The 230,686-nt window shown below is 70.0% G+C and carries 187 protein-coding genes and 1 pseudogene (1 of these 188 cut by a window edge); 79 read left to right on the top strand and 109 right to left on the bottom strand.

Annotated elements, in window-relative coordinates:
* The 7 genes in view from ACGFIV_RS14930 to ACGFIV_RS14900 are tightly spaced (at most 28 nt apart) and all read left to right on the top strand, a layout consistent with a single transcriptional unit that may run on beyond the window.
* Positions 1–51, top strand: the 3' portion of a protein-coding gene (locus ACGFIV_RS14930) for an antibiotic biosynthesis monooxygenase family protein (RefSeq protein ID WP_392835072.1). Its footprint begins 294 nt before the window's first position; 51 of the gene's 345 nt are visible here — the last part of the coding sequence; its start codon lies beyond the left edge, outside the window; it ends in the stop codon at positions 49–51.
* Entirely contained in the window at positions 48–1,100 is a 1,053-nt protein-coding gene (locus ACGFIV_RS14925; protein ID WP_358557308.1) for a sugar ABC transporter substrate-binding protein, read from the top strand. Before ACGFIV_RS14930 ends, ACGFIV_RS14925 begins: the two co-directional genes overlap by 4 nt.
* A 28-nt stretch (positions 1,101–1,128) precedes the next feature.
* Positions 1,129–2,715: a sugar ABC transporter ATP-binding protein gene (locus tag ACGFIV_RS14920; RefSeq protein WP_358557311.1), complete on the top strand. Its 1,587-nt coding sequence runs from the start codon at positions 1,129–1,131 to the stop codon at positions 2,713–2,715.
* Complete coding sequence (locus tag ACGFIV_RS14915) at positions 2,712–3,710, top strand: ABC transporter permease (protein ID WP_392835067.1); 999 nt, start codon at positions 2,712–2,714, stop codon at positions 3,708–3,710. The genes ACGFIV_RS14920 and ACGFIV_RS14915 overlap by 4 nt, the downstream gene beginning before the upstream one ends.
* Complete coding sequence (locus ACGFIV_RS14910) at positions 3,711–5,054, top strand: hypothetical protein (RefSeq protein WP_392835065.1); 1,344 nt, start codon at positions 3,711–3,713, stop codon at positions 5,052–5,054.
* On the top strand, positions 5,051–6,238 hold the full coding sequence (locus ACGFIV_RS14905; protein WP_358557320.1) for a DUF917 domain-containing protein: 1,188 nt from the start codon (positions 5,051–5,053) through the stop codon (positions 6,236–6,238). Before ACGFIV_RS14910 ends, ACGFIV_RS14905 begins: the two co-directional genes overlap by 4 nt.
* The gene (locus tag ACGFIV_RS14900) at positions 6,235–7,752 is read left to right on the top strand and encodes a helix-turn-helix domain-containing protein (protein ID WP_358557322.1); all 1,518 of its coding nucleotides are present in this window, start codon (positions 6,235–6,237) and stop codon (positions 7,750–7,752) included. Before ACGFIV_RS14905 ends, ACGFIV_RS14900 begins: the two co-directional genes overlap by 4 nt.
* A gap of 80 nt (positions 7,753–7,832) precedes the next feature.
* Here ACGFIV_RS14900 and ACGFIV_RS14895 read toward each other — a convergent pair whose 3' ends face one another.
* Together ACGFIV_RS14895 and ACGFIV_RS14890 are read right to left on the bottom strand one after the other, a co-directional pair.
* Positions 7,833–9,509, bottom strand: coding sequence for a hydantoinase B/oxoprolinase family protein (locus ACGFIV_RS14895; RefSeq protein WP_358557325.1), 1,677 nt, complete (start codon positions 9,507–9,509; stop codon positions 7,833–7,835).
* A 25-nt stretch (positions 9,510–9,534) separates the two neighbouring features.
* Positions 9,535–11,586 (bottom strand): hydantoinase/oxoprolinase family protein, encoded by a 2,052-nt coding sequence (locus ACGFIV_RS14890; RefSeq protein WP_392835061.1) that lies wholly within the window; start codon positions 11,584–11,586, stop codon positions 9,535–9,537.
* Between the two features lie 163 nt (positions 11,587–11,749).
* On the opposite strand from ACGFIV_RS14890, the gene ACGFIV_RS14885 reads away from it, so the two are divergent.
* Entirely contained in the window at positions 11,750–13,144 is a 1,395-nt protein-coding gene (locus tag ACGFIV_RS14885) for a leucyl aminopeptidase family protein (protein ID WP_392835058.1), read from the top strand.
* On the top strand, positions 13,141–14,175 hold the full coding sequence (locus ACGFIV_RS14880; RefSeq protein ID WP_358558801.1) for an ornithine cyclodeaminase family protein: 1,035 nt from the start codon (positions 13,141–13,143) through the stop codon (positions 14,173–14,175). The genes ACGFIV_RS14885 and ACGFIV_RS14880 overlap by 4 nt, the downstream gene beginning before the upstream one ends.
* 71 nt (positions 14,176–14,246) lie before the next feature.
* Here ACGFIV_RS14880 and ACGFIV_RS14875 read toward each other — a convergent pair whose 3' ends face one another.
* Positions 14,247–14,507: a hypothetical protein gene (locus ACGFIV_RS14875; RefSeq protein ID WP_358558799.1), complete on the bottom strand. Its 261-nt coding sequence runs from the start codon at positions 14,505–14,507 to the stop codon at positions 14,247–14,249.
* 225 nt (positions 14,508–14,732) lie between these two features.
* Here ACGFIV_RS14875 and ACGFIV_RS14870 point away from each other — a divergent pair, with 225 nt between their 5' ends.
* Entirely contained in the window at positions 14,733–15,149 is a 417-nt protein-coding gene (locus ACGFIV_RS14870) for a UvrD-helicase domain-containing protein (RefSeq protein WP_392835054.1), read from the top strand.
* The gene (locus tag ACGFIV_RS14865) at positions 15,146–16,150 is read left to right on the top strand and encodes a 3'-5' exonuclease (protein ID WP_358558795.1); all 1,005 of its coding nucleotides are present in this window, start codon (positions 15,146–15,148) and stop codon (positions 16,148–16,150) included. The genes ACGFIV_RS14870 and ACGFIV_RS14865 overlap by 4 nt, the downstream gene beginning before the upstream one ends.
* A gap of 237 nt (positions 16,151–16,387) precedes the next feature.
* On the opposite strand, the gene ACGFIV_RS14860 is transcribed toward ACGFIV_RS14865, so the two are convergent.
* The 8 genes from ACGFIV_RS14860 to ACGFIV_RS14825 form a co-directional block, all read right to left on the bottom strand.
* On the bottom strand, positions 16,388–17,941 hold the full coding sequence (locus ACGFIV_RS14860; protein WP_358558793.1) for a serine/threonine-protein kinase: 1,554 nt from the start codon (positions 17,939–17,941) through the stop codon (positions 16,388–16,390).
* Positions 17,942–17,982: 41 nt separating this feature from the next.
* Positions 17,983–19,923 carry a class I SAM-dependent DNA methyltransferase gene (locus ACGFIV_RS14855; protein WP_392835049.1) on the bottom strand — a complete coding sequence of 647 codons (1,941 nt, stop codon included), beginning with the start codon at positions 19,921–19,923 and terminating at the stop codon, positions 17,983–17,985.
* Complete coding sequence (locus ACGFIV_RS14850) at positions 19,920–20,627, bottom strand: M48 family metallopeptidase (protein ID WP_392835046.1); 708 nt, start codon at positions 20,625–20,627, stop codon at positions 19,920–19,922. The genes ACGFIV_RS14855 and ACGFIV_RS14850 overlap by 4 nt, the downstream gene beginning before the upstream one ends.
* Before the next feature lie 19 nt (positions 20,628–20,646).
* The gene (locus ACGFIV_RS14845; RefSeq protein ID WP_392835042.1) at positions 20,647–23,874 is read right to left on the bottom strand and encodes a type I restriction endonuclease subunit R; all 3,228 of its coding nucleotides are present in this window, start codon (positions 23,872–23,874) and stop codon (positions 20,647–20,649) included.
* Between the two features lie 76 nt (positions 23,875–23,950).
* Positions 23,951–25,165, bottom strand: coding sequence for a restriction endonuclease subunit S (locus ACGFIV_RS14840; protein WP_392835039.1), 1,215 nt, complete (start codon positions 25,163–25,165; stop codon positions 23,951–23,953).
* Positions 25,158–27,602 (bottom strand): N-6 DNA methylase, encoded by a 2,445-nt coding sequence (locus tag ACGFIV_RS14835; protein WP_392835036.1) that lies wholly within the window; start codon positions 27,600–27,602, stop codon positions 25,158–25,160. The genes ACGFIV_RS14840 and ACGFIV_RS14835 overlap by 8 nt, the downstream gene beginning before the upstream one ends.
* 150 nt (positions 27,603–27,752) lie before the next feature.
* The gene (locus ACGFIV_RS14830) at positions 27,753–27,971 is read right to left on the bottom strand and encodes a DUF397 domain-containing protein (protein ID WP_358561377.1); all 219 of its coding nucleotides are present in this window, start codon (positions 27,969–27,971) and stop codon (positions 27,753–27,755) included.
* Positions 27,972–27,997: 26 nt separating this feature from the next.
* Positions 27,998–28,855 carry a helix-turn-helix domain-containing protein gene (locus ACGFIV_RS14825; protein WP_392835032.1) on the bottom strand — a complete coding sequence of 286 codons (858 nt, stop codon included), beginning with the start codon at positions 28,853–28,855 and terminating at the stop codon, positions 27,998–28,000.
* A 246-nt stretch (positions 28,856–29,101) separates the two neighbouring features.
* Here ACGFIV_RS14825 and ACGFIV_RS14820 point away from each other — a divergent pair, with 246 nt between their 5' ends.
* From ACGFIV_RS14820 to ACGFIV_RS14810, 3 genes are all read left to right on the top strand, one after another.
* Positions 29,102–29,782, top strand: coding sequence for an ATP-binding protein (locus ACGFIV_RS14820; RefSeq protein WP_358561383.1), 681 nt, complete (start codon positions 29,102–29,104; stop codon positions 29,780–29,782).
* 303 nt (positions 29,783–30,085) lie between these two features.
* The gene (locus tag ACGFIV_RS14815) at positions 30,086–30,364 is read left to right on the top strand and encodes a hypothetical protein (protein ID WP_358561386.1); all 279 of its coding nucleotides are present in this window, start codon (positions 30,086–30,088) and stop codon (positions 30,362–30,364) included.
* Positions 30,365–30,402: 38 nt separating this feature from the next.
* Entirely contained in the window at positions 30,403–31,131 is a 729-nt protein-coding gene (locus ACGFIV_RS14810; RefSeq protein ID WP_358561388.1) for a hypothetical protein, read from the top strand.
* Positions 31,132–31,202: 71 nt separating this feature from the next.
* Here the strand turns inward: ACGFIV_RS14810 and ACGFIV_RS14805 are convergent, their stop codons facing one another.
* Positions 31,203–34,526, bottom strand: coding sequence for a type ISP restriction/modification enzyme (locus ACGFIV_RS14805; protein ID WP_392835027.1), 3,324 nt, complete (start codon positions 34,524–34,526; stop codon positions 31,203–31,205).
* A gap of 170 nt (positions 34,527–34,696) precedes the next feature.
* Here ACGFIV_RS14805 and ACGFIV_RS14800 point away from each other — a divergent pair, with 170 nt between their 5' ends.
* Entirely contained in the window at positions 34,697–34,888 is a 192-nt protein-coding gene (locus tag ACGFIV_RS14800; RefSeq protein WP_358549579.1) for a hypothetical protein, read from the top strand.
* A 241-nt stretch (positions 34,889–35,129) separates the two neighbouring features.
* On the opposite strand, the gene ACGFIV_RS14795 is transcribed toward ACGFIV_RS14800, so the two are convergent.
* From ACGFIV_RS14795 to ACGFIV_RS14760, 8 genes are all read right to left on the bottom strand, one after another.
* A complete protein-coding gene (locus ACGFIV_RS14795; RefSeq protein WP_392835023.1) occupies positions 35,130–35,762 on the bottom strand; it encodes a hypothetical protein in 633 nt (210 codons plus the stop codon).
* Positions 35,763–35,881: 119 nt separating this feature from the next.
* Entirely contained in the window at positions 35,882–36,202 is a 321-nt protein-coding gene (locus ACGFIV_RS14790; protein WP_358549573.1) for a type II toxin-antitoxin system PemK/MazF family toxin, read from the bottom strand.
* On the bottom strand, positions 36,192–36,422 hold the full coding sequence (locus tag ACGFIV_RS14785) for a hypothetical protein (RefSeq protein WP_358549570.1): 231 nt from the start codon (positions 36,420–36,422) through the stop codon (positions 36,192–36,194). Before ACGFIV_RS14785 ends, ACGFIV_RS14790 begins: the two co-directional genes overlap by 11 nt.
* A 281-nt stretch (positions 36,423–36,703) precedes the next feature.
* Positions 36,704–38,743 carry an MBL fold metallo-hydrolase gene (locus tag ACGFIV_RS14780; protein WP_392835018.1) on the bottom strand — a complete coding sequence of 680 codons (2,040 nt, stop codon included), beginning with the start codon at positions 38,741–38,743 and terminating at the stop codon, positions 36,704–36,706.
* The gene (locus ACGFIV_RS14775) at positions 38,740–44,559 is read right to left on the bottom strand and encodes an ATP-binding protein (protein ID WP_358549564.1); all 5,820 of its coding nucleotides are present in this window, start codon (positions 44,557–44,559) and stop codon (positions 38,740–38,742) included. The genes ACGFIV_RS14780 and ACGFIV_RS14775 overlap by 4 nt, the downstream gene beginning before the upstream one ends.
* 617 nt (positions 44,560–45,176) lie before the next feature.
* A complete protein-coding gene (locus tag ACGFIV_RS14770; protein ID WP_392835100.1) occupies positions 45,177–45,512 on the bottom strand; it encodes a hypothetical protein in 336 nt (111 codons plus the stop codon).
* An 83-nt stretch (positions 45,513–45,595) separates the two neighbouring features.
* Positions 45,596–47,635, bottom strand: coding sequence for a cellulose binding domain-containing protein (locus ACGFIV_RS14765; RefSeq protein WP_392835014.1), 2,040 nt, complete (start codon positions 47,633–47,635; stop codon positions 45,596–45,598).
* 254 nt (positions 47,636–47,889) lie between these two features.
* Positions 47,890–50,265, bottom strand: a complete 2,376-nt coding sequence (locus tag ACGFIV_RS14760; protein WP_392835011.1) for a 5'-nucleotidase C-terminal domain-containing protein — start codon at positions 50,263–50,265, stop codon at positions 47,890–47,892.
* 434 nt (positions 50,266–50,699) lie between these two features.
* On the opposite strand from ACGFIV_RS14760, the gene ACGFIV_RS14755 reads away from it, so the two are divergent.
* A complete protein-coding gene (locus ACGFIV_RS14755) occupies positions 50,700–50,867 on the top strand; it encodes a hypothetical protein (RefSeq protein ID WP_358549553.1) in 168 nt (55 codons plus the stop codon).
* 96 nt (positions 50,868–50,963) lie between these two features.
* On the opposite strand, the gene ACGFIV_RS14750 is transcribed toward ACGFIV_RS14755, so the two are convergent.
* The 6 genes from ACGFIV_RS14750 to ACGFIV_RS14725 all read right to left on the bottom strand — a co-directional run bounded on the left by ACGFIV_RS14750 (position 50,964) and on the right by ACGFIV_RS14725 (position 60,286).
* Positions 50,964–52,496 carry a glycoside hydrolase family 43 protein gene (locus tag ACGFIV_RS14750; RefSeq protein ID WP_358549550.1) on the bottom strand — a complete coding sequence of 511 codons (1,533 nt, stop codon included), beginning with the start codon at positions 52,494–52,496 and terminating at the stop codon, positions 50,964–50,966.
* A 120-nt stretch (positions 52,497–52,616) separates the two neighbouring features.
* Positions 52,617–55,604, bottom strand: coding sequence for an endo-1,4-beta-xylanase (locus ACGFIV_RS14745; RefSeq protein WP_392835006.1), 2,988 nt, complete (start codon positions 55,602–55,604; stop codon positions 52,617–52,619).
* A 17-nt stretch (positions 55,605–55,621) separates the two neighbouring features.
* Complete coding sequence (locus ACGFIV_RS14740; RefSeq protein WP_358549545.1) at positions 55,622–57,013, bottom strand: cellulase family glycosylhydrolase; 1,392 nt, start codon at positions 57,011–57,013, stop codon at positions 55,622–55,624.
* A gap of 64 nt (positions 57,014–57,077) precedes the next feature.
* A complete protein-coding gene (locus ACGFIV_RS14735; protein WP_358549543.1) occupies positions 57,078–57,965 on the bottom strand; it encodes a carbohydrate ABC transporter permease in 888 nt (295 codons plus the stop codon).
* Positions 57,962–58,963 (bottom strand): sugar ABC transporter permease, encoded by a 1,002-nt coding sequence (locus ACGFIV_RS14730; RefSeq protein WP_358549540.1) that lies wholly within the window; start codon positions 58,961–58,963, stop codon positions 57,962–57,964. Before ACGFIV_RS14730 ends, ACGFIV_RS14735 begins: the two co-directional genes overlap by 4 nt.
* Positions 58,964–59,017: 54 nt before the next feature.
* Positions 59,018–60,286: an extracellular solute-binding protein gene (locus tag ACGFIV_RS14725; RefSeq protein WP_358549537.1), complete on the bottom strand. Its 1,269-nt coding sequence runs from the start codon at positions 60,284–60,286 to the stop codon at positions 59,018–59,020.
* 264 nt (positions 60,287–60,550) lie between these two features.
* Here ACGFIV_RS14725 and ACGFIV_RS14720 point away from each other — a divergent pair, with 264 nt between their 5' ends.
* The 4 genes from ACGFIV_RS14720 (at position 60,551) to ACGFIV_RS14705 (ending at position 64,399) form a co-directional block, all read left to right on the top strand.
* Positions 60,551–61,567, top strand: a complete 1,017-nt coding sequence (locus tag ACGFIV_RS14720) for a LacI family DNA-binding transcriptional regulator (RefSeq protein WP_358549534.1) — start codon at positions 60,551–60,553, stop codon at positions 61,565–61,567.
* Positions 61,568–61,803: 236 nt separating this feature from the next.
* Positions 61,804–62,844, top strand: a complete 1,041-nt coding sequence (locus ACGFIV_RS14715) for a Gfo/Idh/MocA family oxidoreductase (RefSeq protein ID WP_358549531.1) — start codon at positions 61,804–61,806, stop codon at positions 62,842–62,844.
* The gene (locus ACGFIV_RS14710) at positions 62,841–63,728 is read left to right on the top strand and encodes a PmoA family protein (protein WP_358549529.1); all 888 of its coding nucleotides are present in this window, start codon (positions 62,841–62,843) and stop codon (positions 63,726–63,728) included. Before ACGFIV_RS14715 ends, ACGFIV_RS14710 begins: the two co-directional genes overlap by 4 nt.
* A complete protein-coding gene (locus ACGFIV_RS14705) occupies positions 63,725–64,399 on the top strand; it encodes a cupin domain-containing protein (RefSeq protein ID WP_358549526.1) in 675 nt (224 codons plus the stop codon). The genes ACGFIV_RS14710 and ACGFIV_RS14705 overlap by 4 nt, the downstream gene beginning before the upstream one ends.
* A gap of 58 nt (positions 64,400–64,457) precedes the next feature.
* Here ACGFIV_RS14705 and ACGFIV_RS14700 read toward each other — a convergent pair whose 3' ends face one another.
* A complete protein-coding gene (locus tag ACGFIV_RS14700; protein ID WP_358549523.1) occupies positions 64,458–65,744 on the bottom strand; it encodes an MFS transporter in 1,287 nt (428 codons plus the stop codon).
* A gap of 122 nt (positions 65,745–65,866) precedes the next feature.
* On the bottom strand, positions 65,867–66,640 hold the full coding sequence (locus ACGFIV_RS14695) for a class I SAM-dependent methyltransferase (protein WP_358549520.1): 774 nt from the start codon (positions 66,638–66,640) through the stop codon (positions 65,867–65,869).
* 130 nt (positions 66,641–66,770) lie between these two features.
* Between ACGFIV_RS14695 and ACGFIV_RS14690 the strand changes: the two genes are divergently transcribed.
* Together ACGFIV_RS14690 and ACGFIV_RS14685 are read left to right on the top strand one after the other, a co-directional pair.
* Positions 66,771–67,319 (top strand): copper resistance CopC family protein, encoded by a 549-nt coding sequence (locus ACGFIV_RS14690; RefSeq protein WP_358549517.1) that lies wholly within the window; start codon positions 66,771–66,773, stop codon positions 67,317–67,319.
* A complete protein-coding gene (locus ACGFIV_RS14685) occupies positions 67,316–68,371 on the top strand; it encodes a CopD family protein (protein ID WP_358549514.1) in 1,056 nt (351 codons plus the stop codon). Before ACGFIV_RS14690 ends, ACGFIV_RS14685 begins: the two co-directional genes overlap by 4 nt.
* A 52-nt stretch (positions 68,372–68,423) precedes the next feature.
* Here the strand turns inward: ACGFIV_RS14685 and ACGFIV_RS14680 are convergent, their stop codons facing one another.
* Positions 68,424–69,590 (bottom strand): hypothetical protein, encoded by a 1,167-nt coding sequence (locus tag ACGFIV_RS14680; protein WP_358549511.1) that lies wholly within the window; start codon positions 69,588–69,590, stop codon positions 68,424–68,426.
* A 121-nt stretch (positions 69,591–69,711) separates the two neighbouring features.
* Here ACGFIV_RS14680 and ACGFIV_RS14675 point away from each other — a divergent pair, with 121 nt between their 5' ends.
* The 3 genes from ACGFIV_RS14675 to ACGFIV_RS14665 all read left to right on the top strand — a co-directional run bounded on the left by ACGFIV_RS14675 (position 69,712) and on the right by ACGFIV_RS14665 (position 74,795).
* Positions 69,712–72,363: an alpha/beta fold hydrolase gene (locus ACGFIV_RS14675; RefSeq protein ID WP_392834994.1), complete on the top strand. Its 2,652-nt coding sequence runs from the start codon at positions 69,712–69,714 to the stop codon at positions 72,361–72,363.
* Positions 72,360–73,250: an ABC transporter permease subunit gene (locus ACGFIV_RS14670; RefSeq protein ID WP_358549506.1), complete on the top strand. Its 891-nt coding sequence runs from the start codon at positions 72,360–72,362 to the stop codon at positions 73,248–73,250. The genes ACGFIV_RS14675 and ACGFIV_RS14670 overlap by 4 nt, the downstream gene beginning before the upstream one ends.
* Before the next feature lie 309 nt (positions 73,251–73,559).
* Positions 73,560–74,795: a hypothetical protein gene (locus ACGFIV_RS14665; RefSeq protein ID WP_358549503.1), complete on the top strand. Its 1,236-nt coding sequence runs from the start codon at positions 73,560–73,562 to the stop codon at positions 74,793–74,795.
* Positions 74,796–74,890: 95 nt separating this feature from the next.
* On the opposite strand, the gene ACGFIV_RS14660 is transcribed toward ACGFIV_RS14665, so the two are convergent.
* Complete coding sequence (locus ACGFIV_RS14660; RefSeq protein ID WP_358549609.1) at positions 74,891–75,064, bottom strand: hypothetical protein; 174 nt, start codon at positions 75,062–75,064, stop codon at positions 74,891–74,893.
* Between the two features lie 218 nt (positions 75,065–75,282).
* On the opposite strand from ACGFIV_RS14660, the gene ACGFIV_RS14655 reads away from it, so the two are divergent.
* Positions 75,283–77,391 carry an AAA family ATPase gene (locus tag ACGFIV_RS14655; RefSeq protein WP_358549500.1) on the top strand — a complete coding sequence of 703 codons (2,109 nt, stop codon included), beginning with the start codon at positions 75,283–75,285 and terminating at the stop codon, positions 77,389–77,391.
* A gap of 39 nt (positions 77,392–77,430) precedes the next feature.
* Here ACGFIV_RS14655 and ACGFIV_RS14650 read toward each other — a convergent pair whose 3' ends face one another.
* Together ACGFIV_RS14650 and ACGFIV_RS14645 are read right to left on the bottom strand one after the other, a co-directional pair.
* Positions 77,431–78,435: a 4-epi-cubebol synthase gene (locus tag ACGFIV_RS14650; RefSeq protein ID WP_358549497.1), complete on the bottom strand. Its 1,005-nt coding sequence runs from the start codon at positions 78,433–78,435 to the stop codon at positions 77,431–77,433.
* Between the two features lie 62 nt (positions 78,436–78,497).
* Positions 78,498–78,731: pseudogene (locus ACGFIV_RS14645) on the bottom strand (ankyrin repeat domain-containing protein); the annotation flags it as partial.
* 98 nt (positions 78,732–78,829) lie between these two features.
* Here ACGFIV_RS14645 and ACGFIV_RS14640 point away from each other — a divergent pair.
* Both ACGFIV_RS14640 and ACGFIV_RS14635 read left to right on the top strand, forming a co-directional pair.
* Positions 78,830–79,735 (top strand): PAC2 family protein, encoded by a 906-nt coding sequence (locus ACGFIV_RS14640; protein WP_358549494.1) that lies wholly within the window; start codon positions 78,830–78,832, stop codon positions 79,733–79,735.
* Positions 79,732–80,811 (top strand): Gfo/Idh/MocA family oxidoreductase, encoded by a 1,080-nt coding sequence (locus ACGFIV_RS14635; protein ID WP_392834986.1) that lies wholly within the window; start codon positions 79,732–79,734, stop codon positions 80,809–80,811. The genes ACGFIV_RS14640 and ACGFIV_RS14635 overlap by 4 nt, the downstream gene beginning before the upstream one ends.
* Before the next feature lie 42 nt (positions 80,812–80,853).
* Here the strand turns inward: ACGFIV_RS14635 and ACGFIV_RS14630 are convergent, their stop codons facing one another.
* A complete protein-coding gene (locus ACGFIV_RS14630) occupies positions 80,854–81,672 on the bottom strand; it encodes a tyrosine-protein phosphatase (protein ID WP_358561712.1) in 819 nt (272 codons plus the stop codon).
* Positions 81,673–82,201: 529 nt separating this feature from the next.
* Here ACGFIV_RS14630 and ACGFIV_RS14625 point away from each other — a divergent pair.
* The 5 genes from ACGFIV_RS14625 to ACGFIV_RS14605 all read left to right on the top strand — a co-directional run bounded on the left by ACGFIV_RS14625 (position 82,202) and on the right by ACGFIV_RS14605 (position 88,597).
* On the top strand, positions 82,202–83,857 hold the full coding sequence (locus ACGFIV_RS14625; protein ID WP_358561715.1) for an ABC transporter ATP-binding protein: 1,656 nt from the start codon (positions 82,202–82,204) through the stop codon (positions 83,855–83,857).
* Complete coding sequence (locus ACGFIV_RS14620) at positions 83,857–84,420, top strand: ECF transporter S component (RefSeq protein WP_358561718.1); 564 nt, start codon at positions 83,857–83,859, stop codon at positions 84,418–84,420. The genes ACGFIV_RS14625 and ACGFIV_RS14620 overlap by 1 nt, the downstream gene beginning before the upstream one ends.
* A 4-nt stretch (positions 84,421–84,424) precedes the next feature.
* Positions 84,425–85,246, top strand: a complete 822-nt coding sequence (locus ACGFIV_RS14615; protein ID WP_392834981.1) for an energy-coupling factor transporter transmembrane component T family protein — start codon at positions 84,425–84,427, stop codon at positions 85,244–85,246.
* Positions 85,234–86,547, top strand: a complete 1,314-nt coding sequence (locus ACGFIV_RS14610; RefSeq protein WP_392834978.1) for an amidohydrolase family protein — start codon at positions 85,234–85,236, stop codon at positions 86,545–86,547. Before ACGFIV_RS14615 ends, ACGFIV_RS14610 begins: the two co-directional genes overlap by 13 nt.
* Positions 86,548–86,689: 142 nt before the next feature.
* Positions 86,690–88,597 (top strand): nitrate- and nitrite sensing domain-containing protein, encoded by a 1,908-nt coding sequence (locus tag ACGFIV_RS14605; protein ID WP_358553644.1) that lies wholly within the window; start codon positions 86,690–86,692, stop codon positions 88,595–88,597.
* 15 nt (positions 88,598–88,612) lie between these two features.
* On the opposite strand, the gene ACGFIV_RS14600 is transcribed toward ACGFIV_RS14605, so the two are convergent.
* Complete coding sequence (locus tag ACGFIV_RS14600) at positions 88,613–89,269, bottom strand: HAD family hydrolase (RefSeq protein WP_358553646.1); 657 nt, start codon at positions 89,267–89,269, stop codon at positions 88,613–88,615.
* A gap of 242 nt (positions 89,270–89,511) precedes the next feature.
* On the opposite strand from ACGFIV_RS14600, the gene ACGFIV_RS14595 reads away from it, so the two are divergent.
* Together ACGFIV_RS14595 and ACGFIV_RS14590 are read left to right on the top strand one after the other, a co-directional pair.
* Positions 89,512–90,621 (top strand): DUF6745 domain-containing protein, encoded by a 1,110-nt coding sequence (locus ACGFIV_RS14595; protein ID WP_358553648.1) that lies wholly within the window; start codon positions 89,512–89,514, stop codon positions 90,619–90,621.
* A gap of 59 nt (positions 90,622–90,680) precedes the next feature.
* Complete coding sequence (locus ACGFIV_RS14590) at positions 90,681–91,241, top strand: TetR/AcrR family transcriptional regulator (protein WP_358553650.1); 561 nt, start codon at positions 90,681–90,683, stop codon at positions 91,239–91,241.
* A 27-nt stretch (positions 91,242–91,268) separates the two neighbouring features.
* On the opposite strand, the gene ACGFIV_RS14585 is transcribed toward ACGFIV_RS14590, so the two are convergent.
* The 6 genes from ACGFIV_RS14585 to ppgK form a co-directional block, all read right to left on the bottom strand.
* Positions 91,269–92,534 carry a cytochrome P450 gene (locus ACGFIV_RS14585; RefSeq protein ID WP_358553652.1) on the bottom strand — a complete coding sequence of 422 codons (1,266 nt, stop codon included), beginning with the start codon at positions 92,532–92,534 and terminating at the stop codon, positions 91,269–91,271.
* Positions 92,535–92,638: 104 nt separating this feature from the next.
* The gene (locus ACGFIV_RS14580) at positions 92,639–93,403 is read right to left on the bottom strand and encodes a GNAT family N-acetyltransferase (RefSeq protein WP_358553654.1); all 765 of its coding nucleotides are present in this window, start codon (positions 93,401–93,403) and stop codon (positions 92,639–92,641) included.
* Complete coding sequence (locus ACGFIV_RS14575; RefSeq protein ID WP_392834970.1) at positions 93,400–94,140, bottom strand: hypothetical protein; 741 nt, start codon at positions 94,138–94,140, stop codon at positions 93,400–93,402. The genes ACGFIV_RS14580 and ACGFIV_RS14575 overlap by 4 nt, the downstream gene beginning before the upstream one ends.
* Positions 94,141–94,398: 258 nt before the next feature.
* Positions 94,399–98,289, bottom strand: coding sequence for an ATP-dependent RNA helicase HrpA (gene hrpA / locus ACGFIV_RS14570; RefSeq protein ID WP_358553658.1), 3,891 nt, complete (start codon positions 98,287–98,289; stop codon positions 94,399–94,401).
* Between the two features lie 127 nt (positions 98,290–98,416).
* Complete coding sequence (locus ACGFIV_RS14565) at positions 98,417–98,848, bottom strand: ATP-binding protein (protein ID WP_358553660.1); 432 nt, start codon at positions 98,846–98,848, stop codon at positions 98,417–98,419.
* Between the two features lie 112 nt (positions 98,849–98,960).
* Positions 98,961–99,707: a polyphosphate--glucose phosphotransferase gene (gene ppgK, locus ACGFIV_RS14560; RefSeq protein WP_392834965.1), complete on the bottom strand. Its 747-nt coding sequence runs from the start codon at positions 99,705–99,707 to the stop codon at positions 98,961–98,963.
* 180 nt (positions 99,708–99,887) lie between these two features.
* Here ppgK and ACGFIV_RS14555 point away from each other — a divergent pair, with 180 nt between their 5' ends.
* Entirely contained in the window at positions 99,888–100,889 is a 1,002-nt protein-coding gene (locus tag ACGFIV_RS14555) for a hypothetical protein (protein WP_392834961.1), read from the top strand.
* Positions 100,890–100,933: 44 nt separating this feature from the next.
* Here the strand turns inward: ACGFIV_RS14555 and ACGFIV_RS14550 are convergent, their stop codons facing one another.
* A complete protein-coding gene (locus ACGFIV_RS14550; protein WP_358553666.1) occupies positions 100,934–102,310 on the bottom strand; it encodes a cation:dicarboxylate symporter family transporter in 1,377 nt (458 codons plus the stop codon).
* A gap of 194 nt (positions 102,311–102,504) precedes the next feature.
* Between ACGFIV_RS14550 and ACGFIV_RS14545 the strand changes: the two genes are divergently transcribed.
* Together ACGFIV_RS14545 and ACGFIV_RS14540 are read left to right on the top strand one after the other, a co-directional pair.
* Positions 102,505–104,142, top strand: coding sequence for a sensor histidine kinase (locus ACGFIV_RS14545; RefSeq protein WP_358553668.1), 1,638 nt, complete (start codon positions 102,505–102,507; stop codon positions 104,140–104,142).
* Complete coding sequence (locus ACGFIV_RS14540) at positions 104,139–104,810, top strand: response regulator (protein ID WP_392834956.1); 672 nt, start codon at positions 104,139–104,141, stop codon at positions 104,808–104,810. Before ACGFIV_RS14545 ends, ACGFIV_RS14540 begins: the two co-directional genes overlap by 4 nt.
* A gap of 75 nt (positions 104,811–104,885) precedes the next feature.
* On the opposite strand, the gene ACGFIV_RS14535 is transcribed toward ACGFIV_RS14540, so the two are convergent.
* A complete protein-coding gene (locus ACGFIV_RS14535; RefSeq protein ID WP_358553672.1) occupies positions 104,886–105,077 on the bottom strand; it encodes a DUF2795 domain-containing protein in 192 nt (63 codons plus the stop codon).
* Positions 105,078–105,594: 517 nt separating this feature from the next.
* Between ACGFIV_RS14535 and lanKC the strand changes: the two genes are divergently transcribed.
* The 13 genes from lanKC (at position 105,595) to ACGFIV_RS14470 (ending at position 116,401) form a co-directional block, all read left to right on the top strand.
* A complete protein-coding gene (gene lanKC / locus ACGFIV_RS14530; protein WP_358553674.1) occupies positions 105,595–108,216 on the top strand; it encodes a class III lanthionine synthetase LanKC in 2,622 nt (873 codons plus the stop codon).
* Between the two features lie 5 nt (positions 108,217–108,221).
* The gene (locus tag ACGFIV_RS14525) at positions 108,222–108,353 is read left to right on the top strand and encodes a SapB/AmfS family lanthipeptide (RefSeq protein ID WP_358553676.1); all 132 of its coding nucleotides are present in this window, start codon (positions 108,222–108,224) and stop codon (positions 108,351–108,353) included.
* Between the two features lie 36 nt (positions 108,354–108,389).
* Positions 108,390–108,521 (top strand): SapB/AmfS family lanthipeptide, encoded by a 132-nt coding sequence (locus tag ACGFIV_RS14520; RefSeq protein WP_358553678.1) that lies wholly within the window; start codon positions 108,390–108,392, stop codon positions 108,519–108,521.
* 75 nt (positions 108,522–108,596) lie between these two features.
* Positions 108,597–110,399, top strand: coding sequence for an ABC transporter ATP-binding protein (locus tag ACGFIV_RS14515; RefSeq protein WP_392834949.1), 1,803 nt, complete (start codon positions 108,597–108,599; stop codon positions 110,397–110,399).
* Complete coding sequence (locus tag ACGFIV_RS14510; RefSeq protein WP_358553681.1) at positions 110,399–112,111, top strand: ABC transporter ATP-binding protein; 1,713 nt, start codon at positions 110,399–110,401, stop codon at positions 112,109–112,111. Before ACGFIV_RS14515 ends, ACGFIV_RS14510 begins: the two co-directional genes overlap by 1 nt.
* Before the next feature lie 163 nt (positions 112,112–112,274).
* A complete protein-coding gene (locus tag ACGFIV_RS14505) occupies positions 112,275–112,739 on the top strand; it encodes an Asp23/Gls24 family envelope stress response protein (RefSeq protein WP_392835097.1) in 465 nt (154 codons plus the stop codon).
* Positions 112,736–113,263, top strand: a complete 528-nt coding sequence (locus ACGFIV_RS14500) for a hypothetical protein (RefSeq protein WP_358553685.1) — start codon at positions 112,736–112,738, stop codon at positions 113,261–113,263. Before ACGFIV_RS14505 ends, ACGFIV_RS14500 begins: the two co-directional genes overlap by 4 nt.
* 51 nt (positions 113,264–113,314) lie before the next feature.
* Positions 113,315–113,506 carry a hypothetical protein gene (locus ACGFIV_RS14495; protein WP_358553687.1) on the top strand — a complete coding sequence of 64 codons (192 nt, stop codon included), beginning with the start codon at positions 113,315–113,317 and terminating at the stop codon, positions 113,504–113,506.
* Positions 113,503–113,919: an Asp23/Gls24 family envelope stress response protein gene (locus ACGFIV_RS14490; protein WP_358553689.1), complete on the top strand. Its 417-nt coding sequence runs from the start codon at positions 113,503–113,505 to the stop codon at positions 113,917–113,919. Before ACGFIV_RS14495 ends, ACGFIV_RS14490 begins: the two co-directional genes overlap by 4 nt.
* Positions 113,916–114,545, top strand: coding sequence for a DUF6286 domain-containing protein (locus ACGFIV_RS14485; protein WP_358553691.1), 630 nt, complete (start codon positions 113,916–113,918; stop codon positions 114,543–114,545). Before ACGFIV_RS14490 ends, ACGFIV_RS14485 begins: the two co-directional genes overlap by 4 nt.
* A gap of 4 nt (positions 114,546–114,549) precedes the next feature.
* Complete coding sequence (locus ACGFIV_RS14480) at positions 114,550–115,137, top strand: alkaline shock response membrane anchor protein AmaP (RefSeq protein WP_392834944.1); 588 nt, start codon at positions 114,550–114,552, stop codon at positions 115,135–115,137.
* Positions 115,138–115,256: 119 nt separating this feature from the next.
* On the top strand, positions 115,257–115,718 hold the full coding sequence (locus ACGFIV_RS14475; RefSeq protein ID WP_358553218.1) for a DUF4383 domain-containing protein: 462 nt from the start codon (positions 115,257–115,259) through the stop codon (positions 115,716–115,718).
* Between the two features lie 35 nt (positions 115,719–115,753).
* Complete coding sequence (locus tag ACGFIV_RS14470; RefSeq protein WP_358553216.1) at positions 115,754–116,401, top strand: sulfotransferase family protein; 648 nt, start codon at positions 115,754–115,756, stop codon at positions 116,399–116,401.
* Positions 116,402–116,443: 42 nt separating this feature from the next.
* Here ACGFIV_RS14470 and ACGFIV_RS14465 read toward each other — a convergent pair whose 3' ends face one another.
* The 8 genes from ACGFIV_RS14465 to ACGFIV_RS14430 form a co-directional block, all read right to left on the bottom strand.
* Positions 116,444–117,046, bottom strand: a complete 603-nt coding sequence (locus ACGFIV_RS14465; protein ID WP_392834941.1) for a hypothetical protein — start codon at positions 117,044–117,046, stop codon at positions 116,444–116,446.
* The gene (locus tag ACGFIV_RS14460) at positions 117,043–118,164 is read right to left on the bottom strand and encodes a PASTA domain-containing protein (RefSeq protein ID WP_358553212.1); all 1,122 of its coding nucleotides are present in this window, start codon (positions 118,162–118,164) and stop codon (positions 117,043–117,045) included. The genes ACGFIV_RS14465 and ACGFIV_RS14460 overlap by 4 nt, the downstream gene beginning before the upstream one ends.
* 220 nt (positions 118,165–118,384) lie before the next feature.
* On the bottom strand, positions 118,385–119,941 hold the full coding sequence (locus ACGFIV_RS14455) for a gamma-glutamyltransferase (RefSeq protein WP_358553210.1): 1,557 nt from the start codon (positions 119,939–119,941) through the stop codon (positions 118,385–118,387).
* 82 nt (positions 119,942–120,023) lie between these two features.
* Positions 120,024–120,875, bottom strand: a complete 852-nt coding sequence (locus tag ACGFIV_RS14450) for a peptidylprolyl isomerase (protein WP_358553208.1) — start codon at positions 120,873–120,875, stop codon at positions 120,024–120,026.
* Between the two features lie 76 nt (positions 120,876–120,951).
* Positions 120,952–125,142, bottom strand: coding sequence for a glycoside hydrolase family 38 C-terminal domain-containing protein (locus ACGFIV_RS14445; RefSeq protein ID WP_392834935.1), 4,191 nt, complete (start codon positions 125,140–125,142; stop codon positions 120,952–120,954).
* A 3-nt stretch (positions 125,143–125,145) separates the two neighbouring features.
* The gene (locus ACGFIV_RS14440; RefSeq protein ID WP_358553204.1) at positions 125,146–125,967 is read right to left on the bottom strand and encodes a carbohydrate ABC transporter permease; all 822 of its coding nucleotides are present in this window, start codon (positions 125,965–125,967) and stop codon (positions 125,146–125,148) included.
* A gap of 37 nt (positions 125,968–126,004) precedes the next feature.
* The gene (locus ACGFIV_RS14435) at positions 126,005–126,934 is read right to left on the bottom strand and encodes a sugar ABC transporter permease (protein WP_358553202.1); all 930 of its coding nucleotides are present in this window, start codon (positions 126,932–126,934) and stop codon (positions 126,005–126,007) included.
* A complete protein-coding gene (locus ACGFIV_RS14430) occupies positions 126,931–128,301 on the bottom strand; it encodes an extracellular solute-binding protein (protein ID WP_358553200.1) in 1,371 nt (456 codons plus the stop codon). Before ACGFIV_RS14430 ends, ACGFIV_RS14435 begins: the two co-directional genes overlap by 4 nt.
* 190 nt (positions 128,302–128,491) lie before the next feature.
* On the opposite strand from ACGFIV_RS14430, the gene ACGFIV_RS14425 reads away from it, so the two are divergent.
* From ACGFIV_RS14425 to ACGFIV_RS14405, 5 genes are all read left to right on the top strand, one after another.
* Positions 128,492–129,700: an ROK family transcriptional regulator gene (locus tag ACGFIV_RS14425; RefSeq protein WP_392834929.1), complete on the top strand. Its 1,209-nt coding sequence runs from the start codon at positions 128,492–128,494 to the stop codon at positions 129,698–129,700.
* 53 nt (positions 129,701–129,753) lie between these two features.
* On the top strand, positions 129,754–130,656 hold the full coding sequence (locus ACGFIV_RS14420) for an ROK family protein (RefSeq protein ID WP_358553196.1): 903 nt from the start codon (positions 129,754–129,756) through the stop codon (positions 130,654–130,656).
* Between the two features lie 375 nt (positions 130,657–131,031).
* Complete coding sequence (locus ACGFIV_RS14415) at positions 131,032–132,213, top strand: SfnB family sulfur acquisition oxidoreductase (protein ID WP_358553194.1); 1,182 nt, start codon at positions 131,032–131,034, stop codon at positions 132,211–132,213.
* Positions 132,214–132,222: 9 nt separating this feature from the next.
* The gene (locus ACGFIV_RS14410) at positions 132,223–133,368 is read left to right on the top strand and encodes an LLM class flavin-dependent oxidoreductase (protein WP_392834924.1); all 1,146 of its coding nucleotides are present in this window, start codon (positions 132,223–132,225) and stop codon (positions 133,366–133,368) included.
* Between the two features lie 133 nt (positions 133,369–133,501).
* Positions 133,502–133,924 (top strand): pyridoxamine 5'-phosphate oxidase family protein, encoded by a 423-nt coding sequence (locus tag ACGFIV_RS14405; RefSeq protein WP_358553192.1) that lies wholly within the window; start codon positions 133,502–133,504, stop codon positions 133,922–133,924.
* 24 nt (positions 133,925–133,948) lie between these two features.
* On the opposite strand, the gene ACGFIV_RS14400 is transcribed toward ACGFIV_RS14405, so the two are convergent.
* From ACGFIV_RS14400 to ACGFIV_RS14375, 6 genes are all read right to left on the bottom strand, one after another.
* Positions 133,949–135,376, bottom strand: coding sequence for a wax ester/triacylglycerol synthase family O-acyltransferase (locus ACGFIV_RS14400; protein WP_358553190.1), 1,428 nt, complete (start codon positions 135,374–135,376; stop codon positions 133,949–133,951).
* Positions 135,377–135,535: 159 nt separating this feature from the next.
* A complete protein-coding gene (locus ACGFIV_RS14395; RefSeq protein WP_392834919.1) occupies positions 135,536–136,942 on the bottom strand; it encodes a cellulose binding domain-containing protein in 1,407 nt (468 codons plus the stop codon).
* A 105-nt stretch (positions 136,943–137,047) separates the two neighbouring features.
* Positions 137,048–138,346, bottom strand: a complete 1,299-nt coding sequence (locus ACGFIV_RS14390) for a beta-N-acetylhexosaminidase (protein ID WP_358553186.1) — start codon at positions 138,344–138,346, stop codon at positions 137,048–137,050.
* Positions 138,347–138,445: 99 nt separating this feature from the next.
* Positions 138,446–139,288: a carbohydrate ABC transporter permease gene (locus tag ACGFIV_RS14385; RefSeq protein WP_358553184.1), complete on the bottom strand. Its 843-nt coding sequence runs from the start codon at positions 139,286–139,288 to the stop codon at positions 138,446–138,448.
* Positions 139,285–140,382 carry a sugar ABC transporter permease gene (locus ACGFIV_RS14380; protein WP_358553182.1) on the bottom strand — a complete coding sequence of 366 codons (1,098 nt, stop codon included), beginning with the start codon at positions 140,380–140,382 and terminating at the stop codon, positions 139,285–139,287. Before ACGFIV_RS14380 ends, ACGFIV_RS14385 begins: the two co-directional genes overlap by 4 nt.
* A 63-nt stretch (positions 140,383–140,445) precedes the next feature.
* Positions 140,446–141,726 carry an extracellular solute-binding protein gene (locus tag ACGFIV_RS14375; protein ID WP_358553180.1) on the bottom strand — a complete coding sequence of 427 codons (1,281 nt, stop codon included), beginning with the start codon at positions 141,724–141,726 and terminating at the stop codon, positions 140,446–140,448.
* Between the two features lie 146 nt (positions 141,727–141,872).
* Here ACGFIV_RS14375 and ACGFIV_RS14370 point away from each other — a divergent pair, with 146 nt between their 5' ends.
* The 5 genes from ACGFIV_RS14370 to ACGFIV_RS14350 all read left to right on the top strand — a co-directional run bounded on the left by ACGFIV_RS14370 (position 141,873) and on the right by ACGFIV_RS14350 (position 145,545).
* Positions 141,873–142,607, top strand: coding sequence for a GntR family transcriptional regulator (locus ACGFIV_RS14370; protein WP_358553178.1), 735 nt, complete (start codon positions 141,873–141,875; stop codon positions 142,605–142,607).
* Between the two features lie 162 nt (positions 142,608–142,769).
* Positions 142,770–143,027: a phosphopantetheine-binding protein gene (locus tag ACGFIV_RS14365; protein WP_392834912.1), complete on the top strand. Its 258-nt coding sequence runs from the start codon at positions 142,770–142,772 to the stop codon at positions 143,025–143,027.
* Positions 143,028–143,597: 570 nt separating this feature from the next.
* Positions 143,598–143,885, top strand: a complete 288-nt coding sequence (locus tag ACGFIV_RS14360; RefSeq protein ID WP_358553174.1) for a hypothetical protein — start codon at positions 143,598–143,600, stop codon at positions 143,883–143,885.
* On the top strand, positions 143,882–144,640 hold the full coding sequence (locus ACGFIV_RS14355) for a 4'-phosphopantetheinyl transferase superfamily protein (RefSeq protein ID WP_358553172.1): 759 nt from the start codon (positions 143,882–143,884) through the stop codon (positions 144,638–144,640). Before ACGFIV_RS14360 ends, ACGFIV_RS14355 begins: the two co-directional genes overlap by 4 nt.
* Before the next feature lie 155 nt (positions 144,641–144,795).
* Positions 144,796–145,545 carry an alpha/beta fold hydrolase gene (locus ACGFIV_RS14350; protein WP_392834908.1) on the top strand — a complete coding sequence of 250 codons (750 nt, stop codon included), beginning with the start codon at positions 144,796–144,798 and terminating at the stop codon, positions 145,543–145,545.
* Positions 145,546–145,786: 241 nt separating this feature from the next.
* Here ACGFIV_RS14350 and ACGFIV_RS14345 read toward each other — a convergent pair whose 3' ends face one another.
* The 6 genes from ACGFIV_RS14345 to ACGFIV_RS14320 all read right to left on the bottom strand — a co-directional run bounded on the left by ACGFIV_RS14345 (position 145,787) and on the right by ACGFIV_RS14320 (position 151,422).
* Complete coding sequence (locus ACGFIV_RS14345; protein WP_358553168.1) at positions 145,787–146,581, bottom strand: GDSL-type esterase/lipase family protein; 795 nt, start codon at positions 146,579–146,581, stop codon at positions 145,787–145,789.
* Entirely contained in the window at positions 146,578–147,063 is a 486-nt protein-coding gene (locus ACGFIV_RS14340; protein ID WP_358553166.1) for a hypothetical protein, read from the bottom strand. Before ACGFIV_RS14340 ends, ACGFIV_RS14345 begins: the two co-directional genes overlap by 4 nt.
* A 3-nt stretch (positions 147,064–147,066) precedes the next feature.
* The gene (locus tag ACGFIV_RS14335) at positions 147,067–147,636 is read right to left on the bottom strand and encodes a hypothetical protein (RefSeq protein WP_392834903.1); all 570 of its coding nucleotides are present in this window, start codon (positions 147,634–147,636) and stop codon (positions 147,067–147,069) included.
* Positions 147,637–147,903: 267 nt separating this feature from the next.
* Positions 147,904–148,599: a maleylpyruvate isomerase N-terminal domain-containing protein gene (locus tag ACGFIV_RS14330; protein WP_392834900.1), complete on the bottom strand. Its 696-nt coding sequence runs from the start codon at positions 148,597–148,599 to the stop codon at positions 147,904–147,906.
* A 40-nt stretch (positions 148,600–148,639) separates the two neighbouring features.
* Positions 148,640–150,364, bottom strand: coding sequence for an acyl-CoA carboxylase subunit beta (locus ACGFIV_RS14325; protein ID WP_358559202.1), 1,725 nt, complete (start codon positions 150,362–150,364; stop codon positions 148,640–148,642).
* 14 nt (positions 150,365–150,378) lie between these two features.
* Positions 150,379–151,422, bottom strand: a complete 1,044-nt coding sequence (locus ACGFIV_RS14320; protein WP_358559204.1) for an NAD-dependent epimerase/dehydratase family protein — start codon at positions 151,420–151,422, stop codon at positions 150,379–150,381.
* Positions 151,423–151,719: 297 nt separating this feature from the next.
* On the opposite strand from ACGFIV_RS14320, the gene ACGFIV_RS14315 reads away from it, so the two are divergent.
* Positions 151,720–152,058 carry a hypothetical protein gene (locus ACGFIV_RS14315; RefSeq protein WP_358559206.1) on the top strand — a complete coding sequence of 113 codons (339 nt, stop codon included), beginning with the start codon at positions 151,720–151,722 and terminating at the stop codon, positions 152,056–152,058.
* Here the strand turns inward: ACGFIV_RS14315 and ACGFIV_RS14310 are convergent.
* The 3 genes from ACGFIV_RS14310 to ACGFIV_RS14300 form a co-directional block, all read right to left on the bottom strand.
* Positions 152,019–153,005, bottom strand: coding sequence for a hypothetical protein (locus ACGFIV_RS14310; protein ID WP_358559208.1), 987 nt, complete (start codon positions 153,003–153,005; stop codon positions 152,019–152,021). The two genes, ACGFIV_RS14315 and ACGFIV_RS14310, sit on opposite strands and share 40 nt — an antisense overlap.
* A gap of 117 nt (positions 153,006–153,122) precedes the next feature.
* A complete protein-coding gene (locus ACGFIV_RS14305) occupies positions 153,123–153,596 on the bottom strand; it encodes a MarR family transcriptional regulator (protein ID WP_358559210.1) in 474 nt (157 codons plus the stop codon).
* A 30-nt stretch (positions 153,597–153,626) separates the two neighbouring features.
* The gene (locus ACGFIV_RS14300; RefSeq protein ID WP_358559212.1) at positions 153,627–153,752 is read right to left on the bottom strand and encodes a hypothetical protein; all 126 of its coding nucleotides are present in this window, start codon (positions 153,750–153,752) and stop codon (positions 153,627–153,629) included.
* A 226-nt stretch (positions 153,753–153,978) separates the two neighbouring features.
* Here ACGFIV_RS14300 and ACGFIV_RS14295 point away from each other — a divergent pair, with 226 nt between their 5' ends.
* Positions 153,979–154,461 carry a MarR family transcriptional regulator gene (locus ACGFIV_RS14295; RefSeq protein ID WP_358559214.1) on the top strand — a complete coding sequence of 161 codons (483 nt, stop codon included), beginning with the start codon at positions 153,979–153,981 and terminating at the stop codon, positions 154,459–154,461.
* A 64-nt stretch (positions 154,462–154,525) separates the two neighbouring features.
* Here the strand turns inward: ACGFIV_RS14295 and ACGFIV_RS14290 are convergent, their stop codons facing one another.
* The 3 genes from ACGFIV_RS14290 to ACGFIV_RS14280 form a co-directional block, all read right to left on the bottom strand.
* Positions 154,526–155,563: a hypothetical protein gene (locus tag ACGFIV_RS14290; protein WP_358559216.1), complete on the bottom strand. Its 1,038-nt coding sequence runs from the start codon at positions 155,561–155,563 to the stop codon at positions 154,526–154,528.
* A gap of 670 nt (positions 155,564–156,233) precedes the next feature.
* The gene (locus ACGFIV_RS14285) at positions 156,234–156,668 is read right to left on the bottom strand and encodes an SgcJ/EcaC family oxidoreductase (protein WP_358559218.1); all 435 of its coding nucleotides are present in this window, start codon (positions 156,666–156,668) and stop codon (positions 156,234–156,236) included.
* 62 nt (positions 156,669–156,730) lie between these two features.
* Complete coding sequence (locus tag ACGFIV_RS14280) at positions 156,731–157,915, bottom strand: acyl-CoA dehydrogenase family protein (protein ID WP_392834891.1); 1,185 nt, start codon at positions 157,913–157,915, stop codon at positions 156,731–156,733.
* A 396-nt stretch (positions 157,916–158,311) separates the two neighbouring features.
* On the opposite strand from ACGFIV_RS14280, the gene ACGFIV_RS14275 reads away from it, so the two are divergent.
* Entirely contained in the window at positions 158,312–159,922 is a 1,611-nt protein-coding gene (locus ACGFIV_RS14275) for a 4-hydroxyphenylacetate 3-hydroxylase N-terminal domain-containing protein (RefSeq protein ID WP_358559221.1), read from the top strand.
* Positions 159,923–160,102: 180 nt separating this feature from the next.
* Here ACGFIV_RS14275 and ACGFIV_RS14270 read toward each other — a convergent pair whose 3' ends face one another.
* The 6 genes from ACGFIV_RS14270 to ACGFIV_RS14245 all read right to left on the bottom strand — a co-directional run bounded on the left by ACGFIV_RS14270 (position 160,103) and on the right by ACGFIV_RS14245 (position 169,320).
* Positions 160,103–160,987, bottom strand: a complete 885-nt coding sequence (locus ACGFIV_RS14270; RefSeq protein ID WP_358559223.1) for a phytanoyl-CoA dioxygenase family protein — start codon at positions 160,985–160,987, stop codon at positions 160,103–160,105.
* A gap of 87 nt (positions 160,988–161,074) precedes the next feature.
* Entirely contained in the window at positions 161,075–161,350 is a 276-nt protein-coding gene (locus tag ACGFIV_RS14265) for a phosphopantetheine-binding protein (protein WP_358559225.1), read from the bottom strand.
* A 61-nt stretch (positions 161,351–161,411) separates the two neighbouring features.
* Positions 161,412–162,782, bottom strand: a complete 1,371-nt coding sequence (locus tag ACGFIV_RS14260) for a condensation domain-containing protein (RefSeq protein WP_392834887.1) — start codon at positions 162,780–162,782, stop codon at positions 161,412–161,414.
* Positions 162,783–162,971: 189 nt separating this feature from the next.
* Positions 162,972–164,576, bottom strand: a complete 1,605-nt coding sequence (gene cmdF, locus ACGFIV_RS14255; protein WP_358548652.1) for a tyrosine 2,3-aminomutase — start codon at positions 164,574–164,576, stop codon at positions 162,972–162,974.
* Positions 164,577–164,581: 5 nt separating this feature from the next.
* The gene (locus ACGFIV_RS14250) at positions 164,582–167,836 is read right to left on the bottom strand and encodes an AMP-binding protein (protein WP_358548655.1); all 3,255 of its coding nucleotides are present in this window, start codon (positions 167,834–167,836) and stop codon (positions 164,582–164,584) included.
* 83 nt (positions 167,837–167,919) lie between these two features.
* Positions 167,920–169,320, bottom strand: a complete 1,401-nt coding sequence (locus ACGFIV_RS14245; protein WP_358548658.1) for an FAD-dependent monooxygenase — start codon at positions 169,318–169,320, stop codon at positions 167,920–167,922.
* Positions 169,321–169,840: 520 nt separating this feature from the next.
* On the opposite strand from ACGFIV_RS14245, the gene ACGFIV_RS14240 reads away from it, so the two are divergent.
* Positions 169,841–170,593, top strand: a complete 753-nt coding sequence (locus ACGFIV_RS14240; protein WP_358548661.1) for an SDR family oxidoreductase — start codon at positions 169,841–169,843, stop codon at positions 170,591–170,593.
* A 585-nt stretch (positions 170,594–171,178) separates the two neighbouring features.
* Complete coding sequence (locus ACGFIV_RS14235; protein WP_392834879.1) at positions 171,179–174,271, top strand: hypothetical protein; 3,093 nt, start codon at positions 171,179–171,181, stop codon at positions 174,269–174,271.
* Between the two features lie 92 nt (positions 174,272–174,363).
* On the opposite strand, the gene ACGFIV_RS14230 is transcribed toward ACGFIV_RS14235, so the two are convergent.
* Complete coding sequence (locus ACGFIV_RS14230; protein ID WP_392834876.1) at positions 174,364–175,920, bottom strand: methyltransferase domain-containing protein; 1,557 nt, start codon at positions 175,918–175,920, stop codon at positions 174,364–174,366.
* 350 nt (positions 175,921–176,270) lie between these two features.
* Between ACGFIV_RS14230 and ACGFIV_RS14225 the strand changes: the two genes are divergently transcribed.
* Both ACGFIV_RS14225 and ACGFIV_RS14220 read left to right on the top strand, forming a co-directional pair.
* Positions 176,271–177,101 (top strand): methyltransferase domain-containing protein, encoded by an 831-nt coding sequence (locus ACGFIV_RS14225; RefSeq protein WP_358548670.1) that lies wholly within the window; start codon positions 176,271–176,273, stop codon positions 177,099–177,101.
* Between the two features lie 286 nt (positions 177,102–177,387).
* Positions 177,388–178,221, top strand: coding sequence for a methyltransferase domain-containing protein (locus ACGFIV_RS14220; RefSeq protein WP_358548673.1), 834 nt, complete (start codon positions 177,388–177,390; stop codon positions 178,219–178,221).
* A gap of 65 nt (positions 178,222–178,286) precedes the next feature.
* Here the strand turns inward: ACGFIV_RS14220 and ACGFIV_RS14215 are convergent, their stop codons facing one another.
* Positions 178,287–179,534, bottom strand: a complete 1,248-nt coding sequence (locus ACGFIV_RS14215) for an acyl-CoA dehydrogenase family protein (RefSeq protein ID WP_358548675.1) — start codon at positions 179,532–179,534, stop codon at positions 178,287–178,289.
* A 371-nt stretch (positions 179,535–179,905) separates the two neighbouring features.
* Here ACGFIV_RS14215 and ACGFIV_RS14210 point away from each other — a divergent pair, with 371 nt between their 5' ends.
* Positions 179,906–181,075, top strand: coding sequence for an acyltransferase family protein (locus ACGFIV_RS14210; protein WP_392834870.1), 1,170 nt, complete (start codon positions 179,906–179,908; stop codon positions 181,073–181,075).
* Between the two features lie 205 nt (positions 181,076–181,280).
* Here the strand turns inward: ACGFIV_RS14210 and ACGFIV_RS14205 are convergent, their stop codons facing one another.
* From ACGFIV_RS14205 to ACGFIV_RS14190, 4 genes are all read right to left on the bottom strand, one after another.
* On the bottom strand, positions 181,281–182,393 hold the full coding sequence (locus ACGFIV_RS14205; RefSeq protein ID WP_392834867.1) for a methyltransferase domain-containing protein: 1,113 nt from the start codon (positions 182,391–182,393) through the stop codon (positions 181,281–181,283).
* Positions 182,394–182,903: 510 nt separating this feature from the next.
* Complete coding sequence (locus ACGFIV_RS14200; RefSeq protein WP_392834865.1) at positions 182,904–183,701, bottom strand: HAD family hydrolase; 798 nt, start codon at positions 183,699–183,701, stop codon at positions 182,904–182,906.
* A 229-nt stretch (positions 183,702–183,930) separates the two neighbouring features.
* Entirely contained in the window at positions 183,931–184,128 is a 198-nt protein-coding gene (locus tag ACGFIV_RS14195; protein ID WP_392834862.1) for a DUF397 domain-containing protein, read from the bottom strand.
* Positions 184,119–184,940 carry a helix-turn-helix transcriptional regulator gene (locus ACGFIV_RS14190; protein ID WP_392834859.1) on the bottom strand — a complete coding sequence of 274 codons (822 nt, stop codon included), beginning with the start codon at positions 184,938–184,940 and terminating at the stop codon, positions 184,119–184,121. Before ACGFIV_RS14190 ends, ACGFIV_RS14195 begins: the two co-directional genes overlap by 10 nt.
* Before the next feature lie 153 nt (positions 184,941–185,093).
* Between ACGFIV_RS14190 and ACGFIV_RS14185 the strand changes: the two genes are divergently transcribed.
* Both ACGFIV_RS14185 and ACGFIV_RS14180 read left to right on the top strand, forming a co-directional pair.
* Positions 185,094–185,432: a hypothetical protein gene (locus ACGFIV_RS14185; protein ID WP_392834857.1), complete on the top strand. Its 339-nt coding sequence runs from the start codon at positions 185,094–185,096 to the stop codon at positions 185,430–185,432.
* Positions 185,429–185,878, top strand: a complete 450-nt coding sequence (locus ACGFIV_RS14180; RefSeq protein WP_392834855.1) for an ATP-binding protein — start codon at positions 185,429–185,431, stop codon at positions 185,876–185,878. The genes ACGFIV_RS14185 and ACGFIV_RS14180 overlap by 4 nt, the downstream gene beginning before the upstream one ends.
* 46 nt (positions 185,879–185,924) lie before the next feature.
* Here ACGFIV_RS14180 and ACGFIV_RS14175 read toward each other — a convergent pair whose 3' ends face one another.
* The 6 genes from ACGFIV_RS14175 to ACGFIV_RS14150 form a co-directional block, all read right to left on the bottom strand.
* A complete protein-coding gene (locus ACGFIV_RS14175; protein ID WP_392835094.1) occupies positions 185,925–186,350 on the bottom strand; it encodes a TetR/AcrR family transcriptional regulator C-terminal domain-containing protein in 426 nt (141 codons plus the stop codon).
* Positions 186,351–186,370: 20 nt separating this feature from the next.
* The gene (locus tag ACGFIV_RS14170) at positions 186,371–187,087 is read right to left on the bottom strand and encodes a thioesterase II family protein (RefSeq protein WP_392834852.1); all 717 of its coding nucleotides are present in this window, start codon (positions 187,085–187,087) and stop codon (positions 186,371–186,373) included.
* 77 nt (positions 187,088–187,164) lie between these two features.
* Positions 187,165–188,043 carry an LLM class F420-dependent oxidoreductase gene (locus tag ACGFIV_RS14165; RefSeq protein ID WP_358548700.1) on the bottom strand — a complete coding sequence of 293 codons (879 nt, stop codon included), beginning with the start codon at positions 188,041–188,043 and terminating at the stop codon, positions 187,165–187,167.
* A 130-nt stretch (positions 188,044–188,173) separates the two neighbouring features.
* Positions 188,174–188,716 (bottom strand): dihydrofolate reductase family protein, encoded by a 543-nt coding sequence (locus tag ACGFIV_RS14160; protein WP_358548703.1) that lies wholly within the window; start codon positions 188,714–188,716, stop codon positions 188,174–188,176.
* Positions 188,717–188,742: 26 nt separating this feature from the next.
* Positions 188,743–189,984, bottom strand: a complete 1,242-nt coding sequence (locus ACGFIV_RS14155) for a cytochrome P450 (protein ID WP_392834848.1) — start codon at positions 189,982–189,984, stop codon at positions 188,743–188,745.
* Positions 189,985–190,082: 98 nt separating this feature from the next.
* Positions 190,083–191,654 carry a BBE domain-containing protein gene (locus ACGFIV_RS14150; protein ID WP_358548709.1) on the bottom strand — a complete coding sequence of 524 codons (1,572 nt, stop codon included), beginning with the start codon at positions 191,652–191,654 and terminating at the stop codon, positions 190,083–190,085.
* 337 nt (positions 191,655–191,991) lie between these two features.
* Here ACGFIV_RS14150 and ACGFIV_RS14145 point away from each other — a divergent pair, with 337 nt between their 5' ends.
* Positions 191,992–193,338 carry an extracellular solute-binding protein gene (locus ACGFIV_RS14145; RefSeq protein ID WP_358548712.1) on the top strand — a complete coding sequence of 449 codons (1,347 nt, stop codon included), beginning with the start codon at positions 191,992–191,994 and terminating at the stop codon, positions 193,336–193,338.
* A 69-nt stretch (positions 193,339–193,407) separates the two neighbouring features.
* Here the strand turns inward: ACGFIV_RS14145 and ACGFIV_RS14140 are convergent, their stop codons facing one another.
* From ACGFIV_RS14140 to ACGFIV_RS14095, 10 genes are all read right to left on the bottom strand, one after another.
* Positions 193,408–194,142: a DUF2306 domain-containing protein gene (locus tag ACGFIV_RS14140; protein WP_358548715.1), complete on the bottom strand. Its 735-nt coding sequence runs from the start codon at positions 194,140–194,142 to the stop codon at positions 193,408–193,410.
* 29 nt (positions 194,143–194,171) lie between these two features.
* Positions 194,172–195,245, bottom strand: a complete 1,074-nt coding sequence (locus tag ACGFIV_RS14135; RefSeq protein ID WP_358548718.1) for a DUF2855 family protein — start codon at positions 195,243–195,245, stop codon at positions 194,172–194,174.
* Between the two features lie 209 nt (positions 195,246–195,454).
* Positions 195,455–195,784: a YciI family protein gene (locus tag ACGFIV_RS14130; protein ID WP_358548720.1), complete on the bottom strand. Its 330-nt coding sequence runs from the start codon at positions 195,782–195,784 to the stop codon at positions 195,455–195,457.
* A gap of 169 nt (positions 195,785–195,953) precedes the next feature.
* Positions 195,954–197,552 (bottom strand): MFS transporter, encoded by a 1,599-nt coding sequence (locus tag ACGFIV_RS14125; RefSeq protein ID WP_358548722.1) that lies wholly within the window; start codon positions 197,550–197,552, stop codon positions 195,954–195,956.
* Positions 197,553–198,245: 693 nt separating this feature from the next.
* The gene (locus ACGFIV_RS14120) at positions 198,246–199,136 is read right to left on the bottom strand and encodes a prephenate dehydrogenase (protein ID WP_358548725.1); all 891 of its coding nucleotides are present in this window, start codon (positions 199,134–199,136) and stop codon (positions 198,246–198,248) included.
* Positions 199,137–199,166: 30 nt separating this feature from the next.
* Positions 199,167–200,207 (bottom strand): 3-deoxy-7-phosphoheptulonate synthase, encoded by a 1,041-nt coding sequence (aroF, locus tag ACGFIV_RS14115; RefSeq protein ID WP_358548727.1) that lies wholly within the window; start codon positions 200,205–200,207, stop codon positions 199,167–199,169.
* Positions 200,208–200,309: 102 nt separating this feature from the next.
* Positions 200,310–201,113: a TIGR03084 family metal-binding protein gene (locus ACGFIV_RS14110; RefSeq protein WP_358548730.1), complete on the bottom strand. Its 804-nt coding sequence runs from the start codon at positions 201,111–201,113 to the stop codon at positions 200,310–200,312.
* 222 nt (positions 201,114–201,335) lie between these two features.
* Positions 201,336–202,448, bottom strand: coding sequence for a carboxymuconolactone decarboxylase family protein (locus ACGFIV_RS14105; protein ID WP_392834841.1), 1,113 nt, complete (start codon positions 202,446–202,448; stop codon positions 201,336–201,338).
* A gap of 14 nt (positions 202,449–202,462) precedes the next feature.
* A complete protein-coding gene (locus tag ACGFIV_RS14100; protein ID WP_358548735.1) occupies positions 202,463–204,118 on the bottom strand; it encodes a GMC family oxidoreductase in 1,656 nt (551 codons plus the stop codon).
* A complete protein-coding gene (locus ACGFIV_RS14095) occupies positions 204,115–204,645 on the bottom strand; it encodes a DUF5987 family protein (protein WP_392834837.1) in 531 nt (176 codons plus the stop codon). Before ACGFIV_RS14095 ends, ACGFIV_RS14100 begins: the two co-directional genes overlap by 4 nt.
* A gap of 497 nt (positions 204,646–205,142) precedes the next feature.
* Here ACGFIV_RS14095 and ACGFIV_RS14090 point away from each other — a divergent pair, with 497 nt between their 5' ends.
* Positions 205,143–205,829 carry a helix-turn-helix transcriptional regulator gene (locus ACGFIV_RS14090; RefSeq protein WP_392834834.1) on the top strand — a complete coding sequence of 229 codons (687 nt, stop codon included), beginning with the start codon at positions 205,143–205,145 and terminating at the stop codon, positions 205,827–205,829.
* Positions 205,830–206,232: 403 nt separating this feature from the next.
* On the opposite strand, the gene ACGFIV_RS14085 is transcribed toward ACGFIV_RS14090, so the two are convergent.
* The 8 genes from ACGFIV_RS14085 to ACGFIV_RS14050 form a co-directional block, all read right to left on the bottom strand.
* Positions 206,233–207,630, bottom strand: a complete 1,398-nt coding sequence (locus ACGFIV_RS14085) for a cytochrome P450 (RefSeq protein WP_358548740.1) — start codon at positions 207,628–207,630, stop codon at positions 206,233–206,235.
* On the bottom strand, positions 207,627–208,166 hold the full coding sequence (locus ACGFIV_RS14080; RefSeq protein WP_358548743.1) for a flavin reductase family protein: 540 nt from the start codon (positions 208,164–208,166) through the stop codon (positions 207,627–207,629). Before ACGFIV_RS14080 ends, ACGFIV_RS14085 begins: the two co-directional genes overlap by 4 nt.
* Positions 208,167–208,198: 32 nt before the next feature.
* Complete coding sequence (locus ACGFIV_RS14075; RefSeq protein ID WP_358548746.1) at positions 208,199–208,627, bottom strand: acyl-CoA thioesterase; 429 nt, start codon at positions 208,625–208,627, stop codon at positions 208,199–208,201.
* Positions 208,628–208,630: 3 nt separating this feature from the next.
* The gene (locus ACGFIV_RS14070; protein ID WP_392834830.1) at positions 208,631–214,432 is read right to left on the bottom strand and encodes an SDR family NAD(P)-dependent oxidoreductase; all 5,802 of its coding nucleotides are present in this window, start codon (positions 214,430–214,432) and stop codon (positions 208,631–208,633) included.
* Positions 214,429–215,430 (bottom strand): enediyne biosynthesis protein, encoded by a 1,002-nt coding sequence (locus tag ACGFIV_RS14065; RefSeq protein WP_358548752.1) that lies wholly within the window; start codon positions 215,428–215,430, stop codon positions 214,429–214,431. Before ACGFIV_RS14065 ends, ACGFIV_RS14070 begins: the two co-directional genes overlap by 4 nt.
* A gap of 5 nt (positions 215,431–215,435) precedes the next feature.
* Positions 215,436–217,403: a CRTAC1 family protein gene (locus tag ACGFIV_RS14060; RefSeq protein WP_358548754.1), complete on the bottom strand. Its 1,968-nt coding sequence runs from the start codon at positions 217,401–217,403 to the stop codon at positions 215,436–215,438.
* Entirely contained in the window at positions 217,400–218,359 is a 960-nt protein-coding gene (locus ACGFIV_RS14055; protein ID WP_392834826.1) for a DUF1702 family protein, read from the bottom strand. Before ACGFIV_RS14055 ends, ACGFIV_RS14060 begins: the two co-directional genes overlap by 4 nt.
* A gap of 226 nt (positions 218,360–218,585) precedes the next feature.
* Positions 218,586–219,581, bottom strand: coding sequence for a DUF1702 family protein (locus tag ACGFIV_RS14050; RefSeq protein WP_358548760.1), 996 nt, complete (start codon positions 219,579–219,581; stop codon positions 218,586–218,588).
* A 444-nt stretch (positions 219,582–220,025) separates the two neighbouring features.
* On the opposite strand from ACGFIV_RS14050, the gene ACGFIV_RS14045 reads away from it, so the two are divergent.
* Positions 220,026–220,529 carry a class I SAM-dependent methyltransferase gene (locus tag ACGFIV_RS14045; protein ID WP_358548763.1) on the top strand — a complete coding sequence of 168 codons (504 nt, stop codon included), beginning with the start codon at positions 220,026–220,028 and terminating at the stop codon, positions 220,527–220,529.
* A 50-nt stretch (positions 220,530–220,579) separates the two neighbouring features.
* Here the strand turns inward: ACGFIV_RS14045 and ACGFIV_RS14040 are convergent, their stop codons facing one another.
* Positions 220,580–220,795, bottom strand: coding sequence for an acyl-CoA carboxylase subunit epsilon (locus tag ACGFIV_RS14040; RefSeq protein WP_358548765.1), 216 nt, complete (start codon positions 220,793–220,795; stop codon positions 220,580–220,582).
* 276 nt (positions 220,796–221,071) lie between these two features.
* Between ACGFIV_RS14040 and ACGFIV_RS14035 the strand changes: the two genes are divergently transcribed.
* Positions 221,072–221,770: a peroxidase-related enzyme gene (locus ACGFIV_RS14035; protein ID WP_358548768.1), complete on the top strand. Its 699-nt coding sequence runs from the start codon at positions 221,072–221,074 to the stop codon at positions 221,768–221,770.
* 112 nt (positions 221,771–221,882) lie between these two features.
* On the opposite strand, the gene ACGFIV_RS14030 is transcribed toward ACGFIV_RS14035, so the two are convergent.
* Entirely contained in the window at positions 221,883–222,278 is a 396-nt protein-coding gene (locus ACGFIV_RS14030) for a nuclear transport factor 2 family protein (protein WP_358548770.1), read from the bottom strand.
* A 275-nt stretch (positions 222,279–222,553) separates the two neighbouring features.
* Here ACGFIV_RS14030 and ACGFIV_RS14025 point away from each other — a divergent pair, with 275 nt between their 5' ends.
* The 3 genes from ACGFIV_RS14025 (at position 222,554) to ACGFIV_RS14015 (ending at position 225,543) form a co-directional block, all read left to right on the top strand.
* Positions 222,554–223,114: a carboxymuconolactone decarboxylase family protein gene (locus tag ACGFIV_RS14025; protein ID WP_392834819.1), complete on the top strand. Its 561-nt coding sequence runs from the start codon at positions 222,554–222,556 to the stop codon at positions 223,112–223,114.
* A gap of 91 nt (positions 223,115–223,205) precedes the next feature.
* Positions 223,206–223,769: a hypothetical protein gene (locus tag ACGFIV_RS14020; protein ID WP_358548776.1), complete on the top strand. Its 564-nt coding sequence runs from the start codon at positions 223,206–223,208 to the stop codon at positions 223,767–223,769.
* Between the two features lie 154 nt (positions 223,770–223,923).
* Positions 223,924–225,543 carry an NAD(P)-binding domain-containing protein gene (locus ACGFIV_RS14015; RefSeq protein WP_358548779.1) on the top strand — a complete coding sequence of 540 codons (1,620 nt, stop codon included), beginning with the start codon at positions 223,924–223,926 and terminating at the stop codon, positions 225,541–225,543.
* A gap of 15 nt (positions 225,544–225,558) precedes the next feature.
* Here the strand turns inward: ACGFIV_RS14015 and ACGFIV_RS14010 are convergent, their stop codons facing one another.
* A complete protein-coding gene (locus ACGFIV_RS14010; protein ID WP_358548782.1) occupies positions 225,559–226,719 on the bottom strand; it encodes a glutamate--cysteine ligase in 1,161 nt (386 codons plus the stop codon).
* Between the two features lie 230 nt (positions 226,720–226,949).
* Here ACGFIV_RS14010 and ACGFIV_RS14005 point away from each other — a divergent pair, with 230 nt between their 5' ends.
* Positions 226,950–227,816, top strand: coding sequence for a neutral zinc metallopeptidase (locus ACGFIV_RS14005; protein WP_358548784.1), 867 nt, complete (start codon positions 226,950–226,952; stop codon positions 227,814–227,816).
* Here ACGFIV_RS14005 and ACGFIV_RS14000 read toward each other — a convergent pair.
* Both ACGFIV_RS14000 and ACGFIV_RS13995 read right to left on the bottom strand, forming a co-directional pair.
* On the bottom strand, positions 227,809–229,074 hold the full coding sequence (locus ACGFIV_RS14000; RefSeq protein ID WP_392834813.1) for an ROK family protein: 1,266 nt from the start codon (positions 229,072–229,074) through the stop codon (positions 227,809–227,811). The two genes, ACGFIV_RS14005 and ACGFIV_RS14000, sit on opposite strands and share 8 nt — an antisense overlap.
* 194 nt (positions 229,075–229,268) lie before the next feature.
* On the bottom strand, positions 229,269–230,561 hold the full coding sequence (locus ACGFIV_RS13995) for a sigma-70 family RNA polymerase sigma factor (protein ID WP_358548789.1): 1,293 nt from the start codon (positions 230,559–230,561) through the stop codon (positions 229,269–229,271).
* Between the last annotated feature and the right edge of the window lie 125 nt (positions 230,562–230,686).

Raw genomic sequence — 230,686 nt, 5'->3', positions numbered from 1 at the left:
ATCGTGGCGGCGGCCGGCGACGAGACCGGTGACGAGGAAGCGGCTCAATGAGAAGCGGGATGCACATGCACATCAAGAAAAAGGGACTCGCCCTCGGTGTCGTGGCCGGGGTGCTCGCGCTGAGCACCGCCTGCGTCGCGCCGGAATCGGACACCACGGCGACGGGCACGGCTTCCGCGGACTCATCGGCCGCTTCGAACGCCGGGCACAAGCGCATCGCCTTCTTCGGGTTCGCGCGTGCCAACTCGTTCGCCGCGGCCACCTGGGCGGGCATCGAGGAGTACGCCAAGGCCAACGACGCGGAGGCCGAGTTCTTCGACCCCAACTTCGACGCCCAGGCCCAGGTGCAGCAGATCCAGGACGCGGTGACGTCCAAGCGCTTCGACGTGTTCGTCGTGCAGGCCAACGACGGCGCGGCCGTGGTGCCCGCGGTCAAGCAGGCGGTGGCGGCCGGGATCACCGTGGTGGCCGAGTTCACCCCGGTGGGCACCCGCTATGACACCGCCGAGTCGCAGGTGCCCGGCGTGATCACGCTACTGGACGTTCCGGTGGACAACGGCCGCAAGCTGGGCGAGCTCGGCGTGGCCGCCTGCGAGAGCAAGAAGCTCGACCCGTGCGAGGTCGCGTACCTGGAGGGCTTCAAGTCGCTCCCGCTGGACAACGCGCGCACCGACGCCGCCGTCAAGGCCCTGGAGGCCGCAGCCGGCGTGAAGCTGGTCGCCCGGGTCGAGGGCGGCTACACCAAGGAGAGCGGACGCAAGGCGACGCAGGACGTGCTCCAGTCGCACCCGGGCGTCGACGTCGTCATCGGCTCCTCCCAGGCCGTCGCGGGCGCCGAGGCCGTACTCAAGGGCAAGGATGTGCTGCTGATCGGCAACGGCGGCTCCCGCCAGGCGGTGCGGGCCGTGCAGGACGGCCGCTGGTTCGCGACCTACTACCTGCCGGAGAAGTCCGCCGGCGCCAAGGCCGCCGAGCTCGGTCTCGCCAAGGCGCGCGGCCAGGAAGTGACGACGACCAACAGCTCGACCGACCTGGCCCCCGGTGAGGGCAAGGGCACCAAGGACGTGCTCGCCGGCGTCCAGGGCGAGTACGACGAATAGCAGGAGCGGCACGGAAGGGGGTCACTCGATGTCCCAGCCGGTCAGGATCGACCTGGAAGGGTTCGGCAAGGCTTACGGCGGCGTGCCCGTGCTGCGCGATGTGTCGTTCACCCTGTACGGGGGACGGGTGCACGGGCTGCTCGGCGAGAACGGCGCCGGCAAGTCGACGTTGCTCAAGGCGGTGTGCGGAGCGGTGGCTCCGGACACCGGGCGCATCTTGCTGGACGGCGAGCCGATCTCGGTCGGCTCCCCCCGGGACGCGCTGCGGCACGGGTTCGCGCTCATCTCCCAGGAGCTCGCCCTGGTGCCGGCCATGACCGTTCTGGACAACGTCCACCTCGGCCGGTGGCGCAACCGGCTCGGCTGGCGGACCGGCCGCGAGGACGGCAGGACGCTGGCCCGGCTGATCGAGCGCACCGGGTTCGATCTCGACCCCTCGGCCCTGGTGCGTGACCTGCCGCTCGCCGCGCAGCAACAGGTGGAGATCCTCCGGGCGCTGGCGTCCGGAGCCTCGGTGATCGGCATGGACGAGCCCACGGCGCTGCTCACCCAGACCGAGACCGACCGGCTGATGGCCGTCATCAGGCAGCTCGCGGCCGACGGCACCGCCGTGGTGCTGATCTCGCACTTCCTGGAGGAGGTGCTGTCGGTCTGCGACGACGTCACCGTGCTGCGCGACGGCCGCCATGTGGTCACCGGACCGGCCGCCTCGCAGACGCCCGGCAGCCTGGTGCGGCACATGGTCGGCCGGCCGCTCGAACTGTTCTACCCCGAGCCGGCCCCGGTGAAGGACGCCGCCCCGGTGGTGCTCAGCGTCCGCGACCTGCGACGCGGCACGGCGGTGCGCGGCGTGTCGATGGAGATAAGGGCCGGGGAGATCGTGGGGGTGGCGGGGCTGGTCGGCAGCGGCAGGTCGGAGACGCTGCGCGCGATCTTCGGCGCCGACCCGCGCGACGGCGGCGCCGTCGAGGTGGACGGCGACCCGGTGCCTCCCGGCTCGCCGTCGCGGGCCATGCGCGCCGGCCTGGCGATGGTCCCGGAGTCCCGCAAGGAGCAGGGGCTGGTGCTGGACCGCTCGGTCCGCGAGAACATCGCGCTGGCCAGCCTGAGCTCCAGGCAGCTCGCCGGTTTCGTCAGGGGCGGGTCCGAGAGGCCGGCGGCCGGGTCCATGCTCCGCGACCTGGACGTGCGGGGCTCGGACCTCGGCGGGCCCGTCTGGACGCTGTCGGGCGGCAACCAGCAGAAGGTGCTCTTCGGCAAGTGGCTGCTGGAGAAGCCCGCGGTGCTGCTGGTGGACGAGCCGACCCGCGGCGTGGACGTGGCTGCCAAGAGCCAGATCCACCGGCTCCTCGTCGACCTCGCCGCCGGGGGCATGGCGGTCCTCATGGTGTCCTCGGAGGTCGAGGAGGTCATGGGGCTGTCACACCGGGTGCTGGTGATGCGGCACGGCCGGCTCGTCGCCGAGTTCGCCCGGGGCGAGGCGACCCGTGAGCAGGTGCTCTCGATGGCTTTCGCCGACGACCTCCCCACCGGAGCCGCCCCCGGGCCGACCCGCTCAGCTGACCCGACGAACTACCCAGAATCAAGCCGTAACAGCACGGAGGAGCACGAATGACCACCATGGCTGACACGGAGGCCCCGCCCGAGGCGGCCGCACGGGCCACGGCCAGCAGGTTCACCAGGCTGCACGACTTCGGCATCGTGCTGACCGTGGTGGTGATCGTGGTCGCGCTGTCGCTGACCACCCAGACCTTCATGACCACCGGCAACCTGGTCAACCTGCTCGACCAGGCGGCGGTGATCGGGCTGCTGGCCTGCGCCGCCACCCTCGTCATCATCTCGGGCGCCTTCGACCTGTCGATCACCGCCGTGCTCGCCGTCTCGGCGATCGTCGCCGTGGTGGTCACCACGCATGCCGGGGTGCCGGCGGGCATGGCCGCCGGGGTGCTGACCGGCGGCGTGCTCGGCGCGATCAACGGCCTGGTCGTGATCTCCGTCAAGGTCCACTCGTTCATCGCCACGCTCGCCCTCAGCATCATGTACCGGGGGCTGGCCGTGATCCTGACGGCCGGCGCCATCGTGTACCCGCAGGAGAGCAGGCTCGCGTCCTTCCAGGCGCTCGGCTGGCCGACCGTGCTCGGCGGGATCACCGCGGCCTCGCTGTTGTTCCTGCTGGTCGCGGCGGTCTGCTGGGTGGTGCTCGCGCGCACCACCTTCGGCCGGCGCATCTACGCCGTCGGCGGCAACGAGGAGGCCGCGCGCCTGTCCGGCATCCGGGTCGGCGCGGTGCGGGTGGCGGTCTTCGCGATCAGTGGCGTGTGCGCGGCGCTGGCGGGACTCATCCTGGCCTCCCGCGGCGGGTCGGCGCAGGCGGGCATGGCCACGGGCATGGAGCTCACCGCGATCGCGGCGGCGGTGGTTGGCGGCACCAGCGTGCTCGGCGGCGAGGGCGCGATCTGGCGCGGGCTGATCGGCGTGCTCCTCATCACCTTGATCGGCAACGGATTCAACCTGCTGGGCTGGGATACCATATATCAGCAGGTCGTGCAGGGTGCGCTGATCCTCGGAGCGGTCAGCTTCGACCGGCTGCTGCGAGGCCGAAGGAGTTAGGTGGCTGGCGCGCGCATCGGGGTCCGGCTGGGTGCCGGCCAAGCTCGGGCCGCTCTTGTCGGCGCCGGTGACATCCGCCACGCCGCGTGCGGCTCCGGCGACGACCGCACGCTCTCGCGCATGCTCCGTGGCCTCGCAGAGGGCACGCCGGTCCGGTCGGTGACCTGGGACGTCTCCGCCGAGCTCGACCCGGCCACCGCCGGTTCGCCGGTGGCGTCCCTGCGGGTCATGCCGCGCCCGCCGGTCGGCAGCGGGCATCCCTCTCCCCTGCTCCTGGCATTGGCCGGGCACCGGGCCGCGGTGGTCGGAGGGCACGACCTGTTCGGGGTCGAGCTCGCCACGCTGGACATCTACGAGGTGCTCCGCACCGCGGCGGCCGTGCGGGCGGAGGGGATGAGCGCGCTGGCGCTGACGGCCACGGGGGCTCTCGGATGCCCCGACCACGAGCTCGCCGCGGCCGAGCTGGTCCGTGAGGCCTTTCCCCAGCTCAGGGTCTCGCTCTCGCACCAGGTCGGAGGCCTTGGCCTGCTGGAGCGCGAGGCCGCGACGGTGATCAACGCCGCGCTGCTGAGCCGCGCCGAGCAGGTGGTCGAGCGCTGCGTCGTGATCTCGGGCCGGCTCGGAGGCTCGACGTCGGCCTGGTTCGTGGCCGGGGACGGCGGCAGGATCTCCGCCGAGCGGCTGCGGCTGCTGCCGGTGCTGGGGCTGTCGGCCACCGGCGCCGCCGCCCTGACCGGCGCCGCGCGGCTGGCCGGAGTGGACGACGCGGTCGTGGGGCTGGCCGGGCCCGACGGGCTCGCCGTGGGCCACGTCCGCGACGGCCTCCCGGACGTGGCGACCGACCGGCCCGGTCCGGGTGGGGTGCGGATGGCCGTTCCCCAGGCGTCGCTGACCCCGATCCGCGGCTCGCACACGGCCACGGCGTCGGCCTTCGCCCTGCTGGCCGAGCACGACCAGCACACCGCGGTCATCGCCGTCGCCGATACGGGCCCGGACGGGGACCCCCGCGACGGGGACGCCACCGACCGGGCGCGGGCCGCCGCGGCCCGGCTGCCGTCGGCGTCGGTGCTGGTGGAGCCGTCGGCCGAGCTGGCCGCCATCGGCGCGGCGGGCACGGAGCCGAGCGCCTGGCTCGACACTGTACTGTACGCCGAGACCTCCGAGGTGCTGGCCCGCAAGCAGGCCGCCGCGGAGCAGCGGGCGCTCACCCTGGTGGCCGAGAGCGGCGCGCGGCTCGGCAGCGAGCGCGTGGTCAGCTCCCGCGCCATGTCGCTGTCGTTCCTGCGCAGCGGCTCCTACCGGCTGGTGGTACGCGCGGGCGGCCGGGCGGAGGACGACGCGTGACCGGCCGCTCCATCACCGTGGCGGACGTCCCGGCCCTGCTGGCGGGGGCGGAGTTCTTCTCGGCCAGCGCCGCGGGCGAGGGCATCGAGTTCGCGGGCTTCTGGCTGGAGGACATCCTCGCGCGGACGGGGCCCGTGGAGCTGGTCACGGCCGGCGAGCTCGACCCGGGCACGCCGTGCGCGGCGGTCGGCGCGATGGGCTCGACCGTCGCCATGGCCGAGCTGCCGCCCTCCGGGGAGGAACCCGTGGCCCTGGCACGCAGCCTGGCCGGGCGGTTCGGCGCCCCGCTGGGCGCCATCATGCCGCTCAACGCGGCCAGCGTGAACGCGCTGCACCCGGTGGCCGCCGCCGCGGTGCTCGGCCTGCCGCTGATCGACTGCGACGGCATGGGCCGGGTGTTCCCGCTGATCCACCAGACCACCTACGAGCTGGCGGGCCTCTCGCTCAGCCCGCTCGCGGTCGTCAGCGCCGGCAACGACTCGCTGCTGCTGGACACCGGCTCGGCCCGCGCCGAGCGGATCGCCAGGTCGATCGCCCAGGCCGCCGGCGGGTGGCTGCTGTGCGGGATGTACCCCACGCAGGTGGGACGGTTGCACGAGGCCGCCATCCACGGCTCGGTGAGCCGCACGCTGGAGGTCGGCCGGCTGCTGCGCGAGCACACCTCCGACGGCAGGACGGCGCGGGAGTCCGCCGGTGGCGGCGGCTCCGCACCGCCCCGGTACGGGCGCCCCGGCGACGGCGGGTGGCCGGCGAGCGGCACCGCGCCGCACGAGCGCCTGCTCCGTGACCTCGCGGCGGCGACCGGCGCGACGGTCCTGGGCGGCGGCCGGGTGGTGGAGCTCGGCCCTTCTGTGCGGCAGGCCGGAACCGTCTATCCGGGCAACCCGATGAGCATGGTGGTCCACGACCACGACAGCGGCCGCCTGATCCGGCTGGAGGCGCACAACGAGCTGGTGCTCGCCCTCGCCGACGGCGCGCTCACCGCGGCCGTTCCCGACCTGCTCTGCCTGCTCGACCGGGGCACGCTGCGGATGACCGGGCCGGAACGGCTCACCGTCGGTGACCAGGTGGACGTGCTGTGCGTGCCGGCCGCGCCCGTATGGCACACCGTCCACGGGCTCGGCCTCGGCGGGCCGGGAGCCTTCGGCTTCCCTCTGCGCCACCCGCGCCAGGAGGGCCGATGAAGCGCGCCGGACGCCCCGCCGAGCAGCTGACCGTGGACGAGCTGGTCAGGTACGGGCCGCTCGGCCACGCCCAGATGCTGGTCGGGGAGAACCTCGCCCGGCCGGTGTCACGGGTGGCGCTCATCTCCGATCTCGACCAGGTCCGCCACTGCGGGCCCGGTACCGCCGTGGTCCTCTCCGGCGGGCTGGCGCAGGGGGCGTGGGCGGTCGAGTCGGCGCTGCGCCTGGCCTGGGAGCGCAGTGCCGCCTGCCTGGTCAGCCCCGCCGTCGTCGGGCTGGACCAGGCCACCGCCCAGCTCGCCCGGCGGATGCGGCTGCCGGTGTTCGTCGTGAACGGGGACACCGCCGCCTGCGCCCTGGACCTGGCCGCGGCCATCGCCAGCCCCGAGGCCGCCCGCGCCCGCCTCGCGGCGCGTTGCGCGGAGCTGTTCGCCGAACGGAGCAACGCCCGGGGCATCGTCGGAGTGATCAACTCGGAGGTTCCCGGCGTGACGGCCGCGCTGGTGGCTCCGGACGGTCACGTGCTCGCCGGCCAGGCGTCCGCCGACCGGGCCGAGCACCGCGTCCAGGTGGACGTGCCGGGCCCGGACGGGCGTCGCTGGGCCGAGCTGGTCGCCGCCACGGCCGGCCCTTCCTCTCCCACCTGGGCCGAAACCGTGCTCCTCATCCTGCGCCTGGCCCGCGGGCCGCTGGCCGCCTCGGTCGCCAGAGAGCGGGTCGACGCGGTGCACGACGCCGAGCGAGGCCGGGCGGCTCTCCGTGCCCTCTTCGCCTCGGCCGGACGTGATCCCGCACCGACGGCGCAGGAGGAGCCGGGCACCCGTGACCGGGAACGGACCGTCCCGGGGGAGGCGCTCGGATGGCGCGTCGGCGGGCGGCACGTCGCGGTCTTCCTGCGGTCGAGCACCCCGCTGGACACCGCCGCCACCGGTCCCGGCGTGATCTCGGCCTGGCAGGAGGTCATCGACGACCTGCCTCTGGTGCCGTGGGACGCCGGCTGGGCCAGCTGGTGGACCGGCGAGGAGATCGAGGTGGAGCAGGTGGCGTCGGCGCTGCGGCGGCACCTCGCCCGGATGCGCTCGCCGATCCCGCTGAGCGCGGGCGTGGGCCGCGTCGCCGAAGGGGCCGAAGGGCTGCGGGAGTCGCTGTCGCAGGCGATGCTCGCGGCCGGGGTGACGGTGCGGGACGGCCACGGGACGGTGCGCTCGTTCGACGAGCTGGGCTTCCGGGTGCTGCTCGCCTCGCTGTCACAGACGGAGCTGGTCGGATCCGCCCGGATGGTGCTCGCCGACCTGCTCTCGGCGCCGGACGGGCCGGTGCTGGTGACCACGCTGGCCGCGCTGCTCGACTGCGCGAACTCCACCAGCCAGGCCGCCGCCCGGCTCGGCGTGCACCGCAACACGGTGCTCGGCCGGGTCGAGCGCATCAGGGCGCGCGGCATCGATCCCGATCGCCCCGATCAGCGGCTCGCGCTCCACCTCGCCTGCTACGCGCTGCTGCCCGAGCTGAGCTGAGCCATCCGGACATGCCGTTGAGACCGGTACGGCGGCGCGGGTCAGGCCCCGCGCCGCCGTACCGGGATCGGATGCCGGGCTCAGACGGAGACCGCGTAGAGCTCGGCCGCCCGCGCGGCGGAGACGTGGCCGTCGAGCACGTCGGTCCGTACGGCCTCGGCGTCGCGCTCGGCCGGGTCGCCGAAGCCGCCGCCGCCACCGGTCATGCAGCGGATCACGTCACCGGCGGCCAGGCGCAGGCCGTTGCACTTGAGGATGCGCCGCTCGTCGGGACGGCCGGGGTTGATGACGATCTCCGGCGGGACCGCGTCGTGCCCGCCGAACAGGCCCCACGCCGGGGTCGACGACCGCTCGAACCACAGTGAGACCGTGCAGTCGTGCAGCACCGTGTACTCCCGGAGCACGCCGTTGCCCCCGCGGAAGCGGCCGGAGCCGCCGGAGTCCGGCCGGATCTCGTACCGGCTGATGCGGAACGGGTAGCGGGTCTCGAACACCTCCACCGGGATGTCCTTGAGCGAGCCGTTCACGTTGTTGATCAGGGCGGTCTCGCCGTCCGAGCCGTCCCAGGCGCCCCAGCCACCGAGGGTGGCCTCCAGGCTGACGTAGTCGCGCCTGGTCCGCGGGTCGGTGCCGGCCAGCAGCACGATCATCGAGTCGCCGTGGCTGGCGCCCGCCACCTTGCCCGGCATCGCCGGAGCGAGCGCCTTGGCCACCATGTCGATGAGCAGCCCCAGGTGGGAGAAGTACCACTGGCAGGCGGCCGGGGCCACCGCGCCGAAGACCGATCCCTCCCGCACCTGGACCGTCATCGGGCGGAAGGACCCGCCGTTGCCGGGCACGTCCGGGCTGACGAGCAGCTTGTACCCGACCCGGCAGGCGGACACCGTCTGGGACGTGCCGCAGTTGATCGGCCCCGTGGTCTGGTCGGCCGACTCGGTGACGTCGAAGTCGATGTCCGAACCGCTGACCGTGATCCTGAGCTTGATCGGGATGGTGGTGCCGAGGTCGATGCCGTCGTTGTCGAGGCAACCCTCCGCGGTGTAGACCCCGTCCGGGATGGCCGCGATGACCTCGCGCTCCAGCGCCTCGGTCTGGGCGAAGATCTCGTCGCGGGCGGCGCGCAGCGTTTCGAGGCCGAAGCGCCGGACGATCTCCTCCAGGCGTGCCTGGCCCATCTTGATGGTGGCGATCATCGCGTGCATGTCGCCGCTGGTCTGGTAGGGGAAGCGCACGTTCGTGGCGATCGTGCTCATCACCCCGGGGACGTCGCGGCCACCCTCGACCAGCTTCTGCGCGCCGAGCCGCAGGCCCTCCTGGTAGATGTTCACCGAGTCCATCGACCCGCCCGGGTCCTTGGAGCCCACGTCGATCCAGTGCGCCCGGGTGGCGGTGAAGCCGACCAGCTCCTCGTCGACGAAGACCGGCCCGAAGATGGTGACGTCGTTGAGGTGGGTGCCGCCGAGATAGCTGTCGTTGAGGATCCACACGTCGCCCGGCTGCCACACCTCGCGGCCGAACTGCTCCTCGGTCGCCTTGGTGCAGGTCTCCAGGTTGCCCAGGAAGATCGGCAGGCCGGCGGACTGGCCCAGCACCTGGTGCCGGTCGTCCAGCAGCGCGACGACGCAGTCGCCGCACTCGTAGATGATCGGGGTGTAGGCCGATCGGATGAGGGTGGCGTTCATGTCGTCGGCGGCGGCGGCGAGCGCGTTGCGGATGATCTCTACCACGACCGGGTCGACGGTCCTGTTGTCGGTCACGATTCCTCCTGTCTCACAGCGTTTCTCACAGCGTGCCGTCCGTGCTGGTCCGGATCACCAGGGAGCCGATGGGGTCCACCGACACCGAGAAGCCGGGGGGCACCACGGTGGTGGCCGTGCCCTCCACGATGATCGCCGGGCCCTCGAACGCGTGCCCGGCCGCCAGGTCCTCACGGCGGATGAGCGGGGTCGAGCGGCTCTGGCCGTCGAACACGACCTCGCGGAGCCGGTGCGGGAACGCCGTCTCCGTGGCCCTCTCCACCTGCTCGGCGGCGCCCCGGCCGAGGTCGCCGAACGCGGTGGTGCGCAGCGTGACGAACTCGATCGGCGCGCCCAGGTTCGCGTGGCCGTAACGGGACTCGTGCTGCTGCCCGAACCGCTTGGCGATGATCTCCACGAAGTCGTCGCGGGCCGGCTCGCTCGCGTCGAGGAGCGGCACGGTCAGGGTGTACTCCTGAGCGGCGTAACGGATGTCGACCGCGTACTCCACCCGGCGGTTCGGCTCGGGCACCCCCTCGTCGGCCAGCGAGCTCAGGGCGGCCTCGGCCATCGCCGCGAGCCTGGCCGCCATGTCGGCGGTGTCCAGGTCGGCGTCGAGGTGGAAGTAGGTGTCCGAGGCGTCCTTGCGGATGTCGGTCTGCAGCATGCCCCACGCGGAGAACGCGCCCGGGAAGCGCGGCACCACGACCTCGCCGATGCCGAGCTCCCTGGCGAGGAAGACCGCGTGCATCGGACCGGCGCCGCCGAAGGCGACCAGGGTGAAGTCGCGCGGTTCGATGCCCCGCGAGACGGTGATGGTCCTGATCGCCTGGGCCATCTTGGCGTTGGCGACGTCGCAGACGCCTTCGGCCATGGCCACGGTGTCCAGGCCGAGGCCCTGTGCCAGGCCTTCCAGAGCGGTACGGGCCGCGCCGGTGTCCAGCGTGAGCGAGCCGCCGGCGAACCACTCCGGGTCGATGCGGCCCAGGACGAGGTTGGCGTCCGTCACGGTCGGCTCGGTGCCGCTGCGGCCGTAGCAGGCGGGGCCGGGGGTCGCGCCCGCCGAGCGGGGGCCCACCCGCAGGCCGCCGGCCTCCAGCCAGGCGACGGAGCCGCCGCCGGCTCCGATGGTGTGGATGTTCACCACGCTCATCAGCATCGGGAGGCCCTCGATCTTGGCCTCCGGTGAGATGTCCGGCTGCCCGTCGATGACCAGCGACACGTCGAAGGACGTGCCGCCCATGTCCACGCAGATGAGGTTCGGCCGGCCGATCGCGCGGGCCAGCTCGACCCCGCCCATGGTGCCGCCGACCGGGCCGGACAGCAGCGTCTGCAACGGGCGGCGGCGGGCCGACTCGGCGGTGAGGATGCCCCCGGAGGACTGCATGACGTGCAGCGGTACGGCGAGCCCCCGCTCCGTCAGGTTCGTCTCCAGACGCTCCAGGTAGCGTCGCACCACCGGGCCGGTGTACGCCTCGACGACCGCCGAGGAGGTGCGCTCGTACTCCCGCCACTCCTTCGCGGCCTCGTGCGACAGCGAGATCGTGAGGTCCTCGCCGAGCTCCTCGCTCAGGATCTCGCGGGTGCGCAGCTCGTGCGCCGGATCCAGGTAGCTGAAGAGATAGGCGACCGCGATCGCGCCGAACCCGCCGTCGCGGTAGCGCTGGGCCGCCTGCCGCACGGCCTGCTCGTCCAGAGGTTCGAGCTCCGTGCCGCCGGCGTCGAACCGGCCGCCGACCTCGACGATGTCGCGCAGCGGGACCAGCGGCGCCGGCTTGCGGAAGTGCAGGTCGTACAGCCGGGTGCGCGGGCCGCGCGCGATGTGGTAGGTGTCCCCCGCGCCCTTGGTGGACAGCAGCAGCACCTTCACGCCGCGCCGCTCAAGGAAGGCGTTGAGCCCCTGCGTGGTGCCGTGCACCGTGAACGAGATGTCGCCTGGGGAGTCCACCAGGGACTCCAGCGCTGTCAGCACTCCCTCGGTCAGGTCTTCCGGCGTTGTGGACGATTTGCCCACCTGATAACGGCCGGTGGCTTCGTCGTAGCCGATGACGTCGGTGAATGTGCCGCCGATGTCCATGGAGACCCGGAAACGGCTCATCAAGGAGCTCCTCTCTGCAAGGCGTAGCGGTGACCGTAGCTCCGGCGCGGCCACCCGGGATGTGCACGGCGACCACCACATCGCCGGGTCACCGTGCGAGGCGCCCTGCGAGGGCTTGAGGTCCGGCGGGAAACTGGGCGCGCCGTAACAGGGGAGGTAGGCGATGGACGTCGCGGTCGGACCGGGTCGGGCGGATGTGCCGGAGGTGCGAGGGGTCTTCACCGAGGAGGTGGAGAGCCTTCGCGCGGCGGGCCTGCTCAGGTGGGAGGGGTTCACGGCCGAGCCGGGCTCCACCGCGCCGGTCGAGGACGGGGGTCCTGTGCTGCTGGCCGGTCTCGGGCCGCTGGACGGGTGCGACGCCGAGCGGCTGCGCGCCGCCGCGGCGGCCGCGGCGGCACTGCTGCCCGGCGATGCCGTGCGGGTCGACCTGGCGGGCCGCGGCGCGGGCGCGCTCGGCGCCGGGGAATCCGTCCGCGCGGTCGTGGCCGGGCTGGCCCTCACGGCCGCGCGGCCGCTCAGCGTGACGCTCACCGGGCTGGATGGACCCGACGGTGACCACGCCACCGCGGGGCTGCTGGACGCGGAGGCCGTGCTGCTGGCCCGGGAACTGACCAACCGCCCGCCGAGCGAGCTCGTCCCGGATGACCTGGCGTGCCTCGCGCGGGACGTCGCCGCCCGGGAAGGCCTGGCCGTACGGGTCCTGGACGAGCATGACCTGCGGGAACTCGGGATGGGGGCCCTGCTCGGCATGGGCGCCGGATCTCCGCACCCGCCTCGGCTGGTGGACCTGCGCCACGAGCCCCCGGGCGCGCGGTGTTCGGTCACGCTGGTGGGCAAGGGCATCACCTTCGACTCCGGCGGCCTGTCCCTGAAGTCACCCGCGGCCATGATGGGCATGCGGGGCGACATGGCGGGCGCCGCGGTCGTACTCGCCGTGATGTCGGTGCTGGCCAGGCGGGGGCTCCCTGTCGCGGTCCGCGGCCTGCTCCCGCTCGCCGAGAACATGATCGGCCCGGCCGGCGTACGGCCCGGCGACGTGCTGCGCGCCTGTGACGGCCGGCGGATCCAGGTGCTGGACACCGACTTCGAGGGCCGGGTGACGCTGGCCGACGCGCTCGCCCTCGCCGCGCGGGAACGCCCCGGCGCGATCGTGGACGTCGCCACGCTGACCTACCAGGTGGTGACGGCGCTCGGACCGGAGATCGGCGGGGTGCTCGGCCGCGACCGGGGCCTGACGCGGCAGGTGCTCCGGGCGGGCGCGCTCGCCGGCGAGCCGCTGTGGGCGCTGCCCTGGGCGCGTCGCTACCGGGACCAGATCGCGTCCGGCTACGCCGAGGTGCGGAACTTCCCCGAGGCCGACACGGGCCGTGCCATCACGGCGGCCCTGCTGCTCGGCGAGTTCGTCCCGGAGGAGATCCCGTTCGCCCACCTGGACATCAGCGGGCCGGCATGGCGCGGTCCCGCCTCCGGCCACGGCGCCACCGGCTTCGGCGTGCTCACCCTCACCCGGCTGCTGGAGTCGCTCGCGACCGCCGCGGTTCCACTGGACCGCTCATGACGGCGGCGTCGAGGGGGCCATGGCCACGGCGTCTCGGTCGGGGGGCGGACGACCAGCCCCCGCAGTACGTCACGGGTGAGCAGATCGGTCGAGGGGCGGACAACGAGCCCCCGCCATACGTCACGGGTGAGCAGATCCGGCGCGTCCTGCCGATGGAGCACGCGGTGATGGCGCTGGAGCAGGCGTTCCGCGCCCGCGCGGGCGAGGACGACCCGCCCCGCACGGCCGTTCCGTGGAGCCACGGCGAGCTGCTGGTGATGCCCAGCGAGCACGCCGAGTGGGCGGGCACCAAGCTCGTCACCGTCGCCCCCGGCAACCCCGCGCTCTCGGTGGACCGGATCAACGGCACCTACGTCCTCTTCGACGCCGCGACCCTGGTCCCGAGGCTGCTCCTGGACGCGTCCGAACTGACCGCGCTGCGGACCGCCGCCGTCAGCGCTCTGGCGACCCGCTATCTGGCCCACACCGACGCGCGGACCCTGGTGGTCTTCGGCACCGGCCCGCAGGCCCGGTCGCATGTGCGGGCGATGCTCGGCGTCCGGCAACTGGCCGAGGTGCGCGTCGTCTCCCGCGATCCGGCGCGGGCCGCGAAACTGGCCGGCGAGCTCGCCGTGGAACACGGGCTGCCGGTGACTCCCGGCACCCCCGCTGACGTGGCGGCGGCCGACATCGTCTGCACCTGCACCGGTTCGGCCACTCCCCTGTTCGACGGCCGCCTTCTGGCCGACGTGGCACATGTCAACGCCATCGGCGGCCACCACCCCGAGGTGCGAGAGGTCGACTGCGAGACCGTGCGGCGGGCCTTCGTCGTGGTCGAGCAGCCCGGCCCGGCCCGCCGCGAGGCCGGAGACCTGATCATGGCGGTGAAGTCCGGCGCGGCGGACGACTCCGTCTTCGACGTCGACCTGCACCGCGTCGTCACCGAACCGTGGACCCGCCCGGAGCGTCCCACCCTCTTCAAGTCGGTCGGCCTCGCCATGGAGGACCTCGTCGTCGCGGCGGAGATCGCCACCAAGGTGCTGACGCCGTGACGCGGGCCGGCTTCGGAGGCGTTGAGCGACGCGCTTGGCGACTCCCCCTTGGATCGCGAGCGGCGCCGCTGTCAGGGGTGGGCCTTGCGGTAGCTCTCGTACAGGGCGGCGAGGTTGTCAGTGTAGAGCTCTGTGTAGCCGCAGGACGCACAGATCCAGGCGCGCACGGTGCCCGTCGAGGAGCCCTGCTTCCAGACGAACCCGTGGTCCGGCGGCTCGGGCTCCTCGACGCGGACGCTCAGCGGCAGCGAACCGTTCCTCGCGTGATCGCGCACCTCCACGCCGGCCATGACATGGGGCGAGCCGCATTTCGAGCAGAGATCACGTGTCACGGTCTTCCCAGTTCCTCGTCGAAGGTCATTCCGCACCGGCAGCGTATCCGGGTCCCGGATCAGGTGGCGCGGCGAAAATTTTCCAAGTAAATCATCTGCCAAGTTGTTCGGATGCGGGATCACGGCGGCACGACCACACCTCAGCGACCTGGCCGCCGGGTCCGGCCACTACCGTTCAGGGGCGTCCTGCGGCTCCGACCGGCCGCCGACGCCTGGCACAAGCCCGTGTTCAGCGTCGTCATCGCGGCCGCCCTCCCCAACCTCGTACTGCTCGGCTTCGGCCGCCTGGACCTCGCCGTCTACACCTCCGTCCATTTGACGACAATCGGGCTGTTCGACTTCGACTCGATCGTCGCGCAGTCGCTACGGGTCCTGCGCGAGAACCCGAAGGTTTCGAAGATGATCGCCGCCCGATATCCCTGGTTGATCGTCGACGAGTACCAGGATCTCGGCCCAGTCTTACATGAGCTGGTCTTGCACCTGCATGACCATGAAGGTGTTCGAGTCGCCGCCTTCGGCGATCCCGATCAGTCCGTCATGTCCTTTACCGGGGCCGAACCCCGCATCTCCTGGAACTGGCTTCGCATTCGGACTTCCGCGAAATCCCTCTCAATATCAACTACCGCTGCGGACAAGCCGTGATCGATGCCAGCCATGTCGCGCTTGACGGGGCCCGTACCCACCGGGCAGACCCCCTTCGCAGCGATTCCGGAGGCCTGGAATTCGTTCCTCTCGCTGGAGACCTGCCTGACCACGCACAGCGTGTTGTCGACAAGGTGGACCAGCTCATGGCCTCAGGCGTGGACCTCCACAAGATCGCGGTTTTCTACCCGCGCAAGGGTGAGCTATTGGACGCGCTCATCAATGCTTTCGACATGAGCGGCCTTGCATACGTTCATGAGGGCGAACACCGTCTCCCCAAGGGCGACCTGGCCGACTTCATCCGAGAGTGCGCCGCCCGTGCCATCCTCGGACCTCAGCCGATCCATGGGAAAATCGATCACCATGTCGACAGCGTGAGCACGATCACGGATCTGGCGCACACCTACAACCGACTTCGACGCAGCAGCGGTCTACTCGAACTCCCCGAACACGTCGTTGGAGGCCTACTGGTCAAGGCCCTCCATGGGACATCCGCAGAGGACTACCTGGCCCTTTGGTTGGAAAAACTTTCTGATGCGCTGCAACTTGCCGCTGTGGGCACAGGGAGCCCGATCGTCCGGGACCAGAAAGCACTCCAAGGCTTCATGAACGTCGCCCAGAGCTACGGACTCACGGTAGGCGACGTCGCGGGCTCTGTTCGCGTCGGCAGGCTAACCCTCACGACCTATCATTCCGCGAAGGGGCGCGAGTGGGACTTCGTCATGCTGCCCGGGCTCGTGGACGGCATCATGCCTTACCGCCCGTGGTCGCGCCCGCATGGACGGCACCTTGAACCGAGTAAGGCAGGACTCACAGAGTCAAGAAGACCGTTCTACGTCGGCCTTACGCGGACGAAACAGACCGCCACTCTGATCTACGGCGGCTACTGGACAATGTCTTGGGGAGAGCGAAACGAGTACGGAATATCACGATTCGTCCTTGAGCTCATCGGCAGGTTGAGCACAGGTCCTGCTCTCGCTGATGCGATTCGAGGCGACTAGCTGATCGGGCGCCCTGCCTGAGATCAAGATACGAACTGGCGTCATCCGTGCTGGCCGTCGTTGCCACTGCGTTTGGGCTGCGATCGCCCTGCCGGATAGGAGGGCACCGTCAGACCTGCGGTTGGCGATCGCCCAGCGGAATGTCGTTAGCCGTACGCGTCTGAGGTAGGGCACCTGTCGTCCCTCCGCTGTCATCCAGTACAAGCCGAGGCTTGGCGACCAGGTCGGGCGGCCAACTCAGAGAGTAAGTCGGGCGAGACCATCCCGGACTCTGACCGTCGCCGGGTGGTCGGAGCCGTACAGGCGGTCGAGATCATCGAGCAGGTCGGCGAGCGTGCGGCGGGCGGAGTCGATGTCGCCGGTGCTCTTCTCCAACTCGCCGATCTGCCGCCGCAGCTCCAGGGTCCGTGGGTCGTCCACCGGATAGGCATGCATCTCGTCGAACAGAAGATCGTTCATCAGTCGGAGGGCGAGCGCACCATCCCCAAGGTGAGCGTGACAGGTGGCCTCCTGCATACGGCACTGGAAGACCCGCTCGTCGTCGGCGGTGTACCGCTTCGCCAGATCCGCGGCGAGCCGGTGGAATTCCGGAACCGCCTGGCGGTAGTCGCCGCCCCCGAACAGCACGTTGGCGAGTTGCATGCGCAAGCTGAGTACTTCGGGATCATCCGCGCCGAGGGCCTGGCCGGCCGGCTCGGCGACGGTCGCGAGCACGTCGACAGCCTGGCTGTAGCGGGATTCTCGTACGAGCGACATGGCCTCACGACGCGCACGCTCGATGTCTCCCCTGCTGAAGTCCGTGTCACCCCATCCGGAAGGCTGAGCGATGACCCGTGCCGCAGGCGCGCCCGTCGCGTCAGGCCGATTCAGCATCCGACCGACCACCTGCGAGTACATGCGCAGCGGGCTGGGTCCGCTCACGGTGACACCGGGAAGCTGCCCGACCCTGGTTACATAGGGAAGCAACCGGTCATGGACGGTCGCGGCGTCCGCGGGCCTGTCCTCCACCCGCTTGGCCAGCATCGACAGGAGGAGGGCGTCAAGATCGGCCGGCACGTCGGGCCGGAGCGGGAGCACCGAGGAGGGCGCGGTCTGTACGTGCTGCTCGAACACGCTGTACTCGGTCTTCCCGGTGAACAGCCTTTTGCCCGTGAACAACTCGTGCAGCACACAAGCGAGGGCGTACAGGTCGGTCTGCGGTGCCAGGGTGCCGGCTCGGATCTGCTCCGGCGGCATGTACGAGGCGGTGCCCAGCATGTGGCCGGTGCGGGTGAGCCGGGACAGGTTCGGGTCATCGAGCACGGCCAGCCCGAAGTCGAGCACCTTGAGGGTGCCGTCCGGACACAGCATGAGATTGGCGGGCTTCAGATCCCGGTGGAGGATCGACCGTTCGTGGGCGGCGCTCAGCACCGCCGCCACCTGGGCTCCGATCGCGGCGACCCAGCCGACGGGAAGGGGGCCATGCTCGTCGACGACATGGTCGAGCGTGACGCCCTCGACGAACTGCATCACCAGGAACAGCCGTGGTCCGCGCAGCGGATCCTCGAACGATCCCGCATCATGGATGGCGGGTATCCCGGGGTGATCCAGCTTGGCCATGATCATCGCTTCATGGATGAACCTGCGCTCCAACTCCGGATTGGGAACGCCATCAGGGAAGCGGATGAACTTGACGGCGACCCGGCGGTCCAGGCGTTTGTCGAAGCCTCCCCACACCTCGCCCATGCCTCCTCTGGCGAGGTGGATCTTGTCCAGTTCATACCGACCGAGGATACGGACGTGCTCAGCCACCACGCCTCCGGACGTCGCAGGAGAGATCGACAGGGAAGAATCTAGCCGGGTTGCAGCGTGCCTTCGAGAAGACCGTCGAGGCCGGACCTGACCAGGGCGTCGCTGACCGTCCTCATCTCCCGGACGGCGTCCTCGAAGGCGAGGAGCCTGCGGAAGGTCTCACCATACGCCCGCTGCTCGTCGATGGGCAGACGTGGCAGCTGGGCGCGACGGGGATCGATGCGGCCGGAGGAACCCAGACGCGTGCTGGACTCCCCGGTGCCGCGGAGGCACCCGGCGAGGAACTGCGGGTCCAGCCGGTCGGGATCGGTTCTGAACAGCAGCAGCTCGGGCCCGAGAACGGCTCCGCCCTCCCGCATCACGCGGGTGGCCATGTCACGACGATGGATGAGCGGCGATACGACGTCCCCTGGTTCGATGACGACCAGTCCCGGCACGTCCCCGGTTCTCCTGCTGGGCGCTCGGTCGAGCAAGAGGTCCTTGACCGTCAGGACGGGCAGGCCGTCTTCCTCGAAGGCCATCTTGAGCGGCCCTTGGTAGACGGCCACCACCCCGGCCCTGACCAGCTCCCCGACCGTGGCCATCGGCAACTCCCGGCGCCGTGCCAGCGGGGTCAGTTTCGGGATGTCGAGTCCGGCGAGCGCCGCCGCCGTCCGTTCCCGGACCGCCGTGAACACGGACGGCTCCAGCTGGCTGAGGCCGCTCACCCGATGTGTGGGGGTGAACGAGATCTCCTCGTCGAGCAGGTCGATGATCCGCACGGTACGGGCCGCGCTGGGCAGCTCGGTGCTGTCAGTGTAGGCGCGCCAGGCCGCTTCGGCGACTGCCAGGTCCTCTCCTGCGTTCACCAGGAGCACGTCGGAGGCGGGCTGCTCGTCCTGCTCAGGACGGCGCAGCACCCACAGGTCGGGCGCCCCGCTGGAGGCGGGCGCGGCACCGGCGGAGAGGGTCACGATCGCCCGCACCGCCCCGGCGCGAAGCAGGTTGCCCCGGATCCGCCGACCGGCGCGGCGACTCGCGGCGACCCCCGGCATCATGATCACGACGAGTCCGCCGGGCCGGACATGGGCGAGACAGTGCTGGACCCAGGCGAGCTCGGACTCACCTCGCGGCGGCAGGCCGTACTCCCAGCGCGGATCACTGGTCAGCTCCTCGTAGCCCCAGCCGCGGTCGTTGAACGGCGGGTTGCAAACCACCGCGTCCACCCGCTCGCTGGAGAAGGCGTCGGCCCTGAGCGAGTCACCCGCCCGGATGACGGCGTCGACGCCATGGAGCAGCAGCCTGGTCGCGGTCAACCGTGCCGCGCTCGCGTTGACGTCCTGTCCGAGGACCCGCGAACCACCACAGGCCAGCAGCAGAGTGCCGATGCCGCAGGAGGGATCGAGAACGGTCCCACTGGACGTCCCGGCCAGGCGGGCCATCAGCTCGGCCACGTCGCGCGGAGTGGCGAGCAGCCGGCGGGAGTGCAGGTCTGTGTAGCGGTCGCAGATCTCGTCGAAGGCACCCGCCGGGCCGCGCTCGGCGGCGATTTCGGCAAGAGCCCGGATGACCTCTGGTTCCACCGCCGACGCCCCGGGGAGCCTACCGGGGATCTCTGGAACAGCGTCCTGAACCGCCGCGGAAAGGCGCTGAACGAGCTGGTCGTCGGGAAGAAGAGAGAGTTTCCGCCACCCGGCGGCGTCGCGTCGCAGGTACAGCAGGAACGCGCCGACGTAGCCCACGGCGTCGCCCAAGCGGAGATCCTCACCAGCGCTGCGGAGCCGTTGCCAGGCCCGTTCCAGAGGCGGGACTTCGACGTACCTGTCGTGCTGGCGCAGCCACTGCTCCACCTGCGCCAGGGAGAACGCCGGGCTGGTCGCCGTGCCGCCCACCGGCTCAGGGAAGTCGTCGAACCGTTTGCGCCAGTTGCTGACCGCCGCCCGGCCCACGTCGGCGAGGCGCGCGATGTCGGCCGCGTTGACGGTGACGTCGTCTCGCATCATCGTCCCTCTTCCGGCAGCCACAGGTCGGGGCCGAGGCGGCGTAGAAGCTCACGGCGGTCCTGAAAGTCGGGCATCGCGCGCTCGACCAGCCGCCAGAACTCCGCGCTGTGGTCGTGGCGGAGCAGATGGGCCAGCTCGTGCACCAGAACGTAGTCGATCAACGTGGGGGGCAACTGCATCGTCGCCCAGTGGATGTTCACCGTCCCGGACGGGGAGCACGACCCCCAGCGGTACCCGAGCGGCAGCACCCGCAGGCCGGACACCTCGACCCCCAGGCGCGAGGCCCACGGCTCGACCCGCCGTTTCAGCCACGTCTCACCCACCCGGCGGTACCAGCGGACCAGTTCCTCGGCTCCGCCGCCCCGGCCCAGCTCCAGCCGCCCGCGCACCAGCCGCACCTCACGGGCGCGGTCTACGATGCGCAGGCGATAGGACCTGCCCAGGTACGGGAACCCCTCCCCGGACACGTATTCGCGGGCGGGCCGGGACTCCCCCAGCTCGCGCCGCTCGGCGAGCTTGCCGTACAGCCAGGACCGCTTCGCCCGGACGACCTTGGCCAGCTCGTCCCGCGAGATCTCCGGCGGGACGACCGCGGTGACCGAGGCGTCCCGCTCGACGGTGAGCCGCACGCTTCTGCGGCGCTCGCTCACCGACACGTTCACGTCGAGGTCGCCGACGTGCAGGACACCAGGAAAATCACTCACGGTCATCAGCATGCCAGGGTCACCCCTGCGGTATGTACTGGCGGTTACTCTTGACCACGTCGAAGAGCAGGCCAGCCAGGTGGTCGAGGGCGCTCATCTCGCATACCTTCTCGTCGAACAGGATGCGGAAGATGTGCCGGCGGAAGTCCTCCTGGTCGACCTGCTTGCTCGACGTCCAGAAGTCGGTGATGTGGATGCTATCTGCGGCGACTCGGTGGATCTTCCGGGCCACGTCGGCGAGGTGCTCGTCCTGCGCGCTGTCGGCGGAGGTGGCGGTCTCCTGCAGGATGAGACCGTAGAGCGCGCTCTCCACCTGGCTCAGCCCGAAGGGGTTCTGCGGCTGCTCCTCCGTCATCTCGGCGATCAGCCCGCTCAGCGCGAGGACCTGCTGCTCCCAGTCGGTGGCGAGCTGCTTCAGGATCTCCTCCAGCCGCTCGCTCAGCCGCTGGTAGCGGGCCGGGTCCTCGGCACGGTGCACGGTGATGTGGTGCCGGATGGCGTGCTCCATCTCCGACGCCCTGGCGCGCGGCCCGGGCAGCGCCTCCACCTTCTGCGCGAAGTCGGGGGCGGTGAGCGCGACCGGCGGGAGCTTCTGCTCGATGCCGAGCGAGGTGACGTGCTCGTCGATCAACTCGCGGATCTTCGCCCCGTACGCGGCCGGATCGAACCGCCCTTCGTCGTCGCGGTAGCGGCGGGTCGCCGTGATCTTGATGACGCCGAACCGCTTCGCGTCCTCCAGGTACGGCTTGGCCGCCGGGTCCGGCAGGACCGTGTTGACGGTCTTGAGGAAGCGGGTGAGCGCGACGGTGAACCTGGCGCGGAGCTCCTCGTCCTCCAGCGTCTGCACGCACCCCTCGATGTCGGCCGGGTCGCGGAACATCAGGCGTAACCGGTCGCGCTGGGGCTCAAGCTTGGCGATCTCGGCGCTGGGGTCCTTGAGCGCGGACTCGACGTCCTGCGCCTCGGCGTCGTCGAAGTCGCGGGCGTAGACCCGTAGCGCGTCGAGCAGGTTCTTGGCCACGCCCTGGTAGTCGACGACGTAGCCGAACTCCTTGCCGTCGGAGGTACGGTTCACCCGGGCGACGGCCTGGAGCAGTTCGGCGTCCTGGAGCGAGCGGTCCAGGTACATGACCTGCTCGATCGGCGCGTCGAAGCCGGTCAGCAGCATCGACTTCACTATGACGAACCCGATGCCGGACTCGCCGTACGGCTTGGTGAACTCCTGGATCCGCCGCTCCTGCTTCGCCTGGTCGGTCCACTCGGTGTACCGGCTGTCGTCCTTCTCGCCGGCCGAGATGACCGGGACGAAGTCCATGCGCTTCAGCACGTCGAGGTGGCGCGCGGCGTTCACCAGCAAGGCGTGGCGCGGCTTGAGTTCGTCGGAGGGGGTTGCCAGGATCTTCTCCGGCAGCCGCTCGATCTGCCGGACCAGGTCGTCCCTGGCGGCGAGCAGCGCCTCGCGGTAGCGGATCGTCTCCTCCCGGCCGCGCGCGACGACCTGCGCCTTGAAGCCCTCGGGAAGGATCTTGCCGACGTAGTGCCGCAGCATGTGCCTGGCCTTGGCGGCGATGAGCTCCTCCGCCGACGACACCTGGCCCTTGGTGGCGTACCGCCGTTGCAGCCGGTCGCGCTCCTCGTCGGACAGTTCCTCCAGGTCCTCCTCGAACACCTCGTCCAGGTCCCGGCCGTCCCGGATGGCGCCGGTGACGGTGTGGCCCTCGTAGAGGATCGGGACGATCACCCCGTCCTCTTCGGCCTCCTTGAGGCGGTAGGTGTCGATGAAGCTGCCGAACAGCTCGACGCTGGTCTTCCGCTGCCCCTTCCTGGTCATGATCGGCGTGCCGGTGAAGCCGATGCGGGCGGCGTTCGGCAGCGCCTCCCGGAGGTTGGCGCCGAGGGCGGCGGTGTGCGAGCGGTGCGCCTCGTCGATGAGCACGACGATCGACTCGTCGGCGTTCACCTCACCGAGCTCGGTGCCCGCCGCCATCCCCTGGGTCGTCCGGTCGTCCTGGTTCTTCTGGATCATGACGAAGACCACGCCGGGGCCGTGCTTGGCGAGAATCGTCTTCGCCCTGGCCGCGCTCTTCGCCACGTCGACCTGCTCGCCGCTGAGCCGCATGGTCTCGCTGAGCTGCCCCTGGAGCTGCGTGCGGTCGGTGACGACGACGACCTTCGCGTTCGCCAGGTCGCGGGTGGAACGGAGTTTTCTGACCAGGAAGGTCATCGTCAGGCTCTTGCCGGAGCCCTGGGTGTGCCAGATGATGCCGCCGCGCCTGTCGTTCACGCCGTCCCGGGCGCGCGTCTTGCCGGTACGCAACCGCCTGACCGTCCGGTCCACCGCACGGAACTGCTGGTATCTGGGGGCGACCTTGATGGTCTTGCCCTGGTCGGTGGTCAGGAAGGCCACGTAGTTGTGCATGATGTCGAGCAACCTGCCCGGACGCAGGACGGCCGAGGTCAGGATCTCCTGCCTGCTGAGCTGGCCGGGGGTCTTGCCTCTTTCCTCGGCGAGCTCTTCCTTGGTGAGCGGGTACGGGTCGCGCCACGGCACGTAGTGTTCGAGCCGGGCGGTGAACGTGCCGAGCTTGGCCTCCTCGCCGCTGGTCACGATGGTGAGCTGCACGGTGTGGAAGAGCTTCTGGTTGCCGGTACGGACCTCGCTCGGCCGCTGCTCGGCGTAGTCAAGGAGCTGGTCGACGGCCTTGCCCAGGCTGGTGGTCCTGGGTTCCTTGCATTCCACGACGACGAGCGGGATGCCGTTCACGAACAGGACCACGTCGGGGATGATCGGCCTGCCCTGGGTGCCGGGGATGTTCACCCTGAACTGGTTGACCACGGTGAACTCGTTGTTCGCCGGCGTCTTCCAGTCGATGAAGTGGACAGTGCGCCCCTTGCCGCCTTCCCAGCCCGGTACGCCGTCCACGACCGTACCCTTGATCAGTAGCTCGGTGGCCTGCTGGTTCGCTTCGAGGAGACTGCTCGCCGGGATGCGGGACAGCGCGTTGACGGCACTGGTGATCCGAGCCTCGTCCAGCCACGGCTTACCGTCCTGGCCGAGGTTGATCTTGTAGATAGCGTCCCGTAACCGGTCTTCGAGAATCACCTCGTCAAACGTGGTCCGCCCGGACGCGAAAGGCTTGGTCGGGATAACCGCCCCGTACTCCGCCCCTTCGAGATGCTTCCACCCCATCGCCTTGAGCTGCTCGCATAAGGGCCGCTCAACCAGCTTGTACTCCAGATCAGCCATTACGATTCCCGCCGCTATCTCAGATATTCAGTTGACGCCTATAAACCCGCCGCTACGTCCCCCGACCTCGCCCGGATCACAGCCCCTCAAGCACCGCTTCACCCTCCGAGATCCGCACTCGCCCGGTCAGGAGATCCTCCATGAGCCCCTGCTTGAGCGCGCCCATACGGTTTAGCTGTGTTTTTTCTATCTCCAGCCGCTCTTGAAGAACTCGCTGCACCGCAATGTGGTTTTCCTGCCTCTCCAGTGAGACCAGAGGTATGGGCATCGCCTTGAGTTGCGTTGAATTGATGGTCGCGAGATTGGTAGTCTGCTTGGCAATGCTCAGGAAATAGCTTTTTCCGGCGGACGAAGACGCATAAGAAGCCAGATACTCAGGTAGAATGCGCGATCGATCAGAACGCACTCGGAAGATGTGGTTCTGGCAGATACATGGATCGATGCGCGCATCCCAAACCGCACCTCGCCCAAGCTTGTCCAAGTCGCCCCCCTCGGTCAGCAAGACGTCTCCGGATTGTAGGAGATATCTCTTCAGGTCAGAGCGACTAATTCGTACAGTCTTCATCTCTGATGTATCGATGAATCCGTCCTGCACATTAGCTACACGCAGATAAGGGAGTTCTATTGCGCCCCCCGACTCCGTCCCCAACGTGACGCCGCTTCCGATATGGGCCACCGCTCCCAACCGAATGACCTGTTCTGACTCACATGCAAGCCGATTCAACTCGGCCTCAAGAACCGCTTGCGCGACAAGCGTCAGCTTAATGACGAGTCGTCGCTGGGCGTCAAATTTAAGATCTAGGACGTCTAGGATCTCCACGATCCGTCGCTGCTCCGCGATGGGGGGCAGCATAAAGACGTACTCTTCTAGCTCTTCTCGATTTATTTTCGGAATTCCACTCCTCCCAGAAAGAGCTTCAGCAAATCTAGAGAAGCCCTCTCCGAGAAGCACCGCAAGCAAGTAACGAGAATCGATCTGACCGGAAGGTCTGAGCGGATACATGTCTGCTGAACAGAGACCGTCGAACCGGGCCATCGCAGCCTTACGAAGCGCTGGCCGAATCTTGCTGTAAACGACATCTCCTGGCCGAATGATATATTTACCGCTAACTGCCCCTTGTTCACGTGCAGTTCGCACTTTCAAAAGATTTCCGGTACCGCTCTCGACGTGATCCGGCGCGATCAGCGGCTGCTCCGAATAAGGGCTGCGCTGCGGATTGACCTGGCCGCTGGGCAAACTCACAAGGTCCAGCAACTTCTTCCGCGACCATCTCACTGGCGTGTCATGCATAGCCGAGGTCCTTCAGGTAGATCTCCAGGCGGGTGGCGGCGGCTGCACGTTGAGATTCGAGTTCACGGAGGGTCACGGCGTATTTGTCGGCCCACGTTCCGAAGGTAGCTTCCAGGGCTCGACGGGCAACGGCCGTAAGGGAGTCGAGCCGGATGCGGAGTGCGTCATGGAAGACGTTGAGCACGAGGGTGGTGCGGGTGTCGTCGTTGAGTGCGTCGATGGCCTGGCGAAGACGGTGGATGAAGTCATCCTGGAGGCGACTGGCCTCGCTGCGAGCATCGGCGACGTCATCCTTAAGGCTCTTGAGATCAGCCGATGACATCCTTTCCTCGGGCTCGTCCGCCTCCTCGTCCTCCTCGCCGGGCTTGGCCGTTGCCACCTTGAGCTGGGCGTTCAGCTCTGCGTAGCGGGTCTCCGCCTCCTCCAGTTCGGCCAGGTACTCGGGGATGAGCACGGGGACGACCCGGTGGTCACGGGCCTTGCGTTTCTCGGTGGCGATCTTCTGCTTGTCCCAGTATTCGGCTTCTTCCTCATCGAGGGCGAAGGCGCTTTCGATGGTGGTGAGCCAGCCTTCGACGACTCCCGTGAAGCCGTTCAGGGAGAGGGCCTTGATGTCGTACTGGGTTTCGCCCCACCAGGCGGCTACCACGCCAGCCAGCTCGAAGCGGTCGAGCAGGCCGAGGGGCTTCAGTTCCGCGACGAAGGACTCCAGCAGTTCGGCCCGGATCTCCATGACCTTGTGGGTTTCCGGCAGTTCGACCAGGCGCTTGCTGTGTCGCGACCACCAGTCCGAGAACGCCTCACGGAGCCTCGCCTCGGCCGGCTCGGCCAGCGACGGGAGGCGTTCAGCCGTGTGCTGCCAGCCTTCGGGCAGGAAGTCGTAGTAGTCCGCGTCCCGCTCCGCGAAGAGCGTGGCCGGGTCGATGTCGAACGCGGTGAACAGGTGGGCCTTGTCCCGGACCTCGGCCTTGGGGACGCCGCCGTGCAGGTGAGCCCGTACGTCCTGCGGCTCGGGCGGCGGGGTGTTGTCGACGTACCGGCGGATGTTGAGGTTGAAGTCGTTCTCTCTCAACTCCTTGATGTCCACCACTCGGGCGAAGCCGGGGATCTCGCGGTACTCCTCGAAGGCAGAGACGATCTTCTCCGCGTGCTGGGGATCCAGGTAGTTCTGCGCCCGGCCAGAGGTGTACTCGCGGTCGGCGTTGATGAACAGCACCTTGCCGCGACGCTCGTCCGGCCGCCGGGCCGTACCGCGCAGGATCAGGACGCAGGCCGGGATGCCGGTGCCGTAGAAGAGGTTCGGGGCGAGGCCGATCACCGCCTCCAGGCGGTCGTCCTTGATGATGCCCTCGCGGATGTCCTTCTCCTTGCCGCCACGGAACAGCACGCCATGCGGCAGGACGATCGCGCCGAGCCCGTCCGCCTTCAGCACCGCCAGCACGTGCTGGGCGAACATCAGGTCGGCCTTCTTGCCCGTCTCCGGAGCCCAGCCGTACTTGGAGAACCGCTCGGGGTGCTCCATTCCCTCGCGGTTGTAGTTCTGCGAGAACGGCGGGTTGGTGAGCACCCGGTCGAACTGGGTGAGGTAGCCACCCTCCTTGTGCAGCGGGTTGGCGAGGGTGTCGTCGTTGCGCAGGTCCGCGTTGAGCACGCCGTGCAGAATCATGTTCATCTTGGAGATGGCCCAGGTGCCGCCGTTGTACTCCTGGCCGCACAGGGTCAGGTCACGGTGGTTCCGGCCGTGCTCCTCGACGTACTCCTTGGCGTGGATCAGCATGCCGCCCGAGCCGGAGCAGGGGTCGTAGACGCGCATGTTCGGACCGGGCTTGATCAGGCGGACCATCATGCGGACGACGCCACGCGGGGTGTAGAACTCGCCGCCCTTCTTGCCCGCCGAGTCGGCGAACTGGCCGATCAGGTACTCGTACGCGGCGCCGAGCAGGTCGGGGAACTCGAAGTCGTCGTTGCCCAGGCGGTAGCGGTCGAAGTGGTCGACGAGTTGCTGGAGCCGCTTGTCCGGGATCGTGGACTGGCCGACCTTCCGGGTGAAGTCGATATGCTCCAGGACGCCTTCCAGCGCCCTGGAGTTGGCCAGCTCCAGCTCGTGGAGGGCCTTGTTCAGCAGGTCGCCAACGCCCTTCTTACGGGAGTTGTCCTTGATGTACTGCCAGCGCCCGTTTTCCGGAACGAAGAAGCTGCCACCCTCGTAGAACATCGGGTTGTCCGCCGCCCGCTCGGCCTCTTCCTGGCTGCGCCCACCGGCCCGCAACTCTTGGATGAGCGCGGCGCGTACCACGTCGAACTGGTCGGAGCAGCGCTTCAGGAAGAGCATCCCGAAGATGTACTCCTTGAACTCCGAGGCGTCCATCTTGCCGCGGAGGATGTCCGCCGCCCCGAACAGGTGGCGCTCCAACTGGGGCAACGTCAGCTTGGCCACGTGGTGACCCTTCTCGTCGACACTTCAGGCAGAGCAAGTCTGCCGCCTTCCGGGCCGGCACGCGGCCCGGATCAGCCGAACGAGATGCTACAGCAACCAAGCTGTGAGCGCTATTCACAAGACAAGAAATCTCCGGCGGCCACCACCGCTCTACGGGAGCCATCCCTCCTTCACTCCACCGATAAAGGCACGCCACTGGACCGAGGCGACAGCGAGGACGGGTCCGGACGGGTTCTTGCTGTCACGCAGCAGGACCAAGGGAGGCTGTACTCCCGTGTCCGATGCGTTGCCCACCATGGCTACCTCGACGCACTCCGACCCGTTGGCACTGCGGGTGCTCTTACGCCACCGGAGCTGCGATGTGTCCATCGTGGATCCCACCTTTCCCGTCTCAGTCACCCGATCGCCTTCATCGCTGCGACGAGGAGAGCCACTGATTCATCCGGTGGCAGCGCAGCGGCGCGCAGGTGGTCGAAAACCAGCGTATAACGCCGTACATCCTTCGGTTTCTCTACGTATAGGTTTCCAGCGGGACTTTCTGCGTAAACGACATCGGAGTCCGTTACGTCGGGGAACTCGATGATCGAGAACGGGCCGATAAGCCCAACATGGGCGCCCTTCGCGAAGGGCAGGATTTGGATGGTGACAGTGGGCGTGCCGGCAACCTGTACGAGGCGCTCCAACTGAGCCCGCATGACGGTGGGCCCACCGATGGGACGGCACAGAACAGCCTCGTCAAGCACAGCCCACAACTCAAGGGGGTGATCCCGCACAAGGGCCGACTGACGTCTCATCCGTAGGGAGACGAGGCGGTCCACGTTCTCCTGGCTGTCCATGAGCCGGACAGCACGAAGAAGAGCACGCGCGTAGTCCTCGGTCTGCAGGAGTCCATGGACAAGGTTGGTCTGATAGGTGCGCAGCGATGCGGCCTCGGCTTCGAGTCCCACGTACGTCTCGAAGCCAGCGGGCAGGACGTCCTCGTAGTCCGTCCACCACCCCTTCTGCTGAGCGTCTCGCACCATGGCGAGAAGCAACTCCCGCTGATCGTCTACGGCTCCGTACATATCAAGCATGTCCCGCACGTCTCGAAGCCGTGGCACGGTCTTCCCGGTCTCAATGCGACTGATGGTCGAGGCGGAACGCTCCAGATGACGTGCAACTTCCTCGATCGTCTTGTCCGAGGCCTCCCGTAGGCGCCGCAGCTCGATGCCCAGTCGGCGGCGGCGGACCGTTGACCCTTGACTTGCGGACACGCTTCACCTCGAAGGCCGTGGGGACGTCACCGGTGAACCCTAGCGTCACCTCCGGTCACCTCGCCCCTACATTCGGCTACGAAAATCCTGTGGAATTTGCGCGATGCACTTGCAGGAGGCACGTGCACTCCGCGACACTCCGTAAACAGAAAGTAATCAACTGGTTGCAGCGCGTCTCGACGTAGAGGCGGCAAGGGCAGCCGCAGGAGCCTGTGGAGGTCGATGGTGGGGCGAGAGGCTGGGCGGTTGGAGTTGTTGGGCGCCGGGGCACGGGTGCTTCAGGTCCTGGAACGGGAGGTGTCCCGCATCGACGTCCCCCAGACGGACAGGACGGCCGCGCAGTCCGTCCCACCGGCGAGCAGCCGCGAAACGGTACGGCCCAGCGCGGCCGTACCAGGCCCGGGAATGGACCCGCAGGGTGTGATCGTCGTGGACGGCGCCATCGGTCACGACGACGAGCACCGGAACGGCACGCAGCCGGGCGCGTGGACCGTCGCCGGATACCTCACCCTCGCCGGCCACGTCGAACAGGTGGGGGCGGCACGCGCGTTCGTCCGCAAGCTCCTCGCCGGGGATCCGCTCCTGGAGTCCGCCCTGCTGGTGGTCTCCGAGCTGGTCTCCAACAGCGTCCAGCACTCCCGATCGTCGCTGCCAGGCGGCACAGTGACGCTGTACGTCCTGCACGTCGGCACCCGGGTGCGTATCGAGGTGCAGGACGACGGCGCGGACGGCGTCCCATGCCTGCGGTCTGCCGAAGCGGCAGAGCTCCCGGAGTGGGCCGGAGCACTGGACGAGCTGGATCTTCGTGGCCGGGGCCTACGGCTGGTGGACGCGGTGGCGGCGTGCTGGGGCTTCACCATCGGCCGCCGCAAAACCACCACGTGGGCGGAACTCTCCCCCACCGACACCCCTGGGGCCCACCTATGATCGTGACCTGCAGCGACGCCGCCACCGCACGCCCACGACACAGTGCGTGCACTGGCACGGCGGTTCACCGGCTCTTTGGTACGGCAACACCACCGGACATTGGTGGGCGCTCCCACCCGCCCACCACCACGAACATCTAAGCCTTATCGAGGTTGGCAGCCCAGATGAACTGGCCGAACGTATCTGGCGAACCGAGGCAAGTAGCCACCTCATCGTGGCCTGGCTCGGGCGTGTCAGGTAGGAGGCCCAAGTGATGTCTCGTGCACACGGCTGTCGTACCCTAGGTACCCTGAGGTACCGAATATGAGGGAGGCGATCAGCATGGCACTGTCGCCGTTGAAGGTCGATCCAGAAATCGACCAGCTCATCTCCAACGGGGCTCATTTCCTCGGCGTCACCAAGAAAGATCTTGTGGCCGAGGCCGTACGGGTCTACCTGGAGATCCGTCGTGAGGAGATCCGGCAGAAGATGCTGAGCGCGATGGCTCAACTGGACGGCTCCAACCGGTCGCGTCTGGCCATGCTGACCGGTCTGAGCCCTGAGCGCATCGATGAGCTCGGCGGAGTACGCGAGGACGACTGAAGGTGCCGACGAACCGAGCGCGTCCTACCTTGCGCTGCTTGCGTGATGATCTGAAGCTCGCGGTCCCGCCTGCAGACGACCCGCTGGACGAGATCGCCCACCCACTCCTGAACAAGACCACCGAGCAATTCGCCGATGAGCACGCCAAGCACGAGCGCATCCGGGCGATCGATGACCAGATCCTTTTCAAGGTCAAAATTCAAAGGTGGCGTGGCGCCGTCTGGACCGAAGAGGACCTGCCCTGGCTGGTCGCCGGTGGGGTACGCGAGAACGGGTCACCCGATGACTTCTACGCGTCCTTGGAGGAAGACGGCAAGGCGGCCCGAGCTCGCTACAACACCGATCACGCAAAGCCCCTGACCAGTGCCACCTACACCGGTCACCTGCTGCCCAATCAGGACGACCACGAGCGTTATCAGATGGAAGCCGGCGCTCGCCTGCTTCGACACCTGGCTCAGACGATCCGAGGTCTGATCAGATCATCACTCGGGGACGGCCGCGAGCATAGCGCCGATTACGCCACCTTTGTGATCGGCATTCAGGTTCGGGCCGACGATGGGCACGAGACCTACGTCGCCGTCCGCATCACCGGCAGCGTTCCTGACAACATCGCCTATCTCACCCTCGATCTCGTACCCGGTTGTGAACGCGACGGCTGGTACCCCGAACCGCAACTACCTGGTCGCCCGCTCTATGGAGCCGAACAGGCTTGGTCCAATCTGATGGATCCCAAAGCCGCCGCGAAACTGCTGGAAGAAGGAGAATGAGGTTCGATAATAATGCGCCTCACCAAGTCCGATACTGCGCCAACCCCATACTTTGAGCTGCCGTTCGCGAGTCAGAAGAGTCGCGGGGCGTGGTCCGCCTCCACCTGCGGCGCCTTTCTCACGTTGGCGGGAGCGGGCAGTACCTTTCGCTGTTCGAGGTCGGCGGCCGTGATGAGCGGACCATCGCAGATCTTCTCAAGTAATACGGCCTGTGCCGGTTCGAGTTCGACGCACAGGCTCAAGACGTTGAGGAGTTCCAGCAATTCGGTGGTGAACTGCGCAGGCCAGCGACCGATGTTGATGGAGTCCAGGGGTGATGATCGGTTCCCGCCGGGGTTGGCGCGGCGGTAGCCGAACCAGCGACGTACCACCTTCCAGCCGGAGATCTCGTAATCCCACACCTGCGGGGAGACCGGCGAAATCTCACCGGCTCCAACGTGCAGGGTACGAGTGGTCGCGTCGTACGAGATCGTCTCTGGCATCGACTCCTCGGTATAGGGGATAGTCACTCGAGCTTTGGGCCGTACTGCGGGCGGCAACTTGGGTGGACCAAGGGGTCGTCCTTCCCCCGCATCGGCACAACGCTCTCCGTAGGTGTGCAGCCACAGCACTCGCCGGCCGATGTGAACCCCCTCGTCCCAAGCTTCAGAGTCGGCGGTGAGCGGTATTCGCAGGCCCGGGTTCTTGAGTTCCTCCGCGAACCGGCTTGTGTAAGAAGGGTGCGCGCTCAGTGCTGCGACGTAGGCCATCAGGTCATCAGCACTGATGGTCTTACCGATTCTGAGACCGATCGATTCGAGAAGCCCTGGCGTCAGATTGGGCTGCAGACCCAGGGCGTCACGGTAGAGCGGCAGAACTCGCCCACCACGGCCGTTGTAGTGGTGCGCGCTGGGCACCAGAGAGGCGAAGGTGAGCGCCGGGCCCGAAGTGATCGGTTGAGAGTGCTGTTCAGTGGCATAGATCTGACGTTGCCCGCGGACGGCCCATAGGGCGGGGCGAGGACGGTCGATCACGCGTGCGTCATAGATGACGTGCTGGCGATCGAAGCTGCGTAAGGCGACCGGCTCGGTACGTGGATTCCTGCACGTTTCGACGTCGAGCGGATGAGCAGGAGGGGGTTCCCCGGGCAGTGCACCGGGCAGGTCGGTGAGGTCCCGATCCGTCGTCTCCTTCATCAAGATCCGCTTCTCGTCAGGCCCGGCGTCGATCAACCTCGCCCAGCGGCGGTTGAGCGTTTCCTTGTCGGGCGCGTGTACCCAGTTGCGGTTGGGCGTTATGCCAGTCAGAGCCCACGGGAACAGATCGGTCAGCGCGAGGTAACTCAGCCACCGGTCACCGGCGGCGGGAGTGAACGGATCACGCCATCCCGTGTCGCAGGCTTTCCAGCACGAATCGTCGATGCTCACCGATGCCAGCCGTGCGAACTTCTGCTCTCGATGGCCGGTGACTGCCATGTAGCGAACGCGAGCAGGGGTGTTACGGTCGACGGGACCATATCGGACGAATACACCGATGCACAGATTCTGCTGAACCCCAGGAAAAACACGCGTGCTGCCGTCCGGCTGGTGCTGTTCAGGGGAGAGATCGATAATCCAGCCCTCGTCGGCCGACCGGCGTAGATAGCTGCGCATCTCGGCGAATCCGGGGCCGTCGATATAGCTGGACGGGGTGATGAGGGTGACGACTCCGGCTGGCTGCTCCGGATGAGCGTCGAAGACCTTCCAGGTGGCCCAGCGCCAGAAGTAGACGTACATGCTGGCCAATTTGAAGGAGTGTCTGGCGAGATCCGGGGCACGGAAGGCGTCGAGGGGGACCCTTGCTTTGCCGTTCCGCCTTCCGGGGGGATCTATCCAGCCTCCCTGTCCCCTAGCCCTGTCGCCATAGGGCGGATTGCCGATCACCACAAGGACGGGAGTCTCCCGTTTGACCTTGTTGGCCTCGTTCCTCGAGCGCACGATCGCCCCGTACCCTGACATCACATCGATCTGTTCAACATAGGGATCATCAAGCGTGTCAGCGACGTAGAACCGTACTTCCTTCTCGGGGATCTCCGTTCGATACTGTGACTTCAGCGCCTGGTGAACTCGTAGCTCGGCGACAGCATAGGGACCGGTTTGCATCTCGAATCCGATGAGACGGCTGAAAAGCGAACGAAGCTGAGGGGGAACGGCCCCGGGCCCCTCTTCTTCCTCAATAGCCTGCGCCACCACGTCTATGATGTTGAGCAGGAACGTTCCCGTTCCCATCGCGGGATCCACGATCGTCACATCTTCTGTCGCAAACCCACGGGGCTTACCCAAACGTGTGCGAAGCACCTCGTCGGTGAATCTAACCATGAATGAGACGATTGAGTTCGGAGTGTAGTAAGAGCCGCTTTCCTTCCGAAGCTCTGGATCGTAGAGCTCCAGGAAGTTCTCATACAGATGAAGGTAGGAGTCGGCCGATCCATCGCTGATCTGATCCCAGTTGACCGCTCCGATGACCCGCAGCAGCGTGGTGGCCACGATGCTACGCCCTTCCACCGTGTCCGCGGTCAGCACGCTCAAGGCCTTGCCCATGAGCGAATGCTTCTTCCCGAGCAACCGTGCAATGTCGGCCAGATGGGACCCCTGAAAGCCGATGCCCTCTACTCGGGCGAGCAGAAGGGCGAACGTCACGGTCTGGGCGTAGGCATCGGCGAACTTCTCCCCTGCGAGACCAGGAAAGAGAAGCCGACCCCAGTCATCCGCGAGCTCACTGAAGACCTTGTCGCGCTCCTCTCCGCGCCTCTCTCGATCCAGCGAGTCAAGAACTTCGCCGCGAAGTACCCGGCACAGGCCGGCGACGGCTTTGACAAGCTGCCGGATGCTACGGGGGGGCTCGGGCTCCCACAGTAAGAACTCCGAGATAACCCGCACGAACTCACCGTCAACGGGTTGTAACTTGTCGGCGGCCTTCCTGAGATCTCCATGGAATCGGGCGACCTGGCCGACCAGCTCCCCGCTTCGGTAGAGCGCCCATTGCGTACCATCGGTGTACAGGACGTTCGGCAACAGCTGGAGTATGGCCCATTGTTTCCTTTCGTGAGGGTTGGGCTTGCCCCATGTGGACGGAACCCCTCTGCCGGGAGCCTTGACCTCGATATAGCCCACCCGGGCACCGGCCACGTTCACCGCGTAATCGGGCCGGACCCCGAGCGTTGTGAGCGTAGCCTCTCCCAGCATGACTACATCCACCCCCAGAACGACTCCCATATCCGTGATGAGAGCTTCCAAAGGAGCCCGGAGTTGATCTTCTCGACCTCCGATGTCTCCCTGTAACTTCGGCGTGACATGCTTGCCAAACTTCGAGACAGCGGCCTTCGCCTTGACGAGCAGCGGAGCCGTAAGAGTGTGTTTCCGGGCCATATCAACCATGAACCCGGACTGATCGCGGGTAGTCCAGATTGCCGGACCGGGACAGTTATGTGTCGCCGCCGACGATCAATAGCGACTTACTTAGCCAAACCAGGGCAATTAGCCTTCGAGTGGCAACGATGGGCACACTATTTCGCCCGGCGGTGTAGTGCACCGCGTGAGGGTGACCGATGAGGGTGGGCGTCCCGTGCCTGCCGCCCACCAGCGGAGCGGCGCCGATCCGCACACCGTCCAGCGCGTGCGGGCCGCGTCGTCCCATCCCTCGATCAGACCTGAGGCCCGCGGTGCGCGACCTCGCGGACGACAAGACGATCGTGGAGGTCCCTGCGGACGTCCTGGCACTCGCCCAGGAGCACCGGTGACCCAACTCGTGACGCGAAGAGTTCCTCGCCCTCTTCACCCGCTTCAAGCACACCGCGTTCCGGCGCGGACTGCATGACCGTTACGACGTGCCCGCCGAGCGGCGGCGACCCATCGAGCGAATCGGGATCACGGGTCCAGGCATGGACCGGAAGACGGACGCGAGTTCCACGCCCCCGAAACGGCGTCCGGCAAGGGCTTGGCTGCAATACCGACGTGCCCGTACCGAACCCATCGCACGGCTCAGGCGGGCAAGGGCTGGACGCCCTTGCCCGCCTGATCTGCTGCTGGGCCACCCAACGCGGACTGCCGCTCGACCGAATGTTCCTTACAGGCTGCGGCACGAACTGGTAGAAAATCAAGCTTCCGGAGACGTTCCAACGCCACGCTGACATGCGACGGCTTGAACAGAGCCCCCGTACGGGCGGACCACTCCCGGATGTGCGTGCTCAGATCGCCGGCGTTCGTACCGCCGGTCTCGACGGCCGCCCAGTGAACCATGGCCAGCAGTTCGAGGCCGTATGGAGTCTCGAACCCCTCGATGAGGCGAGCGACCCTGCCAACCCTCGCGACTGTCGCATCGTCCTGGGTGAGGACCTGGTCGGACTCCTCGGCCGCCCCTGGCAAGAGGTATATCCGGGAATCCTGTGTCCGGTCGCCGTAACCACGGATGAAGTGGGCCTCTAGCTGCTGGAGCGCGTGGTTCAGGTTCTCTGCGTATGGACCGTACTTGCCCTTGGCGAACCGCAGGCGAAGCGACTGCCCGCACTCCTGTAGGAAGTAGGCCAACTTCTGCGCCTCAAGAGCAGACAATCGATAATCAGGCATGAGATACCGCCCGAAGAGGGCAAGAAGAGCGGCATGGTTGACAGTCAATGTCGGACGTTCCGTGCGCACAGGCTCATCACTCCGGACGGACCCTCCCAGGGCTAGGCGATACCCTCGGTGCTGGCGGTCGTGTCAATCGAAATGGCAGCTGAAATCCGCCAGTCAGCTCATGTGAGCAGGCCGAGCATGACGTGAAGCGCTTCGTCGATCTCCTCGATCTCCGCAGGGTCCAGTCGACCCGCGAAGTCACCGAGCCTGCATGTGTCCACGGCCTTGAGCTGATCAATGAGGACCCGGGTGGTCTTGCCGTTCAGCTCGATCTCAGGCCGGAATGTCATCGGACGCGCACTGGTCGATGTCGGTGCGATGATCAGGGTGGAGAGTGAGGCGAGCGCATCGGATTGCAGTAGGACGGCGAAGCGCTCGCCGCGCTGCTCGTGGCCGACCGCTTCACGTGGCATCCGCAGGCGATAGACGTCACCGCGCACAGTCTTCGCCCAGGTCGTATCGAACAGAGCGAAGCTCCGCCAAGTTCTCTGGGTCGTGGGCGAGCTCCTGAGCTTCCAACCGGGCCACTTCCATACGCCTGAGGCGGTTGGCGATGAGAAGAGCTTCGCGGACCACATCGGTGGCGGACCTGCCGTCAGCGGTCAGCTCGGCGAGGGCCTTCTCGGTCTTCGCGTCGATCTGTACGGTGAGCACAGCCATATCCTCACTGTACGACGGCTCCACCCGCAGACGTTTGACCGAATTCCGTAATCAAGTCGCTACACAAAGCGATGATCATCGCATCCCGGGCAGCCTAGATGCCTCGCGTTGGTGCGTCGTCGCTGCGTGGGCCAGCGTCAGCGAGCAGAGCGCGGATCTCCTCTGCTCACCGACGCCTCGATCGAACGTGTCGGGCGGGCTGGATCAGCCCACCCCCGCCCGTTCCGTGGATCCACCACCGTGGTGGAGGCCCAAATGCGAAGGCCGGGTGCTCTCTGGAGTCAGAAGGCCTGCCAAGGGCCCGTTTCCGTTGTGGCGTGACCGCGGAGCCGTAGGATCTCGCGGAAGTCGGCCTGGCGTCTGGCCAGGCCGTGGACGAGCATCACCTGGCGCGCCGAGACCTCGTCGGCGATGTCGAGCAGTCCTCTCTTGTCGGCGTGTGCCGACAGCCGCATCATCTCCACCCGTGCCCGCAGCGGGATCTTCCTCTCCTCGCCCATGTCGTCGAGGATCAACTGCGGAGCCCCACCCTGTACGGCGTCGAGCAGCCGCTTGCCCGGCGACTCCTCGTCCTGGTATCCCGACAGGAACAGGGCGCTCTTCGGGTCCGGCAGAATCTCGGCCGCCCAGCGGAAGGCCGGACCTCCGGCGAGCATCCCCGACGTGCTGATCACCACGCCTCGGGTGAACTCGTCCAGGTCGCCGGGACGGGCACGGGCCACGTTGTCCCCAAAGACGGACAGTGGAAGAGGACCACCGGCGGTCACGGTCTCGAAGGACCTGGCGATGTCCGCTGCCATGCCGTCAAGAAGGACCGGCACGTGCGGGAGGCGGTCACGCATGATCAGGGCCAGTTCCTGGGCGCGGCCGAGGGCGAAGGCCGGGATGAGCACCCGGCCGCCCCCCGCGTACACGCTCTCGACGGCCCTGACGAGCGCGCCCACCAGGTCACCCCGGTCCTGGTGGTCCTCGGCGCAGCAGGTGGACTCCATGACGAGCAGATCCGCGTACCTGGCCGCCTCGGGGATGGCGTACCCCCCGACGCTGTGCTGCCGGAACCCCGAGATGTCGCCGGTCACGACGACGGTGGAGTCGCCCGCCCGGACCACCACGCCGGCGGCCCCGAGGATGTGACCGGCCGGGAACAGCTCGACCACGAGGTCGCCGATCTTGCGAGGCACGCCGAAGGCCAGTTCCTCGCTTCCCCCCGTCGCCCTGGTGATCGCCTCGCGGGGGTACAGCGGTTCCACGTGCGTGCCCCACGTGCTCGCGAGCCTCTGCCGCTGCCGCATGATCTTCACCGAGTCGGCCCACATGGCCGGCATGAGCTGTGTGGTCTCCGGGGTGGCGATGATCCGCAGGTCCGGCAGCCGGTCCGCCAGCGCCGGGACGTACCCGCAGTGGTCGTTGTGGGCGTGCGTCACGACGACGGCGTGGAGGGGACCTTCCAGCGCCTGCCCGATGCCCGGAGGCGGCAAGGACGGGTCGCCCGGAACCAGCCCGGCGTCGATGAGAACGCGGGTTCCACCTGCTTCGACCAGCAGGCAGGAGCCGCCGATCTTTGTCCCGCCGCCCAACGGCACGACCCTAAGGTCACGTTCCCGGGTCACGGTGACCGCTGCCGCACTCGGCTTCGGAGGGTCGACGAGCGCTTGGAGTGCCTTCACGAGCGACTCGGGGCCGATACCGGCGGCCTTGGCCGCCACCTCCAAAGGCGAGGGGGGCCGCTCGACCGGCTTTGGCCGATGGGGATCACGGGTGCTCGGATCGCCCTCGGGCTCGGGCGGCTCCTCCTGCAGTAACGCGAGGAGCACCGAGGTCATGGACTTCGGGTCACGCAGCCGCCGGCGCGTCGCCGCTAGCTCGGAGTCCAGGAGATCGGCCCGTTCTGTCGCCTCACGCGCCGCTTCGCGGAACGTCTCCACGTCCGCCAAGGCGTTGCGGTGCCGCCCGTTCGCCGTGCGCAGCCTCTCCTTCAGCTCCGCGTTCTTGTCGTTCAGGCGGCGCAGCCTGCGGTCGGCGGCATTGCGGGACGCTCTCTCCGTGACCGCCCCGGCGATCCGAACCGCCACGGCCCGCACCGCAGGATCGGGGTGAAGCACGAGCTGGGCGAAGTCGCGTTCCGTCCGCTGCGAACCGGGGACCCGCAGCCGATCCAGGCTGACCCGCCGCAACTCCTCCGAGGAGATGAGCATGTCGAGCAGGTCGGTCCGGTGGTCCGCGACGAATCGGTCCGCGTCACCTCCGTACCCTGCCAACGCCGGACGGGAGAGCACCACCTCGGCCGCCGTACGCAGTAGCGGCGCTAACAGGTCCGTCATGAGCCGGCCTCCAGCCGCTCGCTTACCGCGGCGAGGACCGGCTCGCAAGCGAGAGTGCCGTCCGCCCTCAGGTCCAGCGCGCCAAGCGATCTGAGGACTTCGACCAGGGCGACCCAAGACGGATAGCCGATGGCCTCAAGCCGGTCTCGGTGCAGGGGCCCGGACGGTTCCTCACCGGCCATCTCCAGGTAGGTGGCGAGGTCGTCGGGCCGATCCGGGCCGACGTCGATGAGGTGCCGCCACGCCTGCCAGAGCGTGGGGTCCCTGAGCACACCGGTCGACCGGACGAACTCCTCGGCGTTCTCCCGTATCCAGGCACGGCACCCTTCGAGTGCCTGCTCCCGGTCGGAGAAAGGTCGCTCGACGAGCTTGCTGACCAGCAGCGGCCAGCCGCCGGTGGCCTTCAGAAGGGCTTCCTGGCCGGCCGCGTCACGGTAGCCGAGGCCGGCGTCGTCCATCCACTGGCGCACGACCGGCTGGTCGTAGCGCCGCAGTTCCATGTGCCAGACGCGCCGAGCCGGTTCCTCGGCGCCCGAAGCGACGGCGAGCCAGACCGGGACCAGTTCGGGCGGTGCCACCAGCGCGACCGCGAGCGTTCCGGCGCCGCCCGTGGACACGGCGGCGGTCGCCGTCTTGATGATCTCCGTCGCCTGCTCGGCCGAGCGGCCAGCGAGGTCGACGACGACCACGTTGTGGCCGCCGCCGTCCCTGCTCCGCTGCACGGCGCCCTCGAAGGTGCCTTTGTTCGACTGCACCCGCCGGACGTGGGCGATATGCTGCCGCCCGGCCTCCTCCAGAGCAAGGCCGACCCGCTCGATGTGCAGTGCCGCGGAGCCGGTGATCAGATGAAGGCTGTCACGGCACTCGAACAGGCGACTCACCTGGGCACCGGTGAGGGGGGACAGATCCGGGCCGTTCCGATAGAGGGCCCGATACGCATAGGCGTCGAAGGAATCGGGCTGCTCGAACTCGTTCGCCCTCGATAGGACGGTGTCCACCTCTTCCGCGCCGCCGAGCAACGTGAGCACATGGGGCGTCCGGAGGCGGTACCCGTCGGCGTCCGACGACAGCACCCCGAGGTTGACGCACTCCTCCAGCAATCCGCGGAAGCCGTCGCTGGTGCAGTTCTCGAAGCCGGCGGCCCACCAGATGAGGCACTCATCCCTCAACTCCTGGATGCTGACCGTCTTGTCCGTTCCGTAGGCGAGGGCGTGGAAGGCGACGACATAGGCGATCACCTTGTAGCGCTTGTCCAGGTCCAGCGTCCACTCGAACCGGTCGCGGAAGCCGACCTCAAGAGCTCTGTCCCGCCAGACGGCGGCCAGGTCGTCTGAGGTGATCTCGTAGGGAAGTCCGCCGCCCTGGATGGGGATGTGCCGCAGCCTCTGGAGCAGGGCCGCCGCGAAGAGCTGGATGAGCGCCGGAGCGTTGTTCGCTTCCGCGATGACCCGCGCCGCAAGGGTCGGAGGGAAACGGAAGCCGAGCGCCATGAGCGGGCGCGTGAGTAGGTCGAAGGCGTCCTGCGGGTCCAGCGGCCCGATCGGGATGGGGGCTCCCAGGTGGGGGAACGGCTGGTTGGAAAGGCTCTGGAACCGGGCGGTCTGGTGCAGGCCGGCGAAGACCACCTTCACCCGTCCGTCGGTGTCCTGCATCAGGTCGCGCAACGCCTCCACATTCGCGAACTTCGCGTTGGCGGCATCCCGGTTAAGGAAGGCGTCCGCCTCGTCGAGCAGGATCAGCAGCTGTCGGGCCGAATCCTGGTCCGCCCACTGCTTGACCGCCTGGCAGATCTCCGCGCGGTCCTTGAGCGTGGCGCCGGACTGCGGAAGCACCCCTGCCTCGGCCAGCCGGGGCGCCAGCCGCAGCCACAGCATGCTCTCCGGCACGATCTTTCCGATCTCCTGGATGGTCTCCAGGATCACGACACGGCCGGGATCGCTCCTGCGTAGCGTCCGGGCGGCCTCGCGCAGGAGCGCCGACTTGCCGAGCTGGCGCCCGCCGTACACGATCGACGAACCCGAGGCGCTGATCACGCTCGACAGCTGCGACGACCGACCGTAGAACATCTCCATCGGCACATCCCCCGTGGGCGCGTAGGGGTTGGCCGCGCTGAACGGTGCGAGCAGGCTCACCGTGGCGGTCCAACCGGCCTCCGGCAGGGCGGCCAGATAGCTGATCGCGGCATCGTCGATCACCGCGGTGACGGGGCGGGGCCGCCTGCGGCCTGCCATGGTCAGCTGCTCGCGCTGCGCCGGGGAAAGCACGCCGAAGTAGAAGACCAGGATGGTCCGGTCCTGCGGCTCATCCTTGAGCCACTCCATGAGCTGCTGCGGCCCCGGCCTGCGCCAGACGAACAGCAGGCGCATGCTGCCACCCGAGGGGCTCATCTTCGACCCGAACTCCGGCAGCAGCGCGTCACCGTAGCGTACGTCGTTCAAGGTCACCCAGAGCCTGTCCTGCCCCTCCCCTGCTGGCACCAGACGACCCTCCAGACCGATCGTCCGCAGCACAGCCTGGATGGCCACACCCCGATTGCTCGGCGCCTTTGGACTCTGAGCCAACGACTTCCAATAGCGCAGCCCTTCTTTGGACTCCTCACGACGACCGGGCGGCATAGCCTGGACGCTCAGCCCTGCCTCGGACATGACGCGGTGCAGGTCGGGGTCGGTGACCTCCCGGCCGCTTTGGATTGCCTCCTTGAGCTTGGTGACCCACTCGTCGCTCTCCTGCTTGCGTGCCCGTCCCCCGGAGGAGAGCAGCGACATACTTTCGAACGCCTCGGGGAAGCGAGGGAAGAAGAGGCCGAAGTGGTCTACCGTCTTGTGGACGGCGGGAAGCGGCCGGCCAGCTTCGGCCTGCTGGAGGAACTCCCGTGCGGTGGTCAGGTCGCCGACGGCGAGGTGCTCCCTGATGCGGGAAGCGGCGGCCCGTACGTCGGGGTGGTCCTTGCTCTTCTGGGTGAGCAGCCTCTCCTCGTCGGCGATGCGCCCGGCACGGATGGACGCCGCTTCCGACTCCAGCAGTGAGATCTTCTCGGCGACGACGCCGAAGTCCTCACGCTCGGATCGCTGCAGGGTCTTGAGCCCGCTCGCGATCCTCGTCGCGTCGGTCTCGGAGAGAACACCGTCCTTGCGCCAGCCGGCGAGCCGGTCCAGAACCTCCTCGACCGCCTTGTTACGCCGTTCTCCGGCCTCGGCGACGAGCGTGTCCCTCCTGTGCCGCAGTTCGTTCCCCAGATCGGGGTCCTGATGGGAGACCACATCCGCCACCGCGCGCGTGCCCTCGTGGTCGAGACGGGAAGCCCTGGCGTCGAAGGCACCGCGCCAGTCGAGGACGTCGGCCATGGCGATCTGGGCGAGCGTCTGGGAGGCAGGGTCGCCGTGGGGACGGAGACCGTCCGCGTCGAGCAGGATCTCGGGAGCGAAGAGGAGATCCTGGTTGAGCACGGCGGCCACCGAGGGTTCGGCCTCACCGAGCGCCTCACCGTCGAGCAGGTGCAGGGTGTCGTTGATCAGGTGCGTCGCGCCCGTCGCGGCGGCGGCCAGAACCGGGTCGGCGTCCACACACAGTGCTTCAAGCTCCGAGTGAAGCTCGCTCCGATGGCGGCCAATGGCCTGCCGGAGTTCGGCCAGCCCTCTGGCCAGCCATTCGTCGGAGCCGGACGGACGGCGGGCCTGCACCTCACGCACAGCGGTGGCCCAGTTCGCGACGTTCTCCAGTGCCTCGTCGATCATCTCGACGAGCTTGGCCCGCGCACCTGCGATGATCTTGGTGTTCCGTGTCGTCCTGGAACGCTTGGCCTCCCCATCGATCAGGCGGTCGACCACCCCCGCTTCGCGCAACTCGTCGAGCTTGCGGACGGTCTCCTGCAGTTGCCCGATGTCGTCACGGGCCGCGACGCCGACCAGCTCGCCCACGGCCCCTTCCGGTTGGATCAGCGACTTCCACACTTCGGTGGCGAGGGGATACTTGATCCTTCTGTGTGGCCCGTCTTCCAGAAGGTTGGCGCAGGCCGCCACGGCGTGGGCCTGGGCCCGCTCGGCCCGGGCGACGTCACGCATCTGACCCGACAGGCCAGGGACGAGGTAAACGCCGGACCGCAAGGCCTGGCTGAACGCCGCACCGCACGCCGTCAGAGCCTGACGCCCCATGACCGTGGAGGCGAGTTCGTCCACCAGGCGTGCGGATTCGACGGTGGGATGCACCAGCCCGGCCCGGATCGAGGCCGCCCACGCCAGAAGGCGACCGGCGGGATCGTCGGCCATACCGGCGGTCGTGATCTTCCGGGACGTCTCGGTGAAGGCCGCGGACAGCCGACCGGCGAATGAGCTCATATCGACGGCCAGCGCCGCGCAGCGCCGGGCCGCGATCTCGGCCACCGGACGCCCTGCGGCCTTCCTGATCCAGGCGGCGAGCCCGAACCGCTGTGCGCCGAGCGCCGCGGCCTCCGCCTCCGCGAACGCGGCGCAGGGCGACACCTCGGGGGCTGCGACGGGCTCTGCCGGCGGAGCCTGAAGCGCCTCCTCCAGGATGGCCTCCGGCACCGCGGCCCGCTCGGTCGGCGCCTGGCGCGGCTCGACCGGATGCGCCGTCGATCGGGACCCGAACCTGTCCGCCAGCATGAGGTCCAGGTCGGTGAGGTGCAGATCTTCCTCCGCGTCCGCCTCCATGAGGCTTTCACCGGTTGGCGGCGTGGAATCGGGACCGGCGTCCAGAGGCGGCGGAGTGCCGCCTTCGTCTTCGCCTTCCGCGTCACCGTCCGCCTCGTCACCGTGCGATGAGTGCCCGGTATCGGCCGCATGGATGGTCGAGGGCGGTCGCGCCACCGGGACGTCCATGCCGAGACGGCCGCTCACCGCGGCCCGGATCACCGGGTTCCACCGCGCGGGAAGTTCCTTCTTGGCTCGTTCCTCCAGTTCGTCCGCGAGGATCAGGACGGCATCCGGATCTTCCGACGAAAGTTGGATGAGCCGGGCCAGGGCGTCCAGTCCGTCCGTCGGCCCTTCGGCCGCCGCCTTGCGGACTTCGGCGAGCTGTTCGTCGAGTACAGAGGGCCCGTGGACGTGGATCAGCAGGCTGACCCGCTCGACCGTGGCCTGTGCGGCCTCCGCCTGGTCCAGCGCGCGTGACAGCTCGTCCAAGGAAGTCGCCGCGACCTCGACGTCCTCCAGGCTCTGGATCTGGTCATGAATCTCGTCGAACTCATGCACGACCCGCACGATGCGGTCGACGTCGGCACCGGTGGGACGGCGACGCTCATGGAGAACCCCACGGAGCCGCCCTGCGGCTTCCCATGCCTCCAGGTAAAGGTGGTCGAGCAGTTCGAGGGAGCGTCGCAAGCCCACCTGAGGAGGCTCGTCGTCGTGCTGGTGCTCGCCCATCGGCGCGTACTCCTCTTCGGTGGCCATGGCGGCTTCTCCGGTCATCTCCCCTTCAGGGACGGCATTCCGCTGAGCGAGTGCCGTGGCCACATCGCAGAGGACATCCACTCCCGCAGGAGCCGTCGGCAGGCCGAACGCCCCGGCCCGGACCTGGTCCCACAGCGTCTGCACGACGCTTCCGGCCTCGCCTCCCACCTCGCGCCCGGAACCGGCCAACATGCCCAGGGCGAGTGGTGAGAGTGGCAGGTCGCGTTGCATGACGGCCACGAGCGTGAGGTCGACCAGGCTCCTGGGCAGTGGGGCCATGATCTGCAACGCGATGCGAAGGCTCACAGCCTCCTCCAGGACCTTCCCGGCGGTCTCCTCGACCAGCAGAAGTCCGCAGTCTTCGGCCGTCAGATCGTCCGCGTTCCGAAAGGCATGGAAAATCGGCATGCAGAAAATCTCAATTAGAGGCGCCCGTTTACTGCCCGGAGTGCGCAAAACCCGAATGAGATTCGCCGTAACCGTCGAATTCATGCTTTTCTGGCTGGGCAGCCGCAACTGGTGGAAGATCATCTGCCGCACCTGCGGCGGATAGAGCCGAATGCCGGAGATCAGATCATCTGTGGTCAGTTTCGCGGCGACCGCGGTGATCACACTATCCAATTCTGAACATGCCGGGTATTCGGCGAGAAAACCCAGCGGTGCCCGGTCTTCGGGCCTATCCTCCTTGTGATGATGCGCCTTGTGACGGCCGCACCTGCACCGTTTCACTACCGAGGCCACCTCCATCCCTAGCGAAGCGCTAGAGCTGACATGAACGGGCGGACCCTCTCCCGCGATCCGTCCAGGCCGACCAGGTACCCCCCGAACCCAGTGTCGGCTCTGTGTACGGCACCGTACAGCGACACATTCGTTGCCGCAAGCGATTACCGTCCATTTGTGAGCCTAGTTCACGATACAGTCCGACATATCCGGATATACGGCCTACCTCGACCTTCGTGTGGACCCAGCTCGACCAGATCAGGGGGCGATGCGCGGGGACGTCCGGTCCGCAGGGAGCAGTGCCGCTACCGCGAATCGTCGATGCGGTGGCGATCTCCGGGTTTCAGTCCGGCAGTGGCAGGTATTCGAACCAGTCGAAGTCGGCGACGTTGTCGCTTGGGTGGCCTTCGCCGGAGACTTACATGCAGATGTAGGTGCCGATGAAGTCTCCGGCGAGCTGCACGCTCCCCACCTGAGGGGGTGAATTCCATGGCGGCGTGCACTGCGAAGTGGGCGTGCCGCTGCCGCCGGGCGACGAGGCTCGGATTGGTCCATTCGGTGAGCGACTCCGGCCGTCCCCGCAGCCGCACGTGCCCGGGGCGCTCGGTGAGCGTCCAGTACGGCTCGCGCGGCGTGCGCAGGTGCCGTGACGCGCCCGCTTCGCGGCTTCGGGTGCGTGTCCGGGGGCGTCCGCGCGGGACGACCCCGGACGGTGCTACCAGTGCTACCGCGTTGCGCAGACGGTTCCGTTGAGGGTGAAGACGGCGGGGAGGATGTTCGGGCCGCTGTAGTTGCCGACGAAGCCGATCGTGGTCGACGCGCCGGTCGGCAGCGAGCCGTTGTTCGGCTCGTTGACGACCTTGACGTTCGAGCCGTTCTGCGTCCAGACGGCGCTCCAGCCGCTGCCCAGGCTCTGCCACGTCCTGGGCCAGCTGAAGTTCAGGGTCCAGCCGTTGATCAGTGCGCCATTGTTGGTGATGTCGATGGCGCCGACGTAGCCGTTGCCCCAGTCGGACTGGTCGGTCAGCCGTACCGTGCAGGAACTGGAGGCGGGCGTGCCGGTCGTGAACGTGAGGGGCGGGGAGGCCGACGAGACGCCGCCGCCGCTGTCCCGCGCGACCACGTTGACCGTGTAGCCCGTGCCCGGCTTGAGGTTGTTGACGGTGAAGGAGTTACCGGCGGTCTCACCGAGCTGCTCGCCGACGGCTCCGTCGTGGCGGTAGACCTCGTACTTCACGATCGGGCGCGTCCCGGCGGAGGCGGCGGGCCAGGAGATCGTGGCGGTCTTGTCCGTCACGTTCGAGGCCGTCGGCTGCCCCGGCGCGCCCGGCAGTCCGGTCTGCGCAGAGCTGGGATGCACAACGATCGTGGTCAGCGACAGCGGCGGCAGCGTCCGGCTGGTCGCGCTCCCCGAGGTCGAGCCGGTGATGTCGGTGGCGCCGTTGGTGTGGGTCAGCACGACCGGCGCCCCGGAGGCCGGGTTGAAGCCGGAATAACCGATCGTGACCGGGAAGGACGTGTCGGGCGAGGTGTTGATCAACAGGACCGCCAGATCGCCGTCGGGGCGGCGGACGGCGTGCGCGCTGACCTTCGCCTGGTCGGTGGCGGCCCGGATGAACTGGTCGCCGGGACGGGCGAACCTGCTCGTCATCTGCAGCGCGTAGTACGGCGCGAAGGGTGTGTTCAAGGCCGGCTCGCACACGCTGCCGTCGGAGGTGCAGGTCGCGCTCGACAGCAGGCCGAAGTCGCCGTAGTCGGTGTGCCCCGCGACCTGCGTGACACTGCCGATGCCGTTATGCACGTTCCACCAGTCGACCGTGAACACGCCGTTCGCGAGCAGCGTCGCGTAGGCGTCGGCGGCGGCGAGCGCACCGGGCTGGGTGTTCGTACCGTTGCTGCTGGTCCCGGTGTTGAACTCGGTCATCGAAATGCCGATCCGCTCCGACCCGGGCCCCGCGTACTCGGCGATCTGCCGGCGGGTGAGATAGATCATGTCGGGCACGCGGCCGGCCTTGTCCAAGGCGCCGGGGTACCAGTGCAGGACCACATAGTCGATCTTCGGTCCGGCGATCGACAGGACGACCTTGTTCCAGGTTCCGTCGTCGCCGCCGGCGACCAGCCCGTCGGGCCAGTCGCCCGCTGTGGTCAGCACAGCGCCGATCTTGATGGTCGGATCGACCGCCTTCATCGCCTCGGCGTAGGCGACGACGTTGCGCGCGTACTCGGCCGGGCTCTTGTCGGCGTGGTCGTCGGCCTCCCAGGCGGAGCCGTAGTGGCCGTTGCCGTAGTTCTCGTTGCCGATCTCCCAGTACTTGACGCCGTACTTCTTGGTGACGTTGGCGTAGCGGACCCAGCCGGCGGCCTCGTTGGCGGTGCCGGTGCCGTAGTTGGCGGTCACCATCGCCTGCGCTCCGGTGCGCCGCACGCCACGCATGAAGGTGTCGAAATCGGTGTTGGGAGCGACGTAGCCGCCGGGAGCGGTGTGGTCGGCCCAGTGATAGATGTCGGAGTAGGAGCCGCCGGGATAGCGCAGCAGTTTCACGCCCGCGTCCTTGAGCCGGTCCGAGGTCTCGTCGGTGCCCAGATTGCTGTCCCAGATCGCATGGTTGGTGCCGATGCCGGTTTCGGGGACGGTGGCGAGTGCGGCGCGCGCGTTGACGGTCACCGCGACCGGGGTGACGTCGTCGGCGTACGCGGGGGGAACGTTCAGGGCGACCAGGGTCAGCAGGACGGCGGACGCGATCCGTGAGGGGACATTGAGCATGGGCACACCTCGTCATGGGTAGCGGCAATTCAGTCGACGCCCCCTCCTGACCAGGGAGACCCCATGATCCTGCGGGCTGTGCGCCACGGGCGTCAACCGTCGGTGAAAGTTTCACTCCGTACGGTCGCCGTGCCGGGCGGATCGCTCCGTTTATGGGTGCAGGGCCGGGGCCGGCCGAATCGACCGGCCCCGGTTCGCTGAAGGCGGCGTCCCCGGGCACCTACGGCGCATTACCGCGGCCACCGCCGGTCCGGTCAGGCGCAGCTGGTCGCGGTGTAGGCGGCGTCGTAGGACGAGGTGACCTGCTTGCCACCGATCGTCGCGGTGCCCGTCACGTTCACCGTGCCAGCGGCGAGCCGCCCGGTCCGGGTGTTGAAGGACTGGTACGCCTGCTTGCCCGGGGCGACGTCGGCCACGGTCTTGGAACCGTAGGGGGTCGACAGCGTCACGTTCACCGGCACGGAGGCGCCGCTGACGGCCGTCACCGCCACGTACGCCGACGTGCCCACGCAGCGGGACGAGGTGGTCACGGTCAGCGGAACACCGAGTGCGGTTCCGCTGAGTGCCACCGTGGTCGGGCTGTTGGCGGCGGTGCTTCGGACGACCAGATTTCCGGTGTAGGTCGTACCGGCGGTCGGCTTGAACGCCATGGACACGCTGCAGGAGGCACCCGAGGCAAGCTGCCGGCCCTGGCACGTGTCATCGGAGACGACGAAGCCCGCGGGCACTTCGACGGAGTTGACGGTGATCGTGGGCTGGCTGGTGTTGGTGAAGCGCACCGCCATCGGGTCGCTCTGCTCCCCGGTCGGCTGATTTCCGAAGCTGAGTTCGGTGGAGCTCGGGGTCAGAGTGGCGACGGTGTCCAGGACCAGGGCCGGCTCGCCCTTGTACACCAGACGCCAGTCCACACGCGCGAACGCGGCCGGGTCGATGGTCTCGTGTTCCACCACCCAGTCGATGATCTCGTCCCTCACCTCGGTGAGGGGGTTGAAGACGATCGGCGCGGTGGCGATGTGGGGCGCGTTGCCGCCGCCGTTCTGGCGGTAGTTGTTGGTCGCGACCACGAACTCCTGGGCGGGGTCCAGGGGCGCCCCGTTGAAGGAGAGGTTGATGATCCGCTCCCCACCGGGTTTGGAGACGTCGATGTCGTAGGTCAGTCCCCGTGCGACGTCGTAGTTGTACGCCGGGCCGTTACCGGTCACGGTGCCCGGCCTGTACGGGCCGGGAACCGACACCTGCTTCATGAACTTCGCCGACCACTCCAGGAAGTCCTTCATCTGGGCGCCGTTCATCTTCACGCCGATCAGCGTGTTGTCGTAGATGTACGCTCCCGCCATGTCACGGATCGTGACGTTCCCCTTCGGGATGACGGCCTTGGCGTCGAAAGGCGCAGCCAGGGAGAGGACCGGAAGGGATGCTTCGGGCGTGCCCGCCAGGCCCTTCTTCACGACCTCCGCCTGGACGTAGTTGATGAAGTCCAGTGCGGCGACGTCCTTGTAGTGGGCCTCCCGCATCGGCATGGTCCCGAGAGACGTGCCGATGACACCGTTGACGTGATCGACCACCTTCTGCTGCGCCGCGGCGGTCAACGCGATGATCTTCGGGTCGTCGGTCGCGGTGCTCGCCTGCAGCAGCTTGGACGACTTCGAGGCGACGCTCCACTGACCGTCGACCTTCGCGAGATCGATGTCGACCACACCGAGAACCTTGCCCCAGGAGCCTGCCTGGGTGACAAGCACCTGCTTACCGGTGGCCTTGTTGGTGACCAACTGCTGCGGGATCTCGCTGTGAGAATGCCCGGCGATGATCACATCGATGCCGGGGACCTCCTGGGCGAGCAGCGTGGAGGCATTCTCGGGGAACGGGATCTGGTCGCCGTACGACGAGCCCGTGCTGGTGCCGGAGTGGACGGAGGCGACGAGGATGTCCACACCCTGGTCGCGGATGATCGGTACGTACTTCTTCGCTTCTTCGACGATCCCGTTGAAGCGAAGCCGCCCTTCAACGTTGGACTTGTCCCAGATGGCGGAGCCGGGTGTGGTCAGACCGAGGATGCCCACGCGGATCGGATCGTGCCCCTCGATCGACATCGTCTTGATGATGTAGGGGGTGAAAGCGGGCTCGCCGCTGTTCCAGTCGTGAACGTTGGCGCCGAGTATCGGGAAGTCGACCTGCTTTTCGAACGCTCGCAGAGTCTCGATCCCGTAGTTGAACTCGTGGTTGCCCAAGGTCATGACGTCGTAGCCGATCGCGTTCATCGCCTCGGCCATCGGGTGGATCGTACCCATGGTGATCGGCTCGGTCCTGGCGTAGTAGCTACCCAGCGGCGTGCCCTGGATCGTGTCGCCGTTGTCGAGCAGCAGAGTGTGGTCTCGGCCCTTCTCGACCCGGACCTTCTCGATGAGGCTGGAGACCCTGGCCAGGCCACGCCCTGTGTCCGGTTTATCCGCGTAGTAGTCCCAGTTGAAGAGGTGGGTATGTAGATCGGTCGTGTTCATGACCGTGACGGAGACGCTGTCGTCAGAGCTCGGCTCGGCGTGGGCGACCGGCAGCCCGATCGCGGCGAGGCACGCGAGCAAAAGGGCGACGATGCCTACTCGTCTCTGGTAGGCGGTCGAGGCTGTTAACACGGGTGACGGTCCTTCCTGGCGGGTGATCAGGGTTCGCAAGTCTGGAAGAAAAGTACAAATCACGTCAAGCAGGCACATTGACGTACTAACGTGAACAATGTTGGACAATTATTTAGCGGGGAGATGGCCGGGGCGCGCACCGGGTTCATGCCTGCACCTGCGTTCGACGCGTCCTGGCATCAGCAAGCCCCGTTCACCTTTGTGTTGGGGTGGGCCAGGTCATCGAGGGCTGGGACAAGGGTCTGCGTGGCATAAGGTCGGTGGCCCGGCGAACTCGCCATCCCGGCCGCGGCGGGCCTACGGCGCAGCCGGAAAACGTGCGATCCCGCCGAATGAGTCGCTTGTCTTTCTGGTTGACCTACTCGCGGTTAAGGCCGCTCACTGACCATCAATTACTGACTCGTAACTGGTGACCAGAGGCCTTCTGGCGGAGCTTGATCATCCTGCGGCGCACCGATGGGGTAGTCGACGCAGCCGTGATCGCGATGGCCGAGCGCCTGCACATCACCGACGTCGCGACAGTCGACACGAAACTCGTCGGCATGTCCGTCAGTGTCTCCAAGATCAAGCCGATTTCCTGGCTCCTGCCTGACCCCTTCTGATTTCGTTCAACGTCCCTCCGGCGTCGGTGGGCAGGGCGCGCATCTCCTCTGCTCACCGAGGCCTCGATCGAACGGGTCGTGCCCGAGATCGGGGCTTCAGTGCGAAAGAGGGAGGTATTCGAACCAGTCGAAGTCGGCGATGTTGCCGGTGGGGTGGCCTTCGCCGGAGAGGTACATGCCGATGCAGGCGCCGATGAAGCCTCCGGCGAGGGAGGTGCTGAGGATCCGGCCGTCCACCGGGTCGCCCAGCGGGTGCCAGTCCCCCGGCGAGGTCGCGTACGACATCTGGTACTCCTGCTCGTGCGCCTCGACGCCGAGCCAGAGCCGGCCACCCGGCACGTCCGCCTGCGCGAGCGTGCGGTCGACGCCGCCCTCCCTCCTGATCACGACGAGGCCGCCGGTGGTCATCACCAGCAGGATGTGGAAGTCGTCGTTCTGAAGCAGGGCCAGACCGGCGCGTTCACCACCCGAGGGGGTGAACTCCATCGCGGCGTGCACGGCGAAGTGGGCGTGGCACTGCCGCCGGGCGACGAGGCTCGGGTTGGTCCACTCGGTGAGCGACTCCGGCCGCCCCCGCAGGCGCAGGTGCCCGGGGCGCTCGGTGAGCGTCCAGTACGGCTCGCGCGGCGTGCGCAGGTGGTTCCAGCCGGGCGCCAGCCGTACGGCGTCGAAGTTGTCGCAGGCGGGCTCGGCCGGCCAACGGTGCTGGGGAAGATCCGGCCCCTCGGCGGTGAGCTCGACCGGGCCGGGGACGGGCCACCCTTCCTCCCAGCGCACCCGGGTCAGGAAGGTCTCGCGGCCGAGGTTGTAGTGGTAGCCGCCGTACGGCCGCATGGCGAGGAGCACCATCCACCACTCCCCGCCCGGCGTCTGGACCAGGTCCCCGTGGCCGGTGCCCACGATGGGATGGTCGCGGCCGAGGTTGCGGTGGGTGAGCACCGGGTTGCGCGGGTTCCCGGTGTACGGCCCGGCCACCGTGTCCGCGCGGGCGACGCTCAGGGCGTGGTCGTGCTCGGTACCGCCCTCGGACACCAGCAGGTAGTAGGTGCCGTCGACCTTGTAGAGGTGCGGCCCCTCGGCCCAGATCGCGCCCTTGACCGCGCCGTCCCAGAGCACGTGCTCCTCGCCGACGAGCTTCATGCCGTCGAGGTCCAGCTCGCGCAGCCAGATCTCGGTGTGCCCCTCGTACCGCTGGGGCCGGGCGGGGCGGGTGCCGTGCGCCCACACCCGGCCGTCGTCGTCGAAGAACAGGGACGGGTCGAACCCCTCGGTCTCCGGCAGCCAGTAGGGCTCGCTCCACGGCCCGGCGGGGTCGGTGGCGGTGACGAGGAAGTTGCCCGTCTCCATCAGCCCGTCCACCAAGGTCGTGATCATGTAGAAGACGCCGTCGTGGTGTCTGAGCGTGGGCGCGTAGATGCCGCCGCTCGGCCGTACGCCGTCGACCGGGAGCTGGGACGCCCGGTCGAGCACATGCCCGATCTGCCGCCAGTGCGTCAGGTCCTTGCTGTGGAAGATCGGCACGCCGGGGAACCACTCGAAGGTCGAGGTCACCAGGTAGTAGTCGTCGTCCACCCGGCAGATCGACGGGTCCGGGTGGAACCCCGGCAGGATCGGGTTGCTGAAGCGCACCGCACGCGGCCTTTCTCGTTGATCGTCTTCCGGAGCCGGGCCGGTAGGAGGACCACTCCCCGTACCTCCCGGAGCCCGGCCGGTACGGGAACCGATCCCCCGTACCGGCCGGTGCCAGGGTCAACCGGTCAGTTCCAGCACCCCCCAGCCGGCCGTGCTCAGGTACGACTGGCCGGAGGAGTCGTTCCAGGTCACGGCTGCCGTACGGGCGGCGGCGGTCGCGTCGTTGACCTGGATGTCGAAGCCGAGGAGGCCGCCCTTGGCCGGGGTGATGGTCGGCAGCTTGATGGACGCCTCGACGACGTAGCCACCAGGCACGACCTTCGCCGCGCTCGTCAGGTTGTCCTTGACGGCGAAGGCGTCGAAGGTGCCGCCGACGGTCCGCTTCCCCGAGAAGGAGACGCGGTACTGCCCGTCGTCATCGTCATATCCCTTGGTCTTGCCGTTCCCGGGGTCGACGAAGATCTCGACGGAGTCCTGCTCCCACGGGTTCGGCGACGCCTCGCTGAGCGCCGGGTCGGTGACGCGCGCGAGCACGTACAGGTGCCCTGAGTCCCACAGCGCCCGTACGGTGGCGGTGGCGCCTGTGGTGCCCTGGATCCAGGTGGCGGTGCGGATCTCCGGGGCCCTGGCCCAGGCGGCGTCGGCGACCCCGTCCACGACCGGCGTGCCCCGTGGGGCCGTGGTCTGACGCACCGCCGCGGTGAGGGTCAGCTCGCCCTTCCAGGAGACCTCTCCCTTGGCGTCGTGCGCGACCAACTCGAAGGGGACCTTCCCGCCGAGCGCCGCCTCGGCGGGAAGGAGCGCTTCCACGCGGTAGCCGCCCTTGGCGGCCCGCGTGTCGAACCATCGGGCACGCCCGTCGCGCTTCATGACGTACGCGGTGCCACCGAGCCGCACGGTCACCGTGTCCGCCTTGTCGCACGTCGGGTCGCGTACCTCGGCCAGCACGGCGAGGCCGGCGGGCGACCAGCGGGCCTGGAACCCGGCGGCGAGGTCGCCCACCCGGGCGATCGGCGCGTCGGGCAGCAGGTCCCACTGCCGCTCGCGCTCTCCGTCGACCTTGACGGTCGCCTTCGGCGCGTCGAGCCTGCGCGTGAGCGGCGGCAGGCGGGACGGGTCGGCCACGCCCCAGTACGCCGGCTTGGCCTGGAGCTCGTCGTCGAACAGCAGCGGCGGGTTGAGCCGGGTGATCGGGAAGGACGACAGCCAGGTTCCGTCGTCGCCGAGGCCCCAGACCGTGACCGACGACAGGTGGGAGGCCTGACGGCGGAAGACGTCGAAGATCTCCTTGTACCGGTACCCCTGCTGGGCCAGGACCTCGGCCGGCACGGCGGTGTAGGAGGAGACGAAGTCGGTGTAGACGCTGACGTCCAGCTCGGTGACCTGCTGGTCGACCCCGAGCCCGGCGAACAGCTCGATGGTCTTCTCGATCTCCGAGGCCGGGGCCTGTTCGATGTTGACGTGGAGCTGGTGGCCGACGGCGTTCACCGGCACTCCCTCGCCCCTGAGCTTCTTCACCAGGTTGTAGACGGCCTGGCGCTTGCGCGGCAGCTCGGTGTTGTAGTCGTTGAGCACCAGCTTGGCGGCCGGGTCCACCTCGTGGGCGACGCGGAACGCCGTGCGGATGAAGTCGTAGCCGGTGACCAGGAACCACGGGCTGCGGCGCATGCCGTCGGGCTGGTTCTCGTCCACGACCTCGTTGACCACGTCCCAGGTCTGGATCCTGCCCTTGTAGCGGCCGACGACCGCTCTGACGTGGTTCTCCAGCCGCTTCAGCAGCAGCGCCTTGTCCGCCGGGGTGGCGGTCAGGTCGCGGTCGCCGTCCTTGAACACCCAGTCGGGGGTCTGGCTGTGCCAGGCGAGCGTGTGACCTCGGAACTTCAGGCCGTGCTCGGTGGCGTAGTCCACCAGGTAGTCGCCGTCACCGAAGGTGAACTCGCCCTCGCGGGGCTCTGTGGCGTCCCACTTCAGCGCGTTGCCCGGGGTCACGCTGTCGAAGTGCTTGGTGAGCAGGCTCCCGTGCTCACCCAGGGTCTGGGCGCGCGCGACGGCCGCTCCGATGTCGAAGGAGAGCTTGTCCTTGAGCGAGGGGATACCGGTCTCGATCGGCTTCGGCGGCACGTACGCCAGTGTGAAGTCGTCGATCGAGAACGGGAAGGCGCCGCTTCCGGACTCCACGTAGACGCTGAGGAAGTCCACGTCGTAGGCCGGCGTGTATGAACCTTTCAGCTCCACCCACTGCCCGGCGGTGATCGCGGTGGGCGCCACCACCCGGTCGTAGCTCGCGGTGCCGGCGAGGCGCCGCTCCACCGACAGGCCCAGCTCGCCCGAGGCCGTGTCCGGCCCGAGCCGCACCCACAGCGACAGCGTGTACTTCGATCCCTTGGTCATCTTGCCGAGGACGTTGAGCGAGGGGCCGTCCCAAGAGGCCGACCTGCCCGTGGCCAGCAGGCTCGCGGCGCCGCCGTGGGCCTCAGCCGTGCTGACCGTCAGCGTGGCCGAGCCGCGCGACGTCCATCCCTGCGCGGTGCCGCTCTCGAAGTCGCTGGTCACGCCCGACTGCCCGGGATCGGTGTCCGTGGTGATCGTGATGTCGTCCAGGTAGTACTCGCCGGTGGCGTCCGAGCTCTCGGCGTACAGCTGCAGCTCGGTGGAGTCCTCTGTGTAGGTGTACGTGCCGGCGATCTCCGTCCAGGCCGCGTCGGTGACCGTGGCGGCGCCGACCCGCTCGTAGGTGGTCGTCCCGCCCGCGGGGGTGCGCTGCGCGGTGAGCGCGATCGTGCTGGACGGCTGCCCGGCGGCGAGGCGGGCGTAGGCGGTGACCGCGTACGTCACCCCCTTCTCCAGCGGCGGGCTGATGGTGGCGCCGTGCCAGGTCGCGGTCCTGCCGGTGGTCAGCAGGGAGCCGCTCCCCGAATGGGCGGTGTCCGGGGCCACCCTGACCGCGACCCCGGAACCCCGTGGCCCCCATCCCTGCGTGGTGCCGTCTTCGAAGTCATATTTCGCAATCTGCACGGATTGTTCGGCCTGCGCCGCCAGGGGCGAGAGCACGGACAAGGGAAGGCATAACAGGACAGCCGCCACCCAGGAACGGGGTAAGCGCATGCTGGTCTCCTCAAAGGTCAGGTAGATGAGCCAGGTCGTACGAGGTTGGAGGTCAGGAGGTCGATCAGGGGGTCGCGGCGCACGCAGTTCCCGAGCGCGAAGGAGTCGGCCAGGGCGACCAGTTCGCCGTCGTCCAGCCCGGCGAACAGGGAGGCGTACTCGGGCACGAGCGCCTGCGCGACGAGGATGTGCCGGATGAGGTCGTCCACCTGGTAGCGGGCGCCCCAGGGATACGGGTCCCACAGGGGGAACTCGCTCTCCATGAGCCGGTGCAGCGGCGCCAGGACGTCGCCCGACTCCTCCATGGTCGAGCCCCACCGGTCGGCCCCGAGCCGCTTCTTCTTGGCCACGAAGTCGCCGAAGCGGCGCAGGTACGGCCCGTCGGGGTCGGCGTGCACCAGGCCCTGGAGCCCCACGTCCTTGTACGTCCACAGCGACCAGCCGGCCTCGTACCCGTCGAAGATGTCCAGCTGGTCGGCGAGGATCTGGTAGCGCTGCTCGTCCACGGCCGGGTCCCCGGTGTAGACCGGGCCGAACTCCCCCACCCACAGCGGCGTGCCGGTCTCGCGCTGGAAGGTCGTGCGCTTCTCGAAGGCCCGCTCAAGCTGCCCTCGGTCGACCCACTCGCCCCGCGTGTACCCGGGGTAGGGCCCGCCGTGGGCGAACCCCGCCAGCGCGTAGTCGTGGCAGACGAACACCGTGTTCTCGTACACCTCACGGAAGATCGAGAAGTCGGTGGAGTAGGTGTTGCCGTCGAGGAAGAGCACGTGGGAGGGGTCCACCGCGCGCAGCGCCTTGACCAGGCGGTCGTAGAAGGGCCCGATCACCCGCCCGGCGGCGTCGCCCGGCTCGTTGACCGGGTTGTACCCCGCCACCCACGGGTGGTCCTTGTAGTGGTCGGCGATCGCCTCCCACAGGTGGACGGCGCGGTCCTGGAAGTGCCGGTGCCGCCAGAACGACGCCACGTGGGTGGGGTTGTCGGAGTGCCAGTGCTGGTTCTGCGCGCCCGGCAGCGCGTGCAGGTCGATCACGCTGTAGATGCGCCGCTCCGCCAGCAGGCCGATCACGCGGTCGAGCCGGCGGAACCCGCTTTCGACGATCTCCATCGGCCGGTCGTCGGACTCGAAGTGCCGGTAGCTCACGGGGATGCGCACGCAGTTGACGCCCATGCCTTCGAGCAGGGCGGCGTCCTCGGGGCCGAAGAAGGACGTCAGCAGCCGGTCGAAGAACAGCTCCTGCCGCTCCTCGCCCAGCACCTTGCGCACGGCGTCGCGCATCGACGACTCGTCGGCCGGGTAGCCGGTGATGAAGTTCTCCATGTTCATCCAGCCCCCAAGGCCCACCCCCCGCAGCCGCACGGAGGTTCCGTCGGCCTCGACGAGGCGGGATCCGGACACACGCAGGGTCATTCCGCACTCCTTGGTGATAAGCCGTGAAGGCCGTGAAGCTCGATGGACCGTGGAAGGCGCGGGGTCATCCCTTCGTCGCTCCCGCCGTGAGGCCGCCGATGAGCTGCCGCTCGGCGACGGCGTAGAACGCCAGGGCGGGCACCATCGCGAGCACGACGTAGGCGAGGATGCGAGCCGTGTCGGAGGAGTACTGGCCGTAGAACTGCTGGACGCCGAGCGGGATGGTCGACCAGTTGGGGTCGTTGAAGATGACCAGCGGCAGGAAGAAGTTGTTCCAGCTCGCGACGATCGCGAGGACCGAGACGGTGGCCAGGGCGGGCCGGGCCATCGGCAGCAGGATCCGCCAGAAGAACCCGAAGCTGGTGCAGCCGTCGATCGTCGCGGCCTCCTCCACCTCGCGCGGGATGGTCCTGAAGAACGACCGCAGGACGATGATCGTCACCGGCAGCCCGAAGGCGGCCTGCGGCAGGACCACCCCGAACGGGTTGTCCAGGAGCCCGAGGGTGCGCAGGAGGATGAACAGCGGCAGGATCGCCACCGCGAACGGGAACATCAGCCCGACGGCGAACAGCGTGAACAGCAACTCCCTGCCCCTGAACGCGAAGCGGGCGAACACGAACGCCGCCATGGCCGCCAGGCCGACGGTGATGACCATCGTCGCCAGCGCGATGAACGTGCTGTTGACGAGCTGGCGCCAGAACGAGCCCGAGGCCAGGATGTCGGTGTAGTTCTCCGGCACCCACGGCGAGGGCAGTCCGAAGGGGTTGGTGGAGAGCTGGCCGGTGTCCTTGAAGCCGCCGACCACGCCGAAGACGAACGGCACGACGACGAACGCGCCGAGCACCAGCACGATCGCGTGCAGCGAGAGGGACCTGAGCCACGGGAGCCGGACGGGAGCGGCCGGCCGGGCGTGGCCGGGCGTGCGGGCCGGCGCCTGGGCGGGCGCGGTCATCGCTGGTCTCGCATGGTGGTGATCGCTCCTTCGGTGTCGCGGCGCAGGACGAACCGCTGGTAGCCCAGCGCGAAGACGAGGCTGATGAGGAACATCACGACGCTGATGGCACTGGCGTAGCCGACCTGGGACCGCTTGAAGCCGAACTGGAACATGGTCACGGCCATGGTCTCGGAGGAGTGGATCGGCCCTCCGCTGGTGAGCACCCACACCAGGTCGAACAGCTGGATCGCCCCGATGACCGACAGGAAGACGCTGATCCTGATCGTCGGCCCGAGCAGCGGCAGGGTCACGTAGCGGAACTGGGTCCAGCTCCCCGCCCCGTCGATCGAGGCGGCCTCGCCCAGCTCCTTCGGGATGCCCTGGCGGCCGGCCAGGTAGAGGATCATGTGGAAGCCGAAGTACTTCCACGTCATGACCAGGAACAGCGACATCATGACCGTGGACGGCTCGGCGAGCCAGCTGGACCGCAGCGACTCCAGGCCGGCGGCGCCGAGCATCTGGTTGGCCAGGCCCGCTTCCGGGGAGAGGATCATGGTGAACAGGACGCCGGTGATCACCTCCGACAGCACGTACGGGGCGAAGAACAACAGCCGGTAGAACGCCCGCCCGCGCATCTTCTGGTTGAGCAGCATGGCGATGGCCAGCGCGAGCGGGAGCTGGACGGTGATCGACAAGACGATCAGGACCAGGCCGCGCCGCAGGTCGCCGACGAACACCTCGTCGGCGAACATCCGGGTGAAGTTGTCGAGCCCGACGAAGTCGGACGGCATCCCGCCCAGGCCGTTCCACTTGAACACGCTGGTGTACATGGCGACGGCGATCGGCGCGAGGACCAGCAGGCCGAACAGCACCAGCGCGGGGAGCAGGAAAAGCGTGATCGTCGCCAGACCCCCGAACCGGCGACGGCGGGCCGACGGGGTGGCCGCCGGCCCGGCCGTCCTCGGCGACCCCGCCGTGGGCGCCGGTCGTTCATCCGTTAGCGCCGGACGTGTCATCTCACTCCACTCCGCCCGCGGGCCGGGCGTCCCGCCCGGCCCGCCCGTCGTCACCTACTCGGACTTGGCCGTCTGGGTGATGGCCTGCGCCACCTGGTCGGGAGTCTTGGAGCCCGCGATGAGCGCCGCCACGCTGTCGTTGACCTCCTGGCCCACCGCCGGCGGGTAGGCCTGGTCGAGGTACAGCTGGAACCCGCTGGCACCGGCGAGCGTCTTGGCGACCACCCCGAGGTTCACGTCCTTGACCGCGTCCTCCTCGCCCTTGAGCACGGGCAACAGCGCGTTCATCTCGACCGCCTGGCGGTGGTTCGCGCTCTCGGAGATGAACTTGAGGAAGTCGGCCGCCTCCGGGGGCGCGTTCACGCCCACCGCGAACCCGTTGCCTCCGCCGAAGGCGTCCGTCGCCGAGCCCTTGCCGCCCTCGACCGAGGGGAATCCGAAGAAGCCAAGGTCGTCTCCGAGTCCCTTGCCGGCGTCCTTCTGGACGACCGGAGCCCACTGGCCCATCAGCTCCATGGCGGCCTTGCCGTTCCCCACGGTCGCGGCCTGGCCGTCGGGGGTTCCGTAGCCGGCGCCGAGGAAGCCCTTCTGGAACGGCTGGAGGTCGACGAGTTCCTTCAGCCGCGCGCCGGCCGCCACGAAGTCGGGCCCTGTGAAGTCGTCGTCGATCGCGGCCTGCTTGAGCGCGTCAAGGCCGGCGATGCGCATGGCCAGGTAGGCCCAGTAGTAGTGGCCGGGCCACTTCTCCTTGCCGGCCAGGGCGATCGGGGTGATCCCCGCGGCCTTGAGCTTCCTGACGGCGTCGAGGTACTCGGTCCACGTGGCCGGCGGCACGGTGACGCCCGCCTTGGCGAACAGCGCCTTGTTGTACCAGAAGCCCACCATGCCGATGTCGTAGGGGATCCCGTAGGTCTTCTGGTCGAACTGGTACGCCTGGAGCGAGGCCGGGGTGAAGTCGGCGATCCAGGTCGCCGCCTCGGAGGTGAGGTCCTTCACGAGCCCGGCGTCGATCTGCTGCTTGAGCACACCGCCGCCCCAGGTGGTGTAGATGTCGGGCGTCTTGCCCGACTGGGTGACCGTCGACAGCTTCGCCTTGAAGGCCTCGTTCTCGATCGGTACATTCTTGATGGTGACGTTCGGGTGCAAGGCCTGGTACTCCTTGACCTTCTTGGCCCAGAACGACTTCATCGGCTCGGTCGTGGAGATGTTCCACCACTCGACAGTGACCTTCGCGGAGGACGAGGAGGTCCCGCCGCCACTGTCCCCCGTGCTCCCCTGGCCGCCGCAACCTCCGAGAAACAGCCCGGCAGCCGCCAGTAACACCACACCTCGCCGACTCAACGACATCTCTGTGGTTCCCTTCCTGATCTACGAACCCGCTGCGACAGCCGGGAGACTCGCGCTCTGAAACTTTCTTTTGCACCCCCGAATATTTCGTGACCCGGAGAGTACGTAAAGCGCTCGTTACACGTCAATAGCCACGCGCGCCTCGTTGGGGATACCCAGGGCAGCCCACCCGGGAATGGACGGCCCCGCGAACGGGACCCTGCGAGGAAATTCCGAAAGCTTTCGGATACACTCCGTCGCATGTCAGCGAAGAGGCGGGTCACCATCGCTCTGATCGCCGAGGAGGCCGGGGTCTCGGTCCCCACGGTCTCCAAAGTCGTCAACGGTCGCCCCGAGGTCGCACCGGAGACGCGCCGGCGAGTCGAGCGCCTGCTCCACGAACACGGTTACAAGCGGCGCACCGGCCAGGGGGACGGCCCGGTCGGTCTGGTCGACCTGGTCTTCGCCGAGATCGAGAGCCCCTGGGCCATCGAGATCATCCGCGGGGCCGAGACCGCCGCCCGCGAGGCCGAGGCCGCGGTGGTCGTCTCGGTCCTGCACACCCACTCGGGGCCCGGCCGTGACTGGCTCGACCGCATCGCGGCCCGCCGTACGGACGGCGTGGTCCTCGTGGCCTCGCGGCTGACCCGCCGCCAGCACGGCCAGCTTCTGGCCCGTTCCATCCCCTTCGTCATCGTCGACCCGGAGGGGGAGCCCGCCCCGGACGTCGCCTCGGTCGGGGCGACCAACTGGCACGGCGGGCTGGCGGCCACGCGCCACCTGCTGGAGCTGGGCCACCGCCGCATCGGCATGATCGGCGGGCCGCCCGAGATGCTGTGCAGCCGGGCGCGCATCGACGGCTACCGCGCCGCCCTGGAGACCGCCGGGGTGACGGTCGACCCGGAGCTGATCCGCAACGGCGACTTCCTGGTGGACTCCGGCCACGTTCACGGCAAGGCGTTCCTGGAGCTGCCCGACCCGCCCACGGCGATCTTCGCGGGCAGCGACATGCAGGCGTTCGGCGTGTTCGAGGCGGCGCGGCGGGCCGGGCTGCGCGTCCCCGACGACCTGAGCGTGGTCGGGTTCGACGACCTGCCGCTCGCGCGCTCGGCGTGGCCGCCGCTGACCACGGTCCGCCAGCCGCTGGAGGAGATGGCGGCCCTGGCGACCCGCATGGCGCTGGAGATCTCCCAGGGAGAGTCCCCGGAGACCCGGCGGGTCGAGCTGGCGACCGATCTGCTGGTCAGGGACAGCACCGCCCCGCCCCGCCCCCGGTAGCGCCGGGCACCCGCCGACCCGAAAGCTTTCGCACCTCCGCCGGGTCAGTGGCGCGAGGTCTTGACGGATGCCGCGAACCCGCCTAGGTTTCAGGGCGCGAAAAGTCTCGTAAATCTTCTGAAACTTTCGGAAGGACTCCGGGTGCCCAGACGAGCGCATGCCACCATCGCCGCCATGCCGCCATCGACCCCGCGCTCGCCGACCACGATCGTGCCCGGCGGCAGGGGGCACGCCGGATGATCCGCGTCGCCATCGTCGGCACGGGCGGCATAGCGGGCGCGTGCCACCTGCCCGCCCTCGCCGGAGAACGCCACAGGGCCGAGGTCGTGGCCGCCGTCGACGTCGACGGCTCGAGGGCCAAGTCGTTCTGCGCCGAGCACGGGATCCCCCAGGCCTACACCGACCTCGGCGAGATGCTGGCCCGCGAGCGGCCCGACCTCGTCCACATCTGCACACCGCCCTACATCCACGCGCGCCAGATCGTGGAATGCCTGCGCGCCGGGACGTGGGTGTGGTGTGAGAAACCGCTGTGCCTGTCACTGGCGGAAAATGATCGGATCACGGCGGCGGAGCGCGGCACCTTCGCCGCCGTGGTCTTCCAGCACCGCTTCGGCTCGGGGGCCCGCCATCTGCGCCGCCTGGCCGCGAGCGGGGAACTCGGCCGCCCGATGGTCGCCCTGTGCGTGACCGCCTGGTACCGCGACAGCACGTACTACTCGGTGCCGTGGCGCGGCACGTGGGAGACCGAGGGCGGCGGCCCGACCATGGGGCACGGCATCCACCAGATGGACCTGATGCTGTCGGTCCTCGGCGACTGGGAGGAGATCCGCGCCATGGCCCGCCGGATCGACCGCCCTGTGGAGACCGAGGACGTGTCCATGGCGTCGGTCAGGTTCGACAGCGGCGCCATGGCCTCCGTGGTCAACAGCGTGCTGTCCCGCCGCGAGGAGAGCTACCTGCGCTTCGACTTCGCCGAGGCCACCGTGGAACTCAGGCACCTGTACGGCTACGACAACCGCGGCTGGACCTGCACTCCGCCCGAGCTGTGGAACCCCCCGGACGACGTGCCGAGCTCCCACGCCGCCCAGCTCTCGGCCCTGCTGGACGCCTACGAGCGAGGCGAGCGACCTCCGCTGAGCGGCGCCGAGGGGCGGCGGACGCTGGAGTTCGTCACCGGGCTGTACGCCTCGGCGTTCACCGGCAGGCCCGTGCGGCGGTCGGAGCTGACCGTCGACAACCCCTTCTACCATCGCCTCGACGGAGGTTCGACCCTGTGAACGGCACCAGCGCCCCCGTGAGCCACCCGCTGAAGGACACCGGCACCGAGCTGGTCGCCGAGGCGGACGGCGTCGAGCTGATGCGGTACGTCTACCGGCCCGAGATGCCCGCCTTCGAGGGGTCCAAGCCGTACTTCCACCCGCTGCGAACGCCGGCGGGCGACGTCGTCACCGCCTACCGGCCGCACGACCACCGCTGGCACAAGGGCCTGCAGATGACGGTCTCCCACCTGTCGGGCCAGAACTTCTGGGGCGGCGTCAGCTACGTGCGCGAGCGGGGCTACGCCGACCTGCCGAACGTCGGCACGATGCGCCACGAGGAGTTCACCTCCCCCGGCCGCGAGCGCCTGACCTGGCACACGCAGGCCGGAGAGCACTGGGTGGACGAGGTGCGGGAGCTGGCCGTACGGGACACCGAGGACGACTCCTGGGCGCTCGACTTCTCCACCTCGATCACCAACGTGCGCGGGGAGCCGCTGCGCTTCGGCAGCCCGACGACCGAGGGCAGGCTCATGGCCGGGTACAGCGGGCTGTTCTGGCGGGGCCCGAGGTCCTTCGCCGACGGCCGGGTGATCGCGGCGGACGGGCAGGGCGGCCCCGAGATGATGGGGCGCACCGCGTCCTGGCTCGCCTACACCGGCGAGCACGACGAGGTGGACCGCGCCTCGACCCTTCTGTTCCTCGCCGCACCCGGCACCACCTGGTTCGTGCGCACCACCCCCTTCGCCGCCGTGAACCCCTCCCTGGCGTTCTTCGAGGAGGTCGAGCTGCCCGCCGGCGCGACCTTGCGCCACCGCTACCGCGTGGTCGTCGCGGACGGCGCCTGGGACCGCGACCGGCTGGAGGCGTACGTGCGCGCCCACCCCCTGGAGGTGCGTCCATGAGCTTTCCCGGCGGCGTCGGCGTGTCCGGGCTGCGGGTCTACGACTGGTCCTCGGCCGACGGCGTCTGCGGCGGCTCTCCGCACATGCACCTGCTCTGCTCGGAGGCCTACATCGTGGTCGAGGGCACCGGGTCGGTCCAGACGCTGACCTGGGAGGGGTACGCCGTGACGCCCCTCGAACCCGGGGCCGTGGTCTGGTTCACCCCCGGGACCGTCCACCGGCTGGTCAACGACGACGGGCGGCTGAGGATCGTGGTCGTCATGCAGAACAGCGGCCTGCCCGAGGCCGGGGACGCGGTCTTCACCTTTCCGCCCTCCGTGCTGGCCGACCCGGTCATGTACGGCGAGATCTCCGCGATCACCGACGCCGAGGGGGCGCGGCGCCGCCGTGACGTGGCGATCGAGGGCTTCCGGGAGCTGCGGGACAACGGGCGCGACGCCCTGGCGGCCTTCCACAGCCAGGCGGCGCGCATCGTCTCCGGCAAGCTGGACGCCTTCGAGAAGCGGTGGAGGGAGGGGGCGCACCAGGCCGCCGAGGTCACCGGGGTCCACCTCCAGGCGCTGCGCGAGGGCGACGCCGGCCACCTCAGGCAGGCCCGGGTCATGACGGCCTCCCCCGAGGCCCGGCTCGGCATGTGCGGCAGGCTCGACACCTACCTGCTCGACGGCTGACCGGGCACCGCCGGCCGGGGTCCGGCCCCTTGGGCTCCGATCTCGGTGGAGCACGCCGTCAGGGCACGGACCGGATCTTCCACACCAGGCCCGCGCCGACCAGCGCGAGCGCGGCCGCGGTGAGGAAGAGGACGGGATAGCCGCCGAGGCTCGCCACGATCGGGCCCGCGATCACCGGGCCGAGCACCTGCGGGCCCGTGTTGGCGACGTTGATGACCCCGAGGTCCTTCGCCCGGCCCGAAGCGGCCGGGAGCACCTGGGTGACCAGCGCGTTGTCCACCGAGAGGTAGATGCCGAAGCCGACGCCCATGATGACCGCGGCCACCATGACCATCGTCCACTCGGGCCAGAAGGCCATGATCACGGCGGGCACCGCGCTGATGACGCCCGAGACCGTCACGAGGGTCTTGCGGCGGCCCAGGCGATCGGAGACCACGCCGCTGACGACCGTGGTGAGCACGACGGTCGCCGTGTAGATCAGGATGAGCACGAGCAGGCCGTCCTCGGCCTTCTGGCCGGGGAACCGCCGCTCGTAGTGGACCGCGTCGGTGAGGAAGTAGAGCAGGTAGAGCAGGGCCATGGCGTTCCCGAGCTGCATCAGGAACCGGGTCAGCCAGGCCCAGGCGAAGTCCGGGTGCTCGCGCGGGCTGATCCAGAAGCCCCGCAGGAACTCCCTGACGTCGAAAGGCCTCCGGTGCGCGGCGGGCAGCCGCGCGTCGGGGGTGGTGAACACGAACGGAAGCACGCACAGCGGGACCAGCGCGCCGATCAGCAGGTATCCGGACCTGGTGGTCGTGGCGACCATCGTCACGACCACGACCGCCAGCACCACCCCCAGCGTCTGCGGGACGCCGATCCACCCGGACACCTGGCCGCGCTGGCTCACCGGCACGTGGTCGGGCACCCCCGCCGTGAGCGAGGCCTGCATGGCGTTGAGCCCGGCCTGCGCCAGGCACCAGCCGATCGCCACACCCGCGACCGTGCCCTGGAAGGCGAGGAAGGCCAGGCCGAGACCGCCCGCCACCGCGCCCGCCAGCGTCCACGGGTGGCGCCTGCCGAAGCGGCCCGCCGTACGGTCGGACAGGGCGCCCGCCACGGGGCTGAGGACCAGGGCGACGGCGGCGCCGAGGCCGGTCACCCAGGCCAGGGCGGCCTCCTTGCCCGCGGGGTCGGCCGCCGCGATCTGCTGGGGCAGCAGCACCTGCAGGGGGCCGAAGAAGGCCATCCACAGGGCGAGGTTCGCCAGCGAGATGAACGTGATCCAGCGCGGCCCCACCCGGCGCACGGGCTCGGCGAGGGCGACAGGGACGCCGGCCGGCGGCGTGACCGGGGGAACAGTACTCACCAGCGTGGCTCCTGGTAGTGAGGGGTGCCGGGATCTTGGTCGCACCGGCCCTCCCGCTGAAGACCTGCCATCCGCCGGCCCGGCTCGACGACCCCGAGATCATATCGGTGGCCGAAGGGCGGTCAGGGCCTGCGGGCCACCACGACCTCGGTGGCGATCTCCTCTTCCCAGACTCCGCTCGGGTGCGCCTCCGCCAGCGCCTGGCCGAGGGCTTCCACGAACGCCGGCAGCCGGTCGCCGAGGCGGGCCGGGGTGGAGTAGGAGTACGACAGCTGCAGCCCGATCACGGCCTCGGCGTCGCGGCGGGCCGTACGGTGGAAGGAGGCGCTGGTCAGGTCGTGGAAGGGAGACTCGGCCAGCAGCTCGACGTGGTGGCGCGCCGATCTGTGGTAGCAGTCGGTGCCGGCACGCCACTCAAGGCCGAAGCTCTGCCGCACGGCCTGCGCCACGGGCTCCCAGGGCGGCTCGACCGGGTCGCGGGCCGGCCCGACCAGCACGACGGCCCCGGCCGGCGGGAGCAGGGCGTCCAGGTCGGCGAGCACCCGCGCCCGGTCCATCCAGTGGAACGACCGGCCCATGACGGTGTGGTCGACGCGCCCGAGCGGCAGGGCCGTCAGGCGGCTCGAATCGCCCTTCAGCCAGGTGATGTTCGCGGTGGGCGCCTGGCGCGCTCCCTCGGCGAGCATGTCGTCGCTCGGATCGACGGCCACGATCGCGCCGGCGAACCGGGACAGGGGGATCGCGAGCGTGCCGGGGCCGCAGCCGAGGTCGAGCACCCTCGAACGCCTGCCGAGGGACAGCTCGCTCGCGATGTGACCGACCACCTCGTCGCCGTACCCGTGGCGGTATCTGCTGTAGTGCGCGGCGGCGCTGTCGAACAACAGCCCAGGTTCCACGCCGACAAGCCTACGACCAGGCGACGCGTGGTCGTCTCCCCCTGCCCCCGCCCGCCTCCGGGACGCTTTGCGCGCGCATAGGTGGCACCATGGCTCCGTCCGTTGAACGCGAAGGAAAGGTCATATCGCGGTGAGGCGACTCCTTACGGTCCTGCTGGTGGCCTGCGCGGCGCTGGCCGTGGCCGTCGCGCCCGCCCAGGCTCACAACGTGCTGACGGGCAGCGATCCGAAGGACGGCGCCCGGCTCGCCTCCGTGCCCGGCCGGGTTACGCTGACCTTCGACCAGCCGGTCAGGGCCGACTTCGCCCAGGTCGCGCTGACCGGCCCGGACGGCGCGGTCTCCAAGGCCCCGGTCGAGGTCGTGGACAACACGGTGACGGCCACGCTTCCGGTCACGGCGGCGGCCGGCGCCTACGTCGTCGGCTACCAGATCGTCTCCAACGACGGCCACCCGGTCAGCGGGAAGGTCGGCTTCACCGTCGCCGGCGGCGCCGCCCCGGCTCCCACCCCCGCGCCCGCGGCCGTGCCCGCCACGAAGGATCCGTCCGCCTCGGCGGTTCCCCCGGCGAGCGGCGGCGGCTGGGTGTGGGGGCTGCTGGTGGTCGCGCTGCTGCTCTCCGGCCTCGGCATCCTCGTGGTCGCCCGCCAGGGGCGCCAGGCGAAGGGACAGGGCGCGTGAGCACCACCGAGCGGGCCGAGACGGCCGGGCCGGCGAGCGCGGCGGAAACGGTCACGGCCGCCGGGGAGGCGCGGTGGCGGCCGGTCTGGGGGGCGGCGGGCGCCGCGCTCCTGGCCGTGCTGGTGGCGAGCTGGTGGACCTCGCCGGGGGCCGTCCCGGGGATCGCGGTCCCCGGACCGGTCGTCGAGTACGGCCTGCCGGTCGTCCGCCTGGTCCTCGACCTGTGCGCCCTCGCGACCGTCGGGCTCAGCCTGCTTCCCCGGTTCCTGGGCTTCGACGATCCGCACCGCACCGAGCCGGTGCTCACCAGGGCCCGGAGCTGGGCGGTGCTCGCGGCGTTCGGGTGGGCCGTCGCGGCGCTGGTGGCCATGGTGCTCAGCGCCGCCGAGGTCACCCCCGGCCGCGTGCCCGACCCCGCCGCGTACGTCAGCGTGATCGGCTCCGGCCAGGGGCTGGTGATCAGCGCCGCGTGCGCCCTGATCTACACGTGCTTCGGGCTGCTCGCCGTGCGCTTCGGCGAGAAGGTGCCCGCCGAGCTGCGCGTCGTCGTCGCGGTGTTCGGCCTGCTGCCCCTGCCGGTAAGCGGCCACGCCTCGAACTGGTACTGGCACGACCTGAGCATGGTCTCGATGGAGCTGCACGTCGTCGGGGCGTCGGCGTGGACGGGCGGCCTCGTGGCGCTGGCCGTGCTGCTGACGACCGACCGCGACCTGCTGGCCCGTGCCCTTCCGAGGTTCTCGCGGCTGGCCACCGTCTCGCTGGTCGTGGTGACCCTCTCCGGCCTGTTCAACGGCCTGGTGGAGCTGGGGCTCTCACCGGCCACGCGGCTGCCAGGGTCGCTGTTCACGACCCACTACGGGCAGCTGGTGGTCGCCAAGACCATCCTGGTGTGCGCGGTGGGGGCGCTCGGGGCCCACATCCGCTGGCGCCTGCTTCCGGGTGTCGCGCGGCGGCAGGCGACGGCGTTCGCCGCCTGGGCCGCGCTCGAAGCCGGCGTCATGGGCCTGGCCTACGGCGTCGCCGTCGCGCTGACCCGCGCCCCGGTCGCCTGACCGGGAGGCCGCCTTTCGGCCCGGGCCGCGGTCGCGCGGCCCGGGAAGGCGGCTACGGCGTGGCGGGGGCGACCGGCGCCGGGAGGGGGCTCGGGGTCGCGGACGCGCCCGAGCGCCTGCGGCCGTACCACTCGACGCCGAACCACGCCGCGCCGAGCACGACGGCGGCGACCGGCGCCGAGGCGAGCATGTAGGGCGGGGCGTCCAGCAGGCGGTCCTGCACGGCGAGCCCGCCGTAGACCGCTCCTGTGACCACCAGGGCGCCGAGCGCCGCACGGGCCGCCGGGATCCGCACCAGGAACGCCAGGTCGACGCAGACGGCGGCGGCGAGCAGGAAGAACGGGACGGCCGACGGCGGGAAGTGGAAGACGACGAGCAGCGGCCAGATGGCGGCGCGGAAGCCGACGTACACGGCGGCCACCGCCGTGGCGGCCCACCTGCGGCCGATCAGCCTGTGCGCCACGACCAGCACGAGCACCGCCGCGATGCCGAACCACAGGGGATACACCCAGTCGGGGACGGGCAGCGAGAACTTCTCCACCATGCCCCGGTCTACCGGGCGGCCCATCTGGTTGGCGGCGAAGTCGAGCAGGCTCGGCTCGGCGTACACGAACTGGGGCCCGCGATCCCAGGAGGCGAGCTCCAGCACGCCGTACTCCTGGTGCTCGCTCGGGAAGAGGATGTTCTCCAGGAAGAAGGCGAAGAGCGCTCCAAGGACGATCGGGCGCTGCCCGCCCTCGGGCGCGTAGAGGTACCACCCGCGGATCACTCCGGCGATCATGAACGCCGTGCCGACGTAGAGCAGCATGTGGGAAGGGCTCCACGAGGTGATGTCGACGCCGTTCACCCTGTGGTTGATCAGGTCGATCGGGACCGCGATCAGGAACGCCCCGGTGCCCCACTGGATCAGCCTCTGCGCCGTGCGGTCGACGCCGTACCCGGTGTAGCTGTGCACGATCACCAGCGCGACCACGATGGCCGTGCCGGCGCTGTTGAGCAGGTGCGGTGGAGCGAGGTCGTCGCGCAGCCACTTGAAGTGCCAGGAGACGTCCCAGGAGGCGCCGAAGACCTTCAGCACGAATGCGACGATCCAGCCGAGGTAGAGGACCCGGAAGAGGTCCGGCGGGGTCTCCCTGCCCGCCTCTCCCCTGGTCCAGTAGGGAAGGGCCCACTCGACCCAGCGAGTGGCCTTGTCCTTGATAGCCGCACCTAACTTCACGCGATGAAATGATGCCGGTCCTCGACATGCTCCGCAATCGGGGACTTCCCCGAGATAACCCGCATCCACCTCGGGCGAGGCGTCTCAGCGATCTCTCAGCGGCGATAAGTAGGCTCTCGGCATGAAGCTTGCGGGGAGGCGGCCGGCGGCGTTGATCGTCGCGGCGCTACTGGTCCTGGGCGCGGCGGTGTGGGCTCTTTGGCCGTCACCGGCGCCGGTGACGGGGTTCGACCAGGCGATCCCGGTCGTCGACGGGCCGCGTGACGACCAGCGCGTGACGCTGGACACCACCTTCTTCCCCCCGGCCGGAGGCGGCAGGGCGCCCGCGGTGCTCCTCGCCCACGGGTTCGGCGGCAGCAAGCAGAGCGTGCGCGACGAGGCCGTACGGCTGTCGCGGGCGGGCTACGCGGTGCTGACCTGGTCGGCGCGGGGGTTCGGCGCCTCCACCGGGCAGATCGCGCTCAACTCCCCCGACTACGAGGTCAAGGACGTCAGGCAGCTGATCGACTGGGTCGCCAAACGGCCCGAGGTGCTGCTCGACTCCCCGGGCGACCCCCGCCTCGGCATGGCAGGAGGCTCGTACGGCGGGGCGATCACCCTGATGGCCGCCGCCTACGACAGCAGGATCGACGCGATCGTCCCGCAGATCACCTGGTACGACCTGGCGGACGCGCTCTTCCCCGACGCCACCGGCCAGGGGCCCGAGAAGGGCGTCTTCAAGCGCATGTGGGCCGGGCTGTTCTTCAGCAGGGCCGTCGACTCGCCCCTCGCGCCGGGGGCGGCGGGCCTCACCGGCGCGGCGGGTACGGGCGCGACCGGCTCCGGCACCGGCGGCGGTGCGCGCCCGCCGGGCGGTACGGGCGCGGCGGGCGGTACGGGCACGGCGGGTACGGGCACGGCGCCGGGCGGGCCGTCCGACCCGGTCGACCTGGCCGCGCAGGCGCAGGAGGTGCGGTGCGGGCGGTTCCTGCCGGAGATCTGCCAGATGTACCAGCAGGTCGCGGAGAGCGGCCGCGCCACCGCCGGAGCCGTCGAGACCCTGCGCAGGTCGAGCCCGATCTCGGTGCCCGGCAAGATCCGCGTGCCGTCCCTGCTGATCCAGGGCAAGCACGACTCGCTGTTCCCCCTCGGCCACGCCGACGCCAACGCCAGGGCCATCGCCGCCACCGGCGCCCCCGTGGAGGTCGCCTGGTTCGACGGAGGCCACGACGGCGGCGACGCCGAGACCGACTGGGTGGCCGACCGCACGATCGGCTGGTTCGGCCACTGGCTCAAGAAGGACGGCAGCCCCCTCGGGGACGCCTTCACCGTCACCCGCGACGGCGGGCGCGACCCGGGCACGCGCCGCCCCGTCCTGGTCCACGCCGGCACCGGCCGCTATCCCGGGCTCTCCGGCACCGCGCGGCCGGTGGTCCGGCTCGCGGGGCCGGACCAGCAGGTGGCCAGCCCGCCGGGCGGCTCCCCCGCCTCGATCTCCACGGTGCCGGGCCTGGGCGGGCTGCTGGGCAACCTCGGCGGGGCCGGTCTCTCGATCGACATGCCAGGGCAGAGCGCCGCCTTCGACTCCGCGCCCCTCACCGCGCCCCTGGAGGTCACCGGCGCGCCCGTGGTGAAGGTCCGGGTACACGGCGAGGGCGAGGTGACGCTGTTCGCCAAGCTGTACGACATCGGCGGGCAGCGCCCCGCGCTGCCGCAGGGCCTGGTCGCCCCGCTGCGGGTCACCGCGACCCAGGCGGGCACGCCCGTGTCGGTCACGCTTCCGGTGATCGACCACCGGTTCGACGTGGGGCACCGGCTGCGGGTCGTGCTGAGCACCACCGACATGGGATACGCCTCCCCCGCCGCCCCGGCGGTCCACCGCGTCGGGCTGGCCTCGCCGGACCTCGCCGTGCCCACGGACGCGTCGCTGACGGCCGCCGCCACCGGCCTCGCCTGGTGGATCTGGGCGCTGCCGCTCGCCGCGCTCGTCGTCGCGGCCGTCCTGCTGCTGCTCGGGCGCGTCCGCCGCACCGGCGAAGCCGACCCTGAGCTGGCCGGGGTGCCGCTGCAGATCACCGGCCTCACCAAGAAGTACCGCGGCGGCGAGCCGGCGGTGGACGACCTGTCGTTCCGCGTCGAGCAGGGACAGGTCCTCGGCCTGCTCGGGCCGAACGGCGCGGGCAAGACGACGACGATGCGCATGCTGATGGGCCTGATCCATCCGGACGCGGGCGAGATACGGATCTTCGGGCACCGGGTGACGCCGGGCGCGCCGGTCCTGTCGCGGCTCGGGTCGTTCGTGGAGGGCCCGGGCTTCCTGCCCCACCTGACCGGCAGGGAGAACCTCGACCTGTACTGGCGGGCGACCGGACGTCCGAGGGACGACGCCCACATGGAGGAGGCGCTGGAGATCGCCGCACTCGGCGCCGCCCTCGACCGGGCGGTGCGCACGTACTCGCAGGGCATGCGCCAGCGCCTGGCCATCGCCCAGGCCATGCTCGGCCTGCCCGACCTGCTCGTCCTGGACGAGCCCACCAACGGCCTCGACCCGCCGCAGATCGCCGAGATGCGCAAGGTCCTGATCCGCTACGCCGCGCACGGCCGCACGGTGATCGTGTCGAGTCACATGCTGGCCGAGGTGGAGCAGACCTGCGACCACGTGGTCATGATGCACCGTGGCCGCCTGGTGACGACCGGCCCGGTCAGCGACCTGCTCGGCGGCGCGGTCTCGTCCAACGGCTCGAAGGGGCGTCTCGAAGACGTCTTCCTGGACCTGATCGGAGACAAGGCGTGACCTCGGTACCGAGCACCGCGAACGCGGCAGGGCCGCGCGGGGATGGCGCGATGGACGCCGCGTACGCGCCGGGGCGCACGCTGCCGCTGCGGGTGGAGATCGTCAGGCAGTTCAAGCGGCGCCGCACGCTGGTGATGTTCGGCCTGCTGCTGGCGCTGCCGTGGATCCTCGTGGTGGCGTTCTCCCTTGGTCCCGCGCCCGCGCAGCAGAACTCCCTGAGGCTCTCCGACCTCGCCACGCAGGGCGGCCTGAACTTCGCCGCCTTCACGCTCTCGGTGTCCGCCACGCTGCTGCTGGTGGTCGCGGTGGCGCTGTTCTGCGGCGACACCGTGGCGAGCGAGGCGAGCTGGTCGTCGCTGCGCTACCTGCTGGCGGCCCCGGTGCCGCGCGACCGGCTCCTGCGGCAGAAGCTGACCGTCGCCCTCGGGTACTCGGCGGCGGCGGTGATCGCGCTGCCGGTCATGGCGCTGCTGGCGGGCACCGTCGCCTTCGGATGGAACGACATCCGCCTGCCCGGCACCGGTGAGACGATCGCGGCCTCCTCGGTGCTGCCCCGGTTCGGCATCGTCATCGGGTACGCCCTGGTGAGCCAGCTCGTCGTCGCGGCGCTGGCGTTCCTGCTCTCGGTGAGCACCGACTCCCCGCTGGGGGCGGTGGGCGGGGCGGTCGGGCTCGTCATCGTGAGCAACATCCTCCAGGCGGTGGAGGCTCTGGGCGTGGTGCGCGAGTTCCTGCCGACCTTCTGGAGCACCGCCTGGCTGGACGCGCTGGCGCCGCAGCTCGACTGGAGCGGCATGATCAAGGGGGCGTCCCTGTCGGTGACGTACGCCGTGATCCTCGTGGCCCTGGCGTTCCGCCGCTTCCGCCGCAAGGACGTCGTCTCCTGACCGCGTACGCGGCCATAGCCCGACAAATGCCCCTAAAACCGAAAAAGGGCATTTATGGCTTCATATCCGGCAACGCCGGATAGGTGGGACGCTCCTCTGCCCCGCCGGTTTCGTACTCCTGGGACGGGTGCGTAAGGTGACTTTCGCGAGACGAATGTCCGTTTCCGCAAACATAGTTGGCGATATTCTGGAATGATCCTCTCGGTAATCCTGTCGGACATCGAGAATGACGGACAGAGACTGATGCCCCCCATCGATCAGATAACGACTTTCACATCCGAACACCGGGTTGAAACGGCCATCATCTGCGTGTCCGCCCTGGTGCTTCTGGTCCTTGCGTACTTCGCCCTTCGCGCCGCCTACCGCGCGTCGGCGCGGGCCTTCCGCCGGTTCGCCGAGAACCGCCCGGCGGAGGACATCCTCACCATCGTCGCGGCCAGCATCGCCACCGGTGTGTCCGCGCAGGGCATGTGGCGCTTCTCCGGTGACGTGCTCGGCTTCGACGGCCCGCTGAGATTTCTGCTCTTCGCGTTCATCGAAGTCGCCGTGATCACCAGCGCCGTGCGGGCCCGCCGCAACATGCGCGAGAACTACTCCGCCGGCATCGACGGCATCGCCGTGTGGGCGCTCACGAGCCTGTCCGCGGTCCTGTCCAGCCTGGACGCGCGCAGCCTGGCAGAGGCGATCTTCCGGCTCGCCGCCCCACTGGTCGCCGCGTGGCTGTGGGAGCGCGGCATGGCCATCGAGCGCCACCGCATCACCGGGCGCTCCCGTATCAAGTGGCGGCTGACGCCCGAGCGCGCCATGGTCAGACTCGGGCTGGCCGAGGTGAGCGACCGCACCGCGAGCGAGGTGGACGCCCACCGCAGGCTCACCCGCGTGGCCCTGGCCGCCAAGCGCGCCCGCGCGCTCCGCGAGGCGGGCGCCTCCGACCGCAAGATGCGCGCGGCGCTCGGCAGGCTCGACCGCATGATGGACCAGGCCGTCGAGCACACCGGGCTCGCGGTCGACTCCGAGCGCCAGGAGGCGCTGCTGTCGCAGATCGGCGCGCTGTACAACACCAGCGCCCTGATCGACCTGCGCCCGCCGGTCCCGTGGGGCCCCGAGCCCGAGGAGCCGCCGAGGACGCACGCGCTGCCCGTGGCCTCCTCCCCCGTCGCCGCGTACATCGCGGACGACGACGAGGACGCCGAGATGGTCGACCCGGCCCCGGCCGTGGTGGACACCGCCCAGCGGGCGGCGCTGATGCGCGCGGCCCGCGCTTACTGGGACAAGCAGATCGACCGCAAGTTCGTCCCGCGCGCCGCCGACATCGCCAGGGAGACCGGCATCTCGCTGACCACCGCCCGCGAGTACCGCGCGCTGTGGAAGCTGGAGCCGCGGGCCCACGCGCTGATCGAGATCGCGTACAACGAGCACGGCATCGTCGACACCGGCACCTTCCCCGCGATCGTCGTGCCGGACGGGCCCGACGGGGCCGACCGGCCGGAGCGGGTGCTCTCGGTGAACGGCTCCGCTCCCTCGGCCGACCCGGTCGGCGCCTGAGCGCCACCCGCGAGGGCGGGACAGGGAAGGATCATGGAATGCGCGGCCCGGAGGCGGATGTCGTCCTCCGGGCCGGAACGCCCTTCCCGCGGATCTCAGTCCCAGTGCGGGGGGCGCTCCTCCAGCAGCCAGGACACGTCGTCGTCGGACGTGGAGCGCCACTCGCCCCAGCCCGTGTCGGTGTCGTCGCCCGTCTGGTCGGGCAGAACCGGCAGCCCCTCATCGGAGAGGTCCACCGGACGCAGGTCATCCGGCTCTCGCACAGTCACGGCACAATGCTACGTGGCCACTGGAGCGGCCGATCATTCCTTGCGCCAAGATCTCCCCTGTCACCCCCCAAAAGTGATGCCAGGTGCGGTCCCCGGAGCAGTCACCTCAGGAGACGCATCTCGGGCGTACATCGGCGGCACAGGGACAGGTAACGCCCCGCGCGGGTACGATGCCGAAGCAGGTAGCACGCCGGAACGACCCCCCCGTGAGGCGGCCCATGGCAACGCCGGCAGGATGGCGCAGAGAGGGAAATCTCCCCGCGGAGCTCACCAGCTTCGTCGGCAGAGACCGGCTGCTCGCCACCATCAGGCAGCGCCTGCACGGCTCCCGCCTGGTCACCGTGACGGGCATCGGCGGGGTCGGCAAGTCCCGCACCGCCCTGCGCGTCGCCCACCAGGTCACCTCGCAGTTCCCCGACGGCGTCTGGTACGTCGATCTGTCCCGGCTGCAGGACCCCACCATGGTCCAGCACGCCGTCAGCGCGGCGCTCGGCATCGCCGACCAGTCGGCCCGGCCCGAGGCCGAGGCTCTCACCGAGTGGCTGAGCCGCCGCGACGCCCTCCTTGTGATCGACTCCTGCGAGCACCTGCGCGAGGCGTGCGCCGGGCTCGTCGACCAGCTCCTGCGCAGCGCCGAGCACGTGCGGGTGCTGGCGACCAGCAGGCAGTCGCTCGGCGTGCTGGGCGAGGAGTCGATCCCCGTGGCGCCCCTGCTGGTGCCGGGCGACGACGACCTTGAGAGCCCGTTCGTCAACGAGTCCGTGCAGCTCTTCGCCGAGCGCGCGTCCGCCGTCGTCCCGTCCTTCTCCGTCGACGAGGACAACATCACGGCGGTCTCCGAGCTGTGCCGCCGCCTCGACGGCATCCCACTGGCGATCGAGCTGGCCTCCGTCCGCCTGCGCGCGCTGTCGGTGGAGCAGATCCTGGCGCTGCTGACCGACCGTTTCAGCCTGCTCGCCGGCGCCAGCCGCACCGCGCTGCCCCGCCACCAGACGCTGCGCGCGGCCATCGGGTGGAGCCACGAGCTGTGCGAGCCCGCGGAGCGGCTGTTGTGGGCCCGCCTGTCGATCTTCGCGGGCGACTTCGAGCTGGAGGCCGCGCGCTACGTCTGCGCCGGCGAGAACCTCCCCGCCGAGAACGTCATGGAGCTCATCACCGGCCTGGTGGAGAAGTCCATCCTGCTGAGCGGCAACGAGCGTTCCGGGGTCCGCTACAGGCTCATCGACACCCTGCGCGGCTACGGCAAGGAGTGGCTCGACAAGCTGGAGGAGACCGAGTGGATCCGGCGCCGCCACCGCGACTACTACCTCCAGCTCGCCGAGCGGGGCGAGCACGCCTGGTCCGGGCCCCGGCAGGTCTACTGGTTCGGCCGCATGCGCCAGGAGCACGACAACATCCGCGCGGCGCTCGACTACTGCCTCCGCGACCCACGGGAGGCGCGCACGGGCCTTGAGCTGCTGTCCTCGCTGTGGTTCATGTGGGTCGCCTGCGGGTTCGCCCGCGAGGGCCGCCTCTACCTGGAGCGGGCCCTGCACAACTGCCCGCAGCCGAGCAAGGAGCGCTGCAAGGCGCTGTGGGTGCTCGCGTACGTCCGCAGCGCCCAGGGCGACACCGAGGGCGCGCTGGAGGCGGCCGAGCAGTGCGCCACCGACGCGGTCCGCGTCGGCGACTCGATCGCGGTCATCCTGGCGACCAAGATGCAGGGGACGGCCGCCTTCCTCCAGGGCGACCTCCACAAGGCGACCGCCCTGCTCGGGGTGGCGATCGAGTTCCACCGCAGCGGGCGCGAGCTCAACCCCGGGCTGCTGCCCGCGATCGTCGAGCTGGCGGTCGTGCTCACCCAGCAGGACGAGCTGACCGAGGCCGAGTCGCTGCTCCGCGACTGCCGCCAGCTGTGCGCCGAGCGCGGAGAGCTCTGGCTGCGCTCCTACGCCGTCTGGGCGACGTCCGACATCGAGCGCATGACGGGCCGCACCGACGACGCCGTGCTGAGCGCGCAGGAGTCCCTGCGGATCAAGCGCCACTTCCACGACGTGCTGGGCGCCGTGCTGGCGATGGAGACGCTGTCGCAGCTCGCCGTCGACAAGGGCGACCCCGCGCGGGCGGCGCGCATCCTCGGCGCGGCGCAGGCCAACTGGCAGCTCTTCGGCCTGCCGCAGTTCGGCTCCCCGTTCTTCAGCACCGAGCACGAGCAGTGCGTCAAAGAGTGCAAACGCGTCCTCGGCGAGGAGTCCTACCTCGACGTCTACCAGCAGGGCTCCAAGATGAGCTTCGAGGAGGCCGTCAGCTACGCCATGGGCGAGATCGACCCGACCCCGGTCGCCTGACCCCGCGCCACGGCCCGCCGGGCGACCGGGCCCGCCGGGTCAGCCGTGCCCGTGGCGCATGACGCGCTCGGCCGACGCGCCCTGCCAGGCCCTGGTGTACCTCGTGCTCGTCAGGGAGTAGGCGATGCTCCCGCTGATCCAGTGCTCCAGGCCCATGATGTAGGCCGCGACGGCGTCGGAGTTCAGGTCGTCCAGCGCCGTGCGCAGGTCGACCATCCGCTGGATCGCTTCGTCGCGCATCCGGCCGATCTGGTTCATCGCATGCTGGATCGACCGGTGCCGGTGCCTGGCCAGCACGCTGACCAGGTTGTTCCGGGAGTTCACGCCGGTCCGCTCCTTGGGGTAGGACAGGAGGTCGTTGTCCCACACGACCACGTCGTTGGCGCTCTCGGTGATAGCCCGCACATCGGGGTGCCGCCACTCGCTGGGGGTCAGAGGCCGCCCGGTGGCGACGTCGATCAGCGCGAAGACCGTCAGCATGGCCCCGGTCCTTCGCCGCATGAAGATGTAGTCGCCGTAGGTGGGGACCACGGCGTCCTCGCGGTTGGCCGCCTCCCACACCTGCGCGAACAGGTAGTCCTTGGTGACCGAGCGCCACCGGTCGAGCTGGTCGGCGTCGGCCGCCGCGCCGACGCGGGCCTTGATGTCGTGCAGCGCGCGGGCGAACGGGTTCTCCACGTGCGCGACGTCCACGGGATCGTCGAGGTCGTCGAGGACGGCGAGCAACTGCGGCAGCGCGCGGGCGATCTCCGCCGCGCGGCGGTCGGACTCGCAGAAGGCGTCGTCGAAGGCGAACAGCCAGACGCACCAGTCGGTGACCAGCCGGAGCATGTCGTTGCCGGCGTAGGGATATGTGCGGGCGCCCAGCCTGCCGTAGCTCGCCTCGCGGTACCGGTCCAGCTCCGCCGGATCGTCGATCATGTGGCTGGCGACCAGCCAGGAGAAGGTCTCCTCGTTGACCTGGTCAACGTACGGGCTGATAAGGCTGGGGAACGGACACGACAAAGGCGGGAGAAGGAGCCTGGACGGCGCTAAATCAGCCATCTCCACATCATGGCAACAAAAACTCCGCATAACTACAACGCAACATCCCCAGATGTGCAGCGTTATTTATGTTTGTGCCCGAACCATTTGAGGAATTCGGCATGTCCGAACATCCGGGCGGTGTCGACGGCGGACGGTGTGCCGGCGAACGGGTCGGCCCCGGCGTCGAGCAGCGCGCGCACCACCTCGGGCTCCTTCTTGAAGACCGCCCCCGCGAGCGGGGTCTGCCCGCGATCGTTGACGCGCCCGGGATCGGCGCCCCGCGACGCCAGCGCCCGGACCGTCTCGGCGTGCCCCGGCCCCGACCGCGGGCGGCGACCTGCTCGCCCGGCGGAATCCCCAGGACATCCCATAGGTTCTCTCTTGAGAGACGAAAGAAAGGCTGGGACCCAAGGTGTTCGACCCGACGGATCTCTACCGGCTCAGCGGTGACGTCCCTGAGCTGACCGATCCGGTGCTGCTCTACCACTTTGAGGGTTTCGTGGACGCCGGAGGAGCCGGAAGGCTCGCCGTCGGCCACCTGCTCGCCGAACTGGAGCACCGGGTCGTGGCGACGTTCGACGTCGACCGCCTCCTCGACTACCGGTCGCGGCGGCCTCTGATGACCTTCGACACCGACCGCTGGGTCGACTGCGAGGCCCCCGAGCTCGCCGTCCACCTGGCGAACGACGCGACGGGCACACCGTTCCTGGTGATGAGCGGCCCGGAGCCCGACCGCGAGTGGGAGCTGTTCACCGAGGCGATCGGCGCTCTGGCCACCCGGCTGAACGTCGGCAAGCTGGTGACCATGCACGGCATCCCCATGGCAGCGCCGCACACCCGCCCGCTCGGTGTGACCGCCCACGGCACGAGGCCTGAGCTCGTGAGCGGCCCGGGCGGCCCGTTCGGCAGGATCCAGGTGCCGGGCAGCGCCGCCGCCCTGCTGGAGCTGCGGCTCGGAGCACGGGGCCACGACGCGCTGGGCTACGCCGTGCACGTTCCCCACTACCTCGCCCAGGCGGAGTACCCGAGGGCGGCGGTGACGGCCCTGGAGGCCGTCACGCGCAGCACCGGGCTGGTGTTCCCCCTGGCGGCCCTGAAGGACGCCGCCGAGAAGACCACGGCGGAGATCGAGGAGCAGATCATCGCCTCGGCGGAGCTGTCCACGGCGATCCAGGGCCTGGAGCAGCAGTACGACGCGTTCACCGCCGGCTCCGAGCGTGAGAACCTCATGGCCGAGACCACTCCCATGCCGACGGGTGACGAGCTGGCCGCGCAGTTCGAGCGCTTCCTCGCCGAGCGCGACGAGAGGGACTCGTGATCAAGGTAGGCCTGGTCGGCTACGGCCCGGCCGGGGAGTTCTTCCACGCGCCGCTCATCGCCGCGACGCCCGGCATGCGGCTCGACGCCGTCGTGACGCGGGATCCCGAGCGGGCGAGCCGCGTCGGCCGCGACCACCCGGGCACCCGGATCGTCCCGTCGGCCGAGAGCCTGCTCGGGCTCGATCTCGACCTCGTGGTGGTCGCGTCGCCGAACAGCACCCACGTCCCGCTCGCCACGCTGGCGCTGTCGGCGGGGCTCCCGGTCGTGGTGGACAAGCCCCTGGCCGCCACCGCCGCCGAGGCCCTCGACCTCGCACGGCTGGCCCGCGAGCGCGACCTGATGCTGACGGTGTTCCAGAACCGCCGCTGGGACGGCGACTTCCTCACGCTGGCCACGCTCGACCTCGGCGAGGTCCACCGTTTCGAGTCGCGGTTCGAGCGCTGGCGGCCCGTGCCCAAGGGCGGCTGGCGGGAGAACGGCGGCCCGGACGAGCTCGGGGGCCTGCTGTACGACCTCGGAAGCCACCTGGTCGACCAGGCCCTGCGGTACCTCGGCCCGGTGACCGACGTGTACGCGGAGACCGACATCCGGCGGGCCGGGGTGCGGGCGGACGACGACGCGTTCATCGCGCTGACCCATGCGAACGGCGCCCGGTCCCACCTGTGGATGAGCGCCGTCGCCGGGCAACTCGGGCCGAGGTTCCGCGTGCTCGGGTCGCGCGCGGCGTACGTCAAGTGGGGCCTGGACCCGCAGGAGGAGCGGCTGCGGGCGGGAGAGCGCCCGGGCGGTCCCGGCTGGGGGGCCGAGCGGCCCGAACAATGGGGCGTGCTCGGCGTCGACGGCGACAGCCGCGCGGTCGAGACCGAGCCCGGGGCCTACCAGGAGTTCTACGCCGGCGTGGTGGCCGCGCTGAGGGACGGCGCCCCGCCGCCGGTCGATCCGCGCGAGGTGGCGGCGGCGCTCGCCGTGCTGCACGCCGCGCGGACCTCCGCGGCCGAGCGGCGGGTCGTCCCGCTCACGTCCGGCGCCGGGTCGCCCGGCCCGGACGGGCGCCAGGGCTCAGGCCCGGCCTGATCCATACGATCAGGTCGGGCTCGCCCGCACGGCCGGCGAGGTTCAGTCGAGCAGGCGGGAGCGGAGCGCGGCGGTGTCCTCCGCCGTCCAGCCGTGCTCGTCGAGCCAGCCGAGCGGCCCCGCGTGCCGGTCGTCCAGCGCCCCGAGGAGGTTCTCCATGTACTCCCGGCGCGGCAGGTGGTTCTCGGCGGGCTGCTTGTCGAGGTCGTCACGGTAGGTGTCGCTGCTCCGCAGCCGGGCGAGCACCTGCTCCAGGCGGTCGCCCGTCGCGATGTAGTCGGCCACGATCGCCTCGCGTTCGACCCCTGCCACCGAGAGCGCCAGGGCGCACACCACCCCGGTGCGGTCCTTGCCCGCAGCGCAGTGGACGATCGTCGCGCCGTCGCCGTGGGCCAGGACCCGCAGCGCGGCGAGGACCGAGTCGGGGCGGTCGCGGAGGTAGTTGTAGTAGAAGCCGAGGACCCTGACCTCGGCGGGGTCGTTCTCGCGCCTGCCCTGCCAGGGCAGCACCTTGTCAGCGTCGATGCGCGTGCCGGCGGTGTCCCCGGTGTCGGCCTCGACGTCGGTGTACCGGCCGCCCTCGGCGAAGAGGGTCAGGTGATGGATCGCGACCTCGGCCACCCGGGTCAGCGGGCCGGGTCCTTCGAGGGAGACCTCGGCGTTGGAGCGAAGGTCGACCACGTCGCGCAGTTTGATCTCGCCGACGAGCCTTTCGATGTCGGCGTCGGTCAGGCCTTGGAGGTTGTCGGAGCGCAGTACCCGCCCGAATGTCGTCGTCTCGCCGTCGACCGTGGGAAGACCGCCGAGGTCTCGCACGTTCACGGCGCCGTCAAGAGCTATCCACCTCGTTAGTTCATTCATCACTTGCAACCCTATCTGCGCTATATGTCCATGCGAAGAAGGCGGTAAGGGCACAGTGGCAAAAGAACATGTCCGTTACGTGGCGTCTGCCACGGTGACGCCGGCCCGTGCGTGATGTAAGGATCGAGCCCGCATGGGCTCCGGCCGCCTTCCCCCAAGATCATGTGGACCCACGGACCCCCGTCCCGAAGCTCGTCCTCGACCCGGCGCTGCCGGCCGGCGTCGCGCGGATCCTCCGCGACAGCCCCGGAGCGCTCCGCGCCGTAGTCCGCCGGGGGGTATACGCCACGAAACGCCCGCGCAATCTGGCGCCCCCAGGGCCTTCATCTGTTCGTAATTGAGCTAGCCGAAAGCGCATAATTCGGCCAGACCGCTCAAAATAAAGCCTTTCACCAGCAATTGCGCTTAGGCGAAGATCTCCCCTTTAATCTCCTCTGGACAAAGATCCCGGTACGAGCTCCCCGCCCGCGACACGTTGGTCAGCTCCGCGCCGCCCACGACACGTCGGAAAGGAGAGGGTGATCCCGTCATGACCGCGCTCATCGAGGTCCGTGACGCGAGCGTCCGCTACCTTTCCACCGGGCAGGACGCCCTCGGCCCGATCTCCCTCACCGTGAACCCCGGGGACCTCACGCTGGTGAGCGGGCCCTCGGGATGCGGCAAGAGCACGCTGCTCCGCCTGGTCAACGGGCTGGTCCCGCACGCCTACCGCGCCGAGGTGACCGGTGAGGTCCTGGTGGGCGGGCTACCGGTCGCGGGCCGGACGATCCGCGACATCTCCACGGTCGTCGGCACGATGCTGCAGGACCCGCGCAAGCAGATCGTCGGGACCACCGTGGCGGCCGAGCTCGCCTTCGGCCCGGAGAACCTCGGCCTGCCGCGTGAGGAGATCCGGCGGCGCACGGCCGAGGTGGCCGACCGCGTCGGGATCACCCACCTGCTGGACCGCGCCACCGCCGGGCTCAGCGGCGGGGAGCTGCAGATGGTGGCCTTCGCCGGGGTGCTGGTGATGCGCCCGAAGGTCGTGGTCGTGGACGAGCCGCTGGCCAACCTGGACCCGGCGGCGAGCCTGCGCCTCATGCGGGAGGTCCGCAGGTTCGTCGACGGCGGAGGCGCCGCCGTCGTCGTCGAGCACCGGGTCGAGGAGATCCTTGAGTTCGAGCCGGCCGAGGTGCTCTACCTGGAGGAGGGCACGACCCGCTACCAGGGGCCGGTCGAGGGGTTCCTCGGGGTCGCGCCGGTCGGGCACGTCAAGCTGCCGTTCTCCACCCTGATGGACCGCGCCGCCGAGCTGCCCGCCGTCACGGGGCCGCCCCGCCACGCGGCCGGCACTGGCGTCCCGAGGCTGGAGTACCGGGACGTCACCCTCGGGTACGGCGAGCGGACCGTGCTCACGGGCGCCGACCTCACCCTCGGCCCGTCCGAGCGGGTGGCGGTACTCGGGCCGAACGGGGCGGGCAAGTCCACGCTGCTGCGCGCCGCCGTCCTGCTGGTCGCCGCCTCGCGGGGCGAGGTCCTCGTGGACGGCTCCCCCGTCGCCGACCGGTCGATCAAGAGCCTGGCGACCACCTTCGGGTACGTCTTCCAGAACCCCGGGCAGGCGCTCTTCAGCGCCACCGTCGGCCAGGAGCTGGCGTTCGGCCCCCGCAACCTCGGCCGGAGCCCGGCGGAGATCGCCGAGGAGTCGGAGAAGGTCCTGCGGGCCGTACTCCTCGACGGCGAGAAGGACATCATGGACCGGCCGCCGCGCACCCTGTCGTACGGCCAGCAGCGCCGCCTCACCGTGGCGCTCGCCCTCGCCATGCGACCCCGCACGCTGATCCTCGACGAGCCCACCGCCGGGCAGGACCTCCACACGACGACCGAGTTCATCGGGCACGCCCTGGCCGCGGAAACCGTGGAGAGCGTCTACTTCATCACCCACGACGTCGACCTCGCCCTCACCTACGCCGACCGCGTCGTCGTCGTGGACGAGGGCCGCGTGGTCGCCGACGCCTCGCCCGCCGAGCTGGCCCGCGCCGAGGGCGTGTGGTCGCGCGCGGGGCTCCGGGCCACCAGCCTGGTGCGGGCGGTACGCGAGCACCTGCCCGACGCGGGCCCGATCCCCCACCCGTTCGATCTCGCCAGGAGCCTTTCGCACCACGCACGTTCCAACCCATCCCCCCAGGAAGGAACCACCCCCTGATGAGCACAGACGCAACCACCCCGCGAGAGCCCCTCTTAGCCATCTCGTCGCGCACGGTCGTGTTCGGCGCGGTCGGCGCGGCGCTCTACGCCGTCCTCGGCCTGTTCAGCTTCCTCATCCCCGGCACCCAGAGCGTCACCGTCCGTCCCGCCTTCGCGCTGGTTCCGTTCTTCGGCAAGCGCTTCGGCGTGATCGCGGGATTCTTCGTCGGCTTCGTCGGCAACGCCATCATCGACCTGATCTCCGGCTACGGCCTGCAGTACTGGAACTGGAGTGTCGCCAACGGCCTCGTCGGCGCCGTCGCCGGGCTCATCTTCGCCTACCTGCCGCCGATCGCCGGCGAGGGCCTGCGCCTGGTGGTGACCGCTCTCGGAGCCCTGGTCGCCACCGCCGTCGGCCTGCTCTTCGTGATCACGGACATCTGGGTGCAGGGAATCGGCTTCAACACCTTCTTCACCGTCAACTACATCCCCGCGCTCATCGCCGACGGCATCGCCGTCGTCATCCTGACCCCCGCCCTGGACGCCATCTGGGAGCCGCTGTCCAAGCGGACCGGACGGTAACCGGGTGGACGTCACGCCGCGCTACCTGGGCGCGGGTTCGTTCCTGAGCCGTCGCGATCCGCGCGTGCTCCTGCTCGTGCCCGTGCTCTACCTCGTGGCCGTGGCGGGGGTCGACGACCTCCGGCCCGTACTGCTGTGCACCGCGGTCGCCCTGGTGTACTACCGCGCCGCGGGGATCCCGTGGCGCGGGGTGCGGGCCAACTGGGCGTTCATGCTGACCTTCACCACGGCGCTGGTCGTGGCGAACAGCGTCCTGACCTCGGCGGACACCCGTTCCGGCGGGAGCGCCGAGGTCCTTTTCACCGTCCCGGTCACCCACACCGCCGTCACCTGGGCGACCCTGTCGTACGCGGCCGCCCTGCTGGTGCGCTACGTCTCCCTGGCCATGGTCGGGTTCCCCGTGGCGTTCAACATCGCGCCCTCCGACCTCGGGGTGGCGTTCGCGCGGCTCGGGCTGTCCCAGCGGCTCGCCTACGGCGTCGACCTGACCTTCCGGTTCCTGCCCTCCACGTGGGCGAGCCTCCAGGAGACCGTGGACGCGCAACGGCTCAGGGGGTACGAGCACAGCCGCACCCGCAACCCGGTGAAGAGGCTGATCGCGCTGAAGCCGGTCGTCGTTCCCGTGACGGTGAACGCGCTGATCGACGCGGAGGACACCGTGAACGCCATGGACCTGCGGGGGTTCGGCGGCAGGCACCGCACGTGGATGCGCGAGCTGGCCTTCGACCGCGCCGACTACCTGGTCCTCGCGGGCTTCGCCGCCGTGGCCGCCGCGATGGCCGCCGCCAGGATCCTCGGGCTGACGGGGACCGTATGGGTGCCGTGATCCACTCGGCGCCGCTCGTCATGCCCGTCTCCCGCCCGCCGATCCGCGACGGCGCGATGGCCGTGCTGCGCGGCAGGGTGACCGGGGTCGGGTCCCGCAGGGAGATCCTCGCCGCCCATCCTGGCGCGGAGGAGCTCCGCTGGCCGGGGGTCGTCGTGGCGGGGCTGGTCAACGCCCACACCCACCTGCAGTTCACGCGCATGGCGGAGGTCGGCCGGCGCGTCTACGACACGTTCGAGGAGTGGTCGCACGCGTTCGACGCGGTCTACTTCTCCTCCGCGGGGGCCGACTGGGCGGGAAGCGCGCGCGAGGGCGCGCTCCTGGCGCTGCGCCACGGCACCACGGCGGTGGCCGACGTGGTGACCGACATCGAGGCGATGCCCGTGCTCAGCCAGGCGGGCCTGGCGGGGATCTCCTACCTGGAGGTGCTCGGCGACACGGACGCGAGCTGGGCGGAGACCGGGCGCCACCACCTGACCTCGACGGTCCGCGAGCTGGCCGGGGCCGGCACGGGGACCATCGGGCTCTCGCCCCACGCCCCGTACACCCTGGACACCGGGGTGCTCGCCGACCTGGCCGTCCTCGCCCGCAGGCACGGGCTGCGCCAGCACATCCACCTCCTCGAATCGGTGCACGAGCGGGAGTACACGGTCTCCGGCACAGGGCCGATCGCCCACCTGGTCCGCGAGCTGGGCTTCGACTTCGAGATCCTGCGCGCGGGCGGCACCGGTCACGGGCCGGTCGCCTTCCTCGACACGCTCGGCCTGCTCGGGCCGCACTGCCACGTCGCGCATGGCGTCCACCTCGACGCCGACGAACGGGCGCTGCTGCGCGAGCGCGGAGTGAGCGTGGCGCTGTGCCCGAGGTCCAACCGCACCCTCGGCCTCGACGGGCCGCCGGTGGCGGCGCTTTTGGAGGAGGGCTGCTCGATCGCCGTCGGCACCGACTCGCTCGCCTCCTCGCCCTCGCTCGACCTGCTCGAAGACGTGCGCCTGCTCCACGCGCTGGCCGTGGAGCAGGGGTACCGGGGGCCCGACCTCGCGCGCCGCCTCGTCGAGGCGGCCACCGCCGGCGGCGCCCGCGCGCTCGGCCTGGCCACGGGCCCCGGCCGCATCGGCTCGCTCGCGGCGGGCACGCGGTGCGACTTCGCCGTCTTCGCCATCGATCCCGGCGAGAGAGACCCGTACCGGAGCCTGGTCGAGGACGGGCCGGGGCGCTGCGTGGCCACGGTCACGGGCGGTGACCAGGCCGGTCGCGTACACCTCGTGAACTCCACCCCGGACGCTCGCCGTGGGTGCTAACCTCGCAGCGATCTTCACGAGATCGAGCGCGATATCACATCTTTATAGGCCTCACGCTAGGCGCGGAGATATGGCCCCTCAGAATCGCACTATTCGCTATAGGTTATATTCGCTGCTCAGCCTGCCGATTGTCGCGCTAATCGTGCTCTGGACCTATATCACCGGGCACATCGTGGGCGACTTCTTCGACCTCCGCAGAGCGGTGACGCTGTTCGAGCAGGTCGCGAGCCCCGCCGCGGTCGTGGCCGGCCACGTGCAGCACGAGCGCCAGCTGTCGTCCATCTTCCTGAGCGGCGACTCCCCCGACGGCGGGCGCCTGTCGGCCGCGCGCGAGGAGACCGACAGGGCCGTGGTCCTGTTCCACCAGCGCGCCACCTCGCTGGAGGGCCAGTCGGCCACCGGCCCCGAGGAGGTCCAGAGCCTCACGGAGCTGGAGAGGCAGCTCGCCAGGCTCAAGCTGATCCGCGAGGACGTCGACGCCCGCGCGACCAGCCGTCTCCAGGCGATCCTGCAGTACACCGATATCCAGGATTCGCTCTACCAGATGTACGACCAGCTCGTCACCGTGCCCGAGCTGGCGCTCTACCGCAAGGCGGCGGGCCTGCAGACGGTTGTGAGGTCCCGCGAGCTGCTCTCCCAGGAGGACGCCCTGCTCTCCGGTGCCATCCTGCAGGGCTCGCTCGACGACGAGGAGCAGCGCGAGTTCGCCCAGATGGTCGCCGGGCGCAGGCTGCTGCTCGGCCGGGGCCTCCAGGCGCTCGACACGGAGCTGCGCCGGCCGTACGACGACCTGCTCGCCTCCGCCGACTACAAGCGGTTCACCACCATGGAGAACCAGGTGATCTCGCGCGGCGGGCGCCCGGAGCAGTCCGCCGCCTGGCAGCCCCTCGCCGACCAGCTCGGGTCGCGGATCGACCAGCTCGGCGTCAGCCGTGCCGGCCTGCTGAACGCCCGCACCGACGCCGCCGCCTCGGGGATCATCGCCCAGATCGTCATCGCGGGCGGGCTCGGCCTCATCGCGATCCTCATGGCCGTGATCCTTTCGGCGCGCCTCGGACGGGGGCTCGCCCAGGAGCTGGCCGGCCTGCGCAGCGCCGCCCTGGACCTCGCCGACGTACGGCTCCCCAGGGTCGTCGCCAAACTGCGCGACAGCGAGGCCGTGGACGTCGAGAGCGAGGCGCCGCCGATCCCCGTCACCGGCACCACGATGGAGGTGCAGGACCTCGCCCAGGCGTTCTCGACGGTGCGGCGGACCGCCGTCGAGGCCGCGGTCGGCCAGGCGGACCTCCGCAAGGGCGTCAGCCTGGTCTTCCGCAACCTGGCCCGGCGCAACCAGTCGCTGCTGCACCGCCAGCTCACCCAGCTCGACTCCATGCAGCGCAAGACCGGCGCGCCCGACGCCCTGTCGGACCTGTTCCGGCTCGACCACCTCACCACGCGCATGCGCCGCCAGGCGGAGGGCCTGATCATCCTGTCCGGGGCGCCCGCGGGGCGGGCCTGGCGCAAGCCCGTCCCGATGCACGACGTCGTACGGGGAGCCGTGGCCGAGGTCGAGGACTACACGCGCGTCACCGTGCTCCCGATGACCGACGCCTCGCTGGTGGGCACGGCCGTCGCCGACGTGATCCACCTGCTCGCCGAGCTGGTGGAGAACGCCACCGTCTTCTCCCCGCCCAGCACCCGGGTCACGATCAAGGGCGAGCTGGTGGGGCGGGGGTTCGCCGTCGAGATCGAGGACCGGGGCCTCGGGATGAACGACGAGGACCGCGCGGAGGTCAACCGCCGCCTGGCCAACCCCCCGGAGTTCAACCTGGCCGACAGCGACCGGCTCGGCCTGTTCGTGGTGAACCAGCTCGCCGACCGGCACGACGCCAAGGTCTCGCTGCGCCGCTCGCCGTACGGCGGCACCACCGCCGTGGTGCTGCTGCCGCACACCCTGATCATCCCCGCGGGCCAGGACGGGCCGCCCTCCGCGCGGGAGACCGGCGTGAGCACCCACTCGCTCGCCCCGGCCATAGAACCGGCTCCCGAACCGGGCAAGCCCCTGTAACCGGAAGATCGGCGCTCAGAGGCGGCCGGCGGCGAGGACGGTGACCAGCTCGGGGATGCCGTCGACGATCACGTCGGCGCGCCGCGCGCCGGGCCGTTCGGCGTGCAGGTAGCCCCACGGGCCGCGACGCAGCAGCGCCGTGCGCATGCCGGCCTCACGGGCGGGGAGGACGTCGTTGTCGAGCCGGTCGCCGACGTAGAGGATCTCGCCGGGCTCCCTGCCGGCGACGGCGGCGACCTTGGCGAAGAACTCCGGCCGGGGCTTGCTGACGCCCCACCCGGCCGAGGTGTGGACGGCGTCCACGGGCAGGTCCATCGCCACCAGCGCGTCGTAGGCCTGCGGGGGCTGGTTGCCCGCGATGATCAGCTGGTAGCCCGCCTCGCGCAGCGCCGTCAGGCCGGGCCGCACATCGGGGTAGAGATCGTCGGCGTCGAAGTTCTCCCGCAGGCCGCCCGGGTCGTCACGGCGCCACGCCTCCATCTCGGCCTCCACGTCCAGGCCGGGACGCACCACCTCGAAGGCGTCCCTGTGCGACCGGTCGAGCGCGGCCATGCCGCCGAGCACCCCGAGCATGACGAACCGCGGGACCCCCAGCCGGTCGGCCCATCGCGACCAGATGCGCGTCTCGTCGACGAGCGTCTCCCCGACATCGAACACCACCGCCCCGACCACGGGACCTCCTCCTCGCAGGCGCCCTGAAAACCCTACCCGGCCGCCGGACCGCCTCCCGATCCCCCGTGCGGGGCGGTGCCTTGGGATTCAGCGGCCTACAAGCCAGTTCCAAGAGTGCCCGGCGAGCCTTTGAAGGTCGGCACGCCGGCCGTCCACGTCGATCAGACCGATCACGGGACAGCAAGGGTGAAGCGATCCACATCTCGTACGGCACGCCAGGCGCAGTCCGGAGGAGTGAAGAGATGAGCGGCAGGACCTTCCCCGGTTTCGACGGCACCCTCACCGTCGAGCACGAGGCACTCGTGGCCACCGTCCGTGACCAGTGGCTGCGGGACGGCCTCACCACCGCACCCGTCGACAGGGACCGCGCGGAAGAGGCCGTGCGCGGGGCCTACCGCGCGGCCGGCCTGGAGCCTCCCCGTCGCACGGTCTGGACCGACTCACCGCTCAGCGCGTTCTCGGCCGCCGCGCCCTTCAGGCCGATCGACGTCGACAGGTTCCCCTTCGAGGACCGGCTCAGGGACGACGTCGATCGCATGCTCCACGCGAGGCTCGGCGTGCGGCTCTGGGACCGGTTACGCGACCAGCTCAAGAGCCGCCTGTGGGACCAGCTCTGGAACGGGCTCAGGGGCCGGCTCCGCGGCCAGGTCCTCGGCCATCTCAACGACCGGTCCAGCTCCGAGCCCTGCTTGTACGTGTGGGGCGCGCTCGGGGTGTGGGGCGACGCCTACTGGATCGCGCTCTACACCTGCGCGCTGCGCGTCGCGCTCATGGACGCCGACGAGCGCCTGGACGCGCTGGCGGAGGTGACCCGGCTGGTGGGCTGGTGGTTCCCCCTGGACGGCGCGGCCGTGCTGTGCGAGCGGCCCCTGCTGGTGCGGCGCGACGAGGACCACCGGCTCCACAGCGCGACCGGGCCCGCCCTCGCCTGGCCCGACGGGAGCGCCGTCTACGCCTGGCACGGCACGCGCGTCCCCGCGTGGGTCGTCACCACCCCCACCACGGACGCGATCCTCGCCGAGGACGACGTAGAGGTCCGCAGGTGCGCCATCGAGTCGCTCGGCTGGGACCGCTACGTCGCCGACGCCGGACTGACGCTCGTCGCCGAGGCCGAGGAGCCGCGCGACTCCGGGCGGGTGCTGGCGCTGTACGAGGTCCCCGAGCGGATCCTCGGCGAACCGGCGCGGGTCCTGCTGCACAGCGCCGCGCCCGACGCCCGCGACGGGGTCCGCCGGGCCTCGGCGCTGGTGGTCCCCGCCGAGGTCGCCACGCCTTTCGACGCCGCGGGGTGGGCGCACGGCCTCACCGGGGACCAGTACGCGTCGGCGTGGCCCTACGGAGACACTCCGTAGAGGTGACGCGCCGCGCGGTACTTGCGGGGTGTCTCCGGTGACTCGGTAGGATGCCCGACGTGAGCGGTCGCGAGGGTCGACAGTCCTATCATCATGGTGACCTGCGACGCGTCCTGCTCGACACCGCCCTTTTGGCAGTCACGAAGGACGGCCCGGCGGCGCTGAGCCTCCGCGACGTCGCGCGCCAGGCCGACGTCTCCCACGCCGCGCCCACCCACCACTTCCGCAACAAGGCGGGCCTTCTGACCGCGCTGGCGGTCGAGGGCTACCACCTGCTGGCCGACGAGCTTGAGCGGGCGCAGGTGGCGGGGGGCCTCGCCGAGCAGGGCGTGGCCTACGTGATGTTCGCCGTGGCCCACCCGGGCCACTTCGCGGTCATCCGCGCCCCCGACCTGCTCAACGTCCGCGACCCCGACTTCGTCGCCGCGCGCGAGCGCGCGGGTCATCAGCTCCTGCACGGCACGGCCGAGCAACTCGGCTCCACCGACCGCACGATCGCGATCGCCGTCTGGGCGCTGATGCACGGGCTGGCGAGCCTCATCCTGGAGGGCAACATCCGGCCGGGCGACGACGTCGAAGGCCTCGCCCGCGCCCTCAGCCACCACCTCAGCCCGCGCTGACCCGCGTGACGAGGCCGCCCTCCAGGTTCACCTTTCGTCCGCCGCCGGTCCACCGGCCGGCGCGCCGCAGCGCACCGGCAGCGTGCGCCTGCCGTTGAAGATGACGGACGGAGTCCGTTCCACCTGCTCTTCCGGGACGGCCAGGGCGAGGCCGGGGAACCGGGCGAACAGGGCGGGAAGCGCGACCGCCGCCTCCAGCCGGGACAGGTGCGCGCCGATGCAGGCGTGCGCGCCGTACCCGAAGGAGGTGTGGCCTCCGCTCGGGTGGGGGCGGGTGATGTCGAACAGGTGGGCGTTCTCCCCGTAGCGCTCGGGGTCGCGGCCCATGCAGACGTAGGAGATGATGACGGGCTCGCCCTGGCGGATGCGGACGCCCTCGACCTCGGTGTCCTCGGTGGCGTACCGGAAGGCGACGTTGCTCGCGGGCGGGTCCCAGCGCAGGACCTCCTCGATCGCGTTCTTCCACGGCTGGGTGCCGTCGAGGAGCATGGCGAGCTGGCCGGGATGGGCGAGCAGGGCGCGGACCGCGTTGATCAGCAGGTAGACCGTGGTCTCGTGCCCCGCGGCGATCATCAGCTGTAGCGTCCCCACGAGCTCGGCGTCGGTGAGCCCTGCCCGGTTCACCAGTGCGCTGGTGAGGTCGTCCCCGGGTTCGGCGCGCCTGAGGGCGATCAGATCGGTGAGGGCCTGGTGCAGGGCCTGGTGGGTGGCCATGACCTGCTCGGGCGTGGCCAGCTCGTCGAAGAACGTGTTGAACAGGCGGTGCAGTTCCTGGTGCCAGTCCCCCGGGACGCCGAGCAGTTCGCCGATCACGGTCATCGGCAGGGGGAAGGCGAACTCGCTCTTGAGGTCCACGACGCCGTCCGGGGCCGTGCTCGCCTGCGCGGCGAGCAGGTCGAGGTAGGTCGCGGTGATCTCCTCCACGCGGGAGCGCAGCCTCTCCACCCGCTGGCCGGTGAACTCCCTGGCGAGCGGGGTACGAAGGCGGCGCTGTTCCTCGCCGTCGGTGGTCAGCATGTTGGGTCCCGAGGCGACCAGGCCGAGCAGTGGCCAGGAGGGCGGTACCTCTCCGCGCCCGAAGGCCCCCCAGTACTTGATGTCCTTGGCGAAGCGCGCGGTGTCGACCATGAGTTCGCGGGCGGTGCTGTCGCGGGTGACCGCCCAGGCCGTCACCTCGCCGAGCATCTCGACCGGGACCACGGGCCCGAGTGAGCGCAGGTGTGCGGCCTCCTCGTGCACGTCCGGCGCCAGGGGGTCGAGCCGCAGCAGAGGAGCGGCCAGCGTGAGTTCCATTGTGCTTTCCCAGTGGAGAGGGGGGTCGTGAGTGTGCGCGGAGGCACGGAGGCGGTGGTCTCCTCCGCTCCTGCGGAGGAGACCACGCCGTGGTGAGGGTGCGTTCAGCCCCTGGCCGGAAGGCCGAGGCCCCGGATCCGGACGGATCCGTCGAGCTGGGCGCCGTCCATGTGGCGGCTCAGCTCGGAGGCGGTCGCCTCGTACTCGCCCGCCCCTTCGCCGACGCGGTGGGCGATGACGCGCACCGTGTCCTCGTAGTGGGACGAGTACCTGTCGGTGCCCGGGCAGGCGTACCAGCCGAGCCGCTCGAACAGCAGGTGCTGCCCGTCGGCCGTGCCGGAGGTGGCGATCAACAGCGGAGCGCCCACCGCCCGGCCCGCGGCCATGACCGCCGCCACCATCCAGGCCCCGAGCCCGAGGCCCCTGGCCCGGGGCGAGACGACCAGGCGGCCCGCCTCGTGGACGGGCGTGCCCATGGCCCGCAGTCCGGTGAGCATGGCCGCGTAGCCCTGCCGTCCCAGGTGGTCGATGGCCTGGAACTCGCCCGGAGACTCCGGTGGCACCAGGCGGACGCTCGCCGCGATCTCCGCCTCCGGGCCGAGATGCGCGGTCAGGTGGTAGGACCCGAAATCCAGGCCCTGCTCGTCGATGTACCGGCCACTCTCGTCGCGGAAGTCCGGCCGACGGCCGCGGTCGTACAGAACCTCCGCCCGGAACTCACGAATCCCCGCCAGCCACGGCATCGGAGGTTCGTAGGCGGGCTGGTGGCGAATGCGGAGTTCGAGCGTCTTCCCTCCCCCGGCGGGAGCGGGAGACGTCGTGGGCAACCCCTCGGAGAGACAGGTCGCGCCGAAAGGGGCCGAGCTCACACGCCGACCTTCGTCTTCCCCAGGTCTGCCTTGGCGAGCTCGAAGCATTCGGCCATGAACGCCGCGTAGGACGCGAGTGCGGCCCTGCCCGTCTGAATCATGGTCTCCACGGCGTCCGGATTCCCGGTGAGGATCCCGTCCAGCTGGCGCCGGTTGAAGGCCGTGTGGCCCGCGTCGAGTTCGACATGCTCGGCAAGGAAGCTGTAGCATTCCGTGCCGGTACCGAAGATCTTTTCGCAGCTGGTGACCAGCGTCGGGCCGATCGTCACCGACAGCCGCTCGATCTCGTACTCGATGGCGATCTGGGCGAAGGGGGCCGGTCCCGAGATCACCTGCTCGTGCAGCTTGGCGTAGAAGTTCGCGCTGGCCAGAGGGGCCGCTCCCAGCAGATCGTCCGCGTCGACCGGCTCGCCGAAGCGCTCCTGCCACCAGTCGGCGATGGCCCGCACGTCGTCGACCATCATGCTGTCGTGGCCGGCCTCGGCGCGGGAGTGCGCCTTGAGCGCCTTTTCGAGCTGGTCCATCCCCAGCTCTCCGCACCGCTCGCCGGCGCTGGAGATCCAGCGTTCGACGTCGTGCGTCATGTGGATGCCGTGGGCGTTGTAACGCAGCATCCATCGGGCGAACAGTTTCTCGTCGCAGGAGGGGGAGGTCACCTGCGAGACCGCGGAGTCCACGGCGAACTGCCGCCGGCTGGACTCAAGCGAGGATTCGTACCGTTCCATCAGAGCACTCAAGGCGTCGTCCTTGTTCGTCACTCGAGAGTGGATTCTCGAAAGATGCCGGGCGCGTCAGGGCGCGATCCCGTGCGGCCTGTTCCGATTTCTGATCGGAGGTCGGCCGCGGATCGTCCCTCCGGGGTGGATCGCGCGCCCGCATCAATGTTGTCAGTGCAAAGATGTGCTATTCGGACCATCATGTCAATAGTTCGCATGCGGCCGAAAATATGTTCACCTTGACGTAACGCGGACCGCCGCGGGCTCACGGGTGGCCGGTCACCCCGTGAGCTGAGCCAGGGCCTTGTGGATGCGTTTGTCGGAGACGGGGTACGGGGTGCCGAGGGTCTGGGCGAAGTAGCTGACACGCAGCTCTTCGAGCATCCAGCGGATGTCGGTGACCGCGCCCTCCGACCTGCGGGCAGGGGGAAGCCTCTCAAGCGTCTCCTCGTACACGTCTCGCACCCGGTCGAGCTGGAGCATGCGCTCGCGGTCGCGGTAGGGGTCATCGGGCAGCTTCTCCAGCCGCCGCTCCACCGCGCGCAGGTAACGCTGCAGGTCGGGCAGCCGCCTTTCGCCGGTGGCGGTGACGAAGCCGGGGAACACCAGCGACGACAGGTGCTCCTCGATCTCCTCAAGGGTGTCGGCCGGGCTTCTCATCGCGCCGAGGGTGGCGCGCACCGTCTGCCAGATCGCGAGAACGCGCTCGACCCTGGCCACGACCTCGGAGACGGTGTCGAAGAGCTCGGCACGTACGTGCTCGTGGACGCGCTGGAAGTCCGCGGGCTTCCACGCCGGGCCGCCCGACTCGGCGATGAGCTTGTCCGCCGCGCAGGTGACGCAGTCCTCGAACAACTCGGCGGCGTCCCGGTGCGGGCTGTGGCTGAGGGCCAGCTTCTGCGAGGTGGTGAGGCCGCGCAGGATCGCCTTCGCCGGGGAGGTGACGTTGAGAAGGACGAGCCGCCGCGTGCCCGCCCACATCGCGGTCCGCTGCTCGGCCTCGGTCTCGAAGACCCTGATCGCGACGCTGCCGCCCTCGTCGACCAGCGCCGGGTAGGCCTTGACCCGTCCCTGCTCGAACAGCTTGGGCAGTTCGCCGAAGGTCCAGGAGCGCAGGCCGGTGCGTTCGAGCTCCTCGCCCGCGCGGGAGAGCGTGGCGCGCATCTTCGGCGCGAGCCGCCGCTTCAACGCCGACAGGTCCTTGTCCTCGGCGACGGTCTTCCTGCGCTCGTCGACGACGCGGTAGGTGACCCTCAGGTGGTCGGGCAGGCGGGCGGGATCGAAGGCGTCGGGCGGCACCCGGACGCCGGTCAGCTGGAACAGCTCCCGGGCCACCGCGTCGACGAGCGGCTCGTTCCCGGGCGTGACCTTTTCGAGCACCGCCTTGGCGTAGTTGGGCGCGGGAACGAAGTTGCGCCGGATCGGCTTCGGCAGCGACCGGATCAGCTCGACGACCAGTTCCTCGCGGAGCCCGGGGATCTGCCAGTCGAAGCCGTCGCCGTCGACCTGGTTGAGCACCTGGAGCGGGACGTGGACGGTCACGCCGTCGGCGTCCGCCCCGGGCTCGAACTGGTAGGTGAGCCGCATCCGCTGGCCGCCCTGCCGCCAGGCGTCGGGGTAGGCCTCCTGAAGGCCGCCGGCGTCCGCGTTCTGGTTGATGAGCATGTCGGTGGAGAACGTCAGCAGGTCGGGCTCGACCTGACGCTGCCGCTTCCACCAGGTGTCGAAGTGGGCGGCGGAAAGGACGCTCTCGGGCACCCGCTTGTCGTAGAAGTCGAACAGCGTCTCGTCGTCGACCAGGATGTCGCGGCGGCGGGCGCGGTTCTCCAGCTCCTCGACCTCCGACAGCAGCCGCCGGTTCTCCTTGAGGAAACGGTGGTGGGTGTCCCAGTCGCCCTCGACCAGGCCGTGACGGATGAACAGCTCCCGCGACAGCTCGGGGTCGACGCGGCCGTAGTTGACCTTGCGCTCGACCACGATCGGCACGCCGTAGAGGGTGACCTTCTCGTACGCCATGACCGCGCCCTGGTTCTTCTCCCAGTGCGGCTCGCTGTAGGTGCGCTTGACGAGGTGCTGGGCGAGCGGCTCGACCCACTCGGGCTCGATCTTGGCGACGACCCGCGCCCACAGGCGTGAGGTCTCGACCAGCTCCCCGGCCATGACCCAGCGGGGCTGCTTCCTGAACAGCGCCGAGCCGGGGAAGATCGCGAATCGCGCGTTGCGGGCCCCGATGTACTCGCGGACCGCCCTGCGGCGCGGGCCGGGGTCGTTCTTGTCGGCCTTCTCGACGTCCATCAGCCCGATGTGCGAGAGCATCCCGGCGAGCAGGGAGACGTGGATTCGGTACGGCTCCGGGCGCGTGGTGTTGAGCGTGACGCCCATGCCCTTGGCGACCTGCTTGAGCTGGCTGTAGATGTCCTGCCACTCACGGACGCGCAGGTAGTTGAGGAAGTCGGCCTTGCACATGCGCCGGAACTGGCCGGAGGACAGCTCGCGCTGCTGCTCGCGGAGGTGGTCCCACAGGTTCAGGTAGGACAGGAAGTCGGACTCCTTGTCGGCGAAGCGCGCGTGCTTCTGGTCGGCCTGGGCCTGCTTGTCGGCGGGCCGCTCGCGGGGGTCCTGGATGGACAGCGCCGCCGCGATGACCATGACCTCGGTGGCGCAGCCGTTGCCGTCGGCGGCCAGCACCATGCGGGCGAGCCGGGGGTCGACCGGGAGCTGGGCCAGCTTGCCGCCGATCGCCGTGAGCTTGCGGTGCTCGTCGAAGGCGCCGAGCTCCTGCAACAGGTTGACGCCGTCCTTCACCTGCCGCTGGTCCGGCGGCTCGACGAACGGGAACGCCCCGATGTCGCCCAGCCCGAGCGAGGTCATCTGGAGGATGACCGAGGCGAGGTTGGTGCGGAGGATCTCGGGGTCGGTGAACTCGGGCCGTCCGAGGAAGTCCTCCTCGGAGTAGAGCCGGACGCAGATGCCGTCGGAGGTGCGGCCGCAGCGGCCCTTGCGCTGGTTGGCGGAGGCCTGCGAGATCGGCTCGATCGGCAGGCGCTGCACCTTGAGCCGGTGGCTGTAGCGGGAGACGCGCGCGAAGCCGGGGTCGACGACGTACTTGATGCCGGGGACCGTCAGCGAGGTCTCCGCGACGTTGGTCGCGAGGACGATCCTGCGCCCCCTGTGGGCCTGGAAGACGCGATGCTGCTCGCCCGACGACAGCCGCGCGTACAGCGGGAGGACCTCTTCCTTGCGGCCCTTGAGCGCCTCGGCGGTGTCCCTGATCTCGCGCTCGCCGCTGAGGAAGACCAGGATGTCGCCGGGGCCCTCGGCGCACAGCTCGTCGACCGCGTCGACGATCGCCTGGGCCTGGTCCTCCTGGTCCTCGCTGATCGGCCGGTGGCGGACCTCGACGGGGTAGGTGCGCCCGGAGACCTCCACGATCGGGGCGTCGCCGAAGTGCCGGGAGAACCTCTCGGGGTCGATGGTCGCCGAGGTGATGATCAGCTTGAGGTCCGGGCGCTTGGGAAGCAGCTGCTTCAGATAGCCCAGGATGAAGTCGATGTTGAGGCTGCGCTCGTGAGCCTCGTCGATGATCAGCGTGTCGTAGCGCGACAGGAGCCGGTCGCGCTGCATCTCGGCCAGCAGGATGCCGTCGGTCATGAGCTTGACGAGCGTGCCCTCGCCGGACTGGTCGGTGAACCGCACCTTGTATCCCACGGCCTCGCCGAGCGGGGTGTCCAGCTCCTCGGCGATGCGCTCGGCCACCGTGCGCGCCGCGATGCGGCGGGGCTGCGTGTGGCCGATCTGGCCCCTGATCCCCCGGCCGAGCTCCAGGCAGATCTTCGGGATCTGGGTGGTCTTGCCCGAACCCGTCTCGCCCGCGACGATGACCACCTGGTGGTCCCGTACGGCGTCCAAAATGTCGTCCCTGCGCTGGCTGACCGGCAGGCTCGCGGGATAGGTGATCTCGGGCACCAGCGCCCGCCGGGCGCCGACGCGGGCCTCCGCGGCCTCGATCTCGGTGGTCACCTGGTCGGTGATCGCCCGCAGGGCCTTCCCGTCGCGCACCCTGCGAGCGCCGTCGAGACGGCGGCGGAGCCTGATCTCGTCGCGCAGCATCAGCGCGGGCAGGCGTTCACGCAGGTCGGTCAGGGGCGATTTCAACGAAACTGTTCCCATGGTCGCTTTCCCGGCCGTCTCGTCAGACAGCCGCCACCGGCAAGGATAAGCAACCCGCCCCCCGTCTTCGCCAACGGTTTACCGGTGGCCCCGCGCCCCCGCCCTCTCGGGCGGGGGAGGAGCGCGCTCAGTGAGCGGTGAGCAGTTCGCCCGGAGAGTCGCGGACGAACCGCAACGCCTTCTCCAGGCAGACGATGGCCCCGTGTTTCGGCCGGTTCATGAAGCGGACGTCGTCGGCGAGCGCCCGCATGATCTGGAGCCCCCGCCCGTGCTCCGCCAGCGGCGATCTCACACCCACCTTGTCGGGGTCGAACCCGCTGCCGGTGTCGACCACAGTGATCACGAATTTGCCGGCGACGAGCTGTGCGCTCACCGTGTACTCATCGGTCTCGGAAGCGTGCCTGATGACGTTGGAACACGCCTCGGTGAGCATGAGCTGGATGTCCTCCTTGATCTGCCGTTCGACGCCGAGCACCTCCAGCTCCGCCCCAAGGATCTGCCTGGTGACGGACACGCTCGCTGCATCGCGCGGCAAGCGCAATGCGATGGTCACCTCCACGGTGCCTCCTTCCGGCCCACCTTGATAAAGGTGCCCCCAGGGCCCGGTACAAACACAGAAGGCGCCAGGAAATACGGTCACCGGGGTGGCCGTACCAGGCCGTCAGGGGGCGTCAGGGGGTCTGCACCGGCCGCGCGGCCAGGGCGGCCCCGATGATGCCCGCCTCGTTCTGGAGGATCGCGGGAACGATCGGGGTCCCCGTGAGCTCGATGTGGGGCAGGAACTTGTCCGCCTTCTTGCTCACTCCCCCGCCGATGATGATCAGCGATGGCGACAGCAGGGCCTGGATGCGCTCCAGGTACTCCTGCACCCGGTGCGCCCACTTGTCCCAGCTCAGGTCGTGCTCCTCGCGGGCGTGGTCGGAGGCGCGGTGCTCGGCCTCGTGGCCCTTGATCTCGATGTGCCCGAACTCGGTGTTGGGGACGAGGACGCCGTCCATGATGAGGGCGCTGCCGATCCCCGTCCCGAAGGTCAGCATCACCACGAGCCCCCCGCGGTCCCTGCCCGCGCCGAACCTCGCCTCGGCCACGCCCGCCGCGTCGGCGTCGTTCAGGACCGTGACGTCGAGCCCGGTCGCGTCCGCGAACAGCTTCCTCGCGTCGAGGTCGATCCAGGCGTGGTCGACGTTCGCGGCGGTCCTGGTCACCCCGTCCACCACGACCCCGGGGTAGGTGATCCCGACGGGCCCCGTCCACGAGAAGTGCTCGACGATCCGCCGGACGACCTCGGCGACGGGTCCGGGAGCCGACGGGCTCGGTGTCGGTATCCGCAGGCGCTCCGCGAGGAGCGTTCCCGTCACCGTGTCCACCGGGGCGCCCTTGATCCCCGATCCGCCGATGTCGATTCCCAATACGTTCATGCCACTCCTCACAGTGCCCACGATGCCCGTGCAGCCCTTATTGCCGGGATGCGACCGGTGATGCGCGCCGGCGCTCGCCGGAACCGACACCCTACGGAAGATCCGGGCCGGTCCGTGGATCGCCCGATCCTCAGCGCCGGAGGTGTCCGTTCTGGTAGGCATTGGTGAATGATGTGGCTAATGCGCCGTGCGCCCCTGACGATCGCCCTCACCGCCGCCCTGACGGCGGCCTGCGGGGTCGTACAGCCGGGGCCGGACACGGCGTCGCCCACCCCGGCCGCGACCGGCGGCGCCCGGCAGTCCCTCGCGAAGGATCGCGTGAAGGCTCCCGCGAAGGCGACTCCGGAGCCGTCCGCCTCGCCCGCTCGCCCGCCACGGGTCCCGCGCGGCACGGAGGCGGGCTTCATGGTCTTCGACCGCGCCACGGGAAGGGCGACGGTCGGGTACGAGGTCCACACCCGGTTCCGGTCGGCGTCGGTCGTCAAGATCCTCATCGCGGTGGACTACCTGGAGTCGCGCGAGCCGGGTACGGCCGTCCCCGCGCGCGACCGCGATCTGCTCCGGCGGATGCTCCGCTCCAGCGACGACGACGCCGCGACGGCCTTGTGGAAGCGCGGCGGCCAGGGGGCGATCGTCGACCGGATGGTCCGCCGGGCGGGCCTGACCGAGACCGAGCGGCCTCCCGCGTCCAAGCCGGGCTTCTGGGGCTATACCGCGCTGAGCGCGGCGGACGTCGTGCGGACGTACCGCTATCTGCTGGATCGGGCGGACCCCAAGGTCCGCGACCTGGTCCTCGGCCACCTGCGCGACGCCACGCGGTGCGCCGCCGACGACTTCGACCAGTATTTCGGCATCCCGAGCGCCCTGCCCCGGCCGTGGGCGGTCAAGCAGGGCTGGTCGGGGTACGGCTCCACGCCCGCCGTCCGGTGCGCCGGCACGCGCGCGAGCAGCGTGTCCGAGACGGTGGCCGGGCCCATGGAAGCCCCGGCCGTCGCGACGGCGGCCGGGCCGCCGGTGAACCTGAGCCGCCCCGTGCTCCACACCACCGGCCTGGTCGGCAAGGGAGACCGCCTGATCGTCGCCGTGCTCACCCTCCAACCGGCCGGGGCCTCCTTCACGGACTCCGCCACCCGGCTCACCGCCCTCACCAGGGCCGTCTACCGCAGCGGACGCCCGAGGTGAGCGGTCCGGTCAGGGCCTGCCGCGTCGTACCGGCGGGGCCGGCCTCAGCGGCCGGCGTCGGGCGACATGGCCGGAACGCGCTCCTCGGAGACCGGAGGCGGCGGGCCGCCGCCGTCGTGCTCGTCCACGAACGTCGCCTCGTCGAACGGGATCCGCCCGGAGAGCACCTCCTCGGCGCGCTCCCGGTCGAAGTCCCGCACCCACGTGCCGATCAGGACGGTGGCGACCGCGTTGCCCGCGAAGTTGGTCAGCGCGCGGGCCTCGGACATGAACCGGTCGATGCCCACGATGAGCCCCACGCCGTCGACCAGCTCGGGCCGGTGCGACTGGAGTCCTCCGGCCAGCGTCGCGAGCCCCGCGCCCGTGACGCCCGCGGCGCCCTTCGACGCGATGATCATGAAGACGAGCAGCGAGACCTGCTCCCCGACCGACAGCGGGGCGCCCGTGGCGCGCGCCACGAACAGCGTCGCCATCGTGAGGTAGATGGCGGTCCCGTCGAGGTTGAAGGAGTATCCCGTCGGCACGGTGATGCCCGCCACCGCGCGGCTCACCCCGAGGTGCTCCATCTTGGCGATCAGGCGCGGCAGCGCGGACTCCGAGGAGGAGGTCGACAGGATGAGCAGGAACTCCCTGCCGAGGTAGCGCAGCAGCGACACCAGGTTCATCCCGGCCCCGAACCACAGCATCGGCCCGAGCACGAGGCCGACGAACAGCAGGCAGGTGGCGTAGAAGGCGAACATGAGCAGGGCCAGGCTCTGGAGAGCGCCGAACCCGCCCGCGCCGACGACCGCCGCGATCGCGCCGAACGCGCCCACCGGGGCGGCCCACATGATCATCGCCAGGACGCGGAAGACGAGCCGCTGGATGTGCGCGAGCCCGTTGAGCATCGGGACCGCCCGCTCCCCCATCGCCTGGAGCGCGAAGCCGGTGAGCAGGGCCACCAGAAGGGTCTGCAGCACCTGCCCTTCGGTGAAGGCGGAGACGAACGTCGTCGGGATGATGCCGAGCAGGAACGACGTGGTGTCGCTCTCACCGCCCTTGGCCGCCTGGTCCTCGGCCGCCTTGCGCAGCGCGTCGGTCAGTTGCAGGCCCTCGCCCGGATGCACCAGGTTGCCGACCACCAGGCCGATCACCAGCGCGACCGTCGACATGACGAGGAAGTAGCCGATGGCGAGGCCGCCGACCTTGCCGACCTTGGCGGCCTGGGCCACCGATCCGACCCCGAGGACGATGGTGCAGAAGATGATCGGGCTGATCATCATCTTGATCAGGGCCACGAAGGCCGTCCCGAGCGGCTTGAGCGCCACGCCGGTGCCGGGCGCCAGGAGCCCGACCACGATCCCGGCCAGCACCGCGACGATTACCGCCAGGTAGAGATAGCGGGTACGGTCCCGGTGCGCCGGGGATACGGGTATGGTCACGCGGCCCTCCTTGATGTTTCGTACGCGTGTCTCGCACGCCGGTACGGAGGAAGTGAGGCTTCGGTCGAGTGACTATGCGCCCTGGTAGTGATCTGGGTCACTATTGCGTACATTTCGTTCATCGCCGTTCTCACCGGCGCGACCCCGGACCAGTGAGAGATCCATGACCCCGCGAACCCCGTGAACTGGTGAAAGTGGAAGCCCTGACGACGATCGCCTCCCGGCTCAGGCTATGGAGCCTGGCGCGCCAGATGCTCGTGCTGCAGATCGTCGTCGTCGGGATCACGGTGGCGGGCGGCACGCTCCTCGCCTTCCTCCACGTGCGCCGGCTCCTGGACGAGGAAGCGGGCAGGACCACCAGCGCCGTGGCGATCAGCGTCGCCGCCTCGCCGGCCGTGCTCGCCGCCCTGGACGACCCCGATCCGTCGGTGGCGCTCCAGCCGTACGCCGAGCGGGTCCGCCGGGAGGCCGGGCTGGACTTCATCACGATCATGAGCCGGGAGGGCCGCAGGTACACCCATCCGAACACGCTGCAGATCGGCGGGCGCTTCCTCGGCAACACCGCCCCCGCCCTCGCGGGGCACACGTTCACCGAGACCTACACCGGCACGCTCGGCCCCTCGGTGCGCGCCGTCACGCCCGTACGCGACGCGGCGGGGAACGTGCGGGCGCTGGTGAGCGCGGGGATCACCATCGACAAGATCAGCGCGCAGCTACGGGACCAGATCGCCGCGGCGGCGCTCGCCGGGGTGCTGGGCCTGACGGCGGGGACCGCGGGCACGTACCTCGTGGGCACGCGGCTGCGCCGTCAGACGCACGGCCTGCGCTCGGCCGAGCTGAGCCGCATCTACGAGCACCACAACGCGATCCTGCACGCGGTCCGCGAGGGCCTGCTGCTGGTGGACGGCGAGCGCCGGCTGACGCTGGCCAACGACGGCGCACGGGAGCTGCTCGGCCTGCCCGGCGACGCGGAGGGGCGGCACGTCACGGGCCTCGGGCTCCCGCCGTCCCTGTCCGGCCTGCTGTCCTCCGGCGAGGACCGCGCCGACGAGATCCACCTGACCGGCGACCGCGTGCTCGTGGTGAGCGCCTCGCCGGTGCGTTCCGGGTCCCGGTCGCTCGGCACCGTGGTGACGCTGCGCGACCACACCGAGCTGCAGGCGCTCACCGGCCAGCTCGACGCCGAACGCGGCTTCGCCGAGTCGCTCCGCTCCGCCGCCCACGAGGCGGCCAACCGGCTGCACACAGTCGTCACGCTGGTCGAGCTGGGCCGTGCCGAGCAGGCCGTGGCCTTCGCCACGGCCGAGCTGAAGGCCGCCCAGCAGCTCACCGACCGGGTGGTGGGCGCGGTGCGCGAGCCGGTGATCGCGGCGCTGCTCCTCGGCAAGACGGCGGAGGCCGCCGAACGCGGGGTGGAGCTCTCCCTCAGTCCCGACAGCGAGCTGGACGACGTCGCCCTCGACGGCCGCGACCTGGTGACCATCCTCGGCAACCTCGTCGACAACGCGGCGGAGGCCGCCATGACGGCCCCGCCTCCGGCCCGGGTACACGTCCACCTGCGCGCCGAGGACGGCACGTTCCTGATCCGCGTCGCCGACAGCGGGCCGGGCGTCGGCGCCGAGACCGCCAAGGACGTCTTCCGGCGCGGATGGACCACCAAGGGCGACGGCCGGGGCCTCGGGCTCGCCATGGCCGGCCAGGCGGTGCGCCGCCTCGGCGGCACGATCGAGGTCACCCACGGCGGCGAGGGCGCGGTGTTCACCGTCCGCCTCCCGCTCCCGGACGGACGCGAGGCCCGCACGGACGCGCGGGTACGGAGGGAGCCGTCGTGATCTCAATTCTGATCGTCGAGGACGAGGAGCTCACCGCCGAGGCGAACCGCCTGTACGTCGAGCGGATGACGGGCTTCCAGGTCGCGGGGGTGGCGCGCTCGGGCGGCGAGGCCCTGCGCTTCCTCCGGCGCCGTCCGGCCGACCTGGTGCTCCTCGACCTGTACCTGCCGGACATGCACGGGCTGGACGTGTGCCGGGCGCTGCGGGCGGCGGGCGTCTTCTGCGACGTCATAGCCGTCACCTCCGCGCGGGACCTGTCGGTGGTGCGGTCGGCGGTCTCGGTGGGGGTCGTGCAGTACCTGCTCAAGCCGTTCACCTTCGCCGTGCTGAGCGAGAAGCTGAGGCGGTACGAGGAGTTCCGGTCGTCCGTGGACGGGTCCGGGGAGGTCAGCGGCCAGGGAGAGGTGGACCGCGCGCTGTCCACCCTCAGGGGCACGACCGGCGGTCCCCTGCCCAAGGGGATGACGGGGCCGACCCTGGAGGCCGTGGCGGGCGAGCTGCGCAAGGCCCCCGGCGGGGTGTCGGCCCAGTCCGTCGGCGCGGCGATCGGCGTGTCCCGGGTGACGGCCCGGCGCTACCTGGAGCATCTCGTCGGCACCGGGAGCGTGCGCCGCGTGCCGCAGTACGGCGGGCTGGGGCGTCCCGAACTGCTCTACCAGGTCATGTGACCCATGGACGTCGCCGCCGGGCCGACAGGTGGCACGGCGGCGACGATGCGCGTGAAGGACGACCCAGGCCTTCGGTCAGGAACCGGCGAGCGCCTTGCTCACCGCGTTCGGCCCGTCGTACTCCTTCTCGGGGAGCCGCTTCAGGGCTTCCATCGCCTGCTTGTCGGCGCCCTGCCGCTTGGCGTGCTCCAGAAGCCGGTCCTTCTTGGCGGGGTAGTCAACCCCGGACAAATACTTCTGAACGTGGATGAAGTCCACCTGCGTCATAATTCCTCCTTTGTCGCAAGGTGGTTCCTGTCCTTCCTCAGACTCGGAGAAACCGGTCATTCCTCCTCAGAGGAGCTGGACGAGCGAGTCTTTGCACTCGGATCACGATCGCCCGGGAGGCGGCGGCCGCGCCTTCACAGCGGTGCTTACTCCCGACCGGAATCCGAGTTCGGGACAAACCAGGTCAAATGCGAGACCCTGCGGAGGAGCACCCGGGAAGCCCGGCGTGGGGGCGCAGGGGGGGTACCCAAGCGAACTCCCGAGTAATGTTCTGTAGCAGGCCAGAGGCCATCTCACTCCACCCACTGCCAAACCCGGCCAACCATGGAATTTTCCTGAAGTCACCGTCATGCATCTTCTTCCGGGAAAATCACAGGTCAATCAGGGCGACTGTGACAGTCATCATGAAAGCAATAGTGACACTGGCATATGACACCTGTGGATACCGTCACTAGGCACGGCTGGGGTTATCCGTAATTCTCCTCCTAGCGATCGAGCGCTGAGAGGGGTGTGGGACATGATCGACAGATACGAGATCTATTGCCTAGCCGATCCACTGTTTTACGACACCCTTGACAACCAGCGTACGAAGCACCCTGACTTTCCCCTGGCGAGCAGGGACGTGCCCTCCGGGTGGGAGCACCGGGCGACCGACACGTGGCTGCACTACGGCCCCCGGGAGCGTTCCCTGCCCCCGCAGGGATGGAAGATTCACATCTCCTCCTGCCTGGACGACGCGGAGAAGACGCTGGACGCGGTCTGGGACTACTGCGCCGGCCGCCGGCTCAGCTTCAAGTTCCTCCGGGGCCCACGCGTCGTCACGATGCTCAACTCCAAGTACGCCGACCGGGGAAGCAGCGGCAAGCTGGTCACGATCTACCCCGCCGACGTGGACGAGCTGGAGCTCGTGCTCAAGGAGCTGGACGAGGTCCTGCACGGCGTCCGCGGCCCGTACATCCTCAGCGACCTGCGCTTCGGGGACGGCCCGCTGTTCGTCCGGTACGGCGGCTTCGCCGAGCGGTACTGCCTGACCGGCAACCGCGAGCGGGTGCTCGCGATCGAGAGCGCGGACGGCACCCTGGTGCCCGACCGGAGGGGGCCCGCGTTCTCCCCGCCGTCGTGGGTCACCCTGCCGGCGTTCCTCGAACCCCACCTCGCCGCGCGTAACGCGGTCACCACGACGGACCTGCCGTACAAGATCGAGGAAGTGCTGCACTTCTCCAACGGCGGCGGCGTCTACAAGGCGCGGGACACCCGCACCGGCCGTCAGGTCGTGCTCAAGGAGGCCAGGCCGCACGCCGGGCTCGACGCGGCCGGCCGGGACGCGGTCACCCGCCTGCGGCACGAGGCGGCCATCCTGCGGCGGCTCGAAGGGCTGGACGTCGTCCCCGCCGCGCACGACTACTTCACGCTCGGCGACCACGAGTTCCTCGTCCAGGAGTTCGTGGACGGCACCACGCTGAGCCAGGAGTCGGTCCACCGGCACCCCCTGACCCGCGCGGTCATCACCCCCGAGGACGCCGCCGAGTACACCGAGTGGACGCTCGGCATGCTGGACCGCGTCGAGCGGGCGGTGAACGCGCTGCACGAGCGGGGGGTCGTCTTCGGAGACCTGCACCCCTTCAACGTGCTGGTGGAGGGCGAGCGGGTCGTCCTGATCGACTTCGAGGTCGCCAGCCTCGCCGAGGCCAAGGCGCGCCCGACCCTGGCCCACCCCGGCTTCTGCCCGCCCGCCGACCGAGCCGGCGTGGAGGCGGACCGCTACGCCCTGGCCTGCATGCGGCTCAACCTGTTCGCCCCGATGTCGACGGTGCTGATCCCCCTGCACCGCGCCAAGGTCACCCACCTCGCCACGCTGGTGCGCGACACCTTCCCCGTGCCCCCCGCCTACGTGGACGAGGCCGTACGGACCATCCTGGGCAAGGACGCGGAGACCGACGAGGGCGCGGCGGGCCTGCGGGCGATGCGCGAGCTGCCCCTGCCGGGAGAGGCCTCCTGGACCTCGGTCAGGGACGCCGCGTGCCGGGCCATCCTGGCCTCCGCGACCCCCGAACGCTCCGACCGCCTGTTCCCCGGCGACGCGGCCCAGTTCCAGCCCGGCGGCGGGCTCAACCTGGCCAACGGCGCGGCGGGCGTGCTGTACGCGCTGGCCGCGACGGACGCCGGGCGGTTCCCCGAGCACGAGGCGTGGCTCCGCGAGCGGGCCATGGCCCCCGAGCCCGGCACCGGCCTCGGCTTCTACGACGGCCTGCACGGCGTGGCCTACGCCTTCGAGGCGCTCGGCCGCCGGCAGGACGCCCTGGACCTGGTCGCCATGTGCCTGCGGGAGAAGTGGGACCAACTCGGCCAGACCCTGTACGCCGGCCTCGCGGGCATCGGGCTCAACCTGCTCCACCTCGGGCGGGCGACCGGTGAGCGCGACCTGGAGCGCACCGCGCTGACCATCGCCGACCTGGTGGCGGACCGGCTCGGCGCCGTCGACAGCGTGCCCGAGATCAGCGGCGGGGCCAACCCCCACGCCGGGCTGATGCGCGGCTCCTCGGGTCCCGCGCTGCTGTTCCTGCGGGCGTACGAGGCCACCGGGGACGCCGCGCTGCTGGAGCACGCGAGCGTCGCTCTTCGCCAGGACCTGCGCCGCTGCACCCGCCGCGACGACGGGCAGCTCCAGGTCCAGCAGGGCTGGCGGACCAACCCCTACCTGGACGAGGGATCGGCCGGCATCGGACTGGTCCTCCGCCAGTACCTCGCGCACCGCGAGGACGAGGACTTCCGGCGGGCGCTCGCGGACATCGGTCCCGTCGCGACCCTGGACTACTACGTCCAGTCGGGCCTGTTCGCCGGACGGGCCGGCATGATCGCGGCCCTCGGCGCGGGGCTGCGGCCCGGCCTCGGCCACGCCGCGCCCGAGGTGGCCGACCAGATCGCCCGGCTCGGCTGGCACGCCATGCCGTACGGCGGCGGGCTCGCCTTCCCCGGCAACCAGCTTCTCCGGCTCTCGATGGACCTCGCCACCGGTACGGCCGGCGTGGTCCTCGCACTGGGCACCGTGCTGCACGACCGGCCGGTGGCCCTTCCCCTGATCTCCCCGCCCGGCGACCCCGCCGGGACGGTGGACCCGACGAGCGACGAAAGGAGGTGACTTACATGGCGCTTCTGGACCTTCAGGAGATGGAGATCCCGGGTGGCGGCCACGGCGGCGGCGGTGGCAGCAACCTCAGCCTCTTGGGGTGCACCCCCCACGAGAACAGCAGCCTCAGCATCCTCTGCGGCAACTGATCACCCGGAAAATCCATACGAAAGGGCGTAACCGAAATGGCGCTTCTCGACCTGCAGGACATGGAAGCCCCCACCGGCGGCGGCGGCGGTGGCGGTGGCAGCAACCTGAGCCTCCTGGGGTGCACCCCCCACGAGAACAGCAGCCTCAGCCTGCTCTGCGGCAACTGACACATCGCCTGGAGCGGCCCTGTCCGGCCGCTCCAGGCCTGTTCATTCCCGGATCCCCCGGAAGGAAAACCCTCGATGCCGGACGCCCAGGCGCAAGGCGGCCAGGTGACCGGCACCGACCGGAGCCCGGCGGCGGACCGGCTCCTGTTCGAGGTGCTGCACCGCAGTGGCCGCTGGCCCGTGGTGTACGCCGTGACCGCGCTGGCCGGCGCCGTGGTCGAGCTCCTGCTCCCCGGCGCGCTGGGCCGCGCGGTCGACCTGCTCGTCACCCCCGGCGCAGGCGTCGCCGACGCCCTCCTGCTGTGCGCGTCGCTCGTCGTCACGGTGGTCGCCTGCGACGCCGTGGCGGTGCTCGCGGCCGGTTCGGGCGGCGCGCAGGCCTCCCGCTGGCTGCGGCGGCGCGTGGTGCGGCACGTGCTGGCCGTCGGCCCCGCGATCTCCCGGCGCTTCCCGGCCGGCGACCTCGTGACCAGGGCGGGGGCCAACACCGAGGAGGTGGGGGCCGCCCCCGAGGCGCTGATCACGGCCGTGGCCCTGCTCGTGCCCGCGGCCGGTTCCCTTATCGCCCTGGCGCTCATCGATCCCTGGCTCGCCGTGGCGTTCTCGGTCGGGCTGGCCCTGATCGGGGTGGTCCTGCGCGCGTTCCTGCGGGAGACGACGGCCGTCGCCACGGGCTACCAGGAGGCGCAGAGCGACATCGCCTCGCGGCTGATCGACGCGCTCTCCGGGGCGCGCACCATCGCCGCCGCGGGGACCGAGGACCTGGAGACCAGGCGCGTGCTGAAGCCGCTGCCGCGCCTGCGTGCCCACGGCCTCGCCCTGTGGCGCGTCAACGCCCGCGCCGGCGTCCAGGCGGCCATCGTGGTCCCGCTGCTGGAGACGGCGGTGATCGGGGTGGGCGGGCTCCGGCTGGCGGCGGGAGAGCTGAGCGTCGGCGAGCTGTTCGCGGCGGCGCGGTACGCGGTACTCGGCGCGGGCATCGGCTCGGCGCTCGGCTACCTCAACAGGCTCGGACGGGCCCGCTCGGCGGCCCGGCGCGTCCTTCACGTCCTCCACGAGCCCGCCATGGCCTACGGCGAGGAGCTCCCGCCCGGGGAGCCCGAGGCCTCCGGGCACGACGTGCCGCGTCAGAACGGGCCGGGCACGTACCAACCGGCCGGCCACGACGGGGGGCGCGGGCGGCTGGAGCTGCGGGATGTCACCGTGCGCGTGGACGGCAGGCCCGTGCTGCGCGACCTCGACCTCGTCGTCCCCGGAGGCGCCGTGGCGGCCGTGGTCGGCAGGTCGGGAAGCGGCAAGTCCCTTCTCGCCGCCGTCGCCGGGCGGCTGGCCGACCCGGATGAAGGCGAGGTCCTGCTGGACGGGGTGCCACTGCGCCGCCTCAGCCGCGCCGCGCTGCGCCGCGCCGTCGGCTACGCGTTCGAACGCCCCGTGCTCTTCGGTTCCACCCTCGCCGAGGCGATCTCCGTGGGACGCCCTCTGGAGGCGGCCCAGACCGCCGCCGTGGCCGCGGCGGCCGACCCGTTCATCCGCAAGCTCCCGCGCTCGTACGGCACTCCGGTCGACGAGGCCCCCATGTCGGGAGGCGAGAGGCAGCGCGTCGGGCTGGCCAGGGCGTTCGCGCACGGCGGGCGGCTGCTCATCCTCGACGACGCCACCTCCAGCCTGGACACCGTCACCGAGTACCAGGTGGCCAGGGCGCTCACCGAGGAGCTGCGCGACCGTACGCGGCTGATCGTCGCCCACCGCGCGGCGACGGCCGCACGCGCCGACCTGGTCGTCTGGCTGGAGGCCGGGCGGATCCGGGGGCGTGGCCCCCACGAGGTGCTTTGGCGCGACCCCGCCTACCGCGCGGTGTTCCAGGTCGCGGAGCGGTGATGGAGGTCCGCGACCTGCTGTGGGAGGCGCTGCGGCGGCGGCCGCGGCACCTGGCGCGGCTGCTCGGCTGGTCGTTCGCCGAGGCGGCGCCGTCGTTCGCCTCCGGCCAGGCCATCGCGCACGCGCTGGACGACGGGTTCTCCGCCGGTCGTCCGATGACCGGCCTCGGGTGGCTGGCGATGCTGGCCGCCGCCTGGCTGGCCGCGGCGGTGGGCGCGCGGCAGGTGCTCCTGGCGATCGCCGGGATCGTGGAGCCGTTCCGCGACACGCTGTTGCGCCGGGTGGTCGACGGCACGCTGCACCGCGCGGCCTCCTCGGGGGTGCGGCCGGACAGCGCCGCCGTGGCGCGGCTCAACCGCCAGGTCGAGCTGGCCAGGGACTCCTTCGGCGCCGTGATCGCCGTGGTCAGGTCGTTCCTGTTCTCGGTGGTGGGGGTGGTGCTGGGCGTGCTGACGCTGATGGGCGCCGTGCTGCCCCTGGTGATCCTGCCCCTGGTGGCGGGCCTGGCGCTCTTCCTGATGTCCCTGCCCGCCATGGCGAGGCTCCAGCGGGATCTCATCCTGGCCGAGGAGCGCACCTCGGCGTCGGTGGCCGCCATGGTGGACGGCCTGCGGGACGTGATCGCCTGCGGGGCCGAGGAGCGCGTGGCCGCCGGTGTCGAGCGGGACGTGGACCACCAGGCCCGTACGAGCCGGTCACTGGCCCGGCTCACCGCCGTCCGCACGCTCTCGCTGGCGGTGGGCGGGTGGCTGCCCATCCTGATGGTGCTGGCCGCCACGCCTTCACTGGTCCGCGGCGGCGCGACGACCGGGATCATCCTCGGCACGCTCACCTACGTGGCACAGTCGCTGACGCCCGCGCTCGGCAGCCTCGTGCAGGGCGTCGGCGTCAACGGCGTGCGCCTGGTGGTGGCCCTCGAACGCATCGCCAGTACGAGCACGCGTCCCCCTGCGGCGGCGCCGGGTACGGCGCGGATGCCGGCGGGCACGCTGCTGCGGCTGCGCGGGGTCACGTTCGCGTACGGCCCAGGCGCCGAACCGGTGATCTCCGACCTCGACCTCGCCGTGCCCGACGGCGACCATCTCGCCGTCGTCGGCCCGAGCGGGATCGGCAAGTCCACGGTGGCCGCGCTGGTCGCCGGGATCCTCCGGCCGCGCGACGGACGGATCGTCATCGGCGGGGTCCCCGTCGAGAACCTCGGCCGCGCAGACCTGTGCCGGGCCCGCGTCCTCATCCCGCAGGAGGCGTACGTCTTCCGGGGCACGCTGGGCGAGAACCTGACCTACCTGGCGGACGAGCCCTCCGCGTCGGACATCGACAAGGCGGTGGACGCGGTCGGCATGACCGATCTGGCGCGCAGGCTGGGCGGTTACGCGGCCGAGGTCGATCCCTCCGAGCTGTCGTCGGGGGAACGCCAGCTCATCGCCCTCACCCGGGCCTACCTGTCGCCCGCGAGGCTGGTCCTGCTCGACGAGGCGACCTGCCACCTGGACCCGGCGGCCGAGGCGCGGGCCGAGGAGGCGTTCGCGGCCCGCGACGGGACGCTCGTCGTCATCGCCCACCGCCTCACCTCGGCCCTGCGCGCCCGGCGGGTGCTGGTCATGGACGGCACGCGGGCCCAGGTGGGCACGCACGAGGAGATGGTCGCGGCTTCGCCGCTCTACCGGGATCTGATGGGCCGCTGGGAGGCCCCGGTCACGCCCGAGGCCTGACCGCCGCCACACCCATGTCAGAGTAAAAAGCGCACATTCGATATAAAATAGCCTTATATCACCCCACGTAGGGGTATGTGGTGGATTGACGCCAGTTGTGCCTTCCTATTCGGCAACGCAGGCGAGTCCTGCTGGAACGGAGGACAACAAGGTGAGCGCACAGATGAACGAGACGCCGGGCCGGTCGCCCGACGCCGGGGCCGTCCATACGGGACCGCAGCGCGGAAGCGCGGAACTCGACAGCGAGCGGGGCAGGACCACGATCGCCGACGCCGTGGTGGCGAAGATCGCTGGTATGGCGGCCCGGGAGATCTCCGGGGTGTACGCCCTCGGCGCCGGCATGTCACGGGCCCTCGGCGCCGTACGCGAGCGTCTGACCGGGGGGACCGGAGGCGCCTCCCAGGGGGTCTCCGTCGAGGTGGGCGAGCGCCAGACGGCGATCGACCTCGATGTGATCGTCGAGTACGGGGTGTCGATCCCCGATCTGGCGGCGGGCGTCCGCCGCAACGTGATCGACGCTGTGGAGGGCATGTGCGGCCTTGAGGTCACCGAGGTCAACATCCACGTGGACGACCTCCACCTGCCCGGCGACGAGGCGGCCGAGCCGCAGGAGGCCCGCGTCCGATGAAGCCTCCGACCGGCGCACGGGGGACGCCGGGGACGGCGCGCCCCGGGGACACGCCCGGAACCGGGCGGCGCGCGGGTACGACCGGCGAGACGCCCGAGCGGCCGGGTACGGCGCGAGAGGTGCCCGAGGAGCGGCTGGCGGACCGCGTCGCCGACGCGGTGCGGGCCTGCCCGGACGTCGCCTCCCTGGCCGGGGGCCCTGTGGCCACCTACCTCTCCGGCCGCACGGTGCCGGGGGTGGCCGTCCGCGAGACCGAGGTGGAGGTCGCCGTGGTCGTCCGGTACGGACGGCCGCTGGCCGAGATCGCCGCCGAGGTACGTGACGCCGTCGGTCCTCTGGCGCCCGGACTGCCCATCCACGTGCGCATCACCGACATCGGCGAGCCCGGCAAGCCCCGGGACGACCAGGAGACCGGCGCCCGGAAGGACACGACCGGGAGCGAACGACCCGAGAACGACATCGGCGCGACCGCGAACGACGCGGCCTCCCCCGAGGGACCGGGAGACACCCCGGCATCCCCGTGAGCGGCGCCGCCGGACCCGGCGAGCGTCTCTGCGCAGTGGAAGGTGAGCGATATGGAAGAATCCCGCTTCTGGCCGGCGGTCGGCCTGCTGTTCGGCACCGCGCTCGGATTCGCCGTGGTGGTCGGCGGCCTGACCGCGTTCCTCATCGTGCTGGTCCTCGGCATCCTCGGGTTCCTGGTCGGCCGCGCGCTGACCGGCGAGCTCGACATGAGCGGACTGCTGGGCGGCCGGAGACGGTCGTGAACACCGAGAGCCACGCTCCGGGCGGATCCGGCCCGGGCCCGGCCCCGCGGGGGGCCGCCGGGCCGCCGGAGGCCCGCGGGCGCACCGACATCTCCGACCGGGTGCTGGAGCGCATCGCCGCCCACGCGGTGAGCGAGGTGGACCAGGTCGGCGGGGCCGCCGCGCCCCGGCCGCTCGGGCGCGCCACGCCCGGTGCCGCTCCCCGGGTGAGCGCCCACGCCGACGGGCGGCTCGCGATCGTACGGGTGAGGATGTCGGTGACGTATCCGGCGCCGATCAGGCAGGTCGTCCACCGCGTGCGCGACCACGTGGCGGCGCGTGTCCACGAGCTGACCGGCCTGGACGCCCGGCAGGTCGACATCGACGTCACCCGGCTCGTCCACCCTGCCGAGGAAGGAAGGCGCGTGCTGTGACCTCGCCGGAGCTCCACCACGACGCCGGCCGGGATCCCGGGACCGCACCTCTGGTCCCGCCCGCCGACGAGAAGGCCCAGCGGCGGGCGGCGGTTCACGCCTTCCGTCCCCGCCGGACGGTGCCGGCGGTCGTGACCTCGTTGCTGCTGGCCGCCGCCGCGCTGGTGACCTTCGTCGGGGCGGTGGCGGCGCTGGCGCGCGGGCGGGCCCAGGTGCCGCCGCTGACCTGGCTCGCCCCTGTCGGCCGGACCCACTGGAGCGACCCCGCGGCCCTCACCACGGCGGCGGTCGCCTGCCTCCTCGGCATCCTGCTTCTCGTCCTCGCGCTGACCCCGGGACGCCCCCGGGCGATCCCGATCGCGTCGGAGGACCCGCGGACGGTCACCGGCATCACCCGTACCGGGCTGAGCCGCCATCTCGCGACCGTCGCCGCGAAGGTGGACGGGGTGTCGCGCGCGCGGGTCCGCCTGCGCCGCGACCGCGTGCACGTGACGGCCGCGACCCCGCTTCGCGACGCGAGCGGGCTTCCCGACGAGGTCACGCAGGCCGTCGTGACGCGCCTGGAAGAGCTGCGCCCGCTGAGGCCGGTGCGCGTCCGCGTCACCGTACGCCAGAGAGGGGACTGAGCCGGTGAGCAACGACCGCCACACCGCCCGCGTCAACCGCGCCGGCATGTTCATCGTGGGCCTGATCCTGCTGGCGGCCGGGGCCGCCGCGCTCGCACGCGGGCTCGGGCTCCGCGTCCTCGGGCCGCGACACGACCAGGTGGTGTCCCAGCAGGTCGCCGCCTACGCCGCCGGCCACGCGTGGTTCTGGCCCGCTCTGGCCGTCCTCGCGCTGGTGGTCGAGCTGCTGGCGCTGCGCTGGTTCCTGCTCCAGGGCCGCCTCGACACCCTCCGGTACCTGAACCTGGAGCCCGATCCCGGCCACGGTGCCACGCACCTGTCCGCGCGGGCCACCGTGAGCGCGCTGGAGGACGACGTCGAGGAGAGCATGCGCGGGACCCGGGCCACCGGACGCGGCCAGAGGGTGCGCGCCACCCTCGGAGGCGCTCCGGCCGACCCGCACCTCGCGCTGGCCGTCGTCCTTCCCGACGAGGCCGACCCCGCCGCCGCGCGGCAGGGCGTCCAGCGGGCGGTGGCCCGGCTGCGCCGGTCCCTGGAAACCGAGCGCCTTCCCGCCATTGTGCGAATGCACACCATTCGCACCCATCTTTAATCTTTTATCAATTTTTAAACGCCACGCCGGGCCGGGAGACTTTGGCGGCGTGTACGGCCTGACCGGCCAGGGAATGCGGATGGAAACGACATCCCGTCGAATCGGATGGAGGGGGTGGCATGGGTACGCACGCGCGTGAAATGACGCGGACGCCGCTGCAGATGGCCGCGTTCGTCTTGGGAATCATCTTCCTCCTAATAGGGATCCTGGGCTTCATTCCCGGCATCACCACCGGCTACGGCGCCATGAGGTTCGCCGGGCACCACTCGGACGCGCACCTGCTGGGCCTGTTCCAGGTGTCGGTCCTGCACAACATCGTGCACCTGCTCTTCGGCGTCGCGGGGGTCACGCTCGCCCGCACGTGGAACGGCGCCCGCAACTTCCTCATCTGGGGCGGCGTCATCTACCTGGTGCTGTGGATCTACGGCCTGCTGGTGGGGCGCACCAGCACCGCCAACTTCATCCCGCTCAACACCGCCGACAACTGGCTGCACTTCCTGCTGGGCGTCGTCATGATCGCCCTCGGCATCGCGCTGTCCCGCCGCGCGTCCCGCCCGGGACGGGGCTCGTTCCCCATCTAGCGGAGCCGCGTACGTTCTGGACCAGGGGGAATGCCATGCTTCGCATCATCGGGGCCGGCCTCGGCCGGACGGGGACGATGACACTCAAGACGGCCCTGTGCCGGCTCGGGTTCGGTCCGTGCTACCACTTCACCGAGGTGTTCGCCCATCCCCGGCACCTTCACGACTGGGCCGCGGCGGCGAACGGCACGCCCGGGGCCTGGCGCCGCCCGCTTGAGGGGTACGTCGCGACCACCGACTGGCCAGGCGTGACGTTCTGGCGGGAGCTGGTCGAGGCCCATCCCGATGCCAAGGTGATCCTCACGACCCGGGACACCACCCGGTGGTACGACTCGGTGAGCAGCACGGTCTTCGCGGCCATGGCCGGGAGGTTCCCCGAGGCCGTGGAGAGGCACAAGACGTTCGAGGCCGCCGAGCAGCTGACCGAGTTCGGACGGGCGGGGGTCGTCGGGCGGACCTTCGAGGGGAACGTCGACGACCGCGACCACGTCATCGCCTGCTACGAGCGCCACAACGCGGAGGTCCGCCAGAAGGTCGCCCCCGGACGCCTGCTGGACTACAAGGTGAGCCAGGGCTGGGAACCGCTGTGCGGCTTCCTCGGCGTACCCGTCCCCGACGAGCCCTTTCCTCACCTCAACGAACAGGAGACCTTCGCCTCCACCCTGCTCGAACCCCCACGGTAGGGCCGTCCGCACGGGCCGGCTCTCGGCGTCCGGCGAGTGGCCTCATGATCGCTTCTCGGCGTACAGGAGGATCCCCTTTCCGAGCTTGACGTTGAGCGGAAGGGCGAGCGACGCCTTGTTCTGCGCCACGGGAAAGCCGCGCACGCTCCAGGTGACGCTCGCCGTGCAGGCGCCCGCGCCGAGGCTCATGAGCCGGCCATGGCGGACGCTCGCGTGCATCAGCGTGATGTCGAAGGCCAGGTCGATGCCGAAGTCGACCCGGGTGACCCGCCGGCCGTCCACGTACACGTCGACGTAGGGGGCGTGCCTGGAGGTGATCCTGTGTTCGGCCAGGCGGACCAGCTCGGTGCTCGACGGTTCTTCGACCGTCTTTCGGGCGGCGATCCGCAGATCGCGGTATCTCTGCCAGCCGCCCAGCAGGACCGCGCCCAGGTCCAGCCCTCTCAGCAACTCGCCGCCTGCCTCGGCGACCTTGCCGTTGAGCGCGTTCCGGAAGACGGAGTCGGCTCTGCGGGCTTCGTCTCCGACGGCTTCGAGCATGCGCCGCGCGTCGAGCGCCTGGGACAGGGCCGCCGCCGCGTTCTGGGGATCGGCGAAGAGCAGGAGATCGGCGGTACTCGGCTTGGTCTCGATGAGGACTGTCACGGTACGACCTCTCTCAGTTCCTGCCGGCCGGGGTCCGCGTACGGCTCAACCCATATGTCCGGTAAGGCGATGGACGCGGTGGACCGAGCCGGATGGATCTCCAGGTTCGGCGCGGGGTCCGGGTAGGCGACGCAGTGGATCGAGTTCCCGTGCTGCTGAGGGGCCTCGCGGCGCTGAGAGGCCTCGCGGCGCTGAGAGGCCTCGCGGCGCTGAGAGGACTCCCGGCGCCGAGAGGCCTTGCGCCTCTTAGGGCGGACGAGGAACACGAGGCCGAGCGACAGCGCCGCGAGCACCGCCATGCCAAGGACCGCCGGACCCAGCTCAGAACCGGCTCCCGCTTCGGCGGCCGAGCCGTCCGCAGTGCCGGTGTCGTCGCCTCCTCCTTCCGGTTCCGGCGCTCGCGTGAGCCATACCGTCACCCTGGTGCGCTTGGCGACCTCGGTGCCGGCCGCGGGATCCTGCCTGCTGATCTTCCCTTTTCGCGGCGAGTCAGGATCCAGGCGAATCAGCAGGCCCGCCTTGGTGAGCCGCTGTTCGGCCTTCGCCGCGTCGAGGCCCTTCAGCTTGGGCACCTTCACGAGAGATGGCAGGGGGTCGACGGGCGGCGACGGGGTGGTGACCCTGGGAGTAGGGCTGGACGGTGCGACCAGGTTGAAGCGGACGGGAGTGCCGTAGCGCACGAGGGCGCCGGGGGGTGGGTTCTGGTCCGTGACCGTCCAGTCGGCGCCCGCGTCCGCCGGCTGGGGATCCGCGCCTAAACCGGCGCCGGCGAGGGCCGTCTCGGCGTCGCCACGGGGAGAGCGCCTGAGATCCGGAGCCTGCGTTCCGAGCTCAAGCGTGATCGTGTACTGCTGGTACGGGTAGTCGGTGGAGCAATCAGTGATCCGGTAACCGACGACGTAGGGCGGCGGCTCAGACGGGTAGTCCTCGGGATCGACCTGGATCCTGATCTCGTTCTTGGGCAGGCCCGTGAGCATCAGCCTCGCCTGTTCGAGAGGCTGACCCGGTATGCCGTCGGGCGCCACGCACTGGTCGATCCCCTCGGGCACGGGGACCGAGGGCACCGGGCTCAGGACCAGCGCCGAGGACACGGCGAGCATCGAGAAGTGGCGGAACATCGTCGGCCCCTCAGACAGTCCGTCAGGCACCTCTGGTGAGTCGCACGGTAGGGAACCCGCGCGCTCCCGGCATGAGTAACCCCATACTCATCCAGCACGGGGGCGCGGTCTACGGGGAATTCCCCAGCCTTCCCAGGCTGATCACCGCGAGGACCGCCAACGGCCGGGAACCACGATCGTTCCCGGCCGAGGAGCCTCACCGGCTCAGCGGCTCACGGGGTCAGCGGCCGGCCGCGCCGGAGATGAGGGCGCGGGGGTCGGCCGCGCCGGCCAGCACCCCGTCGGGCCGTACGTCGATGAGGTGCGCGTACCCGAACGCCCCGCCGTACGGCAGGTCCCGGACCGTGTGGCCGCGCTCCTGGAGCCCCTCGCCCCACCCCGCGCCCTGCTCGACCTCCAGGGACGCCTCGTCGGGCTCGCTCCAGGCGTCGAAGCCGGTGAGGCCGGGGCCGACCCGCCACCGGGGCGCGCCGATCGCCTGGCCGGGCGACTCGCCCGAGGCCAGCAGGCGGGCGGCCACCTGGAGCAGGATCTGCGGCTGGGAGTCCCCTCCCATCGTCCCGAGCACTGCGCGCAGCGACCCGTCGGGGCGGGTCACCAGGGCGGGGGCGAGGGTGTGCGGCGGGCGGCGGCCCGGTCCGTACTCCGCCGGGTGGCCGGGGACGAGCGAGAAGCCGATGCCCCGGTTGTGCAGGTTGATCCCCGTGGCCGGTTCGAACAGCATGCTGCCGAACCCGGCGGCGTTCGACTGGATGAGGGACACGCCCATCCCCTCGGCGTCGACCGCGCACAGGTAGGTGGTGTCGCCGGACGCGGTCAGGTCGCGGAGCCGGGCCCTGCGTGACGGGTCGATCGTCGCCCGCCGCTCGCCGGCGGAGGCGAGCACGTCGCCGACCGTGGCCCCGTCGAACAGGACGTCGGGACGGTCGTGCCCCGCGGCCCTCGCGGCCTCGGCCAGCAGGTGGGCCCAGAGCGGGTCGGACGGATCGCGGGGCAGGTCGAGCCCGTCGGCGATCGTCAGCGCGAGCAGCAGCAGGTACCCCTGGGAGTTCGGCGGGATTGTCCACACGTCGTGGCCGAAGGCGCGGGCCCTGAGCGGCTCCACCCAGTCGGCGTTGACACGTTCCAGGTCGGCCTCGGCGTACTCACCCTCGCTCGAACCGCCCGCCGCGCCGTCGCGGCCGAGCGCGATCAGGCCCTTGCCGAACTCGCCGAGGTAGAAGCCGTCACGCCCGTCGGTGGCCAGCGCCTCCAGGGCGCGGGCGACGCCGGGCCGCCGGATGAGGTCGCCGGGGGCGAGCGCCGCGTCCACGCCGGGCAGCACCGCGGCGGCCGGGGCCAGCAGCGGGGAGGCGGGGAACCCCTCGTCGGCGTACCGGATGGCGGGCGCGAACAGCTCCGCGAGCGGCAGCCTCCCGTACCGGGCGTGCAGGGCCAGCCAGCCGTCGGCGCAGCCGGGCACCGGCACCGACCGGATGTCCCGCTGGAACGGCATGCGGTCGTGCCCCTCGGCGCGCAGCCGGTCCGGATCGGCCCCGGAACCCGAGCGCCCTGAGGCGTTCAGCGCCTGGGGCGATCCGCCGCCTTCGTGGACGAGCGCGAACAGGTCGCCCCCGAGGCCGCACGCGTGCGGAGCGGTGACCGCCAGCACGGCGTTGGCCGCGAGCGCCGCGTCGGCCGCCGAGCCGCCACGGTCGAGCATGTCCAGCCCCGCCGTGGAGGCCAGATGGTCGACCGTGCAAACCATGCCGAACCTGGCGAACCTCGTGTACTCCATGGCGAAACTGTACGACCCCCGCTCGTTCGACCATGTGGACACGTACCCGCATCCGGTGGGGTCTCCCGCAGGAGGAAGCGCTTCAGTGCCGGTGGGTGGCGTCAGCGTGGCTTGGGTCGGCGGGGTGCTCGTATCCGGGGCGCAACCGCACCTTCTCGGCGTACCGCCGCTCCAGCCGGCTCGCGAAGGCGCGCTCGACCGCGACCGAGGTCAGCTCGGACGCGATGATCTCGCGGACCTCTTCGTACGGCCGCGGGCCTCCCGGTTCGATGGCGTCCACCCGCACGGTCCACGGCCCGCCCGGACCCTCGACGGGCCCGACGACCTCGCCCTCCCGGGCGGAGAAGATGGCCGCCTCCAGGGGCCCGGCCAGCTCTCCGCGCCGCACGGGGCCGAGGGACGCTCCCCCCGCCTTGCTCACGTGGCGTGTCTCCGGACGGGTGAACCGGTCGAGGTTGCGGTCGTAGTACGCGCGCACCTCGTCCTCGGAGGCGCGCACCCCGGCCGTCACCACGGCGCGCAGCGCCCGTGCCAGCGGCATCGACACCGTCACGGCCGCGACGACTCCCCCCGTCCGGAGCGCGGCCGGCAGCGCCAGCGGACCGGAACGCGCCCGGTCACCCACCACGACGTCCGGCCGTGCCCTGCCATCCACCGCGACGTCCGGCCGTGCCCTGCCATCCACCGGGTCGTTCGGCCCTGACCGATCGTCCGCCGGGGTGAGGCCGAGCGCGGCGGCCTCCTGCTCGACGAGCGCCTCGGTGACCAGGACCTGGACCAGCCAGCGGCGGAGGTTCCTGCCCTCGGCGCCGCGCGGGTGCGGCAGCCGCGCGGCGAGCGGCCCCGCGCGCAGCTCCGCCTCCCGCGCGTCGACGTCGGAGACCAGCACGACCCGCTCCCCCACCTCCGCCGCGACCGTGGCGGTCACGCTCATCCGAGGACCTCCCCCGCGACCGTGGCGACCCGGCTCATCGGAGCACCTCGGCCGCGAACCGTGGCGACCACCCGGATCATCCGAGGACCTCGATCTCGATGGCCTCGGTGTAGTGCAGCCGGCCCGCGCCGGCCAGTTTGACCACCGCCCACCAGCGGCCCGGCCGGGTGCCGGGAGGCGCCTGCACCTCGAAACGGAGCCGGGCCTCCCCCCGGGCGGGTACGACGACTCCGGTATTCCATTCGGGGATCAGCTCGAAGGTGTGCCAGGGGCTGATCAGCTGTGCCCGCACCGAGACATCCGTACGCGCCGGGGACCTCAGCAGCAGCTCCACCGCCCCGGACGCGGCCTCGGAGCCGCCCGGCGTCAGACGCACCTCGGGCGTCTCCACCGTGACGTCGAGGCCCGCCTCATGGCCACCGCCCACGTGCAGCCGGGTCACGTCCTCGTAGGCCTGCCCCCCGTGGGAGATGCCGGCGCGCAGCCAGTACTCGCCGGGCTCGGCGCCGTCCGCGGGGACGACCCGCACGGGGAACACCGCGTGCCCGCCGGGCGCCAGCACGTACGGCCGCTCAACCGGCTCGCAGGTCCACCCCTCGGGAGCCTGGATGGTGACGACGCCGGACACCTCGCCCTCGGTGAGCCCGGAGGCGACGGACACGACCAGCTCGACGGATCCCTCGACCGCGACGTGCGTCCGGGACAGGTGGACCGCCACCGGCAGGTTGCCCGAGGGGGCGGGCCCGGCGTTGTCCAGCCAGTAGCGCGTGTAGACGGGCTGGTACGGCTCGCCCTCCGGTCCCAGCGCCACCCCCGGGCCCTCCGCCGCGCGAGAGCCCCGCCTGTCCAGCGTCGCGGCGACGGTGGCGATCTCCATGCCGGTCAGTTCGAGCCCGTCGTCCGGCACCGGGGACAGGGGCCGTTCGAGCAGGTCGGTGCGGTGGGCGCCGGTGAGCGGCAGATCGGTGCGGATCCTGGCGGTGACCCGCTCGCCCGTCGCCTCGTACAGCCGCAGGGTGACGCCGCCGACCTCTCCCGCCTCCCTGCCCGAGGCGAGCGGGTTGCCCGTGGCCTTCAGCGCGGCGAGCACGACCTTGCCCGCGGGCTCCACGGCGAGGAACGAGGTCGTGGCCGCCAGCTCCCCCTCGTGCGCGGGCGCGGCCACGGCGGCGAGCGGGTGGTTGACGTCGTGCCCGTGCTCGACCAGCCGGGCCGCACGCCAGTCGCCGGCCCCGGTGACCAGGGAGTACTCGAAGGAGTGGGTCCAGTGCTGGAGCTGGAAGTTCGACCCGTCGGGCGCGGTGCGGCGGGGCGCGTCGATCCACACGCCGGACGGCCAGCCGGTGCACGAGCGCAGCAGCGACAGATGCAGGGCGCCGCCCGCGTCGACGGCGAACCCGGGGATGCCCCGGTTGACCACGCCGATCGTGTAGTCGTCCAGCGCGGGCTCGGTGAGCGCGGCGAGCCCGGACGGCTGGGTCACCTCGATCACCGCGTCGTCGAGGTCGGCGACCAACTCCTCGGCGGCCCCCTCTCCGGCGACGATCAGCACGGGAAGCGCGCGGGGCCCGGTGAGGTCGGCGCTCGGCACCCACACCTTCGGAAGCGGTTCCGACGCGGGGACCCACACCCGGGCCCGGCCGCCCGACGCCAGGCGCTCGCGCAGCAGCTCGCCGTACCCCGGCTCGGCCGCCGCGAGGACCTCCGCCACGAACGGGTTCTCCTCCGGGGTGCCGAGCGCGACCCGCACGTCCGGCAGGTTGGAGTCCACGCCGAGGTCGCCGTACCGGGGGCCCGGGGCGGTGGAGCAGGTCGCGGTCACGCCCTTGCGCACCAGCGCGACGGCCAGGTCGCGCGGTTCGCCGCCGATGATCTCGGCGATGCCGACGGCCCGGTCGCCGATCGGCGTGCCGTCCTCGGCGCGCAGGGCGACCCTGGCGGTGGACGACAGGGCGAACCAGTTGCCCGCCGGGTTGTCGAGCGTCCAGGGGTGTTCCCCCGAGTCGACGTCGATGAGGCCGAAGCCCCGTCCGACGACGGCGTCGCCGACCTCGCTGACCGGCATCGCGCCCGGGACGCGGGCGGGCCAGCGCAGCCGGACGAGCTGGTCCGCGCCGTCGAACTCGTCGACATGGGTGACGCAGTCGACGCGGTCGAGGCCGTGCCACAGGGTGATCCGCTGGGTGTAGGCGACGGGCCCGACCCGGCCGGTGACCGTGACGCGCTCGGCCAGCGCGCACGTCTCGGTGACGACCGACAGGGCGGGGCTCCCGGCCGAGCCGGTGGCGGTCCCCTTCGGCACCAGGTGCCAGGGGCCCTCGTGGAACTCTGGGTGCTCGTGGTACTCGTCGTAGACCACCAGCTCGTTGCCGACCCTGCCGGGCCGCAGCAGCTCGCGGTCGCGGGCGACGTCGTAGAACCGGGACACGCAGCCGCCGCGCGCCGGGTCGACCTCGACCACGTGGGTCGCCGTGGAGATGCCGTGCCCCTCACGCGTGGTCCAGCCGAGCGGTGCCGCCTCGGCCACCGGCTCGGCCCGCAGCGTCCGGCAGCCGAGCGCCGGCACGGCGGGCGCCCGCACCACGACGTCGACGGCCGACAGGCCGCCGTCCTCGTCGTACTCGGGGTTCTCCAGCAGCACGGGAAGCTCGCCCGTGGCGGGATCGGTCACCCGCACGCCGTACGTGCCGGGCCGGGGCAGCGCGAGCCGTACCCGGACCAGGTCGGTGCGCTCCCACGACGAGGGGTTCCACACCACCACGGCCGTACCCTCGCCCCGGGTGTCGACGTGGGCGGTCAGCTCGCCGAGCGCCGCGTCGAGCACCCCCTCACCGAGGTCGTGGGCCTCGCGCCAGCCGGTGAGCAGGTCGAGGTACACCTGGTCGGACTCCGAGCCGGTGATCGCGTCGTGGTGCGCGCCGAACACGAGCTGCCGCCAGGCCTTGTCGAGCGCCGCGTGCGGGTAGCGGGCGCCGGTGGTCACGGCGGCGAGCGTGGCGAACTTCTCGGCGTCGCCGACCAGCGACTCCGCGGCTCGCTGGGCCTGCTTGGTGTCGGTGTAGGAGACGTCCTTGCCGGTGTAGACGGGGTTCATGTCGCGGGTCTGCGGGGACGGCGCCGGAAGCGAGGAGCGCACGGCCGCGAAGAACTCCTTCGGCAGCGCGCAGACGAACCTCGGCGAGACGTAGCGTGCGTTCCAGTCGCGGTGGATCTCGGTGACCCACTTGTTGGGCGGCGTGTAGTCGGTGCCCACGGGCAGCAGCAGGTTGCGCGTGGCCGCGACCTTCTTGAGCTGGACGAACAGCTCGTACACGGCCTCCTCGGCGGCGGCGAGGTCCGCCGAGGAGTCCATCCACCATCCGGCGCTGTAGTGCGCGGGCATGTAGTGGGTGAGCACGCCCTTGCCGGACGGCGACAGCCACTCGAACTCGGCGGGGAACTGCATGGCCGACGGGTCGCCCCAGCCGTCGCGTTCGAGGTCGCGCCCGGTGAGCATCGGCCCCCACTGGTGGTGGGGCCCCCGCGCCCAGGAGCTTGAGGTCAGCCCGGCCTCGGCGATCAGCCCAGGGAACTGCGGGTCGTGGCCGAAGACGTCGAGCTGCCAGGCGGTGGCCGGGTCACCGCCCATGACGTCGCGCTGGAAGCCGACCCCGTAGACGATGTTGCGGATCGTCGACTCGGCAGAGGTGAGGTTGGTGTTGGGCTCGTTGTACGTGCCGCCCATCAGCTCGACCCTGTCCTCGGCGAGCAGCCGCCGCAGCAGGTCGCGGTCCTCGGGATGGGCGTCCCAGTAGGGCTTGAGGTAGTCGACCTCGGCGAGCACGAACTTGTAGTCGGGGTCGCGGCGCGCCGTCGCCAGGTGCTCGCGCATCAGGTCGAACCCGGCGTTCTGCCGCTCGCCCCGGTACCGCTGCGCGACCTCGCCCGCGTCGTCCCACGTGGTGGTGTAGGCGGCCTGGGTGTTCCACCACACCGGGTCGTAGTGGAAGTGGGGCACCATCCACACCGTCCAGCCGGGCTCGGACACCACCAGTTCCGCCGTGGCCACGGCGTCCCCGCACGTCACCTCGATGGGGACGCGCGTCCCGGGCGGGGCGCCGGTCGAGACGCCCACCTCGGCCGGGCGCCGGGCCGTACGGCTCACGCCGCCGGCGCCGGGGCCGGTGACACGGACCTCGATCTCGCCCGGGGGCCCGTCGACGTGTACCCGGACGACCTGCCCGGCCTCGACGAAGAGCTCTGTGGATTCGACGCTGGTGATACGCAAGGGTCAACCCTTCACTGATCCGGCGAAGCTGAACGAACCGGCGAGGTACTTGTTCACGGCGACGTAGAGCATCACGGCCGGGGCCGTGTAGATGATCGAGAAGGCGGCCAGCTCGCCGTAGGCGACCTGGCCGTACTGCGTGAAGAAGGTGTAGATGGTGACCGCCGCCGGTTGTTTCTCCGGCGTGTCGAGCAGGACGAACGGGACGAAGAAGTTCCCCCACTGGCCGACGAAGACGAAGATCGAGACGACGGCGACGCCGGGGGCCATCAGCGGCACGACGACGCGCGTCAGCGACCGCACCCACCCGGCCCCGTCGACCCAGGCCGCCTCCTCCAGGCTCACCGGCACGCCGTCCATGAAGTTCTTCATCATCCAGATGGCGAACGGCAGCGCGCTCGCCGCGAGGAACAGCACCATCGCCGGGATCGACCCGTACAGGTTGAACCGGAAGAACATCGAGTAGACCGGCACCATGATGGCCGTGACGGGAAGACCCGTGGTGAACAGCAGCGTCAGCATGAAGTGCCGCCCGAAGCGCAGCTTGTAGCGGGAGAGCGGGTAGGCGGCGAGCGCGGCGAGGACCACGGTGAGGACGGCGGTGGCCCCGGAGATGACGATCGAGTTGACGATCGGCTGGTAGACGGTCTCCCAGTCGAGCACCGCGGCGAAGTTCTCCAGGGAGAACCGGAAGGCCGGCTTGGCGGTGAGGTTGGCCTGGTGTTGCAGCGAGGCCAGCACCACCCACAGGAACGGGCCGGCGAAGGCCAGGGTGATCACCACGAGCGAGATCAGCGCCGCGCCGCGTGCGCCCGCGCGGGTCATCGGCGGACCCCCTGGGCGGGGGCGCTCACGCGGGCCATCAGGCGTCCACCTTGATCAGTCGCAGGTAGACCAGGGAGAACGCCGCGCCGATGACGAGCATCACCAGCGCCATGGCGCTGCCGTACCCGATCTCGAAGTAGCGGAACGCCTGCTCGTACATGTAGAGCGGCGTGGTCTGGCTGGCCGTGCCAGGGCCGCCGCCCGTGAGGGCGTAGATCAGGCCGAAGCTCGCCAGGGTCTGCAGCGTGATGAGCATGAGGTTCGACATGATCGAGCGGCGGATCAGCGGCAGCGTGATGTGCGCGAACCGCCGCCAGGTGGTCGCCCCGTCCACCGAGGCCGCCTCTAGCAGGTCGCCCGGCACGTCCGACAGCGCGGCCGAGTAGACCAGCATCGAGAACGCGGTGCCCCGCCAGATGTTGGCCAGGATGATCGCGATCATCGGGGCGGTGAACAGCCAGTCCTGGGACAGGCCGATCGCGCCCAGCAGCTCGTTGAGCGTGCCCTCCTCCGAGAGGAACGAGAACCAGCACGCCGCCGCGACGACCTCGGGCACCACCCAGGCCGCGATCACGACGCCGTTCACCACGCTTCTCACCAGCCGTCCCCGCCCGCGCTGGAGCAGCGCGATCAGCAGGCCGAGGGTGTTCTGCCCGATGACCGCCGACCCGATCACGAAGACGAACGTGAGGAGGAACGAGTGGCGGAAGTCCTCGTCGCCCAGTAGCTTGACGAAGTTGTCCACGCCGACGAATCGCGAGTTCACCGACGCCGCGCCGGTGAGCGTCTCGTTGGTGAAGGCGATGTAGACGCTCCACAGGATCGGCCCCGCCAGGAAGATCACGAGCAGGACCAGCGCCGGCGCGAGCGGCAGGATCCAGCGCAGGGCCCCGCGCGCCCGCCGGCGCGGCTCCCCCGGCGCGGAGGAGCCCGCCGCCCGCGGCGGCGTCGCCGTCGTGACGGTCATGAGCCGGAGGTCACCTTGCCGGGGCCGCCCACGACGCCGGGCAGCGCGTCGGCGTACTCCTTGGCGGCGGCCTCGGGGGCCTTGGAGCCGGTCGTCATGGCCTCCATGGCCTTCTGCACCTCGGCGGAGACCTTGGGATAGACCTCGTAGGCCGGGCGGTAGTGCGTCACCGAGGCGAGGTCGGTCCAGAACTTCACGGCGGGGTTGCCGGCGGTGTAGGCGGGGTCGGCGGCCACGTCCTTGCGGGGCGTGAGGTCACCGGAGCTGACCGAGTACGTCAGCGTGTTGCGCTTGTTGGTCACGACGCTGATGAAGTCGAACGCCTCCTTCTTGTCCTTGGCGTAGGAGCTCATCGCCATGACCCAGCCGCCCGACATGCTGACCGCGCCGGGGGCCTCGCCGTTCTGGGTCGGCATGGGGGTCCACCCGATCTTCTCGGCCCACTGCGGCCACGGCTTGGTGCCGGTGGGCTTCCACGCCGAGGAGAGCCAGGCGCCGTCGAGGTCGATGCCCAGCTTGCCGGCGGGGAACCAGTCGTACTGCACCTTCTCGCCCAGCTTGACGTTGAACGCGTCGGCCTGCTTCGGGCCGAGGTTCTCGCGGTAGATCGTGTTGATGAAGCCGAGCGAGTCGGTGATGCCCTTGCTGGAGGCCACCCACTTCTTCTGGGTGTCGTCGTACAGCGTGCCTCCCGGCGTGCCGTACAGGAGCATCTCGAAGCCCTGCATGGTGGCGGCCTCGCCGTGCGGCTTGGTGGAGTACATGCTGAACGGGATGGCGCCGGGGACCCTCTGCTTGATCGCGCGGGCCGCGGTCAGCACGTCCGCCCAGGTCTTGGGCTCCCAGGGCACCTGGACGCCGGCCTTGGCCAAGACGTCCTTGCTGTACCACAGGCCTCGCGTGTCGGTGCTGATCGGGACGCCGTAGATCTTGCCGTCGGGGCCCTTGGCGGCCTGCTTGACCGAGTCGTCGTACTGCGTCGCCCAGTCGGGCCACGAGCTCAGGTAGTCGTCGAGCGGGGCGAGCTTCCCGGCGGCCACGTCGGCGTTGACCTGGAAGGTGTCGTGGAGGTACACCTCCGGAGCCGAGTCGGCCGAGCGGTTCAGCAGCGCGAGCTTGGTGTAGTAGACCTCGTTGCCGCCCTGGACCGGCGTGAGCTTGATCGTCACGCCCTTGTGCGCGGACTCGTACTCGGTCTTGGCCTGCTGGAGCACCTTGGTCATGTAGGGCCAGCCGGGCTCGGTCTTGTAGAGGACCTCGATCTCCTTGGCCCCGCCGGCGCCTTCCGGTGTCGTGTCCCCACCGCACGCGACCGCCGTGGCGGCCGTCGCGACCGCCAGTATCGAGGCCGCCATCGCTCGTCGCATCGGACTCCTTCTCCGGCCCTGCGGCGCCCACGAGCACAACCCCGGGGCCCCGACCCCCGCGCTGGAGTGGTCCGCCGGCCGTGTTTCGGCCGTGTTTCCATGGGTGACGAGAACGTAAGTCTTTTTGATTTACTAAGTCAACGGGTTGTGCGATATTGCCTGAGGACCTCAAGGACGCCAGGAGCTAGGCATGCAGATGGGCACAAACCTGCCGAAAGTAGGCAGTTACAACCGTGCCGTCGTCCTTGACGCGATCCAGGTCTCCGATGGCATCAGCCGCGTCCAGATCGCCGAGCGTGCCGGCCTCACCGCCCAGACCGTCTCGGTCATCGTGCGCAGGCTGCTGGAGGAGGGCCTGGTCATCGAGGACGGGTCGCTCCCCTCCAGCGGCGGCAAGCCGCGCACGATCCTGCGGGTCGACCCCGCCGCCGGGCACGCCGTCGGCATCCACTTCGACCCCGGGCAGATCTCGTACGTCCTCGCCGACCTCGCGGGGCAGCCGGTCGCCAGGCTCCGCACCGACGTACGGCCCGGCCTCGCGCCCGGCGAGGTGATCCGCCAGATGGCGGTCACGGCCCGGCGCATGCTGGGCGAGGCGAGAGTGCCCGACGGCAAGGTGCTCGGCGTCGGCCTGGCCTGTCCCGGCCCGCTCGACGCCGACGGCGCCATGCGCTTCCCGCCGCGCCTGACCGGGTGGGACCACGTGCCGATCAAGCGCCTGCTGGAGGAGCACACCGGCTTCCCTGTGACCTTCGACAACGACGCGGCGGCCGCGGCCATCGGCGAGCGCTGGGCCGGCCTCGCGCGCTCCACGCCGAGCTTCGCCTACCTGTATCTCGGCACCGGCATCGGCGGCGGGCTGTTCCTCGACAATCGGATCTACCGGGGCCGGTCCCTGAACGCCGGGGAGTTCGGCCACATCACCGTCGTGCCGGACGGGCCCGAGTGCTACTGCGGCAACCGCGGCTGCGTCGAGGCGGTCTGCTGCCCGAGCGCCATCGAAGCGACCGTACGAGCCCGCCTGGCCGGCGGCGCCCGGAGCGCACTCGGCGGAAGCCCCGGCCACGCGGCGATCTGCGCGGCGGCCGCGGCCGGGGATCCGCTCGCCCGCGAGGTCATCGGGGAGGTCGCCGCCCGGCTCGCCGACGCCGCCGTGAGCATCGTCAACGTGCTCGACATCGACCTGCTGGTGATCGGCGGGCCCGCCATGCACGAGGTCGCCGGCTTCTACCGGCAGGTCATCGCGGACGCCGTGGCCACCCGGCCCCTGGCCCGCCGCCTGCACACCGCGCGGGTCGAGGTCTCCCCCATCGCCGCCGACGCCGCCGCGATCGGCGCGGCCTCGCTGGTCTTCCACGCCACCTACGCCCCTCGCCTCGACGCCCTCCTGACATCCTGATCCCCCGGCACCGCGACCGCCGGCCCGCCCATCTCCCGAGCGACGAGAAGCCCATGACCCCCTACGTGCTGGCCGCCGACATCGGCGGCACCAAACTGGCCGCCGCCATGATCGGCGAGGACGGCGCGGTGCTCCGCCGCGGCGAGGTGCCCACCCCCGCCGCGCTCCCCGGCGAGGCCGCCGTGGTGGGCCGCGCCCTCACGAACCTGATCCACGACGTGGCCGGGGACGCCCCGCCGCTCGCGGTCAGCGTCGCGTCGGCGGGGCCCCTCGACCTCCTCGCCGGCACGGTCAGCCCGGTCAACATCCCCGCCTGGCGGGAGTTCCCGATCCTCGCCCAGGTGGCCGAGGTGGTGCCCGGCGTTCCGTCCCGTCTCGTGGGCGACGCCGTGGCGGCGGCGGCCGGAGAGGCCTGGCGCGGCGCGGGACGCGGCGCGGCGGCCATGCTCGGCATCGTGGTCTCAACCGGCATCGGCGGCGGCCTCGTCCTCGACGGCGTCCCCTACGCCGGGCCGACGGGCAACGCCGGCCATATCGGGCACATCGTCGTGGACCCCGGCGGCTCCCTCTGCCCCTGCGGGGCCACCGGGTGCGTCGAGACCGTCGCGAGCGGCCCCTCGATGGTCCGCTGGGCCAGGGACCAGGGATGGAACGGCCCCGACGCGCGCGAGCTGTCACGCTCGGCCCGCGACGGCGAGGCGGTGGCCCTGGCCGCCTTCGAGCGCGCCGCAGGCGCCCTCGCGAGCGCGATCATCTCGGTGGCCGCCGTCTGCGACCTCGACCAGGTGGTGATCGGCGGCGGGGTCGCGGGGGCCGGCGAGCTGCTTTTCGCCCCGCTGCGCCGGGCCGTCGCCGGCCGCGCGCACCTGGGGTTCGTCCAGCGACTGCGCGTCACCCCCGCGGCCCTCGGCCGGGACGGAGGGCTGGTCGGCGCGGCCCGCATGGCCCTGCTCTGACGCCCGCCGCCCGGTCCCAGGGGCCTGCCGCCGGGTCTCGGGGGGCCCGCGGCCCGGTCCCGGGGAGGGCCTGCCGCGAAGGCCCAATTCATGGATTTCTCAAACTTCTCTTACGGCGCTGGTAGCCGTGCCGTCCTAGCTTTACGGTGCATCTCCCGCAACCGGCAAAGGACGGTCGTGTGTCTACCACCCTCGGCGAAGTGGAGTCCACCTTCACCCCCGCCACCGTCGGCGGCGCGGTGGTCTACGACCTGACGGGCTCGTAGCCCACCCGCAGAGGTCCGCTCCTGTTCCAGATTTTTACGACCTGTTTGGTTGGTTATAGTCGGAGGCGACGTGCCCGGCCCACCGTCGTACGGACACTGAGGAAGGACCATGGCGCAGATCATCACGAGCGACGCGGAAGCGCTCGCGACCGCCGCGAGGCTGTCGGAGAAGTTCGCCGCCGGGGCCGCCGACCGCGACCGGGAACGCCGACTGCCCTCCGCCGAGCTCGACGAGCTGTCCGGGAGCGGCCTGCTCGCCATCACGGTCCCCCGTGACCACGGCGGCGCCGACGTGAGCGGCCGTACCCTGGCGGAGGTCGTGCGGCTCCTCGCGGCCGGCGACCCCAACATCGCGCAGATCCCGCAGAGCCACTTCGTCTACGTGAACGTGCTGCGCCGCCAGGGCACCCCTGAGCAGCGGAAGTTCTTCTTCGCCGAGATCCTCCACGGCAGGCGGCTCGGCAACGCCCAGTCAGAGGCGGGGACCAAGCACGTGCAGGACCACCGCACGCGCCTGACCCCGCACGCCGACGGCGGGTGGGTGCTGGAGGGCGACAAGCACTACAGCACGGGCGCGCTGTTCGCCGACTGGATCCCGGTGCTGGCGCGCGACCCCGACGAGCGGCTCCAGGTGGCGTACGTCCCCCGGGACGCCGAGGGCGTCGAGGTCGTGGACGACTGGGCGGGGATGGGCCAGCGGCTCACCGCCAGCGGCACCGTCCACCTGCGGGGGGTGCGCGTGCCGGCCGACCGCGTGGTTCCCCACCACCTGACGTTCACCGGGCCACAGCTCCACGGGGCCGTGGCCCAGCTGTTGCACGCCGCCATCGATGTGGGCATCGCGGGCACCGCGCTGGCCGAGGCGGCAGAGTTCGTCCGCACCAAGAGTCGGCCGTGGTTCGAGAGCGGGTACGAGAGCGCGGCCGAGGACCCGCTGCTCATCCAGCGCTTCGGCGAGCTCGCGATCACGCTCAGGGCGGCCGAGGCGCTGCTCCGGGAGGCGGGCGACGCCGTGGACGCGGCCAGGGCCGATCTCGACGACGACAGCGCCGCCTCGGCCTCGATCGCGGTGGCCACGGCCAAGGCCTACGCCGACCGGGCCTCGATCGAACTGGCCGACGCCGTCTTCGAGGTCTCCGGCACCCGGTCCGCGCTGGAGCACCTGAACCTGAACCGGCACTGGCGCAACGCCCGTACCCACACGCTGCACGACCCGGTGCGCTGGAAGATCCAGCACATCGGCCGTTACACCCTGAACGGCACCCCGCCGCCCCGCCATGGCCTGCTCTAAGGAATCCCCATGAATCTGGCGTTTCATTGGTTCTTGCCGACCTACGGCGACAGCCGGTACATCGTCGGCGGCGGGCACGGGCTGGCGGCCGGCTCCGCCTCGGGAGACCGGCCCGCGACCCTGAGCTACCTCGGGCAGATCGCACGTGCCGCCGAGGACCTCGGCTTCGTCGGCGCGCTCACCCCGGCGGGCGCGTGGTGCGAGGACGCCTGGCTGACCACGGCGATGCTGGTGGAGTCCACCGAGCGCCTGAGGTTCCTGGTGGCGTTCCGGCCGGGGCTCATCAGCCCGACGCTGGCGGCGCAGATGGCGGCCACCTACCAGTGGCACTCGGCGGGACGGCTGCTGCTCAACGTGGTCACCGGCGGAGAGCCGCACGAGCAGCGCGGGTACGGCGACTTCCTCGACAAGACCGCCCGGTACGAGCGGACCGACGAGTTCCTGCACGTCGTACGCTCCCTGTGGACCGGCGAGCCGGTGGACTTCGCCGGAAGGCACATCAAGGTCGAGGGGGCCCGCATCCCGCGCGTCCCCGACCCGCTGCCGCCGATCTACTTCGGCGGCTCCTCCGGCCCCGCCGGACCGGTGGCGGCCCGCCACTCCGACGTCTACCTCACCTGGGGGGAGCCGCCCGCCGCGGTGGCCGCCAAGCTGGAGTGGATCGCCGCGCTGGCCGCCGAGCGCGAGCGCACCCTGAGGTACGGCATCCGCCTGCACATCATCACCCGCGACACCGCCGAAGAGGCATGGGCGGTTGCCGGACGGCTGCTCCAGGGCATCGACCCCGAGACGATCCGGCGTGTGCAGGAGGGCCTGCGGCGTAGCGAGTCCGAGGGCCAGCGCAGGATGCTCGACCTGCACGGCGGCGACACCTCCGACCTGCTGGTCGCCCCCAACCTGTGGGCCGGGGTCGGGCTCGTGCGCGGCGGCGCCGGCACCGCCCTGGTCGGCAGCCACCAGGAGGTGGCCGACCGGATCGCCGAGTACCACGACCTCGGTCTCACCGAGTTCGTGCTGTCGGGGTACCCGCACCTGGAGGAGGCCTACTGGTTCGGCGAGGGGGTCCTGCCGATCCTCGAACGGCGCGGGCTGTGGGCCCACCCCAGCCGCGAGGGCACGTCCGCCCCGGCCGCCGTCCCGTTCGCGGGGGTCTGACCCACCGGCATCCGTGAGGCCCGAGGGCTGACCCGCCGACCGGTGTGGTCTCCGGGGGAGGCGGGCCGATCGCCCGGGAAGGACGGGACCTTCGGCCCTGATCGACGCTTTCCGCGTCGGGCAATCTGGACCCATGACACTGGATTCGGCGGGGTTGCAGGTGCTGTCACGCGAGGAGTGCCTCGTGCTGCTGGCCTCCGTCCCCGTCGGGCGCATCGTGTTCACCGACCGCGCCCTCCCCGCCGTCCAGCCCGTCGGGTTCGTCCTCGACGGCGAGCATGTCGTGATCCGGACCACCGCCGGCTCCCGGCTGGCGTCCGCCGCCCGCAACGCGGTCGTGGCCTTCGAGGCGGACGAGTTCGACGCGCGGGCGCACCAGGGATGGTCGGTCACCATGGTCGGGCACGCCCGGGCCGTACAGGACCTCGCGGAGATCGAGCGGCTGGCCCTGCTCCCCCTGACCCCGTGGGCGCGGGGCGGCGGCGACCACTTCATCGTCATGTACCCCCAGCAGATCACCGGACGCCGGATCCACGGGGAGGCCGCGCTCACCTGAGCCGGACCCCTGGGGAGGCCGCGCTCAGGTGAGCGCCTTCAGCTCCTCAAGCGCCTCACGCAGGTGGTCGACGACGCTCCACACGTCGGGCACCATCGTGCGGCAGGCGACGACCCCCACGTCGATCTGCCCGTCGTAAGAGAAGGCCGTGATGTTGAGGCCTCCGCTCGCGTCGGTGACGACCGACACCGGGTACTGCGCGAGCAGCCGCCGCCCGCACACGTACAGCGGGATCTGCGGGCCGGGGATGTTCGAGATGATCAGGTTGACCGGCGGCGACGTCTGGGCGACGAGCCCGAAGGCGGCGCGGTCGGCCAGGCCGGTGAGGGCGGCGGGCATGCTCTCGCTCAGGTGCCGCAGCCAGCGCGCGGGGGACAGGTTGAAGCGGTCCTTGATCCGCCGCATCGCCTGGTGGACGGCCTCCAGCCGCTCGCCCGGGTCGGCGATCTGGGTGTCCAGCGAGGTGATCATGAGCGTGACCTGGTTGCCCGGCCCGTCCGCGCCCGCGTCCCGCAACGAGAACGGGACGCCCGCCACGAGCGGCTCGGCGGGGAGCGCCTCGTGCGCGATCAGCCAGCGCCGGACGGCCGTCGCCGCCAGGGTCATGACCACGTCGTTGACGGTGATGCCGAAGGCGTTCTTGATCTGCTTGACCTCGTCGAGCGGGATCTCCACGAAAGCGAACCGGCGGTGCGCGGACACCGGGCCGTTGAAGGGCGTACGGGGCGCGGTGAGCTTCGGCAGCTCGGGGACCTCCTTCCCGAGGCCGACCTGGCGGGCCAGCCAGCGGGTGGCCCGCGACACCGGCACCGCGCCGGGCAGCCGGGAGATGACCGGGATCTCGTCCAGGTAGGGCATCGCCTCGGCGAAGAACCTCAGCAGGTGGGCCGGGTTGGCGACCAGCCGTCCCGCGGTCCTGAGCAGCATCTCCGCCGTCTCCGGGGCGCGCTCCGGCTCCGCGGGCCGCCCGGCGGCGCGGCGCTTCGGCCGTGGCTCGGTGTCCATGAACGCGGCGAGCACGTCGGCCCCGCCGATGCCGTCGATCGCGGCGTGGTGCAGCTTGGTGTACAGCGCGGTACGGCCGCCCTCCAGCCCGTGGATCAGGTACATCTCCCACAGCGGGTGGCGCCGGTCCAGCCGCCGCGCGTGCAGCCTGGCCACCTGCGCGGCGAGCTGCCGGTCGGTCCCCGGAGACGGGAGCGCCAGCTCGCGCACGTGGTAGTCGAGGTCCAGCGCCTCGTCCTGCGCCCAGTAGGGATGGTCGAGGCCGAGCGGCACCGGCACCACCCTCTGCCGGAGCGGCGCGACCAGCGCCGACCGCTCCTCCACGAGCTTGACGAGGTCGTCACGGGTCACCTCGCCTTCGAGGATCGACAGCCCGGCGACGTTGGCGACGTTCGTCTCGGTCTCGAAGTTGAGAAACTGCGCGTCGAGCGCGCTGAGCTGCCGCACGGGCCCACCTCCTCGATCTCGGCCGGCACCCTGTCCCTTCCCTACCTGCCCCCTCCCGACCGTACGATGCGGGCCGCGCCGACCGCTCCTCCCACTCCCGCCCGGCGTGCCGGTACGGCTCGCGCCCCCGAGCGGCGCGAGCCGTACCGCGATCATCGGTCAGGAGGCGGGGACGGTGTCAACCCAGCGGGTCCCAGTGGAGCGGTACCCGCTGACGCGGCTCGTGACGTCGGCGGGCGCCACGACCTCGTTCTTCGCGTGGTAGAACCAGTCGACCTGCTGGACATAACCGCGCTGCGAAGAGCTGCCGACCAGGCCGCCGCTGATGAACCACAGGTTGAAGTTCACCGACTGGACGGTCTCGGGGTAGTAGATGTCGCCGTGCTGGGCGAACAGCGCGCCGTCGATGTAGTACTTGATGAGCCCTCCGGAGACCTGGAGGACCAGGTCGTGCCAGCCGTCGTAGCTCGCCCTGACCTCGTTGTGGACGTTGACCGCCAGCCACGGGTCGTTGCGGTAGGTCTCCCACGAGGTGGTGTACATGATGTCGCCCGTCTCGCCCCAGCCGCCGTTGGGCAGGTACTCGAAGTCCTGCTCGCTGTAGTCCGGGTCGAGGTCGGCGGCCAGCGGGGTGATCGTGAAGAACGTCTCCACGATGTTGTCGCCGTCCGGGCCGCTGACGGGGGCGTCGGAGAACTTCACGCGCGCGGCGTAGGTGCCTTCGAGGAACTTGCGCTGGTGCAGGAACTCCGCCTGCTGCGTCCCCGCCCCCGTGCCGTCGGTGACGGCCTTGAGCTGGAGCGCCTGGTTGCCGGTGCCGATCGAGGGGAAGCTGACGTTGCCCTTCGGCCAGCTCGCCCCGGGCACGCCGGGGCCGCCGGAGTTGGTGCGGACGGTCCAGTTGTGCGCGGTGATGGCCGGGTCGTCGGAGCCGGTGTACGCGAAGTCGTCGAAGACGACCCCGGCGTTGCCCCCGGGAGGCGGCGTGACGGTCGGGGTCGGCGAGGGAGAGGTCCCGCCTCCCGCCGGAGCGGTGCCCCAGAGCAGGACGCCGTTCTGGTAGACGGTCACCTTGGTCCAGTCGCCGTAGGTCGTGCGCGCGGGGCCGAACGAGTAGTCGTCGCTCTGCGTGATCGTCTGCCAGTCGGACCGGTAGAAGCGCAGTTGCAGGTCACCGGTCTGCGCTCCGGGCGCCAGGCTGCCCGAGGTGAAGCCCACCTCCAGGTAGCGGTCGGCGGTGGCCGTACCGGGCGAGATGACGCCGAACGCGCCGGTCACCGTCGAGCAGGAGATCACCGCCCACGAGCAGGCGAAGCGGTACTGCTGCGACGCCGAGTCGGCCTTGAAGTAGTAGCGGATCTTCACCCCGCTCAGCGCCACCGTCGTGGTGCCGTTGTTCACGAGGTTGAACCACGGCTCGACCTGGTCGGCGGTGGCGCCCGTGGCGCTCGTCTTGTACTGCAGCCGCAGCGACTGGGCGGCGCCCGCCGGGCCGGCGGCGCTCACCCCGATCAGCGCCGCGAGCAGGGCGGCCACGAGCCCGCCCAGTAACAGCTTCCTCGACACTCTGGTCTTCCTTGGCACTTTCATTCCTTTCCTGCGCTCACGTGCGGTTCCGCTCCGCAGGGGGCGTGAACGCGTTCATCGGGCTCGCGGGGCGAGATCGGGTGGCTACGGGATGAGCGGCCCCACGTGGACGCCCTGGGCGGTCAGCCGGGCGAGGTGCGGGTCGAGCCGCCGCAGGAAGTCCGGGTAATCGCGGGGCGACCCCCAGGCCACCTCGGCGAACGCGCACAGCCGGGGGAAGGCCATGTACTCCACCTGCTCCGGCGTGGGCATGTACTCGGTCCAGATCTGGCACTGCACCCCGCGCACGCCCGGGTCCGGGGTGAAGGCGTAGGCGTCGGCGAGCGTGACGACCCCCGGCTGCGCCGGCGGCTGCCCCGGGGCGTCCGACGGGTAGTAGTCGAGGTAGGTCCGCGTGTGGGGGGCCAGGATGATGTCGGTCCTGTCCCCTCCGGCGTGCTCGTCGAGCCAGACCATGACCGTCGTGCCGGGCGCGGGTTCCCGGTCGGGCTCGTCCCAGCAGATGAGCCTGCGCCCGTGCCCCGACAGGTGCTCGGCCATCCGGCCGATGAACCACCCGCACGCCTGCGAGGGCCCGGCCAGCCCGAGCTCATCCAGCCGCCGCAGCGCCCTCGGGCTGCGCTCCCACTCGACCGGCGGGCACTCGTCGCCGCCGACGTGGATGTACGGGCCGGGGAACAGCTCCACCACTTCGTCCAGGACGTCCTGGCAGAACCGGATGGTGGACTCCTCCAGGTTGAACACGTGCTCGCTGATCCCCCACTCCGACCAGACAGGAAGCCGCCGGGACGGCTCGTTGCCCAGCTCGGGGTAGGCGGCTATCGCGGCCTGGACGTGGCCGGGCATCTCGATCTCGGGGACCACGGTGACGAACCGCTCCGCGGCGTAGGCGACGATCTCCCGCACGTCCTCGCGGGAGTAGAACTCCCGGGAGTCCCCCGGCGCCGGGGATCCGCCACGCCGGGCGCCGACCTCGGTCAGCCGGGGATAGCGCTCGATCTCCAGCCGCCAGCCCTGGTCGTCGGTCAGGTGCAGGTGCAGGATGTTGAGCTTGTGCTCGGCCAGCAGGTCGATCAGGCGCAGCACGAACGCCTTGGGCATGAAGTGGCGGGCCACGTCGAGCATGACGCCGCGCCAGCCGAACCGGGGCCTGTCCTCGATGGTCCCGTACGGCACGGCGGCGCCGTACTGGGCGAGGGTCTGGAGCCCGTAGAACCGGCCCGCCCGGCCTCCGGCGGCGAGCTCTATCCCGGACGGGCCGACCCGCAGGCGGTATCCCTCCTCTCCCAAGGACGGGTCCTGCGGCGCGAGCCGTACAAGATCTGGGTGGAAAGCGACGGAGCCCCCGAGGACGGCCAGCTCCCGCGGCCGCGGAATGATCACGTTTGTCTCTTCCTTTCGCAGCTTCACGAGCCCTGTTCACGGGCGCGCTGACGCACGCCCTTGGCGCAGGCGCGCCAAGGGAGAAGGTGGAGTCCGAGGTCAGCCCTTGACGGCGCCGGCGATCATGCCGGAGGTGACCCTGCGCTGGAGGACGAGGAAGATCAGCAGCACGGGGAGCATGAAGAGGCCGGCGGCGGCCATCGTGGCGCCCCAGTCGGTGCCGAAGATGTTGCTGAAGGACGACAGCCACACCGGCAGGGTCCGGTCGTCCTGGTTCTTGATGATCAGCGCGTTGGCGAAGGCGAACTCGTTCCAGGCGGTGATGAAGCCGAACAGCGAGGTGGACATCAGGCCGGGGGCCAGCAGGGGCAGGACGACCCGGCGGAAGGCGACCGTACGGCTGGCGCCGTCCATCATCGCGGCCTCCTCCAGCTCCGGCGGGATCGCCGCGAGGAAGCCGCGCAGGGTCACGATCGTGAACGGCAGCGTGGCCATGAAGTAGAGCAGGGTCAGCATCGAGAGCCTGTCGAGCATGCCGGTGTCGCGGGCGATGATGAACATCGAGATCAGCAGCGCCTCCCAGGGCGCCATCTGGGCGATGAAGACCATCAGGATGAACGCCCGCCTGCCGCGCCACCGCATCCGCGCGACCGCGAACGCCGCCAGCAGCGCCACCACCAGCGAGAGCAGCACGGCGGAGACGGTGACGACGATGCTGTTGCGCCAGAACATCCCGAAGCCGTCCGCGCTCACGGCGGTGACGAAGTGCTCCACCGTCGGATGGGCCGGCCAGAAGGTCGGCGTCTCCGACTGGATGTCGGCGGCCGGGGTGAACGCGGTGACGGCCATCCAGTAGACGGGGAAGACCGAGACGACCAGGACCGCGAGCGCCGCCAGGTTCAAAGGGACGCGGCGGGCGAGCCGCCGGGGCAGCGGTGTCACAGGACCTCTCCTTCGTGCTTGAGCATCCGCCGCAGGTGGGTGAGCAGGACGGCCAGCAGGATCAGCACGGTCAGCGTGGAGATCGCCGAGCCGAGGTCGTACCTGTGCAGCGACTGGGCGACCTGGAACGCGTAGATCGGCAGGGTCGTGGTGGCCCCTTCCGGGCCGCCCTTGCTGATCGCCCAGATCTGGGCGAAGCACTTGAACACCCAGATCACCTCCAGCGAGGTGATCAGCCCGAACAGCGGACGGAGGATGGGGAAGGTGACCTCGCGGAAGATCTGCGCTCCGGTCGCCCCGTCGATCCGGGCGGACTCGTCCAGTTCGACGGGGATCGTGGTCAGGCCCGCGTACAGGGTGAGCGCGGCGAACGGCACCGACTGCCACACCACCAGCATGACCAGGATGGCGAACGTCGAGGAGCCGCCCGCGAACCAGGTGTAGTCCCTGAACGACTCGAACCCGAGCCTGACCAGCAGCCAGTTGACCACGCCCAGCCGCGACTGGAACAGCCACTGGAAGATCGTGGTCGCCGCCAGGACCGGCGTCGCCCAGGTGAGGACCAGGCCGCCCATCACGGCCGTCCGCATGCGCCTGCCCAGCCGGGCGATCATCAGCGCCGTCAGCGTGGAGATCACCATGATCAGGACGACGTTGACGGCCGTCCAGACCAGCGTGCGGCGCACCACCGCCCAGAACTCGGCGCCGCCCAGAACTTCCTGGTAGTTCTCCAGGCCGACGAACGCCGCCCCGCCTCGAATCAGCTCACCGGTCCTGAAGTGCTGGAACGAGATCACCACACTGCGCGTCAGGGGGTAGAGCAGCAGGAAGGCGGCCCCGGCGACGGTGGGCGCGACCAGCAGGTAAGGCCACAGCCCGGCCATGCGCGGCCCCCTCCGGTCCGCGCCTTCCTCCCCGGGACGGCGCGGACCGGCGGCGGACGTACCGGGACGGCTCGTACGACCGGCGGACGCCCCGGGGACGCCCACCGGACCCTCCGGCGCCCCGGGGAAACTGTCCGGCCCTTCCGGCGCCCCGGAGACCTCCTTGCCGCGCCCCCGCCGTGGGGTGGGGGTCAGGGGTGAGACGGACACGACACTCCTCGGTCGACGGGTTCGACGGGTTCGACGGGTTCGGCTGGAGGGAAGCCCCGGCGCTCAGGACTTGGTGTTGAGGATCGTGGTGATCGTCTGTGAGGCCGTGGCCGCCTCCGCCGCCGGATCCCCGCCGGTCAGCGCCTTGGTCATGAACTCCTTGATGACGTTCTTGGCCTCGACCGCCGCCCAGTTGGGCGAGTTCGGGGTCGCGTGGCCGTTCGCGGCTCCGGCGGCCATCGCGGCGGTGCCCTCGTTGCCGTCGAGCGCGCTCCCGAGCGAGACGCGGTTCGGGACGTAGCTCATCTCCTTGGCCATGTCGACCTGGAACGCCTCCCCGGCCAGCGCCTTGACCACCTCGTACGCGAGGTCCTGGTTCTTCGACGCCTCGGGGATGATCAGGTCGGAGCCCCCGGTGAACACGGCGCCCGGCCTGTCGGAGGTCTTGCCCGGGATCGGGAAGAATCCGAGCTTGCCGGCCAGACCGGGATTGGCCTTCTCGATGGCCACCGCGCCGCCCGGGGTGGAGATGAGCTGCGCGACGTCGCCCTTGGCGAACACGTCCGCCTGCGGCGGCCGGCTCTCGTCGGAGTCCTTCGGGCCCTTGCCGAGGGCCTGGAGCCGCTTGTAGAAGTCCATGCCGGCCAGCGCCTGCGGGGTGTCGAGGGCGCCCTTCCACCCGGCGCCGTCCCTGACCGCGAGGTCGCCGCCCTCGTCCCAGATGAACCCCGCGAGGGTGTACCAGTTCTGCCCCGCGAGGTAGATGCCCTGGTCACCACCCTTGTCGAGCTTGGCGGTGGTGGCGAGCCACTCCTCCCGCGTCCTGGGCGGAGCGGTGATCCCCGCCTTGGCGAACAGGTCCTTGTTGTAGATCACCACACGGTTGGCCGCGTACCACGGGATGCCGTACTGGTGCCCGTCGATCTTGCCGGGCTCGGCCAGGCCGGGGAGCCAGTCGGCGCCGCCGAGGTCGGCGACCTTGTCGGTGAGGTCCTTCACCCCGCCGCTGGCGGCGTACTCGGCGACCTGGGTGTTGCCCACCTCGATCACGTCGGGGGCGTCGTTGCTGGCCAGGCCGCTGGTCACCTTCTGGCCGATGCCGTCCCATTCCTGGATCTGGACGTCCAGGGTCACCTGGGGATGGGTCCGCTGGAACTCGGTCGTGAAGCGGCCGAGCACCGCGTCGGAGAAGCTGTCGCGCATCACCCAGACCGTGAGCTTCGCTTGGGCCTCGCCCGCTCCTGAGGAGCCGGAAGAGCCGGTGGACGGGGAGGGGGAACCGCACGCGGTCAGGCCGGCGGCGAGCGCCAGCACTCCTGTCGCGGCGAGAAGGCGATACCTCACGGGATCTCCCATTGGTCAGATATTGGTAAGCAATCCGCCCGATATGGATAGAGTGGTCTTAACCAGTTGGCGCGTCAAGACCCTTCCCGAAAGCAGAGCCCAGGGGGGCCGCCCAAGATTGGTAATACGCTGGTAATGTCACTGGTGTGACTCTGAACATGCGGGCCGGGCTCAAGCGTGATCGGGTGCGTGACTTCCTGCTCGACTTCATCGCCGACAAGCGGCCGGGCGAGGCCATCCCGTCCGAGCGGGACCTCTGCAAGGAGCTGGGGGTGTCCCGCCCCACCCTGCGTGCGGCGATAGACGATCTGGTCAGGTCGGGCCTGCTGGTCCGCGAGCACGGCCGGGGCACCTTCACCGGTCCCCACCGGGTCACCCAGGCGCTGTCGGCCACGCCCAGCGGCTCCTTCTACGCCCCTCCGGCCGAGGGCCGGTGGCTCAGCCGGATACTGGAGTTCGGCCTCGTCCCCGCCGGCCCGCAGCTCGCCACCCGGCTCCGGCTCTCCCCCGCCGCCCCCGTCCTGCGCGTGGTACGGCTGCGCATCGTCGACGACGAGCCGATGGCGATCGAGCGCATCCAGCTGCCGGACGCCCTGGTGGAGGGCCTGGTCCCCGCCGACATGGAGTCGGGGTCGTTCTACCGCCTGCTGCGCGAGAGGTTCGGCGTCGACGTCCGCAGCGCCGTGCAGACCATCGAGGCCACCGTCACCGACGAGACCGAGGCCGAGCTGCTGCACGTCCCCCAGCACTTCCCCGCCCTCGGCGTGGAACGCACCACTCGCGATGCCGACGGCCGGATCGTCGAGTTCGTCCGCTCCATCTACCGGGGCGACCGCTACCGCGTCACCTCCGAACTCCACTTCGACGCCAACTCCGGCTGAGGCCGCACCCCCCGCACATGCGCCCGAGTCCGCCCGTGAGCTTGCCTGGGCGGGGCCCAATATGCGCCAATGGCGAGTGGGTACGGTCCTTCCAGGGGGTGCCGGGCACGTGAACGGGCGTCGAATGGGAGTGGTCGCGTGGGGGACATAAGTTCTTCGGCAATGGAGAAGCGGGTCGAGGAAATTTGGAAAGACGTGCTCGGCGTCTCGCCCGGTGAGGCGAATGCCACGTTCTCCGAGCTGGGCGGCCGGGGAATGTCCGCCTTGCGAATCGTCTCGCGTATCGACGACGAGCTCGGCGTCAGGGTCGAGGTGGGCGACCTGTTCGAGCACGAGAGCCTGGACGCCTTCGTGCGCCACGTCATGACGAAGGCGCGGACCGTCTCATCCCCTGACGAGCGGGGCGAGCTGGGCGTCTAGGCCCACGCTCCGGCACCACCCTCCCGGACCCCGGGACTCCCGGCGCCATGCCCGGGGACCGCTGGAATCCCAGCGCCATGCCCGGGGACCACGGAATCCCGGCGCCATGCCCGAGGAACGCGGGATTCTCCGCACCGCCACCACGGGCACGCCCTGACCGTCCGCGCCGTGCCCGCGTGCGCGGCTCTGACCAAGGCGCTGTCCGGATGCACGCCCTGACCAAGGCGCTGTCCGGATGCGGCCATGCCCGGATCTCCGGCGGCCTGCGCGCGGGTCGCGCGGGCCGTCTACCTGGGGTTGTTCCCCTCCTGCCGTCCCGAGCGGGCATGTCCCGCCGGCCGCTGGCAGGAAGCTGCTACCCGCGTGCAACTTGCTGACTTGGAATCGTCTGGTTCGCGGGCCATGAATCGCCGAGAGTTGGTTGTGCGAGAAGAGATACCGCAGCCCAGGAAATGAGACCACGAAATGAAGGACCCGAACCGCTCCTCCGGATTCAAATTCGCCGCCGGCACCACATGGGACTCCGCGAATGCCACACCCGGCACCACCTGGGACTGAGGAAGAAATCAGATGCTGGTCGAACTGAGAATCCGCCGTACGGCCGGAGAACCTTCACCGAATTCACCGGTGGACGGAATCCGGATCCTTGCCCTGCTACCGAAGGAATGGCGTAAGGACCTCAAGAACGTCACCGGCGACATCGCCATCCGGGTCCACACCGACGAGGAGATCAGCAGCGCGCAGATCCGCGCCGAGGTGACCGCCATCCTCACCAATCCCGAAGTCAGCGACTGGGAGCTCGTCACCTGCCACGCCCTGACCACCCGCCACAACGAAGCGAAGGAAGACACGCCATGAACGCCCTCGCCCTGAAGTCCGCCGAATGCCGCGTATGGTGGGCGGACCCGCAGGACCAGCCGATCGAGACGCTGCTCGGCGTGCTCAACGAAACCGAGCTGAAGCGTTCCACGACCTACCGCCGCGAGCAGGACCGGCGCCGCTTCGTCACTGCCGCCTGGCTGCTGCGCACCGCCGCCGCCACCCAGCTGGACATGCCGCCCGAGGACGTGCCCATCGAGCGGCGCTGCGGGAGCTGCGACAAGCCGCACGGCAGGCCGTACATCCTCACCGGGGACTCGCTGCACGCCTCGATCTCGCACTCGGGGAACCGCGTCGCGGTGGCCCTGACGACCGCGGGCCCGGTGGGCGTCGACGTCGAGGAGATCCCGACCGCGCCGGTCAGCGAGCTCATACGGTGCGCGCTGTCCCCGGCCGAGAAGGCGGTCCTCGGCACGCTCCCCGAGCGCGACCAGCAGGCGGGCTTCGCCCGGATGTGGGTGTGCAAGGAGGCGGTGCTCAAGGCGACCGGCCACGGGCTGCGGATCCCCCCGGACAAGGTGGAGGTCAGCGGTCCCCTGGAGCAGCCCGAACTGCTCGCATGGCCGCTCGATATCTCCCCCGAAAGCGTGCGAATCACCACCCTTTACCCCGGTGACGGGTACGTCGGCGTGGTCGCGGTCCTCACGGACACCGCCCCGATCACGATCTCCGAATGGGAGGCCACCGCCGTTCGCCACAACTCGTTCTCTTCCGCGGCGCCCATAGCCGCCTGACCACCATTGACTCGATCCGGCACGAGACTGTTGAATAACTACGGGAATTCTTCTTCGGCAGAGCCCCCGGCCGCGCCGATAAACTAACCGCCAGGTCCGATTTCCGTATTGTTTGAGAGGCAGTCTAGCTGTAAAGGAGAGGAAGCCGACCTGCCGTGACAAATCATTTCATCCTCATTCCGGGCCCATGGATGGGCGCCTGGGCCTGGGAGCCGGTGACCCGAGGGCTGCGTAACCTCGGCCACCATGTCCGCCCGATCACCCTGTCGGGACTGTCCAGCCCCGACGCCGACGTCTCCACCGTCGGCCTGGCCACCCATGTGGACGACGTGCTGTCGATCCTCGCGAAGGAAGACCTGCGCGACGTCATCGTGGTGGGGCACAGCTATTCGGGCATCGTCGCCGGCCTGGTGGCCGACCGGGCGCCCGAACGCGTGACGCACACCGTGTTCGTGGAGGGTTTCCTGCCGCACGACGGGAAGTCGATGCTCCACGCCTTCCCGGAGCGCCAGCGCGCCGGAGAGCTCGCGCTGATCGCCGAGAACAGCGGGCGCTGGCCGATCCCCGATGTCACGATCGTGGCCGAGGGACAAGATCTGTCCATCCAGCAGGCCCAGTGGCTGGTGGAACGCTTCGTCGGGCATCCCGGGCACACGCTGTCCGAACCCGCCGTCCTGACGCGGCCCCTGGCACAGCAGCGGGCGAGCTACATCGTGTGCTCCAAGGAGCACTTCGGCGGCCGGGTCTCCGACGACGTCGCGGCCATGCGCGCCGAGCCGAACTGGTCCTTCCACACCATCAACACCGGGCACTGGCCGATGGTCTCGGCCCCCGACCAGCTCGTCACCCTCCTGACCTCGATCGCCTCCCAGGAGAACCCCCCGTACGCCCCCGCCCACGTCTAGCCGGCCCGTCACGAACGAAACGACCCTGGACGACGGCACGGCCCAGGACGAGAGCACGGCTCAGGACGAAGCACGAAGGTCGGCCCCGTAGCGGGCCCCGAGGTCGGCGGCATCACGCGACAGGTCCCATCGGGGACACGGATCTCGCGCCGCGATCTCGCCCCTCCACCACAGCCCTCACGGCATCGCTTCGCCGTGCCCTCGCGCGGCCGGAAGAGCGGCAGACGGGATCTCCCCCGGTTCACAGCAGAGTGGGAACCGGGGTGGCCAGACCGGCCGCCCCGTAGGCGAACGCCGAGGAGAAGACCCGCTCGAAGGCCAGCGCGATCTTGATCTCGCCGACGCTGTTCGGATGGACGCCGTCGTAGGCGTCCGCGTACGGATCGTAGACACCGCCGAGGTCGACCAGGACGGTCCTCGACCGGGCCGTCGACATCGCCGCGAGGCGGAAGGACAGCTCCCGGTTGTAGGAAGTGATGTCGCGCGCGAGGTTCGGATGTTCACGCAGCGGGGTGCGGTGCACGACGTTGGCGAACAGGAGCTGGACGTCCGGATTGGCGTCGCGCGCTCGCGTGATGAAGGTCTCCGCGTCCGCCAGCAGACCGGCGGGGGCGGACACACCCCAGGCCAGGTCGTTGAATCCGAGCGCGACCATGAGGTAGCCGGCGTCGTGGGCGGTGACGGCGTCCCCGATGTTGTCCCTGGCCTCGCGCAGCCGGCGTCCCCAGCTCGCGTAGTGCCTGCTCCCTCCGAACGCGATCCCCCGCCGGTAGCGTCCGGCGTGGACGGGGTCCCCGGGGTGGGCCGGGGCGTCGCCCGGCTGGGCCGCGGAGGCCACCCACGTCCCCGCCCACGGCCCGACGAAGCGCGCGGGAACCCCCAGCTCGGTGAGGTTCCGCCAGAACCGGTACCGCCAGGTGTAGTCGCCTTCGCGCCCCTGGCTGATCGAGTCACCGACGATCATGATGTTCGGCGCCGCGCCCCCGCCGGCGGACGGCCACGTCCCCCGCCGCCGACCGGCGGGCGGCGCGCTCACAGGTGGGACGCGCTTCGCACCGCCGTCTTCCCCGGCGTGGAAGCGCTGAGCAGACGGCGCGCCGGTCCTGCGTACGCGAACACCAGGACGGCGAGGCCGGCCAGGAGCAGCAGCGCCAGGAAGACCCATTCGCGGGAGCCCCCCGGCCCGTACACGAGGTTGGGGCGGCCGACGTCGATGGCCTTGGTCTCCGCCCCGGGCTCCAGCGATTCCCGGTCGGCCCCGTACAGCGCGACCTCGGCGCGGTCGATCCTGCCGTCGTCGGACCGGAACTCCCCGAGCCACGAGCAGCTCTCGTGGCCGGGGTGCTGGATGCAGCTGACGCTCCGCGCGGTGAAGACCCCGGGGTCGCCGTCGGCCCGCGCCGCGCGCAGGACCGGGCCGGCGTTGGGGACGACGAGGTAGAGCAGGAAGGCGCCGATGAGGGTCAGGACCGCGGTGAAGAACGGGGAGCGCCCCCGCCTCGCGTGTTCCGCCGTCATCCCTTACCAGCCGTGGGCGTGCGCGGGACGGGCGCAGGTGCACACCATCGCGGCACGCTCGGACTCGCTCGGCCGCAGGTGGCGGATCATCGCGATCACCATGGGGATGAAGACGATCGTGTTGTAGAACAGGTGCAGCTCAACCCGGGGCACCAGGAGCTGGATGATGCTGGTCGGAGCGGGACGGCCCAGCAGGTTCGACCCGCTGAGCGCCTGGCTCAGCAGGAGCAGGTGCTCGAAGTGGTGCCAGATCTGGATGACGAGCGCCGTGGTCCACCAGGTGCGCGAGGTACCGGTGAAGCCCTTCCTGAAAATGATCAGGCCGATCAGCATCAACAGGGCGTAGCCGTAGTGCATCCACTCGGACTTGACCAGCCACGGGAACGGCACGCCGAGCACGCCGCGCGCCTCGGGGAGAGGCCAGCCGAGGACCCAGATCTGGATCGCCTGGGCGATGTGCTCGGCCCAGTGGGCCAGGACTATCACCGTGAAGACGCCCAGCCCGGCCTTGTGGTACCGGCTGTTGAGGGCGTTCAACTGGACTGGAGTGGCCGTTACTGCCTCGGTCGCCATGCGCAAACCTCGATCCCAGGAATCTTGACCGCGAGCCCGGCGCGCGGGTCTCCGCACGGGGGGGTGCTCCCCTCACGCCGCGTTCGCGCGACGGCGCCGGGAACCTGCGTCCAATTGTTCCGGGCCGCTCATGACACGGTCTTCTTCCGGCTTGCTCACTTACCGCCACCGAACGGCGACGCCCGGCTCAGCTCGCCACGGGTTCATCTCCCCGCCTGCTCAGCTCGCCGCGGGTTCGGCTCGCCGCGGGTTCAGCTCGCCGCGGGTTCAGCTCGCCGCGGGTTCGGCCGGCCGCTCGGGCGGGTCGAAGGGGCCCCAGGCGAAGGCCGGCAGCCACGGCCCCGGATCCTGGCTCCAGGAGAGCCCCGCGATCTGCGCGTACGTGCGCCGCCCGGCGAGCGAGCGCAGCAGGTCGTACCGGGGCGCGCCCAGCGTGGCCACCGGCGGACCTCCCTGGCCGGTCACCCAGAAGACGCCGTCGGTCTCGACGCGCAGCGGGGGAAGGCCGAGCCTGTCCGCCTCGGCGGAGAAGCCGGAGACGACGACGTCGAGCGCCCCCGGGTACGCCGGGTGCGTGGCGGGCGGCGGCACGCCCAGGGCGTGGCGGACGTCCAGTTCGTGGGTGAACGCGTCCATCACCAGGGTGGGTGCCCGCCGGGCCCCGCCCGCGGCGACGAGCCGCTCCACCTGCTCACCCAGGTCCGCCCACGCGGTGAGCAGGCTCGCGAGGCCGGCGTCGGACGGTGGTTCCACAGGGACGCCCGTCACCCGCGCGCAGATCCCGACCAGGTGCGCGACGACGTCGCGGATCGTCCACTCCGGGCACGCGGCGACGGGGACACCGCCCGCGTCCGGGCGTTCCGCCAGCAGCCGCGAGAGGTTGTCCCGGACGTGGCGGTAGGCCACGGCCTCGGGGATGCGCTCCCTGCCGGGAGCGGATGTCACGTACCGGCCGGTCGCCATGCGCCACTCTCCCCTGACTCGCCCGCAACCCGCATGACCGTCACAGAGGCACGTTCCCGTGCTTGCGCTGCGGCGACTGCTTGCGCTTGTTGCGCAGCATCGCCAGCCCGCGTGCGACCGCCGAGCGGGTCTGCACCGGATCGATGACATCGTCGACCAGCCCCCGTTCGGCGGCGTAGTGGGGGTGCATGAGTTGTTCCGCGTACTCGGCCACGAGCTCGGAGCGCAGCGTCGCGGGGTCCGCGGCGGCGGCCAGTTCCTTGCGGAAGATGACGTTCACGGCGCCCTCGGCGCCCATCACGGCGATCTCGTTGGTCGGCCAGGCCAGCGAGAGGTCCGTGCCGATGGTGCGCGAGTCCATCACGATGTACGCGCCGCCGTACGCCTTGCGCACGATGACGTGGATGCGCGGCACCGTGGCCTCGCAGTAGGCGTACAGCAGCTTGGCGCCGTGCCGGATGATCCCCTCGTACTCCTGGTCGGCGCCCGGCAGGAAGCCCGGAACGTCGATCAGCGTCACCAGCGGGATGCTGAAGGCATCGCAGAACCGGACGAACCGCGCGGCCTTCTGGGAGGCGTGGACGTCCAGGACGCCGGCCAGCACCATCGGCTGGTTGCCGACCACGCCGACCACCTCGCCGTCGATGCGGGCCAGCACGCAGATCACGTTCTGCGCCCAGTCCTCGTGCATCTCCAGGAACTCGCCGTCGTCCACCAGTTCGGCGACGACCGCCCGCATGTCGTACGGCTTGTTCGGCTCGACCGGGACGATCTCGGCCAGCCTCGGCCGTACGTCCGTGGCCGCGTCGCAGGCGGGCGCGCTGGGAGGGAACTCCAGGTTGTTGCCGGGCAGCATCGAGACGAGGTACCGCACGTCCTGCAGGCAGCCGTCCTCGTCGTCGTGGACGAACGTGGCCACGCCCGAGCGCTTGCCGTGGACGTCGGCGCCGCCCAGCTCCGCGTGGGTGACCCGCTGCCCGGTCACGGCCTCGACGACGTCGGGCCCGGTGAGGTAGAGCTGCGCGGTGTCGCGGACCATGAAGGCGAAGTCGGCCAGTGCCACGGTGTACGCCGCTCCTCCCGCGCACGGCCCGAGCACGACGCTGATCTGCGGTATCACCCCCGACGCCTGGACGCTGCGCTGGAAGATGCCGCCGTACCCGCTGAGCGCGACCACGCCCTCCTGGATCCGGGCGCCCCCGCTGTCGATCAGGCCGATGATGGGGGCGCCGGTGGAGATCGCCAGGTCCATCACTTTGTGGATCTTGGCCGCGTGCCCGGCGCCGAGCGACCCTCCGAAGATCGTGAAGTCCTGGGCGTAGACGAACACCCGGCGGCCGTCGATCGTGCCGGACCCGGTGACCACGCCGTCGGTGTGCGGGCGGTTGTCCTCCATGCGCAGGCCGTGTGCCTGATGGCGTCGGTACATGTCGAGCTCGATGAACGAGCCCTCGTCCAGCAGGGCGTCGATCCGCTCGCGCGCCGTGCGCTTGCCGAGCGCGTGCTGCCGCTCGATCCCCTGGGGGCGGCCGGAGACGATCGCGTCGCGCAGCTCCCCGTGCTTCTCCCGAAGCGATCCCATCGACCGGGGCGGTGGGGCGTCCTCCTGGCGTTCCCCGTTCACCTGCTCGTCGGGACGGACGCGGGCGCCGTCCTTGGCCGGCCTGGGCACGGAGACCGGCACGAAGTCAAGCTCCACGGTGCCCAACGGCGCCCCCATCACGGGGTAGTCGAGGCTCGGGCTTGTCGCGATCCGCTCGCTCATGGCGGCATCTCCCCTCATTGCGCTCCTACGGACGTCAGGCTCGGACGTACCGCCCCCGCCTGCCGAGCGGACAGATGGCCGCTTTCGCGCAGCCAGCGCACCGTGTCACCGACGGTCTCGGCGACGGGCCGGGGCGCGATGCCGAACGTGCCGGCGTTCTCGGCCACCCGCGTGGCGCAGGCGCACGTGTAGATGGCTCCGTACTCGGCGGGGATGTGCCACGGCCACACTCGCTGGACCAGATCGGTGAGCAGCCCGATCGGGATCATCCCCCGGGCCGGCAGGAACAGCGCCGGAAGCGCGCGCCCAGTGACCTCGCGCAGCACCTTCACGTACTCCCGGGTGGAGAGGTAGCGGCCGGGCCCGAAGTGGCGGTCAGGACCGTCGACCGGCGAGCCGAGCACCTTGGCGTGCAGCGCGGCGGTGTCCCGCACGTCGCCAATGGGGAACCCGCCGAGCGGCCAGATGGGGGTGAGCCCGCGGAGCACGGCTCGCACGCGCGCGTTCTGGTCGCCGAGGTACGGGTCGTACGGCCCGAGCAGGGCGGGCGGATAGGTGATGACCACCGGCGCCCCCTCCTCCTGGTGCCGGCGCGCGATCGCCTCCGCCTCGGCCTTGCTCGCCATGTACGTCTCGCGGGGCCGGCCGACCGGCGAGCCCTCGTCGATCACCCGGCCCGGCGCCGGGAACATCGCGACGATGCTGGACACGTGGACGATCTTGCCCGCCCCGGCGCGTCGCGCGGCGGCGAGCACGAGTTCGGTGCCCCGCCCGTTGACCTCGCGCATTCTCGCGCGGAGCCTGCTGTCGAAGGAATACACCGACGCCGCGTGCAACACGGCGTCGGCACCGCGCGTCGCCCGGGCCACGCTCGCCTCGTCGGTGACGTCACCGGGAACGGCCTCGACGTCGTCGCGGCCGAGGCCGAACGGCGCGAGGGCACGGCCGACTTTCGAGACGTCGCGGACGAGCATGCGAACCCGGTGGCCCGTCTGCACAATCGCCGCGACCGAATGGGCACCGACGAATCCAGTACCGCCGGTCACGCTCACCAGCATCAGACCATCTCCTCTGATCCACACCAGTCAAATGCCTGGCCCTCCCGCCTGTCATCTCCGAGTGTGCTTTGACCCGGAGTAAGGAGGCACGTCGATCACCAGTATCCCCCTCAGAAGGGCGCGCAAGGCTGGCAGGATGCTGTTACCGGCGTGCAACTTGCTGTCGCGGAATTGTCTGGCCCCGGCGCCGTGGATATCGGAGAGTTGGTGATGCGAGAACGAAAACGACGACCGAGAGAAGAGGCCAGAAATGAGAAACCAGAACTTCACGAGCGGGGCGGTCCGATGCTGGTGGAAATGACGATGCGGCGCGCCGGCGGAAACACGGCGCCGAATTCACCGGTCGACGGGATCCGGATACTGGCCCTGCTGCCCAGGCACTGGCACAAGGATCTCCGGCACGTCCTCGGGCACATCGCCATCCGCGTCCACATCGACGAGGACACGACCGACACGCGGATCCGCGCCCAGGTGGCCGCGATCCTCACCCATCCCGAGGCCGGCGACTGGGAACTCGCGACCCTCCACACCCTGGCCGGTGGCCGGCACGGGCCACCGAGGCCGCTACGCGAGGCCGCCGGGCCGTACGAGGACCGTCAGATCCAGTTCTCCTCCTTGGCGCGCAGTGCGGCCTGAAAGCGGTTGACGGCGCCGAGCCGGGCCATGAGGTCCGCGACGTAGCGACGGTAGGTCCGGACGGAGACGTCGATCTCACGCGCCGCGATCTCGTCCTTGTCGGCCCTCGCCATCACCTCCAGGACCTTTCTCTCCAGCTCGGAGAGAAGCGGCGCGTCCGTACTGGGCTCGGTGAACTCGCGGAAATCGGTGGCGGCGTCCCACACCCCGTCGAAATAGGTGACCAACTGGGAGACCAGGCCGGGCTCCTTCACGAGTAACGCGCCCCGGGAGCTTTCCTTCGGATGGATGGGAACGACCGCGATACTGCGGTCGAAAATCAACATCCTGTCCATGGGGTCTTCCGTGATGTGAATCTGACCCCCGAGGCTGACGACCTCACGCAGATATGCGGACATGTTCTGATCGTCAAGTGCCTTGGGATGGTAAACCGCCTTGACGGCGAGCCCACGGCGCAACGAGCGAGTATCCAAAGGCAGCGCCGTCTCGATGGCGCCGAGTGAAAGGGGTCCCCCCGGATGCAGGCACAGCGTTTCCTTGTACGAGAAGAATCCAAGGTCGTCGAGCCGCTGGCGGACGCGGTCGAGGCCTTCCACCCGCTCGATGTCGAGCGCGGACGTCGCGTTCTCGCCATGCCGCTGATCCTCTACGAATGACGCGATGGCGTCGCGTGTGGTCAGAACGCGGCGTATCTCCGTGTTGAGCTCGTTCAGGCGCTGCTCTATGAGGCGTTCGATGCCGATTCTCGGCTCGGTGGCCACCACCCGGTGGCGGTCGGTGAGGTCGAGCAGGGACAGTCTTCCCAGCGTCTCGATGGCACCCTCGATCGTATCGGGGTCCAGATCGAGCGCCTGGCGGATCGAGCCGATGCCGTCGCCACGGTGTCGAAGGAAGTACCGATAGATCTCTACCGCTTCAGCGGGTACACCGATGACGGAAATGTCCATGGCTCGCCTCCTGGCCATGTACCTCACCCAGGGGGGACCTCGGGGTCCTCGACCCTTGCCCGGCTCCATGGATATGTATGATTAGAAACTATCAGAGATTAGATGGTTCGTAAACCCTCACATAGCTGGCCGAGGCCAGGGGCCGCCGGCCAGCTGGGCGAGGATCCGGTTGAGATGGTCGCGATCTTCGTGCGTGAGCCTGCCGATCACGCGGCCGTGGACCTCCGCCGTCAGCGGGTGGAGCACCTCCACCAGCAGCGCGCGGCCGTGGTCGGTCAGCTCGATCGAGTAGGCCCGCCGGTCGGTGCGGTCGCGGCTGCGCAGGACGAGCCCGCGTTCCTCCAGCACATCGATGATGTGCACCATCGTCGACCGGTCGACGGCGAGCCGCCGACCGATCTCCTGCTGCGACAGCGGCCCGGCCGCTTCGAGCACGACGAGCACTCCGTAGTCACGCCAGCGAAGATCGTCACTCTTCAGCGCCTCTTCGAGCATCAGCGTGACCTCGCGCGCCGCGTCGTTGAGCAGCCAGCCGGTGGACTCGGCCAAGAGTCGCGCGGTCGGCACGGACTCGTGCCCGTTTCCGCCCATAGCTCCACCCTCTCCTCGGCGGATCAGCGGTCAGACTTCCCGATCGCCGACCTGCGAGTCGGCCCACGTCGACACGATCTCACGGACCTCCTCCCAGATCTCGATGACCTCATCCCACGTCGTCCCGGTGTCAGGGCCGACTCGTCCAGCGGACATGGGCTCCTCCTCCAGCGCCCGTGTACCCCAGCCGAGGCCATCCTTCGCCCCCTACGCAATAAGTAGCTTCGCAGATCATCAGCAAAGCTGTCAATCAGTAGAGCTGATGATTTGCAATCAGTTGTTGCGCTGCCCATGCCCGCGTGTGACACTCGTGGCATATATAGGCGTGCTAGATAGGGACATGCCGCGCGTTATGGGACAGGTGACTACGGAAGGCACTTATGTGAGCGGTGATTCCGACGTACCCTTGCCGGGCTTCCTGTCCACCTCCACCAGCCTCCTGCTGGGCAAGGCCAACGATCTTTTCAACGAGATCCTGGAGTCGGCGGTAGAGCCCTTCGGGCTGCGGTCGAAGGATTTCATCGTGCTCACGGCCATCGACTCGATGGGACCGCAGTCACAGCAGCAGCTCGCGCGCACTCACGGCATCGACAGGACCACCATGGTCAGCGTCGTCGACGGGCTGGAGCGGCTCGGCCTGGTGCAACGCGCGCGCAATCCCGATGACCGGCGCAAATACGCGATCGGGCTGACGAACGAGGGCCAGGCGCTGCTCCGGCACAAACTCGGCCCGGCGATGCTGAACGCCCTGGACGCCTTCCTGGCGCCGTTCACCCCCGACGAGCGCGAGCTGTTCAACACGTTCCTCTGGCGCCTGGTACACGAGCGCGGCCGGGCGGAGTCCGGCGACGCCGGCGCCTCCTAGGGCACCGGGCAGCGAAGCCCGGCGGCGGCTCTTGGGGCATCGGGCGGCCGGAGTCCGGCGTCTCCTAGGGCACCGGGCAGGGAAGCGTGGTGCCGGGTGGCACCGTCCGGTAGCAGGCGGCGCCGGGGCAGACCACCTTCACCGGATCGTCGAACGCCCCGAGCCCGACCAGGATCGGCTCGTGCCCGAACCGGCGGCAGGCGATGTCGGCCCAGCCGGGCGCGCCGTCCCACACCTCGGGCCGGTCGATCGCCGCCGGATCGGCGTCCAGGGCCGACCACTCCAGGTAGGCCAGGTAGTCGACCTCGCGATGCCACACGGTCAGGCGCCGCAGGGAGTCGGCGGTCGACAGCGTGTTCCACGGTTGCGCCCGCGCCGCCACCGCGCGCAGGAACGCCTCGCTGACCGCTTCCCTCACCGAGCGGGCGGCGGCCGTGGCGATCGTGGTGCCCTCCCCGCTGACCCCGACGACCGCGATCTGGAAATCGGGGCCGGGGAGCACGAACGCCGACATCCGCAGCCCGAGGGCCGGTATCGCGCCGGCCGCCCCGGGAGGGATCAGAAGGTCGAGGTGCTGGGACACCCGCAGGAGCGGCATCCGCGGGCTCGCCCACCAGCGCGTGACCATGTCGTGGGCGAGCAGGTCGGCGATCGCGCCGGAGACGCCCTCCGGGCCGTCGTCCTCGATCACGCCGACCGCGGTGGGCTCGACCCGGCACTCCCGCTCGCCCATCCACACGACCTCGGCGGGCAGGACGTACCGCTCCTGGCTCAAAAGGCCGACGCCGGTGACGCGCGCGTGGTGGTCGGGCGGAGGCTCCGGCATGAAGTCGGAAAGGCACAGCTCCCTGCCGTCGCCGCCGGCGCGGCGCGGCGCGCCGCCGTCCGGGAGCAGGTGCAGGGCGTCGAGCGCGGAGGCGCGGACCCGCGCCCGGCCGCGCGCGACCTCGGGTGAGAAGCCCGCCGCGACGGTCACGACTCCCGACTCCCGCCGGTGCGCGTACGCGAGGTAGACCGCTCCGCCGAGGCATTCGGCGATCTCTTCCAGATGAACCGGCGACCGCGACGCCGAAATCGCTGAGATGTCAGGTGTGGGCGCCATCAGTCACTCCTCGCGACGGATCCCGGACTTACCGAGGGTTCCCTGGTCAGGGCCCTCGGCTCGCGGCCGACTGCCGCCGCCGGAAGGGTCTTGCCACTAGCCAGGCCGCGAGCCGAGCTTCCCCGGCATCCAGCACCCCGATTCGTGTCGCGGATCGTGCGAGGTGCTGACACAACACCAGTAGAACACGCGTCGTGAAGGACACGTCAACATGAAATGGATGATCCAGCAACATGGAAGAAGAGATACCGGATTGGAGGCCCGGACGGCACCTCACACCATGGCCGGAGTATGTTCGCGTTCGATTCTTCAATGGTTCGACAATGCTTCCACAATACGCGTGGAATCGGTGTCCGCCAGCTGACGCAACCGCCCTCCGGTATTGGTAATGCAACTCACACTACAGCGTCGCATTCAACGATAAAGGGGAACCCCTGTGTGAAACAAGACCCCGGAAAGGGGGAATATCCAAGAATGCCCCCGGGAAACGGGAAATCGGTTTCCGGAATGCCAGCGGCCTGGCGCGCGCTCCGGTGTCCCGGATGATCCGGGTGTTCCGGTGCGTTCGCCAGGCCGTGGGATGGCACAGTCTTCGCGAAGGCCCTTCCGGCGCCGGCCGGGGCTCATCCCGGCACGGTCACCTCGCCGGGATCAGGCTCCCGGCCGGCCTTCAGGCGGCGCCGCGGGGGCTGTTCTGGTAGGCGGCGAGCTTCCACTCCCCCTCGTGCCGGGCGACGACCCAGGTCGCCCGGATGGCGCTCTCGTCCGCGAGCTCGGTCTGGCCGGCGCCGATGACGCCGCCGACGGTGATCACCAGGGCGGAGTCGTCGCTGATGAACCGCACGTCGATGGGCTGCCCGGTCACCTGGGTGCCCTTGTAGGGGCCCTGGAAGGCTCCGGCCATGAACGCCTCGATCTCGTCGGCGCCCTTGCGGTAGAACCCGGGCAGGATCATGGTCCCGTCCGGCGTGAAGACGTCGGCGAACGCCTTGGCGTCCTGGTTCGCCCACGCGGCGACGATGCGGCCGGGGACGGAGACCACGGCGGCCTTGTCCGCCTCGGTGACGCCGGCGTCGATGGTCGCTGAGGAATTGGATGTGGCCATGGTCAACCCTTCTCGGTGAGAGGCGTGCTGAAAAAGATCGCGACCGGGCGTCCGCCCGGGGATCAGATGTAGAGCGTGTTGGGCTCCAGGCCGCACAGGATCCGGCCGTACAGCTCGGCGTTGGTGTTGGGGTGCATCAGGGCGTGCAGGTTGACCGCCTGGATGTCACGGGCGATGCGCTGGATCGGCACGTGGCTGTAGATCGAGGACCCACCGCTGGCCGTGCTGAAGATGTCCACGGCCTCCTTCGCCAGCCTGCACACCGCGCCCATGTCGGCGCGCGCCCTGGCACGCTCCTCCAGCGTCCACGCCGCGCCCTGGACGCCCTTGGTGTCGACCAGGGACGTCAGGCGGTGGGCGTGGAACTCGGCCTCGTCGATCTTCATCGTCGCGTCCGCCACCTGCAGGTGGGTCAGCGGGGCCTCGCTCTGGCTGCCGTAGGCGGTGTAGCTGATCTTGCGCTCGGGGAGCCGCTCGAAGAACGCCTCACTGGCGCCCTTCGCCATGCCGACCACGGTCCCGACCGAGGAGGCGGAGGCGACCGGGAGCAGCGGGGCCCGGTAGATCGGCCGGTCGGCGTTGGCCTGCGAGGCGTGCTGGCCCTGCACCACCGCGCCCAGGTGCAGGACGCGCTCGGACGGGATGAACACGTCCTGCGCGATCGTGCTGACGCTGCCGGTGCCCTTCAGGCCCGCCGTGTACCAGTCGTCGGCGACCTGCAGGTCGGAGATCGGGACCAGCGCCATGATCGGCGCGGGCTCGCCCTCCCCGCCGACCAGGATCGCGACGACGACCTGCCAGTGGCTGTGCAGGGCGCCGCTGATGAAGCCCCACTTGCCGTTGACGACGATGCCGCCCTCGACGGGCGCGGCCATCGCGGTCGGGCTCAGCGTCCCGCAGATCCGCACGTCGGGGGTCGAGAAGACCTCGTCCTGGACCTGGTCGGGGAACAGGCACGCCATCCAGGTGGGGATCCAGTACACCGACGCCACCCAGGAGGTGGACCCGTCGGCCCTGCCGAGCTCCGACGCCACGTCGACCAGCGTGCGGGTGTCGGCCTCGTAGCCGCCGTAGCGGAGGGGCACCCTCAGCTTGAAGACGCCGGCGTCGGCGAGGGCCTCGATGGACTCCTCGTGGACGCGCCGGTTCTCCTCCGCCCAGGCCGCGTTCTTCCGCAGCAGCGGCACCAGTTCGGACGCACGACGGGCAAGCTCTTCCCGCGTCGGAACATCGGTCGTCAGCACCATATCCTCCTAAAAGAATCCGACGAGAATCCGCGGAGCCGGCGAGATCCGCCGGATGGCGGGAAACAAGTCGTGGCCGGATGGCCGTCCGCCGATGCTCACCATTCGAAGGTCGCATTTCCCGCCCCGCGGACGCATCTTCTGGATTGCGGGTCTCGTGGTGAGGGGCACCGACACCGCAACGTGAAAGATGCCCGCGGCGAGCCGCGGATGTGACGATTAGGGTCCGCAACAGGCTTGCGGGGTGCCCGCCCATAACCGCCGGCGAGCGGGAGATGATCAGGCTCCCGCCGTTTCCCCGACCCTTTCCGCCGGCCCGCGAGTGCGATCGCGACTTTTCTTCGGGCGCGTCCCATGGACGGCGACGCTCGACGGCTACCGATTCATCAAGGAGTTGAGGTGCTAGAAGAGGGAAGCAGTCCGGTGGAAGTCGACCAGGCCCCCGCCGCCGCCGAAACGGCCGAGCCGCGGCGGAAGACCCGCCCGCTGACCGGCGACGAGTACATCGAGAGCCTGCGCGACGACCGTGAGATCTACCTCTACGGCGAGCGGGTCAAGGACGTCACCTCGCATCCGGCGTTCCACAATCCCATCCGCATGACGGCACGGCTGTACGACGCGCTGCACGACCCCGAGAAGCGGGACGTGCTCACCAAGCCGACCGACACCGGCAGCGACGGCTACACCCACAGGTTCTTCACCACGCCGCACAGCGTCGAGGACCTCGTGGGAGACCAGCAGGCCATCGCGGCCTGGTCGCGCATGAGCTACGGCTGGATGGGCCGCAGCCCCGACTACAAGGCCTCGTTCCTCGGCACGCTGGGCGCGAACGCCGACTTCTACGAGCCCTTCTCCGACAACGCCCGGCGCTGGTACAGGGAGTCCCAGGAGAAGGTCCTGTTCTGGAACCACGCCATCGTGCACCCGCCTGTCGACCGCAACCGCCCGCCGGACGAGGTCGCGGACGTCTTCGTCCACGTGGAGAAGGAGACCGACGCCGGCCTCATCGTCAGCGGGGCCAAGGTGGTGGCGACCGGCTCGGCGCTGACCCACTACAACTTCATCGCGCACTACGGCCTGCCCGTCAAGGACAAGCGGTTCGCGCTGGTGGCCACGATCCCCATGGACGCCAAGGGCATGAAGCTGATCTGCCGGCCGTCCTACACCGCCACCTCCACGGTGATGGGGAGCCCGTTCGACTACCCGCTCTCCTCGCGGATGGACGAGAACGACACCATCCTGGTGCTGGACAAGGTGCTCATCCCCTGGGAGAACGTCTTCGTCTACGGCCACCTCGGCAAGGCCCTGCTGTTCACCGGCCGCTCGGGCTTCTTCGAGCGCTTCACCTTCCACGGCTGCACCCGCATGGCGGTCAAGCTGGAGTTCATCGCCGGCCTGCTCATCAAGGCGACGGAGATGACCGGGTCCAAGGACTTCCGCGGCGTGCAGACCCGCATCGGCGAGGTGCTCGCCTGGCGCAACCTGTTCTGGGCGTTCTCCGACGCGGCGGCACGCAACCCGGTCGAGTGGAAGGACGGCGCGCTGCTGCCCAACCCCGCGTACGGGCTGGCGTACCGGTGGTTCATGCAGATCGGCTACCCGCGCGTCAAGGAGATCATCCAGCAGGACATCGCCAGCGGGCTGATCTACATCAACTCCAGCGCCGAGGACTTCAAGAACCCCGACATCCGGCCCTACCTGGACAAGTACGTCCGGGGTTCGGACGGCAGCGACGCCGTCGAGCGGATCAAGGTCATGAAGCTGCTCTGGGACGCCGTGGGCACCGAGTTCGGCGGGCGCCACGAGCTCTACGAGCGCAACTACGCCGGCAACCACGAGAACACGCGCGTCGAGCTGCTGGGGGCGCAGATCACCAACGGCCAGGTCGACGGGTACAAGGCCTTCGTCGACGAGTGCCTCGCCGAGTACGACCTGGACGGCTGGACGGTGCCGGACCTGTCCTCGTTCGAGCACCTGCGCCGTATCGGGAACGGCACGCTCAACGGCTGAGCACGACCACGGCACCGACCGGGACCACCGATGCGCCGAGCATCGGTGGTCCCTTCGTCTTTCCCCCGCCTCCGCCACCCGGCCGGGCCGCGTACTCCAGGGCACACCAAACAAGGGAACGCGAGAACGCGAAACGGCGGAGGTGGTCACCTCCGCCGTCTCCGAACGCCTGCCGGCCGCTTACGCCGTGCCCACCGTGCCCACCGGAGCCGCCGCGGCCGGGATCCGGTCGTCGCCGTCCTCAAGGACGACGTACGGGTCCTCCATCTCGTACCAGCCGAGGCCCGGGGGGCAGCGGTCGTAGCCGAGGAGCCGCCGCACCTCCTCGGGGTAGGCCAGCACCGCCTCCTTCGGCACCGCCAGGTACTGGTTCTCCTCCTGGCGGAGGTTGCCGAGGTCCAGCGCGAGCGTCATGCCGGTGCGCGGGTCGTCGGTGGTGTTGCGCCCGCCGCCGTGGTAGACGCCGCCGAGCCAGATCAGGCCAGATCCGGCGGGCATCTCGGTCGGGTAGGCCTCGGAGGCCTCGGGGGCGCGCTCGTCGTCCCAGTGATGGCTGCCCGGGATGACCAGCGTGCCGCCGTTCGCCGCGGTGAACTCGCTCATGGCGACCATCAACTGCACCCGGCTGGTCGGGCCGGGGTGGCGGCGCAGGTGCAGCGCGTCGTCCCGGTGCAGGGGCTGCTTGCCCTGGCCGGAGTGGATCTGGATCAACTGGGTGCCGCTGATCTGGATGGTCGGGGTCATCTCGACCCGCGACTTGCCGATCCACATGGGCACCGGCTTCTGCATGATCGCGCGTGCGGCCCCGAGGTACAGGCGCTGCGTCACCACGGGCGTCAGATGGGTCGTACGGGCGAACAGCGACGACACCCGCCGGGTCCGCTTGCCGTTGTACCAGTCCTCACCGTAGGCGCAGGCGTCGAGGGCCGGCGCGAAGTCGTCCCACAGCGCGGCCAGCGTGGTGTCGTCGACGAAGTTCTCGACGATCACGCCTCCGTCGCGCTCCAGGATCTCGACGACCTCACCGAGGTCGGCATCGGGCTGAACCCGGATCAGTCCCGCCATCGGGACCACCTCTCCTCACCAGAGTTGTTCGTACGGCCGCGCGGCGGCCAGGCTCCCGCGCGGCCGTCACGGATGTGCCGTCGACGGTCACGCCCTCGACGGGTTGGCGGCCTTCTCGACGACCGTGCGGATGAAGCCCGCGAGGTCGGGGTCCTCCTCGAAGATGTCGCCGACCTCGATCCAGATGCCGAGCTCGCCCTCGACCCGCGAGGCGAGCCGGTTCGCCGAGATCGACTCGCCGTTCAGCTCGAAGAACGTCTCGTCCTCGTGGCCGGTCGGCACCTGGAGCACGTCCCTCCAGATGGCCTCGACCTTCGCCTCGATCGTCGCGACGCTGAGCTCGACGCCCTGCTCTGTACTCATTCGCTGTCCTCTCGCTTGCCTGGCAAGCCTTCTCGGTCGTTCGACGGTGTGTCGCGGTTGGTCAGGTCCACTGCACCGGCGCGTCCGGGGCGGTCACCGTGCTCTCCAGCACCCGGTGGAACTCCGACGCCAGGTGGACGATCGTGCTCTCCTCGAAGAGGTTGCTGTTGAAGCCGAGGGTGCCGACGATGTCGCCGGTGGAGTCGATCTCCAGGTGCCACATCGCGCCGTCCGGGATGTCGCCGCCCGCGGCCTGCGACAGCAGGCGCCGGTGGATCTCGGAGTAGGTGAGGTCCCCGGTCGACTCGGAGGTGGCGAGGGGGGAGCGGAAGACCTGGAAGGCGCACACGGCGCGATCGTCGGCGAAGGAGGGCAGCATGAGCTCGGGTGCCACGCCGAGGACCTCGGCGAACGGGATGTCGTTGCTCCAGGCCTGGATGCAGGTGGCCCGGGTCCTGTCGACGGCCTCAAGGAAGGTGTCGCACCCGGCGAGGTCGATCCGCAGGGGGACGAAGTTGAAGAAGGATCCGACCGTGTCGTGGAACCGCGTCTGCCCCCGGCCGGAGGTGAACGTCGGGACCACGATGTCGGTGGTCCCCGTCGTCTGGCGGAGCAGTGTGGCGTAGACGGCGAGCAGGACCATGAAGGGCGAGCTGCGCCTGCTCTTGGAGATCTCCAGGACCTTGGTCGTCAGCTCGGCGGGCAGCCAGAAGCGGTGCCATGCCGTCGTCTTGGGAAGCCCCTCCGACCGCAGGTGGTCGGTCGGGGTGGCGAGGATGCCGCCGCCCGCCAGCTTCTCCCGCCAGTACTCGCGCTTCGAGCTCGCGGCCTGCCCGGCCTCGCTCGTCTGCCAGCGGGCGAACTCCTTGTACTGGGTCACCTCGGGAAGCTCGGCCGTGTGGCCCGTGCGGGCCGCGTAGAAGCCGGCGAGGTCGCGCATGATGAGGCGCATGGACCACTCGTCGGCGGCCGAGTGGTGGGCGATCAGCACGAGGACCGAGTCGTCGTCGTCGAACCGGCCGAGCACGGCCCGCAGGAGGGGCAGCTCCCGGATGCCGTAGGCGCCGAGCTCGATGTCGACCAGCAGCTCCTCCGCGCGCAGTTCGCGCCCGTCGGGGGCGATGTCGGTGAAGTCGTGGGTGACCAGGATGGGAGGAGTGGCCGGGACGACCTTCTGGTACCTGTCGTCCCCGTCCCTGACGATCAGCGTGCGGAGCGCCTCGTGGCGGACCACCACGTCGTTGAGGGCGTCCTGCAGGATCGCGTCCTCGATCTTCCCGCTGACGCGCCAGCCGCAGACGATGTTGTACTTGGGGCCGAACGGTCCTTCTTCCTCGCCCCTGTCGAAATTGAAGAGGAATTCCTGGTTGAAGGAGAGTGGAATCCGTTCCGTCGTGTCACTGGTCGTATGCGGTGCCTCAGAAATGGTCATGATGCGCCACGTCTCCTTCAGGTCCTCGTGCGAGATCGGCACCGCCGGGCTCGGTGCGGAAAGTCGTTTCCCGGGGGTCGGCCGGCTCGGGGCATCGCGTCCAGCCATATTGACTAACTGTACGAACCCCGAGCCGGATTACGTTTCTCTTGAAATGCCGTATGCCTTATAACGAATGCCGCGGGCGGATCAGCGCAGCACGACGTCCTTGCTCACGGGCGACTGCAGGAACTCCCCGCGGGACACGGCGGCGGCCACGACCTCGATGTCGTCGGACATGTAGCGGTCGCGGTCCAGGGTCGGCACCAGCGAGCGCACGAGGTCGTAGGTGGCCTTGCCGACCGGGCTGAGCTGGTCGTACCGGCCGGACACGTCGACCGCCTGCGCCGCGGCGAGGAACTCCACGGCGAGGATGCGGTTGTTGTTCGACAGCACCCTGCGGGCGTTGCGGGCCGCGATGAGGCCCATGCTGACGACGTCCTGGTTGTCGCCGTTGGACGGGACGCTCTGGGTGCTGGCCGGGCCGATGGTCCGGTTCTCGGCGACCAGGGCCGTCGCCGGGTACTGAGCTCCGGCGAATCCGCTGTTCAGGCCGGGGTCCCCGGCCACCAGGAACTCGGGGAGCCCGTCGCTGAGGTGACGGTTGAGCAGGCGGTTGGTGCGGCGCTCGGAGAACACGCCGAGCTGGGTGAGCGCGATGGTCACGTAGTCCATCGCGAAGGCGATGGGCTGGCCGTGGAAGTTCGCGCCGTGGAAGATCTCCTTGCCCTCGAAGAACAGCGGGTTGTCGTTGGAGGAGTTCAGCTCGATCTCAAGCTTCTCCACGGCGTGGTAGATGGTGTCGCGCACGGCGCCGACGACCTGCGGGATGGCGCGCAGCGTGTAGGCCTTCTGGATGTAGACCTCGGTCCGGTGCACGCCCTCGCCCGACTTCGCCTCCTGCGCCTGGCGGCGCAGCTCGGCGTGCTCCAGGGTCAGACCGCTCCCCCGGATCAGCGACCGCATGTTGGCGGCCGTGTCGATCTGCCCCTTGTGGGGGCGGGCGATGTCGTGGCCCTCGGCGAGGAACGGGCTGGTGGAGCCGCGCAGGGTCTCCACGACCAGCGCCGTGACGATCTCGGCCTGACGCACCTGGTCGAGGGCCCTGCCCACGACCAGGGCGCCGAGGCCCGTCATCCCGGACGTGCCGTTGATCAGGGACAGACCCTCCTTGAACCGCAGCTGCAGCGGCTCGATGCCGTGCTCGCGCAGGACCGTGGCGGTCTCGACCCGCTTGCCGTCACGCAGCACGTAGCCCTCGCCGATGAGCGTGCTGGCGATGTGGGCCAGCGTCGCGAGGTCGCCGCTGGCGCCGAGCGAGCCGATCTCCGGGATGGCCGGAGTGATCCCGAGGTTGAGGTAGAGCGCCAGGCGCTCCAGCAGTTCGGGCCGGACCGCGGAGTAGCCCCTGGCCAGAGCGTTCAACCGGGCCGCGAGGATCGCGCGGGCCTCGTCCTCGGCGAACAGCGGGCCGACGCCGGCGCTGTGGCTGCGGACCAGGTTGGTCTGGAGCTCCACCTCCTTGGAGGTGTCGACGAGCATGTAGATCATCTCGCCGTAACCCGTCGTCACACCGTAGACCGGGATGTTCTGGCGGACGGTGTCCTCGAACATCGCCCTGCTGGTGGCGGCCCTGGCCAGAGCCGACGGGGCCACGCTGCACGTCGCCCAGTCCTCTGCGACCCTTCGGACATCGGCGATTTCCAGGCTTTCACCGTTGAAATCAACGGACAGCTCGGTTTCGACCAGAGTCACGTTTCTCACCCCATCATGGTTTGGGTAATTACTTCTGTCGTTACGGCTTGCGACTCAAGAAAAGCGGAGAGGCCGGCCGGGGTCGGATCGGCGAAGAACTGCGCGAGCGACACCGCCACGCCGAAGCGCCCGTGAATCCGATCGAGCAGCACGGGGACGAGCAGGGAATGCCCGCCCGCCGCGAAGAAGGTGACGTCCGCCTCCGCCCGCCCGGTGCCGAGCAGCTCCGACCAGATCGCGGCCAGGTCGCTCTCCACCGGCGTCCGCGCCGGAGCGGACGTACGGGCGAGGGAGGATGCCGGACGCGGAAGGGCGGCCCGGTCCACCTTGCCGCCGATGTTGCGCGGAAGGCGGTCCAGGGTCCGGAACGACACCGGCGGCATGGCCTTGCCGAACCGCCGGCGCAAGGCTGCGCGCCAGAGGTCCGCGGCGGCGTCCGGCGTGCGGGGGACGACGTAGCCCACCAGGCGCCGGACCAGTCCGTCGGCGTCGGACACGGCGACGACGGCGCACTCGGCCACCGACTCGTGCGCGGCCAGCGCCGCCTCGATGTCGGTCAGCTCCATGCGCGCGCCGTTGAACTTGACCTGGAAGTCCTTGCGTCCGCCGAACTCCAGGGAGCCGTCCCACCTCCGGCGGCCGAGGTCGCCGGTCCGGTAGGACCTCCGGCCGTCCTCGAATCCGGAGAGGGGCAGGAAGGGCGACCGCTCGCCCGACGCCGCGCCGACGTACCCCGGCGTGATGTGCGGGCCCCGGATGACGATCTGCCCGGCGACCCCCGCCGGGCAGGGCCGGTCGTGCTCGTCGAGCACGAGGATCTGCCGCCCGGGGATCGGCCCGCCGATCGGCACCACGCCGTACACCGGGCCGGTGACCTCATGGAAGGTCGCCAGGATCGACTCGGTGGGGCCGTACAGGTTGACCAGCCGCAGCGCGGGCAGGGCCGCGCGCAGCCCGTTGGCCAGCTCTCCGGCCAGCGGCTCACCCGCCAGCAGGAGATGGCCGAGCGCCGGGAGCCCCCGCGCCGGACCGTCGGCGGCGATCACGCCGAGAAGCTGGCGCGCGAAGCTCGGGACCGTCTGGAAGACCGTGATCCGCTCGTCCGCGAGCCATCCGGCCATCTTCTCCGGATTCGCACGGGTCCGCTCGGGCACCGGGTACAGCGTCGCGCCCGCGACGAGGGCGGAGAATATCTCCACCAGGCTCGCGTCGTACGCCGGCGCCGCCCACTGGGCCATGCGGGACCCGGGGCGGAGGCCGAACTCCCCGGCGAACCAGGTGACGAACTGCGCGAAACTGCCGTGGGACTGCGCGATGCCCTTGGGCCTGCCGGTCGAGCCGGAGGTGTAGGCGACGTACGCCCGCCCGGTCATGCCACCGGAAGGCGGCACAGGGCCGGCGTTCGCCGGGCGGCCGGTGCCGAGAAGGGCGAGGTCCAGGATCCGGCCGTCCAGCTCGTCGCGGTACCACCGGGCCAGCTCGTCGCCGGCGGGCTCCTCGTCGAGCACCAGCACGGCCGGCCGGATGTCGTCGAGCACGGCCTTGCCCCGCTCCCCCGCGTCCCCGGTGCCGAGGCAGACCAGGTGTGCCCCGGCGTCGAGCACTCCGAGCAGCGTCGCGACCTGGCGCGGTCCCTGTGCCATCCGCACCGCCACCGGCTGGCCTTCGACACCGCCGAGCGCCGCCAGCGCGCCGGTGACGGCCGCCGCCCGCTCCTCCAGCTCCCGGTAGGACAGGCCGGTCCCGTCCCACACCACCGCGAGGGCGTCCGGGTCCGTACGGGCGCGCAGGTGCACCAGCTCGTGGACCGGCCGGTCCACGGGGGCGGCGGCCTCGATCAGGTCCGCCTCGGCCACCGCGGCCTGGATGCGGTCCGCTCCCTCCAGCGGAAGGGCGTCGACCGGCAGCCCGGGGTCCCGCAGCGCGGCGGTCAGCAGGGTGTGGAGCTGTTCGGCGACGTGCCGCGCGGACTCCGCGTCGAACAGGCTGTCGCGGTACTCCAGGGAACCGGTCACCGAGGGACCGGCCCGCTCGATGGTGAGGGTGAGGTCGGTCCTGGCCGAGCCGCCGCCGTCGCGCAGGCGGCGGGCCGCCGCCCCGGGCAGCCTCAGTCCGGGCTCGGGTGACTCCTCGAACACGAACATGACGTCGCCCATGGGGATCCGGTAGGGGTCACGGTCCACGTTGAGCGCCCGTACCAGCTCGTCGAAGGGCAGCTCCCGGTGCTCGAAGGCCTCCCTCGCCACCCGCGCCGTCCTGCCGAGCAGCTCGCGGAACGCCGGGCGTCCCGACAGGTCGGCGCGCATGATCAGCAGGTTGTCGAAGGGTCCGACGACGTCGCCGAACTCGGGCCCGGGGCGCGCCTGCGCGGGCACCGCGACCACCGGACGCTCCTCGCGGCCGTACCTGCCCAGCAGGCACTGGAACGCCGCGAGCAGGGCGACCATCGGCGTGGTCCCCTCCGCCCGGCACAGCTCGGCGAGGGCACCGCCCAGTTCCCCGTCCCACTCGAAGCGCACGACGCCGCCGTGGGACGACGGGCCCGGGGGCCGCGCCCGGTCCACCGGGAGCGCGGGCGGTGCCGGGGGCGGCGACAGCGTTTCCGCCCACCCGTCCAGCAGGCGTCGGAACTCCGGCGTGGACAGCCGGTCGCGCTCGCGGACGGCGTGGTCGGCGTACTGGCGCCGCGGGTCAGGCAGCGCGTCCCCGGCCGGCCTGCCGGCCACGAGCGCGGCGTAGCAGGCGGAGATCTCGTCCACCAGGATCGCCATCGACCGCTCGTCGGCCACCGCCTGGTGGCACACGAGCACCACCGCGTGAACCGGCTCGCCCCGCCGCCGCTCCGAAGGGGCCTGCGGATGCTCCGGGAGGGACTGCGAATGCTCCGAAGGTGCCTGTCGCCGCTCCAGGCGGGCCTGGCGCGCGACGGCCAGCCGGGCGAGCGGCCCCCTCGCCAGGTCGAACGGCGTGGCCGCCTGCTCGGCGCACCACCGCTCGGCGGGCGGGGCGAGCGTGCCGAGATCGGTGAACGAGACGGCGGCCCCGCCCACGGCGGCGATCTCCTGCGCGGGCCGCCCGCCCGCCTCGGCCAGAGTGGTCCTGAGGATCTCGTGACGGCGGGTCACCTCGCGCCACGCGGCGGAAAGGGCCGAGAGGTCCAGCTCGCCGGTCACCAGGTAGGCCCTGGACAGGTTGTGCGCCGGCGAACCGGGGACCAGCCTGTCCAGGAACCACGCGCGGTCCTGCGCGCGCGATGTCACGGCCCGCCGAGCGTGGGACCCACGGGTACGAGATGCCTCAGTCACTCATGTTCCCTTCGAGGTTCGGCGGCCTGAGACGACCTTCAGAGGGAGGGGACCTTCGCCTTCTCCCCGGTCCAGGTCCAGTGCCCCTTCGCCTCCCGGACCTTGGACAGGCCCGCCGCCGCCAGCAGCACGCGCAGGAGGAACTTCGGCTTCATCAGCGTCTCGGGCCGGTCCACCTGGCCGGCGACGCGGAAGTAGGCCGCGGTGACCCTGCTGTCGCGGGTGCCCGCCCGGTAGATGAGGTTGGTCATCACCTGCCGCATGCGGACCGCGAAGGTGCGCTCGCCCTCGACGCCGGGGAAGCCGAGGTCGACGGCGTGGGTGACCTCCCACGGCGGGTCGATGACGTCGCGCGCGAGGTCGCGGAAGTACTGGAGCGGCTGCGGGGCCGCGCCACTGTGCAGGTGGCCGCGCATGACGAGGGCCGACATCGCCGCCACCGTCATCCCCCCGGCGTAGATCGGGTTGAAGCAGGTCACGGCGTCGCCGACCACCAGGAGGCCGTCGGGGAAGCGGTCCATGTCCTCGTACCGGCGCCGCAGGGTGGTCGGGAAGCGGAACGCGGTCGGCTCGTCCAGCGGCTCGGCGGCGATGACGGCCTCGTAGATCTCGGGGATGCCGAGCGACTTGACGAAGTCGTAGTAGCCCTGCTGGTCGGTCGGCGGGTGGTCACCGAGGATGCCGTAGACGGTGAGCTCGACGCGGCCGCCGTCCGTCTTGGTGAAGATCGCGCCACGCGGCAGCTTGGGGTGGGCGATGGTGTTGATCGACAGGTCGCCGTCGTAGGGGTCGGTGCGCAGCCGGTAGTGCTGGGTGCCGTAGCCGAGGCCGATCTTCTTACGGTCCTCCACGACCCGCTGGTAGCCGAGGTCCTCCAGCCAGATGGGGGTGCGGGAGCCGCGGCCTGTGGCGTCGACGACGAGGTCGGCGTCGAGGACCTCCTCGACGCCCTCACCGTCGAGGTTCTGCACGCGGACACCAGTGATCTTGCTGCGTTCCGGCGTGGCGACCAGGCCGAGGATGTCGTGCCGCTCCAGGAAGACCACGTTGCCGAGGGCCGCCGTCCTCTGGCGGACGTGCTTCTCCAGCATCGGCCGGCTGGCGGCGACGCAGATCATGCCGGCGGGCTGCTGCCGAAGGTGCTTGCCGAGGGCGTACCAGCGGACGGTGCCGGCCAGGTCGCCCTGGGGCGTGCCGTCCTCGAAGATCTCGGTGGTGATCCCCGGGTACATCTCCTCCATGGCCATCTGGCCGCGGGTCATCAGGCCGTTGATGTGCTTTCCCTGGGGACAGCCGCGTCGCGGCCCCTCCACGTCGATCAGCTCGTCGCGGTCGACGATGACCACTTCGTCGTAGGCATCGGCGAGCACTCTGGCCGCGAACAGTCCGGCAAGGCTTCCACCGAGCACCACCGCGCGGGTATTGGCGTCGTTGCCCATCGTGTCATCTCCTCGAAATTCCGTATTCTTCAGGCATCGTCTTTGCGGTGGTCGTTAACCGGTGCCGGTTCTTTTCCTGATGACCACCAGCGTCGTATGGATTTCACGCCGGCCCTGGTCGGTATCTGATCTGGCGGCGGAGCGTGCCGGCCGGAATATTCACGGGGGTCCGCATGGACTTCACATCTCGCCGTGGTCGCGAGGCATTCGGGACGATCCGCAGGTCGGGCGGGGTGATGACGGCCCACGTCGTACCCGTCCGGCCCGTGACGGTTCACCGGCGACGACGCCGTCCACGGTTAAGAGACACGGGGTGCTCCTTCCTTCACCTGTTCAGCGAGAAACAGTCGATCCGCCGATCAGCACCGCTACATCGTCACGTCCTGTCGCGCCGTGCCGCATCTTTCGGAATGCTGTGCTGGACGCCTTCACGGGCGCGGGAAGAGATATCGTGCGGGCCTGAAACAAGAGCGCAATTCAGGAGATGTGACGTCGCGGGCGTGAATGTGACGCTGACCGCATGACCGAGTTTGAGGGTAAGAACGTACTGATCACCGGTGGCGGCAGCGGCATGGGCCTGGCCACCGCACGACGACTCCTCGCCGAAGGCGCGAACGTCATCCTCGCCGGACGGGACAAGGACCGCCTCGACGCGGCCGCCAAGGACCTCGACGCCGGGGACCGCGTGCTGACCGTGGCCGCCGACGTCTCCGTCACCGAGGACCTCGACCGGCTCGTGGGCGAGATCGAGCAGCGCTTCGGGCGCCTGCACGGTGTCTTCGCCAACGCGGGCATCGCCCTGTTCGGGCTGAGCGCGCAGGCCACCGAGGCCGACTTCGACCACATCACCGGCATCAACTTCAAGGGTGTGTACTTCACCATCCAGAAGGCACTGCCGCTGCTGGAGGAGGGCGCCTCCATCGTGATCAACGGGTCCTGGCTCGCCCACCGCGGCCTGGCCTTCACCTCGATCTACGCCGCCACCAAGGCCGCCGTGATCAACCTGACCCGCACCCTCGCGCCGGACCTCGGCACCCGGGGCATCCGGGTCAACGCCGTCAGCCCCGGCTACATCGTCACCGACATGTTCACCGCCATCTCCAGCACGGACGAGGCGCAGGAGCAGTGCCGCAGCCAGGTCGCGCTGGGCCGGCTGGGCAGCGCCGACGACGTGGCCGACGCCGCGGTCTTCCTGCTCTCCTCCCGCTCGTCCTACATCACCGGCCAGGAGATCGCCGTCGACGGCGGCCTGACCACCTCCGTCGCCCTCTGACCCGCTTCGGGAAACGCTTCGGAAAGCGCTTAGGACACCACTTAGGACGCCGCTTCGGACAACGCCTCTGGCGAGCGCCACGTACGGGGAGCCGACCGCTGAGCTAGAAGAGCGGTGGCTCCCCGCTGTGTGTGCGGGCAGGCGCCCGCTCGGCCTCTCCTGAACTCCGCCCGGCCCGCTTCACGCGCGCCGCGGCCCTCACGCCTTCAGCATGGCGTCTTCCTCCCCACCCGAGCCCCGATACATCGGAGGTATCGCGACGGCTCGCATGGCGATTGTGGCTGGTAGCAGGCGATTTTCCCTCCCAGTTACATGATTTCAGGCCCTTATGGGGGATTTTGTTGATCCATCAGCCTGTCTGCTAGGTATTGACGTTGGAAGACATCCAATGTTAACTGCGCCTGACAGTCTGAAAACGGAACTGTGCGGCGTCCCGGCGGGAGGCACCGCCGTTCCGTATCGGGTCTGCGCCATCCAAACCCCCTCGGCACTGCTCCGTGCGGCGACGGCCGCAGTGAAGGCGAGGGCGGCCCGCCGCGGGAGAGGAAGACCATGCTGAAGAGGCTGTTACGTAGCCTGCCGCCGTTGACGCTCGCCGTAGGCCTGCTGGCCGTCGGCGCGGCCCCGCCGACCCTGGCCTCGACCACCGACGCCGCGTTCGACCAGGCCGCCGGGGCGCTCAACGTCGACTACCAGGGGTACCTGTCCAAGCACGACATCGTGTACAACCGGCCCAACACCAATCCCAACTACGGCCTCACCGTCGGCAACGGCCGCACGGGCGCCATGGTGTGGAACCAGAACGGGCTGACGATGCAGGTGTCGGGCGTCGACCTGTCGCAGCAGTCCGCCTTCGCGGCCGGCCTCGTGAACCTGTACTCCAACCCGGGGATGGACACCGGGTACACGAACTACCAGCAGCGGCTGTCGCTGTACGACGGGACCCTGACCACCAAGTACGACTCCAACCGGACCGTCACCATCCTCGGGTCGCCCAACTCCGAGGTCATGGGCATCCACGTGGACGACACCCGCGGCGGAGTGTCGAGCGTGGCCATGGACCTGAGCATGTGGGATCCCGCGACCGTCACCAACAGCGGCGACGTGCCCGACCTGAACACGTGGAAGACGATCTCCACCTACGCCGACTCGGCGAGCGCCGGGCTCAGCCGAGGGCAGACCGACGCCAACGGGTTCGGCTACACCCTGGCCGCCACCGTGGAGGGCGCCGGCTTCACCACCCAGGTCGTCGACGGCAGGAAGGTGCGGCTGAACATCACGCCCACCTCCAGCTACACGATCTGGATCACCGCCTCCAGCCGGATCAACGCGCCCAACCGCGACTCGGTGACCCAGGCCCGCAACCAGCTCTCCTCGGTCAAGAGCACCGGGTACGCCACCACGTACACCAACTACCGCAACTGGTGGCACTCGTTCTGGAACAAGTCGTTCGTCCAGTACTCCAACGGCTCCCGTGACGCGGACTACATGGAGAACGTCTACTACCTGAGCACCTACATGATCGCGGCAGGGGGCTACGGCAACTACCCGCTGCACTTCATCAACGGGGTGTTCCGCGCCACCCAGGACGCCACCAAGTGGAGCAACGCCTACTGGTACTGGAACCAGCGGGACGTCTACAACTCCTTCCTGGCGTCCAACCACACCGACCTCATGGACGGCTTCAACAAGCTCTACAGCCGCAACTACAACGCGCTGAAGTCGTACACGCAGACCAGGTACGGCGTGGACGGGCTGTGGGTGCCGGAGACGATGGGCTGGGACGGCAACGCGCGCGGCACGGTCGGCAGCGACTACACCAAGAACATCCTGTCGACCGGCTACGAGGCCGCGTACAACATGTACCTGCGCTACCGGTACACCAACGACGCCACCTACCTGCGCGACGTCGCCTACCCGTACATGCGTGAGACGGCGAAGTTCTACTCGGCCATGCTGTCGCTCGACACCGCCACCAACACGTACTACATGGCCAACTCCAACTCCCACGAGACGTACTGGAACGTCCGCAACGCGATCACCGACCTCGCCGCCGTGCGGAGCATCTTCCCGCTGACCATCCAGGTCAGCCAGCAGCTCGGCGTCGACACCGGCCTGCGCGCCGGATGGCAGAACGTGCTCGACCACCTCGTGCCGTACCAGGTCGCGGGCGGCGCCTACCAGCCGCACCAGCCGCCGATCTCGCAGACCAGGAACAACGAGAACGTCTCGGCCGAGCTGATCTGGCCCTACAACATCACCGGCATCGGGTACCCCGACTACCAGACCGCGGTCAACACCTGGAACCAGCGGCCCTTCCCCTACGGCAACGTGTGGTCCAACGACGCGGTCCAGGCGGCCCGCCTCGGCCTCGGCGACCAGGCGTACCAGGGCATGAAGACGATGCTGCAGAAGTACCAGAACTACCCCAACGGCATGACCAACAACACCAACGGCGTCTTCGAGTACCTCGGCGTACACCTGTCGGCGCTCAACGAGTCGCTCATGCAGAGCTACAACGACAAGATCCGGGTGTTCCCCGCCGTACCGGCCGACTCCTCCTTCGTCGGGAAGTTCACCCTCCTGGCCAAGGACGGCTTCCTCGTCAGCTCCGAGCGCGAGGCGGGCGAGGTCAAGTACGTCGGGCTCAAGAGCCTGTACGGCAAGCAGGCCACGGTGGTCAATCCCTGGGGCACCCAGCAGGTGCGCGTGCGCCGGGCCTCGGACAACGCCATCCTGGCCACCTCCTCCAGCGCCGAGGTCTCCTTCGCCACCGCGGCGAACACGGTCTACGTCGTGGAGCGCACGGCCAAGCCGCTCAGCTCGTACTCCTCGGCCCGGCTCACCGGCACCGCCAACCAGAGCGCCAAGACGCTCAGCGGCACCGCCTCGGCCCTCGGCATCGGGGCGACGGGGAACGCGCTGGTGAACGACACCGAGCTCACCTACGACGCCAACTGGTACCACACGACCGCCAGGGGCTACGGCGACTACAACGACGACACCCACCACACCAACACGGTGGGGGCGACGGCCCAGTACACCTTCACCGGTACCGGCATCGAGTACCTCTCGGAGCGCAACGGTGACATGGGCAACGTGGACGTCTACCTCGACAACGTCCTGCAGACCAACGTGAACCTGTACGTCTCAGGAGCCAGGCAGGCCCAGCAGGTCGTCTTCAGCAAGACCGGCCTGTCAAGTGGGCAGCACACGATCAAGATCGTGAACAAGGCCACCGCGGTCGGCATGGTCGACGCCCTGCGGGTCCTCACCGGGACGTCCGGGACCCCGACGATCAGCCTGCGGTCCAGGGCGAACAACCTGTACGTCACCGCTCCCAGCGGCTCGCCGCTGATCGCGAACAAGTCCACCGCCGGGACCGCGGAGCAGTTCGAGCGCGTCGACCTCGGCAACGGCACCATCGCCCTCAAGGCGAAGAGCAACGGCCAGTTCGTCAGCGCGGAGAACGCCGGCGCGGAGCCGCTCATCGCCAACCGGCCCTCCGCCGGATCCTGGGAGACCTTCCAACTGGTCGGCAACCCCGACGGGACGGTCAGCCTCAAGGCCCAGGTCAACGGCAAGTACGTCTGCGCGGACGGCGCCGGAGCCCAGCCGCTCATCGCCAACCGCACCGCCATCGGCCCCTGGGAGTCGTTCGACCTGATCAGGAGCTGACAACGACCACGCTCCGGGGCGTACGCCGAGCGCCCCGGAGCGTGTCCTACCAGCGATGGGTGGCCGCCGTCCACGGCGACCGGCCCGCGGGATCAGTCCCGTACGGCCGTGATGAAGGCGAAGCTGCCGGGACCGGAGACGTCCCGCACGGTCATCCCGGCGGCGGACAGCCACCGCTTGAGCTCGTCCAGCTCGAAGAGCAGCATCCCCTCGACCCGGCTCGGGAAGTAGTGGGAGGCCTGGAAGTACCGGGCGATCGGGTCGGAGTCGAACAGGAACGTCATCAGCGTGAAGGTGCCGCCAGGCCGCAGGACCCGGCCCACCTCGGCGATGGCCCTGGCAGCGTCGTCGGGGAAGGCGTGCAGGGCGTTCCAGCAGTTCACCGCACCCATGGTGGAGTCACCGAACGGGATGTCGAGCGCGCTGGCGCGGACCGCGGGCACCTCGGGCAGCTTGCCGCGCAGCACCGTCAGCATCGGAAGGCCCATGTCGAGGGCGATCAGCCGGTCCTGGCCGACCGTCTCGGCCACCACGGTCGTCCACCGGCCGGCGCCCGCCGCGACGTCGAGCACCGGGCCGTCCACCGGACGGATGTGCTGTGCGACGTAGGCGTCCTCGTCGGCGAGGGTGACCGCGCCGCCCCAGTTCCCGCCGGCGATCCGCAGGAACGCCGGCCGGAGCACGGACTCGTAGTAGATGCCCATGGTCGGCATCTCCGCCAGCTTCGACAGCAGGTTCGCGGTCGCGTCGTCCTCGACGTCCGCCGCCGACTCGCTCACACCCTCCGACAGGTCGAGGATGCCGCGCGCGAGCGGGTACCGGGTCGCGCAGGCGTCGCACCGGACGACGTCGGGCGTGAAGTCGAGCGGGCCGCCGCAGGAGGGGCAGTGGAAGGCGTCCGCGTGGCGGGCGAAGAGCTCGGTCCCGGAATCCGCGGGAACCTCGGGCACGGTGGCGTCACCGGGCGAGACCGCTCCGCCGGCCACCACGGGGGCTCCGTACCGCACCGCGAAGTACGCCTTCGCGCCCGTGTAGCCGAGCAGGGTCCGGGTGTCGTTCTCCCAGTTCGTCGTGACCTGCGCCGGGGTGAGGGTCCGGACCCACTCCTGGTTGAACGCGCGCTCGTCATCGGTCAGCTGCCACACCGAAGGCGAGGGCCACAGGGCGCCGAGGTCGGGGGCGTCGAGGTCCAGCGTGCGCAGGGCGCGGTCGAGCCTGCTCTGGTCGCCCGGGTCCAGGTCGAGGTGCTCGACGGCGGCCAGGATGCGGTCGCGGTCGCCGGGGAAGTGCGACAGGAGGTAGAGCAGGGCGAGCGTCAGCGGACGTCCCTTCACCGCGCCGCCCACCAGGTCGAGGTACCGGTCGAGGCCCTGCCGGACCGCCGTGGCGACCTCACCGTCGACGGCGGGGTACTCCGCCTCGGCGAGAAGGGCGAGCAGGATGATCACGTAGCCCTTGCGGTCGTCGCCGGCCTCGTCCAGGTACGCCACGAGAGCGGGCGTCGCCGCCAGCGCCTGTTCCGTCAGCTCGCCGTCGTTCCACAGCGCGCCGACCAGTCGCTGATACTCCGTGTGGAGGTCGTCGGGGCCGGCGTTGGTGAAATCTTCCAGCAGATCGGCGACGGTCAGCTGCGTGGTGGAAACACTCATGTGCGCGTCCTTTCACGAAAGGTAAGACGGGGCTTTGAGTCCGCACTCGATAAGCGGTGTGCGACTACCGCGCCCAAGGTGCAATGCCAGCCGGCCGCTTCCGGGCCCAGCTCACTCCGCGCTCGTCCGGCGAGATATCCGTTTTACAAAATCCTCGCACCGGCGTCCGTCCGCGTCTTCTCCGAGCTTGCTTACCGGCATTTCGCCTGGCCTCGTCAGGACTCCTCACCAGGAGCACAGCAACCATAAAGATGCGGCCGGGCCTGGTGGCGAAACACCATAAGGATCATCGTGGGCGTTCCTCGGTTTCGGTACGGCGTATGAGGCCACTCGATTGGAGTGTCGGATTAATGACCAGGGATTTGATCGACCCAGCCGACATCGGCACGCACTACGACGAGCGCTCTCCCATCGGGGACGAGTTCCGCAACGGCCAGCTGCACATGTGGTACTGGTACGACAACGACGACGACACCCCGCTCAAGGACGCCGTCCACCGGATCAGCCGCAAGGTGACCGACACCCTCGGCCTGCGCCCCGGAGAGCGCGTGCTGGACGCCGGATGCGGGCCGGGCGAGACGGCCGTCTACCTGGCGAAGAACTTCGGCGTACACGTCACCGGCATCACGGTGAGCGCCTTCGAGATCGACAAGGCCAAGGAGCGGGCCGCCGCCACCGGCGTCGGCGACCGCGCGCACTTCGAGTACGGCGACTACATGGACCTGTCCTACCCGGACGGCTCCTTCGACGCCGTCCTGGCGCTCGAATCGCTCCAGAACGCCCAGGACCTCGGCCGGGTGCTCGGGGAGCTCTACCGCGTGCTCCGTCCGGGCGGGAGGATCTCGTTCTCGGACTTCAGCCTGGAGTCGGCGGCCGAGCCCGCGCGAGTGGCGAAGTTCATGGAGACACTCAAGCTGCGCGAGCTGCCCACGCTGGCGGAGTGGATCGAGCACGCGCGCGGTGCGGGGTTCGAGGTCGAGGAGTACACCCAGTGCGGCCCGAGGGTGTTCGGCAAGAAGTCGAAGTACATCAAGTCCGCGATGGACCAGAGAGACTCGATCGCCTCGAAGTTCGGCGAGGAGGCCCTGGCGGAGTTCTCACGCAGGCACCTGGGCTTCTTCGCCCCGAGGAAGGACCAGATCGGCTACGTGATCCTGTCCGCCCGCAAGCCGCTCCGCTGAACCCGTCCCCCTAGCGCTCGCGCGCGGGAACTCCCGTACCCCTACGCCCGGCACGCGGGGGTGACGGTGGCCCACGGTGGATGCATGATGGTGATGCGCGTCACGTTCCACGCCTCCCGAGCTTCCGCCACAAGCGACGACGCCGGCCTTCGACTGCCGGCACCTCCCGAGGCGCATTCGCACAGGGACCGGCGGGTCCGCACCGTTCACAGCCGGGGAGCCATGGATCCGCCGGTCGTCGACGCCCGCGGTCCGACCCCCATCGAGCCGAACCAGCGGAGCTGACATGACCACAGAGCCTGCTTTACACGAGCCTGAGCGCACCTCGGAGTTCTACGACGTCTCCAACCTGATCCTCATCGAGTTGTGGAGCGAGAACTTCCACCACGGATACTGGCTCTCGGACGACGACGAGAGCTCCAACCAGATCGCCACCGACCGCCTGACCGACCTGCTCATCGAGAAGTCGGATCTCGGGCGGGGCGGGCGGCTGCTTGACGTGGGCTGCGGAATCGGCACCTCGGTCTTCCGGCTGGCGGAGTCGTCGCCGGCGGAGATCGTCGGCATCTCCAACAACCAGGCGCAGATCGACGAGGCGAACCGCCGTGCGCGGGCCAAGGACCTGGACCACCGGGTGAGCTTCGAGAACGCCGACGTGCTGGCGCTGCCCTACGCCGACGAGTCCTTCGACGTCGTGTGGGTCTTCGAGGCCCTGATGCACATGGAGCGCCTCCCGACCCTGCGCGAGATCCGCCGCGTGCTGCGCCCGGGTGGCCGTGTCATCGTCACCGACCTCCTCCAGCACGGTCCCATGAGCGAGGACGACGTGCGGACCGTGGAAGATCACATGCGGGAGATGCATGCCAGCCCGCTGCTGGACGAGGAGACCTACCGCGCCCTGGTCGCCGAGTCCGGCCTGGAGGTGGACGAGCTGACCGACATCAGCGAGAACACCAAGAAGACGGCCTGGCGGGTGTACGACGCGGTGAACGAGCGTCACGACGAGATGATCGAGCGGTACGGCCCGGAGGTCGCCGGCGTGCTGGAGGTCTTCCGCAACCCGGTCGGCCTGCTCCCGCAGATGGGCTACCTCGTAGCCGTCGCGCGCAGACCCGCCTGACCCGAATGCTCTGCCGGCCGTGCCCAGCTTCGTCGGTGGGCACGGTCGGCAGGGGATGGGGGCCTTCAGTGCTCGTCGGCGATGCCGAAGTGCGCCTTGGCGAGTTCACGCTTGGCGATGGTGGACAGGAAGACCGCGAACCCGGCGTGGCTGTGGAACATGGACATGTCACGCCAGACGCGCTCGATGCGCTCCCCCTGGCGGACGGCGCTGGAGCCGGCGGTGGGGAACAGGAAGTTCTCGACCGCGTGCCAGCAGAGCTTCACCACCTCGTGGCAGATGGCGGCGATCCGCAGCTCCTGCTCCTTGGTGACCGACGCCGCGCCCTTGGCCGTGGCCTCGTCCCACTGCTGGACGGCGTTGAAGACGGCCGCCTGGCCGGTGGCGATCATCCCGGCGGCCTCGCCGTACCAGAACTGGTAGTCGGGGGCCTCGGCACGGGTCATGGTCGGGGGGAACGCGGTGGTCCGCGTGCGCATCAGCTCCTCGTACGCGTCGAGCGCGCCGAGCGCCATGCCGACCGCGAGGATGGCGTCCTCGATGACCATGAAGCTGAGCTGGCCGCCGCCGTACAGGGGGTTGCCGTGCAGGTCGCGCCCGGGGGTGCCGTCGGTGACGGTGACCTGGCTGACGTGCGTGGGAAGGGTGTAGCGGGCCGGGACCAGCCCGTTCTCCATGACGATGCTGTGCGAGCCGCTGCCCTTGAGTCCGAGCTGCCCGCCCCAGTCGCTCAGGCGCCGCCACTGGCTGCGCGGGGCCACGAACAGCATCGGCGCCGGCGGCTCCCCCTCGGCGGGGGACACCAGCGTGTGGCCGATGAAGTGGGTGGCGTACGGCGAGCCCGAGCAGTAGTTCCAGGTGCCGTTGAGCAGCCAGTCGCCGTCGGGCGTGCGCTCGACGGTGCCGCTCGGCATCACCGTGGCGGGGCAGATGAAGTCGCCGCCCTCGAAGAGCTCGGCTTGGGCCCCCTCGCCGAACAACGAGGCGGCCATCAGGGCGTGGGCGTGTCCGAGGCAGTACATCCAGCCGGTGGAGGGGCACCCCCGGGTGAGGGCCATCGTCACCCGCATGAAGGTGTCGACGCCGAACTCGTAGCCGCCGTAACGCCGCGGGGTGAGGATCCGGTAGAAACCGGCCTTGAGGAACTGCTCGTGGGTGTCCGGCGCGTAGAACGTCCGTTCCTCGGTCTCCGCCTGGCGGGCGACCAGCGTCGGTGCGATGGCCTCGGCCCGCGCGATGATCTCCGCAGGCGTGAGTCCGGGCTCGGGCGGGAAGACGACTCCGTACTCGGAGACATTCGTGGCTACTGCCATCGCTGCGCAGGTCCTTATCTCGAATGGGCGGTCATCCGGTCGCACGGCCTTCTTTCGCATCCGGCCATACGACCAAGCCTCACCCGCGCCGGCCGGGCGGGGCATCTCCCGGAGTGCGCTGTGCCGTTTCCCGTGCACGGCCTGGGAAAGAGCGCATTTTGGGAAATGCGCGGGGCCCACCGGGATGCAAAGGTCAAGACCTGCCGATCGATGCCGGGCGGCTCCCTGACCACGCGACGACATCAGGGACCGCCCCTCGATCGGCCTGAGCCGGCCAGAACATGAGAAGGTGCGTCGAATTGGTCGAGTTGTCGAAACCTGTCGGGCCCAGTCCCGTAGTCCTGCCGTCCCGGCTTCCGTCACTGACCGGAATGCGGTTCATCTCCGCGGCGATGGTGTTCCTGACCCACGCCCTGGGCGCCAACCTGTTCGCCTCCGCCGAGTTCACCAGCACGTACGGGATGCTGGTCATCCAGGGCGGCTGGGCGGCGGTCTGCTACTTCTTCATCCTCAGCGGTTTCGTCCTCACCTACGCGCAGCGCTCGACCGACACGGCCAAGACGTTCCTGCGGCGCCGCTTCCTCAAGATCTACCCGAACTACGCCATCACCCTCATCGCCGCCCTGATCCTGGTCGCCGTGGTGGCCAAGACGGCCATCGACGGCAAGGTGGCGCTGCTGCACTTCCTGCTGCTCCAGTCGTACTTCCCCACGATGGACATCAGGATCGCCTTCAACTCCCCGGCCTGGTCGCTGTCGTGTGAGGCGCTGTTCTACCTGTGCTTCCCGCTGCTGGCCCGCTACATCGGCCGGATCCGTCCCGAGCGGCTCTGGGCGTGGGCGGGCATCGTCGTGGCGGCGATCTTCGCGGTCCCGCTGCTGTCCATGCTGCTGCCCAGCCAGCCGCCCATCCCCGGCTTCGGCATGACCGAGTCGGAGATGTGGTTCGTCATGCAGTTCCCGCCGACCCGCATGCTGGAGTTCGTCTTCGGCATGGTCCTGGCCCGGATCGTGATGACCGGCAGGAAGCTCCCGATGGGCCTCGGCGGCTCGCTGGCGCTCGGCATCGCGCTGTACGCGCTGTCGCCGTTCTTCCCGCTGAGCTACAACGTCGTCGCCACCTCGATCATCCCGCTCGGCCTGATCATCGCCGCCGGGGCCGTCGCGGACGCCAAGGGCGAGACGAACTGGATCGGCAGCCGCCCCATGGTGAAGCTCGGCGAGTGGTCGTACGCCTTCTACATGTGGCACTACCTGATCCTGATCTACGCCCGCCAGTGGTTCGGCTCGCCCAAGGGCTGGAGCACCCCGGTCGGGTTCCTCATGCTCGGCGTGCTGTTCGCGATCACGCTGGCCCTGGCGTGGATGCTGTTCACCATGGTCGAAGACCCGATCATGAAGCGCTTCGCCTCCTCAAAGCGCCGCCCCCGCCCCGGCGCCCTCCCCCCACCCCCCATCGAGGGCCCCCCCGCCGGCACCCAAGCCGCCACCGCCGAGCCGGCCTCTCCTGTCACCTCCACGGCGCCGACCCCCGCGCCCTAGCCACCTCCCGTCACGCGCGGCCCAGGCCACGACGGCGCGCTTCAACCGGCGCCGGCGCGGCGGCGTGCCAGAGAGAACGACGATGCCCGATCGCTGAAGCGATCGGGCATCTCTCTGAGGGGGCAGTCGACGGTGATCGAGCTAGGCGCTCCAGATCAGGGGGACTTCTCGCGGGCGAGGATGGGCTGACGTCGCGCGCGGTTCGCTACGCGATCGTGTTGTCTGGAGAGTCCAGCCAGACGTGTTGGCCTTCGGGGGCGACCGTCATCCCGAACCGGGCTTTGGATGGCGTGCCCCAGGAGACCCACCGCAGATAGGCGGCCTCCACCTCGTCCCACAGATCGCGCGGTCCCCGCTGCAGGACCGCCACGGCCTTGTAGTCGGGCGCGTAGTGCACTTGGGCGTCGGACTCCCCCGACCACAGTGACAGGTGGAATTCGCCGCCCTCCTGGTACGCATGTGCGCCGTACACATCCGGCAGCAGTCCGGCCACGGCGATATCGGCCCCGGTCGAGGTACGCACCACCCGACGCGGATCGAGGTAGGTCGAGGACTTCCGGTAGCTTCCCTCAAGCCGCGGGAGATCCCATCGCTGTGACCGCAGCAGCATGAACCCGACGCCGTCGTAGAACCTCCCTACGGCCGTGCCGTCTCCGGCCGCGGTGAGCACGGTCAGGTAGCCGCCCTCCCACCGAGGCGTCCACGGGATCACGATCACCCCGCCGGGACGGGTCTGTTCCACCCAGGCGTACGGCACCTCACACACGCCACAGGTGACGTGTATCCGGTCGTATGGCGCACCCTCGGCCCATCCCACAGCGCCGTCCCCTTGAACCAGCCGAGGCGCGTGTCCCGCCCTTCTCAGGTTCTCGGCCGCCGTGGTGATCACAGCCCGATCGATTTCGATGCTGGTCACATTCCCGTCTCCTAGACGATGCGCCAGTAATCCCGCCGTCCAGCCCGTGCCCGTGCCGATCTCCAGGACTTCATCGCCGTCGAAGGGATCGAGCAATCCCAAGGCCGCCGCCACGACGACCGGCGAGGACGACGAAGAGGTGTAGTCGCCTTTCCCTTCCGCTATCTCGGTCGCGCCGTCGTCGAGCTGCGTGATGATCGCCGCATCGGAATACACGGCGTCCATCCACGCCTCGGGATCGGCTCCCCGGTCGATGAGATGGCCGGGGCCGTCGACAGCATCGCACCATGCTCTGTCGGGGACGAACATGTGACGCGGCACAGCGTGAAACACGCCCCGCCAGCTCTCATCCAGGTCTGTCAGTCGATCAATCAGGGCAGTGACGCGTTGATCAACGCTCACTTCTTCGTCGGCTTCTCGTGCTGGCCGGGCTGGTCGGGACGGGATCCGTCCGAGTTCGGTTTCGGCTTCTCCACCGGCTTGTCTGATGGCTTATCGCCGTCATGCTTGCCCATTGGTTGATCGCCTTCCGCCTGCGCTCTTCTCTTCGGGTTAACTCGCAGGCTGATCGTAATTCGGCCAGCCGAATACGACAAGGGCATGCGAAATTTGTTCCATATTCATCCATACGAATTCGGGCACAGACTCCCGACAACCATCAGAATTGAATAGAAGCCTTGTACACACAGGAGCCGCACACTAGCGGCAACCCGCCGCTCCCATAGCCCCACTCCCGATGGAAGTGTTCCCGTGAGGATGACGACGCCCGACCGCCGAAGTGATCGGGCAGCACCGCTCGCCACCTGGCGGGCCAGTCGATGGTGATCGAGTCAGGCGAGCTCTCCGGTCCTCGTGCCCTGGAGGAACGCGCGCCATTGGTTGGGGGTGAACCCCGATGATGCCCGCCCACGCTCAGAGCCGCTCGGGACGGATCCGGCCGATGTAGCGGGGTCCGGCTTCGGCATGACCGAGTCGGAGATGTGGTTCGTCATGCAGTTCCCGCCGACCGCATGCTGACTCAGATATCAGAGCCATGAAAGCATCTGTCCCTTCAAGGCTGGGCAAGACGCGAAGGGCACCAGCTTTGCGGAGGTCTTCTGCGGAGCTGCGGCCCGACGCCACCGCAATAGCCGGCACACCCATCTCCAGCGCGGCCTCGACATCGGCTGGGCTGTCGCCGATCAGCACAGCATCTGTCGCAGAGACCGGTTCATCGAACGCCGATGTCGCGCGTGTCAACGCAATCCGAACCAGCCCGGCGCGCTGGTCGTTATCCTCGCCAAACGCGCCGATATCCCAACGAATATGGCGGTCCAGGTCGAATGTCTTGAGCCTGATCTCAGCGACGCGACGGACATTGCCAGTCAGAACCGTTTGGACAACACCGGGCACTGCGGCGAGGGCATTGAGAGCATCGCCCGCTCCTGGAAGCGCTTGTCCGCGTTGCCGCAGCTCATCCTCCCGTTCGATGTGCGCCTCAGCAAGCGCATCAGCGAACCGCTCGAAGTCGTGTCGGTTGGTCGTCAGACCGTGCAATCTCGCTGTCTCTCGGAAGATCACCGCCTCGGTGATACCGTCGATTTTCGCCTGCTGCCGCATCGGCAGTCCGGTGACTTTCTCGAATGCCTGGGCAGACAAATCACGACCTACTCCCCGCGTATCGACGAGTGTGTGGTCGATGTCCCAAAGCACAATCCGGTGGGCCGACATGTTCCCCTCCACTCGTCAGCAGACGTGCTACAGACTGTCACACACAAGCCGCGACTAGGCCATGCTGTGGTCGGCCTGGTCCGAGCTCAACGCATCGACCAGGAGAGGTGCGCGCCGCTCGCATGGCTCCACTCCCAATGGAGGTGTTCCGTGGAGATGACGATGCCCGACCGCCGAAGCGATCGGGCATCTCTGTTCGCCACCTGGCGGCCAGTCGAAGGTGATCGAGTCAGGCGAGCTCTCCGGTCCTCGTGCCCTGGAGGAACGCGCGCCATTGCGTGGGGGTGAAGACGAGGGAGGGGTCGCTGGGGTTCTTGCTGTCACGGACCGCGACGATGCCGGGCAGGTTGGAGGCCACCTCTACGCACGTTCCGCCGTCCCCGCTAGACCAGGAGGACTTACGCCATTCCGCCTTACTCAGGTCCATTGCGCCATCACTTCCTTGATGATGCCGAGCGATAGATTCTGTGGGAAGGCCGCAGCCCGTAGAGCGTCATAGCGCCCTACCAGGGCCGTTATGGTCTCACGGTCTCCCACGGTGAGGCCGCGCGGTGCGCTCTCGACATACACGCTATACGGTGCCCCACGTAGCTCGGCAATAGTGAAAGACGCCTGGAGGCCGACCGCGGACCACGCGGCGTAGGGGACGATTTGGATCGTCACTCGTGGATGGCCGGCCACCTCCAGGAGTCGCCCTAGCTGCTCCCGCATCATGTCCGCTTCGCCCATAGGCCGATGAAGGACGCCTTCGTCTATGAGGCTCCAGATAATGGGCGCCTTCTCGCGTGTCAGGACGGCCTGACGCTGGATGCGGTTGGCCACGCGCTGTTCTACCAACTCGGGCGTGATCCCCGGCTCGTCCTCGAAGATGCGCGTGGCATATGCCTTGGTCTGGAACAGTCCGGGAACCAGGAGGGGATCCCAGATTTGCAGCGCGGAGGCTTGCGTCTCCAGCGCCAGGAAATCACGGAAATGCTCGGGAGCCGACTCCCATCTTGTCTCCTTCCAGAGCTCGCGGAAGACGCCGTCCAGTTTGAACGCTTTGTCGCAGGCGTCGGCGAACCTTCGGTCGGGCCGGCGACGGAGCGTCTCCAGCATGCCTACCGTGCTGACCGACACGGTGAGCATGCGTGCCAGTTTCAGCTGGGTCCAGCCGGATTGAAGCCGCCGCTCGCGTAGCTCATAGGCGAAGCGGGCCTGAGGGGATTCGTCCGGGTTGATCTGGATCGGGTTAGGCATGTCCTTCTTCTCCTATGGTCTCACACCGTCTCACTAATCTGGCCAAGATCTCACCCGCATTGTGGTGAGACCGTGAGGCTATTTCTCTTTTTAAACTACCGCCTCACCTGCACGCTTGGAAGGGCAATTTCCCGACAAGTGAGGGGTATCGCGATGCCGATCACCACCGAACAAGATTCGGCGCCCCGGATATCGCGAATAGGCGAGGATTCAGGAGGATTTCCAATGAAAGCGCACAATCGGCAGGAAGAGCAGTTCATTCATCTTGTCCGATTGGCGTGGGATCTGCATAAGCGGGGCCTGAGCGCCGCGGTCGATCTGCAGAGAGGGAAGGAGCCGATCCTGCTGGTCACCCGGCCATCAGGTCCGCTCAGGGTCATGGCCCTGGTGCTGAACGGCACGTGGTTCTTCACCTGGGGCCGGGGTCGCGATCAGCGGGTACGCGCACTCGCGGGCGAGGCGGCCGAGCGGGTGTGGGAGGTGGCGCGGTGAGGACGGCGGGACTGCTCGGCTCCATCGACCTCCCGGGTACGCCGGCCTCGGCCTCGTCGGCACGCGCGTACGTCCGGGAGCTGCTGGGCGCGGCGGGGTGGCGGGAGGTGGACGAGGCGGAGCTACTGGTGAGCGAGTTGTTCGCCAACGCCGCGCGGCATTCGGACTCCGGACGCCGGGAGTCCGGGGTGGTGAGGGTGGTGGTGACCCACACCGGTCACGCGTTGCGGGTCGAGGTGATCGATGAGGGGTCCTCCGATCACACGCCGCGCGTCCAGCAGGCGAACGCCGACGGAGAGGGCGGGCGGGGACTGTGGCTGGTCGACCAGATCGCCTCGTCGTGGGGGGTGCGAGAAGCCCCAGCGGGACGCGCGGTGTGGTTCGAGATCGCGACCGTGAGTTCCGGCGCCGGGCATACCGGCGTAGCTCGCCCAGAGCGTGCGTGAGGACCTGTCCATCCGGCATCCGTGGCCGGAAGGTGGGTGACGGACTTCAGAGGCTCGCGGCGATGCCGTCGAGGAGGCGGTCAAGGCCGTACGCGAACCGCTCCTCCGGGTCGGTGTACGTCCGGCCGCCCTCGACCGTCATCCGCGTGAACAGGGGGTAGTCGCCGCTCTGGATGACCGACTGGATGTAGGGCACCTGCATGGCCATCCACTGGCCGAGATCGAGCCCGGTGCGCCGCAGCGCCTCGGCCTCCGCCAGCTCGGAGGCGACGAACCCGTTGACGTAGGCGGCGACCGTTCCCACCATGGTCAGCATGCCGTCGATGCCGAGGCCGAGCCCGTCGACCATGCCGAGGGCCGTCTCCATCAGCCGGATCTGGTTGGGGCCGGCCGCCTGCCTGGCGGCGGCCAGCGGCGCGAGCCAGGGGTGAGCGCGTATCGCCTGACGGCTGCGCACGGCGAGCCCGCGCAGGTCGGTGATCGCATTCGTGTTCAGCGTTTCGCGGCGAGGATGATCTCGTTGGCGACGGCGTCGCGGTTGGCCTCGTCGAGGAGGTAGAAGTGGCCGCCGGGGAACACCCGCATGCGAGCTCCGGCGTCCGTCCTCGCCTCCCACGGCAGCAGTTCCTCCACCGGCACGAGCTCGTCGCGGTCGCCGCCCAGCACGGTCAGCGGGACCGAGAGCCGTCCGGTGAGGTTCTGCCGCGCCAGCCGGGCCGCCAGGGCGAGGTCGGAGCGCAGCAGGCCGAGCACGTAGTCACGCCAGAACGGATTCTCCAGGATCTCGTCGGGGGTTCCCCCGCCCAGCCTGATGACGGCGAGCAGGGTCTCCTCGTCGTACTCCGCGGCCTGCTGGACCTTGGTCCCGCCCGGCGGGTGCGCGCTCAGGACGAGCCTGGCGCGCAGCCCGGGGTCGGCGAGGGCGACGGCGACCGCGACCGCCACGCCCATGCTGTGGGCGAAGAAGACCGTTGGACGGACCGGCAGCCGCGCCAGCTCCTCCACGATCCCGTTCACCACAGCCCCGGGATCGCCGGGCGTCTCGGCGAAGCCCTCGCTGAAGCGGCGTTCCCTGCCCGGCAGGGTGACGCCGAGAATGTCGTACTCCTGGGGCAGGACGGCCAGCAGCGGTGACAGGGCGTTCGGTCCCGCGCCGCCGTGGGGGAAGAGGACGATGCGGCCCTCGGGCTCTCCCTTGGCCGCCCGCATGTAGGCCGTCCATGCCCCGGACCTCGCGCGTCGCGCGTGTTGTTTTACCGTCATCGATGAACGAAGGGCTTTCTCTTCTAGAAGCCGGCGACGGCGGGGATGACCCGCTTGCCGATGAGCTCCACCTGCCGGACCGGGTCCGGGCCGGCGACGATGCCCATCGCCGTCCGCACCCCGAGCTCGCCGAGCGCGCGCAGCATCTCGATCAGGCCGGCCGGGTCGACGCCGGCGCCCATGTCGAACGGGAAGATGCAGGTCTTCTCGATCGCGTCGTAGTCGCGGCCCTCTGCCTCGCAGTGCCCGCGCAGGACGTCCAGCTTGGCGGGCAGCTCGGGACCGGGGTAGAGGTTGCAGGCGTCGGCGTAGCGCGCCACCAGGCGCAGGGTCTTCTGCTCGCCGCCACCGCCGATCATGATGGGCGGGTGGGGGCGGGTGATGCTCTGCGGCAGGTTCAGCGGCCGTTCGAGCTGGTAGTGCGCCCCGGTGAACGGCCGCTCGTCGCCCTGCTCGCCGTCCCACATGCGATGGCAGATCTGGACGGTCTCCTCAAGCCTCTCGAAGCGCTCGGCGAGGGAGGGGTACGGGATGCCGAGCCCGCGGGCCTCGTCCTCGTACCAGCCGACGCCGAGGCCCAGCATGGCCCGCCCGCCGGACAGGACGTCCAGGGACGTCACCGTCTTGGCGAGCACGCCGGGCTCCCGGAAGTGGACGCCCGCCATCACCGGCGCGAGCAGGCAGCGCCGCGTGTGGGCGGCGAGCAGGGTGAGCGTCGTGAAGCACTCCAGTTGCGGCGCCTCCGGGCCGCCCGCGTGCGGGCCCTGCCAGACGTGGTCGCCGACGCCGATCAGCGAGAAGCCGGTGTCGTCGGCGGTCTGTGCGATCTCTACAAGCGTGTCCGCTATCCGGGTGGTTCCGCCCTCCCAGGCGAAGTCCCCGATTACCAAGCCAACTTTCACGCCGGCCTCCCATCGGCTTTCGATGATCACTGCCTGTCACCCCCGGAGCCGTACGCTCCGGGGTTCGTCACCGCGGCGGGCGAGCCGTCGCGAACCTCGGCGGCCTTCCTCCGGAAGGCCGGGGCGGCCTCTACACCGCCTGGTAGCGCAGCACGCAGACCCCGGAGTCGAACGTCCGGGTCTCCACGAGCTTGAGGTCGACGCGCTCCTTGAGTCCGGCGAACAGCGGCCTGCCCTCGCCGAGCACGACGGGATGCACCCAGATCCGGTACTCGTCGATCAGGCCCTGCCGGATCAGGCTCTGCGCGAACCCGGCGCTGCCGTAGATCAGCATGTTGCCGCCGGGCCGCTCCTTCAGCTTCGCGATCTCCTCGGCGGGGTCCACGGCGATCCTGGAGTTGGCCCAGGCGGTCTTCTTCAGCGTGCGGGAGAAGACGACCTTCTCGACGCCGTTCATCTTGTCGGCGAACGCACCGGTCTGCTCCGGCCAGTACCCGATGAACACCTCGTAGGTCCTGCGTCCGAGCAGCAGGGTGTCGACCCCGGTGATCTGCTCGTCGGCGTACCCCTCCATGCCGCTGTCGAAGACGCCGATGTTCCAGTCCAGCTCCCCGCCGGGACCCTCGACGAAGCCGTCGAGCGTCACGAACTGCGCGAGTATGACTTTCCTCATGGAGCCTCCAGACGGTGGAGCGGCCGTCAGTGCACGTCCGCGGGCACCCGGGCGTCGAGCAGGACGGGCAGGCTGCGGTGGCCGTTCATGATGAAGGTCGGCAGCGGTTCCAGCGCGTCGGCCGGGACGGCGAGGGTCAGCTCGGGGAAGCGCTCGAACAGCGTGGACAGGCCGATCGCGCCGATCAGGCGGGCGATGCCGGCGCCCAGGCAGTAGTGGGGGCCGTAGCCGAAGGACAGGTGCTCCTTGTCGGGGCGGGTGATGTCGAAGCTGCCGGCGTCCTGCCCGTGGAGCGCGGGGTCACGGCCGACCGCGCTGTAGTTGACGAGGATCGGGTCGCCCTTGGGGATCGTGACGCCGTCGAGCTCGATGTCGGCGGCGGCGAACCGCAGCGGCAGGCTGGCCAGCGGGGCCTGGCAGCGCAGCGTCTCCTCCATGACGTTCTCCCAGGAGATCTCGCCGCTGAGGACGAGGTCGCGCTGCTCGGGGTGGGTGAGCAGGCCCGTGGTGGCGTTGTCCAGGAAGTTGATGGTGGTCTCCGAGCCGGCGCCGAGGATCGCGAAGATCGTGTCGGTGAGCTCGTCCTCGCTGAGCCGTGAGCCGTCCTCGTCGCGAGCGGCGATCAGGTCGGTGGTGATGTCCTCACCGGGGTTGGCGCGCTTGCTGGCGATGAACCCGGCCATCGCGTCCCGCCAGCCGGCGAGGATCGATCCGGCCTGCTCGGGGCTGACGGTGGTGTCGACCATCATGTCGATGACCACGGCCGTCTTGGCGAGGGCGGTCTCGTCCATGCCGATCAGGTCGGCCACCAGCCGGGCGGGAAGCGGGAAGCAGAACCGCTCACGCAGGTCCACCACCTGGCCGGGCTCGGTGGCCGCGAGCCCGTCGAGGAGCTGGTTGGTCAGCTCCACGATGCGCGGCCGGATGGCCTCGACCCGGCGCGGGGTGAACGCCTTGCCGATCAGCCTCCGCAGGCGCATGTGGTCCTTGCCGTAGGAGGTGGAGATGTTGTTCATCGCGACCCAGCTGATCAGCTCCCAGTCCGGCGGGATCTGGCCGGTGAGGAACGCCGTCCAGTGGGCGCGGGCGCTCTTGGTGACCCGGGGGTCGGTCAGCAGCTGCCGGATGACGTCGTGACGGCTGACGTACCAGGCGAGGACACCACCCGGGAGCTCGACCTGCGTGGCGGGACCCTGGGGCCGCAGCCTGTCGGCCTCGCCGTGGATGTCCTTGCCGGTGATGTCGAGGGCGGGACAGCGTTGTTCCATGAGTGTCTCCAAGATCTGGCGCTGGCCCGCACGCCAGCGGGAACAGGCGGACGATCGGACCGGGCCTCCCCCGAAACGCCGGGAGACCCGGACGCGGGTTATTCGGGCAGCCGGATCGACAGCGAGTGCCGGAACTGGTTGCGGGGGTCGTACTTCTTCTTGACCTGCTGGAGGCGCGGGTAGTTGTCCTTGTAGTACAGGGTGTGCCAGGGCACCCCCGAGGTGTTCAGCACGGGGTCGGCGAGGTCCGCGTCGGGATAGTTGATGTACGCGCCGTCGCTGTACTCGTCAGGGCCGGGGACGCCGCCGCTCCCGGCGTACACGTCGGCGAACAACCGCCTCATCAGCGCGAGGTTGGTGTCGTCCTCGGCCGGGCTCGCCCAGGCGCCGAGGAAGGCGGCCTTGAGGATGGAGTCGCGCTGCGCGGTCGCCGTGGCGTCCGCGGGGACGGTGTTCACCTGGCCGCCGTAGCCGACGAGCAGGAGCTGGGTCGGGTTGTACACCTCGGCGGTGAAGTGCCTGTGGATCTCGGCGATCTGGCCGTCGGTGTACCCCTTGCGCAGGTACGCCGCCTTGATCTTGAACCGGCGCACACCCGGGTTGCCCGGGTCGCCGTAGCCGGGGTAGGCCGCCGCGTACAGCCACGGCTGGACCTCCTGGAACCGGAACGACGGCTCCACGCCGATCCCCTCGGCGCACTCGTCGAGGAAGGCGGACATGAGATCCTCCGCCCCGGGCGTCCCCTCGTCGATCAGGGCGCCGACCATCATCCCGGGCGGGGTGGCGGAGTGGGTGGCGTGGAAGTAGGGGAACAGGCGGGCCTGCGGCGTCCCGGCCGCGCTGTTGTTCTCGCACCAGGTGAAGAAGTTGCGCATCAGCTTGGTGAAGGCCGCCTTGTCCATGGCGTCCCACGACCACATGGCGATGCCGCTGCGCGTCGCGGACGGAGCCTTCGGGAGCAGGTCGGCAGGGTCGGAGGAGTCCACGCCGGGGCTGCGCATCCAGTAGCGGGTCACGACGCCGAAGTTGCCGCCACCGCCGCCGGTGTGCGCCCACCACAGGTCGCGGTGCGGGTCGCCCGGCTCGCGGGTGGCCACGATCGCGCGTGCCTCCCCGTCCTCGCCGACGACCACGACCTCCACCGCGTACAGGTAGTCGACGACCGCGCCTAGGCTGCGCGACAGCGGGCCGAACCCACCGCCCGCGAAGTGCCCGCCCACGCCGACGTCGGGGCACATGCCGGCGGGGATGGTCACTCCCCACCCCTTGAACAGCACACGGAAGACGTGGCTCAGCATCGCGCCGGACTCGATGGCGAAGGCCCGCATCGCGCTGTCGTAGTAGACGTCCTGCATCTCCGAGATGTCGAGAAGGATCTTGACCTCGGGGTTGGTGATGAAGTCCTCCAGGCCGTGCCCGCCGCTCCGCACCGCGAGCCGCCGCCCGGTGGCCACCGCCTCGCTGACCGTGTCGACGACCTGCTGGGTCGAGGTGACCACGCGCACGAAGTCGGGACTGCCGACGAACCGGTGGTTGGTGCCTCGCAGCATGCTCTGGTAGCGGGGGTCGTCGGGGGTGATGGTCGAGGCCCCGAACGCCGCGGGACGCCTCTCGCCGGCCTCCTCGCCATGAAGGCCGTTCGGGTAGCCGCGGCTCTGTAGGTCGGTCATGTTCGTTCCTCCCGTGGCGGCCGGCGGCGTCGATCACCGCCCGACCGGTCATGGTCAGTTCGGCTGTTTCCAGCGTGCGGTCACGGCGATATGGGTGTCATCTCCGGGTGTGCTCTTCACACAGGGCGCGGGATATCGCTCCGCTGTTCCCGCATCTGACGGCGTGGCGGCGTGAAAACAAAGCAACCGCAAAGATGCGGCGCCCCCTGACGGTGACCAGCATTGGGCTCAGAAATCCAGGCAGTTTCGCGTCCGGCGAGCCTGGCCCCGGAAAGGCGGCCAGGCCGATCGTGCTGCGCGGGCCCGGCCTTCCTGCCTCTGATGAAAGGACGCGCACGTGGATGAGGCGAACCGCTCCGGCAAAATCGTCATCGACGCCTTGTTCTCCGAATACACGTTTCCGAACTTCCTCGACCCCATCAAGAAGCGGGCGAGGGAATTCGAGGAGCTGTACCCGAGGTACCGCATCGACATCGGCAGCCATTACTTCCAGAACCTCGGTGAGGAGGTCTCCAAGGCCGCCCTCGCCGGCCGCCCGCCCACGATCGCGTCGTACTACAGCGGCGCGAGCGAGCTGGCCCGTGACACGCTGACGCAGGACGGCAGGCCGCTGTTCACTTCGGTGGAGAAGGCCATCGGCGGGCGCGAGGAGATCCTCGGGCAGCCGGTCGTGCTCGGCGACGTGGTCAGGGCGGGACGAGACTTCTACACGATCGACGGCACGTTCTGCGCCATGCCGCTGACCCTGTCGACCATGCACCTCTACACCAACACGACGCTGCTGCGCGCGGCCGGCGTGCGGGAGGTGCCGCGTACGTGGCAGGGCATCGAGGCCGCGTGCGAGGCGGTCGCCAAGCTCGACGGCGGCCCCTCCCACGGCATCAGCTGGGCGAACGACGGCAAGTTCTTCCAGCAGGCGATGGCCCAGCTCGGCGCCCCGCTCACCGACGGCGACAACGGCAGGACCGGCCGCGCGACGACCATCGACCTGGCCTCCCCCGAGATGCTGGCGTACGTCACGTGGTGGCACCGCCTGCACCGGGACGGCCACTACCTCTACACCGGCAAGACCGAGGACTGGGAGGGCTCGTTCAAGGCCTTCGCCGACCAGCAGGTGGTCTTCCGGTTCAGCTCCTCCTTCGACGCCCCGTACATGGTGAAGGCCGCCAAGGCGGGCGGGTTCGACATCGAGGTGAGCCCGACCCCCCACAACGGCGACATCCCGCTCGGGGGCAACTGGATCGGCGGCGACGCCATCTGGCTGGCCGACGGGCTCGACAAGGAGACCGAGGACGGCGCGCTGGCCTTCATGCAGTACCTCAACAGCCCGCGCAACGCCGCCGAGTGGCACAAGGTGTACGGCTCCTCCCCGGTGACGTACGGCGCGATCGACCTGCTGGAGCGGGACGGCTGGCTCGGCGAGCACTCCTACCACCGGGTGACCATCGACCAGCTCGCCTCGACCAGCGGCACACCCGGCGCGAGCGGGGCGATGCTCGGGCACTTCGCCCAGATCCAGCACGCCATGATGGACGCCATGGAGGACGTCATGGGGCGGGGCGCCGACCCGATCGAGCGGTTCACCCAGGCCGCCGGCCAGGCCACCCTGCTGCTCGACGACTACGGCGCCAACTGCCGCGGCACGGGCCCGCGCGCCTCCCACTGCCTTCTCATCGACAGCTAGACCGGGTCCTGTCACAACGAGAACGGCCGGCGGGGGATCCCCGCCGGCCGTTCTTCTTGTCGGCGCCGCTCAGGAGGCGACCAACTTCTTGGGTGAGGGGACGTCGAGGGGACGTCCCGCCGTGTGGTAGAGCCACCACTGCACGAGCATGAGGTTGACGGTCCAGCCGATCCAGCGGGCCGCCTCAAGGTAGTAGGTGAAGCCGATGTCGAGCGCGAGTGACATCCCGACGTTGACGATCAGGACGCCCCAGATGTTGTTCATGACCAGCGCGAAGCTGTAGAGCATGAAACGGCGGTGCAGGTCGTAGCGCCTCTTGCGGGCGAAGACGTACGCGGCCACGGTGGTGCCGATCCACAGGATCGTCGCCATGGCGACGCCGATCTGGCCGACCTGCGGCGCGAACCGCACGATGATCAGGCCGACCACGCCGCCGACCACGGCCGAGACCACGTACACCCGGCCGGCGACCCGGTGGAAGGCCGGGTGGCGCTTGCGCAGCCACGGCCACACCTGGAAGACGGCGGTCACGATGGCCAGCGTGCCGGCCACCATGTGGACGACCAGCAAGGGGTAGTACATCGGGAAGCCGTCGTGCGGCGGCGTCGGGGCGGTGCGCTCGGGCACGTACGGGCTGACCTGGTAGAACAGGAACGCCACGACGACCAGGAGCAGCGGGATGATCCAGGGGCGCCGCCACCACGTCGGCCGGGTGGGGGATGCGGCGGCCGGTGGGCGGGGGCGCCCCTCCGGTTCGCCGGCCGGGAGCGCGGGCGCGCCGGCGTTGTGGGTGTCAAGGGTCACGGTTGGTTCCTCCTGCTCGACGGGATCCGTCAGGGGCGGAATACGTAGCTCACGTCCGGGGGCTGCTTTCCGGCGAGCAGGGCGCCGAAGACGTCGGCGACGGCGCCGGGGCCCTGTGCGTGCCGGATGGTGAGCCACGACTCGGTACTGTCGACGAACCCGTCCTCGGCCTTGGTGTAACGGGCGTGGTACTGCTCCGCGCCCTCGTTCTCGATGGCCTCCGCCTCGACCAGCGGGGTGAAGAAGAACTCCGGCTCGGGCCCGGGCAGCGGGGGCGGCTCGATGCTCGATCCGGGGTGGGTGAAACCGACCAGCGCGGTGTGGCGCAGGTCGGCGGCCAGCCGCTCGCAGGCGGCGGACTGCCGGCCGGCGTCGCCGGTCAGGTCGACGAGCACCACAGGCCCTGTGGCGGGAACCGACGACAGCGCGTCGTAGGTGACGACCGTGTCGTACAGGCCGAGACCCTCGGTGAAGGCGGCGTTGCCCGCGGAGGTGACGCCGATGACCGAAAGGCCGGTGGACCGGGCCGACAGCCGCTGCGCGAGCCCGGCGGCCACCTTGCTGGAGGCGCTGGTGACGACGACGGACCGCACGCCCTCCGCGGCCTGCCGCTCCAGCATGCCGGCGAGGTTGAAGACCGCGGGGTAGACGGCGCGAAGGACGGCCCGGCGGTCGTCGCGGGCGTCCGGCTCGCCCGCGAGCGAGAAGTTCCAGTACCACGGCGGCAGGTAGTGGAGCTGCGGCGTGGTGTCGGCGAACCCCTGGGGCGTGGGCTCCGGCGCCACCACGTGGTGGCTCGCCATCGGCATGAAGCCGTAGTATCGGCTCCCCACGGCGACGTCCGGGTGGCGGGACTCCTCGACGCGCGCGAACCCCCAGACCGGCACCCGCCCGTAGCCCTCGGGGCCGGGGAAGGCGTCCCAGTAGGAGAAGCCCGGCTCGGAGAACCGCGCGTAGGTGACGTTGTTCGTCGTGAGGCCGAACCTCTCGACGGCGAGGCTCACCTCGCCTGGCTTGAGGGTGGGGAGCGGCGCGTCGCGAACCTCGCTGACCGTCAGGTCGTCGAGCTTGAACACCAGATCCCATCTGTCCGGCTGAGGCACTTGCGTCTCCTAGATACGTCGCGCGATGAGTGACCCCGCATCACATCGTCGTCTCGCGAGGTCAGGCGCCGCACCTTCTGGAATGCGCGGTGGCGGGACCCCGGTGAACCGCGCATTCCAGAACAAAAAAGCATCGCCGCGGCGAGCCCCTGAAGGCTCACTGCGGCGATGCCGCGTACACATGCGGCCCGTGGGGACGGGCCGCGGGATCAGCCGAGCAGCTCTCGCACCTCGACGCCGCCGCGCCAGGTGCCCGGGCTCTCCTTGGCGATCTCGACGGCGTGGTCGAGGTCACGCGCCTCGATCACGGTGATGCCGCCGAGCACCTCCTTGGCGTCGATGAGCGGGCCGTCGGTCACACCGTCGCTGCGCACGGCCTTGGCGCCCGAGCTGGGCTGGAGGGCGTAGCCGGTGACGATGCTGCCGCCGAGCTCGCCGATCTTCTCGGCGAAGGTGCCGTGGGCCTCCAGCTCGTCCTGGGGGGTCTCCGACCAGTCGGCGGGGGCGGGAGCGTAAAGCAGAATCGCGAACTGAGCCATGAGGCTCTCCTTCCGTTGTCGTCACTTTGTTACCTACAACGAACCGGCCACCATCGCGCCGGCGTCCGCCGGGAGACGATGGTACGGCTCGTGTCGTCCTGCGTCCTGTGGTCGACGCATTCGGCCCGGCGCCTTGGGCGGGCCCCCCGGAGAGGCCCGCCCTCGGCACCTAGACCTTCTGGGCGGCCGGCACCTCCGCGGGTGCGGGCTCGGCCTCGGCCGGGCCCTCCCCCGGGCCGCTGGGAGCCTGCCCGAAGGGGGGCAGGTCCTTGAGCACGACCGCGTTGAGGATGGCGACTCCCAGGACTATGAGGGCGCTCACGCCGGCCACGATGTGCAGGCCGTTGGTGAACGCCTCGCGCGCGGGGACGAGGACCGCCGAGGCGATCTGCTCGGGAAGCGCGGCGGCGGCGGAGGCGGCGCCGGCGATGCTGTCGCGAGCCGCGTCGCTCGCCGCCGCGGGAAGACCGGCGGGTATGGCGTCGGCGATCTGGCTCCGGTACACGAGGGTGCCGATCGTGCCGACGGTGGCGATGCCGCCCGCGTAGCCGAACTCGTTGGCGATCTGCGTCAGCGACGACGCCGACCCGGCCTTCTCCGGCGGGACGGTCCCGACGACCAGGCCGACGCCCAGGGTCAGCAGGGGGCCGCCGCCGAGACACCAGATGGCGTAGCCCACGATCAGGCCCGTGGCGCTGCCGTCCGAGCCGGACAGCGTGATCACCACCATGCCGGCGACGACGAACAGCAGGCCGCCCGCGATCAGGACGCTCGGGCGGATCCGGCCGGCGAGCTGCGGGCCCACCGTCAGGCTGACGATGCCGAGGAGCAGTCCGGGCAGCAGGCCGAGGCCCGCCTGGAGCGGCGTCAGGCCCGCCACCGTCTGGAAGAACTGCGCGACGAACAGCATCGTCGTGCCGGTGAGCGCGCTGTAGAACAGCATGCTCGCCAGCTCGGTGTTGAAGATGCGGTTGTTGAACAGGCGCAGGTCGAGCAGGGGGTCGGTCAGCGCGCGCTGCCGCCGTACGAACGCCACCGCGAAGATCGCGCCCAGCACCAGGGCCACGACCGGCACCACGGCCCAGCCGTCACGGGCCAGCTCCTTGACCCCGTAGATCATCGGCAGCAGCGCCACCAGGGACAGGACCACGCTGACGAGGTCGGTCTTGCCGGCCTGCGGATTGCGGTACTCGGGCAGCAGGCTCGGGCCCGCCACCAGAAGCAGCACCATGGGCGGCACGCCCACCAGGAACACCGAGCCCCACCAGAAGTGGTCGAGCAGGATGCCTCCGACGAGCGGGCCGATGATGGCGCCGACCGAGAAGGCGCCCGCCCAGATGCCGATGGCGGAGGCGCGCTGCTTGGCGTCGTGGAACATGTTGGTGATCAGCGAGAGCGTGGACGGGCCGAGCGTTGCCCCGGCGGTGCCGAGCAGAGCCCTGGCGATGATCAGCATGAGCGGGCTGGTCGCGTAGGCGGCGAGCACGGAGGCGGCGCTGAACGCCGCCGCGCCTATCAGGAGCAGCTTGCGGCGGCCGATCCGGTCGCCGAGGTTGCCCATCGTGACCAGGAAGCCCGCCACCATGAAGCCGTAGATGTCGACGACCCACAGCTGCTCGATGCTGTTGGTGTGGATCGCCGTGGTCAGGTGGGGCAGCGCCAGGAGCACCACGAACATGTCGAGGGAGACGAGCATGGCGGGAAGGGCGATCACCGCCAGACCTATCCACTCGCGTTTCCCCGCTTTGGGTTGCACAGCGTCTGTCACGTTCCCGTTCCTCTCTTCGTCGGCCGCGATCAGCGAAAAAGGCTGGTACCGAGTGAGATGGTGCGATTTACATGGATTTGCTCGTTTTATGCCGGATTCTCCGGAACACGCGAGAGGGGGCGAACCGGCCAGTGAGTGCTGACAGCGGCGCCCCCTTTCGTCGGGATCCCGGATGCGGTCGGTCACTCAGACGGCGCCTGCCGCGCGTGTTGTGCGTGGACGAAAGGCGCGCCCAAGGACCGCCGCGAAAGGATCCGGCGAGAGACAGAGCAGTAATCCCGTACACCCCGCGCCACGAAAGGCAGGAAAGCGGGGACGTTCGTAAGTCGCACCGACGAGGTCAGAAACCGGTCAGAGCAAGCCATGAGGGAACACGCCGACACCAGCCGACCCGAGATACTCCCGGCTCCACCACCGATCCCGCGCACGGGCGAACCTCCTGGTGATGTGAAGCCAAGCCATCCACCTGTCATGCCGGCCGGCACGCTCCTTCCTTCCGGCGGAACCCGGGCGACGACCGCCCGCCGATGCTCTCCACAGCATTATCTCGTCGCCCACTCGGTGGAGACTTCTTTCAAAGTGCTCTTTCACGTGGGCGGAAGATGATGATTGTTCCTATTTTTTAGGTAATTGACGCATTCTCAGGTGACCGTTCCGTGACATTTCCCGGGGCCTTCGCCGGGGCCCGCCGTGTCAGGCCCGCGTGCCCGCCTTCTCCGCCCGGCGGGCCGGCCACGTCTCGACGATGCGGTCGCGGCCCTGGTTGCCCCGCACCAGCAGGTCGGCGAGGGCGCCGGAATCGGCGGGGTCCAGGCTCCGCAGCACGTGCGCCGCCTGTGACAACTCCCGCACCACCGTCTCCAGCACCACGGCCACCGCGTCGGCGTTGTGCTGGAGGATGTCGCACCACAGGGCCGGGTCACCGGTGGCGATGCGGGTCGCGTCCTGCAACCCCTTGCCCACCAGCGACAGCATGGTCTCGTCCGCGCCCGCGAACCCGGCGGCGAGCGCCGCCGCCACCAGGTGCGGCGCGTGCGACACCGCGGCGACGACCCGATCGTGGGTGCTCGGGGCGAGCACCTCGGGCTCGGCCCCGCACACCGACACCAGCTCGGCCACCATGTGGAGGCGCTCCGGCGGCGTCGCCGCGTGCGGGCACAGCGCCCACGGCCGGCCGGTGAACAGGTCGGCGCGGGCGGCGAACGGGCCGGACAGCTCGCGGCCTCCCATGGGATGCCCGGGTACGTAGGTGGTCAGATCGCAGCCCGCGCGCTCGGCGTCGGCGACGATGCGGGCCTTGGTGCTCGCGACGTCGGTGTACACGGCGCCGAGACCCCGGGCCTGGGCGTCGAGGAGCACGTCCACGACGGTGGACGGCGGCGTGGCGATGACCACCACGTCGGCGGGGGGATCGCCGGGCGTCAGCGCGACCCCTGCTCCCATCAGCTCCGCCTTCGCGACCACGTCGCCGTCCCGGTCGGACAGCGCGACGCGGACGCCGGAGCGCCGCAGCGCGAGTGCGATCGAGGTGCCGATCACGCCGCTGCCGAGGATCGAGACGCGGCGAAGTGTGGACGGATACATCAGCCCTCCCCAAGTGCCCTGGCCGAGCTCTCAGCCGGCCAGAAGCTCCCGCTGTGTGGACGGCTGACGGCCCATGAAGGCGCTCAGGTCCCTCATCGTGTCCGCCAGCACCTCCAGGTCCTCCGCGACCAGGGCCTGCGGCCCGTCGCACAGCGCGATGTCGGGGTCGGGGTGTACGTCGACGATGAGGCCGTCGGCGCCCGCCACGATGGCCGCCCTGCTGAGCGGCAGGACGAGGTCGCGGCGACCGCCGGAGTGGGAGGGGTCGACGACGACCGGCAGATGTGACAGCCGCTGGGCCACCGGCACCGCCGAGATGTCGAGGGTGTTGCGGGTGGCGGTCTCGAACGTGCGGATGCCGCGCTCGCACAGCACGATGTCGAGGTTGCCGCGCTGGGCGATGTACTCGGCCGCCATGAGCCACTCCTCGATGGTGGCGTTCATGCCGCGCTTGAGCATGACGGGCTTGCCGACCGCCCCGACGGCCTGCAGCAGCGGGAAGTTCTGCATGTTGCGGGTGCCGACCTGGAGCATGTCGGCGTAGGAGGCGACCATGTCGACGTCGTGGGCGCCGACGACCTCGGTGACGATGGGCAGGCCGGTCTCCTCGCGCACGTCGGCGAGGATCCGCAGCCCGCGCTCCCCCAGCCCCTGGAAGGCGTAGGGGGAGGTGCGCGGCTTGAACGCCCCGCCGCGCAGCAGCGTCGCGCCGGCCGCCTGCGCCATGCGGGCCGAGGCGAGCGTCTGGTCCGGCGTCTCGACGGCGCAAGGCCCCGCGATCAGCGTCATGGTGCGGGGGCCGATCGACACTCCCCCGACCTGCACGACCGAGCGGTCGGGATGGTGCTCGCGGCTGACCAGCTTGTACTTCGCCGAGATCCGCGTGACCTGGCCGACCCCCCGCATCCCCCGCAGGTTCAGCGTGGCGAACTGGTCGACGTCACCGACCAGGCCGATGATTATCCGGCTGACCCCACGGCTGACGAACGCTTCGCCTCCCGCCGATTGCACCAGCGAGACGACGGCCTGAATGTCCGACGGGGTGGCGTCCGCGGTCATCACGATTACCATGTATTTGCGGCCTTTCTTCGTTTTCACTCCGATACCAGGCCGTCTTCGTGACGCCGTTCTCGGTGGCGCACAGCAGGGGAAGCGATACCGGAAGGCGCGTCGTCACACCTGGGCGGTCGCGAACTGGCCGGGCGTACGGCCGGCCCCGGCGGGCCCCCGGTAGCACTGCGCGATGTCCAGCCAGTGGTCGGCCTCGCTGCCGGTGGCGACGACCCGCAGGTCGTCGCGGTGGCGCCGCCTGGTCACCAGGAGGCAGAAGTCGGAGGCGGGCCCGGTCACCTTCTGCGGCGAGTCCTCCGGGCCGAACGCCCACAGCTTGCCCGAGGGGGCGGTGAGCTCGAAGCGGAACTCGGTCGCCGGCGGGGTCTCGCCCCGCGACAGGTAGCCGAAGTCCCGGGTCAGCACCGCGAAGACGACCAGGTGCTCGATGCGGTCGGTCAGCTCGCGCCGCGCCCCGAGCGCGTCGAAGATGTCCTGGCCGTGCGCGAACTGCTCCATGATCCCGGCGCAGGCGAGGATGATGGGCGGCAGCGGGTTGACCAGCCACGGCACGACCTGGCCGGGCGGCACGGCGGCGAGCGCCGCGGTCACGGTCTCGCGCTCGGCCCGCCACCGGTCGAGCAGCACCTCGGGGGTGTCGCCGGCGTAGAGCGAGAGGGCGGCGTTGACCGCGCCGTTGAAGTCGTGCTCGGCTCCCGCGATCATGGCCTTGAACGCCTCGGCGTCGGACGCGGCGGTCCCGGCGAGCCGGAAGATGAAGGCGAGGTGGGCGATCTGGTCCGCGATCGTCCATCCGGGGGCGGGGGTGGGCAGCTCCCACTGCGAAGCGTCGAGACCGGCCACTAGGCGGTCGAGCTCCTCGCCCTCCGCGGTCAGGGCCTCAAGCACGTTGTCCAGCTCGGTCACGCCTCTCTCCTCTCACTGGAATCGGATGCCTGGTCGATTGGCGCGGTGCGCCGGCCGAAAGGCGGCCACTCATATTCATGAATAAATCCAGGTAATTCAATTCATGTTCCTGAAACAAGCATGCATCAATTGAAATACCGGTGTCTTCTCCGTGTGTGCTTTTCGCCGATTCGCGGCCCGATCCGCCGGCGGCCCGTATTCCACGGGCCGCCGGGGTGGCGCTCAGGTGAGCGACGGGCCGCCGTCGCCGCCCTCGGCCGTACGGGCGAGCGGGGCGGTCACGAGCCAGCTCGCGATACGGCGCGCCGCGGCCATGCTCGCCCACGAGGTGAGCTCGACGAGCGCCCGGTCGCCGGGCGTCCCGGAGCGGAACTCGTCGATGACCGCCTGGTCGACCTGGTAGGAGGCCATGGCCGTGAGCAGCGCCAGGCGGCCCGCCGGGCGCTGGGCGGGCGGCAGGCCCGACACCGGTCCGGTCACCCAGGCGCGGCCGAGACCCGCCGGCTCCCCGTTCCACGCGGCCAGCTCGGCGGTGACCATCTCGCGCACCGGGGCCGGCACCGAGCGGCGGCCGGCGCCCTCGAAGGCGGCGGCGGCGCGGGCGAAGGCCCCGGCGAGGTGCGGCGTGCCGTCCGCCCAGGAAAGCTCCCCGGGCAGCGGAGCGTCCGGCAGCAGGTCGAGCGAGTCGCCGGGCTCCGCGGCCCTGCGCGCCGCCGGGCGCATGACGAGGCCGAACACCCGCATGAAGCCACCGCGAGCCCTGTCCGGCACCTCCGGTGGGAGCGGGGAGTCGCCGAGGAAGATGTTGACCATGCGGTTCAGGTACTGGAAGGTGACCGCCACCCCGGCCAGCTCCCTGGTCTGCTCCTCCGGGAGCGGGGCCTCGTGGCGGGCGGCGGCCGCGCTCGTGCCGCTCGCCCGCGCCCAGGCGGCCACCTGGCGGATCACGGGGTCGGTGACCGCCTCGACGCGGCCGTCCGCGATCTCGGCGGCGTGACGTCCAGGCACCAGGCCGTCCATCGTGGCGCGGTGCACGTCGACGCAGTACGGGCACGCGTTGCCGGCCGACACCGCGGTGGCGACCGCCTCCCTGACCGGCCTGCTGACGAGCCCGCCGGCGAGGAGCGACTCCCGCAGGATCGTCCACGAGGCCGCCAGGGTCTCGGGGGCCGGCGAGTGCAGGAGCAGGGGGGGCGCGAGCATCCCGAAGTCCCGCTCGGCCTGCGCGTAGACCCGGGTGACCGGTGCGGTCGCCTCGCGCGGCCGCACCGGGGAGACATGGCGGACCTGGGACAGCGTTCCCGGAAGCGTCACCCGGCTGAGCATCTTGCCCATGGTCTCTTCCTCTCCTACCGGCGCAGCAGGCTGGACACCAGGGGCAGGGCTCCGCGCCGGCCGGCGATGGAGCCGTCGGGGGCGGGCGCGCCGTACGTGACGTCGACGCCCCGGCTCTGGGCCGCCTGGACGATGCCGGGGATCGCGCGCTCGGCGAGCGCGGCGATGGTCATCGCGGGGTTGACGTTCAGCGCTGCGGGGACGGCCGAGCCGTCGGTGACGAAGATGCCCGGGTGGCCGCGCAGCTCGTTTCGGTCGTCGAGCGCCGAGGTCGCCGGGTCGTCGCCGATACGGCAGGAGGCCAGCGGGTGGACGGTGTAGGCGCCCACGACGTCGTTGGTCCACGCCGCCACCTCGGCGAGCCCGTCACGCTCCAGGATGTCCTTGACCTCGGCGTCCGCCTCGGCCCAGCCGCGCAGCGTGTTGGGCGTCGGGTCGTACTTGAGGCGGCCGACGCCGAGCATCTGCTGCGACAGCCGGTCGGCGTTGCCGTGGGCGGGAGGCGGGCCGAAGACCCCCTCGTTGTCGTCCTCGGTCATCTGGAAGATGATCAGCCAGGACCGCCAGCGCTTGAGGATCTCCTTCTTGTCCACGCCGAACCAGCTCGGTCCCGTGGCGCCGGGGACCTGCGCGAGGATGGTGCCGAGGCCGGGCGGGAAGTACAGCTGCTCCAGCGAGAACCGCGAGTACTCCGGCAGCGAGCCGTCCAGGCGGTCCCAGCTCGCGACGACCGGGCCCTTGCCGATCTGGTTGGCCTCGTACGCCAGGCCGTCGCCGCGCTCCAGCCCGAGCACGTCGCGCACGCGGTCCTCGTTGAGGATCGCGGTGTTCAGCCGCTCGCCGTTGCCGGAGAAGTAGCGGCCGACGGCGCGCGGCATGGTGCCGAGCGTCTCCTCGCTGCGCTGGAGGATGACGGGGGTGGCGCCGGCGCCCGCCGCGAGCACGATGACCTTGGCGTCGATCGTGCCGCTCTCGTGGCGGATCCGGTAGTCCTCCTCGTCGATGTGGTCGTAGTGCACCCGGTAGCCGCCGTCGTCGGTGCGCGAGATCTTCTGCACCTCGTGCAGCGGCCGGATCTCCGCACCGTGCGCGATGGCCGCGGGCAGGTAGTTGAACAGCAGGGACTGCTTGGCGTCGAAGTGGCACCCGGCCATCATCCAGTTGCAGTTGGTGCACTGGGCGGTGTCGATGGCGACCGGCACGGGGTTGGCCGTACGGCCGGCGTGGTTGCAGGCCGCGGCCCACAGCCCCCCGGCGTAGGAGACGTCGTTCCAGTCCTGCTTGGTGATCTTGATCGACTCGGCCACCCGGTCGTACCAGGGGTCGAGGGTGTCACGGCTGACGGCGGCCGGCCACATCCGCCTGCCGATGCTCCCGTGGCGCTCGAAGACGTAGCGCGGCGCGCGGGGCATCGCGGCGAAGTAGACGACGCTGCCGCCGCCCACGCAGTTGCCGCCGAGGATGCTCATGCCGTCGCCCACGACGAAGTCGAAGGCCCGCGTGTACGAGGATCCGAGCTTGAAGTCGTGGTCGAAGTCCTGGCCCGTCAGCCATGGGCCGCGTTCGAGCACCACGACCCGCGCGCCGCCGGCCGCGAGGTGGTACGCCGCGATCGCGCCGCCGAAGCCACTTCCGATCACCAGGACGTCGGTGCTCTCGGTGCTCGTCATGCGGGGCTCCCTGAAGGGGTCGTGTCCGGGTGCAGGCGGGCCAGCGGCCGGCCGTAGGAGTAGCTCGGGAACCGCCACCGCCCGTCGGGATCGGGCTTCTCGATGCCCATCGCGATCAGCCCGGGGTGCCCGGCGGCGATGGCGTCGGCGGTGTGGAGGTGGGCCGCCGAGTCGAAGGCCATGTTGCAGAACAGCGCGAGGCTGACCCAGAGCGGCTTCTCCGGGTGGCCGGGCGTGGTGAGCCGGTTCACCATGGCGGTCCTGTGCTCGAACGACAGCGCCACGAACGGGGGCACCGACTCGTCGAGCGCCAGCCCGAGCTCGGCGGCGTACGCCAGCGTGTGCTCGTTCAGCGCGCCGGCGAGGTCGCCGAGCGCGCCGCTCAGCCCCGTCGCGTCCCACTCCAGCAGCTCGATGGCGCCCGCGGCCACCGCCCCGCCGCCCGTGGTGGCTCCCGCGATGGCCCTGTCGTCGGATGACCGCTTCTCGCCAGGGACGATCGTGTCGGCGTACGCCTCGATCGTCATCGTCCTGGTCTGCTCTTCGTCTGAAGTTGGCGGCCGCATAGGCGTGTCCTCGTCCGTCTAGGTCGACTGCTGACCAGTTCATCGTTCGCCCACGGCCGCCTCCGATGCATCTTCTGCGTTGCTTTCACATCCGCACGCGGCGCCATTTCCCACCCCCGCCGGAACGGGATATCAGCAGGCTGGGGGCTGGTAGGGGTTGTCGCAGGAGGTGGGGCGGCCAATTCTGATGGCATGGCGAAGTGCCGTCGATGTGGCGTCGTCGAGCGTCGCCTTTTCCGGATTTCGCACCGTATGTAGGTGGGAAGAATTCGCTGCCATGGGGTGAGACCAGATGACGGAGGCTCGGGATGACGAGCTCTCCCGTGTTAATCCGGGGTCAATTGCAACCACACCTCCAACGCACGGGGGGAGCAATGGAAAACGCAATCGAACAAGCCGTGATGCGTGTCGTGAAGAGTATGCACGAGAACCTCGGTGAGCAACTCACAATCAATGACATGGCTCGCACGGCGATGTTCAGCAAGTTTCACTTCTCCCGCGTATTCCAGCGGGTGACCGGGCTTTCTCCCGGCCGTTTCCTTTCGGCGGTGCGGCTCCAGGAGGCCAAGCGGCTCCTCGCCTCCACCTCGCTGACCGTCACCGACATCAGCCACAGGGTCGGGTATTCCAGCGTCGGCACCTTCAGCTCAAGGTTCACCAGCAGTGTGGGGCTCTCCCCCACCAAGTACCGGCAGCTCAAGAGCATCACACCGCAGATGTCCGCCGCCGGCTGGGAGGACACGACGGGGAACGAGCCCGTGACGACGGTCAGGGGGGACATCTCGTCCCCGCTGAAGGACCAGCCCATCTTCGCCGGGCTCTTCCCCGACAGGATCCTCGAAGGCCAGCCCGTCAGGTACGTGATCCTCCCCAAGCCCGGCCCGTACGTCCTGGAGGACGTCCCCCAGGGCGAGTGGCACCTGATGGCGCAGTCCGTGGCCCCGGGCCGCGAGGACGCCGTCGACCACGCGCCAGGAGGCGACGAGGCGCTCTGCATCGGGCGCCACGGGCCGATCACGGTACGGCCTGGCACACACACGAAGGTCGCCGACCTCCACCTGCGGCCCATGCGCCCCCTCGACCCTCCGGTTTTGCTCGCCCTGCGCGACCTGCTGTCCGTGAACGTCCCCCAGCTCACCCACTGAGCCACCGCCGCCGGCGCGCCGAACCCCGCCCCACACGAGCGGCGGGCGGCCGCGGCCGATGCGCGACCGGCCCTTCCGGCCCCCTTGCCGAGCCGGGCGCATCCCCTTCCTCCCGATCCTGGCCCCCTAAGCGAGCCCCGTCCGGTCGTCCCGACCCCGGGCTCGGGCCGGATCCGCTTCCCTCGCTCTGAGAAGGGCATTCACAGCCCGCGAGCGAACCCGCGCACCCATCGCCACAGCCTGCGAGCGACCCCGCGCCACCACGGCTTCTCCGCCACCACAGATGGCGGGCGACCCGTGAGCCGGGCGCCCGCCATATCCGTCGTGGTGCTTCTGTCGTCCGGTTGTGGTCCGTCGTGGCCGCGGCGCCGCGAGCCGTCTCAGGCCCGCGGCACCGCGGATGTCACACGGAGTGCACGGTCATCGGCAGCCCGCCGCGTACCCGCAGGGACAGCATCGGCTCGGCGACCACCTCGTGGCCGGGAACCTTGGTGAGCCGCAGGTCACGGGCCACCATGGCGATCACGAACGTGGCCTCCATCATCCCGAGGTGGTTGCCGACGCAGAACCTCGGTCCCGCGCCGAACGGGATGTAGGCGTACCTCGGCCGGTTCGCGGGACGGTCCGGGTCGAACCTCTCGGGGTCGAACGTGTCGGGCGCGTCCCAGAACGCCGGGTGCCGGTGCAGCGTGTACGGGCTGATCAGCACGTCGGAACCGGCCGGCACGTGGTAGCCGCCGACCTCGTCGTCCCCCTGGGCCTCCCGGGGGAGCATCCAGACGGGCGGGTAGAGGCGCATGACCTCCTCCACGACCATCGCGGTGTAGCGCAGCCGGTGCAGGTCCTCGTAGACCGGCAGCCGGTCGCCGAGCACCTCGACCGCCTCGGCGCGCAGCCGCTCGCGGACCTCCGGATGCCCGTCGATGAGGTGGAACGTCCACGACAGCGTGCTCGCCGTCGTCTCGTGCCCCGCGAGCAGCAGGGTGACGAGCTCGTCACGCATGCGCTGCCGGCCGACGCGCGGGTCGGTCTCCTGCCGGGTCGAGCCGATCAGGCGGGACACGACGTCGTCGCCGCCCTCGCCGGTCCGCTCCAGGCGGTCGGCGACGAGGTGGTCGACGATCCGCTGGAGTTCCTTGCGGGCGCGGCGGAACCGGATCTGCTTGGGCAGCGGCGCCCACAGCGGCACCTTGCTCAGCGTCACCAGCTCGAACATCGCCTGGTCCTGCACGGCCTCGAAGGAGTGCCCGATCGAGCTGAAGGCGCCGAGGTCGGCGTCGAGCAGCGTGCGCCCGAGCACGCCGAGGCTCAGCGAGGTCATCTCCTGGACGACGTCGACCGGCTCGCCGCCCGCGTGGGACCGCAGCCGCTCGACCAGGTTCTCCGCCTCCTTGGCGATGATCCCGTCTTGCTGGGAGATCCGCTTGTTCTGGAACACGGGCTGGATCATCCTGCGCTGCTTGCGCCACAGGTCGCCCTCGCTGGTCAGCAGCCCGTCACCGATGGCGCGCCGTGCCTGCACGAGGCCGACGCCCTTGTGGTAGTTGCCGCTGTTGTCGGCCAGCACGTGCTTGGCGTGGTCGGGGTGGTTGAAGAAGTAGAGGGTCTTCGGGCCGATCGACAGCCGGGCCGCGTCGCCGTAGGTCGCGGCGAGCGACATCAGCGCGATCCGGTCCGTCGCCAGCTTCTTGAACAGGCTCGGCGCCGCCCAGGGAGGCGGGCCGGGGGGCACCCGGCGGCGGGCCGGGGATCCGGCCGGCCGCTCGGGTGCCTCCTGGGGCTGTGGTCCGGTGACAGTCACGCCGGCACCTCGCTCCAATCAGGACTGATCTGCCGGAACTTTCCCTTGAAGACCAGCAGGGCGTCCCGGTCGGTCTGCTGGTGGAGCGAGATCACCTTTCCGATGAAGATGGTGTGGTCACCACCGTCGTAGGTGCGCCACAGCTCGCACTCGAAGCTGGCGAGCGTGCCATCGAGCATCGGCACGCCGCTCACCTCCCCGGGCGTCCAGTCGACGTGGTCGAACTGGGCCGCGCCCAAGGTGCGCCAGCGGTCGGCGAAGTGCAGCGCCGCCGCCTCCTGGTGGGCGGCCAGCACCGACACCCCGAAGAAGCCCGTGTCGGTGAGGCACTGGTGCATCACCGCGCCGCGATCGACGCAGATCAGCACCAGTGGCGGCTCAAGCGACACCGAGGTGAAGGAGTTGGCGGTCATGGCGTGCGGGGTGGGGCCACCCGTCGTCACGACCGTGACACCGGTGGCGAACGTCCCGAATGCCCGCCGCAGCGACCTCGCGTCCGGCATCGGACGGGTTGTCGTGGAGTTCTCGACGTTCACGCTGTCCTCCTTGCTAGCTGTCGCATCCGCGCCTACTGGGCGTACGGTTCGAGCGCCCGGGCCAAGGCGTCGGGAACCCTGGCGGGGACCGTTCGGGTGTTCGGCCCGCGCATGCACGCCACTCGCTGCCGGCCGCGGGCGACGAGGGTCTCGCCCTCTCCCGGGTCGAGGCGGACGTAGTCGAAGCTGAACTCGACCTGGGTCTGCGCCAGCTCCTGCAGCCGCATCCTGATCGACAGCTCGTCGAAGGCCGTGATCTCGGCGAAGAACTCGCAGTCCACCTTCAGCGTGAAGAGCTTCAGGTCGTCCTGGAGGTCGGCGAGCACCTCGGGCGCCCGCTGCTTCAGGAACATCTCCCTGCATCGTCCCTGCCACCGCAGGTAGTTGACGTAGTAGACGTTGCCGACGATGTTGGTCTCTTCGAAGCCGACCGTGTGCTGGTATTCGTAGTACTTGCCCATGGCCTACGACCGCCCTTCCGTGAGGACTGCGAACACGACTGGGGACTGGGCGTCCCGGAGCGTCGTGGCGAGCGTCGAGACGCGCGCACCGCCCGACGCGAAGACCGCCCACGCGTCCCGTCCCGCCGGGGCGAGGGTCAGGGGCGCGTCCAGCGGGAGGCCGGCGCCGCGCAGGCACTCGACGGCGGTCAGCACGCGCGTCGCCGCGGTGCCGAGCCCCTCACCGGTCTCCGCGGAGACCAGCCCGGCCAGCGGCGCGTGCGCTCCGAGCAGCTCCAGCCACTCGGCCTCGGGCCGCTCGGTCACCGGCGCGACGCCGGAGCCCAGCGTGCCCTCGGCGGCGACGCACAGGGTCACGCCCGCCCCGTGGGACGCCGAGACCGTCGTGCCGCCGTCGATCTCCAGCCCTCCGCCGGGAAGGTGCCGGACCTCGACCCGCCGGCCGAGCGCGCGCCCGGCCACCACGGCCGTACGGGCCTGACGCTCGGCGTCGCCGTCCGGGCCGTCCGGAGTGTGCGGCTCGACCGCGACCGCGACCCGCGCGCCGACCAGGTCCTCCAGCGTGCGCTCAAGGTAGGACCCGAGGAGCGGGGTCACCCACGGGCCGCGCCCGTCCTTCTTGCGCACCGCCTGCAGGCGCAGGCCTTCCCACCTTTCGACGACCTCGCCGGCCGGTGTGCGCACCGCGATGTCGTAGATGTAGGTGTCACCGACGCGTTCCCGCTCGGTGGCGCAGTAGCGCAGCTCGCCCGCCGCCGCCAGCGCGGCGCCACCGGGGTGGATCCGGTCGATCCCGACCGGCAGCAACGTGGCGTCCGGCACGCAGACCTGGTTGCCGTGCATCAGCGCGTCGCGCATGCCCGGGTCGCCGAGGAGCAGCTCCCCGGACAGGAAGCCGGCGAACCAGTCCCTGGCCGAGATCGCGGCCACGTCGGCGTCCACGTGCCGCGCGGCGGCCCTGTGGTAGCGGCGCAGGCGGTGGAACCGCCCGCCCTGGAACAGCACGTCGCCGTACAGCTCGGTGGCCGGGTCCAGCGGGACGACCGGCAGGCCCTCGCCGATCTGGCTCGGCGGGCCCTCCGGCGCCGCCTCGCCGGTGAACCGCAGCCGCGCGCGGAAGTGGTCCACCTCGAAGCCGGTCTCCGCGCTGCGGATGGCGACCTCGACCGTGTCGTCGTCCTCCGTGACGGTGGCGGCGATCCGGATCGTGGTGCTGCCCTCCGGCGGCACGATGATCGGCCGCAGGAACTCGGCGTTCTCGATCACCGGGACCGCTTCGCGCCCGATGGTGGCCGAGGCCACCTGCGTCATGGCCTCCATGCCGAACACGGCCGGGAACAGCAGGTTGCCGTCCAGGAGGTGGTCGGCCAGGTAGAGGTCGGTGCCGGCGTTCATCTCGGCCTCGGTGACGAGCTCGACCCCGTGGTAGCGGATCAGCGGCTTGTCGACGAAGCGCAGCAGCGGAAGCGACGGCAGGTCGTAGCGGACGGTGTCGATGCCCTCGGTGCGCCCGCTGATCACCACGACGGTGGGGACGTCGGGGTCGGCGACCAGCCGCCGCATGATCTGCACCCCCTGCTCGGGGGAGATCGGCGCGATGCCCTTGGCGGCGAGGCCCTCGACGACCGAGAGCCGCTCGCCCATGCCGACGTCGGACCAGACCGACCACTCCATGCAGATCGCGCGGCACCGCGGGTGCCGCTCGCCCACCTCGCGGGTGAGCTCCGCCAGCCAGTCGTTGGCCGTGGAGTAGTGGGCCTCGCCATGCAGGCCGGCGCGGCCGATGATGCTGCCGAAGGACACCAGCAGGCGGAGCCGTGCCGGGTCGACGGCGTCGAGCACGTTGCGCAGGCCGTCGACCTTCGGGGCGAAGGTGCGCCGGAAGGCGGCCATGTCGAGGGTCGACAGGCCTCCGGGCTCGTTGCGCCCCGCGCCGTGCAGCACGGCGGTGACGGATCCGAGCTCCGCCTCCAGTTCGGCGATGCCGCGCCGGACCGCGCCCGCGTCGGTGACGTCGGCCCGGGCGTAGCGGACCGTCACGCCGGACTCGGCCATCCTGCGGAGGTTGTCGGCCAGCTCCTGGTCGGCGGCCGGGTCGGAACGGCCCAGCACCGCCAGCTTGGCGCCGGTGTCGGTCGCCACCGCCAGAGCGCACTCGGCGGTGATGCCCTTGCCGCCACCGGTGACCAGCAGCACGTCGCCGCCGTCCAGCGGCTGCTCCGTACGGGCGGACCTCACCGGCATGGCGCGCATCGTCGGCACCCGGCGCACGCCATCGGCGTCGTAGAACGCCTCGGCGAACCTGGTGGTCGACGCCACCTCGGCCACGACCCAGGAGACGGCCTCGGGGGCCGCGGGCACGTGGACGATGGTGGTGCGCAGGTGAGGGGCCTCAAGCTGGAGCGTCTTGGCCAGACCCGCGGCGCCGCGGTCGTGCTGCACCACGACGAACCGCGTGCCGGACGGGCCGGCGATGGCCGCCTTCGCGCCCAGCAGCGCCTGCTCCAGGTGCTCCTCGGCGCAGTCCCGCGGGAGGACGACCAGGACACCGGAACCGACCTTGCCGCTTTCGAGCGCCTGCCGCAGCGGCCCGGCGAGCGGGGAGTCCCCGGCCGCGTAGAGCTGCCACTGGCCGTTCTCCTGGGGCGAGGTCCGCGCGGGGAGGCGCAGTTCGTCCAGGTCGACGGAGAAGGGCCGTGCCCAGGACGCGGCCCCGGCCACCAGCGTCGCCGGGGCGGCCGTGGCGGAACCGGCGTTGGCCGCCAGCGCGTCGAGCGCCTCGGACAGTTCGCGAAGGCTCGCCGTCGCGAGGTTGGTCGGCGCCTGGGAGGCGGGCACGCCCAGCTTCTGGGTGGCCTGGTCGATGATGTGCATCACCGTGACCGAGCTGAGGTGCAGCTCGTCCAGCGGCCTGCTGTCCTCGCTGACCATCTCCAGCGGCAGCTCGGCCCGCTCGGCCGCGAGGCGGCGCAGCAGGTCGATGCTCGACTCCGCGGCGTCCCCCTCGGCCGGCGCCGCGCCGGAGGCGACGGCGGGGGCGGCCTTCAGGGGCTCCTCGGCCCGGCGGACGGTGCCGCTGATCTGGATCTGCGGCGCCTTCTCGACGGGGCTCTGGAAATAGGTGAACTCGGTGCCGACCGCGAGGGGCCTGACCAGCCGGCCGTGGAAGAGCTCCTCGTGGACGATCGGGACGCCGGCGACGTAGGCCGCGCCGGCCACCCGGAGCAGTCCGGTCAGCGACTCGTCGTCGGTGTCCAGCGCGACGGCCGGGACGTCGGTGACGGACGCCGCCAGCCCGCTGAGCACGCGACCGGGACCGACCTCGACGAGGAGGTCCATGTCCTTGGCGGCGGCCTCCACGGCCTGGGTGAACAGGACCGGATCGGTGATCTGCCTGCGCAGCAGCGCCGGGATGTCGGTGTCCGGAGTGAGCGTCACCCCGCTCACGGTGGAGACGATCGGCCGGTCGACCGGCCCGAAGTCCTCCCCGGCCAGGTGCTCGCCGAACTCCTCGGCCGCCGGTGCGACGAGCGGGGAGTGGAAGGCGTGCGACACCGGCAGCTTGGTCCATTTCAGGCCCGCGCCGGCGGCCTTGCGGCCGAACTCCTCGATCGCGTCGACCGGTCCGGCGACGACGGTCTGCTCCGGCCCGTTGTACCCGGCGATGACGACGGGCAGCTCGCCCGCCAGCTCGGTCACCGTGTCGGGTGTGGCGCGGACGCTGGCCATGGTGCCCGAGGCGCTGTGCTCGGTCATGGCCTTTCCGCGGACGGCCGCGACCCTCAGCAGGGTCTCCTCGTCCATCGCGCCGGCCCAGTGCAGGGCGGAGATCTCGCCCAGGCTGTGCCCGACCGCGACGTCCGCCTCCACGCCGATCGCGGCCAGCGCGCGCAGGCCGGCCATGGAGCCGGTCACGATGCGCGGCTGGGCGACCGCCGTGGCGACCATGTCGCCGGTGGTGGGCAGGTTCGCCTTGAGGTAGATCTCCTCGGCCTCGGCGAAGCGCCGGCGCAACGCGCCGCCGCTGGTGCCGCGGCCCGAGCCCTGCCCGGGGAACAGGAAGCCGACCCGGCCCGGCCCGTCGGCCTGGCCGAAGAAGGCCCGGCCGTCGGGGGCGAACAGGCTGGTCTCGCCCGCGTCGAGCGCGGTCAGCACCCGCTGGAGCTGCCGCTCGGCGTCCTCGGGCGAGGACACCACGACGGCGGCCCGGTACGGCAGTTCGCGCAGGTCGCGCTGAAGTGTGGCCGCGAGGTCGGCGAGCTGGCCGTAGGACACCTTGATCACGAAGTCCGCCAGCTCGGCGACCCGCTCGCGAAGCGCCTGCGGCGAGGCCGCGTCGGCGAGGAGCAGTTCCGCGTCCTGCAAGGAGGAGGCCAGGCTCTTGGTGCGCGTCGAGAGCGGCGCGCGCTTGCGGGGCCCGGAGTTCTCCAGCACGACGTGGGTGTTGATGCCGCCGAAGCCCATGGCGGTGATGCCGGCGCGCACGGGCGCCCCGGCCGGCCAGGGCTCGGCCTTGCGAAGGACGCGGAGCTTCGCCGACTCGCCGGTCAGGACGTCGTGCGGGTCGACGCAGCCGATGGCCGGCGGGAGCACCTGCTCGTGCACCGCCATGGCGGCCTTGATCAGGCCGGCGACGCCGGCCGCGGCCTTGGCGTGCCCGATCATCCCCTTGATGGAGGAGACCGCCGCGCGCGTGGCGCCCGGGTCGGCCTCGGCCCGTGCCTCGGACAGCGCGGTGAGCTCGGTGGCGTCCCCGACGGGGGTGCCGGTGCCGTGGCCCTCGAACAGCTCCACGGTCTCGACGCCGAAGCCGGCGCGCTCGTAGGCCCGCCGCATCGCGAGCTTGTAGCCGCTGACCTCGGGCCGGGTGATCCCGCCCTTGCCGTCGGAGGAGATGCCCCACCCGGCGATGGTCGCGTAGATGCGGTGACGGGCCTTGACGGCCTCCTCCTCGCGCATCAGCACGATCATGCCGCAGCCCTCACCCGGCCAGAAGCCGTTGGAGTGCCGGTCGTACAGGCGCATCTCGTTCTTGGCCAGGGCTCCGGTCTTGGCGAAGCCCACGATCTCGAACGGGTCGATCGAGAGGTCGACGCCGCCGACGATGGCCACGTCGATCTCGTTGTCGATCAGCGCCTTGCACCCCGTCGTCACCGACAGCAGCGACGAGGAGCAGGCGCCGTCGACGGTGTAGCCGCCGCCGTTGAGGTCGAAGTAGTTGCAGATGCGCCCGGCGATCGTGTTGGACAGGCCACCGGCCAGGGTGTCCTCGTCGATCGAGGGGAACGGGCTCTTGTAGGTGACCTCCAGGTCGGCGAGGAACGTGGCCAGCCGGTCGTCGTCCCAGCCCTGCTCCTTGAGCTGCGCGGCCACGGTGCGGCGCACGTACGGCCAGCGCAGGCGCATGACGTTCGCGCGGGTGAACTCCCCGGTAAGGGTGTTGCCCACGACCACGCCCGTGCGTTCCTTGGGCAGGCCCTCGGCGCCGGGGAAGCCCGCGTCGGCCAGGGCGAGGCCCGCCATGTCGAGCGCGAGCCAGTGGGTGAGGTCGGTGGAGCGGTACGTGGAGCCGCCGATCTTGTAACCGACGCGGTCGAACTCGTAGCCCTCGATGACCGCCGCGGTGCGCGCGTAGAAGGTGTCCGGGTGCGCCGGGTCGGCGTTCCAGTAGTCCTCTAGGCGCATGCGCACGTCGGGCAGTCTCCGGAAGGCGCGGCGACCGGCGAGAGCGTTTTCCCACAGCTCTCTCGGCGAGGTGGCGTCCGGGTACCGGCACGCCATGCCGACGATCGCGATCCTGGTCATACGGTCGCGACCTCTTTCCCTGCGGTCGGGACCCTCTCTACGGGAACCTCGGAGGCGCCCTTGCGCGCCTCGGCCTCACGCTGCTCGCGTGCCTTGTTGACGAAGTGCAGCGCCCAGAAGAAGCCGCCGCGGATGGCGCAGACGCCGGCCGTGGCGAAGAAGAGCGCGTAGGAGATGTGCACCGCGGTCAGCAGGCCGTACAGCAGGGCGATGCCACCGCCGAAGGCGACCTGGGAGGCCGGCTTGGACGGGCTGGTGCCCGGGTCGGTGACCATGTAGTTGCTGAAGAGCACGAACGCGACGCCGGTCATCATCCCGAGTGCCGCGGGTATCGACGTTCCGAAGAAGATGCCGCGCACGATGGCCTGGAGGGCGAAGACGCCCACCCAGCCGAGGATCAGCGGCATGCGGTTCGTGAGCTTGCCGTTCAGCATCGTGCCGCCGAGGATGATGATCCCGGGGATGATCCAGTCGAACCAGGTGTCGGTGTGCTCGGTGAAGTGGTACGGCGGTGCGATGCTGGCCCAGGGCAGGAGCAGCAGGATGACCGCGATGCCGAAGTTCGACGGGTTCATGAAGTGCCGCATGCGGCCCTTGACCGGCGCTCGGAGCACCCACTTGGCGCCGACCGCGACCACGACTCCGAAGAGCAGCACCAGGATCTGGTCGTTGACGTAGATCAGCATGTTCATCGCGAGCGAGGTGATGTGCGCTGGATACAGGAACTGCACCAGGCCGCGGAACCCCAGGCCCGTGTAGCGCGGCGCGCGCTTCTCGACCTTGGCTCCGATGTACTCAAGCCCGATCTCGGTCGCGTAGCCGGTGGCGAGGGCGAAGAACGGCCACAGCCAGGGCTGCTCGAACCCGAGGACGGTGTATCCGAAGATGTTGAAGACGGAGATCGAGATCGCGAAGTTGCGCAGTGCGATGATCACCTTGGGGTCGTGACGCGGCGGCGCGGCGGCCTTCGTTTCAGCGGGGGCCTTCGTTTCAGCCATGTCGATCACTTCTCCTTGGCCTGCTGGCCGAGCACGAGGCAGTGCCAGCCCGTGGTCAGCTGAAGATCCTGGTCATGCACCTGTCCGGTGCGGTCACGCCAGCGGATGTGCACCTGCACCGGCCCGGTGACGTTCTGGCCCAGTCCGATGTGGACGTCGGTCGAGCGCCTGCCGGAGTGGCCGCTGCTGCCGTCGACGCGGCCGATGAACGAGCGGCCGTCCGCCGTCTTCACCGTGACCTGCGCTCCGGTGGCCGGTGAGCCCGGCGCGGGAAGCGTCCCGGCGACCGGGGCATCGTCGCGGGTGAGCCGCAGCCCGATGTACGAGCCGGCCGAGGAGCTCTGGTTCTGGTAGAAGACCGGCTCGCCCCACTGCCGGGCGACGGCGAAGTCCACGAGGCCGTCCCCGTCGGAGTCGCCGGTGGCGATGCCGCGCGTGGGCACCGGGATGGCGAGGCCGAGCTGGGGGGCGAGGTCGACGTAGCGGCCCGTCGGGCCCTTGGCGAAGAAGTGCAGCGTCTGGTTTCCGCCGATGTCGTCGCCGGCCTCCGCGTTGGGCCACCAGAAGGGGTTCTGCAGCAACTGGTCGTTGGCCGTGGCCAGCTCCTGCAGTTGCGGCCAGCGGTCGATCTGGCCCTTGACGAACCCGGTCGCCTGGGCGATCGAAAGCTCACCGGCGTTGTTGAAGTCCTCCATCTTGACGTCCCAGCCCCAGCCGGACCACGCCGTGCCGGAGGGGGCGCTCTCGTCCACCCACGGCGCCTCGCCGGCGCGCAGCTTGGCGCGCAGTTCGGCCTGGTTCTTCGACGTGGACATGAACTGGAGGTTGCTCTCCTCGATGCCCCACGACGTCGTGATGTTGCTGACGAACATGTCGAAGATGCCGTCGTGGTTGAGGTCGCCGAAGTCCACGCCCATGCCCTTGAAGGAGTCGTGGCCGACGGTCTTGGACTTGGGGATCAGGGCCGTGCGGACGCCCTCGATGGGCGAGAGCTTGATGTGCCCCGGCGTGGACTGGTTGTAGAACATCCGGTCCGGGCCGAAGTCGTTGGCCAGGTACAGCTCGGGAAGCTGGTCGCCGTCCAGGTCGGCCGCGGCGGCTCCGAGCTCCCAGCCCTTCGAGGCCTCCTTGGACAGGACGTTGTCCAGGCACTCGTAGGTGACCGTGGGCCGGTCGCCCTTGGTCGAACCGGTCCAGCGGAAGAAGTAGTCCTCGCCGCCGTTGTGGCCGTCGGACATCGAGTGGTTCATGTGGACGCCGCCGGCCACGGTGGAGTCCAGGACCGGGCTGTCGGCGAAGTAGTTGCCGATGAAGATGTCGTCGTGGCCGTCGCCGTCGAAGTCGGCGACGGTGGCGGCGTTGGTGTTCCACTGCGGGCCGGTGTACTCGCCGTTGGTGGAGTTCGCGCCGGGCACCAGCTCGGTCGGCAGGTAGGCGTCGGCGCTCAGCTTGGTCGCGTTCGGCTTCGCGAGGTAGACGATGGGCGTGCGGCCCCACATGTAGACCAGCAGGTCAAGGCGGCCGTCCTCGTTGTAGTCACCGGGGACGCAGCCCATGGGAGCCATGTGGTCGTTCATCGGCAGCGAGCCCGGGTTCAGGGCAAACGGCGCATACCGTTCAGAGCGGGCACCCGGGGTCGGCGTCACGACTGCCTGGTCGATACGTGTGTCGACGAGGCACAGGTCGTTGGACAGCCCGTCGCCGTCGAGGTCGTTCATCGCGATGGCCGCACCGACCGAGGAGATCCAGGCGTCGATGTGCTTGTAGTCCTGGTTCACCTTGCGGATCGTCCGCTCGGTGTATCCACTGGGCAGCGCGATCGACAACGGCTTGAACGAGAACTTGCTCGCGATGGCCGAGGTCTCGGCCGCGGAGTACGAAGGCAGACGGGCGATCAAGAAGACGCTCGTGACCAGCACGAGAGCGACGATTCCCGGGAGCTGCCTGCGCAGCCATCCAAGGGTCGCAGTCACGGGCTAACACCTCCAAGAGAGACAAATTGGTCGGCAATCCGCCGGCGCCACAATTCATAGGCCGGCACATCGCCCTGGATCTGCTGGTCGGGGCGCGATTCGTTGCTGATCCGCGCCGCCTGCTCCGGCGTCACGCCGCAGAACACCTGGGTCGCGATCTCTGTGGCGGGCACCACCAGTCCCGGCTTCACCCGGGCCTCGGCCGCGAAGGCGGAGCCCTGGGCGAGCTGGGGGCGGTACACGCCCGCCCGGTCCCTGAACTCCCGCAGCTCGTCCTCTTCGGCGCCGCAGGCATAGGTGGCGGCCAGGCCGGCGCCCGCGTACAGGTCGCCTCGCCGGTGCTCGGGGAACCGGTGGATCATCGTGGTGACCACGTCGACGTCGGTGCCTCCGACGAACCACATGGCCCGCCCGATGCCCTGGTCGATGACGCGGTTGGCGTACCCCTGCGGGGCGTCGGCCGGCCACGGGAACCTCGGGTCCTGGTACTGCCCGTGTACGTACTGCTCGGTGCGGAAGTAGGCCTGGTGGAAGCCGTATCCATCGAGCGCCAGGTAGCGCAGCAACGGGTCGGGCAGGTAGAGCTTGGACCACAGGAACTTCGGCAACCGCGCCATCGCCCAGCCGACGCCGACGTAGATCAGGTAGATCTGGGCGTCGCCCCGCCCCGCGAGGAAGCCGGCGACCTTCGGGCCGCGTGAGAGCGGCGTCGCGTCGAGGATGGCGAACCCCATGCCCGCGCCCTCGTAGGCGAAGCCGCGGAACCGCTTCGGGATCTCCTCCAGACGGTCCTCGGCCTCGGCGGGCGTACGTGCCTCGGCCGCGTACGCGTAACCGGTGAGGAACATCTCACCGACCTTCTCCAAGAGGTCACGGGCCTCCGGGCTCTTCACGTGGAAACCACGTGTCGAGAGCTTGGTCTCCGAGACGTTGGGTGTCAGAATACGGCTTCTCAATGACCGTAGAGTGCTGGCCAATTGCCTCTCCCTCCCCGCGGGGGTCATCCCTTTAACCGTGGGGTAATGTATGCCTAAATGTAGACATATGGGCTTACTTCGGGTCCACTTCAAACGTGCTCAGTAAAAGCCCGGAACCGTTGGCCGGGCAGCCTGAGACAGACCGCCCGGCCAAATCGGTCCCGCCCCCTGTGAAATTCGCCGGCGCCGCCGGAAGTCGTCCGTGTCAGCTCGGAACACGGTCTCCGGACGAAATGAAATGCGCGCGGATCGCGCGCCGCCACAATTCATATGCGGGAACCGAATCGGTACCGCCGGACTCCACCGCGGTGCTGTCGGCGAGCGCCACGGCGCCCTCCATCGACAGGTCGGCGAGGATCGCGGCGGCCATCTCGGTGTGCGCGGGCACGAAGCCCGCGAAGTCGCGCGCCTTGGCCGCGAAGACCACCCCCTGGGCCAGCTCGGGGTGGTGGACGCCTGCGGCGCGGCGCAGCGCGGTGAGGCCCTCGGCCACCGAGCCGCCGGCGAACGTCGCGGCCAGGCCGACCCCGCTCCACAGGTCCGCCTGCCGGTGGGCGGCGAAGCCCTTGACCCTCGCGGCGATGTCGGGGACCTGCCCGGCGTGGATGAACCACAGCGCGCGGCCGATGCCCTGGTCGACGGCTCGCAGGAAGTAGTCGGGAGAGCCTTCCCACGCGTAGGGGGCGGGGACGCGCTGCTCGTCGACCCAGCGCCGGGTGTCGAAGTAGGCGCGGTCGAAGCCGTACCCGTCGACCGCCAGCCAGCTCATGGTCGGGTAGTACGCCGAGCCGCTCAGGTCGGGCATGATCTTCTTCCACAGCGGCCTGGGGAGCCGCGCCATGGCGAAGCCGATGCCGATGTAGGTGAGGAAGATGTGCGGCTGCCCGGGGCCGAGCAGGAGATCGCGGGTGCGGGTCCCCCTGCCTCCGCCCATCGCGTCCACGATCGTGAAACCCATCGTCGCGCCCTCATAGGCGAATCCGCGCAACTCCTGGTCGACCATGCTCAGGCGGCGCTCCACCTCCCACTGGTCACGCGCGTCGATTCCCCATTCGAAACCACAGATCACCGCCTGGGGAATGGCCTCCAGTTTGCGCGTGGCGGCCGACGGCGTGGACGGGAAACCGCGCACGCTGAAAGTGACGTCGGCCAGTGACGGAGTCAGCACGAGCCTGCGCAGTGAACCTAACAGGGTTGGCATAATGCTCCTCGTCTTTTCGCCGCCAGCCGATGACGGTTACTCACACCAGCGTGACCATTTCATGGTCATATGCCGATCGTTGAGGCACATCTCCCTGATTGCTGTGCTATGTAATGATCTGTAGTAAATCTTGTTACCGCTGCGAAGAATGAAAGAAGCCCCCGCGTAAGCAGGGGCTTCAATGGGGCTCGGGCGGGGTTCCCCTAGCTAGGGCGTGTCTTCAATTGATCTTAAGTAGTGGATCATGGTCGGGTGAGACTCGGACGCTCCCGGGGCGGCCAGACCGGCAAGATCCATCCTGAGAGGCCTGGCCGAGGTTCGCTGCGGTACGGCCGTGCTCGATAGGGGCGCCGGGATCAGCGGCGCACTTCGCCACGCCCGCTTGGCGCCGTGACCCGAGAAGGCAGTGGCCGCGCGGGCTCGGGGCCACATACGTTCGTCTCCATGGTCGACGCGACTCTCGGGCATCCGCGCCTCGCCGCCATCTACGACCCACTCGATCCGGACCGCAGCGATCTCGACGCGTATCTCGCGATGGCGGAGGAGTTCGGCGCGCGGTCCGTGCTGGACATCGGGTGCGGTACGGGCGTGTTCGCGCTGCTGCTCGCCGAGCGCGGGCGGGAGGAGTGGGCGGAGTGGACGCGCGAGACCACGTACCGCATGACGGACATCCCGGGCGTCGGCCACATCGAGACCTGGGCCGAGCTGAGGGACGTGAGCCTGCCGCTGGTGAGCTTCCGGGGTACGCATGTGTTCACTGCGGACGAGGACGTACTGACCTCGGAATCGACACTTCGCTTCCGCGAACGTACGGAGATCGAGCGGGACTTGCACGAGCACGGCTTCGTCGTCGAGGACGTACGCGACGCACCCGACCGGCCGGGCAAAGAGTTCGTGTTCGTGGCGCGGCGCGGTACCGCGAAGCCCGTCCTTCCCGGAATGCCCTAGGGAGCGTGCGCACCGCACAGCGCCGAGCAGACGGGACTCGAAGACACTCCCTAGCCGGCCCATCCGCTGACGCGCCAGGCGGCGGGACTGGTGCTCGGCGCGGCCGGCCGGCGTGCGGAGCGGGCGCCGTCGACCCACGCGGAGGCGGCGGCCGCTTCGGCGCGGGCGGCGGAGGCGGCACGGGCGGTCAGCACCGTGATGAGCGCCGCCAGTTCCTCTGGTGTCGGGTTGCCGCGGATCACCTTCAGGTACAAGCTCTGCGCCACGTCGTACCTCCACGTCGGAACCGGCCCTCTACAAGGCTCCTATGAGGGTCCCGCGCGGGCCGCGACGGCCGCATCTTCTCAAATGCGCACCTGTAATGCGATTTTCGTCGCCTTCCGAACTCGCGCCCCGTGACGACGTGTCAAGCGCTGGGCGTGGCAGGAAGCGGCAGCGGCCGGGCAGCTTGCTGACTCGCCGAACCCTGTCCCGCCGGTCGAGGAAAGCGCAGAGTTGGTGGTGCGAGAACGAATGACAACCGAGTAAAAGGGGTCAAGACAATGACGAACGCAGTGGCCTTTCCCTCCCACCGGGACATAATCGTCGAATTGCCGGCCGTCGCCGAGTCCGATGGCCACTCGTGCGGGCTTGAATGGCCGGAGCGTGCCCCGCTCGTTCCGCTGGGTCACGAGGGCGCCGCCTCGCCGCACATCGAGCTGAACACCGATGAGCCGGGGATTCGCGGCCTGTTCAGGTTCCGCCCGGAAACGGCCCTACCTTTGAACGCGCTTTCCGAAGTCCTGCTGTGCGGAGAGAGCACGCTGAGCCGCGGTGAACGCGAACTGATCGCAGCCTACGTGTCCGCGCTGAACCAGTGCCGTTTCTGCTTCTACACCCACGCGGCCTTCGCGGCAGTGAGGGCGCCCGAGGGAATGACTTTGGTGGAGGAGGTCTGCGCCGACCTTGAGACCGCGCCCGTCTCCGACAAACTGCGGGCCCTGCTCGCCATCGCCGGCGCCGTCCAGCAGGGCGGGAAGCGGGTCTCCAAGCAGCACGTGGCACAGGCTCGCGCGGCCGGCGCGACGGACACCGAGATCCACGACACCGTACTGATCGCCGCGGCGTTCTGCATGTACAACCGCTACGTCGACGGGCTTTCCACCTTCGCCCCCGACGACCCCGCGGTCTACGCCGCACGGGCGAAGATGACCGGCGGATACCTCGCCGTGCTGGCCGATTCACAGCGCCAGGCGGGATGACCGGGCCGTAGGTGCCCGAGCCACCCGGCCACCGCGTGACCTTTGACCTCTTGGTCCGCGGAGGCCGGGTGGCCCTGCGTTTGTCACGAGAATGACGTGTGCCGCGTTTTGTTTACGAGAAGAAGTCGTCGATCACATAAGAATCGTAGGGGAAGCTCCAGCGCTCGGCGATTTTGCCGCCGACCATGCGGAACACGTGGACACCGCGCTCGTCGAGGATCTTGCCATCATGGTTTCCGCGGATCCGGAGGAGGACGGCGACGTGCTCGTCGTCGGCGAGAAACGCGTCCGGGTCGTACCGCAGCGAACTGCCGGTCTGGTCTCCGAGCTTCGCGAGATAACTTAATACGTCGGCCCTGCCGGTGTGGTCGCCCGCGAGTGAACCTTGGCCGGGAACGTGGAATACCACGTCTTCCGTGAGCAGATTGTCGCGGATGAAGTCCAGGTCACCCTTGGCGATCGCGTCGTAACTCTCGCGGGCTGGGTTGACGTTGGGATGTTCGGACATGAACGGCCTCCTGGAGATGGTGCGGATCTTTTGGGGGGCGACGGTGACGCTACGCCTGGCCGTGGGAGCAAACAAGGGAGTAAGGACAGACTTACCGTATGGTCACGTGCCGGTAACGACGCTGAGAAAAGTCGAGGAACGCCCAATGAAGAGGCCGGAGAAACCGCCCGTTGACAGCCGGGGCGTCATGTAGCGAACATGAGCGTCTGTCGGATGGATCTGTTCGCCCATGACTGCGTATGAGGTGCCCCCTCAGCGCCGGTGAGGAATCGACCATGCCCCACATCAGCCTCAACTCAGACGAGCCGGGGATCCGCGGTCTGTTCCGGTTCCGCCCGGAGACCGCTCGCCCGCTCAACGAGCTGGTGGAGGTACTGCTCTGTCAGGAGAGCACACTGTCCCGCGGCGAGCGGGAGCTGATCGCGGCGTACGTGTCGGCGCTGAACCAGTGCCGCTACTGCTTCTCCGCCCACGCCGCCTACGCGGCTGCGCAACTCCCCGAGGGGATGGCGCTGGTAGAGCAGGTCCGCGCCGACCTCGACGGCGCGCCCGTGTCCGACAAGCTGCGGGCCCTGCTGACCATCGCCGGCGCGGTCCAGCAGAGCGGGCAGAACGTCACCGGCAAGGACGTCGACGAGGCCCGCGCGGCGGGCGCGACGGACACCGAGATCCACGACACCGTGCTGATCGCCGCGGCGTTCTGCATGTACAACCGCTACGTCGACGGCCTGGCGACCATCGCCCCCGACGATCCGTCCGGCTACGCGGCGCGGGCCGAACGGATCGTCTCGCTCGGCTACCTGGGGCTGCTCGCCGAGTCACAACACCAGGCCTGACACCACTGACGTCAGTCGACGCCCGCCCCACCCCCCGAAGAGCGCCGAGCAGAACGCGTACGCCCGACCGACGCCCGTGGAGGACACACCCATGGCCAGCCATTCAAGCGCCTTACCACCCCGAGCAGACCTGCTCACCTCGTTGAACACCGACTACCACCGGGCAGGGCTGAACGTCTTCCTGGTGATCGTGCTGGCGCACTGGGCCGAGCACGTGGCGCAGGCGATCCAGATCTACGCCCTGGGCTGGCCGGTCCCGGAGGCGCGCGGCGTGCTCGGACGGCCGTTCCCCTGGCTGGTGACCTCCGAGTGGATGCACTACGGCTACGCGCTGGTCATGCTCGTCGGGCTGATCGTGCTCCGCAAGGGCTTCACCGGCCGCTCCCGCACCTGGTGGAACATCTCGCTGGGCATCCAGGTGTGGCACCACCTGGAGCACCTGCTGCTGCTCCTCCAGGCGCTGACCGGCTACCACCTGCTGGGCAGGCCGGTGCCGACCAGCATGATCCAGTTGCTGGTCCCCCGCGTCGAACTGCACCTGTTCTACAACGCGATCGTGTTCGCGCCCATGGTGGTGGCCATGTGGCTGCACCGCAAGCCCACACCGGTGGAGCGGGCGTCGATGAACTGCCGCTGCGCGCCCGCCGCGGCCTGACCGCCGATCGGTCCCCTTCCTCGATGGCCCATGGAGTGCTCATGCCCCTGATCGCGTCAGCCGCCGGCTCACCCGGCACCGCGGCTCCGCCCCGCCACCGCACACCGGCCTCCCGGCCGCTGAGCAGGCCGGCTCAGGCGGAGCGTGAGGTCTGATGGCGAATCCCGGCGAGCACGTCCACCGTTACCTGATCATCGGTGCCGGCCCCGGCGGGCTGCAGCTCAGCTACTTCCTGCAGCGTGCCGGAGCCGACTACCTCACCCTGGAACGCGAGGACTCCCCCGGCGGCTTCTTCCGCCGCTACCCGCGCCACCGCAGGCTCATCTCGCTGAACAAGGTGCACACCGGCGAGAAGGACCCGGAGATCGCCCTGCGCTGGGACTGGAACTCCCTGCTCAACGACTCACCTGACCTGCTGTTCCCCCGTTACTCGCAGGACTACTTCCCCTGCGCGGACGACCTGCTGCGCTACCTCGCCGACTTCCAGCGGGAACACGCGCTCAACGTCCGGTTCTCCACTCCCGTCGATCGCATCGAGAAGATCGACGGGACCTTCGTCGCGCACGCCGGGGACGAGGTGTTCCGCGCCGAATGCCTGATCATGGCCACCGGCTGGGGCGGCCCGCACATCCCCGACATCCCCGGCATCGAGCTGGCGGTGGGGTACGAGGACGTCGCGGAGTCCGCGGAGGACTTCACCGACAAGCGCGTGCTCATCCTCGGGAAGGGCAACTCGGCGTTCGAGACCGCCCAGGCCATCCTCGGCCAGGCCGCCATCATCCACCTCGCCAGCCCGAGCCCGGTGCGGCTCGCGTGGACGAGCAAGCACCCCGGCCACGTGCGCGGCCAGTACGGCGCCCTGCTCGACAGCTACTGGTTCAAGACCCTGCACGGCGTGCTCGAATGCCAGGTCGACCGGATCTGGCGCGAGGGCGACCGCTACAAGGCCGCGATCACCTACACCCTGGCCGAGGGCGAGCAGGCGATCCTCGAATACGACACGGTTCTGCGCTGCACCGGCTTCACGATGAACACCGGCCTGTTCGACGAAACCTGCATGCCCGAACTGGCCCCGAACGGGCGGATGCCGGCCATCCGGCCGGACTTCCAGTCGGTGAACGTCGAGGGCCTCTACTTCGCCGGCACCCTGATGCAGGCCCGTGACTTCAAGCGCGCCTCCTCCGCCTTCATCGACGGGTTCCGCTACAACCTGCGCACCCTCGCCGCCCTCCTCGCCGAGCGCTACGAGGAGGCGCCCCTGCGCCAGGAGGTCCTGCCGGTCGACCCCGACCAGCTGACCGCGACCATGCTCGACCGGGTCAACTACAGCTCGGCGCTGTGGACCCAGTTCGAGTACCTCTGCGACGTGTACGTCGTGGACGAGGCGGCCGGGCAGATCCTGCACTACGTGGACCTGCCCGAGGACTACGCGGTCGAGCGGTTCGCCGGCCACCCGCTGTACTTCACCGTCACCCTGCGGTGGGGCCGCGAGGACTACGGCGACGTGTTCGCGATCCAGCGGCACCCGACCCCGGAGCGGGCACACGAGAGCGCCTTCCTGCACCCGGTCGTCCGCGCTTGGCGGCACCGGGAACAGGTCGGCGAACGGCACCTGCTGGAGGACCTGCTGGCCCAGTGGCGCGACCCGGTCAGGCACGTGCGGCCGCTGCGCGCGTTCCTGGCCTCCCGCCTCGGCGCCACGGAAGAACGGCCGGACGACCCGTCGGACGCGCCGGACCAGGCGCCGGGCGCGCCGTCGGACGCGCCCGCCTGAACGTCCGTGAGCGCGTCAGGCCCGCCCAGCTGAGCCGTTCGGAGTGACCAGGTGCTCCACCAGGTGGTCGACCACGTCGGCGACCCGCCCACGCCGGTCGTGGGCGGCGCGCTGGCGCGCCGCCCCGGTGCCGTCGACGCGCAGCCGCTCCAGCCGGTGGGTCACCATGGCGAGGTCGCCGGTCTCCTCCAGTGCTGGACGAACGTGCCGCAGCAGCCCCGAGAGCAGGTCTCCGGCCGGTCGCAGCCCGCCGGACACCGGGTCGACGCCGTGCCCGTCGAGGCCGTCGCGCGCCGCCCGCCAGTACGCCACCCGCAGCCGCTCGGCCGACAGGGGCGGGCCTGGATCGCCGCGATCCACCCGCTCCAGCGACACCACCACCAGGGCGCGCACCACGGCCGCGAGCAGCGCGGACTCCTCGGCGGTGGCGGGCACGTCGGTCACCCGGACCTCCAGCGTGGGCAGCCGCGACGAGGGCCTGATGTCCCAGAAGATCGTCCCGGGGTCCACCAGGGCCCCCGACTCGGTCAGCGCGCCGACCAGCTCGTCGTACTCGCCCAGCGAGGCGAAGTACGGCGGCGGCCCGGCCACCGGCCACTTGCCCCAGCTCAGCGTGCGCCAGCTCGCGTACCCGGTGTCGCGGCCCGTCCAGAACGGCGAGTTGGCCATCATCGCGATCAGCACCGGCAGCCACGGGCGCAGATGGTTGCTCACCAGCACGGCCCGCTCACGGTCGGGCAGGTGTACGTGGACGTGGCCCGCGCAGATGCTCTGCTCGTCGTGCAGCGCGCGGTAGTTGGCGATGCCCACCCCGTACCGGGGATCGTCGGTGATCGGGGGCGGGACCACGTCGCCGAGCACCGGCGTGCCGGAGGCGACCAGGGCGAGCCCCTCCGCGCGGGCCGCGGCGGCCACCGCCGACCGCATCCGGCGCAGCTGGTCCTCCAGCTCGGAGACGGACGCGCACGGCGCCGTCTTGGCCTCCACCTGGAACCGGGTGATCTCGGCGCTCACCATGTCGCCCAGCTCCGCCCCGGCTCGCTTCACCACCGAGGCCGCCCTCGGCGCCACCTCCCGCGTGACCGGGTCCACGACCAGGTACTCCTCCTCCACCCCCATCAGCGGGCAGACCGCATCGAAAGGTAGCGGCTGTGGTGCTTCCACGATCGCCGTCATCCCAACTCCCACCTTGGAAAAGTTCACCTATAACCGGCGTCCGCGCCTCGACGACACGGGGCGGACCGCTTCTCGACCACGCCACGTTACCCAGCACATCCCCGATTCGCAGGCGTCAAACGGCATTTCACCCGGAAGAGCACCCTGGAATAAATATCGACGAGCCCGAATATGGGTTATTTCACGATAAATGCCCGTTTCGTAATAGCCGGTGCCCAAGCTCCACGATCATGCGCCGTCTTCTCCCGCTGCTGCTGGTGTGCGCCTTCACGGCCGCCTGTACGGCGGACCCCCAGCCCGGGTCGCTCCCCCTGTCGGTGCCACGGTGGTCGGCGACGCCGCTGGTCTCGCCCACACCGTCCCCCTCCCCGGCGGCGCGGCCGACCTCGGAGACACTGCCGCTCCCGTACGACCGGACGGCCGCGGTGGACAGCCGGCTTTACACCGCCCCGCGGGCGAAGGCGAACTGCGCGATCCCCGCGATCAGGACGGGTAGCTGGACGTCCATGAAGCGCTACCTGGGGGCGGTCTCCTCGTGCCTGGACCGGATCTGGGCGCGCGAGTTCAAGCGGACGCGGATCTACTTCAGCCCGCCCAAACGCAAGTTCGTGCGGCACCGCGTGAAGGACCGCGACTGCGGGCTCATGCCCTCCAAGGAGGCGGACGGCACCTACTGCGACGACTCCAGGATGTACTACGTCCTCGTCGAGCGCGCCGACCTCCAGCCCGGCGGCGCGGCCTGGGTGGCGGAGGTGACCGCCCACGAGTACGGCCACCACCTCCAGAACATGGCGAACATCAGCGACTACGCGTGGGACGAGGACACCGCGACCAGGTCGAAGGCCAAGAAGGACCTCCTGAGCAGACGGCTCGAACTCCAGGCCGAGTGCTTCGCGGGCGTGGCGCTCAAGGCGATGGGCGACGAGATGCCCGCGTGGTGGGAGTTCCGCTCGTGGTACTCGGGAACGCTCCCGGACAAGTGGACCCGCGACCACGGACGACTTTCCACCCAGCTGAGATGGCTCGAACGCGGCTACGACTCCGCCAGCCCCAGCGCCTGCAACACCTGGACATCCCCCAAAAGCGACGTCACCTAGTCACCGCCCGAACCTCACCGACGTCCTCTGATCGAGTGTCGAGGGAGGGGTGTGACGTCATTTCGGCGAGCACTTCGAGGGGGCTGGTCAGCAGTTTGGAGAAGGCGAGTTCGGCGGCGCCGATCAAGGTGGCGTCGTCTCCGAGAGCCGAGGTGCGGAGTCGCACCTTCTCGCGGGAGATCACCAGCACGTTCGCCTCCACCCGGCTGTGGACCTGGGCCGCCGAGCCCGGGTAGACCTCACGGAGCATCCCACCGAAGATCACCAGGCCCGGGTTGAACAGGTTGATCAGGTTCGCCACCCCGATGCCGAGCCAGTCGCCGATGCGGCGCAGCGCGTCCTGGGCCGCGAGGTCGCCGCGCTCGGCGGCCTCCACGACGGCCCGTACGCCGTCGCGGCCGGACAGCTCGGAGGACCGGCCGGCGGCGTCGAGCAGGGCCTGCTCGCCGACCTCCGCCTCAAGACAACCTCGGGAGCCGCACCCGCAGGGCCTGCCGTTGTAGGGGTTCACCATCATGTGCCCGAGCTCGCACCCGTACCCGCCATCGCCGTCGAGCAGCTTGCCGCCGACGATGATCCCGCCGCCCACGCCGACGTCACCGTGCAGGTAGACGAGGTTCTGGAAACCGATGCCCACCCCGCGCTGGTGCTCGGCCAGCGCGCCCAGGTGGGCCTCGTTGCCGACCGACACCGGCAGCCCGAACCCCAGCCTGAGGCCGAGCTCGGTACCGAAGGCCTGGTCCACCCAGCCCATGTTCGGCCCGAAGCGCACCATCCCGTCGCCGGGCCGGATCATGCCGCAGTAGGCCGCGCCGACTCCGGCGCACACCGGCTCCGACCCCGCCGCGCGGTGCATCTGGCGGGCGAACCCGGCGAGCACCCCGACCACGTCGTCGAGGTCGGCCCCGGCGCGCGGCCGTACCGCCTCCCTGCGGTCCAGGATGACCCCGCCCAGCCCGACCCTGGCGGCGACCAGGCGGTCCACGCGGATGTCGAAGGCCAGGACGTACACCCGGCCGGACTCCGGCCGGACCACCAGCGACGGCCGGCCCGCCTTGCCGGTGTCCTTGGGGAGTTCCTCGCGCACCAGGCCGGCCGAGGTGAGATCGGCGGTCAGCGCCATGATGGTGCTGCGGTTCAGGCCCATCCGGTCGGCCAGCTCCGTACGGGAGACCGCGCCGCCCAGGTGCACGTGCCGGAGCAGAGTGCCGAGATTGTGCCGGCGGATCTCTTCCTGGGAACGACCGGCTTTCAGCATCGTGGGGATCCTGACGACTCGGGGTTGTCATCGTCACGCGCCGCGACGGCGGGACAGGACATCCCCACCGACCGCAACAACTCGACAGATCCTGTCACAACGTGACGATACCAACCGGTAGCTGCGGGAGCACCTTCCTCAAAGGCTTGTCCCCCGACCGAGGGCAGGAGGGTACGGCCAGAGGTCTTCCGGCGTCAGGTGCCGGTCGTGCCGTTCGGATTGGCGGGGTCTGTCGCGTTCAGCCTGCGCAGTAGGTGCGCTCGTTCGGGCTCGGTGCCGGCCAGGGCGAGCGCCTCACGGTAGGCCGCCGCGGCTTCGGGGAGCCGCCCGAGACGGCGAAGGAGCTCCGCCCTGGCCGCAGGGTAGGGGTGGTATCCGCGTAGCCGGGGCTCGCCGGCCAGCGCGTCGAGCAGCGCCAGGCCCGCCTCCGGCCCGTCGCGCATGGCCATCGCCGCTGCCCGGTTCAGCGCGACGACCGGGGACGGCGCGAGAGCGAGCAGCACGTCGTAGAGCGCGACGATCTGCGGCCAGTCGGTGCTCGCGACGTCCGGCGCCTCGTCGTGCAGGGCGGCGATCGCGGCCTGCACCCCGTACGGACCGGGCGGGCCGCCGGTCAGCGCGACCACCACCAGGTCAGCGCCCTCCTCGATCATCGTGCGGTCCCAGCGGCCACGGTCCTGGTCGTCGAGCAGCACCAGCGCGCCGTCCGGTCCGGTACGGGCGTCGCGTCGCGCGTGGATGAGCAGCATCAGCCCGAGCAGCCCGGCGACCTCCCGCTCGGCGGGCAGCAACCGGCGCAGGATCCGGACCAGCCGGATGGCCTCCTCGGCGAGGTCGAGCCGCTGCAGGTCCGGGCCCGAGCTGGCAGCGTAGCCCTCAGTGAAGATCGAATAGATGACCTGGAGCACCCCCGCCAAGCGCCCCGGCAGCTCGTCGGCCCCGGGCACGCGGAACGGGATACGGGCCTCGCGGATCTTCTTCTTCGCCCGTACGATCCGCTGGGCCATCGTCGCGGAGGGAACGAGGAAGGCCCGCGCGACCTCGGGCGTGGTGAGTCCGGCGAGGCAACGCAGGGTCAGGGCCGCGCGATCGTCGGCGGGAAGGGCCGGGTGGGCGCAGGTGAAGAACAGCTGCAGCCGCTCGTCGGGCAGATCCTTGTTCGCGTCCGCGGGTGGGGCGGGATCGGCCCGGTCCGCCTCCACCTGCAGGATGGCGAGCCGGGCCGCGTACGCCTGGTCCCGCCTCAGCCGGTCGACGGCCCGGCGTCGTGCCGTCGTCAGCAGCCAGGCCCCCGGTCTGGCCGGAACGCCGTCGACCGGCCAGTGCACCAGCGCCGCTTCGATGGCCTCGGAGGCGACCTCCTCGGCCAGGTCGAGGTCACCGAAGCGGCGGACGAGCGAGGCGAGCAGCCGGCCGTGTTCCTCGCGGAATATCGACTCCAGGGAGGACTCGACAGGCGTCACGGCGCCCGAGACCCGCGCGTCCATCAGTTCCTCCCGAGGGGATCGTCGCCTTTGGGCGACGGGGGAATCGGGAGCGGGAGGGCCGCCAGGGCCCGAGCGTGCGGTGACCTGTCTGGTCTGCGCATCAGAGTTCTCCGTTCGTCGTCACG

Source organism: Sphaerisporangium sp. NPDC049003 (assembly GCF_043197795.1).
Classification (GTDB): Bacteria; Actinomycetota; Actinomycetes; order Streptosporangiales; family Streptosporangiaceae; genus Sphaerisporangium.
This window is presented reverse-complemented; position numbering and strand designations above follow the sequence as displayed.

Coding starts and splice junctions, on each gene's coding strand:
- ACGFIV_RS14925 (WP_358557308.1), top strand. CDS start 48: ATGAGAAGCGGGATGCACATGCACATCAAGAAAAAGGGACTCGCCCTC.
- ACGFIV_RS14920 (WP_358557311.1), top strand. CDS start 1,129: ATGTCCCAGCCGGTCAGGATCGACCTGGAAGGGTTCGGCAAGGCTTAC.
- ACGFIV_RS14915 (WP_392835067.1), top strand. CDS start 2,712: ATGACCACCATGGCTGACACGGAGGCCCCGCCCGAGGCGGCCGCACGG.
- ACGFIV_RS14900 (WP_358557322.1), top strand. CDS start 6,235: ATGAAGCGCGCCGGACGCCCCGCCGAGCAGCTGACCGTGGACGAGCTG.
- ACGFIV_RS14890 (WP_392835061.1), bottom strand. CDS start 11,586: ATGAGCCGTTTCCGGGTCTCCATGGACATCGGCGGCACATTCACCGAC.
- ACGFIV_RS14885 (WP_392835058.1), top strand. CDS start 11,750: ATGGACGTCGCGGTCGGACCGGGTCGGGCGGATGTGCCGGAGGTGCGA.
- ACGFIV_RS14880 (WP_358558801.1), top strand. CDS start 13,141: ATGACGGCGGCGTCGAGGGGGCCATGGCCACGGCGTCTCGGTCGGGGG.
- ACGFIV_RS14855 (WP_392835049.1), bottom strand. CDS start 19,923: ATGATGCGAGACGACGTCACCGTCAACGCGGCCGACATCGCGCGCCTC.
- ACGFIV_RS14845 (WP_392835042.1), bottom strand. CDS start 23,874: ATGGCTGATCTGGAGTACAAGCTGGTTGAGCGGCCCTTATGCGAGCAG.
- ACGFIV_RS14840 (WP_392835039.1), bottom strand. CDS start 25,165: ATGCATGACACGCCAGTGAGATGGTCGCGGAAGAAGTTGCTGGACCTT.
- ACGFIV_RS14830 (WP_358561377.1), bottom strand. CDS start 27,971: ATGGACACATCGCAGCTCCGGTGGCGTAAGAGCACCCGCAGTGCCAAC.
- ACGFIV_RS14815 (WP_358561386.1), top strand. CDS start 30,086: ATGAGGGAGGCGATCAGCATGGCACTGTCGCCGTTGAAGGTCGATCCA.
- ACGFIV_RS14805 (WP_392835027.1), bottom strand. CDS start 34,526: ATGGTTGATATGGCCCGGAAACACACTCTTACGGCTCCGCTGCTCGTC.
- ACGFIV_RS14800 (WP_358549579.1), top strand. CDS start 34,697: ATGAGGGTGGGCGTCCCGTGCCTGCCGCCCACCAGCGGAGCGGCGCCG.
- ACGFIV_RS14785 (WP_358549570.1), bottom strand. CDS start 36,422: ATGGCTGTGCTCACCGTACAGATCGACGCGAAGACCGAGAAGGCCCTC.
- ACGFIV_RS14780 (WP_392835018.1), bottom strand. CDS start 38,743: ATGACGGACCTGTTAGCGCCGCTACTGCGTACGGCGGCCGAGGTGGTG.
- ACGFIV_RS14775 (WP_358549564.1), bottom strand. CDS start 44,559: ATGCCGATTTTCCATGCCTTTCGGAACGCGGACGATCTGACGGCCGAA.
- ACGFIV_RS14765 (WP_392835014.1), bottom strand. CDS start 47,635: ATGCTCAATGTCCCCTCACGGATCGCGTCCGCCGTCCTGCTGACCCTG.
- ACGFIV_RS14745 (WP_392835006.1), bottom strand. CDS start 55,604: ATGCGCTTACCCCGTTCCTGGGTGGCGGCTGTCCTGTTATGCCTTCCC.
- ACGFIV_RS14740 (WP_358549545.1), bottom strand. CDS start 57,013: ATGACCCTGCGTGTGTCCGGATCCCGCCTCGTCGAGGCCGACGGAACC.
- ACGFIV_RS14735 (WP_358549543.1), bottom strand. CDS start 57,965: ATGACCGCGCCCGCCCAGGCGCCGGCCCGCACGCCCGGCCACGCCCGG.
- ACGFIV_RS14730 (WP_358549540.1), bottom strand. CDS start 58,963: ATGACACGTCCGGCGCTAACGGATGAACGACCGGCGCCCACGGCGGGG.
- ACGFIV_RS14720 (WP_358549534.1), top strand. CDS start 60,551: ATGTCAGCGAAGAGGCGGGTCACCATCGCTCTGATCGCCGAGGAGGCC.
- ACGFIV_RS14715 (WP_358549531.1), top strand. CDS start 61,804: ATGATCCGCGTCGCCATCGTCGGCACGGGCGGCATAGCGGGCGCGTGC.
- ACGFIV_RS14705 (WP_358549526.1), top strand. CDS start 63,725: ATGAGCTTTCCCGGCGGCGTCGGCGTGTCCGGGCTGCGGGTCTACGAC.
- ACGFIV_RS14675 (WP_392834994.1), top strand. CDS start 69,712: ATGAAGCTTGCGGGGAGGCGGCCGGCGGCGTTGATCGTCGCGGCGCTA.
- ACGFIV_RS14655 (WP_358549500.1), top strand. CDS start 75,283: ATGGCAACGCCGGCAGGATGGCGCAGAGAGGGAAATCTCCCCGCGGAG.
- ACGFIV_RS14650 (WP_358549497.1), bottom strand. CDS start 78,435: ATGGCTGATTTAGCGCCGTCCAGGCTCCTTCTCCCGCCTTTGTCGTGT.
- ACGFIV_RS14630 (WP_358561712.1), bottom strand. CDS start 81,672: ATGAATGAACTAACGAGGTGGATAGCTCTTGACGGCGCCGTGAACGTG.
- ACGFIV_RS14625 (WP_358561715.1), top strand. CDS start 82,202: ATGACCGCGCTCATCGAGGTCCGTGACGCGAGCGTCCGCTACCTTTCC.
- ACGFIV_RS14620 (WP_358561718.1), top strand. CDS start 83,857: ATGAGCACAGACGCAACCACCCCGCGAGAGCCCCTCTTAGCCATCTCG.
- ACGFIV_RS14610 (WP_392834978.1), top strand. CDS start 85,234: ATGGGTGCCGTGATCCACTCGGCGCCGCTCGTCATGCCCGTCTCCCGC.
- ACGFIV_RS14595 (WP_358553648.1), top strand. CDS start 89,512: ATGAGCGGCAGGACCTTCCCCGGTTTCGACGGCACCCTCACCGTCGAG.
- ACGFIV_RS14585 (WP_358553652.1), bottom strand. CDS start 92,534: ATGGAACTCACGCTGGCCGCTCCTCTGCTGCGGCTCGACCCCCTGGCG.
- hrpA (WP_358553658.1), bottom strand. CDS start 98,289: ATGGGAACAGTTTCGTTGAAATCGCCCCTGACCGACCTGCGTGAACGC.
- ppgK (WP_392834965.1), bottom strand. CDS start 99,707: ATGAACGTATTGGGAATCGACATCGGCGGATCGGGGATCAAGGGCGCC.
- ACGFIV_RS14555 (WP_392834961.1), top strand. CDS start 99,888: ATGCGCCGTGCGCCCCTGACGATCGCCCTCACCGCCGCCCTGACGGCG.
- ACGFIV_RS14535 (WP_358553672.1), bottom strand. CDS start 105,077: ATGACGCAGGTGGACTTCATCCACGTTCAGAAGTATTTGTCCGGGGTT.
- lanKC (WP_358553674.1), top strand. CDS start 105,595: ATGATCGACAGATACGAGATCTATTGCCTAGCCGATCCACTGTTTTAC.
- ACGFIV_RS14525 (WP_358553676.1), top strand. CDS start 108,222: ATGGCGCTTCTGGACCTTCAGGAGATGGAGATCCCGGGTGGCGGCCAC.
- ACGFIV_RS14520 (WP_358553678.1), top strand. CDS start 108,390: ATGGCGCTTCTCGACCTGCAGGACATGGAAGCCCCCACCGGCGGCGGC.
- ACGFIV_RS14515 (WP_392834949.1), top strand. CDS start 108,597: ATGCCGGACGCCCAGGCGCAAGGCGGCCAGGTGACCGGCACCGACCGG.
- ACGFIV_RS14510 (WP_358553681.1), top strand. CDS start 110,399: ATGGAGGTCCGCGACCTGCTGTGGGAGGCGCTGCGGCGGCGGCCGCGG.
- ACGFIV_RS14505 (WP_392835097.1), top strand. CDS start 112,275: ATGAACGAGACGCCGGGCCGGTCGCCCGACGCCGGGGCCGTCCATACG.
- ACGFIV_RS14500 (WP_358553685.1), top strand. CDS start 112,736: ATGAAGCCTCCGACCGGCGCACGGGGGACGCCGGGGACGGCGCGCCCC.
- ACGFIV_RS14495 (WP_358553687.1), top strand. CDS start 113,315: ATGGAAGAATCCCGCTTCTGGCCGGCGGTCGGCCTGCTGTTCGGCACC.
- ACGFIV_RS14475 (WP_358553218.1), top strand. CDS start 115,257: ATGGGTACGCACGCGCGTGAAATGACGCGGACGCCGCTGCAGATGGCC.
- ACGFIV_RS14470 (WP_358553216.1), top strand. CDS start 115,754: ATGCTTCGCATCATCGGGGCCGGCCTCGGCCGGACGGGGACGATGACA.
- ACGFIV_RS14460 (WP_358553212.1), bottom strand. CDS start 118,164: ATGTTCCGCCACTTCTCGATGCTCGCCGTGTCCTCGGCGCTGGTCCTG.
- ACGFIV_RS14455 (WP_358553210.1), bottom strand. CDS start 119,941: ATGGAGTACACGAGGTTCGCCAGGTTCGGCATGGTTTGCACGGTCGAC.
- ACGFIV_RS14450 (WP_358553208.1), bottom strand. CDS start 120,875: ATGAGCGTGACCGCCACGGTCGCGGCGGAGGTGGGGGAGCGGGTCGTG.
- ACGFIV_RS14440 (WP_358553204.1), bottom strand. CDS start 125,967: ATGACCCGCGCGGGCGCACGCGGCGCGGCGCTGATCTCGCTCGTGGTG.
- ACGFIV_RS14435 (WP_358553202.1), bottom strand. CDS start 126,934: ATGACCGTCACGACGGCGACGCCGCCGCGGGCGGCGGGCTCCTCCGCG.
- ACGFIV_RS14430 (WP_358553200.1), bottom strand. CDS start 128,301: ATGCGACGAGCGATGGCGGCCTCGATACTGGCGGTCGCGACGGCCGCC.
- ACGFIV_RS14425 (WP_392834929.1), top strand. CDS start 128,492: ATGCAGATGGGCACAAACCTGCCGAAAGTAGGCAGTTACAACCGTGCC.
- ACGFIV_RS14420 (WP_358553196.1), top strand. CDS start 129,754: ATGACCCCCTACGTGCTGGCCGCCGACATCGGCGGCACCAAACTGGCC.
- ACGFIV_RS14415 (WP_358553194.1), top strand. CDS start 131,032: ATGGCGCAGATCATCACGAGCGACGCGGAAGCGCTCGCGACCGCCGCG.
- ACGFIV_RS14410 (WP_392834924.1), top strand. CDS start 132,223: ATGAATCTGGCGTTTCATTGGTTCTTGCCGACCTACGGCGACAGCCGG.
- ACGFIV_RS14405 (WP_358553192.1), top strand. CDS start 133,502: ATGACACTGGATTCGGCGGGGTTGCAGGTGCTGTCACGCGAGGAGTGC.
- ACGFIV_RS14365 (WP_392834912.1), top strand. CDS start 142,770: ATGGAGAAGCGGGTCGAGGAAATTTGGAAAGACGTGCTCGGCGTCTCG.
- ACGFIV_RS14360 (WP_358553174.1), top strand. CDS start 143,598: ATGCTGGTCGAACTGAGAATCCGCCGTACGGCCGGAGAACCTTCACCG.
- ACGFIV_RS14355 (WP_358553172.1), top strand. CDS start 143,882: ATGAACGCCCTCGCCCTGAAGTCCGCCGAATGCCGCGTATGGTGGGCG.
- ACGFIV_RS14340 (WP_358553166.1), bottom strand. CDS start 147,063: ATGACGGCGGAACACGCGAGGCGGGGGCGCTCCCCGTTCTTCACCGCG.
- ACGFIV_RS14335 (WP_392834903.1), bottom strand. CDS start 147,636: ATGGCGACCGAGGCAGTAACGGCCACTCCAGTCCAGTTGAACGCCCTC.
- ACGFIV_RS14330 (WP_392834900.1), bottom strand. CDS start 148,599: ATGGCGACCGGCCGGTACGTGACATCCGCTCCCGGCAGGGAGCGCATC.
- ACGFIV_RS14325 (WP_358559202.1), bottom strand. CDS start 150,364: ATGAGCGAGCGGATCGCGACAAGCCCGAGCCTCGACTACCCCGTGATG.
- ACGFIV_RS14320 (WP_358559204.1), bottom strand. CDS start 151,422: ATGCTGGTGAGCGTGACCGGCGGTACTGGATTCGTCGGTGCCCATTCG.
- ACGFIV_RS14315 (WP_358559206.1), top strand. CDS start 151,720: ATGACGATGCGGCGCGCCGGCGGAAACACGGCGCCGAATTCACCGGTC.
- ACGFIV_RS14310 (WP_358559208.1), bottom strand. CDS start 153,005: ATGGACATTTCCGTCATCGGTGTACCCGCTGAAGCGGTAGAGATCTAT.
- ACGFIV_RS14305 (WP_358559210.1), bottom strand. CDS start 153,596: ATGGGCGGAAACGGGCACGAGTCCGTGCCGACCGCGCGACTCTTGGCC.
- ACGFIV_RS14300 (WP_358559212.1), bottom strand. CDS start 153,752: ATGTCCGCTGGACGAGTCGGCCCTGACACCGGGACGACGTGGGATGAG.
- ACGFIV_RS14290 (WP_358559216.1), bottom strand. CDS start 155,563: ATGGCGCCCACACCTGACATCTCAGCGATTTCGGCGTCGCGGTCGCCG.
- ACGFIV_RS14285 (WP_358559218.1), bottom strand. CDS start 156,668: ATGGCCACATCCAATTCCTCAGCGACCATCGACGCCGGCGTCACCGAG.
- ACGFIV_RS14280 (WP_392834891.1), bottom strand. CDS start 157,915: ATGGTGCTGACGACCGATGTTCCGACGCGGGAAGAGCTTGCCCGTCGT.
- ACGFIV_RS14270 (WP_358559223.1), bottom strand. CDS start 160,987: ATGGCGGGACTGATCCGGGTTCAGCCCGATGCCGACCTCGGTGAGGTC.
- ACGFIV_RS14265 (WP_358559225.1), bottom strand. CDS start 161,350: ATGAGTACAGAGCAGGGCGTCGAGCTCAGCGTCGCGACGATCGAGGCG.
- ACGFIV_RS14260 (WP_392834887.1), bottom strand. CDS start 162,782: ATGACCATTTCTGAGGCACCGCATACGACCAGTGACACGACGGAACGG.
- ACGFIV_RS14245 (WP_358548658.1), bottom strand. CDS start 169,320: ATGGGCAACGACGCCAATACCCGCGCGGTGGTGCTCGGTGGAAGCCTT.
- ACGFIV_RS14240 (WP_358548661.1), top strand. CDS start 169,841: ATGACCGAGTTTGAGGGTAAGAACGTACTGATCACCGGTGGCGGCAGC.
- ACGFIV_RS14230 (WP_392834876.1), bottom strand. CDS start 175,920: ATGAGTGTTTCCACCACGCAGCTGACCGTCGCCGATCTGCTGGAAGAT.
- ACGFIV_RS14225 (WP_358548670.1), top strand. CDS start 176,271: ATGACCAGGGATTTGATCGACCCAGCCGACATCGGCACGCACTACGAC.
- ACGFIV_RS14220 (WP_358548673.1), top strand. CDS start 177,388: ATGACCACAGAGCCTGCTTTACACGAGCCTGAGCGCACCTCGGAGTTC.
- ACGFIV_RS14215 (WP_358548675.1), bottom strand. CDS start 179,534: ATGGCAGTAGCCACGAATGTCTCCGAGTACGGAGTCGTCTTCCCGCCC.
- ACGFIV_RS14210 (WP_392834870.1), top strand. CDS start 179,906: ATGCGGTTCATCTCCGCGGCGATGGTGTTCCTGACCCACGCCCTGGGC.
- ACGFIV_RS14200 (WP_392834865.1), bottom strand. CDS start 183,701: ATGTCGGCCCACCGGATTGTGCTTTGGGACATCGACCACACACTCGTC.
- ACGFIV_RS14195 (WP_392834862.1), bottom strand. CDS start 184,128: ATGGACCTGAGTAAGGCGGAATGGCGTAAGTCCTCCTGGTCTAGCGGG.
- ACGFIV_RS14190 (WP_392834859.1), bottom strand. CDS start 184,940: ATGCCTAACCCGATCCAGATCAACCCGGACGAATCCCCTCAGGCCCGC.
- ACGFIV_RS14185 (WP_392834857.1), top strand. CDS start 185,094: ATGCCGATCACCACCGAACAAGATTCGGCGCCCCGGATATCGCGAATA.
- ACGFIV_RS14170 (WP_392834852.1), bottom strand. CDS start 187,087: ATGCGGGCGGCCAAGGGAGAGCCCGAGGGCCGCATCGTCCTCTTCCCC.
- ACGFIV_RS14160 (WP_358548703.1), bottom strand. CDS start 188,716: ATGAGGAAAGTCATACTCGCGCAGTTCGTGACGCTCGACGGCTTCGTC.
- ACGFIV_RS14155 (WP_392834848.1), bottom strand. CDS start 189,984: ATGGAACAACGCTGTCCCGCCCTCGACATCACCGGCAAGGACATCCAC.
- ACGFIV_RS14150 (WP_358548709.1), bottom strand. CDS start 191,654: ATGACCGACCTACAGAGCCGCGGCTACCCGAACGGCCTTCATGGCGAG.
- ACGFIV_RS14130 (WP_358548720.1), bottom strand. CDS start 195,784: ATGGCTCAGTTCGCGATTCTGCTTTACGCTCCCGCCCCCGCCGACTGG.
- ACGFIV_RS14120 (WP_358548725.1), bottom strand. CDS start 199,136: ATGTATCCGTCCACACTTCGCCGCGTCTCGATCCTCGGCAGCGGCGTG.
- aroF (WP_358548727.1), bottom strand. CDS start 200,207: ATGGTAATCGTGATGACCGCGGACGCCACCCCGTCGGACATTCAGGCC.
- ACGFIV_RS14105 (WP_392834841.1), bottom strand. CDS start 202,448: ATGGGCAAGATGCTCAGCCGGGTGACGCTTCCGGGAACGCTGTCCCAG.
- ACGFIV_RS14100 (WP_358548735.1), bottom strand. CDS start 204,118: ATGACGAGCACCGAGAGCACCGACGTCCTGGTGATCGGAAGTGGCTTC.
- ACGFIV_RS14095 (WP_392834837.1), bottom strand. CDS start 204,645: ATGACGATCGAGGCGTACGCCGACACGATCGTCCCTGGCGAGAAGCGG.
- ACGFIV_RS14090 (WP_392834834.1), top strand. CDS start 205,143: ATGGCTCGCACGGCGATGTTCAGCAAGTTTCACTTCTCCCGCGTATTC.
- ACGFIV_RS14075 (WP_358548746.1), bottom strand. CDS start 208,627: ATGGGCAAGTACTACGAATACCAGCACACGGTCGGCTTCGAAGAGACC.
- ACGFIV_RS14070 (WP_392834830.1), bottom strand. CDS start 214,432: ATGACCAGGATCGCGATCGTCGGCATGGCGTGCCGGTACCCGGACGCC.
- ACGFIV_RS14065 (WP_358548752.1), bottom strand. CDS start 215,430: ATGGCTGAAACGAAGGCCCCCGCTGAAACGAAGGCCGCCGCGCCGCCG.
- ACGFIV_RS14050 (WP_358548760.1), bottom strand. CDS start 219,581: ATGCCAACCCTGTTAGGTTCACTGCGCAGGCTCGTGCTGACTCCGTCA.
- ACGFIV_RS14045 (WP_358548763.1), top strand. CDS start 220,026: ATGGTCGACGCGACTCTCGGGCATCCGCGCCTCGCCGCCATCTACGAC.
- ACGFIV_RS14035 (WP_358548768.1), top strand. CDS start 221,072: ATGACGAACGCAGTGGCCTTTCCCTCCCACCGGGACATAATCGTCGAA.
- ACGFIV_RS14030 (WP_358548770.1), bottom strand. CDS start 222,278: ATGTCCGAACATCCCAACGTCAACCCAGCCCGCGAGAGTTACGACGCG.
- ACGFIV_RS14025 (WP_392834819.1), top strand. CDS start 222,554: ATGCCCCACATCAGCCTCAACTCAGACGAGCCGGGGATCCGCGGTCTG.
- ACGFIV_RS14020 (WP_358548776.1), top strand. CDS start 223,206: ATGGCCAGCCATTCAAGCGCCTTACCACCCCGAGCAGACCTGCTCACC.
- ACGFIV_RS14015 (WP_358548779.1), top strand. CDS start 223,924: ATGGCGAATCCCGGCGAGCACGTCCACCGTTACCTGATCATCGGTGCC.
- ACGFIV_RS14010 (WP_358548782.1), bottom strand. CDS start 226,719: ATGACGGCGATCGTGGAAGCACCACAGCCGCTACCTTTCGATGCGGTC.
- ACGFIV_RS14005 (WP_358548784.1), top strand. CDS start 226,950: ATGCGCCGTCTTCTCCCGCTGCTGCTGGTGTGCGCCTTCACGGCCGCC.
- ACGFIV_RS14000 (WP_392834813.1), bottom strand. CDS start 229,074: ATGCTGAAAGCCGGTCGTTCCCAGGAAGAGATCCGCCGGCACAATCTC.
- ACGFIV_RS13995 (WP_358548789.1), bottom strand. CDS start 230,561: ATGGACGCGCGGGTCTCGGGCGCCGTGACGCCTGTCGAGTCCTCCCTG.